Origin of the sequence: Microbacterium paraoxydans (assembly GCF_018224615.1) — a bacterium.
Lineage (GTDB): Bacteria > Actinomycetota > Actinomycetes > Actinomycetales > Microbacteriaceae > Microbacterium > Microbacterium paraoxydans_B.
In genome coordinates this window covers 1-226,501 of record NZ_JAGTUK010000004.1, presented here as the reverse complement: position 1 = coordinate 226,501, position 226,501 = coordinate 1, and the positions used below count along the sequence as shown (strand labels likewise).

The 226,501-nt window shown below is 71.1% G+C and carries 215 protein-coding genes, 2 tRNA genes, 2 pseudogenes and 1 riboswitch (1 of these 220 cut by a window edge); of the genes and pseudogenes, 144 read left to right on the top strand and 75 right to left on the bottom strand.

Annotation, left to right across the window (positions count from 1 at the left end):
* A protein-coding gene (locus tag KE274_RS15535; protein ID WP_211545355.1) for an aspartate aminotransferase family protein crosses the window boundary here: on the bottom strand, positions 1-1,241 show its 5' portion. The gene continues 148 nt to the left of window position 1, outside the view; 1,241 of the gene's 1,389 nt are visible here — the first part of the coding sequence; the start codon lies at positions 1,239-1,241; its stop codon lies off the left edge, out of view.
* Positions 1,242-1,263: 22 nt separating this feature from the next.
* Entirely contained in the window at positions 1,264-2,748 is a 1,485-nt protein-coding gene (locus KE274_RS15530; RefSeq protein ID WP_211545353.1) for a CoA-acylating methylmalonate-semialdehyde dehydrogenase, read from the bottom strand.
* Between the two features lie 172 nt (positions 2,749-2,920).
* Here KE274_RS15530 and KE274_RS15525 point away from each other — a divergent pair, with 172 nt between their 5' ends.
* The gene (locus KE274_RS15525; RefSeq protein ID WP_211545351.1) at positions 2,921-4,396 is read left to right on the top strand and encodes a PucR family transcriptional regulator; all 1,476 of its coding nucleotides are present in this window, start codon (positions 2,921-2,923) and stop codon (positions 4,394-4,396) included.
* Between the two features lie 16 nt (positions 4,397-4,412).
* On the opposite strand, the gene KE274_RS15520 is transcribed toward KE274_RS15525, so the two are convergent.
* From KE274_RS15520 to KE274_RS15495, 6 genes are all read right to left on the bottom strand, one after another.
* Positions 4,413-5,804, bottom strand: a complete 1,392-nt coding sequence (locus KE274_RS15520) for an aspartate aminotransferase family protein (protein WP_211545349.1) — start codon at positions 5,802-5,804, stop codon at positions 4,413-4,415.
* The gene (locus KE274_RS15515; RefSeq protein ID WP_211545347.1) at positions 5,801-6,268 is read right to left on the bottom strand and encodes an Lrp/AsnC family transcriptional regulator; all 468 of its coding nucleotides are present in this window, start codon (positions 6,266-6,268) and stop codon (positions 5,801-5,803) included. The genes KE274_RS15520 and KE274_RS15515 overlap by 4 nt, the downstream gene beginning before the upstream one ends.
* 84 nt (positions 6,269-6,352) lie before the next feature.
* On the bottom strand, positions 6,353-7,513 hold the full coding sequence (locus KE274_RS15510) for an acyl-CoA dehydrogenase family protein (protein ID WP_211545345.1): 1,161 nt from the start codon (positions 7,511-7,513) through the stop codon (positions 6,353-6,355).
* Positions 7,510-8,268, bottom strand: coding sequence for an alpha/beta fold hydrolase (locus KE274_RS15505; RefSeq protein ID WP_211545343.1), 759 nt, complete (start codon positions 8,266-8,268; stop codon positions 7,510-7,512). Before KE274_RS15505 ends, KE274_RS15510 begins: the two co-directional genes overlap by 4 nt.
* Before the next feature lie 47 nt (positions 8,269-8,315).
* Positions 8,316-9,233 (bottom strand): sugar kinase, encoded by a 918-nt coding sequence (locus tag KE274_RS15500; RefSeq protein WP_211545341.1) that lies wholly within the window; start codon positions 9,231-9,233, stop codon positions 8,316-8,318.
* Positions 9,230-10,393: an MFS transporter gene (locus KE274_RS15495; RefSeq protein WP_249186501.1), complete on the bottom strand. Its 1,164-nt coding sequence runs from the start codon at positions 10,391-10,393 to the stop codon at positions 9,230-9,232. Before KE274_RS15495 ends, KE274_RS15500 begins: the two co-directional genes overlap by 4 nt.
* A gap of 423 nt (positions 10,394-10,816) precedes the next feature.
* On the opposite strand from KE274_RS15495, the gene nrdH reads away from it, so the two are divergent.
* The 4 genes from nrdH to nrdF are packed head-to-tail and all read left to right on the top strand — an operon-like array spanning position 10,817 to position 14,644.
* Positions 10,817-11,050 carry a glutaredoxin-like protein NrdH gene (nrdH, locus tag KE274_RS15490; protein WP_017202656.1) on the top strand — a complete coding sequence of 78 codons (234 nt, stop codon included), beginning with the start codon at positions 10,817-10,819 and terminating at the stop codon, positions 11,048-11,050.
* Between the two features lie 6 nt (positions 11,051-11,056).
* A complete protein-coding gene (nrdI, locus tag KE274_RS15485) occupies positions 11,057-11,491 on the top strand; it encodes a class Ib ribonucleoside-diphosphate reductase assembly flavoprotein NrdI (RefSeq protein WP_211545337.1) in 435 nt (144 codons plus the stop codon).
* Positions 11,488-13,632, top strand: a complete 2,145-nt coding sequence (nrdE, locus tag KE274_RS15480; RefSeq protein WP_307872230.1) for a class 1b ribonucleoside-diphosphate reductase subunit alpha — start codon at positions 11,488-11,490, stop codon at positions 13,630-13,632. The genes nrdI and nrdE overlap by 4 nt, the downstream gene beginning before the upstream one ends.
* 31 nt (positions 13,633-13,663) lie before the next feature.
* Positions 13,664-14,644, top strand: coding sequence for a class 1b ribonucleoside-diphosphate reductase subunit beta (gene nrdF / locus KE274_RS15475; RefSeq protein WP_211545335.1), 981 nt, complete (start codon positions 13,664-13,666; stop codon positions 14,642-14,644).
* A 339-nt stretch (positions 14,645-14,983) separates the two neighbouring features.
* Here nrdF and KE274_RS15470 read toward each other — a convergent pair whose 3' ends face one another.
* Positions 14,984-15,988 carry a hypothetical protein gene (locus KE274_RS15470; RefSeq protein ID WP_249186500.1) on the bottom strand — a complete coding sequence of 335 codons (1,005 nt, stop codon included), beginning with the start codon at positions 15,986-15,988 and terminating at the stop codon, positions 14,984-14,986.
* A 142-nt stretch (positions 15,989-16,130) separates the two neighbouring features.
* Between KE274_RS15470 and KE274_RS15465 the strand changes: the two genes are divergently transcribed.
* The gene (locus tag KE274_RS15465) at positions 16,131-16,442 is read left to right on the top strand and encodes a DUF7882 family protein (RefSeq protein ID WP_211545333.1); all 312 of its coding nucleotides are present in this window, start codon (positions 16,131-16,133) and stop codon (positions 16,440-16,442) included.
* Positions 16,443-16,454: 12 nt separating this feature from the next.
* Here KE274_RS15465 and KE274_RS15460 read toward each other — a convergent pair whose 3' ends face one another.
* Positions 16,455-17,066 (bottom strand): flavodoxin family protein, encoded by a 612-nt coding sequence (locus KE274_RS15460; RefSeq protein WP_211545331.1) that lies wholly within the window; start codon positions 17,064-17,066, stop codon positions 16,455-16,457.
* A gap of 88 nt (positions 17,067-17,154) precedes the next feature.
* On the opposite strand from KE274_RS15460, the gene KE274_RS15455 reads away from it, so the two are divergent.
* Positions 17,155-17,361 (top strand): hypothetical protein, encoded by a 207-nt coding sequence (locus KE274_RS15455; RefSeq protein ID WP_211545329.1) that lies wholly within the window; start codon positions 17,155-17,157, stop codon positions 17,359-17,361.
* Positions 17,362-17,385: 24 nt separating this feature from the next.
* Here the strand turns inward: KE274_RS15455 and KE274_RS15450 are convergent, their stop codons facing one another.
* The 3 genes from KE274_RS15450 to KE274_RS15440 are packed head-to-tail and all read right to left on the bottom strand — an operon-like array spanning position 17,386 to position 18,819.
* The gene (locus KE274_RS15450; RefSeq protein WP_211545327.1) at positions 17,386-17,988 is read right to left on the bottom strand and encodes a GNAT family N-acetyltransferase; all 603 of its coding nucleotides are present in this window, start codon (positions 17,986-17,988) and stop codon (positions 17,386-17,388) included.
* 35 nt (positions 17,989-18,023) lie between these two features.
* Positions 18,024-18,419 carry an ImmA/IrrE family metallo-endopeptidase gene (locus tag KE274_RS15445; protein WP_211545325.1) on the bottom strand — a complete coding sequence of 132 codons (396 nt, stop codon included), beginning with the start codon at positions 18,417-18,419 and terminating at the stop codon, positions 18,024-18,026.
* A 28-nt stretch (positions 18,420-18,447) separates the two neighbouring features.
* Positions 18,448-18,819, bottom strand: a complete 372-nt coding sequence (locus KE274_RS15440; protein WP_211545323.1) for a helix-turn-helix domain-containing protein — start codon at positions 18,817-18,819, stop codon at positions 18,448-18,450.
* Positions 18,820-18,913: 94 nt separating this feature from the next.
* Between KE274_RS15440 and KE274_RS15435 the strand changes: the two genes are divergently transcribed.
* The 5 genes from KE274_RS15435 (at position 18,914) to KE274_RS15415 (ending at position 21,919) form a co-directional block, all read left to right on the top strand.
* Complete coding sequence (locus KE274_RS15435) at positions 18,914-19,144, top strand: helix-turn-helix domain-containing protein (protein WP_211545321.1); 231 nt, start codon at positions 18,914-18,916, stop codon at positions 19,142-19,144.
* A gap of 20 nt (positions 19,145-19,164) precedes the next feature.
* Positions 19,165-20,094, top strand: coding sequence for an aldo/keto reductase (locus tag KE274_RS15430; RefSeq protein ID WP_211545319.1), 930 nt, complete (start codon positions 19,165-19,167; stop codon positions 20,092-20,094).
* A gap of 41 nt (positions 20,095-20,135) precedes the next feature.
* A complete protein-coding gene (locus KE274_RS15425) occupies positions 20,136-20,519 on the top strand; it encodes a PLD nuclease N-terminal domain-containing protein (RefSeq protein ID WP_211545317.1) in 384 nt (127 codons plus the stop codon).
* A gap of 67 nt (positions 20,520-20,586) precedes the next feature.
* Positions 20,587-21,126 carry a VOC family protein gene (locus KE274_RS15420; RefSeq protein ID WP_211545315.1) on the top strand — a complete coding sequence of 180 codons (540 nt, stop codon included), beginning with the start codon at positions 20,587-20,589 and terminating at the stop codon, positions 21,124-21,126.
* Positions 21,116-21,919: a MerR family transcriptional regulator gene (locus KE274_RS15415; protein WP_211545313.1), complete on the top strand. Its 804-nt coding sequence runs from the start codon at positions 21,116-21,118 to the stop codon at positions 21,917-21,919. The genes KE274_RS15420 and KE274_RS15415 overlap by 11 nt, the downstream gene beginning before the upstream one ends.
* Before the next feature lie 14 nt (positions 21,920-21,933).
* On the opposite strand, the gene KE274_RS15410 is transcribed toward KE274_RS15415, so the two are convergent.
* Positions 21,934-22,920, bottom strand: coding sequence for an epimerase (locus KE274_RS15410; protein WP_211545311.1), 987 nt, complete (start codon positions 22,918-22,920; stop codon positions 21,934-21,936).
* Positions 22,917-23,567 carry a TetR/AcrR family transcriptional regulator gene (locus tag KE274_RS15405; protein WP_211545309.1) on the bottom strand — a complete coding sequence of 217 codons (651 nt, stop codon included), beginning with the start codon at positions 23,565-23,567 and terminating at the stop codon, positions 22,917-22,919. Before KE274_RS15405 ends, KE274_RS15410 begins: the two co-directional genes overlap by 4 nt.
* A 104-nt stretch (positions 23,568-23,671) precedes the next feature.
* On the opposite strand from KE274_RS15405, the gene KE274_RS15400 reads away from it, so the two are divergent.
* Complete coding sequence (locus KE274_RS15400) at positions 23,672-24,478, top strand: sugar phosphate isomerase/epimerase family protein (protein ID WP_211545307.1); 807 nt, start codon at positions 23,672-23,674, stop codon at positions 24,476-24,478.
* Positions 24,478-25,614: a Gfo/Idh/MocA family protein gene (locus KE274_RS15395; protein WP_211545305.1), complete on the top strand. Its 1,137-nt coding sequence runs from the start codon at positions 24,478-24,480 to the stop codon at positions 25,612-25,614. The genes KE274_RS15400 and KE274_RS15395 overlap by 1 nt, the downstream gene beginning before the upstream one ends.
* Here KE274_RS15395 and KE274_RS15390 read toward each other — a convergent pair.
* On the bottom strand, positions 25,566-26,783 hold the full coding sequence (locus KE274_RS15390; RefSeq protein ID WP_211545303.1) for an ROK family transcriptional regulator: 1,218 nt from the start codon (positions 26,781-26,783) through the stop codon (positions 25,566-25,568). The two genes, KE274_RS15395 and KE274_RS15390, sit on opposite strands and share 49 nt — an antisense overlap.
* Before the next feature lie 114 nt (positions 26,784-26,897).
* On the opposite strand from KE274_RS15390, the gene KE274_RS15385 reads away from it, so the two are divergent.
* The 7 genes from KE274_RS15385 (at position 26,898) to KE274_RS15355 (ending at position 34,925) form a co-directional block, all read left to right on the top strand.
* The gene (locus KE274_RS15385) at positions 26,898-28,007 is read left to right on the top strand and encodes a Gfo/Idh/MocA family protein (RefSeq protein ID WP_211545301.1); all 1,110 of its coding nucleotides are present in this window, start codon (positions 26,898-26,900) and stop codon (positions 28,005-28,007) included.
* Positions 28,004-29,524 (top strand): sugar ABC transporter ATP-binding protein, encoded by a 1,521-nt coding sequence (locus tag KE274_RS15380; protein WP_211545299.1) that lies wholly within the window; start codon positions 28,004-28,006, stop codon positions 29,522-29,524. The genes KE274_RS15385 and KE274_RS15380 overlap by 4 nt, the downstream gene beginning before the upstream one ends.
* The gene (locus KE274_RS15375) at positions 29,521-30,678 is read left to right on the top strand and encodes an ABC transporter permease (protein ID WP_211545297.1); all 1,158 of its coding nucleotides are present in this window, start codon (positions 29,521-29,523) and stop codon (positions 30,676-30,678) included. Before KE274_RS15380 ends, KE274_RS15375 begins: the two co-directional genes overlap by 4 nt.
* Positions 30,675-31,730, top strand: coding sequence for an ABC transporter permease (locus KE274_RS15370; protein ID WP_211545295.1), 1,056 nt, complete (start codon positions 30,675-30,677; stop codon positions 31,728-31,730). The genes KE274_RS15375 and KE274_RS15370 overlap by 4 nt, the downstream gene beginning before the upstream one ends.
* Positions 31,731-31,744: 14 nt before the next feature.
* The gene (locus tag KE274_RS15365; protein WP_431807417.1) at positions 31,745-32,941 is read left to right on the top strand and encodes a substrate-binding domain-containing protein; all 1,197 of its coding nucleotides are present in this window, start codon (positions 31,745-31,747) and stop codon (positions 32,939-32,941) included.
* 77 nt (positions 32,942-33,018) lie between these two features.
* Positions 33,019-33,870 (top strand): sugar phosphate isomerase/epimerase family protein, encoded by an 852-nt coding sequence (locus tag KE274_RS15360; protein ID WP_211545290.1) that lies wholly within the window; start codon positions 33,019-33,021, stop codon positions 33,868-33,870.
* Positions 33,871-33,917: 47 nt separating this feature from the next.
* Entirely contained in the window at positions 33,918-34,925 is a 1,008-nt protein-coding gene (locus tag KE274_RS15355) for a sugar phosphate isomerase/epimerase family protein (protein WP_211545288.1), read from the top strand.
* A gap of 12 nt (positions 34,926-34,937) precedes the next feature.
* Here KE274_RS15355 and KE274_RS15350 read toward each other — a convergent pair whose 3' ends face one another.
* Together KE274_RS15350 and KE274_RS15345 are read right to left on the bottom strand one after the other, a co-directional pair.
* Positions 34,938-35,906 (bottom strand): NYN domain-containing protein, encoded by a 969-nt coding sequence (locus KE274_RS15350; protein WP_211545286.1) that lies wholly within the window; start codon positions 35,904-35,906, stop codon positions 34,938-34,940.
* On the bottom strand, positions 35,899-36,894 hold the full coding sequence (locus KE274_RS15345; protein ID WP_211545284.1) for a Gfo/Idh/MocA family protein: 996 nt from the start codon (positions 36,892-36,894) through the stop codon (positions 35,899-35,901). The genes KE274_RS15350 and KE274_RS15345 overlap by 8 nt, the downstream gene beginning before the upstream one ends.
* A gap of 104 nt (positions 36,895-36,998) precedes the next feature.
* Between KE274_RS15345 and KE274_RS15340 the strand changes: the two genes are divergently transcribed.
* From KE274_RS15340 to KE274_RS15305, 8 genes are all read left to right on the top strand, one after another.
* Positions 36,999-38,378: an NtaA/DmoA family FMN-dependent monooxygenase gene (locus tag KE274_RS15340; protein WP_211545282.1), complete on the top strand. Its 1,380-nt coding sequence runs from the start codon at positions 36,999-37,001 to the stop codon at positions 38,376-38,378.
* A 128-nt stretch (positions 38,379-38,506) separates the two neighbouring features.
* A complete protein-coding gene (locus KE274_RS15335) occupies positions 38,507-40,141 on the top strand; it encodes a TIGR04028 family ABC transporter substrate-binding protein (protein WP_211545280.1) in 1,635 nt (544 codons plus the stop codon).
* 16 nt (positions 40,142-40,157) lie between these two features.
* A complete protein-coding gene (locus KE274_RS15330) occupies positions 40,158-41,135 on the top strand; it encodes an ABC transporter permease (protein WP_211545278.1) in 978 nt (325 codons plus the stop codon).
* Entirely contained in the window at positions 41,132-42,022 is an 891-nt protein-coding gene (locus KE274_RS15325) for an ABC transporter permease (protein WP_211545276.1), read from the top strand. The genes KE274_RS15330 and KE274_RS15325 overlap by 4 nt, the downstream gene beginning before the upstream one ends.
* 2 nt (positions 42,023-42,024) lie before the next feature.
* Positions 42,025-43,659 (top strand): dipeptide ABC transporter ATP-binding protein, encoded by a 1,635-nt coding sequence (locus tag KE274_RS15320; protein ID WP_211545393.1) that lies wholly within the window; start codon positions 42,025-42,027, stop codon positions 43,657-43,659.
* On the top strand, positions 43,656-44,702 hold the full coding sequence (locus KE274_RS15315) for a putative FMN-dependent luciferase-like monooxygenase (protein WP_211545274.1): 1,047 nt from the start codon (positions 43,656-43,658) through the stop codon (positions 44,700-44,702). The genes KE274_RS15320 and KE274_RS15315 overlap by 4 nt, the downstream gene beginning before the upstream one ends.
* Positions 44,699-45,313, top strand: a complete 615-nt coding sequence (locus KE274_RS15310) for a CMD domain protein (protein ID WP_211545272.1) — start codon at positions 44,699-44,701, stop codon at positions 45,311-45,313. Before KE274_RS15315 ends, KE274_RS15310 begins: the two co-directional genes overlap by 4 nt.
* Positions 45,310-45,918 (top strand): alkylhydroperoxidase domain protein, encoded by a 609-nt coding sequence (locus tag KE274_RS15305; protein WP_211545270.1) that lies wholly within the window; start codon positions 45,310-45,312, stop codon positions 45,916-45,918. Before KE274_RS15310 ends, KE274_RS15305 begins: the two co-directional genes overlap by 4 nt.
* A gap of 16 nt (positions 45,919-45,934) precedes the next feature.
* Here KE274_RS15305 and KE274_RS15300 read toward each other — a convergent pair whose 3' ends face one another.
* Positions 45,935-46,879: a quinone oxidoreductase family protein gene (locus KE274_RS15300; RefSeq protein ID WP_211545268.1), complete on the bottom strand. Its 945-nt coding sequence runs from the start codon at positions 46,877-46,879 to the stop codon at positions 45,935-45,937.
* A 27-nt stretch (positions 46,880-46,906) separates the two neighbouring features.
* Positions 46,907-50,854: an ATP-dependent RNA helicase HrpA gene (gene hrpA, locus KE274_RS15295; protein WP_211545267.1), complete on the bottom strand. Its 3,948-nt coding sequence runs from the start codon at positions 50,852-50,854 to the stop codon at positions 46,907-46,909.
* 43 nt (positions 50,855-50,897) lie between these two features.
* On the opposite strand from hrpA, the gene KE274_RS15290 reads away from it, so the two are divergent.
* The 7 genes from KE274_RS15290 to KE274_RS15260 all read left to right on the top strand — a co-directional run bounded on the left by KE274_RS15290 (position 50,898) and on the right by KE274_RS15260 (position 58,559).
* Positions 50,898-52,112 (top strand): heparan-alpha-glucosaminide N-acetyltransferase domain-containing protein, encoded by a 1,215-nt coding sequence (locus KE274_RS15290; protein ID WP_211545265.1) that lies wholly within the window; start codon positions 50,898-50,900, stop codon positions 52,110-52,112.
* Positions 52,109-52,948: an aldo/keto reductase gene (locus KE274_RS15285; RefSeq protein WP_211545263.1), complete on the top strand. Its 840-nt coding sequence runs from the start codon at positions 52,109-52,111 to the stop codon at positions 52,946-52,948. Before KE274_RS15290 ends, KE274_RS15285 begins: the two co-directional genes overlap by 4 nt.
* 75 nt (positions 52,949-53,023) lie before the next feature.
* The gene (gene msuE / locus KE274_RS15280) at positions 53,024-53,593 is read left to right on the top strand and encodes an FMN reductase (protein WP_211545261.1); all 570 of its coding nucleotides are present in this window, start codon (positions 53,024-53,026) and stop codon (positions 53,591-53,593) included.
* Positions 53,594-53,636: 43 nt separating this feature from the next.
* Positions 53,637-55,439 (top strand): thioredoxin domain-containing protein, encoded by a 1,803-nt coding sequence (locus KE274_RS15275; RefSeq protein WP_211545258.1) that lies wholly within the window; start codon positions 53,637-53,639, stop codon positions 55,437-55,439.
* Between the two features lie 152 nt (positions 55,440-55,591).
* Positions 55,592-56,686, top strand: coding sequence for a histidinol-phosphate transaminase (gene hisC, locus KE274_RS15270; protein ID WP_211545256.1), 1,095 nt, complete (start codon positions 55,592-55,594; stop codon positions 56,684-56,686).
* Positions 56,683-58,074, top strand: coding sequence for an amino acid permease (locus KE274_RS15265; protein ID WP_211545254.1), 1,392 nt, complete (start codon positions 56,683-56,685; stop codon positions 58,072-58,074). The genes hisC and KE274_RS15265 overlap by 4 nt, the downstream gene beginning before the upstream one ends.
* Positions 58,075-58,076: 2 nt before the next feature.
* On the top strand, positions 58,077-58,559 hold the full coding sequence (locus tag KE274_RS15260; RefSeq protein ID WP_211545252.1) for an Lrp/AsnC family transcriptional regulator: 483 nt from the start codon (positions 58,077-58,079) through the stop codon (positions 58,557-58,559).
* A gap of 22 nt (positions 58,560-58,581) precedes the next feature.
* Here KE274_RS15260 and KE274_RS15255 read toward each other — a convergent pair whose 3' ends face one another.
* Positions 58,582-60,135: a dolichyl-phosphate-mannose--protein mannosyltransferase gene (locus KE274_RS15255; protein ID WP_211545250.1), complete on the bottom strand. Its 1,554-nt coding sequence runs from the start codon at positions 60,133-60,135 to the stop codon at positions 58,582-58,584.
* A gap of 184 nt (positions 60,136-60,319) precedes the next feature.
* On the opposite strand from KE274_RS15255, the gene KE274_RS15250 reads away from it, so the two are divergent.
* The 11 genes from KE274_RS15250 (at position 60,320) to KE274_RS15200 (ending at position 72,374) form a co-directional block, all read left to right on the top strand.
* Positions 60,320-60,556: a hypothetical protein gene (locus tag KE274_RS15250; RefSeq protein WP_211545248.1), complete on the top strand. Its 237-nt coding sequence runs from the start codon at positions 60,320-60,322 to the stop codon at positions 60,554-60,556.
* A 9-nt stretch (positions 60,557-60,565) separates the two neighbouring features.
* Positions 60,566-61,387: a 16S rRNA (cytidine(1402)-2'-O)-methyltransferase gene (rsmI, locus tag KE274_RS15245; protein WP_211545247.1), complete on the top strand. Its 822-nt coding sequence runs from the start codon at positions 60,566-60,568 to the stop codon at positions 61,385-61,387.
* 10 nt (positions 61,388-61,397) lie between these two features.
* Positions 61,398-62,024 carry a class I SAM-dependent methyltransferase gene (locus KE274_RS15240; protein WP_211545245.1) on the top strand — a complete coding sequence of 209 codons (627 nt, stop codon included), beginning with the start codon at positions 61,398-61,400 and terminating at the stop codon, positions 62,022-62,024.
* A 59-nt stretch (positions 62,025-62,083) separates the two neighbouring features.
* Positions 62,084-63,193 (top strand): LacI family DNA-binding transcriptional regulator, encoded by a 1,110-nt coding sequence (locus KE274_RS15235; protein WP_211545242.1) that lies wholly within the window; start codon positions 62,084-62,086, stop codon positions 63,191-63,193.
* Positions 63,194-63,395: 202 nt separating this feature from the next.
* On the top strand, positions 63,396-65,060 hold the full coding sequence (locus tag KE274_RS15230; protein ID WP_211545240.1) for an ABC transporter substrate-binding protein: 1,665 nt from the start codon (positions 63,396-63,398) through the stop codon (positions 65,058-65,060).
* Positions 65,057-66,037, top strand: coding sequence for an ABC transporter permease (locus KE274_RS15225; protein WP_211545238.1), 981 nt, complete (start codon positions 65,057-65,059; stop codon positions 66,035-66,037). Before KE274_RS15230 ends, KE274_RS15225 begins: the two co-directional genes overlap by 4 nt.
* The gene (locus tag KE274_RS15220) at positions 66,034-66,948 is read left to right on the top strand and encodes an ABC transporter permease (protein ID WP_211545235.1); all 915 of its coding nucleotides are present in this window, start codon (positions 66,034-66,036) and stop codon (positions 66,946-66,948) included. The genes KE274_RS15225 and KE274_RS15220 overlap by 4 nt, the downstream gene beginning before the upstream one ends.
* Complete coding sequence (locus tag KE274_RS15215; RefSeq protein WP_211545234.1) at positions 66,945-68,654, top strand: ABC transporter ATP-binding protein; 1,710 nt, start codon at positions 66,945-66,947, stop codon at positions 68,652-68,654. Before KE274_RS15220 ends, KE274_RS15215 begins: the two co-directional genes overlap by 4 nt.
* Before the next feature lie 41 nt (positions 68,655-68,695).
* Complete coding sequence (locus tag KE274_RS15210; RefSeq protein WP_211545232.1) at positions 68,696-69,865, top strand: glycoside hydrolase family 1 protein; 1,170 nt, start codon at positions 68,696-68,698, stop codon at positions 69,863-69,865.
* Between the two features lie 49 nt (positions 69,866-69,914).
* Positions 69,915-71,492 (top strand): methionine--tRNA ligase, encoded by a 1,578-nt coding sequence (gene metG, locus KE274_RS15205; protein WP_211545229.1) that lies wholly within the window; start codon positions 69,915-69,917, stop codon positions 71,490-71,492.
* Positions 71,493-71,495: 3 nt separating this feature from the next.
* Positions 71,496-72,374 carry a TatD family hydrolase gene (locus tag KE274_RS15200; RefSeq protein ID WP_211545227.1) on the top strand — a complete coding sequence of 293 codons (879 nt, stop codon included), beginning with the start codon at positions 71,496-71,498 and terminating at the stop codon, positions 72,372-72,374.
* On the opposite strand, the gene KE274_RS15195 is transcribed toward KE274_RS15200, so the two are convergent.
* Positions 72,353-73,636 (bottom strand): MFS transporter, encoded by a 1,284-nt coding sequence (locus tag KE274_RS15195; RefSeq protein WP_211545225.1) that lies wholly within the window; start codon positions 73,634-73,636, stop codon positions 72,353-72,355. The two genes, KE274_RS15200 and KE274_RS15195, sit on opposite strands and share 22 nt — an antisense overlap.
* A gap of 54 nt (positions 73,637-73,690) precedes the next feature.
* Between KE274_RS15195 and rsmA the strand changes: the two genes are divergently transcribed.
* Positions 73,691-74,539: a 16S rRNA (adenine(1518)-N(6)/adenine(1519)-N(6))-dimethyltransferase RsmA gene (rsmA, locus tag KE274_RS15190; RefSeq protein WP_211545223.1), complete on the top strand. Its 849-nt coding sequence runs from the start codon at positions 73,691-73,693 to the stop codon at positions 74,537-74,539.
* An 81-nt stretch (positions 74,540-74,620) separates the two neighbouring features.
* Here rsmA and KE274_RS15185 read toward each other — a convergent pair whose 3' ends face one another.
* Positions 74,621-75,451, bottom strand: coding sequence for a carbonic anhydrase (locus tag KE274_RS15185; RefSeq protein ID WP_211545221.1), 831 nt, complete (start codon positions 75,449-75,451; stop codon positions 74,621-74,623).
* Positions 75,452-75,658: 207 nt separating this feature from the next.
* Here KE274_RS15185 and mgrA point away from each other — a divergent pair, with 207 nt between their 5' ends.
* The 6 genes and pseudogenes from mgrA (at position 75,659) to KE274_RS15155 (ending at position 83,153) form a co-directional block, all read left to right on the top strand.
* Positions 75,659-76,726 (top strand): L-glyceraldehyde 3-phosphate reductase, encoded by a 1,068-nt coding sequence (gene mgrA, locus KE274_RS15180; RefSeq protein ID WP_211545219.1) that lies wholly within the window; start codon positions 75,659-75,661, stop codon positions 76,724-76,726.
* 7 nt (positions 76,727-76,733) lie between these two features.
* Entirely contained in the window at positions 76,734-77,666 is a 933-nt protein-coding gene (locus tag KE274_RS15175; RefSeq protein ID WP_211545217.1) for a 4-(cytidine 5'-diphospho)-2-C-methyl-D-erythritol kinase, read from the top strand.
* A gap of 110 nt (positions 77,667-77,776) precedes the next feature.
* Positions 77,777-78,790 (top strand): LacI family DNA-binding transcriptional regulator, encoded by a 1,014-nt coding sequence (locus KE274_RS15170; RefSeq protein WP_211545215.1) that lies wholly within the window; start codon positions 77,777-77,779, stop codon positions 78,788-78,790.
* A gap of 330 nt (positions 78,791-79,120) precedes the next feature.
* A pseudogene (mmsA, locus tag KE274_RS15165) lies at positions 79,121-80,602 on the top strand (multiple monosaccharide ABC transporter ATP-binding protein); the annotation flags it as partial.
* Positions 80,599-81,972: a multiple monosaccharide ABC transporter permease gene (mmsB, locus tag KE274_RS15160; protein WP_211545213.1), complete on the top strand. Its 1,374-nt coding sequence runs from the start codon at positions 80,599-80,601 to the stop codon at positions 81,970-81,972. The pseudogene mmsA and the gene mmsB, both read left to right, overlap by 4 nt.
* Positions 81,973-82,031: 59 nt before the next feature.
* Complete coding sequence (locus KE274_RS15155; protein WP_211545211.1) at positions 82,032-83,153, top strand: substrate-binding domain-containing protein; 1,122 nt, start codon at positions 82,032-82,034, stop codon at positions 83,151-83,153.
* 58 nt (positions 83,154-83,211) lie between these two features.
* Here the strand turns inward: KE274_RS15155 and KE274_RS15150 are convergent.
* Positions 83,212-84,374 (bottom strand): annotated as a pseudogene (locus KE274_RS15150) (Cmx/CmrA family chloramphenicol efflux MFS transporter).
* Positions 84,375-84,649: 275 nt separating this feature from the next.
* On the opposite strand from KE274_RS15150, the gene KE274_RS15145 reads away from it, so the two are divergent.
* The 6 genes from KE274_RS15145 (at position 84,650) to KE274_RS15120 (ending at position 91,905) form a co-directional block, all read left to right on the top strand.
* Positions 84,650-85,390, top strand: a complete 741-nt coding sequence (locus KE274_RS15145; RefSeq protein WP_211545209.1) for an alpha/beta fold hydrolase — start codon at positions 84,650-84,652, stop codon at positions 85,388-85,390.
* A gap of 44 nt (positions 85,391-85,434) precedes the next feature.
* Positions 85,435-87,258 carry an ABC-F family ATP-binding cassette domain-containing protein gene (locus KE274_RS15140; protein ID WP_211545207.1) on the top strand — a complete coding sequence of 608 codons (1,824 nt, stop codon included), beginning with the start codon at positions 85,435-85,437 and terminating at the stop codon, positions 87,256-87,258.
* Positions 87,259-87,298: 40 nt separating this feature from the next.
* Positions 87,299-89,065, top strand: a complete 1,767-nt coding sequence (locus KE274_RS15135; protein ID WP_211545204.1) for a Na+/H+ antiporter — start codon at positions 87,299-87,301, stop codon at positions 89,063-89,065.
* 124 nt (positions 89,066-89,189) lie between these two features.
* On the top strand, positions 89,190-90,098 hold the full coding sequence (locus tag KE274_RS15130; RefSeq protein WP_211545203.1) for a MetQ/NlpA family ABC transporter substrate-binding protein: 909 nt from the start codon (positions 89,190-89,192) through the stop codon (positions 90,096-90,098).
* A gap of 104 nt (positions 90,099-90,202) precedes the next feature.
* Positions 90,203-91,246, top strand: a complete 1,044-nt coding sequence (locus tag KE274_RS15125; RefSeq protein ID WP_211545201.1) for a methionine ABC transporter ATP-binding protein — start codon at positions 90,203-90,205, stop codon at positions 91,244-91,246.
* Positions 91,246-91,905 carry a methionine ABC transporter permease gene (locus tag KE274_RS15120; protein WP_211545199.1) on the top strand — a complete coding sequence of 220 codons (660 nt, stop codon included), beginning with the start codon at positions 91,246-91,248 and terminating at the stop codon, positions 91,903-91,905. The genes KE274_RS15125 and KE274_RS15120 overlap by 1 nt, the downstream gene beginning before the upstream one ends.
* A gap of 18 nt (positions 91,906-91,923) precedes the next feature.
* On the opposite strand, the gene KE274_RS15115 is transcribed toward KE274_RS15120, so the two are convergent.
* Together KE274_RS15115 and KE274_RS15110 are read right to left on the bottom strand one after the other, a co-directional pair.
* The gene (locus tag KE274_RS15115) at positions 91,924-92,847 is read right to left on the bottom strand and encodes a pseudouridine synthase (RefSeq protein WP_249186498.1); all 924 of its coding nucleotides are present in this window, start codon (positions 92,845-92,847) and stop codon (positions 91,924-91,926) included.
* A gap of 65 nt (positions 92,848-92,912) precedes the next feature.
* Entirely contained in the window at positions 92,913-93,662 is a 750-nt protein-coding gene (locus KE274_RS15110; RefSeq protein ID WP_211545197.1) for an SDR family oxidoreductase, read from the bottom strand.
* A gap of 62 nt (positions 93,663-93,724) precedes the next feature.
* Here KE274_RS15110 and KE274_RS15105 point away from each other — a divergent pair, with 62 nt between their 5' ends.
* Entirely contained in the window at positions 93,725-94,195 is a 471-nt protein-coding gene (locus tag KE274_RS15105) for an RrF2 family transcriptional regulator (protein ID WP_211545195.1), read from the top strand.
* A 24-nt stretch (positions 94,196-94,219) separates the two neighbouring features.
* Here KE274_RS15105 and KE274_RS15100 read toward each other — a convergent pair whose 3' ends face one another.
* Both KE274_RS15100 and KE274_RS15095 read right to left on the bottom strand, forming a co-directional pair.
* Positions 94,220-94,714, bottom strand: a complete 495-nt coding sequence (locus KE274_RS15100; protein WP_211545193.1) for a MarR family winged helix-turn-helix transcriptional regulator — start codon at positions 94,712-94,714, stop codon at positions 94,220-94,222.
* Positions 94,711-95,223, bottom strand: coding sequence for a GNAT family N-acetyltransferase (locus KE274_RS15095; RefSeq protein WP_211545191.1), 513 nt, complete (start codon positions 95,221-95,223; stop codon positions 94,711-94,713). Before KE274_RS15095 ends, KE274_RS15100 begins: the two co-directional genes overlap by 4 nt.
* A 114-nt stretch (positions 95,224-95,337) precedes the next feature.
* Here KE274_RS15095 and KE274_RS15090 point away from each other — a divergent pair.
* From KE274_RS15090 to KE274_RS15065, 6 genes are all read left to right on the top strand, one after another.
* A tRNA-Gln gene (locus KE274_RS15090) sits at positions 95,338-95,409 on the top strand.
* A 1-nt stretch (position 95,410) separates the two neighbouring features.
* The gene (gene glmU, locus KE274_RS15085; RefSeq protein WP_211545189.1) at positions 95,411-96,841 is read left to right on the top strand and encodes a bifunctional UDP-N-acetylglucosamine diphosphorylase/glucosamine-1-phosphate N-acetyltransferase GlmU; all 1,431 of its coding nucleotides are present in this window, start codon (positions 95,411-95,413) and stop codon (positions 96,839-96,841) included.
* A 7-nt stretch (positions 96,842-96,848) separates the two neighbouring features.
* Positions 96,849-97,883 carry a ribose-phosphate diphosphokinase gene (locus tag KE274_RS15080; RefSeq protein ID WP_211545187.1) on the top strand — a complete coding sequence of 345 codons (1,035 nt, stop codon included), beginning with the start codon at positions 96,849-96,851 and terminating at the stop codon, positions 97,881-97,883.
* 81 nt (positions 97,884-97,964) lie between these two features.
* Entirely contained in the window at positions 97,965-98,432 is a 468-nt protein-coding gene (locus tag KE274_RS15075; protein ID WP_211545185.1) for an FMN-binding protein, read from the top strand.
* Positions 98,433-98,447: 15 nt separating this feature from the next.
* The gene (locus tag KE274_RS15070; protein ID WP_211545184.1) at positions 98,448-99,326 is read left to right on the top strand and encodes an FAD:protein FMN transferase; all 879 of its coding nucleotides are present in this window, start codon (positions 98,448-98,450) and stop codon (positions 99,324-99,326) included.
* Positions 99,327-99,341: 15 nt separating this feature from the next.
* Entirely contained in the window at positions 99,342-100,916 is a 1,575-nt protein-coding gene (locus KE274_RS15065) for an FAD-dependent oxidoreductase (protein ID WP_211545182.1), read from the top strand.
* On the opposite strand, the gene KE274_RS15060 is transcribed toward KE274_RS15065, so the two are convergent.
* Positions 100,910-102,376 (bottom strand): sensor histidine kinase, encoded by a 1,467-nt coding sequence (locus tag KE274_RS15060; RefSeq protein ID WP_249186497.1) that lies wholly within the window; start codon positions 102,374-102,376, stop codon positions 100,910-100,912. The genes KE274_RS15065 and KE274_RS15060 overlap by 7 nt on opposite strands.
* A 47-nt stretch (positions 102,377-102,423) precedes the next feature.
* Positions 102,424-103,152, bottom strand: a complete 729-nt coding sequence (locus KE274_RS15055; RefSeq protein ID WP_211545179.1) for a response regulator transcription factor — start codon at positions 103,150-103,152, stop codon at positions 102,424-102,426.
* 104 nt (positions 103,153-103,256) lie between these two features.
* Here KE274_RS15055 and KE274_RS15050 point away from each other — a divergent pair, with 104 nt between their 5' ends.
* Positions 103,257-104,507 (top strand): FAD-binding oxidoreductase, encoded by a 1,251-nt coding sequence (locus tag KE274_RS15050; protein WP_211545177.1) that lies wholly within the window; start codon positions 103,257-103,259, stop codon positions 104,505-104,507.
* A 61-nt stretch (positions 104,508-104,568) separates the two neighbouring features.
* Here the strand turns inward: KE274_RS15050 and gndA are convergent, their stop codons facing one another.
* The gene (gene gndA / locus KE274_RS15045) at positions 104,569-106,023 is read right to left on the bottom strand and encodes an NADP-dependent phosphogluconate dehydrogenase (protein ID WP_211545175.1); all 1,455 of its coding nucleotides are present in this window, start codon (positions 106,021-106,023) and stop codon (positions 104,569-104,571) included.
* 149 nt (positions 106,024-106,172) lie between these two features.
* On the opposite strand from gndA, the gene KE274_RS15040 reads away from it, so the two are divergent.
* Positions 106,173-107,231 carry a D-2-hydroxyacid dehydrogenase gene (locus tag KE274_RS15040; protein WP_211545173.1) on the top strand — a complete coding sequence of 353 codons (1,059 nt, stop codon included), beginning with the start codon at positions 106,173-106,175 and terminating at the stop codon, positions 107,229-107,231.
* Between the two features lie 8 nt (positions 107,232-107,239).
* Positions 107,240-107,746, top strand: coding sequence for a gluconokinase (locus tag KE274_RS15035; RefSeq protein WP_211545171.1), 507 nt, complete (start codon positions 107,240-107,242; stop codon positions 107,744-107,746).
* Here KE274_RS15035 and KE274_RS16695 read toward each other — a convergent pair whose 3' ends face one another.
* The gene (locus KE274_RS16695; protein WP_275090547.1) at positions 107,747-107,872 is read right to left on the bottom strand and encodes a hypothetical protein; all 126 of its coding nucleotides are present in this window, start codon (positions 107,870-107,872) and stop codon (positions 107,747-107,749) included.
* 222 nt (positions 107,873-108,094) lie between these two features.
* On the opposite strand from KE274_RS16695, the gene KE274_RS15030 reads away from it, so the two are divergent.
* Both KE274_RS15030 and pth read left to right on the top strand, forming a co-directional pair.
* Positions 108,095-108,715, top strand: a complete 621-nt coding sequence (locus tag KE274_RS15030) for a 50S ribosomal protein L25/general stress protein Ctc (RefSeq protein WP_211545169.1) — start codon at positions 108,095-108,097, stop codon at positions 108,713-108,715.
* Between the two features lie 96 nt (positions 108,716-108,811).
* Positions 108,812-109,393, top strand: a complete 582-nt coding sequence (gene pth / locus KE274_RS15025; protein ID WP_211545167.1) for an aminoacyl-tRNA hydrolase — start codon at positions 108,812-108,814, stop codon at positions 109,391-109,393.
* A 12-nt stretch (positions 109,394-109,405) separates the two neighbouring features.
* Here pth and KE274_RS16605 read toward each other — a convergent pair whose 3' ends face one another.
* Together KE274_RS16605 and trpS are read right to left on the bottom strand one after the other, a co-directional pair.
* On the bottom strand, positions 109,406-110,194 hold the full coding sequence (locus KE274_RS16605; RefSeq protein WP_249186496.1) for a hypothetical protein: 789 nt from the start codon (positions 110,192-110,194) through the stop codon (positions 109,406-109,408).
* 49 nt (positions 110,195-110,243) lie between these two features.
* Positions 110,244-111,248, bottom strand: coding sequence for a tryptophan--tRNA ligase (gene trpS / locus KE274_RS15015; RefSeq protein WP_211545165.1), 1,005 nt, complete (start codon positions 111,246-111,248; stop codon positions 110,244-110,246).
* A gap of 60 nt (positions 111,249-111,308) precedes the next feature.
* On the opposite strand from trpS, the gene KE274_RS15010 reads away from it, so the two are divergent.
* Positions 111,309-111,986, top strand: coding sequence for a DUF4166 domain-containing protein (locus tag KE274_RS15010; protein WP_211545163.1), 678 nt, complete (start codon positions 111,309-111,311; stop codon positions 111,984-111,986).
* 101 nt (positions 111,987-112,087) lie between these two features.
* Here KE274_RS15010 and KE274_RS15005 read toward each other — a convergent pair whose 3' ends face one another.
* The 6 genes from KE274_RS15005 to sdhC all read right to left on the bottom strand — a co-directional run bounded on the left by KE274_RS15005 (position 112,088) and on the right by sdhC (position 117,742).
* Entirely contained in the window at positions 112,088-112,927 is an 840-nt protein-coding gene (locus KE274_RS15005) for an exodeoxyribonuclease III (protein WP_211545161.1), read from the bottom strand.
* 9 nt (positions 112,928-112,936) lie between these two features.
* Positions 112,937-114,151, bottom strand: coding sequence for a YihY/virulence factor BrkB family protein (locus tag KE274_RS15000; RefSeq protein WP_211545159.1), 1,215 nt, complete (start codon positions 114,149-114,151; stop codon positions 112,937-112,939).
* Between the two features lie 100 nt (positions 114,152-114,251).
* A complete protein-coding gene (locus tag KE274_RS14995) occupies positions 114,252-115,019 on the bottom strand; it encodes a succinate dehydrogenase iron-sulfur subunit (protein ID WP_211545158.1) in 768 nt (255 codons plus the stop codon).
* 2 nt (positions 115,020-115,021) lie between these two features.
* Entirely contained in the window at positions 115,022-116,848 is a 1,827-nt protein-coding gene (sdhA, locus tag KE274_RS14990; protein ID WP_211545156.1) for a succinate dehydrogenase flavoprotein subunit, read from the bottom strand.
* Between the two features lie 19 nt (positions 116,849-116,867).
* Complete coding sequence (locus KE274_RS14985) at positions 116,868-117,308, bottom strand: succinate dehydrogenase hydrophobic membrane anchor subunit (protein ID WP_211545154.1); 441 nt, start codon at positions 117,306-117,308, stop codon at positions 116,868-116,870.
* Positions 117,308-117,742: a succinate dehydrogenase, cytochrome b556 subunit gene (sdhC, locus tag KE274_RS14980; protein WP_136030381.1), complete on the bottom strand. Its 435-nt coding sequence runs from the start codon at positions 117,740-117,742 to the stop codon at positions 117,308-117,310. The genes KE274_RS14985 and sdhC overlap by 1 nt, the downstream gene beginning before the upstream one ends.
* Before the next feature lie 226 nt (positions 117,743-117,968).
* Between sdhC and KE274_RS14975 the strand changes: the two genes are divergently transcribed.
* From KE274_RS14975 to KE274_RS14930, 10 genes are all read left to right on the top strand, one after another.
* Positions 117,969-119,084, top strand: a complete 1,116-nt coding sequence (locus KE274_RS14975) for a mannose-1-phosphate guanylyltransferase (protein ID WP_211545153.1) — start codon at positions 117,969-117,971, stop codon at positions 119,082-119,084.
* A gap of 148 nt (positions 119,085-119,232) precedes the next feature.
* Positions 119,233-120,345, top strand: coding sequence for a BMP family lipoprotein (locus KE274_RS14970; protein WP_211545151.1), 1,113 nt, complete (start codon positions 119,233-119,235; stop codon positions 120,343-120,345).
* 106 nt (positions 120,346-120,451) lie between these two features.
* On the top strand, positions 120,452-121,966 hold the full coding sequence (locus KE274_RS14965; RefSeq protein WP_211545149.1) for an ABC transporter ATP-binding protein: 1,515 nt from the start codon (positions 120,452-120,454) through the stop codon (positions 121,964-121,966).
* Complete coding sequence (locus tag KE274_RS14960) at positions 121,963-123,279, top strand: ABC transporter permease (RefSeq protein WP_211545147.1); 1,317 nt, start codon at positions 121,963-121,965, stop codon at positions 123,277-123,279. The genes KE274_RS14965 and KE274_RS14960 overlap by 4 nt, the downstream gene beginning before the upstream one ends.
* Entirely contained in the window at positions 123,279-124,562 is a 1,284-nt protein-coding gene (locus KE274_RS14955; protein ID WP_439957717.1) for an ABC transporter permease, read from the top strand. Before KE274_RS14960 ends, KE274_RS14955 begins: the two co-directional genes overlap by 1 nt.
* Positions 124,563-124,587: 25 nt before the next feature.
* Entirely contained in the window at positions 124,588-124,986 is a 399-nt protein-coding gene (locus KE274_RS14950; protein WP_136030366.1) for a cytidine deaminase, read from the top strand.
* Positions 124,983-126,275, top strand: coding sequence for a thymidine phosphorylase (locus KE274_RS14945; protein ID WP_211545143.1), 1,293 nt, complete (start codon positions 124,983-124,985; stop codon positions 126,273-126,275). The genes KE274_RS14950 and KE274_RS14945 overlap by 4 nt, the downstream gene beginning before the upstream one ends.
* A gap of 49 nt (positions 126,276-126,324) precedes the next feature.
* A complete protein-coding gene (locus tag KE274_RS14940) occupies positions 126,325-127,440 on the top strand; it encodes an adenosine deaminase (RefSeq protein ID WP_211545141.1) in 1,116 nt (371 codons plus the stop codon).
* 2 nt (positions 127,441-127,442) lie between these two features.
* Positions 127,443-128,564, top strand: coding sequence for a polysaccharide deacetylase family protein (locus KE274_RS14935; protein WP_211545139.1), 1,122 nt, complete (start codon positions 127,443-127,445; stop codon positions 128,562-128,564).
* Positions 128,565-128,568: 4 nt separating this feature from the next.
* Complete coding sequence (locus KE274_RS14930) at positions 128,569-129,420, top strand: carbohydrate kinase family protein (protein ID WP_307872229.1); 852 nt, start codon at positions 128,569-128,571, stop codon at positions 129,418-129,420.
* Positions 129,421-129,429: 9 nt separating this feature from the next.
* Here the strand turns inward: KE274_RS14930 and KE274_RS14925 are convergent, their stop codons facing one another.
* The 8 genes from KE274_RS14925 to KE274_RS14890 all read right to left on the bottom strand — a co-directional run bounded on the left by KE274_RS14925 (position 129,430) and on the right by KE274_RS14890 (position 137,062).
* Positions 129,430-130,173: an alpha/beta hydrolase gene (locus tag KE274_RS14925; protein WP_307872228.1), complete on the bottom strand. Its 744-nt coding sequence runs from the start codon at positions 130,171-130,173 to the stop codon at positions 129,430-129,432.
* A gap of 10 nt (positions 130,174-130,183) precedes the next feature.
* A complete protein-coding gene (locus tag KE274_RS14920; protein WP_211545137.1) occupies positions 130,184-131,476 on the bottom strand; it encodes a flavin-containing monooxygenase in 1,293 nt (430 codons plus the stop codon).
* Positions 131,477-131,568: 92 nt separating this feature from the next.
* Positions 131,569-132,726 (bottom strand): mannitol-1-phosphate 5-dehydrogenase, encoded by a 1,158-nt coding sequence (locus tag KE274_RS14915; protein ID WP_211545135.1) that lies wholly within the window; start codon positions 132,724-132,726, stop codon positions 131,569-131,571.
* A complete protein-coding gene (locus KE274_RS14910) occupies positions 132,723-133,157 on the bottom strand; it encodes a PTS sugar transporter subunit IIA (protein ID WP_211545133.1) in 435 nt (144 codons plus the stop codon). Before KE274_RS14910 ends, KE274_RS14915 begins: the two co-directional genes overlap by 4 nt.
* The gene (locus KE274_RS14905; RefSeq protein ID WP_211545131.1) at positions 133,154-134,788 is read right to left on the bottom strand and encodes a PTS mannitol transporter subunit IICB; all 1,635 of its coding nucleotides are present in this window, start codon (positions 134,786-134,788) and stop codon (positions 133,154-133,156) included. The genes KE274_RS14910 and KE274_RS14905 overlap by 4 nt, the downstream gene beginning before the upstream one ends.
* Positions 134,785-136,470: a phosphoenolpyruvate--protein phosphotransferase gene (gene ptsP, locus KE274_RS14900; RefSeq protein WP_211545129.1), complete on the bottom strand. Its 1,686-nt coding sequence runs from the start codon at positions 136,468-136,470 to the stop codon at positions 134,785-134,787. The genes KE274_RS14905 and ptsP overlap by 4 nt, the downstream gene beginning before the upstream one ends.
* On the bottom strand, positions 136,467-136,748 hold the full coding sequence (locus tag KE274_RS14895; RefSeq protein WP_136030342.1) for an HPr family phosphocarrier protein: 282 nt from the start codon (positions 136,746-136,748) through the stop codon (positions 136,467-136,469). The genes ptsP and KE274_RS14895 overlap by 4 nt, the downstream gene beginning before the upstream one ends.
* Complete coding sequence (locus KE274_RS14890; RefSeq protein ID WP_211545127.1) at positions 136,745-137,062, bottom strand: PTS sugar transporter subunit IIB; 318 nt, start codon at positions 137,060-137,062, stop codon at positions 136,745-136,747. The genes KE274_RS14895 and KE274_RS14890 overlap by 4 nt, the downstream gene beginning before the upstream one ends.
* A 165-nt stretch (positions 137,063-137,227) precedes the next feature.
* Between KE274_RS14890 and KE274_RS14885 the strand changes: the two genes are divergently transcribed.
* Positions 137,228-139,150 carry a BglG family transcription antiterminator gene (locus KE274_RS14885; protein ID WP_211545125.1) on the top strand — a complete coding sequence of 641 codons (1,923 nt, stop codon included), beginning with the start codon at positions 137,228-137,230 and terminating at the stop codon, positions 139,148-139,150.
* 2 nt (positions 139,151-139,152) lie between these two features.
* Here KE274_RS14885 and KE274_RS14880 read toward each other — a convergent pair whose 3' ends face one another.
* From KE274_RS14880 to KE274_RS14870, 3 genes are read right to left on the bottom strand one after another with little or no spacing between them, the layout of a single operon-like run.
* Complete coding sequence (locus KE274_RS14880; RefSeq protein ID WP_211545123.1) at positions 139,153-139,416, bottom strand: HPr family phosphocarrier protein; 264 nt, start codon at positions 139,414-139,416, stop codon at positions 139,153-139,155.
* Between the two features lie 2 nt (positions 139,417-139,418).
* Complete coding sequence (locus KE274_RS14875) at positions 139,419-141,089, bottom strand: phospho-sugar mutase (protein WP_211545121.1); 1,671 nt, start codon at positions 141,087-141,089, stop codon at positions 139,419-139,421.
* Positions 141,086-141,919, bottom strand: coding sequence for a purine-nucleoside phosphorylase (locus KE274_RS14870; protein WP_211545119.1), 834 nt, complete (start codon positions 141,917-141,919; stop codon positions 141,086-141,088). The genes KE274_RS14875 and KE274_RS14870 overlap by 4 nt, the downstream gene beginning before the upstream one ends.
* Positions 141,920-141,967: 48 nt before the next feature.
* Between KE274_RS14870 and KE274_RS14865 the strand changes: the two genes are divergently transcribed.
* Complete coding sequence (locus KE274_RS14865; protein ID WP_025105680.1) at positions 141,968-143,416, top strand: NAD(P)H-quinone dehydrogenase; 1,449 nt, start codon at positions 141,968-141,970, stop codon at positions 143,414-143,416.
* Positions 143,417-143,485: 69 nt separating this feature from the next.
* Here KE274_RS14865 and KE274_RS14860 read toward each other — a convergent pair whose 3' ends face one another.
* A complete protein-coding gene (locus KE274_RS14860) occupies positions 143,486-145,252 on the bottom strand; it encodes an acetyl/propionyl/methylcrotonyl-CoA carboxylase subunit alpha (RefSeq protein WP_211545117.1) in 1,767 nt (588 codons plus the stop codon).
* Between the two features lie 78 nt (positions 145,253-145,330).
* Positions 145,331-145,966, bottom strand: a complete 636-nt coding sequence (locus KE274_RS14855) for a Maf family protein (RefSeq protein WP_211545381.1) — start codon at positions 145,964-145,966, stop codon at positions 145,331-145,333.
* 23 nt (positions 145,967-145,989) lie between these two features.
* Here KE274_RS14855 and KE274_RS14850 point away from each other — a divergent pair, with 23 nt between their 5' ends.
* The 5 genes from KE274_RS14850 (at position 145,990) to KE274_RS14830 (ending at position 151,619) form a co-directional block, all read left to right on the top strand.
* Positions 145,990-147,228 (top strand): class I SAM-dependent RNA methyltransferase, encoded by a 1,239-nt coding sequence (locus KE274_RS14850; protein WP_211545115.1) that lies wholly within the window; start codon positions 145,990-145,992, stop codon positions 147,226-147,228.
* 41 nt (positions 147,229-147,269) lie between these two features.
* On the top strand, positions 147,270-147,929 hold the full coding sequence (locus KE274_RS14845; RefSeq protein WP_211545113.1) for a response regulator transcription factor: 660 nt from the start codon (positions 147,270-147,272) through the stop codon (positions 147,927-147,929).
* Entirely contained in the window at positions 147,919-149,154 is a 1,236-nt protein-coding gene (locus tag KE274_RS14840; protein WP_211545111.1) for an ATP-binding protein, read from the top strand. The genes KE274_RS14845 and KE274_RS14840 overlap by 11 nt, the downstream gene beginning before the upstream one ends.
* Positions 149,151-150,170 (top strand): hypothetical protein, encoded by a 1,020-nt coding sequence (locus tag KE274_RS14835; protein WP_249186494.1) that lies wholly within the window; start codon positions 149,151-149,153, stop codon positions 150,168-150,170. The genes KE274_RS14840 and KE274_RS14835 overlap by 4 nt, the downstream gene beginning before the upstream one ends.
* Before the next feature lie 249 nt (positions 150,171-150,419).
* Positions 150,420-151,619, top strand: coding sequence for an ROK family transcriptional regulator (locus KE274_RS14830; RefSeq protein WP_211545107.1), 1,200 nt, complete (start codon positions 150,420-150,422; stop codon positions 151,617-151,619).
* 21 nt (positions 151,620-151,640) lie between these two features.
* Here the strand turns inward: KE274_RS14830 and KE274_RS14825 are convergent, their stop codons facing one another.
* From KE274_RS14825 to KE274_RS16600, 5 genes are all read right to left on the bottom strand, one after another.
* Complete coding sequence (locus KE274_RS14825; protein ID WP_211545105.1) at positions 151,641-151,889, bottom strand: acyl-CoA carboxylase subunit epsilon; 249 nt, start codon at positions 151,887-151,889, stop codon at positions 151,641-151,643.
* On the bottom strand, positions 151,886-153,475 hold the full coding sequence (locus tag KE274_RS14820; protein WP_431807534.1) for an acyl-CoA carboxylase subunit beta: 1,590 nt from the start codon (positions 153,473-153,475) through the stop codon (positions 151,886-151,888). The genes KE274_RS14825 and KE274_RS14820 overlap by 4 nt, the downstream gene beginning before the upstream one ends.
* A gap of 90 nt (positions 153,476-153,565) precedes the next feature.
* Positions 153,566-154,543 (bottom strand): hypothetical protein, encoded by a 978-nt coding sequence (locus KE274_RS14815; protein WP_249186492.1) that lies wholly within the window; start codon positions 154,541-154,543, stop codon positions 153,566-153,568.
* Between the two features lie 80 nt (positions 154,544-154,623).
* Positions 154,624-155,316 carry an NTP transferase domain-containing protein gene (locus KE274_RS14810; protein ID WP_211545101.1) on the bottom strand — a complete coding sequence of 231 codons (693 nt, stop codon included), beginning with the start codon at positions 155,314-155,316 and terminating at the stop codon, positions 154,624-154,626.
* Between the two features lie 71 nt (positions 155,317-155,387).
* Entirely contained in the window at positions 155,388-156,428 is a 1,041-nt protein-coding gene (locus KE274_RS16600; protein ID WP_249186491.1) for a hypothetical protein, read from the bottom strand.
* Positions 156,429-156,657: 229 nt separating this feature from the next.
* On the opposite strand from KE274_RS16600, the gene KE274_RS16595 reads away from it, so the two are divergent.
* The 3 genes from KE274_RS16595 to KE274_RS14795 are packed head-to-tail and all read left to right on the top strand — an operon-like array spanning position 156,658 to position 159,558.
* Positions 156,658-157,710 (top strand): ABC transporter ATP-binding protein, encoded by a 1,053-nt coding sequence (locus tag KE274_RS16595; RefSeq protein ID WP_307872227.1) that lies wholly within the window; start codon positions 156,658-156,660, stop codon positions 157,708-157,710.
* A complete protein-coding gene (locus KE274_RS14800; protein WP_211545100.1) occupies positions 157,686-159,251 on the top strand; it encodes a hypothetical protein in 1,566 nt (521 codons plus the stop codon). Before KE274_RS16595 ends, KE274_RS14800 begins: the two co-directional genes overlap by 25 nt.
* Before the next feature lie 40 nt (positions 159,252-159,291).
* Positions 159,292-159,558, top strand: coding sequence for a DUF3039 domain-containing protein (locus KE274_RS14795; protein WP_028503536.1), 267 nt, complete (start codon positions 159,292-159,294; stop codon positions 159,556-159,558).
* A gap of 2 nt (positions 159,559-159,560) precedes the next feature.
* On the opposite strand, the gene KE274_RS14790 is transcribed toward KE274_RS14795, so the two are convergent.
* Entirely contained in the window at positions 159,561-160,886 is a 1,326-nt protein-coding gene (locus KE274_RS14790; RefSeq protein WP_211545098.1) for a nicotinate phosphoribosyltransferase, read from the bottom strand.
* Positions 160,887-160,947: 61 nt separating this feature from the next.
* Here KE274_RS14790 and murI point away from each other — a divergent pair, with 61 nt between their 5' ends.
* From murI to KE274_RS14770, 4 genes are all read left to right on the top strand, one after another.
* A complete protein-coding gene (gene murI / locus KE274_RS14785) occupies positions 160,948-161,784 on the top strand; it encodes a glutamate racemase (protein ID WP_211545096.1) in 837 nt (278 codons plus the stop codon).
* Between the two features lie 32 nt (positions 161,785-161,816).
* Positions 161,817-162,554, top strand: coding sequence for a ribonuclease PH (gene rph / locus KE274_RS14780; RefSeq protein WP_211545094.1), 738 nt, complete (start codon positions 161,817-161,819; stop codon positions 162,552-162,554).
* A complete protein-coding gene (rdgB, locus tag KE274_RS14775; RefSeq protein ID WP_211545092.1) occupies positions 162,551-163,150 on the top strand; it encodes an RdgB/HAM1 family non-canonical purine NTP pyrophosphatase in 600 nt (199 codons plus the stop codon). Before rph ends, rdgB begins: the two co-directional genes overlap by 4 nt.
* Before the next feature lie 103 nt (positions 163,151-163,253).
* Positions 163,254-164,174: a cation diffusion facilitator family transporter gene (locus tag KE274_RS14770; protein ID WP_211545090.1), complete on the top strand. Its 921-nt coding sequence runs from the start codon at positions 163,254-163,256 to the stop codon at positions 164,172-164,174.
* 15 nt (positions 164,175-164,189) lie between these two features.
* Here KE274_RS14770 and ligD read toward each other — a convergent pair whose 3' ends face one another.
* Entirely contained in the window at positions 164,190-166,184 is a 1,995-nt protein-coding gene (ligD, locus tag KE274_RS14765; protein ID WP_211545088.1) for a non-homologous end-joining DNA ligase, read from the bottom strand.
* Positions 166,185-166,241: 57 nt separating this feature from the next.
* Here ligD and ku point away from each other — a divergent pair, with 57 nt between their 5' ends.
* Positions 166,242-167,051: a non-homologous end joining protein Ku gene (gene ku / locus KE274_RS14760; RefSeq protein ID WP_211545086.1), complete on the top strand. Its 810-nt coding sequence runs from the start codon at positions 166,242-166,244 to the stop codon at positions 167,049-167,051.
* A 12-nt stretch (positions 167,052-167,063) separates the two neighbouring features.
* Here ku and KE274_RS14755 read toward each other — a convergent pair whose 3' ends face one another.
* The 5 genes from KE274_RS14755 to KE274_RS14735 all read right to left on the bottom strand — a co-directional run bounded on the left by KE274_RS14755 (position 167,064) and on the right by KE274_RS14735 (position 170,292).
* A complete protein-coding gene (locus KE274_RS14755; RefSeq protein ID WP_211545377.1) occupies positions 167,064-167,843 on the bottom strand; it encodes a DedA family protein in 780 nt (259 codons plus the stop codon).
* A gap of 78 nt (positions 167,844-167,921) precedes the next feature.
* Positions 167,922-168,003 (bottom strand) — tRNA-Leu (locus KE274_RS14750).
* Between the two features lie 65 nt (positions 168,004-168,068).
* Positions 168,069-168,650 carry a hypothetical protein gene (locus KE274_RS14745; RefSeq protein WP_211545084.1) on the bottom strand — a complete coding sequence of 194 codons (582 nt, stop codon included), beginning with the start codon at positions 168,648-168,650 and terminating at the stop codon, positions 168,069-168,071.
* The gene (locus KE274_RS14740; protein ID WP_211545082.1) at positions 168,647-169,495 is read right to left on the bottom strand and encodes an endonuclease/exonuclease/phosphatase family protein; all 849 of its coding nucleotides are present in this window, start codon (positions 169,493-169,495) and stop codon (positions 168,647-168,649) included. Before KE274_RS14740 ends, KE274_RS14745 begins: the two co-directional genes overlap by 4 nt.
* Positions 169,492-170,292, bottom strand: a complete 801-nt coding sequence (locus KE274_RS14735; RefSeq protein ID WP_211545080.1) for a glycosyltransferase family A protein — start codon at positions 170,290-170,292, stop codon at positions 169,492-169,494. The genes KE274_RS14740 and KE274_RS14735 overlap by 4 nt, the downstream gene beginning before the upstream one ends.
* A gap of 141 nt (positions 170,293-170,433) precedes the next feature.
* On the opposite strand from KE274_RS14735, the gene KE274_RS14730 reads away from it, so the two are divergent.
* The 7 genes from KE274_RS14730 to KE274_RS14700 all read left to right on the top strand — a co-directional run bounded on the left by KE274_RS14730 (position 170,434) and on the right by KE274_RS14700 (position 174,916).
* Positions 170,434-171,624 (top strand): CpaF family protein, encoded by a 1,191-nt coding sequence (locus tag KE274_RS14730; RefSeq protein WP_307872226.1) that lies wholly within the window; start codon positions 170,434-170,436, stop codon positions 171,622-171,624.
* Positions 171,621-172,478: a type II secretion system F family protein gene (locus tag KE274_RS14725; RefSeq protein ID WP_211545079.1), complete on the top strand. Its 858-nt coding sequence runs from the start codon at positions 171,621-171,623 to the stop codon at positions 172,476-172,478. Before KE274_RS14730 ends, KE274_RS14725 begins: the two co-directional genes overlap by 4 nt.
* Complete coding sequence (locus tag KE274_RS14720; RefSeq protein ID WP_211545077.1) at positions 172,475-173,413, top strand: type II secretion system F family protein; 939 nt, start codon at positions 172,475-172,477, stop codon at positions 173,411-173,413. The genes KE274_RS14725 and KE274_RS14720 overlap by 4 nt, the downstream gene beginning before the upstream one ends.
* A gap of 62 nt (positions 173,414-173,475) precedes the next feature.
* Positions 173,476-173,655 carry a hypothetical protein gene (locus KE274_RS14715; RefSeq protein WP_211545075.1) on the top strand — a complete coding sequence of 60 codons (180 nt, stop codon included), beginning with the start codon at positions 173,476-173,478 and terminating at the stop codon, positions 173,653-173,655.
* A 1-nt stretch (position 173,656) separates the two neighbouring features.
* Positions 173,657-174,058: a TadE/TadG family type IV pilus assembly protein gene (locus tag KE274_RS14710; protein WP_307872225.1), complete on the top strand. Its 402-nt coding sequence runs from the start codon at positions 173,657-173,659 to the stop codon at positions 174,056-174,058.
* Entirely contained in the window at positions 174,048-174,482 is a 435-nt protein-coding gene (locus KE274_RS14705; protein WP_211545073.1) for a TadE family protein, read from the top strand. The genes KE274_RS14710 and KE274_RS14705 overlap by 11 nt, the downstream gene beginning before the upstream one ends.
* Complete coding sequence (locus tag KE274_RS14700; protein WP_307872224.1) at positions 174,479-174,916, top strand: hypothetical protein; 438 nt, start codon at positions 174,479-174,481, stop codon at positions 174,914-174,916. Before KE274_RS14705 ends, KE274_RS14700 begins: the two co-directional genes overlap by 4 nt.
* Before the next feature lie 12 nt (positions 174,917-174,928).
* Here KE274_RS14700 and KE274_RS14695 read toward each other — a convergent pair whose 3' ends face one another.
* Positions 174,929-176,158, bottom strand: a complete 1,230-nt coding sequence (locus KE274_RS14695; RefSeq protein WP_211545370.1) for an MFS transporter — start codon at positions 176,156-176,158, stop codon at positions 174,929-174,931.
* Positions 176,159-176,280: 122 nt separating this feature from the next.
* Between KE274_RS14695 and prfB the strand changes: the two genes are divergently transcribed.
* The gene (prfB, locus tag KE274_RS14690; protein WP_211545071.1) at positions 176,281-177,393 is read left to right on the top strand and encodes a peptide chain release factor 2; all 1,113 of its coding nucleotides are present in this window, start codon (positions 176,281-176,283) and stop codon (positions 177,391-177,393) included.
* Positions 177,394-177,439: 46 nt separating this feature from the next.
* Here the strand turns inward: prfB and KE274_RS14685 are convergent, their stop codons facing one another.
* Positions 177,440-178,546, bottom strand: a complete 1,107-nt coding sequence (locus KE274_RS14685) for a DUF2510 domain-containing protein (RefSeq protein WP_211545069.1) — start codon at positions 178,544-178,546, stop codon at positions 177,440-177,442.
* Between the two features lie 31 nt (positions 178,547-178,577).
* Positions 178,578-179,930 (bottom strand): DUF2510 domain-containing protein, encoded by a 1,353-nt coding sequence (locus KE274_RS14680; protein WP_211545067.1) that lies wholly within the window; start codon positions 179,928-179,930, stop codon positions 178,578-178,580.
* A 164-nt stretch (positions 179,931-180,094) separates the two neighbouring features.
* On the opposite strand from KE274_RS14680, the gene ftsE reads away from it, so the two are divergent.
* From ftsE to smpB, 3 genes are all read left to right on the top strand, one after another.
* On the top strand, positions 180,095-181,189 hold the full coding sequence (ftsE, locus tag KE274_RS14675) for a cell division ATP-binding protein FtsE (RefSeq protein WP_211545065.1): 1,095 nt from the start codon (positions 180,095-180,097) through the stop codon (positions 181,187-181,189).
* The gene (ftsX, locus tag KE274_RS14670; RefSeq protein ID WP_211545063.1) at positions 181,186-182,100 is read left to right on the top strand and encodes a permease-like cell division protein FtsX; all 915 of its coding nucleotides are present in this window, start codon (positions 181,186-181,188) and stop codon (positions 182,098-182,100) included. The genes ftsE and ftsX overlap by 4 nt, the downstream gene beginning before the upstream one ends.
* A 62-nt stretch (positions 182,101-182,162) precedes the next feature.
* Complete coding sequence (smpB, locus tag KE274_RS14665) at positions 182,163-182,639, top strand: SsrA-binding protein SmpB (RefSeq protein WP_211545061.1); 477 nt, start codon at positions 182,163-182,165, stop codon at positions 182,637-182,639.
* 16 nt (positions 182,640-182,655) lie between these two features.
* Here the strand turns inward: smpB and KE274_RS14660 are convergent, their stop codons facing one another.
* The gene (locus KE274_RS14660; RefSeq protein WP_211545059.1) at positions 182,656-184,524 is read right to left on the bottom strand and encodes a S9 family peptidase; all 1,869 of its coding nucleotides are present in this window, start codon (positions 184,522-184,524) and stop codon (positions 182,656-182,658) included.
* Between the two features lie 188 nt (positions 184,525-184,712).
* Between KE274_RS14660 and KE274_RS14655 the strand changes: the two genes are divergently transcribed.
* Together KE274_RS14655 and metE are read left to right on the top strand one after the other, a co-directional pair.
* On the top strand, positions 184,713-185,660 hold the full coding sequence (locus KE274_RS14655; protein WP_211545057.1) for a methylenetetrahydrofolate reductase: 948 nt from the start codon (positions 184,713-184,715) through the stop codon (positions 185,658-185,660).
* 21 nt (positions 185,661-185,681) lie between these two features.
* Positions 185,682-187,994, top strand: a complete 2,313-nt coding sequence (gene metE / locus KE274_RS14650) for a 5-methyltetrahydropteroyltriglutamate--homocysteine S-methyltransferase (protein WP_211545055.1) — start codon at positions 185,682-185,684, stop codon at positions 187,992-187,994.
* Positions 187,995-188,051: 57 nt separating this feature from the next.
* Here the strand turns inward: metE and lexA are convergent, their stop codons facing one another.
* Positions 188,052-188,744, bottom strand: coding sequence for a transcriptional repressor LexA (gene lexA, locus KE274_RS14645; protein ID WP_211545054.1), 693 nt, complete (start codon positions 188,742-188,744; stop codon positions 188,052-188,054).
* 286 nt (positions 188,745-189,030) lie between these two features.
* Here lexA and KE274_RS14640 point away from each other — a divergent pair, with 286 nt between their 5' ends.
* Genes KE274_RS14640 through hisH form a run of 4 tightly spaced genes read left to right on the top strand, consistent with a single transcriptional unit; the run spans position 189,031 to position 191,774 of the window.
* The gene (locus KE274_RS14640) at positions 189,031-189,399 is read left to right on the top strand and encodes a LysM peptidoglycan-binding domain-containing protein (protein ID WP_211545053.1); all 369 of its coding nucleotides are present in this window, start codon (positions 189,031-189,033) and stop codon (positions 189,397-189,399) included.
* Between the two features lie 34 nt (positions 189,400-189,433).
* The gene (locus tag KE274_RS14635; RefSeq protein ID WP_211545052.1) at positions 189,434-190,528 is read left to right on the top strand and encodes a histidinol-phosphate transaminase; all 1,095 of its coding nucleotides are present in this window, start codon (positions 189,434-189,436) and stop codon (positions 190,526-190,528) included.
* Positions 190,525-191,142 (top strand): imidazoleglycerol-phosphate dehydratase HisB, encoded by a 618-nt coding sequence (gene hisB / locus KE274_RS14630; protein WP_211545051.1) that lies wholly within the window; start codon positions 190,525-190,527, stop codon positions 191,140-191,142. The genes KE274_RS14635 and hisB overlap by 4 nt, the downstream gene beginning before the upstream one ends.
* Positions 191,139-191,774: an imidazole glycerol phosphate synthase subunit HisH gene (gene hisH / locus KE274_RS14625; RefSeq protein ID WP_211545050.1), complete on the top strand. Its 636-nt coding sequence runs from the start codon at positions 191,139-191,141 to the stop codon at positions 191,772-191,774. The genes hisB and hisH overlap by 4 nt, the downstream gene beginning before the upstream one ends.
* Before the next feature lie 87 nt (positions 191,775-191,861).
* Here hisH and KE274_RS14620 read toward each other — a convergent pair whose 3' ends face one another.
* Complete coding sequence (locus KE274_RS14620) at positions 191,862-192,728, bottom strand: MinD/ParA family ATP-binding protein (RefSeq protein ID WP_249186490.1); 867 nt, start codon at positions 192,726-192,728, stop codon at positions 191,862-191,864.
* 378 nt (positions 192,729-193,106) lie between these two features.
* Here KE274_RS14620 and priA point away from each other — a divergent pair, with 378 nt between their 5' ends.
* Together priA and KE274_RS14610 are read left to right on the top strand one after the other, a co-directional pair.
* Positions 193,107-193,853 carry a bifunctional 1-(5-phosphoribosyl)-5-((5-phosphoribosylamino)methylideneamino)imidazole-4-carboxamide isomerase/phosphoribosylanthranilate isomerase PriA gene (gene priA, locus KE274_RS14615; protein ID WP_211545048.1) on the top strand — a complete coding sequence of 249 codons (747 nt, stop codon included), beginning with the start codon at positions 193,107-193,109 and terminating at the stop codon, positions 193,851-193,853.
* Complete coding sequence (locus KE274_RS14610; RefSeq protein ID WP_211545047.1) at positions 193,837-194,634, top strand: SseB family protein; 798 nt, start codon at positions 193,837-193,839, stop codon at positions 194,632-194,634. The genes priA and KE274_RS14610 overlap by 17 nt, the downstream gene beginning before the upstream one ends.
* A 17-nt stretch (positions 194,635-194,651) precedes the next feature.
* Here the strand turns inward: KE274_RS14610 and KE274_RS14605 are convergent, their stop codons facing one another.
* A complete protein-coding gene (locus KE274_RS14605) occupies positions 194,652-195,050 on the bottom strand; it encodes a DUF1844 domain-containing protein (RefSeq protein WP_211545045.1) in 399 nt (132 codons plus the stop codon).
* A 208-nt stretch (positions 195,051-195,258) separates the two neighbouring features.
* On the opposite strand from KE274_RS14605, the gene infC reads away from it, so the two are divergent.
* The 22 genes from infC (at position 195,259) to argH (ending at position 218,910) form a co-directional block, all read left to right on the top strand.
* A complete protein-coding gene (gene infC, locus KE274_RS14600; RefSeq protein WP_211545043.1) occupies positions 195,259-195,933 on the top strand; it encodes a translation initiation factor IF-3 in 675 nt (224 codons plus the stop codon).
* A gap of 73 nt (positions 195,934-196,006) precedes the next feature.
* Positions 196,007-196,201, top strand: a complete 195-nt coding sequence (rpmI, locus tag KE274_RS14595; RefSeq protein WP_136034285.1) for a 50S ribosomal protein L35 — start codon at positions 196,007-196,009, stop codon at positions 196,199-196,201.
* A gap of 31 nt (positions 196,202-196,232) precedes the next feature.
* Positions 196,233-196,619, top strand: a complete 387-nt coding sequence (gene rplT / locus KE274_RS14590; protein WP_017202428.1) for a 50S ribosomal protein L20 — start codon at positions 196,233-196,235, stop codon at positions 196,617-196,619.
* An 84-nt stretch (positions 196,620-196,703) separates the two neighbouring features.
* Positions 196,704-197,516 (top strand): TrmH family RNA methyltransferase, encoded by an 813-nt coding sequence (locus KE274_RS14585; protein ID WP_211545041.1) that lies wholly within the window; start codon positions 196,704-196,706, stop codon positions 197,514-197,516.
* Positions 197,517-197,548: 32 nt separating this feature from the next.
* On the top strand, positions 197,549-198,220 hold the full coding sequence (locus KE274_RS14580; RefSeq protein WP_211545039.1) for a response regulator transcription factor: 672 nt from the start codon (positions 197,549-197,551) through the stop codon (positions 198,218-198,220).
* Positions 198,221-198,223: 3 nt separating this feature from the next.
* Positions 198,224-199,600 (top strand): sensor histidine kinase, encoded by a 1,377-nt coding sequence (locus tag KE274_RS14575; RefSeq protein WP_211545036.1) that lies wholly within the window; start codon positions 198,224-198,226, stop codon positions 199,598-199,600.
* Positions 199,597-200,556 carry a TAXI family TRAP transporter solute-binding subunit gene (locus tag KE274_RS14570; protein WP_249186488.1) on the top strand — a complete coding sequence of 320 codons (960 nt, stop codon included), beginning with the start codon at positions 199,597-199,599 and terminating at the stop codon, positions 200,554-200,556. The genes KE274_RS14575 and KE274_RS14570 overlap by 4 nt, the downstream gene beginning before the upstream one ends.
* A gap of 273 nt (positions 200,557-200,829) precedes the next feature.
* Positions 200,830-201,576: an amino acid ABC transporter ATP-binding protein gene (locus KE274_RS14565; RefSeq protein ID WP_211545034.1), complete on the top strand. Its 747-nt coding sequence runs from the start codon at positions 200,830-200,832 to the stop codon at positions 201,574-201,576.
* A gap of 42 nt (positions 201,577-201,618) precedes the next feature.
* Positions 201,619-202,533: a glutamate ABC transporter substrate-binding protein gene (locus KE274_RS14560; protein WP_211545032.1), complete on the top strand. Its 915-nt coding sequence runs from the start codon at positions 201,619-201,621 to the stop codon at positions 202,531-202,533.
* 80 nt (positions 202,534-202,613) lie between these two features.
* Complete coding sequence (locus KE274_RS14555; RefSeq protein ID WP_211545031.1) at positions 202,614-203,261, top strand: amino acid ABC transporter permease; 648 nt, start codon at positions 202,614-202,616, stop codon at positions 203,259-203,261.
* On the top strand, positions 203,258-204,184 hold the full coding sequence (locus KE274_RS14550; protein ID WP_211545030.1) for an amino acid ABC transporter permease: 927 nt from the start codon (positions 203,258-203,260) through the stop codon (positions 204,182-204,184). Before KE274_RS14555 ends, KE274_RS14550 begins: the two co-directional genes overlap by 4 nt.
* 48 nt (positions 204,185-204,232) lie before the next feature.
* Positions 204,233-205,273, top strand: a complete 1,041-nt coding sequence (pheS, locus tag KE274_RS14545; RefSeq protein WP_211545029.1) for a phenylalanine--tRNA ligase subunit alpha — start codon at positions 204,233-204,235, stop codon at positions 205,271-205,273.
* Complete coding sequence (pheT, locus tag KE274_RS14540; protein ID WP_211545028.1) at positions 205,273-207,777, top strand: phenylalanine--tRNA ligase subunit beta; 2,505 nt, start codon at positions 205,273-205,275, stop codon at positions 207,775-207,777. The genes pheS and pheT overlap by 1 nt, the downstream gene beginning before the upstream one ends.
* A 101-nt stretch (positions 207,778-207,878) precedes the next feature.
* Positions 207,879-208,844, top strand: coding sequence for an NAD-dependent epimerase/dehydratase family protein (locus tag KE274_RS14535; RefSeq protein WP_211545027.1), 966 nt, complete (start codon positions 207,879-207,881; stop codon positions 208,842-208,844).
* Positions 208,845-208,883: 39 nt separating this feature from the next.
* Positions 208,884-208,977, top strand: a riboswitch (TPP riboswitch).
* On the top strand, positions 208,970-209,818 hold the full coding sequence (gene thiM / locus KE274_RS14530) for a hydroxyethylthiazole kinase (RefSeq protein ID WP_211545026.1): 849 nt from the start codon (positions 208,970-208,972) through the stop codon (positions 209,816-209,818). (Overlaps the previous riboswitch by 8 nt.)
* Complete coding sequence (locus KE274_RS14525) at positions 209,815-211,980, top strand: bifunctional hydroxymethylpyrimidine kinase/phosphomethylpyrimidine kinase (RefSeq protein WP_211545025.1); 2,166 nt, start codon at positions 209,815-209,817, stop codon at positions 211,978-211,980. Before thiM ends, KE274_RS14525 begins: the two co-directional genes overlap by 4 nt.
* 239 nt (positions 211,981-212,219) lie before the next feature.
* On the top strand, positions 212,220-213,284 hold the full coding sequence (argC, locus tag KE274_RS14520) for an N-acetyl-gamma-glutamyl-phosphate reductase (RefSeq protein WP_211545023.1): 1,065 nt from the start codon (positions 212,220-212,222) through the stop codon (positions 213,282-213,284).
* On the top strand, positions 213,281-214,438 hold the full coding sequence (gene argJ, locus KE274_RS14515) for a bifunctional glutamate N-acetyltransferase/amino-acid acetyltransferase ArgJ (RefSeq protein ID WP_211545022.1): 1,158 nt from the start codon (positions 213,281-213,283) through the stop codon (positions 214,436-214,438). Before argC ends, argJ begins: the two co-directional genes overlap by 4 nt.
* Positions 214,435-215,352, top strand: coding sequence for an acetylglutamate kinase (gene argB / locus KE274_RS14510; RefSeq protein ID WP_211545021.1), 918 nt, complete (start codon positions 214,435-214,437; stop codon positions 215,350-215,352). The genes argJ and argB overlap by 4 nt, the downstream gene beginning before the upstream one ends.
* Positions 215,349-216,554 carry an acetylornithine transaminase gene (locus KE274_RS14505; protein ID WP_211545020.1) on the top strand — a complete coding sequence of 402 codons (1,206 nt, stop codon included), beginning with the start codon at positions 215,349-215,351 and terminating at the stop codon, positions 216,552-216,554. Before argB ends, KE274_RS14505 begins: the two co-directional genes overlap by 4 nt.
* Positions 216,551-217,480: an ornithine carbamoyltransferase gene (gene argF, locus KE274_RS14500; protein ID WP_211545019.1), complete on the top strand. Its 930-nt coding sequence runs from the start codon at positions 216,551-216,553 to the stop codon at positions 217,478-217,480. The genes KE274_RS14505 and argF overlap by 4 nt, the downstream gene beginning before the upstream one ends.
* Positions 217,480-218,910: an argininosuccinate lyase gene (gene argH / locus KE274_RS14495; RefSeq protein WP_211545018.1), complete on the top strand. Its 1,431-nt coding sequence runs from the start codon at positions 217,480-217,482 to the stop codon at positions 218,908-218,910. Before argF ends, argH begins: the two co-directional genes overlap by 1 nt.
* A gap of 51 nt (positions 218,911-218,961) precedes the next feature.
* On the opposite strand, the gene KE274_RS14490 is transcribed toward argH, so the two are convergent.
* Positions 218,962-219,549, bottom strand: coding sequence for a DUF1349 domain-containing protein (locus KE274_RS14490; RefSeq protein WP_211545017.1), 588 nt, complete (start codon positions 219,547-219,549; stop codon positions 218,962-218,964).
* Between the two features lie 59 nt (positions 219,550-219,608).
* Between KE274_RS14490 and KE274_RS14485 the strand changes: the two genes are divergently transcribed.
* On the top strand, positions 219,609-220,253 hold the full coding sequence (locus KE274_RS14485) for a SatD family protein (RefSeq protein WP_211545016.1): 645 nt from the start codon (positions 219,609-219,611) through the stop codon (positions 220,251-220,253).
* Positions 220,250-221,089, top strand: a complete 840-nt coding sequence (locus KE274_RS14480) for a hypothetical protein (RefSeq protein WP_211545015.1) — start codon at positions 220,250-220,252, stop codon at positions 221,087-221,089. The genes KE274_RS14485 and KE274_RS14480 overlap by 4 nt, the downstream gene beginning before the upstream one ends.
* Position 221,090: 1 nt before the next feature.
* On the opposite strand, the gene KE274_RS14475 is transcribed toward KE274_RS14480, so the two are convergent.
* Entirely contained in the window at positions 221,091-221,453 is a 363-nt protein-coding gene (locus KE274_RS14475; protein WP_211545014.1) for a MerR family transcriptional regulator, read from the bottom strand.
* A gap of 53 nt (positions 221,454-221,506) precedes the next feature.
* Between KE274_RS14475 and KE274_RS14470 the strand changes: the two genes are divergently transcribed.
* Genes KE274_RS14470 through KE274_RS14460 form a run of 3 tightly spaced genes read left to right on the top strand, consistent with a single transcriptional unit; the run spans position 221,507 to position 224,616 of the window.
* Positions 221,507-222,460 (top strand): aldo/keto reductase, encoded by a 954-nt coding sequence (locus KE274_RS14470; protein WP_211545013.1) that lies wholly within the window; start codon positions 221,507-221,509, stop codon positions 222,458-222,460.
* Positions 222,461-222,498: 38 nt separating this feature from the next.
* The gene (gene tyrS / locus KE274_RS14465) at positions 222,499-223,800 is read left to right on the top strand and encodes a tyrosine--tRNA ligase (protein WP_211545012.1); all 1,302 of its coding nucleotides are present in this window, start codon (positions 222,499-222,501) and stop codon (positions 223,798-223,800) included.
* Positions 223,801-223,812: 12 nt separating this feature from the next.
* Positions 223,813-224,616 (top strand): DUF4184 family protein, encoded by an 804-nt coding sequence (locus KE274_RS14460; protein WP_211545011.1) that lies wholly within the window; start codon positions 223,813-223,815, stop codon positions 224,614-224,616.
* 21 nt (positions 224,617-224,637) lie between these two features.
* Here KE274_RS14460 and KE274_RS14455 read toward each other — a convergent pair whose 3' ends face one another.
* Positions 224,638-225,990, bottom strand: coding sequence for a CoA transferase (locus KE274_RS14455; protein ID WP_211545009.1), 1,353 nt, complete (start codon positions 225,988-225,990; stop codon positions 224,638-224,640).
* Positions 225,991-226,501 lie beyond the last annotated feature (511 nt).

Below are 226,501 nucleotides of genomic sequence, written 5' to 3'. Positions count from 1 at the left end.
GCGCTCGCGAACGCCGCCATGGGCGCCGCATCGGCACCCGCGGCGTTGAACGGCACCAGCGGTTCCCTGGTGTCCGCGTCTCGCACGAGCTCCACCGCCCAGAACAGCCCGCGGCCGCGCACCTCGCCCACCGACGGGTGACGTTCGACCCACTCGCGCAGCGTCGGCTCCACGATGCGCTCGCCGAGGTCGCGGACCCGCTCCAGGATCCCGTCGCGGCGGAACACCTCGAACGTCGCGACGCCGGCCGCGCATGCGAGCGGGTGCCCGGAGTAGGTGAGCCCGCCCGCGAACGGCATCGTGTCGAACGCGCGGGCGACACGGTCGGAGATCACGACACCCCCGAGCGGCACATACCCCGAGTTCACCCCCTTCGCGAAGGTCACGAGGTCGGGCTGGGCGTCGAACGCGTCGATGCCGAACCACTCGCCGAGGCGGCCGAACCCGACCATCACCTCGTCGGCGATGTACACGATGCCGTAGCGGTCGCACAGCTCGCGCACGCCCGGCAGGTAGCCGGGCGGGGGCACGAGCACGCCGTTGGTGCCGACCACGGTTTCGATGATGATGGCCGCGATGGTCTGTGGTCCCTCCAGCTGGATGGTCTGCTCCAGGTGGGCGAGGGCGCGCTCGGCCTCCTGCTCCGGGGTCTCGGAGTGGAACGGCGAACGGTACAGGTAGGGACCGAAGAAGCGCACGGCCCCGGTGTCCGCCATGTCGTTCGCCCACCGCCGGGGGTCGCCCGTGAGCGCGATCGCGGTCGACGTCGAGCCGTGATAGCTGCGGTACATCGACAGCACCTTCCGGCGCCCCGTGCTCTGGCGCGCCATCCGCACGGCGTACTCGTTGGCCTCGGCGCCGCCGTTGGTGAAGAACACCTTCTCGAACCCCTCGGGCGCCACCTCGGCGATCAGCCGTGCGAGTTCGCCGCGCACGTCGTTCGCCATGGCGGGCTGGATGGTCGGGAGTCGTCCGGCCTGCTGCTGGATAGCGGCGACGAGGTCGGGGTGCTGGTGGCCCAGGTTCAGGTTCACCAGCTGGCTGGAGAAGTCGAGGTACGCGTTGCCCTCATAGTCCCAGAACGTCGAGCCCCGTCCTGCGGCGACGGGGAGCGGGTCGATCGCGGCCTGCGCGCTCCAGGAGTGGAAGACGTGTCCGCGGTCGTCGGCGCGCACCCGGGCGTCGGCCGCCGCATCGGGGAGGGGAAGGACGGCGCCGTGGCGGTCGGTGTAGCTGCTCATGAGTCGTGCCCTCCGGTCGGGGTCAGTGGTTGCTCGGGAAACCGAGGTCGATCTGGGACGGCGTGTGGTCGGGCCAGCGGGTCGTGACCACTTTCGAGCGCGTGTAGAAGTGGATCGACTCCGGGCCGTAGATGTGCGAGTCGCCGAACAGGGAGTCCTTCCAGCCGCCGAAGGAGTAGGCGCCGATCGGCACGGGAATCGGCACGTTCACGCCCACCATGCCGACCTCGATGTCGAACTCGTACTGCCGGGCGGTCCCGCCGTCGCGCGTGAAGATCGCGGTGCCGTTGCCGTAGGCGTTGCCGTTCACCAGGGCGACCGCGTCGGCGTAGGTGTCCACGCGCACGACCGACAGCACCGGGCCGAAGATCTCCCGGTCGTACACGGCCATGCCGGGCCGGACGTGGTCGATCAGGCTCACGCCGAGGAAGAACCCGTCGGAGTCGAACTCCTGCCGTGTCCCGTCGACCACGACCGTCGCGCCCTCGGCGGGTGCCCCGTGCACGAACGAGGCGACCGAGTCTCGGTGCTCCCGCGTGATCAGCGGGCCCATCTCGCTCGCGGGGTCCGTACCCGGGCCGATCCGGAGTCCGTGGATGCGTGCGGCCACTGCGGCCACGAGGTCGTCGGCCACGTCGCCGACCGCGACCAGCACCGACACGGCCATGCAGCGCTCACCGGCGGAACCGTAGGCGGCGGACACCGCCGCGTCCGCGGCGGCGTCGAGGTCGGCATCGGGCATCACGACCATGTGGTTCTTGGCACCGCCGAGGGCCTGCACCCGCTTCCCTGCGGCGGAGGCGCGCTGGTAGATCGACCGGGCGATGGGGGTGGAGCCGACGAAGCTGACGGCGTTCACGCGCGGCGAGTCGAGCAGGGCCTCGACGGCTTCCCGGTCGCCGTGGACGACGTTGAGCACGCCATCGGGGAGGCCCGCCTCGCGGAACAGCTTCGCGAGCCACACCGCGGCGGACGGGTCCTTCTCGCTGGGCTTCAGCACGACCGTGTTACCGCATGCGATCGCCGAGGCCACCATCCACAGCGGCACCATGACGGGGAAGTTGAACGGGGTGATGGCCGCGACCACCCCGACCGGCTGCTTGACCGAGTGCACGTCGACGCCGCGGGCGACCTGTTCGCTCCGCTCGCCCTTGAGTAGGTGCACGAGCCCGGCGGCGAACTCGACGTTCTCGATGCCGCGCGACACCTCGCCCGCCGCATCCGACAGCACCTTGCCGTGCTCGGACGTCACGATCGCCGCGAGTTCGGGCGTGCGGTCGGCGAGCAGCTGCCGCAGGCGGAAGAACACGTCGGCGCGCTTGATCAGGCTGGTGGCGCGCCACGCGGGCAGGGCCGAGGCCGCGGCGTCGACGGCCGCGCCGACCTCGTCGGCGCCGGCGAGGGCGACGTGCTTCGTGACCAGGCCCGTGGCGGGGTCGTACACGGGCGCGGTGCGGTTCGCCGCCGCGGTCTCGGTGCCGTCGATGATGTGTCGGACGATGTCCACTGTTCCTCCGCGGGGGTGATGGGCGGCTGCCGGACACTCTGACCGGCGGCCGCTAAGCTGGGTGCGACTCCATGGTCACAGAGCAGCGAGGAGACGCGGAGTGTCAGATCGTCGGGACTTCTCCGCGCCTGGGACAGAACGTCCGGAGCGGCGCGCTCCGTCGCTGCTGCGCGTGGCGGACGTGCTCGCGCTGCCCGTGATGCGAGACGGTGCGCCGCGCGTGCTCGTCGGCGGTGCCGCACTGGACGCCGGGGTGCGCTGGGTGCACGCGTCCGACAGCGCCGGGGTCGCCCGGCTGCTCGATGGGGGAGAACTCCTGCTGACCACCGCGGCCGCGTGGCCGCGCGACGCCCGGTCCCTCCGCGCGCTCGTGCGCGAACTGGCCGCGGTCGGTGTCGCCGGGCTCGTGGTGGAGCTCGGCGACCGGATGCCGCGGGTGCCCGACGCAGTGGTCGACGCGTGCGCGGAGGCGGAGCTCGCGCTGGTGGCGCTGGGCGCGGAGGTCAAGTTCGTCACCGTGACCGAGGCCGTGCACCGGGCGCTGATCGACGCGCAGACGACGGCGCTGCGCGAACGGCAGGAGCTGCACGAGCTGTTCACCGCGCTGAGCCTGCGGGGAGCCCCCGCGGATGTGATCGTGACCGAGACCGCCCGGGCCCTCGGTGCTCCGGCGGTGCTGGAGAACCTGGCGGGGGAGGTGATCGCCGTCGAGCCCCTGACCAGCCCCGTCGCCGCGGTGCTCGACCGACTCCCCGCTCCCGCATCGGAGCGCGTGCCCGTGCAGGCGCGGGGCGTGCGGTGGGGGTCGCTCACCGCGCTCGACGGGCCTGCGCACCCGGCCGGGAGGCTCACGGTGCTGGAGCTCGGGGCCACTGCGCTCGCGTTCGGGTGTCTCGCCGACGGAGAGGCGGAGTGGACCCTGCTCGCGTATCGCTCGCTGATCGACGACCTGCTGGGGTCGCGGTTCGCGCGGATCGAGGACGTGGTGGCGCGGCTGCGGCGCCTGGGGCTCGACCTGGGCGAGCGAGACGCGTGCGCGGTGGTCGTGCGCACCGCCGAGCCCGTGGATCGCATCCGCGCCCGCGCCGCCGGGGAGGGGGTCGCAGCGCTCGCCGCCCGGCGCGACGGCGTCGTCGTCCTTCTTCTCTCCCCGCCGCGGGGCACCCTGACCGACGCCGCCGCGCGGCGCATCGCGGGGACCGGGGTGCCGGTCGTCGTCGGCCCGTCGGCCGAGGACGTGCCCGGGCTTCTCGCGTCCGCCCGCACCGCGCTCGACCTGGCAGCGCGGTCGAGCGACGACACCGGCGAGGCCGTGCGCCGCGCGGCGGACCGCCCGCTCGAACAACTGGTCGCGGCGCTCGGCGACGACCGGCGGCTGCAGGAGCACGGCGAACGCATGCTCGCACCCCTGATCCGGCACGACCGGGAGCGCCGCGGCGACCTGCTCGACGTGCTCGGTGCCCTCGTCGCGCACCCGGGCAACCGGTCGGCGGCCGCGGCGGCGAGCCATCTGTCGCGCTCCGTCTTCTACCAGCGGATCGCGCTCATCGCGGATCTGCTCGACGCCGATCTCGACGACGGCGAAGTGCTCGCGGCGCTGCACATCGCGCTGCTGTCGCGCCCCCGATCCGTCGCCGGGCGCCCCTGACGCCGCGGTGCGCGCGTCAGAGCACGGCCTGGGCGCGCGTGAGCACGTCCCGCAGAATCTGCGTGATCTCACGGAACTCCGCCGGACCGACGGTGAGCGGCGGGGCGAGCTGGATGACGGGGTCGCCGCGGTCGTCCGCCCGGCAGTAGAGGCCGGCCTCGAACAGCGCGGGCGACAGGAAGCCGCGCAGCAGCCGCTCCGACTCTTCGTCGTCGAACGTCTCCCGCGTCGCGGTGTCCTTCACGAGCTCGATGCCGAAGAAGTAGCCGTCACCGCGGACATCTCCCACGAGAGGCAGGTCGAGCAGCGTCTCCAGCTCCGCGCGGAACAGGGGAGAGTTCTCGCGCACGTGCGCGTTGAGGCCCTCCTCGTCGAAGATCGCGAGGTTCTCCAGGGCGACCGCGGCCGACACCGGATGCCCGCCGAACGTGTAGCCGTGGGGGAAGGACACGTCACCGTGTGCGAACGGCTCGTACACGCGGTCGCTCACGATCGTCGCGCCGATGGGGGAGTAGCCGCTGGTCATCCCCTTCGCACAGGTGATCATGTCGGGCACGTAGCCCAGCCCCGTGCAGGCGAACGTGTGTCCGAGTCGTCCGAAGGCGCAGATGACCTCGTCCGACACCAGCAGCACGTCGTACCGGTCGCAGATCTCGCGCACGCGGGCGAAGTAGCCGGGCGGCGGAGGGAAGCAGCCGCCCGAGTTCTGCACCGGCTCGAGGAACACGGCCGCGACCGTATCGGGACCCTCGAACAGGATCATCTCCTCGATGCGGTCGGCCGCCCAGCGTCCGAACGCCTCGAGGTCGTGGGCGGGCGCTCCCATCTCGGCGGCGCGATAGAAGTTCGTATTGGGCACGCGGAAGCCGCCCGGTGTGACCGGCTCGAACATCGCCTTCATGGCAGGGATGCCGGTGATCGCCAGGGCGCCCTGCGGCGTGCCGTGGTAGGCGACCGCGCGGGAGATCACCTTGTGCTTGGCCGGCTTGCCCTGCAGCTTCCAGTAGTGCTTCGCGAGCTTGAACGCCGTCTCCACCGCTTCGCCACCGCCGGTGGAGAAGAACACGCGATTGAGGTCGCCGGGTGCCTCGTCGGCCAGACGGTCGGCGAGCTCGATCGCGGCCGGGTGCGCGTACGACCACAGGGGGAAGAACGCCAGCTCCGACGCCTGCGCGGCCGCAGCCTCCGCGAGCCGCCGCCGACCGTGCCCCGCGTTCACCACGAACAGCCCGGCCAGTCCGTCGATGTACTCCCGTCCGTCCACGTCCCAGATGCGGTGGCCCTCACCCTTGACGATGATCGGCACGCCCGAGTCCGCCATGGTCGACTGGCGCGTGAAGTGCATCCAAAGGTGGTCTTTCGCCATGGACTGCAGCGCGGGCGCGGACGGCACAGAGCGCGAGGTCATCGGGTCCCCCAGTTGTAGAGCTGCTTCTGCAGCTTGGCGTAGATGAAGGTCTCGGTCGACAGCACGCCGTCGATCGGTCGGATCACGTCGTTCACGAGCGCCAGCAGATGGTCATCGTCCTCGCACACGACCTCGGCGATCACGTCGAACGAACCGACCGTGATGACGACGTAGTCCACGGCCTCGATCTCGGCGATCGCCTCGGCGACGTGCCGGGCGTCGCCGGCCACGCGAAGGCCGATCATCGCCTGCCGATGGAAGCCGAGCTGCATCGGGTCGGTGACGGCGACGATCTGCATCACACCGGACTCGGTCAGCCGCTGCACGCGCTGGCGGACGGCCGCTTCGCTGAGTCCGACCATACGGCCGATGTCGGAGTACGAGCGTCGCCCGTCGTCCTGCAACAGTTCGATGATGGTCTTGGAGATCGCGTCGAGGGCGGAGGTCTTCTTCGCCGTTGCCATGCTGCGATCCTGGCACTCCCGTCGATGGCGGACAACCGGATCCGTCGAATCCGAACGGAACACCTGCACGATCCGTGCGTTCGGTCAGCTCTCCACGGGGCCGAGCCAGGCGCTCGCCGCGGTGGCGTGCGCGGATTCGGGGTCGGAGGGGTGGAACGCCCCGGCGAGCACGTCGCGGTACAGCCGCGAGAGCTCGTTGCCGCTGAAGTAGGAGCCGCCGCCCGCCACCAGCATCGCTTCGTCGACCACGCTCTTGGCCATCGTGATCGCACGGTGCTTGAGGCCGGAAAGCGCGGGGAACCACCGCGGCCCGTGGTCGGCGCGCTCGTCCACGTCGCGCGCGAGCGCGGCGATCTGCGGCGGGAGGGCGTCGTAGGCGATCGCCATGTCTGCGATGCGCCAGCGGATGTCGGGGTCCTGGCTGTACGCGGCGCCGCTCTTCTTGGAACGACGGCTGTGCGCGGTCGCGACCGCCAGTTCCAGTGCGCGTCGGGCGATGCCCGTGTACACCGAGGCGAGCAGGATCTCGAAGACGGAGAAGATGCCGAACACGATGGGGTCGGGGCTGGGGCCGGGGTCGATCCGCCGCACCACGTGCGCGGCATCGGCCACCGCGCCGTCGAGCCGCGTGGTCCTGCTCTGCGTGGCGCGCATGCCCAGCGTGTCCCAGTCGTCCGAGGTCGTCACCGCGTCGGTCCTGTCGATGAACGCGAACACGAGCTGGGGGGCATCCGCGCTGGTGGTGTCCAGGCCGTGCAGCCCCAGCTTGGTCCAGACGGGGGCGAGCGACGTGAAGATCTTGGTGCCGGTGAACGCGTAACCACCGTCGGCATCCGGCACGGCGGTCGTGTCGCTGCCGAACAGCACGAGGTCGTTGCCGCCCTCGCTGATGCCGAACGCGAAGACCTCACCGGCGACCGCGCCGTCCTGGACGAACTCGAGCCCGGGCACGCCACGGTCGGAGAACACCTTCGCGACCCCGGTCCACACCAGGTGCATGTTGATCGCGAGCGCTGTCGCGGGCGCGGCGCCGGCGAGCCGCTGCTGCAGGATCGCGGCCTCCGCGAGCCCGAGCCCGGCGCCTCCGCGTTCGACCGGCACCAGGATCGACAGGTACCCGGCGTCGCGCAGCTCGTCGAGGTCCTGCTGCGGGAAGGTGTTCTCGCGGTCGTGGATGGGGGCGCGTTCGCGGATGCGCGCGAGCAGGTCGTCCGGAAGGTAGCGGGTCGGGTCGAACGCGGTCATGCGAGTGCCTCCAAGAGCTGTCGGATCGCGTCCTCCGGACGGTCGCGATGAAGGGAGTGCCCGGCGCCCGCCACGACCGACATCGTCAGGAGCGGGTTCGCCGCGAGCACCTTCGCGGCCAGGTCGCCCGCGAAGATGCTGTACACGGCGGGGTCGGCGCCGATGATGTGGGTGGGGACGGTGAGGCGTGCGGCGTGAGCGCGGACATCCCAGGGCTGGTTCTGCGCGCTGGTCTGTTCGACGGCCCAGGCGCTCGCGCGGCGCACGGCGTCGATCTTCAGCTCGTGGTCCTGTGGGTGCCAGTGCGGGTGCTCCTGTCGGACGACCTCGATGCGGTTGTCGGCGAAGGCGCGCTCCTGGCTGCGGCGCACGATCGCGGCGTCGCGTCCGTCGACGTGGAGGGCGGGATCGATCAGGATCAGGCGGCGGGTCCAGTCCGGGGAGCCTGCGGCGGCGACCGTGGCGGCGGCACCGCCCAGCGAGTGGCCCACGACCGCGTCCCACGCGCCGCCGCCGTCGGGCAGGGTGGCGGCGAGGTCGGCGGCGTACGCGTCGACGGAGTAGTCGAGGGAGCGCGGAGCGTCGCCGTGTCCGCGCAGGTCGACGGCCACCGCGACCGCCCCGGTCGCGGCGATCGCGTCGCCCAGCTGCCACATGAGCGCTCCGGACGAACCGAGCCCGTGGACGAGGAGCACGCGGCGCTCGGCCGCCGGATCGCCCCACGACAGTCGGGGCAGGCTGAGGGGTGCGGGCATGGCACCAGCCTACGACCGCGGTGGCGGGACGGACCGGTCGCGGGGTGTCAGCCGACGCGGGTGAGCGGGGGCAGGTCGGCCGCGATCGTGAGCACCCGGGCGGCGGCGGCGTGCCCGGCCGCCAGGCGTGCGGCGAGGTCCTCCCCGTCGAGCGTCGCGGCGAGGAACCCCGAGGCGAACGCATCGCCGGCGCCCACGGGCTCGACCACGTCCACCGTGGGGGCCGGCACGAACACGGGCTCGGCGTCGTGCGTGAACGCGGTGGCGCCCACGTCGCCGTCCTTCACCACGAGCAGCGCGCAGTGGGGCAGGTGCGCCCGGATCTCGGCCGGGGTGGCGGTGCCCCAGATGCGCTCCGCCTCGTCACGGCCGACGAACGCGATGTCCGCGGCGTCGGCGAGACGTGCGAGCGTCGCCGCCGCTTCCTCTTGAGCCCACAGCGCACGGCGGTCGTTCACGTCGAACGACACGATGGCGCCCGCGGCCCTGGCGTCGGCGTACAGCGCCTCGACCATCGCCAGGCAGGAGGCGGACAGCGCCGGGGTGATGCCGGTGGTGTGCACGATCCGCACGCCCCGGAGCTGCGCGGCGTCGAGGAAACCGGGGGCCATGCGGGAGGCGGCGGAACCGCGACGGTAGTAGTAGACGGCGGAGGACTCGATGCCCGGGTCCTTGAACATGACCCCCGTGGGGGCCTCCGCGTCGCGCTCGACCCACAGCTCGACCCCGCGCCGCTCGAGCTCGCCGAGCAGACGGTCGCCCAGCGGGTCGCGGCCGAGCCGGGAGGCCCAGACGGCGCGGTGACCGGCCGCCGCGACGCCGACGGCGACGTTGGCCTCGGCCCCGGCGTGCGTGAGTGTCGCGGTGTCCGCCTCGGCGAGCGGTGCCCGAGTGGGCGTGATCAGCGCCATCGACTCGCCGACGCAGACGATCGCGGGTGCGGGGGACGGGACGGGGAGGCTCATGAGGGGGTGACCGCCAGGGGTTCGGTGTCGGGATGCGGGCTCGCGTCGCGGTGACGCAGGTCGGGGAAGAAGCGGACGAAGATGATGGAGACGAGCAGGCCGACCCCGGCGAAGATCGTGGCGGCGAGGTAGGCCCCCCGCCAGTCGCCGACGTCGACGAGGAAGCCGGCGACGGCGGATCCCGCGGCGGCGCCGATGAGCTGGCCGGTGCCCGCCCAGCCAAAGGCCTCGGCCGTCTCGCTGAACTTGACGCTGGCGGTCGTGATCGCGAACAGCACGGCGAGGGCGGGGGCGATGCCGATCCCGGCGAGGATGAGCGTTCCGCCGAGCCAGAAGACGTTCAGCATGACCATGGTGAGCGCGAGCCCGACCGTGACGATCAGGAGGCGTCGCGCCATCGCCCACGGGCCGATCGGGATGTGGCCGAACGCGAGGCCGCCGACCAGGCTTCCCGCCGAGAACACCGCCAGGATGAGCCCCGCCGCGAGGCTGCCGTGCTCGAACGTGGCCACCACGCCGACCTCCACGGCGGAGCACGCGCCGATCAGGAGGAAGCCGATCACGGTCGCGAGGAGCACCGGGGGTTTGAGCACCACCCGTCCGAGGGCGTTGCGGCTGCGCGGGATGCGCACGCGGCCCACCTCGGGGGAGAGGATGAACCACGCGCCGCCGCCGACGAGCACGACGGCCACGAGCAGCAGTCCCTCCATGGTCCCGATCTGCGTGGAGACGAGCGTGATGACCACGGGGGCCAGCACCCAGATGATCTCCTGGAGCGAGGCGTCGAGGGAGAAGAGCGGCGTGAGCTGTCCGGCGTTCACGAGCTTGGGGTAGATGGTGCGCACCGCAGCCTGCACGGGCGGGGTGGAGAGGCCGGCGACCATGCCGAGCGCCATGTAGCCGGGCACCGAGAGCGGCAGCACGGCCAGGCCCAGCACGGCGAGCACGCACACCGTGAGCGTGAGGGTGAGCACGCGACGCATCCCCCACGCGCCCATCCATCGGCTGGTGATGGGGCCGGCGACCGCTTGACCGACGCTGGTCGCGGCGAGGACGAGGCCGGCCGATCCGTAGGATCCGGTCTGCTGCTCGACGTGCAGCAGGATCGCCAAAGACATCATCCCGTTGGGGAACCGCGCGGTGAGCTGGGCGGCGATCATGCGCCCCACTCCCGGCGTGCGAAGGAGATCCCGATAGCCCGCCACCCGACAACGGTACCGGGCGACGAGGGGGCTATCGAGACGGCCCCACGGACGACACGCCGCGACACGCCCGCGACACGCCGAAAGACGAATTCCACAGGCATTCGCATGTCCGAGGCCCGGCGTACCGTGCCTCCTGTGGATGGATCGCTCTCAGGGTCTTCCCAGCCGCGATTTCTCGCGGTTCGGGAGGGCTGCGATCGGGCCTCCGCCTGTGGAAGAAACGGTGGAGAACCTGTGTTGTATCAGTGGAGAGCAGTGGAAAAACTACACGGATGTAACTACTACCCCTTGTGGTCACTCCGAATGTCCGCACCCATATGTAGTATTGAGTTCCCGGCGGGGGCCTGCCGGAGAAACCAGAGATTCGAGGGGAATCAGATGTCGATCACGGTCTACACCAAGCCTTCCTGCGTTCAGTGCAACGCCACCTATCGCGCCCTCGACGCCAAGGGCATCGAGTACGAGATCCACGACCTGTCGGAGGACCCGACGGCGCTGGAGCAGGTCAAGGCGCTCGGCTACATGCAGGCGCCGGTCGTCGTCACGGACGAGGACCACTGGTCGGGTTTCCGTCCCGACAAGATCGACGAGCTCGCCTCCCGCCTGGCGTGATCGGCCATGAGCGCCGTCGCGACCGCAGCGCCGCTCCTGGTCTACTTCTCGAGCGTGTCGGGTAACACCGCGCGCTTCATCGAGAAACTCGGGTTTCCCGCCCGACGTATTCCCCTTCACCGCACGGACGAAGCCCTCGTCGTCGACGAGCCCTTCGTGCTGGTCACCCCCACCTACGGTGGGGGTGTGGGGCGCGGCGTCGAGAAGGGTGCGGTGCCCAAGCAGGTGATCCGGTTCCTCAACGACGAGCGCAACCGGCGCCACATCCGCGGAGTGATCTCCGCGGGCAACACCAACTTCGGCGATGCGTTCTGCCTCGCCGGCGACATCATCAGCCGCAAGTGTCACGTGCCTCACTTGTATCGGCTCGAGATCTTCGGCACACAGGACGACGTGGATCGCGTGAGCGACGGATTGGAACGACGGTGGGAACTTCAGTGACCGAGACAGTGGCTTTCAAGGTGAACCCCGCATACGAGGGTCTCGACTATCACGCCCTGAACGCGATGCTCAACCTGTACGACGCGAACGGCAAGATCCAGTTCGACGCCGACAAGCGTGCGGCGCGCGAGTACTTCCTGCAGCACGTGAACCAGAACACGGTGTTCTTCCACTCGCTGCGTGAGCGCCTGGACTACCTCGTGGAGAAGGAGTACTACGAGGGCGCGGTCATCGAGAAGTACTCGTTCGACTTCATCCAGAAGCTCAACGACCTGGCCTACTCGAAGAAGTTCCGCTTCGAGACGTTCCTCGGCGCGTTCAAGTACTACACGAGCTACACGCTCAAGACGTTCGACGGCAAGCGCTACCTGGAGCGCTTCGAGGACCGCGTCGTCATGACGGCCCTCGCCCTGGCCGACGGCGACGAGAAGCTCGCGGTCAACCTGGTCGAGGAGATCATCTCGGGTCGCTTCCAGCCGGCCACCCCCACGTTCCTCAATGCCGGCAAGGCGCAGCGCGGCGAGCTCGTCAGCTGCTTCCTGCTGCGCATCGAAGACAACATGGAGTCGATCGCCCGCGGCATCAACTCCGCCCTGCAGCTCTCCAAGCGTGGCGGCGGTGTCGCCTTGCTCCTGTCGAACATCCGCGAGGCCGGTGCGCCGATCAAGCAGATCGAGAACCAGTCGTCCGGCATCATTCCCGTCATGAAGCTGCTCGAAGACAGCTTCAGCTACGCCAACCAGCTCGGTGCGCGGCAGGGAGCAGGCGCGGTCTACCTCAACGCGCACCACCCCGACATCATGCGGTTCCTCGACACCAAGCGCGAGAACGCCGACGAGAAGATCCGCATCAAGACGCTGTCGCTCGGCGTCGTCGTGCCCGACATCACGTTCGAGCTCGCGAAGAACGACGAGGACATGTACCTGTTCTCGCCCTACGACGTCGAGAAGGTCTACGGCGTACCCTTCGGCGACATCTCCGTCACCGAGAAGTACCGCGAGATGGTCGACGACCCCCGCATCAAGAAGACCAAGATCAACGCGCGCGAGTTCTTCCAGACGGTCGCCGAGATCCAGTTCGAGTCGGGCTACCCGTACGTCATGTTCGAGGACACGGTCAACAAGGCCAACCCCATCAAGGGCCGGATCAACATGTCCAACCTGTGCAGCGAGATCCTGCAGGTGAACACGCCGACCACGTACAACGACGACCTGTCGTACGACCAGATCGGCAAGGACATCTCGTGCAACCTCGGCTCGATGAACATCGCGCTGTCGATGGACGCCGATGATCTCGGCCAGACCGTCGAGACGGCGATCCGCGCGCTCACCGCGGTCAGCGACCAGAGCCACATCCGCTCGGTGCGCTCGATCGAAGACGGCAACGACCGCTCGCACGCGATCGGCCTCGGCCAGATGAACCTGCACGGATACCTCGCTCGCGAGCACGTGTTCTACGGTTCGGAGGAGGGCATCGACTTCACGAACATCTACTTCTACACGGTGCTGTTCCACGCGCTGCGGGCGTCCAACCAGCTCGCGATCGAGCGGGGCACCACGTTCGACGGCTTCGCCGACTCGACCTACGCGTCCGGCGAGTTCTTCGACAAGTACATCGAGCGCGCATGGATGCCCGAGACCGAGAAGGTCAAGGAGCTCTTCGCGGGCAAGCACATCCCCACGCAGGAGGACTGGGTGGCGCTGAAGGCGTCGATCCAGGAGCACGGCATCTACAACCAGAACCTGCAGGCCGTGCCGCCCACGGGCTCCATCTCCTACATCAACAACTCGACCTCGTCGATCCACCCGATCGCCTCGAAGATCGAGATCCGCAAGGAGGGCAAGCTCGGTCGCGTCTACTACCCGGCGGCGTTCATGACGAACGACAACCTGGAGTACTACCAGGACGCGTACGAGATCGGCTACGAGAAGGTCATCGACACGTACGCCGCGGCGACGCAGCATGTGGACCAGGGCCTGTCGCTGACACTGTTCTTCAAGGACACCGCCACCACGCGTGACATCAACAAGGCGCAGATCTACGCGTGGCGCAAGGGCATCAAGACGATCTACTACATCCGTCTGCGTCAGCTGGCGCTCGAGGGCACCGACATGACCGAGTGCGTCTCCTGCATGCTCTGACCGGCCTCCGCATCCCAAGGAACAACGAGAAATGACTCCGCACGAACCCCTCAAGCTGGTCGACCGCGTGCAGGCGATCAACTGGAACCGCATTCAGGACGACAAGGACCTCGAGGTCTGGAACCGCCTGGTGAACAACTTCTGGCTGCCCGAGAAGGTGCCGCTGTCGAACGACATCCAGTCGTGGAACACGCTCACCGCCGAGGAGCAGACGCTCACCATGCGCGTCTTCACCGGTCTCACGCTGCTCGACACGATCCAGGGCACCGTGGGTGCCGTGTCGCTCATTCCCGATGCGATCACGCCGCACGAGGAAGCCGTCTACACGAACATCGCGTTCATGGAGTCGGTGCACGCGAAGAGCTACTCGTCGATCTTCTCGACGCTGTGCTCGACCAAGGAGATCGACGAGGCGTTCCGCTGGTCGGTGGAGAACCCGAACCTGCAGAAGAAGGCGCAGATCGTCACCGACTACTACCGCGGCGACGACCCGCTCAAGCGCAAGGTCGCGTCGACCCTGCTCGAGAGCTTCCTCTTCTACTCGGGCTTCTACCTGCCGATGCACTGGTCGAGCCGGGCGAAGCTGACCAACACGGCCGACCTGATCCGCCTGATCATCCGCGACGAGGCCGTGCACGGGTACTACATCGGTTACAAGTTCCAGCGCGGACTCGAGACGCTCGACCAGGCGCGCAAGGACGAGTTGAAGGACTACACGTTCTCGCTGCTCTACGAGCTGTACGACAACGAGGTGCAGTACACGCAGGACCTCTACGACGGCGTCGGGCTCACGGAAGACGTCAAGAAGTTCCTGCACTACAACGCCAACAAGGCCCTGATGAACCTGGGCTACGAGGCGATGTTCCCCTCGACCGTCACGAACGTGAACCCGGCGATCCTGTCGGCGCTCTCGCCCAACGCGGACGAGAACCACGACTTCTTCTCGGGGTCGGGTTCGTCCTACGTGATCGGCAAGGCCGAGGCCACGGAAGACGACGACTGGGACTTCTGAAGCAGCCTCACCGCAGCGACAGATGAACTGCGCTGCGACGTTCCGCAAGCCCCCGTCCGCCCCCTCAGTACTGAGGGCGCGGACGGGGGCTTGCTTCACGTTCCGCCCACATCTCGCGGAGACGAGATGATCGTCATGGTTGGCGGTGAGGGCTCTCGCCTGACGCGCGCGCGGGCACGGCATGCGCGTGTCTGCTGGCGGCTACCGCACTCCCTCATCGAGCGCCACTGGTGCGACCGTTTCTGGGGCGTGCCGTAACGCCGGCAGTCAGTCGTCCGCGACGCCCGACGTGTGCGATCCCCGTCGCCTCCTGCTCGCTCGCGCGGCGACGGCCGGCGGTCAGCGGGTGACGCGCTCGTGGGCCAGGCGGGCCCGGCGATCCTCCTCCCGCTTCGAGTAGGTCGCGGCCCTGATCGCCTCGTCGGACTCCAGGCCCGTGCCGAGTGCCCCGCCGATCGTCGCGGCCGATGCGACGAACCAGGTCAGCACGAAGAGATCGCCGAACTCGACGGTGCGGCCGAGCTCGTCGCTCATCACCGCCGGGTCGAGCACGAACAGCGCCCACGCCAGGTTCACGACGTACAGCGTCAGGTAGCAGATGACGATCCCGATGGTGAGGGTCAGCAACGTCGAGGTGTTGTAGAGCCGGGAGCGCTCACGGGCCTCGGAGGAGTCATCGTCAGGCCGGTCCCAGAGCCCGCCGTCGACGACGATCCAGGCGATGATGAGCGCGATGGACGCGACGGTCGCCGCGACCAGCCGCCACCCCGACAGTGCGAGGGCGAGCGACCACACGGTCGGCTGGATGGTCGCCACCGCGCCGGTCGCCAGGGCCGCGACCAGCGCCGACTTCAGCCCCGCCGCGAGCCGCCACGGGCGATTGGCCAGGACCATGCCGAGGAGCACGCGCCCGCGGGCGCTGAGTCCGGGGAGCGGAAGGCGCTTCTCCTCGGCCGTGTCGGGTTCCGCCATCCCGCCGACGAGTCCCCGGACGGCGTGGCGCGCGCGGCTCTGCACGCGGAAACCTCCGAGCGCCGGAAGCGACAGTACGGCGGACCGTCGGCGGGAGTGGATCGCGGCCAACAGATAGCGGCCGTCGTCGTCGCGAAGCGGAAGCTCGGTGACACCGACTACGAGATCCCAGCCGTGCTCGTCGGCGTGCGAGCGCAGCCGCTCCAGAGCGACACCGACCTCCTCCGATCCGAGGGTGAACGGCTCGCTGAGGAGCTCGACGTCCCACGGCTCCGCCCTCTCGGCCAGCGGCGGCGTCCGGTCGGTCATCCGCCGCGCGACGTGCGTGGGCGATGCCGGATCGGCGACGAGTCCTACGCGGATCGGCTCCATCTCCGGAACGTACACCCGCGGGACCGGTGCCCCAGGGCCTTGACAGGTCGCCCCGCGTGGTCTCCAGGGCAGCAGGGGTGCGGGCGGCTCCTTCAACGCAAGCCCCTGCGCGGACCTGGGGCCGCCCGATAGGGTCGTGGACATGGGAACCATGCAGTACGGGAGCGGTAGCGAGATCCAGATCGAAGACCGCGCCCTCGCCCACCTCAAGGTCGCGATCGCCACCAAACTCCGCCGCAACGAGAGCTTCACGCTGTCCTGGCGTCACCCCGAGGGGGACACCCCTGGACGCTCGACCATCTGGCTGCATCCGTCCATCCCGCTCCGTTTCACGTTCGAGGAGCCGGAGACGCCGCAGCTCAACGTGAAGTGGATTCAGGCGCTGATGGTCGAGGCGAGCTCGTCCGGAGGCATCAGTCTCGTCGACGAGGTCGTCGACGGGCCCGCAGAGTAGTCGCCGCCGCGCTCAGCCGGCGGGGTAGGGCTGCGCCTTGAGCTGCCGCGCCAGATGGGCGGCGTTGCGGGCGGCGGTCTGGATGGCGTCGGCGACCTTCTCCGGCGTCTCATCGAGGTCCTTGTAGTCCACGGTCTGCATCGCCTCGCCGTTCCAGTACACCGAGGTCTGCGCCGGGATCGTGTAACCGACGTCGTTCAGCGCCTGGAACAGGATCGCCGAGATGTGGTGCGCGCCATCCTCGTTGCCGAGCACCCCGGCGATCGCGACCCGGTCGAACAGGATCGGACGGCCCTGACCGTCGGTCTCGCTCAGTTCCGCGTCGAGCCGCTCGAGCACGCGCTGCGCCACGCTCGAGTGCTGTCCCATCCAGGTGGGCGTCACGAACACAAGGATGTCCGCTTCCCGCACGCGGCGACGGACATCGGGCCACTGGTCGCCGTCGCCCATGTCCCCCTCCACGCCCGGGTGCAGGTCGAGGTCGACCGCGCGGACCAGTTCGCCGGAGACGTCGTGAGCCGACAGGGCGTCGAGCAGCTGGCGCGCGAGCAGGTCGGAACTCGACTCCGCGGGGGACGGCTTGAGCGTGCAGGAGATCGCAAGGGCGGTGAGAGTACTGGTCATGCGCCGATCACACCAGAGGTCGGGCCCGGCGCACAGGGCCTTCCCGGCCCCGGGCTATCCTGGTAGAGCACCGACGACAGGAGATCCCGTGATCCTCAGCTTCTTGTTCTTCATGATCCTCTTCCTAGGGGGCTTCTGGCTGCTGGGGATCGCGCACGAGCTCCCGGACACGGCGGCCGCGCTGACCTTCTGCGCCGGCATCCTGCTGGTGTCGCTCGCCCTCGGTTTCGCGATGCGGCAGCGCGGTTCGGCCACGCGTCGCTCCAAGAACTGGACCGGCAGCCCCACCGAGTGAGTTCGAGCCCGTCCGCGCGGAAACTCAGCGCCGACGGGCCAAGCGGGCCTCCAGGTTGGCTCGCACGGCGGGCCACTCCGGCTCGATGATCGAGTACTCGACACTGTCGCGCAGCGCGCCGTTGCGGTAACGGCTCATCGCCCGCATGACGCCGTCCTGCTTGGCGCCGAGTCGCTCGATCGCCGAGCGCGACTGGAAGTTGACCCACTGCGTGGTGAGCCCCACACGGAAGACTCCGAGCGTCTCGAACGCATGGCGGAGCAGCAGCAGCTTCGATTCCGCGTTGGTGCCCGTGCCGTGAGCGGACGGGCGATTCCACGTATAGCCGATGTGGAGCCGGGGCACGTCGGCGACGATGTCGTAGTACGACGTGAGACCGAGGATGCGCCCGCTCGCGTCGACCGCGGTGAACGGGACCATCTCGCCGCTCTCGACCAGTCCGAGCCGACGCTCGACCTCGGCCGCCACCCCGTCCGGTTCCGGGACCGACGTGTACCAGGCCGTCTTCCACAGGTCGCCCTCGCGTACGGCGTCGATCAGCCCGTCGACGTGCGACCGGTCGAGGGGTCGCAGCTCGACGAGCTCGCCGGTGAGGGTGACGGGGGCGGGCGGGACGAGGAAGGCCATGCGCCCATTCAACCAGCGCGCGACGCCGGTCCTGCTCACGCCGCTCGGGGTCGCGCGCGGTCGTTGCGCAGGAGCCGTTGGTAGGCGAGGACGATCTCGAGTGTGACATCGAGCTCGAAGGCGAGGCTCGCGAGATGCGATCCACGGAGCTGCTCGGCAGCCGCGTAGGCCTGGGGTGTGAGGAGCGTGCGGGCAGCCCACTCGTCGGCCCGGCGCTCCTGACGATCCCGCACGGAGGCGAGCGTGGTGGGGCGGTGACCGAGGTGGGCGTGGCCCAGTTCGTGCGCCAGCACACTGCGAGTGGTGCGGGCGCTCATTCCCGGCGCCAGGCGGATGGTGCCGGTCGCGGGATCGAAGCCGCCACGCGTGCGCCCCGGCTGCTCGATGACACGCAGCCCGAGATCGCTCGCGAGCAGGAGGAGGCGTTGCATGGGCTCTTCCTCCTGCCGGCTCGCGGTGTCACTCGTAGAGGTCGTCGGTGTCCGCCTCGTGCGGTGCGTCGGACTCGTAGGCGACCTCGCGGTCATTCTCGCGGGAGGCGGCGACATCGGGGGTGCGACGCAACGGGGTGATCACGGCCGAGGCGCCGTCGGCGTCGAGGCGTTCCTGCGCCCTGGCGACCAGGACGTGTGGCTCGATTCCGAGCGTCGAGCACACCGCGTACACCACGGGGACGGGGATGGCGCGCTTTCCGGTGACGTAGTTGTCGAGTGCGCTGCGCGCGATGCCGACGCTGCGGGCCATGGCGGCGATGCTGCTCCGGGCGGCCGCGATCTCCGCGCGCATCTGCCGCCCCACGGCGTCGTTGAACTGCTCGGCCGGTGTCCTCATCTGGCACACCCTAGCAGCGCTCCGAGATCAAGATGCCGTCATATCGGTTCACTCTTCCGCCGGAGGTGTCCGTGTGTGGGGGTAGTGTCTGCGTATGGGGACAGAACTGCGACATCTGATGGCATCCACGGTCGAAACGGCACGACTCCACGCCGGAGTGTCGCTCATCCAGCTCGCGGAGCTCGCTGGCCTCTCCCCACGGCGAGTGCACGACCTCCTGGACGGCCGGGTCGAGTTCACGATGGTCGACCTCGCCCGCATCGCGGCCGCGCTCGACATTCCCGTGACCGATCTCCTGCCGTTTTCCACCACCGCGGACCCGTGACCGCGCGATAGCGTGGCGGAATGAAGACCGTGCCCTTCGGAACAGCTACCGCCCCCGCCATCGTCGCCGGGATGATGCGTATCGCCGACAAGGACGATGCCCACATCCGCGAGCTGTACGACACGGCCCGCGAGGTGGGCGTCGACTTCTTCGACCACGCCGACATCTACGGCGGCACGATGCATCGCTGCGAATCGCGTTTCGCGGAGGCGCTCTCCCTCAGCCCGGCCGAGCGTGACGAGATCGTCCTGCAGACCAAGTGCGGAATCGTGCCGGCGCAGGGGATGTTCGATTTCTCGTACGACCACATCGTCACGCAGGTCGAGGGGTCGCTCGCCGCCTTGCGCACCGACCGCATCGACGTGCTGCTGCTGCACCGACCCGATGCGCTGGTCGAGCCCGACGAGGTCGCGAGGGCGTTCGACCACCTCGAGTCCTCGGGCAAGGTCAGGGCGTTCGGCGTCTCCAACCACACGCCGTCGCAGATCGAGCTGCTGCGCACGGCTGTTCGCCAGCCTCTGGTCGCCAATCAGCTGCAGCTGTCGCTCACGCACGCGCCGATCATCGCCCAGCCGGTCGCCGCGAACATCGGCGGCCACGACCAGAGCATCGTGCGCGACGGTGGCGGCATCGTGGACTACTGCCGCATCAACGGCATCACCGTGCAGGCGTGGTCGCCGTTCCAGAGCGGCACGGACGCCGGTGTCTTCCTCGGCAGCGCTGCCTACCCCGAGCTGAACGCCGTGATCGACCGGCTCGCTGCCCATCACGGCGTCGAGCCCATCGCGATCGCGACCGCGTGGATCACCCGGCACCCCGCGGGGATGCAGGTCGTGCTCGGTACCACCACGCCCGAGCGCGTGCGCGACGCCGCGGCGGGCGCCGACGTGGTGCTCGCCCGGCCCGAGTGGTACGAGCTGTTCCGCGCCGCCGGGCACCTCCTGCCCTAGGGGCTCGCGCCGCCGCATGGCGCGTCGTCTACCCTGAACCTATGCCGTTCCTGTTCTCGCTGTTGATCATCGCGCTGATGATCGGTGCGCTGATCGACATCATCACGCGCGACGACGCGCAGGTGAAGCACCTGCCCAAGATGGTGTGGCTGATCATCGTGATCCTGCTGCCCCTGGTGGGAAGCCTGCTGTGGTTCGCGCTCGGGCGGGAGTACGGCGAGGGCGGCGTTCCGATCCCGCGCATGCGCCGGGTCGACCGCCCCGCGGCGCCGACCGTGGCGCCCTCGCCCGCTCGACCCGTCGACACCCGCACCACGGAGCAGCAGATCGCCGACCTCGACCGCGAGATCGAGGAGTGGCGGCTGCGGGAAGAACTCGAGAAGCGCCGGCGCGAGCAGGGTGACGCCCCGGGCGCCGGCGCCTGAGTCCACGGGAAGCGCGCACGGGGGCCGGGCTTGACCCTCACGCCGCGTCAGGCCCGATCGTGGAGTCATGACTGATCACTACAACGCTTTCGAGCTGAGCCCCGTGCCGACCCCCGGACCCGACGCGGTCGCTCCCGAGCTCTTCCGCGGCATCTACGGGATGCCCGCCTTCGTCACGATTCCCACGACCGACCTCGACGCCTCCGTCGAGTTCTGGGAGCGGGGCCTGGGGTTCTTCACCCTGTTCAGCGTGCCGGGGCAGATCGTGCACCTGCGGCGCTGGGCGTTCCAGGACGTGCTGCTCGTTCCCACGGACGTCGCTCCCGAGGCGGTGAGCGGCCTGCGCCTGAGCTTCGCGTGCGTGCTGAACCAGATCGAGCCCCTGGTCGCGGCCTGCCGCGCGCTGGCGCCGGAGGCCGTGAGCGAACCGATCGACACGCCGTGGAACACCCGGGACGTGGAGGTGGTGACCCCGGAGAACGTGCGGGTCGTGTTCACCGCGGCGAAGCCCTACGACCCGTCGAGCGTGGAAGCTGCGAACCTGGCCGAGATGGGGATTCGTGCACCCGAGGACGGCCCGGACGGCGGGAGCGCCGATGCCCGATGACTCCGGGGCCGCGGACCTGACCGTCGGTCGGGCCGCGGCCCTCGCGGGCGTGACCGTGCGCGCGCTGCACCACTGGGACGCCATCGGCCTGATCCGGCCGTCCGCCCGATCGGACTCGGGCTACCGGTTGTACACCGCGTCCGACCTCGAGCGCCTGCGACGCATCGTGGTGTATCGGGAGCTCGGCCTCGACCTTGACGCGATCGGCCGCCTCCTGGACGATCCGGACGTCGACATCGTCACCTCCCTGCGCGCCCAGCAGACGCAGCTCGCGGAACGGATCGCGCACCTGACCGCGCTTCAGGACGATCTGGAACGGATGGCCGCGGCGCACGAGCGCGGACTGCTCCTGAGCGAGACGGAGCAGCGTGCGGCGTTCGGGGCCGACTGGAACCCGGAGTGGACACGCGACGCGCGGCGGAAGTGGGGGGACACGGTGCAGTGGCAGCAGTACGCAGAACGCTCCGCCACGCGGACGCCGGAGGACTGGCAGGAGATCGCGGACACGATGCGGGCGTTCGAGGCGGAGCTCGGAGCCGCGATCGACCACGGCGTCGCCCCGGGACAACCGGAGGCCGATGCGCTCGTCGCCCGGCACCGCGCGGTGTTCTCGGCGTACTTCCCCCTGAGCCGGCAGATGCAGGTGGTTCTCGGGCGGCTGTTCACCACCGACCCCGGCTACACGGCGCACTACGACGGCATCCGTCCGGGGCTGGCGGCGTGGTTCCGTCGCAGCATCGAGGCGGAGGCGCGACGCCACGGCGTCGACCCCGAGTCCGCGACCTGGGGCTGACGCTCGGGGCCGGGTCAGGCGGCGGCGGCGTGGGCGCTGTCGTCCATCGCGGCGAAGGACGACTGCAGTGCCTCGTCGAGATCGGGGTGCTGGAACGTGAAGCCCGCAGCGAGGAGCTTCTCCGGCAGCACCCACCGGCTCTTCAGGACGAGCTCGGTCTCGGTGCGGATGCCGATCGCGCCCAGCTCCAGCATCCACCGCGGCGTCGGCGGGCCGAAGCGCACCCCCAGCGCCCGTCGGATCGCGGCCATGAAGGCGACGTTGTCGACGGGGTTCGGCGACGCGGCGTTGACCGGTCCCTCCAGCGCCGGCGTCTGCTCCAGGAACTCCACGATCCGCGCCACGTCGTCGAGGTGGATCCAGCTGAACCGCTGACGACCGCGGCGCGTGCCGAACGCATGCGCCGTGCCGGCCTCCCGACGGGCCCGGCTCACCGGCCAGCGCCCGTCGTACTGCGGACCACCCAGGCCCAGCCGCGCGAGGGTGCGTAGTGGCCCCAGCACTCCGCCGTCGCCCAGCACGATCGCGCTGCGCAGCGCCACGCGGCGCGTGCCGGGGAGCTCGCCCGCGAACAGCTCCCGCTCCCACGCCTTGGCGACCTCGACCGAGAACCCCCTGCCGAGCTCGCCCGAGGACTCCGTCATCGGCCGGTCGTCCGCGTGGCGGTAGATGGTGGCGGTGGACGAGTTGATCCAGAGCGCGGGCGGCGCGGATGCGCGGGCGATCGCGGTGCGCAGTGCGGCCGTGGTGTCGAGCCGGGAGCGGAAGATCTCGGCGCGGTTGCGCGGCGTGTAGCGGCAGTTCACGCTCTTGCCGGCGAGACCCAGCACGAGTGTGGAACCCTCCACCGCGGCATCGATTCCCGCCTGATCCGTCCAGTCGAGGTCGGCGCCCGACCGCGAGATCGTGACGACCTCGCGCCCCTGCGCACGCAGGCGTTCGGTGAGGTGCCGGCCCATGAATCCGGTGGACCCGCCCACCACGACTCGACCTGTGCTCATGCGGGGTTCTCCTCGGATCGTGGGGGCTGGGTGCCGGGCGCGGGCCGCAGCAGACGGTCGAGCAGGGTCAGGGCCTCGTGCTGCGGGGCGGAGGGGTCGAGCAGCCACTGGGTCTGCAGGCCGTCCGATGCGGCGATGACCAGCGCGGCGACCGCCTCGGGCTCCACGTCGTCGCGCATGCGTCCCTCGCCCTGTTGCTGCCGCACCGTGGCCGCGATGCTCGCCCGCAGTCGTGCGAACCGGTCGGTGGCGAACTCCCGGGCCGCGGGGTGGCCGTCCTCGAGCGCGGAGGCCACCAGGGTGGAGTACAGCTGCACGAGCCCCGGCACCTCGCGGTTGACCCTGGCCGACAGGATCATGCTCTCCACGGGCGTGGCGTCGTCGGGGGCCTCGGGGTGCCGGCCGGGGGCGTTGCTCTCACGGTAGACCGCGACCAGGAGCTCCTCCAGCGACCCGAAGTAGTGCGTCAGGGCGGCGTGGGTGACTCCCACCTCCCTGGCGATGGCGCGCAGGCTCGTGCGGTCGGCGCCGCGCGTCGCGAACACCTCGATCGCGCGATCCAGGATCTCCTGGCGGCGCGCGATGCCCTTGGCGTAGGCGCCGCGCGCGCGGGGGCGCTCCGGCTCGGCGGCGGCAGCGGGGGGCATGCGTCGAGTCTAGTGCGATAAAAACTTCCACGCGGAGGTATTCGGTGATAGCGTGCCAGCGCGGGATCACCCGCGAGTCACCGATGACCCGAGGAGCACGACCGATGACGATCCAGACGTCCCTGCAGCTGTTCACCATCCGCGAGCAGCTGGAGTCCGACCTCGACGGCACCCTCGCCGCCGTCGCCGCCCGGGGGTTCACGGCCGTCGAGCCGTACGACTTCGTGCGGCGCGCCGATGCGATGGCCGCCGCGCTCGCCGCCGCCGGGCTGTCCGCGCCCTCCGGCCACGCGTTCCTCGCCTCGGAGTCGTTCGTCAACCCCGACGGCAGCGGCACCACCCTGCCCGTGCCCGCACCTGCCGAGGTGTTCGCGGCCGCCACGACGCTCGGCATGCACACCGTGATCGACCCCTACACCGAGCCCTCGCGCTGGGAATCGGTGGAGCAGATCGCCGAGACCGCACGGTTGCTGAACGCCGCGGCAGAGGTTGGCGCCGCCCTGGGCGTGCGCGTCGGCTACCACAATCACGCGCACGAGCTCGAGGCCGAGTTCGACGGCGTGACCGGGCTGGAGGTGCTCGCGGGGCTGCTCGACGAGCGCGTGGTGCTGGAGGTGGACCTGTACTGGGTGGCACGCGGAGGCGTGGACCCGGTCGCCCTGCTGGAGCGCCTGGGCGACCGTGTGATCGCGGTGCACGCCAAGGACGGCACGCTCGACCCCGCGCTGCTCGACGCCTACCCGCCCGCCGACCAGGTGCCCGCGGGCGACGGCACGGTCCCGCTCGTGGCAGCCATCGAGGCGGCCCCCGCGCTCGAGCTCGCGATCGTGGAGTTCGACCACTACGACGGCGACCTGTTCGACGCGATCGAGCGCAGCCGCGAGTTCCTCGACGCGAAGGTCGCGGGCTGATGGCGCGCGGCGGCGGCCCGGTCGGCGTCGGCATCATCGGCGCGGGCAACATCAGCGACCAGTACCTGCAGAACCTCACGCGGTTCCCCGACGTGCGGGTGCTCGCGATCGGCGACCTCCTCCCGGATCGCGCCCGCGCCCAGGCCGAGGCCTACGGGGTCCCGCGGGCGGGCGGCGTGGACGTGGTGCTCGACGACCCCGACATCGCGGTGGTGGTCAACCTCACGATCCCGGCCGCGCACGTCGCGGTGTCCGAGGCGATCCTCGGCGCCGGCAAGCACGTGTGGACGGAGAAGCCCCTCGGCGTGAGCCGCGAGGAGGCGAGCAGGCTCCTGCGCACGGCCGAAGCCGCGGGGCTTCGCGTCGGCGCGGCACCCGACACCGTGCTCGGCCCCGGTGTGCAGACCGCGAAGCGCGCGATCGCCCGCGGAGACATCGGCCGGCCGCTCTTCGGGCAGACGACGTTCCAGTGGCAGGGGCCGGAGATCTTCCACCCCAACCCCGCGTTCCTCTACGCCAAGGGCGCGGGACCGCTGCTCGACATGGGCCCGTACTACGTCTCGACCCTCGTGCACGTGTTCGGCCCGGTGGCGGCCGTCGCGGCGCTCGGGCTGCAGGGCGCGCCGACGCGGAGGGTGCAGGTCGGCGAACTCGCCGGGCAGGAGTTCCCGGTCGAGATCCCGTCGACCGTGAGCGTGCTGCTCGACTTCGAGGGCGGGGGGCAGGCGCAGAGCCTCTACAGCACCGACTCGCCCCTGGTGCGGCAGGGGATCGTCGAGATCACCGGCACCGAGGGCACCATCACCATCCCCGACCCCAACACCTTCGGCGGACCGATCACGATCACCCGTCCGCTTGCGCGCCACTTCGTGCCGCCCGAGCCCGTCGAGCAGGAGATCGTGGACGTGGAGCAGGAGGGCGTGCTCGCCGGGCGCGGCATCGGGCTGCTCGACATGGTGCGCTCGATCGCCGACGACCGTCCGCACGTCGCGACGGGCGAGTTCGCCTACCACGTGCTCGACACGCTGCTGTCGATCGAGGAGGCCGCGGAACAGCGCCGCTTCGTCGAGGTCGAGAGCACGCTGGCTCAGGTCGGCGCGCTGTCGGCCGACTTCGATCCCTTCGCCGCGACGTAGCGGTCGACGCTCGCGGGGGAGAGCACCTCGCGGGCGACCATGATCGCCGCCCCCAGCACCGCGGCCCGGTCTCCGGCCTGCGACTGCACGATGGCCAGGTGCTGGGTGGCGAGCGGGATGGAGCGGCGGTAGACCACCTCGCGCACCCCGGCCAGCAGGTGCTCGCCGGCGCGGGCGATGCTGCCGCCCAGCACGATGATCGACGGGTTGAGGAGGTTCACGACCGTGGCCAGCACCTCGCCCACGTCCCGTCCGGCCTGACGCGTCGCCTCGATGGCCGCGGCGTTCCCCGCGCGCACCAGGTCGACCACGTCGGAGGCGCTGTGCACCTCGTGCCCCGCGGCGCGCAGCGCGATCGCCAGGGCGGAACCGCTGGCCAGTGCCTCCAGGTCGCGCTCATCGCCGGGCTCGCGCGCGGAGCCCGCCCCCACCGGCACCTGCACGTGCCCCATGTCGCCCGCGGAGCCCTGTGCCCCGCGCTGGAGCTGTCCGCCCGCGATGATGCCGGCGCCGATGCCGGTGGACACCTTGACGAAGATGAGGTCGTCCACGCGGGGCCAGCTGGTGGCCTGCTCGCCCAGCGCCAGGATGTTCACGTCGTTGTCGACCAGCACCGGCACGTCGAACGTGCGCTGCACGTAGCCGGGGACGTCGAAGCGGTCCCACCCCGGCATGATCGGGGGGTTGGTCGGGCGTCCGGTGGAGTGCTCGACCGGGCCGGGCACGCCGATGCCCACGCCGACGAGCGGCAGCCCGTCGGCGGTCGCGGCGAGCAGCGCGGCCCCGTCGGCGAGGATCGTGTCGAGCAGCTTCTCCGGACCGTCGCCGATGTCGATCGTGCGGGTGCGCGCGTCGAGGATCACGCCGGACAGATCGGCCACCGCGACCGTGGCGTGCGTGGCGCCGAGGTCGACCGCGAGCGCGAGTCCTGCGCGCGGGTTGAAGGCCACGCGGGCGGGCGGGCGTCCGCCGGTGGAGGCCGCTTCTCCCGCCGGTCGCAGGAGCCCGGCGGCGAGGAGCGCGTCGACCCGCAGGGCGACCGTGGAGCGGGCGAGCCCGGTGAGTGCCGCAAGCTCCGCCTTGGTGCGCGCCTGCCCGTCGCGGAGGATCTGGAAGATCTCGCCCGTCCCGGGGGAGGGCGCGGCGGCCGGTCTCAGCACGTCAACCATTCGGTCAGTAAACCACAGCACTTCGGCGGGAGGACGTGGAACTTCGAATTCGACACAAACAACTTTTGACGAAGGTCTAGCAAAAGTCGCGCGAGGTGTGTCAGACTCCCCGACATGACAACGGATGTCACAGACACCGGTCTCGGGACGATCCGAGCCGGCATCCTCGGCGGGGGATTCATGGCCCGCGTGCACCGCGCGGCCGCACGCGATGCGGGCGGAGAACTGCGAGCCGTCGCCACCCGATCGGCCGCGGGAGGACGCGATGCGGCGCAGGCGCTCGGCGCCGACCGTGCGGAGGCCGATGCCGACGCCCTCCTCGACGCCGCCGACATCGACGTGGTGCACATCTGCACCCCCAACGCCACGCACGCCGACCTCGCCCGCCGCGCACTGCGCGCCGGGAAGCACGTGATCTGCGAGAAGCCGCTCGCGACCACCGCCGCCGACGCCCGGGAGCTCGCGGACGCCGCAGCCGCCGCCGGCGTGATCGGAGCCGTCCCCTTCATCTACCGCTACCACCCGATGGTGCGCGAGGCCAGGGCCCGCATCGCCAGGGGAGAGGCGGGGGAGCTGCTCACGCTCGACTGCTCCTACCTGCAGGACTGGATGCTGCTGCCCGGCGACGACGACTGGCGCGTGCGCTCCGACGCGGGCGGCGCCTCCCGCGCGTTCGCCGACATCGGCTCGCACCTGTGCGACCTGATCGAGTTCGTCACGGGGGAGCGCATCCGCGCCCTGAGCGCCCGCACCCGCCGGGTGTTCGCCGAGCGCGGCGGACGGGCCGTGGACACCGAGGACATCGTCGCCGTGCTGATCGAGACCGCGGGGGGTGCGCTCGGCACGCTCCTGATCTCGCAGATGGCGCCCGGCCGCAAGAACGCGCTCACGCTCGAGCTGCACGGTTCGCGGCAGAGCCTGCGCTTCGAGCAGGAGCGACCGGAGGAGCTGTGGGTGGGGATGCGCGACGAGTCCCGCCTGCTGCTGCGCGACCCCGCCACCGCCGCCGCCGACGCCGCCCGGCTGCAGCGCGTGCCGGCCGGACACGCGATGGGCTACCAGGACGCGTTCAACGGCTTCGTCTCCGACGTGTACGCCGCGATCGGGGGCGCCAGGCCCGACGGACTGCCCACCTTCGCGGACGGCCACCGCTCGGCGGTGCTGACCGAGGCCGTGCTCGACTCCGCGGCGCACGACGGACGATGGGTGGAGGTGCCGGCATGACCGCGACCACGACGCAGCCCGTGCTCGCCGCGCGGGGCATCCGCAAGTCGTTCTTCGGCGTGGAGGTGCTGCACGGCGTCGACGTCGACGTGCGTCCCGGCGAGGTGCACGGCCTCGTCGGCGAGAACGGGGCGGGCAAGTCCACGCTCATGAAGATCATCGCCGGCGTGCAGCCCGCCGACGAGGGCACCCTGACCTACCTCGGTGAGGAGGTGCATCACGCGCACCCCCGCCAGGCCATGGACGCGGGCATCGTGACCGTGTTCCAGGAGTTCACGCTGCTTCCGGAGCGGACGGTCGCGCAGAACGTGTACCTCGGGCGCGAGCCGCGGCGAGCCGGGTTCGTGGACGTGCGGGGCATGAACGCCAAGACGGCCGAGCTGCTGAACGACCTGGGGGTGTCGTTCATCGACCCGCAGGCCCGCGTCGGCTCGCTCACCGTGGCCGAGCAGCAGATCGTCGAGATCGTCAAGGCGCTCTCGTTCGACGCCAGGGTGATCTCGATGGACGAGCCGACCGCCGCGCTCAGCGACCGCGAGGTGGAGCTGCTGTACGCCATCATCCGGAGGCTCACCTCGCGCGGCGTCGCCGTGCTCTACGTCTCGCACCGGCTGAAGGAGATCTTCGACCTGTGCGACCGCATCACGATCCTCAAGGACGGCGCCCTCGTGTCCACCGACGACACGTCCGCGCTCACGACCGACGAGCTCGTGCGGCGCATGGTGGGCCGCTCCATCCAGTCGTACTTCCCCGACCCGCTCGACGGCACGGCCGTGGGGGAGCCGCGACTCGAGCTCGACGGCTGCGGCAACGCGTACGTGGACGGGGTCTCGCTCACGTTGCGCGCGGGGGAGATCGTCGGGATCGCCGGGCTGCAGGGCTCCGGTCGCACCGAGCTCGTGGAGGGGGTGTTCGGCATCCAGGCGTTCACGCGCGGCACGATGCGCATCGATGGCGCGCCCGCCCGCATCACCGGTCCCCGGGCGGCGGTCCGTGCGGGGCTCGCGCTGGTCTCGGAGGACCGCAAGGCGCAGGGCCTCGCGCTCGGACAGTCGATCCTCGACAACGCGCTGCTGGTCGTGCGGAGCGTGTTCGCCGCACGCACCGCCGCCTCCCGCCGCGACGTGCCGGGGGTGCTCAGCGCGCTGGAGGTGTCGTCGCGCGGACTCGACCAGGAGGTGCGGTTCCTCTCCGGCGGCAACCAGCAGAAGGTCGTGCTGGCCAAGTGGCTGCTCACCGGTCCGCAGATCGTGCTGTTCGACGAGCCGACGCGCGGCATCGACGTGGGTGCGAAGTACGCCGTCTACGAGCTCATGCGCGAGCTGGCGGCGCAGGGCAAGGCCGTGCTGATGGTGTCGAGTGAGCTGCCGGAGGTGATCGGCATGAGCGACCGCATCCTGGTGATGCACGACGGCGAGCTGGTCGCCGAACTGCCGGCGGGCTCCGCGGAGCACGAGATCCTCGCGGCGGCGACCGGTGCGGATGCCCGCCCCCCGGTGGACGGAGGTGCGCCGTGACCTCCGCCACGCGCTCCCGGCTGCGCATCGACTCCACGGTGATCGTGCTCGGCATCCTGCTGCTGGCCCTCGTGGTCGGCGCGATCCTGGTCGCCACCGTCGGCCGCAACTTCCTCAGCCCGGGCAACATCCGCGACGTGCTGACGGGCATGAGCGTGCTCGGACTGGTCGCGATCGGGCAGACCCTCGTGGTGCTCGGCGCCTCGCTCGACCTCTCGGTGACCTACGTCATCAGTCTGTCGAGCCTGCTCGCGGCCACCCTCATGAACGGCAACCCCGGCAACATCCCGGTCGCGGTGGCGGTGACACTGCTGGTGTGCGCGGGTATCGGGCTGCTCAACGGCCTGATCGTGACCGTGCTCAAGGTGAACGGCTTCATCGCCACGCTCGGCGTCGGGCTGATCCTCCAGGGCATCCTCAACACGAACTTCGAGGGCTCGGCGGGCAACGTGCCGTGGGCCTTCCAGCTGATCGGCGCGACCGGCGTCGGACCCGTCCCGGTGTCGACGCTCATCATGATCGCGCTCGCCGTGATCGTGTGGGTGCTGCTGAACCGCACCCGCACGGGCGCGCACCTGTACGCGGTGGGCGGCGACCCGGAGATCGCGCGGCTGTCGGGTGTGCGCACGCGGATGCCGCTGATCTGGGCGCACGTGCTGTGCTCGGTGTTCGCGGGACTCGCCGGGCTCCTGCTCGCCAGTCGCCTGGGCGTCGGCAGCCCCACCGTGGGACAGCAGGGCGGCTACGCGCTGCTGTCGATCGCGGCGGTGGTGCTGGGCGGCACGCTGCTGCTCGGCGGCCGCGGCTCGATCTGGGGCACGATCGGCGGCGTCGCGATCCTGGCGGTGGTCGACAACGTCATGAGCGTGCTGCAGGTGAACCCGTTCCTGAAGGACGTGGTGCGCGGCGTGGTCATCGTCGCAGCGGTCGCGGTGTACAGCCGCCGCGCGATCGTGCGCCGCCGCCCACGCTTCGGCGCGGGGGGCACCCGCACCGGGGGCGATGCCGCAGCCAGGGCCGCGGAGGGCGAGATGGCGGCAGCGGCCACGCAGCTGGCCGACCCCGCCGCCGAGGCCGCCGCGGTGGACAGCGCGGCCCCCGACACCCGCCCCGCCGCCGATACGCCCGCCCCGACGGAAGGAACGCGCTCATGAAGGCGCTGCGCACGCTCGTCAGCCCGCGCGGGGCCGTGTTCCTGCTGCTGGTGGTGCTGCTCATCGCGGTCACGATCCTCAACCCGAGCTTCGCGGAACCGGGACAGTTCATGCGGTTCCTGCAGCGGGTCGCCCCCATCGCGATCGTCGCGATCGGCCAGTACTTCGTGATCATCGCGGGAGAGTTCGACCTGTCGCAGGGCTCGCTCATCACCGCGCAGGTCATCATCGCGGGCAACCTCGTCGGACAGGACGACGCCCGCACGATCCCGGTGCTGCTGCTCATGGTGGTGGTCGCCGTGGTGGTCGGGCTCACGAACGGGCTCCTGACCACGCTGCTGAAGGTGCCGTCGTTCATCGTGACGCTCGGCATGATGCTCGCGCTGCTCGGCGGGGTGATGTGGTGGACAGGCGGAGCGGCCACCGGCAACCCCGCCGACAGCTTCCGCGAGATCGGGCGCGGCGGCGTGCGCGACGTGCCGCTGCTGGAGTTCATCCCCTGGGCCGTGCTGCTGCTGATCGCGTGGCTCGCGCTCGGGATCGTCCTCACCAGGCGCCCGCTCGGCAAGACCCTGATCGCGATCGGCGACAACGCCAGGGCCGTGGACTACGCCGGCGCCCGCCGCGCCTGGGTCACCACGCAGGCGTTCGTGATCTCGTCGCTCTCGGCCACGCTGTCGGCCGTGCTGCTCGTAGGCTACGCGGGCGTGCACCCCTCGGTCGGCCGCGGCTACGAGTTCACCGCGATCACCGCGGTCGTGCTCGGCGGGGTGGTGCTCGGCGGCGGACGCGGCTGGATCGTCGGCGCGGTCGCCGGGGCGTTCACGCTCGAGGCGCTGTTCATGCTGCTCAACATCGCGGGCGTCCCCTCGACGCTGCGCGACGCGGTGCAGGGCGTCATCATCATCGCCGCCGTGGCCTACTCCGCCGTCGCGTTCCGCGCTCGCCGCGCGCGCGGCCCACAGCCGGCGGGACCCGAGCCCGCGGCGCCCGAACCCGTCAGCACCACCAGTGCTTCCCGCACCATCCACACAGAAACCAGAGGAGATTAGCAATGCGACGATCGATGAAGATCGCCACCGCAGGGGTGGCCCTCTTCGGCCTCATCGCGCTCGCCGGGTGCACGACCGACCCGTCCGTGGCGCCGGCGGAGTCGGAGAACCCCGAGCAGGCGGCCGAGACGACCGAGTGGTTCGACCAGGAGCTCTTCGACAAGCAGGACGCGGAGCGCGGCGTCGAACCCCAGGGACCGGCGGACGAGCCGTACCTGCAGCACATCAACGCCGAGATGGTGGACACGTCGGAGTACGCCAGCAGCGGTGCCAAGAAGGCCTGCTTCGCGAACGCCTCGATCTCCAACCCGTGGCGGCAGACGGGCTGGATCACGATGAACGAGCAGCTCAAGGTGCTGCAGGAGGCCGGGGCGATCAGCGAGATGGAGACCCGCGACGCGCAGGACTCCGACGACACCCAGATCGCCGACATCGACTACTTCATCTCGGAGGGGAACTGCGACGTGTTCCTCATCTCGCCCAACAGCACCGCGGCCATGACCCCGGCCGTCGAGCGCGCGTGCGAGACCGGGAAGCCCGTCGTGGTGTTCGACCGCGGCGTGAACACCGACTGCCCCGTCACGTTCATCCACCCGATCGGCGGATTCGCGTGGGGCATCGACACCGCCGAGTTCCTGATCGACAACCTGGAGGAGGGCGACAAGGTCGTGGCCCTGCGCATCCTCCCCGGCGTCGACGTGCTGGAGCACCGCTGGGCCGGTGCCGAGAAGCTGTTCGACGAGGCGGGCATCGAGGCGGTGGACTACTTCACCGGCGCCGACCCGGCCGAGATCAAGAGCATCATCAGCGACGAGCTCGCCAAGGGCGACGTGCACGGCGTCTGGATGGACGCCGGTGACGGAGCCGTCGCGGCGATCGAGGCGTTCGAGGACGCGGGCGCGGACTACCCGGTGATGACCGGCGAGGACGAGATGAGCTTCCTGCGCAAGTGGAAGGACACCGGGCTGACGGGGCTGGCGCCCGTGTACTCGAACTTCCAGTGGCGCACCCCGCTGCTGGCGGCGCAGATGATCTTCGCCGGCCAGGAGGTGCCGAAGGAGTGGGTGCTCCCGCAGAAGCCCATCACGGAGGCGGAGCTCGACGACTACCTCGCCGCGAACGAGGGCATGCCCGACGGCCACTACGCCAAGTTCGGCGGGGAGAACCTCCCCGGCTACCCGACGGTGTGGCAGGAGCGGCAGATCCCCTGAGCGCACGCGCTCCCGCCCTTCCGCTCCGCACCCGCGGGGTGGGAGGGTGGGAGCGACTCCCTGATCGAAGGACAACGATGCCCCGCACGATCGCCGTCAACACGTGGGTGTGGACGTCTCCGCTCACCGACGAGACGCTCGAGCCCCTCGCGCGCACGGCCGCGCGCATGGGCTACGACGCGCTGGAGCTGCCGCTGGAGAACCCCGGCGACTGGGACCCGGTCCGAGCCAGGGCCGTGCTGGACGGGCTCGGCATGGGCGCGGTCGTGGTGGGGGCCATGGGGCCGGGGAGGTCGCTGATCGGCCGCGCGGGCGACGTGCCGGCCACGCAGGAGTACCTGCGCGCCTGCCTCGACGCGGCCGTGATCCTCCGCTCGCCGGTGGTGGCCGGCCCGTTCTACGCCCCGACCGGCGTGACCTGGCGCATGGACGAGGCCGAGCGCACCGCGGTCGTGGCGGAGCTGCGGCAGAACCTCGCCCCCCTGGCCGACGAGGCCGCGGCGGCCGGGCTGATCCTGGCCGTGGAGCCGCTCAACCGCTACGAGACGAGCGTGCTCAACACGGTCGCGCAGGGCCTCGACGCACTGGAGCCGCTGCTGGGCGGAGGCGTGGGACTCGCTCTCGACACGTACCACCTCAACATCGAGGAGAAGCGCCCGGCCGACGCCATCCGCACCGCGGGCTCCGCGATCGCGCACGTGCAGGTGTGCGGCAGCGACCGCGGCGCCGTCGGCGACGATCACACCGACTGGCCCGGCGTGCTCGCGGCGCTCGACGACGCCGGCTACCGCGGGATGCTCGGCCTGGAGAGCTTCACGGGCGAGAACGCCACGATCGCGGTCGCCGCGTCGGTGTGGCGCCCGCTCGCCGCGAGCCAGGACGACCTCGCCGCGCGCAGCATCGCCCACCTCCGCGCCCTCGGCGCCTGACCCCCGACCCCGCACCCGACACCCGCACGTGAGACGAAGGAGTACCCATGAGCACCCGTCCGGTCACGCTGTTCACCGGCCAGTGGGCCGACCTGCCGTTCGAGGAGGTCGCCCGGCTCGCCGCCGAGTGGGGCTACGACGGGCTCGAGGTCGCGGCCTCCGGCGATCACCTCGATCTGCGGCGCGCCGACGAGGACGACGCCTACGTCGCGTCGCGCCGCGAGATCCTCGACCGGCACGGCCTGCGCCTGTTCGCGATCTCGAACCACCTGGCGGGGCAGGCCGTGTGCGACGCCCCGATCGACTTCCGCCACCAGGCCATCCTGCGCGACTACGTGTGGGGCGACGGTGAGGCCGAGGGGGTGCGCCGGCGCGCGGCCGAGGACATGACGCGTGCGGCCCGGGTGGCCCGCAAGCTCGGGGTCGACACGGTCGTGGGCTTCACCGGCTCCTCGATCTGGCCCTACGTGGCGATGTTCCCGCCCGTGCCCGCCGCCGTGATCGAGCAGGGGTTCCAGGACTTCGCCGACCGCTGGAACCCGATCCTCGACGTGTTCGACGCCGAGGGGGTGCGGTTCGCGCACGAGGTGCACCCCGGCGAGATCGCCTACGACTACTGGTCGAGCGTGCGGGCCCTCGATGCGATCGACCACCGCGACGCGTTCGGGTTCAACTGGGACCCCTCGCACATGATGTGGCAGAACATCGACCCGGTGGGCTTCATCGTCGACTTCGCCGACCGCATCTACCACGTCGACTGCAAGGACACCCGGATGCGACCGCACAACGGCCGGGCGGGCGTGCTCGGCTCGCACCTGCCGTGGGGCGACCCGCGCCGCGGCTGGGACTTCGTCTCGACCGGCCACGGCGACGTGCCCTGGGAGGACGCCTTCCGGGCGCTCGACGCGATCGGCTACGACGGCCCCATCTCGATCGAGTGGGAGGACGCCGGGATGGACCGGCTGCACGGCGCCCCCGAGGCCCTCGGGTTCGTGCGCTCGCTGCTGTGGCCGCCGCCCGAGGCCGCGTTCGACGCCGCGTTCCGCAACCAGTGAGCAGCCGGGGGATCAGGGCTCGCGCAGGCGGACGAGCCGCTCGTGGCCCGTCTCCTCCAGCTCGGCGATGTCGTCGCGCGACTTCAGGAAGTCGGAGAACGAGCGGTAGCCGAGCGCCTTCTCGCTGAACGACGGGTCCATCCGGCGCATGTGCGTCTTGACGGCGGAACTGTGCAGCCACTCGTCCGCGTCGGCCTTGTCGTGCCCGAGGCGCAGCGCGCGCTCCAGCAGACGTGTGGCCTCGCCCTGGTCGTCGATCTTCTCCTCGACCTTCGGCTCCTCCGTCTTGGGGGCCTTGGTCTTGGCGCGCGACTTCGACGCGGTCTTGGGCTTCGCGGCGCCCTGCTCCGCGGCGGCCGGAGCGGCCTCGGCCACGGCGACCGGGGCGGCGGCGGGCGGGGCGGCCTTGGCCGGACGCGCGACACCGGGCAGGGAGTCGTACGACTCGAACTCGTCGCACGCGGCGGCGAGCGACTTCGCGGTGGAGCCCGCAACGCCCACCCCGATCACGTAGCGGCCGAGGCGCTTGCACCGCTGGGCGAGCGGCACGTAGTCGCTGTCGCCCGCCACGATCACGACGTGCGTGAGGTCGGGCAGGCGGAACATGTCCTCCACCGCGTCGACCGCGAGGCGGATGTCGGCGCCGTTCTTCGCGTACGCGGCGGCGGGGAACAGCTGCACCAGGTCGACCGCGCGGGCCACCAGCTGCGAGCGGTACTCGGCGTTGACGGGCGACGACCAGTCGGCGTACGCCCGGGTGAGCACGAGCGTGCCGAACGACGCGGCATAGTCGATGATGGCCCCGACCTCGATCATCGCCCGGTTCAACCGCTCGGCGACCTCGGGATCGTTCGGGTTCTCGGTGATGCGCTGGCGGTCCTTGCCGTACGAGTTGCGGCCGTGGACGCGGTCGTACCAGGAGATGACGATGTTGTCGAAGTCGAGGTAGACGGCGACGCGCGCGTCGGTGGTCTCAGCCACGGTGGTCCTCCTCACCCGGGTACGTGACCCCGATCTGTGCGCGGATCTCGTCGAGCGCCCCCATGATGGCGACGGTCTCGGCGATCGGCAGGATGTCGCCGGCGAGGTTCCCCTCGGCGACGAGCCGCTCCGCCGCGATGGCCTCGAACTGCATGCCGCGGCCGTCGATCTCCGTCACGTACTCCTCCTTGACCGTGCCGTCCGGCAGCACCAGGCGGAACGTGGTCGGGGCGTACCACACGCGGTCGATGTCGATGCGGGCCTCCGTGCCCACGATGCTGGCCGCGTTGGGGCCCGCACCGCGCGACGACGACAGGCTGGTGGAGACCGCTCCGCCCTCGTGCGTCATGACCGTGGCGACCTCGGAGTCGGCGCCCGTCTCGACCAGACGGCCCACCGCGCGGATGGTGGTGGGGGCGCCGAGGATGTCCCAGATGAACGAGATCGGGTAGATGCCGAGGTCGAGCAGCGCGCCGCCGCCGAGCTCCAGCGCGTTCAGGCGGTGCGCCGGATCGGTCGGCAGCTGCTGCGTGTGGTCGGCGCTCACGGTGCGGATCTCGCCCAGCGCCCCCTCGGCGATCAGCTCACGGATGCGCACCATGTGCGGCAGGTACCTGGTCCACATGGCCTCGGTGACCAGCAGGCCACGCTCGGCGGCGAGCGCCTGCAGATCGGCGGCCTCGGCCTGGTTCAGCGTGAACGCCTTCTCGACCAGCACGTGCTTGCCGTGCTCCAGGGCGAGGCGGGCGTTCTCGTGGTGCATCGGGTGGGGCGTGGAGACGTAGATGATGTCCACGTCGGGGTCGGCCACCAGCGCCTCATACGACGGGTGCGCGTGCGGGATGTCGAAGCGCGCGGCGAACGTGTCGGCCGACTCCTGCGAGCGCGAGCCCACCGCGACCAGATCGAGTCCTGCGGTGCGCAGGTCGGATGCGAAGGCGCCGGCGATGCCGCCGGTCGCGAGGATTCCCCAACGAAGACCAGTCATGGTCTCAGCGTAGAGGGTGGGGTGGATATGTCGCCGTGTGACGTCGCGTGACCCTCGGCTTCCGCACCGTGGCCGCCCGCCGCCCGCGCTTCTAGCGTGACGGCATGACCGAACCCCTCCTGATCGGTGCCATGGTGCGCACGCTCGGCGCCTACCCGTCCGGCTGGCGTCACCCCGGAGCCCACCGCGACCCCGCGCGCGACGCCGAGGTGCTGCGGCGCATCGCGGCCGCGGGGGAGGCGGCCGGACTCGACTACCTGTTCTTCGGCGACTGGCTCGCCACGGGCCCCGACCTGGAGTTCCGCGACCCGTACCTGCTCGCCCGCATCGACCCGGTCAGCGCGGTGCTGTACCTGGCCGGCATCACGTCGCGCATCGGACTCATCGCGACCGTCAACACCACCTACGCCGACCCGTACACGACCGCGCGGTCGCTGGCGTCGCTCGACGTGCTCACGGGCGGCCGTGCCGGCGTGAACCTGGTCACCGGGGCCGAGCCGCGCGCGGCGGGCAACCACGGACGCGACGCCCACGCCGACAACGACACCCGCTACGACCGGGCCGAGGAGTTCGTCACGGCGCTGCGCCGGCTGTGGGACTCGTGGGACGAGGACGCCTGGATCGCCGACGCCGCGCGCGGAGTGCTGATCGACGCCGACCGGCTGCGTGCCGCGAACCTGGAGGGCGCGCACGTGCGCGTGACCGGGCCGCTCAACGTCGCGCGACCGCCGCAGGGGCGCATCCCGATCGTCCACGCCGGCACGTCGCCGCGGTCGCGCGCGCTCGCCGCGACCGAGGCGGACCTCGCGCTCATCGCCTCGCCGACCCTCGCCGACGCGGTCGCCACGCGCCGGGGACTGCGGGAGATCGCGGCCGCGTCCGGCCGGTCGCCCGAGTCGCTGCGGGTGATCGCGCCCGTGCTGCCCGTGGTCGCCGACACCCGTGCCGAGGCGCACCGGATCGTGGCGCGGCTGCTCGCGCTCGTGCCGCTCGCGGAAGCGTCTCAGGTCGCGCGGCCCGGTTTCCCGCCGAACCGCACGGTCGCGGCACTCGCGGACGCGCTCGGGGTTCCCGCCGACGACCCGCTGCGCGACGCGGACTTCGACGCGGCGGTGGGGACCGCCGAGGCGCTGCGCCTCGGCGAGCGCGGGGCGGCGCTGATCGAGCGTGTGGCGCACATCGCCGGGCTGGGCATCGGCGCCGACGCCGTGCTCACGTGGCGGCACCTGGTCGCCGCGCACGCCGTGCCCGCCGCGTTCGTGGTGGGGGACGCCGCCGCGGTCGCCGACCACTTCGAGACGTGGCGCGACGAGGGGGCGGCCGACGGGTTCAACGTGCTCTCCGCGTTCCAGCCCGCGCAGTTCGAGGCGTTCGTGCAGCTGGCCGCGCCCGAGCTGCGGCGACGCGGGCTGCTGCGCGCCCCGGACGACGACGCGACCACGCTGCGCGACCGCCTGCGTGTGACGTCGCGTGTCGATGCGTGACCGGCGGTGTCGCCTGGCGACCTCCCGTGTCCGCCACCCGGCACGCCGCCCCCGCCGCTTCCTAGCGTGAACCCCACACCGCACACCGCACCCCTGCACACCCGCACCCCACCCGAGGAGTCCTCCGCATGAACCGCCGTCTGATCCGCACCGCCGCCGTCGCGCTGCCCCTCGTCCTGGCCGGGAGCCTCGCCGCGTGCGCGACCTCCGCCGCCCCCGCCGGCACCCCGACCGACTCGGGCGACCCGGTCACGGGCGGGACGCTCACGTACCTGGAGCACCAGGCGTACACCAACCTGTACCCGCCGCAGGCCGGCTTCTACCCGAACGGCGGCATCGTCAACAACATCGCCGCCCGGCTCACGTGGCAGAACCCGGAGACACTCGAGATCGAGCCGTGGGTCGCGGCGGACTGGACCGTGAACGACGACGCCACCGAGTACACGTTCGACCTGAACCCCGACATCACGTTCTCGGACGGCACGCCGCTCGACGCCGCCGCCGTGGCCAAGAACTTCGACACCTATGGCCTGGGCGACGCCGATCGCGGGCTCACGGTGTCCGAGGCGATCAACAACTACGCCAGCAGCGAGGTCGTCGACGAGGACACCGTCACGTTCCGCTTCTCCGCCCCGTCGCCCGGGTTCCTGCAGGCGACGTCCACCATCAACTCCGGGCTGCTCTCGCCGGAGACGCTCGACGGGACGATCGAGGACTTCGGCGCAGGCAACGCGGCCGACATCATCGGCTCCGGCCCGTTCACCGTCACCGACGAGAAGCTCGGCACCGAGTACACGCTCGAAGCCCGCGACGACTACGCGTGGGGACCGGAGAGCGCCGACAACGACGGCCGCCCGTACCTGGACGCCGTGCACGTGCTGATCACCCCGGAGGACTCCGTGCGCATCGGGTCGCTGCTGGCCGGACAGGCCGACTTCGTCCGCTACGTGCAGGCCTTCGACGAGGACCGTGTGGAGGGGGCCGGTTTCACGCTCTACGCCCCGCAGACGCGCGGCGTGAACAACTCCATCGCGCTGCGGCCGGGCAACCCGCTACTCAGCGACATCCGCGTGCGGCAGGCGATCATCGCGGCCGTGAACGCGCAGGAGGTCGTCGACACGCTCTTCACCGAGAACTACCCCGTGGCGACGTCGGTGCTGTCCTCCCAGGCCGTCGGCTACAAGGACGAGTCGGAGCACTACGCCTACGACCCGGACAAGGCCGAGAAGCTGCTCGACGACGCCGGGTGGGAGCGCGGCGACGACGGCATCAGGGAGAAGGACGGCGAGCGTCTCGCGATCACGGTGTACGAGGCCAAGCCGCAGCCGCTGTCGAAGCAGACGCTGGAGCTGATCGCCCAGCAGCTCGCAAAGGTCGGCGTGGAGCTGACCGTGAAGCCCGGCGACGCCGGCACCTACGCCGAGGACACCCGCGACCCGCTGAAGACCGGGTTCTACCACTCGATGGTCGGACGCGCCGACCTCGACGTCATCAAGAGCCAGTACTTCACCAAGAACCGCGACGTGCTGATCTCGCAGGACGCGAAGCTCGACGAGCTGCTGCTGGCCGTGGCCTCCGAGCCCGACGCCGACAAGCGCATCGCCGCGTCGCAGGCCGTGCAGGACTACATCGCCGAGCAGGCCTACGTGATCCCGCTGTTCGAGGAGCCGCAGGTGTACGGTGCCGCGACCTCCGTGCACGGCGTCGCGTTCGAGTCGGTCGGGCGCCCCACGTTCTCCGGCGTCTGGCTCGCGGAGCAGTGAGGACGACGGTGACGCGATGAGCTTCGTCCTCCGACGAGCCGGACAGGCCGCGATCGTGCTGATCGCGGCCTTCACGGCCACCTTCTTCCTGCTGCAGCTGCTGCCGGGCGACGCGATCCTGATCAAGTTCTCCGACCCGAGCCTCGGGCTCTCGCCGGAGCAGCTCGACGACATCCGCGCGACCTACGGCGCCGACCTCCCGTGGTGGCAGCAGTACGTGCACGCCGGGCTCGGGTTCCTCGCGGGCGACTTCGGCTACTCGACGCAGTTCGGCACCCCGGTGCGGACGATGCTGGCCGAGGCGCTGCCCGCGACCCTGCTGCTCGCGTCGCTCGGGCTCGTGGTGGCGCTCGTGCTGGCCGTGCTGATCGCCGGGCTGTCGTCGCTCGCGCCGTTCGCGTGGCTGCGCACGGGCCTTCGCCAGGTGCCGGGACTGTTCGTCGCGGTACCGGTGTTCTGGCTCGGGATCCTGCTCATCCAGGTCTTCTCCTTCGGGCTCGGCTGGGTGCCGATCGTCGGAGCCGACCCGGTGAGCGGGCTCGTGCTGCCCGTGCTCACCCTGGCCGTGCCGATCTCCGCGCCGCTCGCGCAGGTGCTCGTGCGGTCGATAGACCAGGTGCAGGCGCAGCCGTTCGTGACCGTGGTGCGCGCGAAGGGGGCGCCACCGCTGTGGGTGCTCACGCGCTCGGTCGCCCGCAACGCCGCGGTGCCCACCCTCACGATCGCGGGCGTGCTGTTCGGCGAGCTCGTGGGCGGCGCCGTCGTGACCGAGACGGTGTTCGGGCGCACCGGGATCGGCCGGCTCACCGAACAGGCCGTGGCGAACCAGGACATCCCGGTGCTGCAGGGCGTCGTGCTGCTGTCGGCGCTCGGCTTCGTGCTCATCAGCTTCGCGGTGGACCTCGCGACGCCCCTCATCGACCCGCGGCAGCGCACCTCCGCCCGCCGCGGTCGCCCTGAACCCCGCCGCACGCCGCAGGAGGCGACCGCATGACCGCTCCCGTGATCGCCGAGACCGCCGACACTGTCACCGCGACGGCCTCGGCGCCCGCACCCGCCGCGCCCCCGCGCCGCCGGCGTGGCCTGCGCCGCCGCCCGTGGGGCCTGTACCTGGCGGTCGCCGTGGTGACGCTCGCGGTGCTCTGGGCGCTGATCCCCGGGCTGTTCGCGCCGGGCGACCCCCTCACGGGCGTGCCGGCCGACAAGCTGCTGCCCCCGAGCGCCGCGCACTGGTTCGGCACGGACACGCTCGGCCGCGACCTGTTCGGCCGGGTCGTGCACGGCGCGGTGCACTCGCTCTCCGGCGCGCTCATCGCCGTGACCGTCGGCCTCGCGCTCGGCACGGTGCTCGGCGCGATCGCCGGGTCCGTCGGCGGCATCGTGGATGACGTGCTGATGCGCATCGTCGACGTGCTCCTGGCGATCCCCGGCCTGCTGCTGTCGCTGTCGGTCATCATCCTGCTCGGTTTCGGCACCGTGAATGCGGCCATCGCGGTCGGGCTCGGCAGCGTCGCAGCGTTCGCCCGCCTGATGCGCGCCGAGGTCGCGCGCGTGCGGCGCACCGAGTACGTCGAGGCCGCGTTCGGTAGCGGCGCGACCTTCTTCGCCGTGCTGCGCCGCCACGTGCTGCCCAACTCGCTCACCCCGATCGTCGCGCTCGCCGCCCTCCAGTTCGGCACCGCGATCCTGGCGATCTCCACGCTCGGGTTCCTCGGCTACGGCGCGCCGCCACCCACGCCCGAGTGGGGGCTGCTGATCGCCGAGGGCCGCAACTACATCGCGACGGCCTGGTGGCTCACGGCCCTCCCCGGCCTCGTGGTGGTCGCGGTCGTGCTCAGCGCCAACCGCATCAGCCACCGCATCGGAAGGGGAGCGCGATGACCATGACCGTCCTCACCGCCACCGACCTCACGGTGTCGTACGGCGACCGTGAGGTCGTGCACGGCATCTCGTTCGACATCGCCGAGGGCGAGACGCTGGCCCTGGTCGGCGAGTCCGGGTCGGGCAAGTCCACCACGGCCCACGCGCTGCTGGGGCTGCTGCCGGAGGGCGGCCGCGTGGACGCGGGCCGCGTGCTCCTGGGCGACCTCGACATCTCCGGCTGGAGCGACCGCGCCCTGCGCGGCATCCGCGGACCCGAGATCGGGCTCGTGCCGCAGGACCCCACGACCTCGCTCGACCCCGTGCGACCCGTGGGGGTGCAGGTGGAGGAGATCCTGCGCCTGCACGGCCACCGGGACCGGCGGTCGCGCAGGGCCAGGGCGATCGAGCTGCTCGACCGCGTCGGCATCGACGACCCCGCGCTGCGCGCACGCCAGTACCCGCACGAGCTGTCCGGCGGCATGCGGCAGCGCGTGCTGATCGCGACCGCGGTGGCGCTGCGCCCGCGGCTGCTGATCGCGGACGAGCCCACCAGCGCGCTCGACGCCACGGTGCAGCGCACGGTGCTCGACCTGCTCGACGAGCTGCAGCGCGAGGACGGCACGAGCATCCTGCTGGTGACGCACGACCTGGGGGTCGCTGCCGACCGGGCGGCGCGGCTCGTCGTGCTCAAGGACGGCCGCATCGTGGAGCAGGGGCCCAGCGACGTGGTGCTCGCGGCGCCGCGGGAGCCGTACACGCGGCAGCTGCTCGCCGACGCGCCCGCGTTCGCGACCGGGTTCCGCCGGCCCGACGCGCCGCCGTTCCTGCGGGATGCGGCCGCCGTCGCCGCCGAGAACCCGTACGCGATCGTGGCCGACGGACTCGTGAAGGAGTTCCGGGTTGCCGGTCGCGAGCGGTTCCGCGCCGTGGACGACGTGTCGTTCCGGGTGCGCCGCGGCACCACGCACGCGCTCGTGGGGGAGTCGGGCTCCGGCAAGACCACGACCGCGCGACTCGTGACCCGGTTCCACCAGCCGGACGCCGGATCGATCGAGATCGGCGGCGACGACGTGACCGCGGCGAAGGGAGCATCGCTGCGCGAACTGCGCCGGCGCATCCAGCTCGTGTACCAGAACCCGTTCGCGTCGCTCGACCCGCGGCAGCCCATCGTCGACATCGTCGCGGAGCCGCTGCAGAACTTCCGCGTCGGCGGCAGGACCGAACGGCGTGAGCGCGCGCTCGCCCTGCTCGACCGGGTGTCGCTGCCGTCCGACGTCGCCCGCCGCACCCCGCGCGAGCTGTCGGGCGGGCAGCGGCAGCGCGTCGCGATCGCCCGCGCCCTGGCAATCGACCCCGAGATCGTGGTGCTCGACGAGGCGGTGTCGGCGCTCGACGTGACGGTGCAGGCGCGCATCCTCGAACTGCTCACGTCGCTGCAGGCCGAGCTCGGGCTCACGTACCTCTTCATCTCCCACGATCTCGCCGTGGTGCGCCGCATCAGCCACACGGTGTCGGTCATGCGCCGCGGCCGCGTGGTGGAGGAGGGGCAGACCGAGGAGCTGTTCCACGACCCGCAGCACGAGTACACCAGGGAACTGCTCGCCGCCGTGCCCGGTGCCAGAGACGTCCCCCAGAGCCGAGAGGTCCCCGCATGACCGCACCAGCCGCCGCCCCCACCGTGGCGTTCTTCACCCGCCTGCTCGACGACGCCTCTCCGGCCGACCGCTACGCGCTGGCCACGGCGCAGCTCCAGCACGCGGAACGACACGGCATCGGTCGCGCCTGGGTCGCGCAGCACCACTTCCGGGCCGCGGAGGGCGGGCTGCCGTCGCCGCTGGTGTTCCTCGCGCACGCCGCCGCGCACACGAGCCGCCTCCGGCTGGGCACCGGGGTCATCACCCTGCCGCTGGAAGACCCGGTGCGCGTGGCGGAGGACGCCGTGGTCGCCGACCTGCTCTCCGGCGGACGGCTCGACCTCGGCCTCGGCAGCGGGGGCACGCCCTCGTCGTTCGTGCCGTTCGGCGAAGACGTGCGCGACAAGGCCGCCGCGTACGACCGCAAGCTGCGCGTGCTGCTCGACGCGCTCGCGGGGGAGGACGTCGGCGGAGACAACACGCTGTACCCCGACCCGGGCGACCTCGCGGCCCGCGTGTGGCAGGCGACGTTCTCCGCTCCGGGCGGCCACCGCGCGGGCGTGCACGGTCACGGGCTGCTGCTGTCGCGCACGCAGCCGCGACCCGCCGAGCGCCTGCACGCGCCGCTGTCGGAGCTGCAGGACCCCATCATCGACGCGTACCTCGACGCGCTGCCGACCGGGGTCGCGCCGCGCATCACGGCCTCGCGCACGGTGTTCGTGGCGGACGACAGGGCCGAGGCGCTGCGGTTCGCGGAGGTCGGGCTGCGCCGCGCCGCGGAGGGTTTCCGCCGCCAGGGCCAGACGATCCCCGGCGACGACCTCGACGACCTGATCGCCGCGCTCGACACGCACCTGGGCACCCCGGAGGAGGTGGCCGCGTCGCTCGCGGCCGACGCGACGCTGTCCCGCGCGACCGAGGTCGCGTTCCAGGTGCACTCGGTCGATGCGCCGCACGAGCACGTACTGCGCTCGATCGAGCTGTTCGCCGCCGAGGTCGCCCCGGCGCTCGGCTACGCCCTCACCCCGTCCGCCACGGACACGACCCTGAAGGAGAACGCATGACCGACGACATCGTCGACCGCCTCACGGGGGTGACGCCGGGGCTCGATGCGCTGCGGCGCCGCCGCCCGATCACGCGCGAGCAGCTCCAGGCGAGCTTCGACGCGCTGTTCCACCCCGTCTCCACGCGAGACGTGTCGCAGGCCGAGCGCGAGCTGATCGCGGCGTTCGCGACCGGTCTCGCCGGCACCGGCGACCCGACCGCGCTGTTCTACGCCGAACGGGCGGAGGCCGCCGATCCCGAGCGCGCCGCGGTCGTCGGCTCCGAGCTGACCGTGGCCGCCGCGAGCGGACCGTTCGGCGCGTACACCGAGGCCGGGCTCCGGGACGAGAGCACCGACGGGCCGCGGTACGCCCCGGACGCCGCCGCCACGAGCGCGCTCGGCGAGCGACTGGCCGCCGCGCTCGCGCACACGCACCTGCTGGTGCTGCGCCCGCGCGAGGCCGCGGCCGCCGACCTGTCCCGCCTGCTCGACGCGGGGTGGACCCCGGACGGCATCGTCACGCTGTCGCAGCTGGTGTCGTTCCTGGCGTTCCAGCAGCGCGTCGTGACCGGCCTCCGCGTGCTCGAGGCCGCCGGACTCGCCGCCCCCGCCGAGGAGGAGGCCGCATGACCGCCGCCGACACCGTGCTCCGCCATGACGACGCCCCGCACCCGCACGCGTTCACCCGCGCTGAGGTGGGGTGGACGCCGCACCTGCCCCCGCTCGCGGAGGAGGAGCTGACCGAGCGGCACTACGACGGCCTGGTCGACACGGCCCGCGCCAAGAACGACTACTTCCGGCTGCTCGCGCGCGACCCCGAGGTGCTCCGCGCGCGCACGCTCGTGGACAAGGACATCTTCTACAACGTCGCCGACGGGCTGCCCCGCGCCGACCGCGAGCTCGCGGCCACCGCGGCCTCGCGCCGCAACGGCTGCGTGTTCTGCGCCTCGGTGCACTCGCGCTTCGCGGCGCACCACAGCAAGCGTCAAGACGACGTGGACCGGCTGCTCGACGAGGGCGTGTCGGCCGACCTGGGCGAGCGGTGGAACGCGATCGTCGCGGCCTCGGTCGCGCTGACCGATACGCCCAGCGCGTTCGGGCCGGAGCACGTCGCGCGCCTGCGCGCCGCGGGTCTCGACGACGGCGAGATCGCCGACGTGGTGCACGGCGCGGCGTTCTTCAACTGGGCCAACCGGCTGATGCTGTCGCTCGGCCGGCCCGTGGCCCCGGCCTGAGCCGGGCGGTTCCGGGTCAGGGAACCAGGATGATCTTGCCCGAGGCGGCGCCGGATTCCATGAGCTCATGGGCCCGCGCCGCCTCGGCGAGAGGCAGCTCAGGGCCGAGCTCGATCGTGAAGTCGCCGGAGGCCAGCAGGTCGACGGTCTTCTGCAGGGCCTCGGCGCGCCACGCGAGCTCCTGCTCCGTGAGCGGAACGGGGGAGCCGCCGGAGAAAGCGCGGATGCCGAAGTCGGCCGCGTCCGGGCCCCGCACGATCGTCGCGATGCGGTCGCGGTCGGACACCAGGGCGAGCGAGGTCTCGATGGCCTCGTCCGTGCCCGCGCAGTCGAGCGCCACGGTTACGGGGGAGGGGGCGGCGGCGCGGACGCGGTCGAGCAGACCCTCACCGTACGCGACCGGGATGGCCCCCAGCTCGCGCAGCTGATCGTGCCGCGCGGGGCTCGCGGTCGCGATCACGGTCGCGCCATCGGCCACTGCGAACTGCACGGCCGCCTGACCCACGGAGCCGGAGCCGCCGTGCACCAGGAGCACGTCTCCCGAGGTCACGCCGAGCGAGCGGAGCGCCTGATACGCGGTCCCGGCGGGGATACCGATCGCGGCGCCCTCGGCCGCGGTCACCGCATCGGGCAGCCGCACCAGCTTGTCGGCCTCGACCGCGAGCGCCGAGGCGTAGGTGCCGCGCGTGTCGCGGATCGCGACGCGGTCGCCGACCGCGACGTCGTCGACGCCCTCGCCGAGCACCTCGACCACCCCTGCCCCGTCGAAGCCCACGCCGCGGGGCTCGGTGATCGGCGGCGACGGGCGCTTGCCGCTGCGCAGCTTCGCGTCGATGGGGTTCGCGCCCGCGGCCTCGATGCGCACCACCACCTCGCCGCGCACCGCGACGGGATCGGGCACCTCCATCAGGTGCAGGACATCGGGGGAGCCGAACTCGGTGTAGACGATCGCGCTGGCCATGAGCCCAGGCTACCCGCGCCGGCGGGGTCAGCGGCCGGACAGGGCCTTCATGATCCGCTGCGGCGAGACCGGCTGCGCGGTGCCGAGGCGCTGCGCGAACACGCTCACGCGGTACTCCTCCAGCAGCCAGCGCACCTCGACCAGGGTGGGTGGCGCGTCGGCGGGGAGCGGGATGGTGCCGCCCGCCTCGGCGAACGCGGTCGCCATGCGCTCGTACTCGGTCAGGCGCGCGCGGTCCTTGCCCGGCTCGTTCGCCAGCGTCTTCAGCCGGTCGAGCATGCCGTCGAGGTAGCGGGGGTAGTGCGCAAGGCGGTCGATGCCCGCCGCCGACACGAACCCGGGGTGCAGCAGCCCGGACAGCTGCGTGCGGATGTCGTTGAGCGGACCGAGCAGGGCCAGCGAGTTCTGCGCCTTGATGCCGCGCTCCACCTCGCGGGCTTTCATCAGGATGCGCGCCACGAGCGACACCGCGGCAAACAGCTCGTCGACCAGCACGGCCGACACGGCGTCCCGGACGCGCGCGAACTCCTGTTCCGTGCGCACGATGCCGCGGTCGGTGCCGTCCTGCCCGCCCGTCGACGCGTCGATCACGCGGCGGGCGACCGCGGCCCTGGCGTCCTCGATCAGCGCCGCGGCCGAGGGGTACGGCGAGGCCGCGAGCGCCAGCTTCTCCTGGCTCGTCAGGTGCTCCTGCACGTACGAGGAGGGTGAGGGCACCGTGAGCAGCACCAGGCGCAGCACGCCGTCCCTGGTCGCTGTCGCGGCGGCCTCCGCGGTGGCCTCCACCCGCACCGACACGCTCTTGCCCGCGTCGACCAGGGCGGGGTAGCCGCGCACCACGCCGCCCGCCACGCGCGTGTCGAGCACCTCGGGCAGCGCGCCGAACGTCCACGCGGTCAGCCCGGTCTGCTCGACCGGGGCGGCGGCGACGCGCTCGGCACCCGTCGTCGTTTCCGGTCCACCGGGGCGCGGCGGACGGGCGATCGAGCGGGCGACGCTGCTGCGCGCGCGGTCGGACAGCTGCGCCTGGAGCGCCGGCAGGTCGCGGCCGGAGCCGACGACGCGGCCACGCTCGTCCACCGCGCGGAAGTTCATCCGCAGGTGGGCGGGCACGCGGTCGTCTTCGAAGTCGGCGGCCGACACGAGCTGATTCGCGAGCGGCTGGATGAGCCGCGCGAGCGCCTCCTTGAGCGTGCGCGGCGGCAGCCCGCCGTGCGACTCCGGACCCTGGTCGGCCAGCTCGGCGCCGAACTTCTCCGCCCAGTCGGCGGCGGGCACCACATGGCGGCGGATGGACTTGGGCAGCGCGCGCAGCAGCCCCGTGACGAGCTCGGCGCGCAGACCGGGCACCTGCCAGTCGAACCCGCGGTCCTCGATCTGCGCCAGCAGCGGCAGCGGCAGCACCACGCTGACACCGTCGTCTGCGGCGCCCGGCTCGAAACGGTAGGCGAGGCCCAGCACCTGATCGCCCTGGGTCCAGCGCGTCGGGAACTCGCGCTGGTCCGCGCGGTCGGCCTCGTCGACGAGGTCGCTCTCGCGCATCACGAGCAGCTTCGGGGTGGTCGAGAGAGCCTCCCGCCACCACTTCTCGAACGACCGCACGTCGAAGACCTCGGCCGGGATGCGCTCGTCGTAGAAGCGGAACACGGCCTCGTCGCCCGCGAGGATGTCGCGGCGGCGCTCGCGCTCCTCCAGCTTCTCCAGGCGGCGGCGCAGCTCGGCGTTGCTGCGCCAGAACGCGCTCACCCGCTTGTCGATGCGCGACGGATCCCACTCGCCCTCGACGAGCGCGTGCCGCACGAAGAGCTCGCGCGCGGCGGCCCGGTCGATGCGGGCGAACTGCACGCGGCGGCGCGGGATGATCTCGATGCCGAACAGCGTGACCTTCTCGTACGCGACGGCGGCCCCCGCGTCCTTCGACCAGTGCGGCTCGGTCACCTGCCGCTTGGCGAGGTCGCCCGCGAGCGGTTCGGCCCAGGCGGGGTCGATCGCGGCGACCGTCCGCGCGAACGTGCGCGAGGTCTCCACGATCTCGGCGGCCATCACGGCGCGCGGGCTCTTCTTGCGCAGCGCAGAGCCGGGGAAGATCGAGAACCGGATGCCGCGCGCTCCGCGGTACTCGGTGGGGCGGCGGCCCTTCGGCTCCTTGGCGGGGGAGTGGGCCTTGCCCGCGGGGGCGGTGCGCTCGTCGAGGATGCCGATCTGCGACAGCAGGCCGGCCAGCAGGGCGCGGTGGATCGCGTCGGGGTCGGCCGCGCCGCCGTTGTGGTCGCCGCGCTCGGTGGTCTTCACGAGCGTGCGCAGCTGGCGGTGCACGTCGAACCACTCGCGCACGCGCACGTAGTTCAGGTGCTCCGCGCGGCACAGGCGGCGGAACGCGCTCGACCCCAGCTCCCGCTGCTGCTCGCGCAGGTGGTTCCACAGGTTCAGCAGCGTCAGGAAGTCGCTCGTGGGGTCGGCGAAGCGCGCGTGCAGGCGGTCGGCCTCTTCCCGGCGCTCCTCCGGCCGCTCCCGCACGTCCTGGATGGTGAGGCCGGCGACGATCGCGAGCACGTCGCGCAGCACCGTGCCGCTGCGGTCGCTGCGCCCCGCCTCGATCAGCATGCGCGCGAACCGCGGGTCGATCGGCATGCGGGAGATGTCCCGGCCGACGCGGGTGAGGTGCGGCGCTCCCTGATCCGGTCCCTGAGCCCGACGAAGGGCCACGGCGCCGAGCTCGGTGAGCAGATCGAACGCGGCCTTCACGCCGCGCGAGTCGGGCGGGGTGAGGAAGGGGAACGCGGCGATGTCGCCGAAGCCCAGCGACAGCATCTGCAGGATGACCGAGGCGAGCGAGGTGCGCAGGATCTCCGGCTCGGTGAACTCCGGGCGCCGCTCGAAGTCCTCCTGCGCGTACAGGCGGATCGCGATGCCCTCGCTCGTGCGCCCGGCACGGCCGGAGCGCTGGTTGGCCGAGGCCTGCGAGATCGCCTCGATCGGCAGGCGCTGCACCTTCGAGCGGTTGCTGTACCGGGAGATGCGGGCGGTGCCGGTGTCGATCACGTACTTGATGCCGGGGACCGTGAGGCTGGTCTCGGCCACGTTCGTCGCCAGCACGACCCTCCGCCGCACGCCCGCGACGCTGCTGCGTTCGAACACGCGGTGCTGCTCCGCGGCCGACAGCCGTCCGAACAGCGGCAGCACCTCCGTGGGGGAGCGGTCCTTGGCGTAGGCCCCGCGCACCGCATCGGCCGCGTCGCGGATCTCGGCCTCGCCGGGCAGGAACACCAACACGTCGCCCGGCGCCTCGCGGTCGAGCTCGCGCAGCGCGGCGACGATCGCCGACACCTCGTCCTCCGGTTCGCCCGCGGCCGGCGCCTCGTCCGACTCGTCCGTGAGCGGGCGGTAGCGGATCTCCACCGGATACGTGCGGCCGGACACCTCGATGATCGGGGCGGGAGTGCCGTCGGCGGCGGCGAAGTGGCGCGCGAAGCTCTCCGGGTCGATGGTCGCCGAGGTGATGACCACCTTGAGGTCGGGCCGCTCCGGCAGGATGCGGGCGAGGTAGCCCAGCAGGAAGTCGACGTTGAGGGAGCGCTCGTGGGCCTCGTCGATGATGATCGTGTCGTACCGGGTGAGCAGCCGGTCGCGGTGGATCTCGTTGAGCAGGATGCCGTCGGTCATCAGCGCGATGCGGGTCTCGTCCGACACCCGGTCGGTGAAGCGCACCTTGTAGCCGACGAGCGTGCCGAGTTCGACGTGCAGCTCCTCCGCCACGCGCTCCGCGATCGTGCGGGCGGCCAGGCGGCGCGGCTGCGTGTGGGCGATGCGCTCGCGGCCCAGTTCGAGCGCGATCTTCGGCAGCTGCGTGGTCTTGCCCGAGCCGGTCGCGCCCGCCACGATCACCACCTGGTGATCGCGGATCGCGGCGGCGATCTCGTCCCGCGCGGCGCTGACGGGCAGCTCCGGGGGATAGGAGATGACGGGGGAGGACATAGCCCTCCATCGTATGCCGGGATGCGCCCCCTACGATCAACACGTGACCTCCGCTCTCGCGCCCGTCCGCTGGTTCCGTGACTTCGGACGACCACCGCGCATCATCGGCCTCGACGTCGCGCGCGCCCTCGCCATCCTGGGCATGGCCGGCGCCCACGTCGGCGAGTTCCAGCCGTTCTCCTGGACCGACCCCGGCACGTGGACCGACCTCGTGCACGGGCGCTCCTCGATCCTGTTCGCCGTGCTCGCCGGAGTGTCCATCGCACTGATGACCGGACGCAGCACCCTGCCGCCGCCCGAGCGGATGCCCGCCCTGCGCCTCGGTCTCGTCGGCCGCGGCGCCGTGATCTTCCTGATCGGTCTCGCGCTGGAACTGCTGAACACGCCCATCGCGGTGATCCTCACGTTGTACGGGCTGCTCTACGTCGCCGTCATCCCGTTCCTGCGGTGGCGCGCCTGGCAGCTGCTGCTCGCGGCCGGGGTGCTGGCGGTCGCGGGCCCCGCCGTGCTCGCGCTCGTGAACGCCCTCGCGCTGCAGCCCTACGGCGCGGGCATCGGCTTCGCGCTGTACGGCGTGTACCCGCTCACGGCGTGGCTGGCGTTCGTGCTGGGCGGGCTCGCCCTGGGGCGGCTGCACGTGGAGCGGCTGACCACGGCGGCCGTGGCGTTCGGTGTCGGCGTGCTGCTCGCGGTCGTGGGCTACGGGCTGGGCGCCGTCGGTCAGGCGGCCGGGGTCGTGGAGGCCGACGGCGGCTTCGGGTCCGGCTCAGGCTGGGCGGCGTATCCCGAGGCGCTGGCGGCGCTCGACCCGCTGCGGTCGGTGCTGGTGGCGTTCTTCGGCGTCGAACCGCACTCCGGGGGCACGGCCGAGATCCTCGGCTCGGGCGGCTTCGCGCTCGCGGTCATCGCGGTGTGCCTGCTGCTGAGCCGTCCGCTGCGGTGGCCGTTCCTGCCGCTCGCGGCGCTCGGGTCCATGCCGCTCACGGCGTACACGGTGCACGTGGTGTCGATCGTGGTGCTGGTCGGCCCCGGTGGGTTCGTGCAGAGCAATGCGTTCTGGGCGGCGACGGCGGTGGCGCTCGTGGCGGCCGCGACCCTGTGGTCGATGTTCTTCGGACGCGGTCCGCTGGAGCGCCTCGTCGGGCGCGCGGCTCAGGCGATGGCCTCGGTACCCGACGGGCCGCGCGCGTCCGGAACCGACATGGATCGTCACGATCCGGCCGCACCTGTCATCACAGGTCATAGGCTGGAGTCATGACCACCATTCCCTCTCTCGAACTGAACGACGGCAACTCCATCCCGCAGCTCGGCTACGGCGTCTTCCAGGTGCCGCCGGCCGAGACCGAGCGCGCGGTGAGCGAAGCGCTGGAGATCGGCTACCGCCACATCGACACCGCCGCGATCTACGGCAACGAGGAGGGCGTCGGCGCCGCGATCGCCGCCTCCGGCATCCCGCGCGACGAGCTGTTCATCACCACGAAGCTGTGGAACGACCGCCACCACGACGACGAGCCGCGCGCGGCCATCGGCGAGAGCCTGGAGAAGCTCGGCCTCGAGCAGGTCGACCTGTACCTCGTGCACTGGCCGACCCCCGCCAAGGACGACTACGTGCACGCGTTCGCGAAGCTCGTCGAGCTGCGTGACGCCGGGCTCACGCGCAGCATCGGCGTCTCCAACTTCCTCGTGCCGCACCTGGAGCGCACCGTGAAGGAGACCGGCGTGGTGCCGGCCGTCAACCAGATCGAGCTGCACCCCGCCTACCAGCGCCGCGAGGAGGTCGCCTGGGCCGACGCGAACGGCGTGCGCATCGAGGCGTGGGGTCCGCTGGGCCAGGGCAAGTACGACCTGTTCGGCATCCCGGCGGTCGCCGACGCGGCCGCAGCGCACGGTGTCACTCCCGCGCAGGCCGTGCTGCGCTGGCACCTGCAGAAGGGCATCATCGTCTTCCCGAAGTCGGTGCGCCCGGAGCGTCTGCGCGAGAACCTCGACGTGTTCGGCTTCGAGCTGACCGACGCCGAGATCGCCGCGATCGACGCGATCGACCCGCTCGACAGTTCGGGCCGCGTCGGCTCGCACCCCGACGACGTGAACTGAGCCGCCGCTCGCACCAGATGACGCCCCGTGTCGCTTCGCGCGACACGGGGCGTTCTCGTGGGTACCGTCGAGGCCATGACAGCTCCGTACCGTGTCGTGGCCGTGTCGGGCTCCCTGCACGAGCCCAGCAAGACGACCGCCCTCGTGCGCGCGATCACGGCCGCGATCGCCGAGCGGGCGGACGTCGACGCGCAGCTCATCGAGCTCACGCAGCTCGGCCCCGAGCTGGCCGGGGCGCTGCGCCGCGACCAGCTGCCGCCCGCGGTGGAGGAGAAGCTGCAGGCGATCGAGAACGCCGATCTGCTGATCGTGGGCAGCCCCGTCTACCGCGCGTCCTTCACCGGGCTGTTCAAGCACCTGTTCGACTTCGTCGGGCAGTACGCCCTGGTGGGCACGCCCGTGCTGCTCGCGGCGACGGGCGGCGGCGAGCGGCACGCGCTCATCATCGAGCACCAGCTGCGTCCGCTGTTCGCGTTCTTCCAGGCGCTCACGCTTCCGCTCGGGGTGTACGCGAGCGACACCGACTTCGACGGCTACGAGGTCGCGACCGAGGTGCTGCGGGCCCGCATCGCGCTGGCAGCCGAGCGTGCGCTGCCCCTGGTCGGCTACGCGGCGGCGCGCCCCGTCGACCTGCTCGTGGGCTGAGCCGCCCGCCCCGCCCGGCCGTGCGCGGCGTAGCGTGGACCGCATGACCAACCGCCTCGCCGACACGCACAGCCCGTACCTGCGGGCGCACGCCGACAACCCGGTCGACTGGTACCCGTGGGGCGAGGAGGCGTTCGCGGAGGCGCGTCGGCGCGACGTGCCGCTGCTCGTGTCGATCGGCTACTCCACCTGCCACTGGTGTCACGTGATGGCGCGCGAGTCGTTCGCCGACCCGGCCACGGCGGCCCTGATCAACGACGGCTTCGTGGCGGTCAAGGTCGACCGCGAGGAGCACCCGCAGGTGGACGGCGCGTACATGGCCGCGGCGTCGGCGTTCACGCAGAACCTCGGCTGGCCGCTCACGGTGTTCACCACGCCCACCGGTCGCGCGTTCTACGCCGGCACCTACTGGCCGCCGGAGCCGCGTCCGCCGATGCCCGCGTTCCGCGAGGTGCTCGCGGCCGTGCGGGAGGCGTGGACCCTCCGGCGCGCACAGGCCGAGGAGTCCGCGGACGCCGTGACCGAGGCGCTCGCGCGGGCGGCGGAGTCCACCCCGTCCGAGCTGCCGGACGCGGCGGCGCTCGTCGCCGCGGCCGAGGCCGTGGCGGTGCGCGAGGACCGCGAGTACGGCGGTTTCGGCGGCGCCCCGAAGTTCCCGGTCGCCACGACGCTGCGCATGCTCCAGCACCCCGTCGTGCGCGCGGGCGCCCCGGAGGCCGCGGCCTCGGCCGAGCGCGCACTGGCCGCGATGACCGCCTCCGACCTGCGCGACGAGGACGGCGGCTTCTTCCGCTACGCCACGCAGCGCGACTGGACGGTGCCGCACTACGAGCGCATGCTCACCGACAACGCGCAGCTGCTCGACGTCGCGCGCGACGCGGGGGACGGGGCGACCGCGCGCGGCGTGGTCGCGTTCCTGCTGACGGTGCTGCGGCGCGAGGGCGGTGGCTTCGGGGCCGCGCAGGACTCGGAGTCATGGATCGACGGCGCCCGCAGCGAGGGCGGCTTCTACCGCCGCCCCGTGGCCGAGCGCGCCGGGCTGGAGCCGCCCGCGGTGGACGGCAAGGTGATCACGGGGTGGAACGGCCTGGCGATCGCCGCGCTCGCCCGTGCCGGGGCCGCCGCGGGGGAGCCGGAGTGGATCGCGGCAGCGGCCACCGCGGCCGAGGCCGTGCTCCGCGACAACCGCGACGCGGACGGCACCCTCGTGCGCGCGTCGCTCGACGGTCGCGCGTCCGCCGCCGTGGCGACGCCCGCGGATCTCGCGCTGCTGGCCGAGGGGCTGTTCGCGCTCGCCGCCGCGACGGGCGACGCGGCGTGGGCGGTCACGGGCCGCGAGGTGCTCGACGGCGTGCTGAGCGGGGGAGTGGCCGACGATCCGCTGCTGGCCGCGCAGGGCATCGCGGTGTCACCGGATCAGACCGACGGCGACCTGCCGTCCGATGCCGCCGCGCTCGCCGGGGCCGCGCTCTCGGCCTGGCGGCTCGGCGCGGGGGACCAGTACCGCGCTGCGGCGGTCGACATCGTGCGGGGACTCGCCGCACGGGCCCTGGCGCAGCCGTTCGCCCACGGCACGCTGTTGCGAGTCGCCGCCGAGCTGGTGTCACCGCCGCGGCAGGTGGTCGCGGTCACGTCGGATCGCGCGGGAGCGCTCGCCGCGGCCGCCCTGGCCGCGGACGCCGACGTCGTCGCCGTCGTCACGCCCGAGCAGGCGGGTGTCTTCGCGGCGTCCGGCTTCGAGCTGTTCGAGGGCAAGGACGCGGCGGCCGAGCGCGTGTACGACTGCCGCGACTTCGTGTGCCGGCTGCCGGTGGCCGACCCCGCCGACGTGCCGCGCGAGCGCTGACCCCAGCGCTGGACAATCTGCCCAGGGTGATGCGGCGAACCGGCGCGCGATTGCGCGCGATGCTCACCTTTTGCTGCACCGATTGCCCACAGCCCGGCGCGCGTTCTAGGGTGACGCGACACCACCCGGATCACAGCAAGGATGCTCTGACGATGCCCCTCTCCGCCCGTGCCGGCCTCGACGCCGTCCCCGCCTACCGCCAGGGTCGCTCGGCCCCCGCCGGAGCCTCGAAGCTCTCCTCCAACGAGTCGCCCCATCCGCCGCTTCCCTCGGTCGCCCTGGCCGTGCAGGAGCGCCTGGCGAGCATCCACCGCTACCCCGACATGAGCGCCGCGGCCGTGCGGCAGGCGCTCGCCGCGCGCTACCGCGTCGACGTCGACGAGGTCACGGTGGGTGCGGGATCGGTGGAGATCGCCGCGCAGCTGATCCACGCGGTCGCGGGCGCGGGCGACGAGGTCGTCTTCGCGTGGCGCTCGTTCGAGGCGTACCCCTCGCTCGTGCGCATCGCCGGCGCCACGCCCGTACCGGTCCCGCTCGACGCTCGCCACGCGCACGACCTCGACGCGATGCTCGCCGCGATCACGCCGCGCACGCGCCTGGTGTTCGTGTGCAACCCGAACAACCCCACGGGCACGGTCGTCGGCGCCGACGAGCTGGAGCGCTTCGTGGCCGCGGTCCCGCGCGACGTGCTCGTCGTGATCGACGAGGCCTATGTGCACTTCGACCGCACGGAGAGCCGGGGCGCGGGCATCGAGCTGTTCCGCCGCCACCCGCACGTCGCGGTGCTGCACACGTTCTCGAAGGCGTACGGCCTGGCGGGCCTGCGCATCGGCTACGCGATCGCGCCGCGCGAGGTCGCCGAGGCGCAGCGCAAGGTGGCGGTGCCGTTCGGGGTCACCGACCTCGCGCAGGCCGCGGCCCTGGCGTCGCTGGCTGCGGAGGACGAGCTCGCGGTGCGCATCGAGGAGGTGGTGGCGCAGCGCGACCGTCTGCACGCGGTGCTGACGGCGGCGGGATGGCCGGCGGTGGCGTCGCAGGCGAACTTCGTGTGGGTGCCTGCGGGTGAGCGGACGGCCGAGCTCGACGCGCTGCTGCACGAGGGCGGCGTCGTGGCGCGCGCCTTCCCGGGGGAGGGCGTGCGGATCTCCTCCGGCTCCGCGACCGACATCGACCGGGTGGAGGCGGCGCTCACGGCGCCTGCCGCCGACCTCGAGGGTGCGCGCGAGCGGGCGGAGGTGTCCGCATGACCGCCGAGGTCCCGGTCACCACGACCACCACGAAGGGCCTGCACCCCGGGCTCACCCGACGCCAGATCTCCATGATGGGGCTCGGCGGCGCGATCGGCGCCGGACTGTTCGTCGGCTCCGGCCAGGCGATCGGCATCGCCGGACCCGCCGTGCTCATCTCGTACCTGGTCGCCGGCGGCATCGTCGTGCTCGTCATGGCGATGCTCGCCGAGATGGTCGCGGCCCGCCCCAGTTCGGGGGCGTTCAGCTCCTACGCGCAGAAGGCGATGGGGCGCAGCGCGGGCAGCGCGGTCGGCTGGCTGTACTGGATCCAGCTGATCGTGGTGATCGCGGCCGAGGCGACCGGGGCCGCGGGCATCGTGGCCGGCTGGATCCCCGGGGTGCCCGCATGGGTGTGGGTGCTGGTGTTCGTGGCGGCGCTCACGGCGGTGAACCTCTTCGGGGTGCGCAACTACGGCCGCTTCGAGTTCTGGTTCGCGGCGATCAAGGTCGCGGCCATCATCGCGTTCCTCGTCGTGGGGGTGTGCGCGATCCTCGGACTCATCCCCGGCGTCCCGGCCACCGGGGTGTCGAACCTGGTCGACGAGGGCGGCTTCGCTCCGAACGGCATCGCCGGCATCGCGGCCGCGCTCCTGATCGTGGTGTTCGCGTTCGGCGGCACCGAGGTCGTGGCGATCGCGGCGGCCGAGTCCGACGACCCCTCGCGCAACATCCGTCGCATCGTGCGCGAAGTGCTGGTGCGCATCCTGATCTTCTACGTCGGCTCGATCTTCGTGATCGTCGCGGTGCTCCCGTGGGACGACCCCGCGGTGCAGGCCGGTCCGTTCTCCGCCGTGCTCGACACGCTCAACGTGCCGGGCGTCGGCCTGGTGATGGACCTGATCGTGATCGTCGCGCTGCTGTCGGCCATGAACGCGAACATCTACGGCGCCTCCCGCATGGCGTACTCGCTGGGCGAGCGGGGGCTGGCGCCGCTCGCGGTCACGCGCACGAGCCTCAAGGGCGTGCCGTACCTGGCGGTGCTGGCGTCGGTCGCGTTCGGGTTCGTCACGGTCGGGCTGAACTGGGCGTTCCCCGACGTGGTGCTTCCCGCGCTGCTGAACGTGGTGGGGTCGACGCTGCTGGTGATCTGGAGCGCGACCGCGATCTCGCAGATCGTGCTGCGCCGCCGGGCCGACCGCGCGGGCGAGGACCTCCCGATGCGCATCTGGGGCTTCCCGTGGGTGTCGTGGCTGTGCCTGGCGCTGCTCGCCGGGGTCGTGGCCCTCGCGATGATCGATCCGGCGGCGCGCACGCAGCTGCTGCTCACGCTGGCGCTCACGGTGGTGCTGCTCGTGGTGGCGCGACTCACGCGCGGTGTGTCGCGCCCGGGCGTGGTGCGGGAGTAGCGGTGCGCATCGACCGGCTCGACGCCGCGCTGATCCGGCTGCTGACCGAGTCGCCGCAGCTGCCGATCCTGGAGTGTGCGCGGCGCCTCGGCATCGCGAGGGGGACCGCCACGAGCCGCCTGGCCCGGCTGCACGAGGGCGGGGTGATCGAGGCGATCGTGCCGCGCGTCGACCCGGCGGGCTTCGGTTACGGCCTCGTCGCGTTCTGCCTGGTCGAGATCGATCAGAAGGTGGGGCACGACGAGGTGGCGGCCGCGCTGGCCGACGCGGTGCCCGAGATCGTCGACATGCACACCGTGACGGGGGTCAGCGACATGCAGCTGCGCCTCGTCGCCCGCGACGCGACGCAGCTGCAGGAGGTGCTGGACCGGGTCGCGCTCGTGCCGGGGGTCGCGCGCACGGCCTCCTCGATCGCGATGCGCACGCACCTGTCGGGGCGGGTGCTGCCGCTCGTGGACCACGTGGCGACGGACGACGCGGGCTGAGGGGCCGTGGAGCGCGCGAGCGTCAGATCCAGCCGGGCAGCCAGTTGTGCAGACGCCAGAAGTCGTACGGCACGCTGACCCCCAGCCACAGCGGCAGGAAGAACACCGAGACGAGCACGACCACGACGAGGAACACCGCCACGGTGCGCTGTCCCGACTGCCGCCGGTGCAGCGGATCCTCGCGGCGTCCGGCGATGATGCGCAGCGTCGCGGTGAGGGCGAGCACGAGGAACGGCATCATGACCACCGTGTAGAACTGGAAGATCGTGCGCTCGGGGAACATCAGCCACGGCAGGTAGGTCACGGCGAGGCCGACCAGCGGCAGCGTGAGCGCGGGGTCGGTGGGCGTGCGCGCGATCCAGGCCCGGACGAGCCGGACGAGCAGGTACACCGCCGCCGCGACACCCCCGTACCAGATCAGCGGGTTCGGGATCGCGGAGATCACCCCGATGCAGTGGTCGGTGCCGCACGGGCCCGGGTCGGGGTCGACCCACACGGCGGTGGGGCGCAGCAGGAACGGCCACTCCCACGCCGGGCTCGCGTACGGATGCCCGCGCGTGAGTCCCACGTGGAACCCGAGGATCGTCTGGTGGTAGTTCCACAGCGCGATCAGCGGGTTGGGGTCGCTGGCGCGGTCGTACCCCCGGTCGGTCACGAGCCAGCCGGTCCAGCTCGCCAGGTAGACGGCCGCCGCGGGGAGCACCAGCAGCACGAACGACACCGGCCCCTGGCGGAACACGGCGGCGGCGGGCCACACGACCACGCCGCCGCGGCGCCGGGCGAGCGCGTCGGTGATCACGACGTAGAGCCCGAAGCCCGCCAGCACGTACAGGCCCGACCACTTCACGGCGCACGCGGCGCCGAGCGCGAGCCCTGCGGCGACGAGCCATGGGCGGCGCCACAGCACGGGACCCCACAGCGGGTCGGGGGCGTCGGGGTCGCGGCGCTCGAGGATCGGGATGGTGCGCTGCCGGTCGATGATCACGAACAGCACGCCGAGCAGGACGAAGAAGGTGAGGATGCCGTCGAGCAGGGCGATGCGGCTCAGCACGATGCTCAGACCGTCGATCGCGAGCAGGGTGGACGCGACGGTCGCGGCGACGACGGACCCGGTCACCCGCCGGGCGATCAGGTACACCAGCAGCACGGATCCGGCGCCGAGGAGAGCGGTCGCGAGGCGCCATCCGGCGCTGTTGTCCGGCCCGCCGATGGCCATGCCGAGGGCGATCAGCCACTTGCCGAGCGGGGGGTGCACGATGAACGCGCCCTTGTTCGTGAGCGGCAGGTCGTGCAGGGTCTGGAACGCCTCGTCGGCGCCCTGACCCCAGACGCCCTCATAGCCCTGTGTCCACAGCGACCAGGCGTCCTTGACGTAGTAGGTCTCGTCGAACGCCAGCTGGTGCGGGTGCCCCACGTTCACCAGGCGCAGCACCGCGGCGAGAGCCGTCACGACCAATGGTGCCAACCAGGCGATCGCGCGGTTCCAGTCGGGGGCGTTCGTCACCCGGTCGCGCAGGCGCTCGTAGCGCGTGAGCCGCTCCGCCGGGGGCGGCAGCAGGGGCTCGGGCGCGGTCACCGCTCCAGCCTAGACAACGCCGGGTGTGGCCCCGGGACGGCGCGGAGGGCGCCCCGCTATCGATACTCCGGAAGCTTGGTGCCGCGGGGGCTGGTGACGCGACAGGGGGAGTCGTACGGTGGGCGTACTCATTTGACGATAGAAACGAGTCATACGTCTTATTGAGATCGAGGAGAGCGTCACCATGGATCAGCGTCCGACGCGCGTGGTGCGCCCCAGCGGGGCGCGCATCACCGGATGGATCGCCACGCTGTTCTGCGCGTTCCTCGCCGGAAGCAATGCGGCTCTCGCAACCGAGATCGGCTACCGGGTCTTCTTCCTGGCGTGCGGTTCGATGCTGGTCCTCGCGGTGATCTCGATGATCGCCCGGTGGTACCGCGACGCTCGAGCCGCAGGGAGAGAGATGGATCCGCCCGCCTAAGCTGGGCGGGTGATCATCCTCGCCGCCACCCCGATCGGAAATCTCGGCGATGCGTCGCGGCGGCTCGTGGAGGTGCTGGAGAACGCGGAGGTCGTGGTCGCGGAAGACACCCGCACCACGCAGCGTCTGCTGCAGGCGCTGCACATCGCCAACCGCCCGCGGCTGATCGCGCTGCACGACCACAACGAGAAGCAGAAGGCCGCGGAGCTCGCCGCCCTCGCGGCCGAGACCGACGTGGTGGTCATGAGCGATGCGGGTATGCCGACCGTGAGCGATCCGGGCTATGGGCTCGTGGCCGAGGCCGTCGCGCAGGGGGTCACGGTCACCGCGATCCCGGGCCCGAGCGCGGTGCTCATGGCCCTGGCGATCTCGGGTCTGCCGACCGACCGCTTCACGTTCGAGGGCTTCCTGCCCCGCAAGCCGGGGGAGCGGCGGTCGACGCTGCGGGGTCTCGCCGCGGAACCCCGCACCATGGTGTTCTTCGAGTCGCCGTCGCGGCTGGCGTCGACGCTCACCGACCTGGGCGTGGCGTTCGGCGACGACCGCCGCGTCGCGGTGTGCCGCGAGCTGACGAAGCTGTACGAGGAGGTGCGTCGCGGCACGGCGGCCGAGCTCGCCGCCTGGGCCGCGGAGGGCGTGAAGGGCGAGATCGTCGTGGTGGTCGAGGGCGCCCCGCGCCGCGAGGCCTCGCCGGAGGACGCACTGGCCCAGGTGCAGGCGCTCGTGGCCGACGGCACGCGGTTGAAGGATGCCGCCACGGAGGTCGCCAGCCAGACCGGGCTCTCCTCGCGCGACCTGTATCAGGCCGCTCTCGCCGCCCGGACGCGGTGACGGCGGGCCTATGAGCGCGGAGCGGGAGGTCGCGGCGGCCTACGATCGTCGTGCCGCGGAGTACGTGGCGCTCGTCGGTGCGGTCGAACAGCTCGACCCGCGCGACGCGGCGACCATCACGGCGTGGCGCGACACGACCACCGGGCCGCTGCTCGACGCCGGCTGCGGGCCAGGGCTGTGGACGCGATTCCTCCGCGACGGCGGCGACGGCGAACCCCGCGACGTGACCGGGGTCGACCTGTCGGGGGAGCTGCTCGCTGCGGCGCGGGAGCTCCACCCCGGGGTGCCGTTCGTGCAGGGCTCGTTCCTGGCGCTGCCGCAGGAGTCCGCCTCGCTGGGCGGGATCCTCGCGTGGCACTCCGTGATCCACACGCCGCCCGCTGAGGTTCCCGCCGTGTTCGCCGAGTTCGCGCGGGTGCTCGCCCCGGGCGGCACGCTGCTGCTGGGGTTCTTCGCGGGGGAGCCGCGGGAGCCGTTCGCGCACGCCGTGACCACCGCGTACTTCTGGAGCACTGCGGCCTTGACGCCCCTGCTCGCCGCGGCCGGTCTCACGGTCTCGTGGTCCGAGGTGCGCGGGCGCAGCGCGGGCGAGGTGAGCGCCCGTCCGCACGGCGCACTGATCGCCCGCCGCGACTGATCTACGCTGGCCTGACACCGATCCCGTCCGACCCCGACCCGCCCGGAGGAGTGCCGCCCGTGAGCAAGGCCGCGACCGTGTACGACGTCGCCGCGCACGCCGGCGTGTCGATCGCCACGGTGTCGCGGGTGCTGCGGTCGCCCGACGCCGTCCGCCCTGCGACCCGCGAACGGGTCCGGGAGGCCGTCGCGGCGCTGGGGTACGTGCCGAGCGGGAGCGCGCGCGGGCTGGCCGAGCGTCGCACGGGCGTGCTGGGGCTGTACTTCCCCGGGTTCGATGCGGCCGAGGACGCTCCCGCGCTCGACGTGCTGTCGGATCAGGGTGCCGCGGCGCCCCCCTTCACCGTGGTGGAGGGGGATGCCGAGCGCGGGGCGGCGCCGGGGTCGATGCTGTTCCTCGACGAGGTGCTCCGCGGGGCCGAGCTGGAGGCGTGGAAGCAGGGGTTCGTGCTGATGGTCGGGGTGGGCCGTGACGACCCCGATCGCTCGACCGTGCGCGACATGGCCGGCCGGGTGGACGGCCTCATGGTGCTGGCCAGCAGCGTGCCCGACGAGGTGCTGGCGCGGCTGGCGCGACGCATCCCGGTGGTGGTGCTGTCGGGTCCGCCGCGGGGTGACGACTATGACCACGTGACCGTGAGCAACGCCGAAGCGATGGGGGAGCTCACCCGGCACGTGCTCGCCCAGGTCGGCGACGGCAGGGTCGTGTTCCTCGCGGGCCCTGCGGACTCGCCGGACGGGGAGCAGCGCCGGGAGGGCGTGGTGACCGCGGTGGCGGCGTTCGGCCGGGCGGTCGACGACCTGACGGTGCTGCGGGGCGATTTCACCCGGGCGTCGGGGCGGCATGCGGGGGAGGAGCTGCTGCGCGCGGGCGAGCCCCCGGCGGCCGTGATCGCGGCGAACGACCAGATGGCGCTCGGCGTCATGGACGTGCTGCGCGGGGCGGGCGTGCGCGTGCCGGACGACGTGCTGGTGACCGGGTTCGACGGCATCGACGCCGCGGCGCTGTCGGTCCCACCGCTGACCACGATCCGCCAGCCGATGATCGAGCTGGGACGGGCGGCGGTGCAGGTGCTGGCCCGTCGACTGGAGCAGCCGGACGCCCCGCCGGTCGTGGCGCGTCTTCCGCTGCAGATCCTGCTGCGGGAGAGCTCGGCGCGCTCTGCCTGAAAACTCCGCGTCACCAGCGCGAAAGCGGGCCGGAGGCGGGGGTCTCGTGTGCTGTCGGACGCGGCGAGGCCGCCCGGAGGAGCCGTGTCAAGGGGTTGCCGAGCGTAAATGTATGCGCTTACACTCGCTCATGCGGCTTCGGCCGACGGACGCTCCGAACCCAGGAGCGCCCTTCATGACAGAGACGACATGAGGTCCCCCAGTGGCAGAGACGCACACCTTCCGACGCTGGCGCAGAGCCGCCGTCGTGGGGCTCGCGGCCGCGGCAATCGCGCTCACCGGCTGCAGCATCCAGATCAGCTCGCAGCCCGACCCCTCGATCGGCGAGGACACGATGCTGATCAACGCCGACCACGGCAACCCGTTCTTCACGAAGAACTTCAACCCCTACCTGACCAACACGCGCACCGCGTCGCGCTGGATCTACGAGCCGCTCATCCTGGTGAACCCGCTCGACGGCGAACTCAACCCCTGGCTGGCCTCCGCGTGGTCGCAGCCCGACGCGCGCACCATCGTCATGACGCTGCGCGACGGCGTCCAGTGGAGCGACGGTGAGGACTTCACCGCCGATGACGTCGCCTTCACGTTCCAGCTGCTGAAGGACGAGCCCTCCCTCGACATCAAGGGCGCGTGGCAGCACATCGACTCGATCGAGGTCGACGGCTCCGACGTGATCTTCCACCTGCAGGGGGAGGATGCCCCGTCGCTGTCGATCCTCGGCCAGACCATGATCGTGCCGGAGCACATCTGGAAGGACGTGAAGGATCCGGGTACCTGGCGCAACGAGAACCCGGTGGGCACCGGCCCGTTCGTGCTCGGCAACTACAACGACCAGCAGTACTCGATGGACCGCAACCCGGACTACTGGCAGGCCGACAAGATCGACATCGAGCACATCGTCCTCCCGGCCACCAACAGCCAGCTGGACACCGTGACCCGCGGCTACGACTGGGCGTACTCGTTCATCTCCGACGTGGAGGGCACGTGGGGCGCGGCCAGCCCGCACAACACGTGGTGGTTCCCGCCGGGCGGCGTGATCTCCCTCGTGCCGAACCTCGAGGTCGCACCGTTCGACGACGTCAACGTGCGCCGCGGCATCGCGCTCGCGCTCGACCGTGACGAGATCGCCGAGACCGCGTCGGAGGGGTACATGCAGCCCGCCGGGCAGACCGGCCTGATCCTGCCGAACCAGGAGCAGTACCTCGACCCCGAGATCCCCGACCAGGGCATGCTCGCGCAGGACGAGGACGCCGCGCTCGCCGCGTTCGCCGAGTCGGGCTACACGCTCGACGGCGACCGGCTCGTGGGGCCGGACGGCCAGCAGCTCGAGTTCTCGCTCACCACCGCCAACGGCTACTCCGACTGGACGCGCGCCGCCCAGACCGTGCAGCGCCAGCTCGGCGACATCGGCATCAAGGTCTCGCTCAAGCTGCCGCAGCCCGCCGGCTACCAGAGCGCCATCGGCAACGGCGACTTCGAGATGGCGATCGGCGGCATGGGCAACGGCGACGTGTACCAGGCGTTCAACAGCCTGCTCTCCAGCGACTTCTACGTGCCGTCCGGCGAGTCCACCACGAACAACTTCGAGCGCTACCGCTCCCCGGAGGCCGACGCGCTGCTGGCCGAGTACCGCGCCACGGTCGATCCCACGCGTCAGGCCGAGATCGTGCACGAGCTCCAGGGCATCGTGTACGACGAGCTGCCCGTGATCGGGATGTACTACGGCGGCATCTGGGGCCTGTTCAACGACGCCAAGTTCACGGGATGGCCGTCTGCCGACGACCCGTACATGATCCCGCAGAACTACGACTCGGCGCCGCTGATGATCTTCACCCACCTCACGCGAGTGAACGGAGACGACCAGTGAAGTACGTCGCCCAGAAGCTCGGCCTGTTCGTGCTGACCCTGTGGGCAGCGGTCACGCTGAACTTCTTCCTCCCGCGGATGATGCCGGGCTCGCCCGCCGACGCCGCGATCGCCAAGCTGTCGCAGAACGGACCGGTGTCCGACGCGACCCGCGCCGCCATCGAGGCCCAGCTGGGCGTGCCGACCGGATCGCTGTGGGATCAGTACGTCGCGTATCTCGGTCAGGTCGTGCGGCTCGACTTCGGCGTCTCCTACACGTTCTACCCGCAGTCGGTGTCGAGCATGGTGTCCACGGCCCTGCCATACACGCTGGGCCTGGTGGGCATCGTCACGATCCTCGCGTTCGTGATCGGCACGCTCATCGGCGTGATGGCCGCGTGGCGGCGCGGCACCTGGCTCGACTCGCTGCCCACGCTCACCGGGTCGTTCCTCAGCACGTTCCCCTACTTCTGGACCGCGCTGCTGCTGCTGTTCTTCCTCGGCTACGTGCTGCACTGGTTCCCCACCACGGGCGCCTACTCGGCCACGACCACGCCGGGGTTCACGTGGGACTTCGTCGTCGACCTCGTGCGGCACGCGTTCCTCCCCGCGCTGACGATCCTGCTCACCTCGCTCGGCGGCTGGATCATCGGCATGCGCAACGCCATGATCAACACGCTCGGCGAGGACTACATCACCTTCGGCGAGGCGAACGGGCTCCGCGGGCGCACGATCGCCCTCCGGTACGCCGCGCGCAACGCGATCCTGCCGAACCTCACCGGCTTCGGGCTCACGCTCGGCGGCGTGGTGGGCGGCTCGATCCTCGTGGAGCAGGTGTTCGGCTATCCGGGCATCGGCTACCTGCTGTTCAACGCCGTGATCGGGCAGGACTACCCGCTCATGCAGGCGCTCTTCCTGATGATCACCGTCAGCGTGCTCATCGCCAACTTCCTCGTGGACATCCTCTACGGGGTTCTCGACCCGAGGACTCGCCGATGACTACCACCATGAACGTCAAGATCCCGGCCGACCGCATCGCGGCCCCCAGCCCCTGGCGCTCCTTCGGGCGCATGGTCGGCACCCTGTGGGCGAACGGGAAGGCCAGGCTCGGCCTGTGCATCCTCGCCTTCTTCGTGCTGGTCGCGGTGTTCGCGCCGCTGCTGGCGCCCTACGGGCCGAAGGAGAACGGCTTCGAGCGCAACGCCGACGCCTCGTGGGAGCACTGGCTCGGCACGACCGCGGCGGGGGAGGACGTGCTCAGTCAGCTGATCTACGGTGCGCAGGTCAGCCTGCTCGTCGGCTTCGCCGCCGGCATCCTCTCCACGGTCGTGGCGGTGCTGATCGGGCTCAGCTGGGGCTACATGCGCGGCTTCGCCGGCGAGGTGGTCGGGTTCATCGTGAATCTGTTCCTGGTGATCCCCGGGCTGCCGCTCATGATCGTGATCGCCGCGTATCTGCAGAACGGCGGCATCCTCATGATCATCGCGGTGATCGTGGTGACCGGCTGGGCGTGGGGCGCGCGCGTGCTCCGCAGCCAGACCCAGTCGCTGCGCGGCAACGACTTCGTCACCTCGGCGCAGTTCTCCGGCGACAGCAGGGCCCGCATCGTGTTCCGCGAGATCCTGCCGAACATGACCTCGATCATCGCGGGCACGCTCTTCGGGGCGGCCACCGCGGCGATCCTGGCGGAGGCGGGCCTGGAGTTCCTCGGGCTCGGCGACTCCAGCGTCGTCAGCTGGGGCACCATGCTCTACTGGGCGCAGAACTCCAACTCGCTGCTCACCGGGCAGTGGCTGCTGCTGTTCGCCCCCGGTCTGTGCATCGCGCTGCTCGCCCTCAGCCTCACACTCATCAACTTCGGCGTGGACGGCATCTCCAATCCGCGCCTGCGGGAAGGGAAGGGCCGATGAACGCCACGGCGCACGACGACATCCTCCTCGACGTCCAGAACCTGTCCGTGGAGTACGCCTCCCCGGGGCAGCAGCCCGTGCGGGCGGTGCACGAGGTGTCGTTCACCCTGCGCCGCGGTGAGTTCGTCGGGCTGGTCGGCGAGTCCGGATCGGGCAAGTCCACGCTCGGGTTCGCGCTGACGCGGTTGCAGAAGCCCCCGGCACGCATCAGCGGCGGACGCATCCTGTTCGACGGGCGCGACATCCGCGAGCTCGACGCCGAGGGGCTGCGCCGGCAGCGGCAGGGCGGCTTCGCGATGGTGCTGCAGTCGGGCATGAACGCGCTCAACCCCGTGCGGACGGTCGGGAACCACTTCCGCGACATCTTCGCGGCGCACGGGCACGTCCCCAAGGAGCAGCGCGACGCCAGGGCCAGGGAGCTCGTGGGCAAGGTGGGCCTGAAGCCCGAGGTGCTCGACCGCTACCCCGGAGAGCTCTCCGGCGGCATGCGGCAGCGCGCCTCGATCGCCCTCGCGCTGTCGCTGGAACCGCAGCTGATGGTGTTCGACGAGCCGACGACCGCGCTCGACGTGCTCGTGCAGCACGCCGTGATGGACACGATCCAGGAGCTGCAGCGTTCCGAGCACTTCACGGCCATCCTGATCAGCCACGACCTCGGCATCGTGCTGGAGGCCACCGACCGGGTCATGGTCATGCACGAGGGACGGATCGTCGAAGACGCCCCGAGCCAGGACATCCTGCATCGCCCGCAGGACGAGTACACGCGCATGCTCCTCAGTCACTACGCCGACCCCCGTGCGGAGAAGATCGAGATCCCCGGGTTCCTCGACCTCGGCACCCGCCGTCGCGAAGGCCGCGCCCGCACCGACGTCACCGAGACGCTGCCCACCGTGTCGTCGCGCGACACCCGCCGCGCCGACGCCGCCGTCGTGCTGGAGGGTGTCACCAAGCGCTATCCGGCGCCACGGCGCGGGCAGGATCCGGTGGTCGCGGTCGACGATGTGTCGTTCCGGCTCGAGCCGGGGGAGGCCCTCGCGCTCGTGGGGGCGTCCGGCTCGGGCAAGTCCACCATCGCGAAGCTCATCACCGGGGTGGAGAAGCCGACCACGGGCACCGTCCGGTTCGGTGAGACCGACGTCGCCGCGCTGAAGCGACGGGGGCTGCGGGATCTGCGCAAGGACGTGCAGATGGTGTTCCAGGACCCGTACGCGGCGCTCAACCCGCTGCACACCGTGGAGTACGCCCTGTCGCGTCCGATCCGCAACTACACCGGGCTGCGCGGCGCCGAGGCGCGGGCGCGGGTGCTGGAGCTGCTGGAGACCGTGGGTCTCACCCCGGTCGAGCAGTTCGCGGCCAAGCTGCCGCATCAGCTCTCCGGAGGGCAGCGACAGCGGGTCGTGATCGCCAGGGCCCTCGCGAGCGATCCGCAGGTGCTGATCGCCGACGAGCCCGTGTCGATGCTCGACGTGTCGCTGCGCGCCGGAGTGCTCGCCCTGCTGGAGGACCTGCGGGAGCGGTGGGGCATCAGCATGCTCTACATCACGCACGACCTGCTGAGCGCACGGCTCGTGACCGAGAACATCCTGGTGCTCAACGGCGGCCGGGTCGTGGAGCGCGGCGAGACCGCGCACGTGCTGCAGCACCCGGAGGACCCGTACACGGTGGATCTGCTCGACGCGGTGCCCAACCCCGCGCGCGCCCGCTGACCGCACCGAGAGATCTGCAAGAAAGAGAGAGGAGCGCATCCGTGCTCGCATTCCCCGACGGCTTCCTCTGGGGCGCCGCGACCGCCGCCCACCAGGTGGAGGGCAACAACACCACGAGCAACTGGTGGGCGATGGAGCATGCCCCCGACTCGCCCATGGTGGAGCCCTCCGGCGACGCCGCCGACCACTTCCACCGCTACCCGGAGGACATGCGCCTGCTCGCCGAGGCCGGGCTGAACTCGTACCGCTTCTCGGTGGAGTGGGCGCGGATCGAGCCGGAGCGCGGCTTCGTGTCGCGGGCGATGCTCGACCACTACCGGCGGATGATCGACACGGCGCGGGAGCACGGGCTCGACCCCACGGTCACCCTGATGCACTTCACGGTGCCGCAGTGGTTCCAGCGGGACGGGTTCTGGCGCGCCGACGATGCGGTCGACCTGTTCTCGCGCTACGTGGAGACGGTGCTGCCGATCCTCGACGGCGTGCGCTACGTGTGCACGATCAACGAGCCGAACATCGCGGCGATGCTCGCGGGGGGAGAGGACGCGGCCAACCTCGTCGCGTACGGCCTGCCGAACCCCGACCTGGGGGTGGCCGACACGCTGCTGGCGGCGCACCGGCGGGCGTCCGAGATCCTGCACACCGTCTCGGGCGTGCAGGCCGGGTGGACCATCGCCACGCAGGCGTTCCACTCCACGGGCGAGCCGGGCGCCGACGAGATGCTCGCGGCCTACGGCGATCCGCGCGACCACTGGTACCTGGAGCAGTCCGCCGGCGACGACTTCGTCGGCGTGCAGGCGTACACCCGCACGTTCATCGGCCCGGAGGGTCCGCGGCCCGTCGCGGACGACGTGGAGACCACGCTGACCGGGTGGGAGTTCTTCCCGCCGGCGCTCGAGCTGGGCGTGCGCAGCGCGTGGGAGCGCAGTGGCGGCGTCCCCGTGCTCGTGACCGAGAACGGCATCGCCACGTCCGACGACACGCGCCGGATCGCCTACACGCAGGGGGCGCTGGAGGGGCTGCACCGGGCGATCGCGGACGGCATCGAGGTGCGCGGGTACCAGCACTGGAGCGCGCTCGACAACTATGAGTGGGCCAGCGGTTTCCGTCCGACGTTCGGGCTCATCGGCTTCGATCACGAGACGTTCGAGCGCTTCCCGAAGCCGTCGCTCGCGTGGCTCGGCGAGGTCGCGCGCCGCAACGGACTCTGACCGACGCACGGGCGTAACCACGGGCATGGGGGCACCTAGAATTGTCCCCATGCCCGCTGGCGAATCCTTCTACATCACCACGCCCATCTACTACCCGTCGGACGTGCCCCACATCGGTCACGGGTACACGACGGTGGCGGTCGACACGCTCGCGCGGTGGCACCGCCAGGCGGGCGACGACACCTGGATGCTCACGGGCACCGATGAGCACGGCCAGAAGATGCTGCGGGCCGCGGCGGCGAACGGCGTCACCCCGCAGGAGTGGGTCGACAAGCTGGTCAGCGAGAGCTGGTTCCCGCTGCTGAAGACGCTCGACGTCGCGAACGACGACTTCATCCGCACCACGCAGGAGCGGCACGAGACCAACGTGCAGACGTTCTTCCAGCGTCTGTACGACCGCGGGTACATCTATGCGGGCGAGTACGAGGCGCTGTACTGCGTGGGCTGCGAGGAGTTCAAGCCGGAGTCGGAGATCGTCGACGGCACGGGTCCCTTCGAGGGGCTCAAGGTGTGTGCGATCCACTCCAAGCCGCTGGAGCTGCTGCAGGAGAAGAACTACTTCTTCAAGCTGAGCGAGTTCCAGGACCGCCTGCTCGAGCTCTACAAAACCGAGCCCGACTTCGTGCGGCCCGACTCGGCGCGCAACGAGGTCGTGTCGTTCGTGAGCCAGGGCCTGAAAGACCTGTCGATCTCGCGCTCGACGTTCGACTGGGGCATCCCGCTGCCGTGGGACGAGTCGCACGTGATCTACGTGTGGGTCGACGCGCTGCTCAACTACGCCACGGCCGTCGGCTACGGCTCCGACGAGGAGACCTTCGCCCGCCGCTGGCCGGCGTACCACGTGGTGGGCAAGGACATCCTGCGCTTCCACGCCGTGATCTGGCCGGCGCTGCTGATGGCGGCCGGCCTCGACGTGCCCAAGGGCGTCTTCGCACACGGCTGGCTGCTGGTGGGCGGCGAGAAGATGTCGAAGTCGAAGCTGACCGGCATCGCCCCGACCGAGATCACCGACGTGTTCGGCTCCGACGCGTACCGCTTCTACTTCCTCTCCGCGATCGCGTTCGGCCAGGACGGCTCGTTCTCCTGGGAAGACCTGTCGGCGCGCTACCAGGCGGAGCTCGCGAACGGGTTCGGCAACCTCGCCTCGCGCACGACCGCGATGATCGAGAAGTACTTCGAGGGGGTCGTGCCGCCCGCGGCCGAGTACACCGAGCAGGACCTCGCGATCCAGAAGATCGTGGCGGATGCCGCGACCAGGGCCGACGCCGCGGTGGAGCAGTTCCGTCTCGACGAGGCGATCTCCGCGATCTGGACCATCGTCGACGCGCTCAACGGTTACATCACCGAGAACGAGCCGTGGGCGCTGGCCCGCGACGAGGAGAAGCGCGAGCGCCTGGGCACGGTGCTGTACACGTGCGCCGAGGGCCTTCGGGCGCTGGCCGTGCTGCTGTCGCCGGTCATGCCGCAGTCCACGGAGAAGCTGTGGATCGCGCTGGGCGCCGCCGAGACGCTGGGTCGTCTGCAGGACCAGCCCATCCGTGACGCGGGGGCGTGGGGCGTGCTGAAGCCGGGCACGAGCGTGAACGGCCTCGCGCCGCTGTTCCCGCGCGTGGAGTCCACGGCCTGACCCATGGCCGACACGTACGTGCGCGAGCGCTCGGGCGACGGGCGGAAGGATCTGCGCTATCCCGCCGCGCCCGAGCCGCTGCGCGTGCCGGTGTACGACAACCACGCGCACCTGGAGATCCTCGACGGCGATGAGCCGCTCGGCCTCACGGAGCAGCTCGACCGGGCGGAGGCCGTGGGCATCGCGGGGGTCGTGCAGGCGTCGGGCGACATCGAGTCGTCGCGCTGGGCGGTCGAGGCGGCGGCCTCGGATCCGCGGGTGCTCGCGGCGGTGGCGATCCATCCGAACGATGCCCCCGCCTATGCCGAGGAGGGGCGCCTGGACGAGGCGATCGCGGTGATCGACGAGCTCGCGGCGCACCCGCGCACGCGGGCCATCGGCGAGACCGGGCTCGACTTCTTCCGCACGGAACCGGAGCGCCGCGGCGCGCAGTTCGAGTCGTTCGAGGCGCACATCGCGCTGGCGAAGAAGCACGGCATCGCGATGCAGATCCACGACAGGGACGCGCACGACGCGGTGCTCGAGACCCTGTCCCGCGTCGGTGCCCCCGAGCGCACGGTGTTCCACTGCTTCTCGGGCGATGCCGCGATGGCCAGGGTGTGCGCCGATGCGGGCTACCACCTGTCGTTCGCGGGCAACGTCACGTTCAAGAACGCGCAGAACCTGCGGGACGCCCTGAAGGTCACGCCGCTGGACCGCCTGCTGGTGGAGACGGACGCGCCGTTCCTCACGCCGACGCCGCTGCGCGGACGCCCGAACGCCCCGTACCTCGTGCCGATCACGGTGCGCTTCCTCGCGGCCGAGCTCGACCTCCCGGTGGACGAGCTGTCCGCGCAGCTCGCCGAGAACACCCTCCGCGTCTACGGTTCCTTCACCGACTGAGCGTCGACGTCGTCCGGTCCGGTCTGGGCGACGGGCTTCGCGCTGACGATCTGCGAGATCGGCCGCCACACCAGCAGCAGCGTGAGCGCCGCCCCGCCGAACGCGAACCACCAGGGCGCGGTGAGGCCCCACACCTGGGCGATCACGCCGCCGAGGGCCTGGCCGACGATCATGCCGCCGAACACCCCGACCATGTTGACCGAGGCGACGCGCCCCTGCAGCTCGGCCGGCACGAGGCGCTGGCGCACCGTGGTGGAGATCGTCCCCCACACGAACGCGTAGGCGCCGAAGAAGAACATGATGATCAGCGCCACCCATCCGGCCGTGGTGAGCGCGAACGCCAGGTGCATGAGCACCTCCAGCGACAGCACGATGCGCATGAGCGTCGCGAACGACACGTGCCGCTCGAGCCATCCGAAGCTGAACGTCGCCAGGATGCCGCCCGCCGCGGAGGCCGTGGTCAGGGCGCCGTAGCCGACCGCGCCCATGCGCAGGTGCTCGGTGGCGTAGAGCACCAGCACCCCCCACGGCGCCGCCCACGTGACGTTGAACACGAGGATGATGAGCACGAGCATGCGCACGGGCGGGTTGCGCCACAGCCAGCGCAGTCCCTCGGCGATGTCGGTGTGCACGGGCGGGTGCGCGGCGGTGTCGGCCCGGGGCGGCACGGGGGTGCGGGCCATGCGCGAGATGAGCACGACCGCCAGCGTGACGCACAGCACCTCGAGCAGGAACGGCCACGCGTGACCCGCGGCGAACAGGAACGCCCCGAGCGGTGGCCCCGCGAACTGGTTGGCCACGAGGTATCCGGCCTGCAGCCGGGCGTTGCCGACGCCGAGGTCGTCCGGCTTCACGATCATCGGCAGCAGGGTGCTGCTGGTGGTGTCGACGAACACCTCGGCCGTGCCGTAGAGGAACGCCACGGCGAGCACGACCGCGATGTTCGCGACCCCGGTGACGAGGAACACGCACAGGGCGGCGAGCACGACCGCCCTCGTGGCATTCGCGATCATGACGAGGCGCCGCCGGTCGAAGCGGTCGGCGATGGCTCCCGCGTGCAGCCCGAACAGCAGCCACGGGAGGAACTGGAGGATCGCGCCGGAGGCGACCAGGATCGGCGACGAGGTCAGCGACGCGATGAGCAGGGGAGCGGCGGCCAGCGCCACACCGTCGCCGATGTTGCTCGTCCACGACGACGCGAGCAGCCACCGGAAGTCCCTGCCCATGCGCCGCGGAGCGATCAGTTCACCGAGGGAGGGCATCACCGCAGGATAGCGAGTGCCGGCGACGCTCGGGGTTTCGGCGAGAATGGACGCATGACCGTCACCCTGCTCGGAGCCGCCGAGATCCGCCGTCTGGCCGCCGAGCTCGATGTCACCCCCACCAAGAAGCTCGGGCAGAACTTCGTGGTCGACGCCAACACCGTGCGCAAGATCGTGCAGGCCGCGCGCGTGCAGCCGGGGGAGCGCGTGGTCGAGGTCGGCCCGGGTCTCGGCTCGCTCACCCTCGCGATCCTGGAGGCGGGGGCGGCGGTCACGGCCGTGGAGATCGATCACCGTCTCGCCGCCCGTCTTCCGCAGACCGCGGCCGAGCACGGGGTGGCCGACGGCCTGCTCACGGTCGTCGATGCCGATGCCCTGCGGGTGACGGAGCTTCCCGGCGAGCCGGGCGTGCTGGTGGCGAACCTGCCGTACAACGTGTCGGTTCCCGTGCTGCTGCACTTCCTGGAGACGTTCCCGTACCTGCAGCGCGGTGTCGTGATGGTGCAGGCCGAGGTGGCCGAGCGGCTGGCGGCGAAGCCCGGGTCGAAGATCTACGGCTCCCCGAGCGTGAAGGCCGCCTGGTACGGCGACTGGCGGCTCACCGGCACCGTGTCCCGCCAGGTGTTCTGGCCGGTGCCGAACGTGGACAGCCTCCTGGTCGCTTTCGACCGCGCCCAGGGAGAGCGGGGGTCCGCGGAGGAGCGGCGCCGCACGTTCACGATCGTCGACGCCGCGTTCAACCAGCGCCGGAAGATGCTGCGCCAGGCGCTGTCCGGCGTGTTCGGCAGCTCGGCGGCCGCGACGGAGGCGCTGGTCGCCGCCGGGGTCGCTCCGACGGCCAGGGGCGAAGACCTCACGGTCGACGACTACCAGCGCATCGCGCAGCACGCGCCCGTCGCCTGAGGCCCGAGCGTCACCCCGCCACCGGGCTCCCGCTGCGGCGCGGGAACCCGGCGGTGCTCCGTCAGACGGCCCGCGCGGGGCTCAGGCGCCGGAGGGGATCTCGGTCAGCACGCGGTCGTGCAGCGGCTGCACCGGTCGGTGGTTGTCCGGATACACGTCGGTGAACGCGGCGAGCTCCTCCGACGACACGGTCACCGGGTTGAGGTAGACGTTCCATCGCACGCCCTCCGTGCACGGCGGCGTGGTGAGCGAGCCGTCGTACTGCACGCTCAGGCCGTCCGCCGGGATCAGTGCGGTCGGGTCGATCTCGTGGCGCAGCGGCGTGCCCTTCTCGCTCACCGTCGTCGTGATCGAGGAGAAGAACTCGTCGAGGGCCGTGTTCTCCGGTCCGGCCTGCAGCATCACACCGAGGACGAGCATCGAGCCGTCGTCGGCCTTGTGCACCAGGTGCAGCTCGGCGGGAGCGGTGCGCCCGTCGATCGTGTGCTCGCTGCTCGCGTGCAGGTGGAACTGCTGCAGGTCGTACCTCTTCCCGTCGACCTCGACCGAGTTGGCCGCCGTGTCCTCGGGGATCGCCTCGATCGTGTGGCCGTTGTTCTCGATGTCGAACGCCGCGGCGGTGTAGTGCGTCACGACCCTCTGGTCGGCGGTGCCGGTCTGCACGCTCGACGTGTCGATCGCGATGGGCGACTCGTGGGAGCTGTCGACGTTCTCGCACGCGGCGCCGAACGCCCCCCAGTGCTCCGGGCCGTTGGCACCGCGGTACGACCAGTCGGCGTGGGCGGAGGAGCCGGGGGAGGGGGAGGCGGACGACGCGGACGCGGCCGGTTTCGTGGCGGCCGGGGCACACCCGGCGAGGGCACCGACCGCGAGGGCGGCGGCGGACAGGGCGAGAGCGGGGCGGATCTTCATGATGTTCCTTCGGAGAGTGCGGCGCGCGGTGCAGGCACAGCGGATCGCCGCGCGCCACACCGCGACACCGTCGGGCCGAGGCCCTGGTGAACTGCGGGAGCGCTCGGACGGCCAGTTGTCACTGCCCCGCGGCGTCCGAGCGGCATGAGTGTAGGCGACGAAACCCGGAGATGCCCGTGGCGTCGCACCGCCCGGTAATCTGGCACCGTGACCGACTCCCCCCGCTTCCGTCCCGATGTTCCCGAGCTCCACCGCCCGTATGCCGCCGACGAGGGCCGCTACGGACGGTTCGACTACCGCCAGGTGGGGTCGTCCGGGCTGTACCTGCCGCCGATCTCGCTGGGCCTGTGGTGGAACTTCGGCGACAACATCCCGCTCGACAACCAGCGCGCGCTGCTGCGCCACGCGTTCGACGGGGGCATCACGCATTTCGACCTGGCGAACAACTACGGTCCGCCCTACGGCTCCGCCGAGAAGAACTTCGGCCGCATCTTCGCGGAGGACTTCCGCCCGTACCGCGACGAGCTCATCATCTCGTCCAAGGCGGGCTGGGACATGTGGCCGGGGCCCTACGGCGACTACGCGAGCCGCAAGTACATCCTGGCCAGCGCCGAGCAGTCGCTCACGCGCATGGGGCTCGACTACGTCGACATCTTCTACTCCCACCGCGTCGACCCGGTCACCCCGGTCGCCGAGACGGTCGCCGCGCTCGACACGCTCGTGCGGCAGGGCAAGGCGCTCTACGTGGGCATCTCGTCGTACAGCGCCGAGCGCACCGCCGAGGCGGTGGCCGTGGCGCGCGAGCTCGGCACCCCGCTGGTGATCCACCAGCCCGCCTACTCGATCCTCAACCGCTGGATCGAGGATGGGCTCACGCAGACGCTGGAGGAATCGGGCCTCGGCGCGATCGCCTTCACCCCGCTCGCGCAGGGCCTGCTCACCGACAAGTATCTGAGCGACGGCACGGCCGACCGTGCGCAGCAGCGCGGTTCGCTCCCGAAGGGGAAGCTGAGCGACGAGGCCGTGCAGACGCTGCGGGCGCTGAACGACGTGGCGAAGGGCCGTGGGCAGTCGCTCGCGCAGCTGGCGCTGCAGTGGACGCTGCGCACGCCCGTCGTGGCGTCGGCGCTGATCGGCGCCTCCCGCCCCGAGCAGCTCGACGAGAACCTCGCGGCGCTCGACGGTCCCGAGTTCACCGCGGAGGAGCTCGCCCGCATCGACGAGCTCTCCGGAGGGATCGACGTGAACCTCTGGGCCACCTCGTCGGATCTGTGACCCGGACATGAGCCTCGCCTCGGCCGCCGGATCCGTGCACGTGCGCGCGCCGGGGAAGATCAACGTCTACCTGGGGGTCGGCGGCCGCCACGACGACGGCTACCATGCGCTCGCGACCGTGTTCCAGGCGGTGTCGCTGTACGAGGACGTGATCGCGCGCCCGGCGGACGACTTCTCGCTCACGGTGTCGGGGGTCGAGGACGACGGCTCCGTGCCGCTCGACGACCGCAACCTCGCGATGCGCGCCGCGAAGCTGCTCGCCGCGGCGACCGAGCACCGCGGCGGCGTCGCGCTCGAGGTGCGCAAGAGCGTGCCGGTGGCGGGAGGCATGGGGGGCGGCTCTGCGGATGCCGCGGCGGCTCTGGTCGCGTGCGACGCACTGTGGGGGACCGGCCTGTCTCCCGCGCGGTTGCACGACCTGGCGGCGCGCCTCGGGGCGGACGTGCCGTTCGCGCTGCACGGCGGCACGGCGGTGGGCACGGGACGCGGGGACCAGTTGAACCCCGCCCTCGCGCGGGGACGCTTCGACTGGCTGCTGGTGACGAGTGAGCAGGGCCTGTCGACGCCGGTGGTGTACGAGCGGCTCGACCTGCTGCGGGAGGAGGAGGGGGCGCTCGCAGACGACCCGCCCCTGTCGCTCGACGTGCCGATCCCGGTGCTGCAGGCGCTGCGCACGGGCGACTCGCGGCAGCTCGCGGAGGCGCTGCACAACGACCTCCAGTCGGCGGCACTGCACGAGCGGCCCGATCTGGCCGACACGATCGACCGCGGGGTCGCGGCGGGCGCGCTGCGCGGGATCGTCTCGGGTTCGGGGCCCACGGTGGCGCTGCTGTGCCCCGATCCGGAGACCGCACAGAAGGTGCAGAACAGCCTGCGCGACGACGGCTTCGACCCGCTACACGTGCACGGGCCGGTCCCCGGTGCGCGCATCGTCGGCTGACACGGTCGCGTCAGCCCCACCCCCGGCCGGCGCGGCCGCGGGATGCACGGCGCGCCCTCGGCGGTCATAATGAAGTGACGATGTGACCGTGCACACGCGAGGAGGCAGTGATGTCCACGTCCTCCGAGCGTGCCCGCCTGCCGAGCATCCGCGATGTGGCCCGGCTGGCCGGGGTGTCGCACCAGACGGTGTCGCGCGTGCTCAACGATCACCCGAGCATCCGGCCCGAGACCAAGGCGAAGGTGCTCGACGCGATCGCCGTGCTCGACTACCGGCCGAACCTCGCGGCGCGCGCCCTGGTGACGAGCAAGTCGAACATGCTGGGCATCCTGTCGGCCACGATCGGCGAGTTCGGGCCCACCTCGTCCATCGCGGGCATCGAGGACGCGGCGCGTGAGGAGGGGTACTCGGTCTCGACGCTCAACCTCCCCGCGACCACGCCGGAGGCCATCGGCAACGCCGTGCGACAGCTGGAGCGGGAGCAGGTCGACGGGATCGTGGTGCTGGCGCCGCAGGTACGCGTGTTCCATGTCCTGCGCGGCATGTCCGGCGCGATGCCGTTCGTCACGCTGCAGACGGCCTCGGGGTCGGACGGCGTGAGCCTGTCGGCGGATCAGGTCGCGGGCGCCAAGGCTGCGACGGAGCACCTGATCACGCTCGGGCACAGCGACATCCTGCACCTGGCGGGGCCGCAGGACTGGATCGAGGCGGAGTCGCGCATGCGCGGGTACCTCGACGCCCTGCGCGATGCCGATCTGCCCACGTTCCCGCCGATCCGCGGCGACTGGACGGCGGACTTCGGGTACTTCGCGGGCAAGGAGCTGTCGCGCCGGCGCGACTTCACGGCGGTGTTCGCGGCCAACGACCTGATGGCGATCGGGCTGATGCACGGTTTCCGCGACGCGGGCGTGCGGGTGCCGCACGATGTCAGCGTGATCGGGTTCGACGACATCCCGGTGGCGGCCCACGTGGCGCCGACGCTGAGCACCGTTCACCAGGACTTCCCGGAACTGGGCCGCCGCGCCGTGCGCATCCTGCTGGCGCAGATCCGCGGCGAGGAGCCCCCCACGTTCGGCGCGCTGCAGACGCTGCTGCGGGCGCGCGAGTCCGCCGCCGCGCGCTGAGCCGAGCCGGGCGTGTCGGCGAGGGGCGGCCGCCGGTCCGCTCCGACCGGCGCGGGGCCGTCCGCGTCGAAACCTTTCGATCCGTGGTGCGGCCTGGACGCGCGTGATCGTGTGGCTCGCGGCCAGGTCACGGTCGCGAAACGGAATGCCCGCGCCGACTTGACAGCGCCCCCTTCGAAGACGACGATGTAATCCCATGTGAACGGTCACATCGAAGGTGACCGCACGTCGCGAGGAAGATCCGTGAGCACCACAGCAACGTTGCCGACCGTCTCAGGTCCGATCTTGGAGATGCGCAGCATCACCAAGGAGTTCCCCGGAGTCAAAGCACTCGCCGACGTCTCGATCACCGTCCGCCCCGGAGAGATCCACGCGATCTGCGGCGAGAACGGTGCCGGGAAGTCGACCCTGATGAAGGTGCTCTCCGGCGTCTACCCCTACGGCAGCTACGACGGGGAGATCCTGTTGTACGGCGAGGAGCAGCGCTTCAAGGACATCGCCGCGAGCGAGCAGGCGGGGATCGTCATCATCCACCAGGAGCTCGCGCTCATCCCCGAGCTGTCGGTCACGGAGAACATCTTCCTCGGCAACGAGATCCGCCGCTTCGGCCGCATCGACTGGCAGGCGCAGAAGCAGCGCGCGATCGAGCTGCTCGCCCGCGTCGGCCTCAACGAAGACCCCGACGTGCCGATCAAGACGCTCGGCGTCGGCAAGCAGCAGCTGATCGAGATCGCCAAGGCGCTCAACAAGGACGTCAAGCTGCTGATCCTCGACGAGCCCACCGCGGCGCTGAACGAGAACGACTCGCAGCACCTGCTCGACCTCATCCTCGGTCTGAAGGCCAAGGGCATCGCGTCGATCATGATCAGCCACAAGCTCAACGAGATCGAGCAGATCGCCGACGAGATCACGATCATCCGCGACGGCCGCACGGTCGAGACGCTCGACATCTCCCGCGGCGAGATCAACGAGGACCGCATCATCCGCGGCATGGTCGGCCGCTCGCTGGAAAGCCGTTACCCCGACCGCACGCCCGAGATCGGCGAGGTGTTCTTCGAGGTCAAGGACTGGTGGGTGCAGCACCCGACCGTCCCCGAGCGGATGGTGGTCAAGGGGTCGAACCTCAACGTCCGCCGTGGCGAGGTCGTCGGCATCGCCGGGCTCATGGGCGCGGGGCGCACCGAGCTGGCGATGAGCATCTTCGGCCGCTCCTATGGCACGTTCCTCTCCGGCACGCTCGTGAAGGACGGGCAGGAGATCGAGCTGCCCGACGTGGCCGCCGCCATCAAGCACGGGCTGGCCTACGTGAGCGAAGACCGCAAGGTGCTGGGGCTCAACCTGCTCGACACCATCAAGCGGTCGATCGTGGCGGCGAAGCTGTCGAAGATCGCGCACAACGGCGTGGTCGACGCGCGCGAGGAGTTCGCGGTCGCGGAGCAGTACCGCAAGGCGCTGCGCATCAAGACCCCCTCGGTCGAGGAGGGCGTCGGCAAGCTGTCCGGCGGCAACCAGCAGAAGGTCGTGCTGGCCAAGTGGATGTTCACCGACCCCGACCTGCTGATCCTCGACGAGCCCACCCGCGGCATCGACGTCGGCGCGAAGTACGAGATCTACGCGATCATCAACCAGCTCGCCGCACAGGGCAAGGGCGTCATCGTGATCTCCAGCGAGCTGCCCGAGCTGCTCGGCATCTCCGACCGGATCTACACCGTGTTCGAGGGCCGGGTCACCGACTGCATCCCGGCCGACCAGGCGACCCCCGAGGACCTCATGCGCAGCATGACCTCCGCGACCCAGAAAGCAACAGCATGACCACCGACACGACCTCCGCGAAGCGCGGCTTCCACTTCAGGGACATCACCAAGATGTTCGGTGGCGGCGGCACCTCCTCGCTGCGCCAGTTCGGCATCCTCGGCAGCCTGATCGTCATCATCCTGCTGTTCGAGATCCTCACCGTGCTCCGCAACCCGGCCGGTGCGACGCTGACGCCGGGCAACCTGATCAACGTCATCAACCAGTACTCGTTCATCCTGATCCTCGCGATCGGCATGGTGATGGTCATCATCATGGGGCACATCGACCTGTCGGTCGGATCGGTCGCGGCGTTCACGGGCATCATCGTGGCGAAGTCGATGGCCGACTGGCAGCTGCCGTGGCCGCTCGCGATCCTGCTCGGCCTCGGCGTCGGTGTTCTGGTCGGGGCATGGCAGGGCTTCTGGGTCGCCTACGTCGGGGTACCGGCGTTCATCGTGACGCTGGCGGGAATGCTGTTCTTCCGCGGCGCGCAGCAGTTCATCGGCGACGCGCAGACCATCCCGGTGCCCAAGGGCTTCCAGTACATCGGCACCGGCTATCTGCCCGAGATCGCGCTGCCGCTGCCCTTCAACGTGCCGACCATGATCCTGGCGCTGCTCGGCGTGGCCTGGCTGGTGTTCTGGGAGATCCGCACCCGCCGCGTGCAGCACAAGATGGGCTCGGAGAGCGCGCCGGTCTGGGTGAGCACGGTCAAGGTGGTGCTGCTGTCGATCGTGGTTCTCGCCGCCGGCTGGATGTTCGCGACCGGTCGCCCCGGGACGAGCTTCCCGGTCCCCGGCCTGATCCTCCTCGCCCTCGTCATCCTGTACTCGTTCATCACCAGCAACACCGTCTTCGGCCGGCACATCTACGCGGTCGGCGGCAACCGGCAGGCGGCGCGTCTGTCGGGTGTGAAGGACCGCTGGGTCGATTTCTTCGTGATGATGAACATGTCGGTCCTCGCGGCGCTCGCGGGCATGATCTTCGTCGCCCGCTCGCAGGCGTCCGGCCCGAACGACGGCACCGGCTGGGAGCTCGACGCGATCGCCTCGGTGTTCATCGGTGGCGCGGCCGTGTCCGGCGGTATCGGCACCGTCATCGGCTCGATCATCGGTGGCCTGGTGATGGCCTTCCTCAACAACGGCCTGGCGCTGCTCGGCCAGGGCGCCGACGTCGTGGCGATGATCAAGGGTCTCGTGCTGCTGTTCGCGGTCGGCATCGACGTGTGGAACAAGCAGCAGGGCCGTCCCTCGATCATCGGGTTCCTCACGCGCCGCTTCGGCCGCAAGCAGGACCCGGCGACCGACACGTTCGATCCCACCAAGACGAACTACCCCACCAGCCAGAAGTACGAAGCCCCCGCCGTCGAGGAGACGCGCGGAAAGTAAGGGCCGAGTCGCGCAGCGCACGCGCGATGAGACCTTCACACACCAGAGAAAGAGATCACATGAAGAAGATTCTTCTGTCGGCGACAGCGCTTGTCGTCGCGGGCGCCTTCGCCCTCACCGGCTGCTCCTCGGAGCGCGGCGGTGACACGGCTTCCGGCTCGGGCGACGAGGCCTCGAAGGGCTTCGCCGCCGACGCCACGATCGGTGTCGCTCTGCCGGACAAGACCTCGGAGAACTGGGTCCTCGCCGGCAAGCTGTTCACGGACGGTCTCGAGGAGGCCGGCTTCAAGGCCGACGTGCAGTACGCGCCGGCCAGCAACACGGTCGCCGAGCAGCAGAACCAGATCCAGGCGATGGTGTCGAACGGTGCCAAGGTCATCATCATCGGCGCCAAGGACGGCAAGCAGCTGGCCACGCAGGTGCAGGCGGCGAAGGACGCCGGTGCCTACGTGATCGCCTACGACCGTCTGATCGAGAACACCGAGGCCGTCGACTACTACGTCGCGTTCGACAACTTCAAGGTCGGTCAGCTCCAGGGCCAGGCGCTCCTGGACGGCCTCGCCGAGCGTGCCGGTCACGAGGCGCCGTACAACATCGAGTTGTTCTCCGGCTCGCCGGACGACGCCAACTCGGCCGTGTTCTTCAACGGCGCGATGGACGTGCTGCAGCCGAAGATCGACGACGGCACGCTCAAGGTCGTCTCCGGCCAGACCGAGATCGCCCAGACGGCCACCGAGGGCTGGCTCGCGGAGAACGCGCAGAACCGCATGGACACGCTGCTCACCGGCTCCTACAGCGGTGACACGGTGCTCGACGGTGTGCTGTCCCCGAACGACACGCTCGCCCGCGCGATCATCACGTCGGTGCAGCAGGCCGGCAAGCCGGTCCCGGTCGTCACGGGTCAGGACTCCGAGGTCGAGTCGGTGAAGTCGATCATGGAGGGCGTGCAGTACTCCACGATCAACAAAGACACCACCCTGCTCGTGGAGCAGGCCATCAAGATGGTCGGCCAGCTGCAGAAGGGCGAGGAGGTCGACGTCAACGACACCGAGCAGTACGACAACGGCGCGAAGGTCGTCCCCTCGTACCTGCTCGACCCGATCATCGTGACCAAGGAGAACGCGGCCGAGGCGTACGCCAACGTCCCGAGCCTCCTGGAGATCGTGAAGTCGTACCAGTAACGTCTCCGCTCCACCCGACGAGCCGTCCGTCCCCTCGGGGACGGGCGGCTCGTCCGCGTCACGGGCGCGCGACGAGGGTGCGGCGGCAGAGGAGTCCGAGGCCCAGCGCGATCACGGTGAGGGCGGTGGCGACGCCGAGGGGCGCGAGCGTCTCCTCGGCCGTGGCCAGGGCGGCCGCCCCGAGCGCGGGCCCGACGACGGCGCCCACGTTCAGGGCGGCGGTGGCGTAGGAGCCGCCCATGGTCGGGGCGCCGGCGGCCACGAGGAGCACCCGCGCGATCAGGGTGCTGCCCACGCCGAACGACAGCACCCCCTGCACGAGCACGAGGCTCAGCAGCACGGCCGGGTGCACGGCGAGCAGGGCGGTCGCCATCCAGCCGACCAGCAGCAGTGGCCCGCCGACGCCAGCACGACCCCGGGGTGGCGGTCGGCAAGGCGCCCGGCCAGCGTGACACCCAGGAACGACCCGACGCCGAACAGGACGAGAGTCACGGGCACCCAGAGCTCCGGGAGCCCCGCGACCTCGGTCACCACGGGGGCGAGGAACGTGAACGCGGCGAAGGTGCCGCCGTTGACCAGTGCCGCGAGCGCCAGCGTCACCAGGAGCGGCCGTGTCGCCAGGAGGGCGAGTTCGCTGCGCAGCCGCGGCCGGTCGCGCGCTGCCCGGTCTTCCGCGGGCCGGGGTGCGACGCTCCGGAGCACGCCGAGCGCCGCCGGGACGCACAGCGCGGCGATGATCCAGAACGGCGCCCGCCAGCCGAATGCCGTGCCCAGCAGCGCGCCGCCCGGCACGCCCGCGACCGTGGCGATCGTCGTGCCCGAGAGCAGGATCGCCACCGCGCGGCCCGTGCGGTCGGGCGTGACGAGCGTGGTCGCCGTGGTCAGGGCGACCGCGAGGAAGCCCGCGTTCGCGACCGCGCCGACGATGCGCGTGAGCAGCAGCACGCCGAAGACCGAGGTGACGGCGCCGATCACGTGACAGGCGGCGAAGACGAGGACGCACACGAGCAGGGTCGATCGGGGCGGCCACCGGCGGGCGAACGCCGCCATCAGCGGTGCGCCGAGCACCATCCCGAGCGCGAAGGCGGAGATCAGCAGTCCGGCAGTCCCGACCGACACGTCGAGGTCGGCGGCGATGGCGGGAAGTAGACCGGCGAGGAGGAATTCCGAGGTGCCCATGACGAAGATCGCCAGGGCGAGGGCATAGAGGGAGAAGGGCATCGAGGGCTCCGAGGTGAGAGAGGGAAGAGGGGTCTTCTCGTCACCACGGCCAGCGCCGGGTCGGCCGACGTCCGCGCGGCGGCGGACGGTGTGATCAGCGGTGCTCGGGGCTGGCGGTGTGACCGGCAGCCCCCGACCTGTCTGATTCGGGGCTCGACATGCCTCCACTCTAGGGGGAAGGCACCGAGGTGCTCCCGTCGCGGCCCGCCCGGGGCGCCGCAGAACTGGCCGAAAGTCGAATCACGGCGCGAGACCCGCCGTGGTTGACTGACGCGATGCTCCTGAACGTCGTCGAAGCCGGGACGGGGGATCGCATCGCGGTGCTGCTGCACGGCATGATGGGGTCCGCCGAGAGCTGGCACCGTGTCGTGCCGGTCCTCGTCGACCGGGGCTACCGCGTGCTCGCGCTCGACCTGCCGGGGCACGGGCTGTCTCCGCGCGATGCGCAGCTCACGATCGACTCCGCCGCGGTCGCGGTGGTCGAGACGCTCGCCCGCCACCTGGCTCCGCGCTCGGACGCGACCCCGGTGCCGCTGGCCGCAGCGATCGGGCACTCCTTCGGCGCCACGGTCCTCGCGGCGGCGGCCCCGCGGCTCGCCCCCGCCCTGGCGGTGTACGTGGATGCGGCGCTCGCGCTGCAGGGCGGGCAGGATCGCGCGGCGCTGGTGTCGCAGTACGAACACGACCGCCGTGCGCGGATGTCACCGGCGGCGCTGCGCCTGGCGCGTCCGTTCTACTCCGTCGCCGACGCCGAGGTGGAGGCGCGGGCGGCCGAGCGGTTCGACGCGGCCACGGCGGCCTCGGTCTCGTGCGGTGCGGACGGCCACTGGACCGCGGCGCCGGGGTCGATCGTGGTGCGCGCCGAGCCCAGTGCGTGGGTGACCGACGAGGACGCGCGGCGGTTCGAGCACGACGGCGTGACGGTGCGGAGCATCCCCGGCGCCGCGCACACGGTCTGGTACAGCCACTTCGAGGTGTTCACGGCGGCGTTGCCCGAGCTGTTCGGCTCCCGCTGAGGGCGGGCGGGCGGCCCAGGATCCGCGACTACCCTGGAGAGGACATGGCACATCTTCTCGGGGCTGAAGCCCTGCACCTCGAATACCCGACCCGTGTGGTCTTCGACTCCGTGACCCTCGGCATCGAGGAGGGCGACCGGATCGGCATCGTCGGCCGCAACGGCGACGGGAAGTCGAGCCTGCTCGGCATGCTCGCCGGCACCAAGGAGCCGGACGCGGGACGGGTCACGGTGCGCGGCGGCACCCGCATCGGCGTGCTCACCCAGGCCGACACCCTGCCGGACGACCTCACGATCGGCGCGGCCGTGGTGGGCGACGTGCCGGAGCACGAGTGGGCGGGCGACGCCAGGGTGCGCGACGTGATCGACGGGCTGCTGCGCGACCTGCCGTGGGATGCGCGCATCGGCTCGCTCAGCGGCGGCCAGCGGCGACGGGTGTCGCTCGCGAAGCTCCTCACCGGGGACTGGGACGTGATCGCTCTCGACGAGCCGACCAACCACCTCGACGTCGAGGCCATCACGTGGCTCGCCGGGCATCTGAAGAAGCGGTGGCCCGCGAACTCCGGCGCGCTGCTCGTAGTGACCCACGACCGCTGGTTCCTCGACGAGATCTGCACGGAGACCTGGGAGGTGCACGACCGCATCGTCGAGCCCTTCGAGGGAGGCTACGCGGCGTACATCCTGCAGCGCGTCGAGCGCGACCGGATGGCCGCGGCGACCGAGGCCAAGCGGCAGAACCTGGCCCGCAAGGAGCTGGCGTGGCTGCGTCGCGGCGCCCCCGCCCGCACGAGCAAGCCGAAGTTCCGCATCGACGCGGCGAACGAGCTGATCGCCGACGTGCCAGAGATCCGCGACAAGGTCTCCCTGCAGTCGCTCGCCGTCTCTCGCCTGGGCAAGGACGTGGTCGACCTGCTCGACGTCGGCGTGACCTACCCCACGGGGGACGGCGGCACCCGGACGGTGCTGAAGGACGTGGAGTGGCGTATCGCACCGGGGGAGCGCACCGGCATCCTCGGCGTGAACGGTGCGGGGAAGTCCACGCTGCTCGGGCTCATCTCGGGTGCCGTCGAGCCGACCGAGGGCCGGGTCAAGCGCGGCAAGACCGTGCAGGTGCGCACCCTCACGCAGCGCCTCGACGAGCTCACGCCGCACTGGAACGATCCGGTGCGCGTCGTGATCTCGGGCCTTCGCACCTCCTACACGCTCGGCACCGGCTCCAAGGCGCAGGACCTGACGCCCGGGCAGCTGCTGGAACGGCTCGGGTTCTCGTCCGCGCAGCTCTCGACCCCCGTGAAGGACCTGTCGGGTGGACAGCAGCGCCGCCTGCAGCTGCTGCTCGTGCTGCTCGATCAGCCCAACGTGCTGATCCTCGACGAGCCGACCAACGACATGGACACCGACATGCTCGCCGCGATCGAGGACCTGCTCGACTCGTGGTCCGGCACCCTCCTGGTCGTCAGCCACGACCGGTACTTCCTGGAGCGCGTGACCGACCAGCAGTACGCGATCCTCCCGGGGCCGGACGGCGCCGGCCGCCTGCGCCACCTCCCCGGCGGTGTGGACGAGTACCTGCGGCTGCGCGAGCGCGTGGAGGCCGAGGCGTCCAAGCCCGTCGCGGCGACGTCGCCCTCCGCCGCGACCGGGCTCGACGGCGCCGCGCTCCGAGCAGCGCAGAAGGAGGTCGCAGCGCTCGAACGGCGCATCCAGAAGCTCACGTCTCAGGTCGATGCCGCCAAGCACGCGCTGGCCGACCACGACCAGTCCGACTACGCCGGGCTGGGGGAGCGGATGAAGGAGATCACCGCGCAGGAGGCCGAGATCGAGGAGCTGGAGCTGCGCTGGTTCGAACTGACCGAACAGATCGGCTGAGACCGGAATATCCTTGTCCCCACGGCGTTGGGAGGTAGGGATGGAAGGCCTTGAAGTCACCGTCCTGCTCGGACTCACGATCCTCGTCGGAACCCTGATCGCCCCGCGCGTGCGTCTCGCGCTCCCGCTCGTCCTCGTCCTGCTCGGACTCCTGCTCGGCTTCGTGCCGGAGCTGAGGGAGGTGCAGCTGCCCCCGGAGACGGTGCTGCTGCTGTTCCTGCCCGTGATCCTGTTCTGGGAGAGCCTGACCACGTCGCTGCGCTCGATCCGCCGCGACTTCCGCTACATCCTGCCGATGAGCACCCTGCTCGTGGTGGCCTCGGCGTTCGCGGTCGCGGGCATCGGCGTGCTGTTCGGGATGCCGTGGGAGGTCGCGCTGATCCTGGGCGCGGCGGTCGCCCCACCCGATGCGACGGCGGTCGCGGCGCTCGGACGGCTGCTGCCGCGGCGCATGTTCATGAAGCTGAAGGCGGAGAGCCTCACCAACGACGGCACCGCGCTCGTGCTGTACGCGATCGCGGTGTCGCTCGCGCTCGGCGGTCAGGTCACGCCGCTCTCGGTCACGTGGGACGTGCTGGTGTCGTACGTGGGCGGGGTCGCGGCGGGTGTCGCGGTCGCGGCGATCGCCTACCTGCTGCTGCGTCGGATGTCGTCGACGATCGTGATCAACGTCACGCTGCTGCTCGTGCCGTTCTCGGCGTTCCTCGTGGCCGAGATGGTGCACGCCTCCGGGGTGCTGGCCGTGGTCGTGGCCGGGCTCATCGTCGCGTGGGTGTCGCCGCGGGTGACCACGGCCGCGTCGCGACGTCAGGCCGATGCGGCGTGGCCGTTCGGGGTGTTCCTCCTCAACGGCGCGCTGTTCGTGCTCATCGGGCTCGAGGTGCAGTATGTGGTGCACGAGGTCCCGGTCTCGGTGATCGGACGACTGGTGCTGATCACGCTCGCGGTGTGGGCGACGCTGCTGGTCGTGCGCTACCTGTTCCAGCTGCTCAACGTGCTGTTCCAGGGGCGTCCGGCCACCCGTCCGGCCCCGGGTTCGCGCTCCCGTGCGCGCCTGGTCTCCACGGTCGCGGGGATGCGCGGGGCCGTGTCGCTCGCGATCGCGCTGTCCGTGCCCACCACCGTGACCGAGGGCGGCGCGATCGCCGGCCGCGACGAGATCGTGCTCGTCACCGCCGGGGTCATCCTGCTCAGTCTGCTGGCGCAGGCGCCGATGCTGCCCGCCCTGGTGCGCTGGGCGCGATTCCCCGTCGACCACGCGGAGGCCGAGGAGTTCGAGCTCGCGGAGCGGGCCATCTCCGGCGCCGCCCTGGCCGCCCTGGACGAGCTGGCCGCCGAGCACGGGATCGGCGCCGAGGTGCGCGACCACGTGCGGGCCGAGGGGTACCGCAACCTGGAGTTCGCGAACGCCCGCACCCTCGCGCGCGAGCAGGCCCTGATCGACGCGGAGGCCGAGGCCCTCGACGACATGCTCGGCGAGCCCGACCCGCTGGGCATCGGCGGCGAGCAGAACTCCGCAGACCCGGAGCCCGACGGCGGCGTGGGCGGCACGGTCGACTCCGACGCGGGCGACGGCACGGTGCTGCAGATGATCGCGACCTCGGCCGACGTGGACCTGGCGCAGCGATCGCCTCTCATCCGCCACGAGGAGCACACGCGCCTCAAGCTGGCGCTCCTCGACCGCAAGCGCGAGGTGCTGCTCGGACTGCGCAGTGCCGGCACCGTGGACGACCTGGTGGTGCGCCGCATCTCGGCCAGGCTCGACCTGGAACAGGTGCGGCTGCAGGGCCTCGAGGAGTTCGACTGACCCCGCCGCGCCCGCGCACCCCGGCCCCGTCGCGCCCCTGTGACGTCGTGTGACGGGTCGATTCCGCCCGCCCCGCCCGACCTGCCTAACGTAGTCGGGTCCCGCCAGGAAGGAACCCCTCATCATGTCCCGCCGCACCACCACCGTCCTCGCCGCGCTCGCCGCGGTTCCGCTGTTCGTCGCGCTCTCCGGGTGCGCCACGGCCTCCTCCGACGCCGGCTCGGGCGACTCCGGTTCCGCCGACGAGACCGTCAAGATCGGCGTCGTCGGCAAGGGCGACGCGCAGTGGGCGCCGTTCGTCGAGGCGGCCGCCGACGAGGGCATCACGGTCGAGCTGGTCGACTTCGGCTCGTACGAGCAGCCGAACCCCGCGCTGACCGAGGGCGAGATCGACCTCAACCAGTTCCAGCACATCGTGTACCTCGCCGAATACAACAACGCGTCGGGCTCCGACCTCACGCCGATCGGCTCCACCGCGATCTACCCGCTCGGCCTGTACTCCAAGAAGTACGACGACGTGGACGACATCCCCAAGGGCGAGACGGTGGCCGTGCCGGACGACGCGTCCAACCAGGCCCGCGCGCTGAACGTGCTCCAGCAGGCCGGCCTGGTCGAGCTGAAGAGCGGCGGCACGCCCTACTCCGACCTCGCCGACGTCGACACCGAGAAGTCGAAGGTGCAGGTGAAGGCGCTGGAGGCGGCGCTCATCCCCACCTCGCTGCCGGATGTCGCGGCCGCGATCATCAACAACGACTTCGTCGAGGACGCCGGCCTGACGTTCGACGACGCGATCGCGCAGGACGACCCGGAGGACCCCAGCGCCCTCCCGTACGTCAACATCTTCGCGGCCCGGGCCGAGGACGCCGACAACGAGACCTACCTCAAGCTGGTCGAGATCTTCCAGACGAACGAGGCCGTGCAGGAGGGCCTGCAGGAGTCGTCGGGCGGCACCGCGGTGGCGCTGCAGACCCCGGTGAAGGACCTCGTGGCCTCGCTGGAGAAGGTCCAGAAGGACGCCGACGCGAAGAAGTGACGCGGGCGGGGTGCGAGCCACCCCCACCGCATGAGGGAGAATCGGGTGGCGCCTCTCGCGTCGCCCGATTCTCCGTTTCCCCGAGACCCAGACCGGAGCAGCACATGCCGATCGTCTCCTTGACGAACGTCTCCAAGACCTACCCCTCCCGCAGCCACGGCGAGCCGGAGGTGGTCGCGGTCGACGACGTCACCCTCCACATCGAGAAGGGAGACGTGTACGGCATCATCGGGTACTCCGGTGCGGGCAAGTCGACGCTCGTGCGCCTGATCAACGCCCTGGAGCCCGCGACGAGCGGCACCATCACGGTCGACGGCGTCGACCTCACGACCCTCGGCGAGCGGGAGCTGCGCCGCGTGCGGGGCGGCATAGGCATGATCTTCCAGCAGTTCAACCTGTTCTCCTCACGCACCGTGCGGGCGAACATCGCGTACCCGCTCACGCTCGCCGGCTGGTCGAAGCCCGACATCGAGGCACGGGTGACCGAGCTGCTGTCGTTCGTCGGCCTGTCCGACAAGGCCAAGGCGTATCCGGAGCAGCTGTCCGGCGGGCAGAAGCAGCGCGTCGGCATCGCGCGGGCGCTGGCCACCAAGCCGGCGATCCTGCTGGCGGACGAGGCCACGAGCGCGCTCGACCCGCAGACCACGCACGAGGTGCTCGATCTGCTCAAGCGCGTGAACGAGGAGCAGGGCGTCACGATCGTGGTCATCACGCACGAGATGGACGTGATCCAGACGATCGCCACCAAGGTCGCCGTCATGGAGAACGGCCGCGTGATCGAGCGCGGGGATGTGTTCGACGTGTTCTCCGCGCCGCAGAACCCCGCCTCGCAGCGCTTCGTCGGTACGGTCGTGAAGGGGGTGCCGTCGCCGTCCGAGCTGGCCGTGCTGCGCGAGCGTCACCGCGGACGCCTGGTGACGTTCTCGTTCCGCGACGGCGACTCCTCGCAGGCGCAGGTGTTCCTCGACCTCGCGGGCGCCGGGCTCGACTTCGAGCTCGTGTACGGCGGCATCAACGACATCCGCGGCCGGGCCTTCGGGCACCTGACCCTCGCGATCCGGGGTGACTCCGCGGCGATCGACCGGGCGCTCACCACGATCGGCGAACGCGTGGACGTGACCGTGATCGCCGGAGAGGAGGCCCGCTGATGGACCGTCTGAACGAACTGTGGCCCGAGTTCTGGGCGGCCGCGCTGGAGACGCTGTACATGGCGTCGTTCGCGCTCGTGCTCGGTGGCATCCTCGGCCTCGCGATCGGCATCATCCTGTACGTCACGCGACCGGGCGGTCTGCTGCAGAACAGGGTCGTGTCGGTGCTGGTGAACCTGGGCGTCAACTTCTTCCGTCCGATCCCGTTCGTGATCTTCATGGCGGTTGCGCAGCCGTTCGCGCGGCTCGTGGTGGGCTCGGGCATCGGTACCACGGCCGGGGCGTTCATCATCGGGCTCGCGGCGGCGTTCGCGATCGGCCGCATCGTGGAGCAGCACCTCGTGTCGGTGTCGCCCGGGGTGATCGAGGCCGCCCGGTCGATGGGCGCCGGGCCGTGGCGCATCCTGTTCACGGTCGCAATCCCCGAGTCGCTCGGGCCGCTGATCCTCGGTTACACGTTCATCGTGGTGGCCCTGATCGACATGACCGCGATGGCGGGGCTGATCGGGGGCGGCGGTCTGGGCGCGTTCGCGCAGATCTACGGCTTCCGCCAGTTCGAGCCGATCGTGATGTGGGCGGCGATCATCCTGATCGTGGTGTTCGTGCACCTGGTTCAGCTGCTCGGCACGCGTCTGGCCAGGAGGATCATGCGCCGCTAGGCGCCGGGGTGCGGCGGTTCAGCGGGCCGGGGCGTCCTGCAGGGTGCGGCGCGTGGTGAAGACCCGCTCCTCGCCGCTCAGCGGGTCGGTGAACCGCAGCTCGCGCGCCAGCAGTTGCAGTGGCCGGGCGAAGTCGTCGGGGCGCTCGGGCAGGAGCTCCGGGTAGAAGCCGTCGTGCAGGATGCCGAGCCCGAGCGCGGCCAGGTGCACGCGCAGCTGGTGCATCTTGCCGCTGTGCGGGCGCAGCAGCGTGTGCACCACGCGGTCGTCCGCGTCGATCAGGTCGATCAGCGTCTCGGAGTTCGGTTCCCTGGCGTGGTCGACCTGCACGCGCACTTCGCCGCGGCGCTTCTCGATGTGCGTGCGGTACACGAGCGGGAACCGCGACGGATCCCAGCCGGCGGGTCTCGCGGACACCGCCTCGTACGTCTTCTCGACGCGGCGATCCTCGAACAGCAGCTGGTAGGCGCCGCGGGTCTCCGGTCGCACGGAGAACATCAGCAGCCCGGCGGTCGCGCGGTCGAGGCGGTGGATGGGGGTGAGCTCCGGGATGCCGAGCCGGTTGCGCAGCCGCACGAGCGCCGAGTTCTGCAGGTACTTGCCGCCGGGGGTGGTGGGGAGGAAGTGTGGCTTGTCGATCACGACGAGGTGGTCGTCGGTGTGCAGGATCTCCTCGGTGAAGGGGATCTCGCGCTCTACGGGCGGCTCGCGGTAGTACCAGACGAACTCCTCGGCGCCCAGCGGGGTTCCGCGGTGGAGCGGTCGGCCATCACGGGCCACGATCTCGCCGCGGTCGAAGCGCACGAGCAGCCGCTCGGGGTCGAGGTGGAAGAACCGCTCGATCATGTAGTCGGCGATGGTCGCCCACGGCCCGGTCAGCGGCACGTGCAACCGCGTGGCTCCGACGCCGTCGCGCACGGGGAGCGGGGAGGGCATGCCCATGGTTCGGCCTTCGGGGGAGGGGGCGGGACCCCTCCACCCTAGGCGACGGCGTGGGGCGGCTCGGCTCAGGCCGCCCCGGCGGCGAGCCAGTCGTCGAACGTGGTGGGGGCGATGCGTGCCCCCGGGGCTGGGAGCAGCACCTCGCCGGCGAACTCCACGCCGAGCGCCGCGCCGGTCCACGACGCCCGCAGCGGGAGGTCGCGGCCGCGCGCGGCGAACGTGCGCCGGGCCATGTCGACGGCGTCTTCGGTGCGGGGTCCGGCGACGTCGGCCGAACCGCCGAGCGCGGGGGCTTCGGCGGCGTCGACCAGGGCCGTGGCGACGTCGGCGGGGGCGATCGGCTGCAGCAGCAGCGGCGGGACGACGCCCTCGCCGTCGACGACCGTCCATTCGGCGATCATGGCGGGGAAGTCGTGGAACTGGGTCGCCCGGACGATCGTGAAGGGCACACGGCCGCGCGCGACCTCGCGCTCCTGCGCCCGCTTGCCCGCGTAGTGGGGGTTGCCCTGCACCCGGTCGAGCGCGGCGATCGAGAGCGCGACGTGGAGTGCGACCCCGGCGTGCTCCTCCGCGCTCAGGAGGTTGTCGGTCACGGCGCGGAACACGCGTTCGGCGTCGGCGGTGTCTCCGACGGGCGGGTTGCTGGCGTCGATCACCGCGTCCACGCCCGTGAGCGCTCCGGCGAGGCCCTCGCCGGTCGTGAGATCGACGCCCTCGCCGCGACTGAGCGAGACGGCGTCGTGCCCGCGGCGGCGCGCCTCCTCCACGACCAGTCGTCCGATCCGTCCTGTTCCGCCTGCCACTGCGATGCGCATGTCGCTCCCTCAATAATGGATATTAGATGTCCACAATAGGATCAGCTGGATACGATGGGCAAGTGAAACTTCCCGAGACCTCCGAATGGGTGCTGCACACCGTCGCCGTGATCGCGCAGCTGCCCGCGGCGTCCACCGTCTCCGGCGCCCAGCTCGCCGAGCACTTCGGGGTGCCGGGGCCCTACCTGTCGAAGCAGCTCGCCAAGCTCGTCCGCGCGGGCATCCTCACCGGCAGCACCGGGCCCCGCGGCGGTTTCCGCTTGGCGCGAGAGCCCGAGCGCATCAGCATCCTCGACCTGGTGACGGCCGTGGACGGCGCGGCCGACCCCTACGTGTGCCGCGAGCTGCGCCAGCAGGGAAGGGGCGCGGCCCGCCCGGAGGACTGCACCACCCCGTGCGGGCTCGCGGTCGTCATGCGCCGCGCGCACGAAGCCTGGCGCGCGTCCCTCGCGGCCGTGTCGATCGCCGAGGTCGTCGGCACGCTGCCCGCATCAGTGCCGGCGAAGAACCGTCGCCTGCTGCTCGGAGACTGAGCCGCGAGGGGATCGCGGCGCGCGTCAGGCGTCGAAGCTGAGGCTGAGCTTCCGCAACAGGGCCGCAAGCCGCTCGCGATCGGCGCGCGACAGCGCCCTGAGCAGCTCGGCCTCCGCATCCACCAGTCGCGTGATGGCGGCATCCACCCGGATGCGCCCGTCGTCGGTGAGGGTCACGAGCACGCTGCGCCCGTCGCCGGGATCGGCCTCGCGGCGCACGAGCCGCCGTCCGACCAGGCGGTCGATCCGGTTGGTCATGGTGCCGCTGGAGACGAGGGTCTGCTGCAGCAGCTGCTTGGGCGAGAGCTGGAACGGGGCGCCCGCGCGGCGCAGCGCCGACAGCACGTCCCACTCCCACGACTCCAGGTCGCTGCGGCGGAACACCTCGCGGCGGGCGCGGTCGAGATGACGCGACAGCCGATCCATGCGCGACAGCACCTCGAGCGGGGAGAAGTCGAGGTCGGGCCGCTGCGTGTTCCACGCGCCGACGATCCGGTCGACCTCATCCACCTCGCTCATGCGTTCATTATCGCGTGCGACCCGTCCGCGGCCGACGCGGCGTCGCCCAGGTCGAGGGTCAGGAACACGCTGTGCGGGTCGGGCAGGTAGCGCCCGAACGCCGCGCACTCGCGGAAGCCCGCCCGGGTGTACATCGCCACCGCCGGCAGGAAGAAGTCGTCGCGCCCGGTCTCCAGCGACACCCGGCGGACGCCCCTGGCCGCGGCATCGTCGAGCAGGAAGCGCACCATGGTGCGTCCGATCCCGCGACCGCGCACGGCAGGGTCCGTCCGCATCGACTTGAGCTCCTCGTGCCCCTCGTCGACCGTGGCGAGGGCGCCCGTGCCGACGAGGCGGCCGTCGAGCGTCGCGGCGAACAGGCGCACGTGGGGCGCGAGGAGTCCGTCGAGGGGCAGCGCGTGCTGGCTCTCGGGCGGCGCGGTGCCCTGCATCTCCGCGTGGTGGGCGGAGACGAACGTCGCGAGCTCCGGGGTGGCCGAGGCGATGCGGGTGATGACGAGGTCGCTCATGGGCCCAGCATCGCAGAGCCGTGTTTCCCAGGGATGACGGCGGCGCCGGCGCACACCGGAACACGAGCGCGGACGTGGCAGACTTGTCGGGCGGCGCCCACGCGGGCGCCGCGGTCCGCCGTGGTGTAATGGCAGCACGACAGCCTTTGGAGCTGTGAGGTCTAGGTTCGAGTCCTGGCGGCGGAGCATGACTGGGAACAATCTCGCCATCGTCGTCCTCGCCGCAGGTCAGGGCACCCGCATGAAGTCGCGGCTGCCCAAGGTGCTGCACCCGATCGGCGGGCGCCCGCTGGTCGGACACGTGCTCACCACGGCCCGTCGGCTGGAGGCCGCGCACATCGAGGTGGTCGTGCGGCACGAGCGCGACCAGGTGGTGGCCGCGCTCGCGGAGGACTACCCCGACGCGGTGTTCGTCGACCAGGACGAGGTGCCGGGCACCGGTCGCGCGGTGCAGGTCGCGGTCGACGCGCTGCCGGGCGACTTCGACGGCGACGTGCTCGTGCTGTCGGGCGACTGCCCGCTCGCCGACGCCGACACCCTCTCGGCGTTCCTGGCGGAGCACCGCGCCTCGGGCGCCGCGGCCACGCTCATGACGGCTCTGGTCGACGACCCGACCGGTTACGGTCGCGTGATCCGCGACGCGGACGGTGGTGTCGACCGCATCGTCGAGCAGAAGGACGCGACGGCCGAGGAGGCCGAGGTCCGCGAGATCAACGCCGGCATGTACGTGTTCCGCGCCTCGACCCTGCGCACCTACCTGCCGCAGGTGGGCGTCGACAACGCGCAGGGCGAGATGTACCTGACCGACGTGCCCGGGCTGCTGCGCCGCGACGGCGACCGCGTCGCCGCCTCGGTCGTCGACGACGTGGAGGTCACGTTCGGCGTGAACGACCGCGCACAGCTCGCCGAGGTCGGCCGTCGCCTGAACGCGCGCATCGTGCGCCGCTGGCAACTGGAGGGCGTCACGGTGGTCGATCCCGCGACCACGTGGATCGACGACGACGTCACGCTCGCCCCGGATGTCACGCTCCTGCCGAACACGCAGCTGCTGCGGGCGACCACGGTCGCCGCGGGGGCCACGATCGGCCCGGACACGACGCTGGTGACCTGTGAGGTCGGCGAGGATGCGGTCGTGCGCCGCACCGACGCCACGCTGGCCGTGATCGGCGCCGAGGCGACCGTCGGTCCGTTCTCCTTCCTCCGCCCGGGCACCGTGCTGGGCGCCAAGGGCAAGATCGGCGCCTACGTCGAGACCAAGAACGCCGAGATCGGCGAGGGCAGCAAGGTGCCGCACCTGTCCTACGTGGGGGATGCGACGATCGGCCGCGGGGTCAACCTGGGGGCGAGCACCATCACCGCCAACTACGACGACGTGAACAAGCACCGCACCGAGATCGGCGACGAGGTGCACACCGGCTCGCACACCGTGCTGGTCGCGCCCGTTAGGCTGGGTGCTGGTGCGAAGACCGGTGCCGGCGCCGTCGTCCGCAAGGACGTCCCCGCCGGTGCCCTGGCCATGAGCGTCGCCCCCCAGCGCAACGTCGAGGGGTGGGTCGAGAAGAACAGAGCAGGCACGGGCGCGGCGGACGCCGCAGCCCGGGAGAAAACGGCGGAGTAGGCGGAGCATGGCCCGGAAGAAGAAGACGGTCGACCTGGATCGCGACAACGGGGTGGCCCCCGGCATCATCGCGAAGACCAAGAAGCGGCTCGTCGTCGCGGGCGGGCGCTCCCACCCCGAGCTGACGGCGGCCGTCGCGGAGGCGCTCGGCACCGAGATCGCCCCGGTCGAGCACCGTACGTTCGCGTCGGGCGAGATCTACGCCCGCTTCGAGGTGTCGATCCGCGGCGTCGACCTCTTCCTCGTGCAGACCTTCGGCGAGCCGGTCAACGAGTGGCTGATGGAGACGCTGATCATGATCGACGCGGCCAAGCGCGCGTCGGCCAAGCGCATCACCGTCGTCGCTCCCTACTATCCGTATTCGCGCCAGGACAAGAAGGGCCGCGGTCGCGAGCCGATCAGCGCCCGCCTGGTCGCCGACCTGCTCAAGACCGCCGGTGCCGACCGCGTGATGAGCGTCGACCTGCACGCGGCGCAGATCCAGGGCTTCTTCGACGGGCCGGTCGACCACCTGTTCGCCAAGCCGGTGCTGCTCGACCACTTCGAGCGCACGCTCAGCCCGGAGGACCGCGAGATCCTCACGGTCGTGTCGCCCGACATGGGCCGCGTCCGCGTCGCCGACACGTGGTCGGACAGCCTCGGCGCGCCGCTCGCGATCATCCACAAGCGCCGCGACCCGAAGGTCGCCAACCAGGTGTCGGTGCACGAGATCGTCGGCACGGTCGAGGGCCGCACGTGCCTCCTGGTCGACGACATGATCGACACCGGCGGCACGATCGTGAAGGCGGCGCAGGCGCTCAAGGCCAACGGCGCGCACCGCGTGATCGTGGCGGCGACGCACGCCATCTTCAGCGACCCGGCCTCGGAGCGACTGCAGGACGCCGCGATCGACGAGGTCGTGGTGACCGACACGATCCCGCTGTCGGCGTCGCGTCGCTGGGACACGCTCACGGTGCTCCCGATCGCGCCGCTGCTGGCCAGGGCCATCCACGAGGTGTTCGAGGACGGTTCCGTCACGAGCATGTTCGGCGGCGACGCGTAACGCATCGGCACGGCACAGGCGGCGCATAGGCGCGGTCCCTACCGTCGAAGGATCGACAGACCCCGACCCCCGGAGGCCCCCATGATCCGAACGACCGTACCGACCTCTGTCCGCACCGGCTCCGCGCTCCTGGGCGTGGCGGGACTGGTCGTCCTCGCGGGGTGCGCCGGCACGCCGGACACCGCCGAGTCGTCGGATTCCGCGGCGAAGCCCACCGAATCGACCTCCTCGTCCGGCGGCGACGCCTCCGGCTCGTACGCCGACGGTACCTATACCGCCGAGGGGTCGTACCAGACGCCGGAGACGGTCGAGCAGATCTCGGTCACGCTCACGCTGGCCGACGGCGTCGTGACCGAGGTCGAGGTCACGGGCGACCCGCAGGCTCCGGAGACCGAGCGGTACCAGGGGCAGTTCATCGACGGCATCTCGGACGAGGTCGTCGGCAAGCCGATCGACGAGCTGAACGTGAGCCGGGTCGCCGGTTCGTCGCTCACCAGCGGCGGGTTCAACGACGCGGTCGAGTCCATCAAGGAGCAGGCCGCCTCCTAAGCGAGAGGCTTCGTCATGGCGGGATGGCGATTCGAGGCGATCGGCACGCACTGGGAGATCGAGACGGCGTCGCCGCTTCCCGAGGCGGTGCGCTCGGCGGTGTCGGCGGAGATCGAGGTGTTCGACCGCGCGTGGTCGCGGTTCCGCACCGACTCCGACGTGACCCGGCTCGGGCGTGAGGGTGGCGCGCTGCGGTCGCCTGACGCCGGACCCCTGCTCGACACCTACGTGGCCCTGTCCGACGCGACCGCGGGGGCCGTGAACCCGCTCGTCGCCGACAGCCTGACGGCGCTCGGCTATGGGCCCGACTACACGCTCGTCGCCGGTGAGCCCAGGGTGGCTCCTGCCGCGTGGACGCAGCGGGTGGCGTGGACGGCGGAGGACGTGACTGCCGCGTCCCCCGCGCTGCTCGACGTGGGTGCGGTGGGCAAGGGCCGCCTGGTCGACCGGGTGATGGCGGTGCTGACGGCGGTGCCGGGCGACGTCGTGGTCGACGCCGGGGGAGACCTGCGCGTGCGGGGCCCCGGTGTCCGCGTCGCGCTGGAGCATCCGTATGACGCGTCGCGGGCGATCGGCGTGGTCGAGGTGGGAGACGCTGCCCTGTGCGCCTCGGCCGTGAACCGACGGGCCTGGGGTGACGGCCTGCATCACGTGCTGGATGCCCGCACCGGCCTGCCCGTGCGCACGTGGGCCGCGACCTGGGCGCTGGCGTCGGACGCGATGACCGCCGACGCCGTGGCGACCGCGCTGTTCTTCGACGGCGGCCCCGCACTGGCCGCCACCTGGGGTGCCGGCTGGGTGCGCATGAGCACCGATGGGCGCGTGCAGCGCTCGCCCGGCTTCCCCGCCGAACTGTTCATCGTCGAGGGCTCTCGCCGTGGGGCCTCGGACTAGGGAAGAGTGGTGATCGTGATCACGTCTTTCGCCGCCGCGCGCCAGAGGGTGCTCGCCGTGCTCGGCTCGCTGTCGATGTACCGCCTGGTGCTGTTCGCGCTCACGGCACTCGCCGCGATCGCGCTCGTGCTGTCGCTGTTCGGCGTGATCGTGTCGCCGACTCCGCTCGAGCTCGTGGTGTCGTTCGCGGTGCTCGCCGCCGTGATCTCGGCCGTGGACGCCGTGGCGCAGCGGATCCTCCGGCTGCCGTGGCGCATCGAGTCGTCGCTCGTCACGGCGCTCATCCTGCTGTTCGTGCTGCGTCCGGGCGTGGAGCCCGCGGCGCTGCTGGGCCTGGCGATCGCGGGCGCGGTGGCGAGCGTGTCGAAGTACGTGATCGCGTGGCGCGGCCGCCACATCTTCAACCCGGCGGCGTTCGGCGCGGCTGTGGTGTCGATCCTCGGCGCGTTCGGCGCGTTCTCGTGGTTGGGAACGGCCTCCGCGTGGTGGGTGGGCACGCCCGTGCTCGCGATCCCGGTCGTGCTGCTGGGGCTCGCCGTGCTGTGGCGCACCGAGAAGGTGCGCGTGGTGCTGTTGTTCCTCGCGGTCGCGGTGGCCACGTCGCTCGTGCGGCAGGCCGTGCAGGCCGCGCAGTTCGACATCCCGTTCGACGTCGCCACGGCGCTGTCCTTCGCGGTGCTGCAGTCGCCGTTCCTGTTCCTCGGGGCGTTCATGCTGTCCGAGCCGCTCACGCTTCCGCCGCGACGCCGACAGCAGCTCGCGGTCGCGGTTCTGGTGGGGGTGCTCGCGGGCTGGCCGATCTCGATCGCCGGACTCTTCACGCTCGGCCAGGAGCGCGCACTCCTGATCGGCAACCTGCTCGCTTTCGCGTTCGCACTGCGCGGCTCGGTGCGTCTCGTGCTGGAGCGTCGCACCTTCGTCACGCCGACCGCGCAGGAGCTCACGTTCCGCGCCAAGGGCCGCGTGAGGTTCCTCGCGGGGCAGTACCTCGAACTCGACGTGCCGCATCGCCGCCCGGATGCCAGGGGCACGCGGCGCGAGTTCAGCATCGTCTCCGCCCCCGCCGACCTGCCCACCCTCCGCATCGCGTACAAGAACGGCGACCAGAAGCACCCGTCGAGCTACAAGCGCGCCCTGGCGGCGGCCGAGCCGGGCGCCACGTTCGCCGTCACCGGGACCTGGGGCGACTTCGTCCTGCCGCGCGGTGACCAGCCCGTGCTCATGGTCGCCGCGGGCATCGGCGTGACCCCCTTCGTGTCGCAGCTCCGGCAGCTGCGGGCCACGGGGCAGCAGCGCGACGTGGTGCTGGTGTACGTCGCCGCGAAGGCTGCGGAGCTGGCGTTCCGGGAGGAGCTGGCCGAGACCGGCGTGCGGACCGTGGTGTTCACGCGCGATGAGCCGGCCGGGCTTCCGGCGCACTGGTCCTGGGCGCAGGGTGCGCGGCTGGACGCGGGGTCGCTGCAGCACGCCGTGCCCGACCTGGCCGAGCGCCACGCGTTCATCTCCGGGCCGCCGCGGCTGATCGCCGACCTGGCGCCCGCGCTGCAGCAGGCGCGCAGCCTCACGACCGACGCGTTCGCGGGTTACTGAGCCGCCGCCGGCGCGGCCGGGATGCGCACCGTGAAGGTCGTGTCGCCGGGCTCGCTGGCCACCTCGATCGCGCCGCCGTGTCCCTCCACGATGGCCTTGACGATCGCGAGGCCCAGTCCGGTGCCGCCCGTCTGACGCGCGCGGGAGCTGTCGCCGCGGGCGAAGCGGGCGAACAACTCGTCGCGGATCGCGGGGTCGATGCCCGGGCCGTCGTCGTGCACGCGCAGCACCGCGTCGTCGCCTTCCCTGGCCACGCTGAGCGTCACGGTCGTCCCGGCAGGAGTGTGTGCCCTGGCGTTGGCGAGCAGGTTCGCGATCACCTGGTGCATGCGCCCGGCGTCGCCGAGGATCAGCACCGGCTCCTCGGGCACGTCGATGTTCCAGTGGTGCTCCGGTGCGGTCGGCCGTGCGTCGGACAGGCCCTCGAGCGCGAGCTGCGCGAGGTCGACGTTGCTGTAGACCAGCTCGCGCCCCTCGTCCAGACGGGCGAGCAGCAGCAGGTCCTCCACGAGCCTGGTCATGCGGAGAGACTGCGCCTGGATGCGCTCGAGCGACGACGTGGTGCCCTCGATCGCCTCGGGTGCCTTGGCGGGGTCGGTGGCTGCGCCCGCCTGGCGGAGCGCGCGCAGGGACAGCTCGGAGTAGCCACGGATCGAGGCGAGCGGGGTGCGCAGCTCGTGGCTCGCATCGGCGACGAACTGCCGCATGCGCTCCTCGTTCTTCTGCCGGGCGGCGAGGGAGGCGTCGACGTGGTCGAGCAGCTTGTTGAGGGCGGCTCCCACCAGGCCCGTCTCGGTGCGCGGGTCGGCCTCGGTGGGCGGCACGCGCTCGGTGATGCTGACCTCGCCCCGATCGAGCTGCTGGTTCGCGACGCGGGTGGCGGTGGCGGCGACGGCGCGGAGCGGACGCAGGCTGACCCGGATGGTGATCGCGGTGGTGAGGGCCAGGAGGATCAGGCCGCCCACGGTCGCCAGCACGATCACGGTGAGCAGTTGCGTGAGCTGGTTCTGGATCTCGTCGCGAGGCAGTCCCGTGACGATCACGACCCCGTTGCTGGCGGTGGTCGCGAAGACGCGGTAGGAGCCGATGCCGTCGAACGTGATGGTGGCCTGGGTGCCGAGGGCGACGGTGCCGTAGAGCTGCCGCAGCTGTTCGGAGGTGAGCGTGGTCGAGCGATTGCTGAGCTCGGCGCGGTTGTCGTGGAAGGCGACACCGGTGGCTCCCGCGACCGGGCTTCCGACCGAGAGCAGCAGCCCGGGCACGGGATCGATGCGGTAGAGGATGTTCTCGACGGTCGCGTCGGAGGGGGCGATCTGCTCGACGACCCGGTCGCGGATGGTGGCGGCGTAGCCCTTGACCTTGTCGTCGAGCTGCTGCTCGAGAGTGCTGCCGAGGGTGGCGCTGGTGATGACGGCGACGATGACGAGGATGAGCGACACGAAGCCGATCACGGCTGTCATCAGCCGCGTCTGCAGGCTGAGCGGGCGTCGCGTCATCCTCGCTCCGGTCACTGCGGGGCCTTGATCATGTACCCGACGCCGCGCACGGTGTGCAGCAGGGGAGTGCGTCCGGCGTCGATCTTCTTGCGCAGGTAGGAGATGTACAGCTCGACGACGGAGGACTTGCCGCCGAAGTCGTAACTCCACACGCGGTCGAGGATCTGCGCCTTCGACAGCACGCGGCGCTCGTTGCGCATCAGGTAGCGCAGCAGTTCGAACTCGGTGGCGGTCAGCTCGATCTCGACCCCGTCGCGCACGACCTCGTGGCTGTCCTCGTTGAGCGTGAGGTCGGCGACGCGGAGGATGGACTGCCCGTCGTCGGCGGTGGCGTGGCCCGTGCGGCGGATGATCGCGCGCAGGCGGGCGATCACCTCCTCCAGGCTGAACGGCTTGGTCACGTAGTCGTCGCCGCCGGCGGTGAGCCCGGCCACGCGGTCGCCCACGGCGTCCTTCGCGGTGAGGAACAGCACGGGCACGAGGTTGCCGGCGTCCCGCAGGCGCTTGAGCACGGACATCCCGTCGAGGTCGGGCATCATGATGTCGAGCACGAGCGCGTCGGGTTCGAACTCCTTGGCGACCTGGATCGCCTCGAGGCCGGAGGACGCGGTGCGCACCTCCCATCCCTCCATGCGCAGGGCCATGGCGAGCAGGTCGGTGAGCATCTGCTCGTCGTCCACGGCGAGGATGCGCAGAGGGGAGCCGTCGGGACGGCGCAATTCGGGCAGGTCGCTGGTCATAGCGACCATTCTGCGGAATCTCCTATGTAATTTCTATGGAGCCAGCTATGCGTTGTCTGGGAGAGGGACTCCCCAATGTCCGGCCCCGGGTCTACCGTGTGCTCATGACCGACAGCGTCGAGCATCCTTCCCCCACCGTCCACCGTCCCTCCACCGTCTCCGAGGTCGCCGACCTCGTCCGCCGTGCCGCGCAGGAACCCGTGCCTCTCACGGTCGTCGCGGGCGGTCATGGCCCCTGGTCGCACGCTCCGGCGCCCGGCCTCCGCATCGAGCTGGGCGGCCTGTCCTCCGTCGAGGTCGAGGGCACCAGGGTCCGCATCGGCGGCGGTGCCGTGTGGGGCGACGTCGCCGCAGAACTGGCTCACCACGGTCTCGCGCTCAGCTCCGGCGATACCGCGAGCGTCGGCGTGGGCGGCCTCACGCTCGGCGGCGGCATCGGCTGGATGGTGCGCGCCTGGGGCCTCGCGGTCGACCAGCTGGTCGGCGCACAGGTCGTCACCGCGTCCGGCGAGGTGGTCGAGACCTCCGCCGACGCGCACCCCGACCTGTTCTGGGCACTGCGCGGCGGCGGCGGCAACTTCGGCATCGTCACGCGGTTCGACTTCGAGGCGCACCGGCTCCCCGGCATCGCTCTCGCGGAGAACATCGTGGAGGGCGACGCCACGGCCGTGCTGCGGGCGACGCGCGACCTGATGCGCGAGGCCCCGCGCGAGCTCACCGTCACCTTCATGGACGTGCCGCCGATGGAGCCGAGCGCCCCCGCGGGCGCTCGGCTCACGGCGGTCTGGGCCGGCCCGGAGCCCGAGGCGCTGCGCGCGGCGATCGCTCCGGTCGCGGCGCTCGATGGCGTCCGCAGCGAGGTCACGGAGCCGGCCTACCGCGACATCCTCATGGAGATGCCTCAGCCGGAGGGCGACGACGCGGCTGAGCCCCCGGGGTTCATCGGGGGCAACGGACTCGTCGCGGCGCTGGACGACGAGCTGATCGATCGACTGGTGGCATTCCGGGCCGCCTATCCCGCGTCGGTCGTGTTCCTGCGCTCGCTCGGCGGGGCCTTCGCCGATGTGCCGCAGGAGGAGACCGCGTTCCCCGCACGTTCCGCGACGTGGTTCGTGATGGCGGCTGTGTTCGACGTCCCCGGGCTGCTCGACGACGCGTCCCGCGAGCGGGCCGCCGCGGACGTTCAGCGGATCGTCGCCGGGCGTCTCGCGGAGTACAGCAACTTCGCCGACACGGAGCAGTCGGAGTCGGTCTCCGGCATGTACGCGGAGGAGGGTTATGCCCGGCTCCGCGCGGTGAAGCGCCAGTGGGACCCGCAGAACCTGTTCCGCCGCAACCACAACATCACCGTCTGAGCCCAGACACGCGCGAGGGCCCGGGAACGGTGCGGTTCCCGGGCCCTCGTGGGGTGACGCGTCAGTGCGTGTCTTCGGCCTCGATCTCGGTGCGGTCGCCCGACCACAGCGTGTGGAAGGTGCCCTCCTTGTCGATGCGCTTGTAGGTGTGCGCGCCGAAGAAGTCGCGCTGGCCCTGTACGAGCGCGGCGGGCAGCCGGTCGGCGCGGATACCGTCGTAGTACGACAGCGACGAAGAGAACGCCGGGGCGGGGATGCCCGACTGGGCGGCCGTGACCACCACGCGGCGCCAGGCCGACTGCGCCCGCGTGAGCGCCTCGGCGAAGTACGGCGCGGTCATCAGCACCGGGAGGTCGGGCGTCTCGGCGTAGGCGTCCGCGATGCGGTTGAGGAACTGCGCGCGGATGATGCAGCCGCCGCGCCAGATCTTCGAGATCGCGCCGAGGTCGATGTTCCATCCGTACTCGGCGGCACCCGCGCGGATCTCGTCGAAGCCCTGCGAGTAGGCGACGATCTTCGACGCGTACAGGGCGAGGCGCACGTCCTCGATGAAGGCGTCGACCTGGTCGGCCGGAACGGTGAACTCCTCGTCGGGTCCGGGGAGCGAGGCGGCCACGGCGCGCTGCTCCGGGTGCGACGACAGCGAGCGCGCGAACGTCGCCTCCGCGATGCCGGAGACCGGGACGCCGAGCGACAGCGCGGTCTGCACGGTCCACGCGCCCGTGCCCTTGGCGCCCGCCTGGTCGAGGATCACGTCGACGAGCGGCTTGCCCGTCTCGGCGTCGACCTGACGCAGCACCTCGGCGGTGATCTCGATGAGGTACGACTCCAGCTCGCCGCCGTTCCACTCCGCGAAGATCTCGGCGATCTCGGCGGGCGACTTGCCGGTGCCGCGCCGGATCAGGTCGTACGCCTCGGCGATGAGCTGCATGTCGGCGTACTCGATGCCGTTGTGCACCATCTTCACGAAGTGGCCGGCACCGTCGTGGCCGACGTGCGTCACGCACGGCTCGCCCTCGGCGACGGCCGCGATGGACTTGAGGATCGGGCCCAGGGTCACCCACGACTCGTCGGAGCCGCCCGGCATGATCGAGGGGCCGGTGAGCGCGCCCTCCTCGCCGCCGGAGATGCCCGCGCCGACGAAGTTGATGCCGGTCTCCCGCACGGCCTTCTCGCGGCGGATCGTGTCGGGGAAGTAGGCGTTTCCGCCGTCGACGATGATGTCGCCCGGCTCGAAGACCTCGACGAGCGAGTCGATCACGGCGTCGGTCGGCGCGCCGGCCTTGACCATGATGATGGCGGTGCGCGGCTTCTGCAGCGAGTCGGCGAACTCCTGATACGTCCGGGCGGGGATGAACCCGGCTTCCGGATGCTCCTCGAGGAGGGTCTCTGTCTTCTCGTAGCTGCGGTTGAAGATCGCCACGGTGTTGCCCTCGCGGCTGGCGAGGTTGCGGGCGAGGTTCGACCCCATGACGGCGAGTCCGACGACTCCGATGTTCGCTGATGCTTCGGGCACAGAAGGCTCCTCGATCGTGAAGAAGGGTTGTCTTCAGCGTATCGCTGTGCAGTCGGTCGGTGGGCGATCGTGTCGCCGTGCGGCCGCGGCAGCGGTGCCCGCCGGGACCTCTACGCTGGTCGGAGCAGGCCTGCGAGGAGGGAGTCGCCGTGACGGAGTCCGAGAAGAAGGTGCGCGCGGTGGTGGCGGTGCCGCTGCCGGAGGAGCTCTGCCGGCTCATCGAGGAGCTGGAGCCGCGCCTGGAGGTGGTGAGCGATCCGTCGCTCGTGCCGCCCATGCGCGGACCTGCGGACTGGTCGGGCGATCCGGCGTTCACGCGCACCGCGCAGCAGCAGGCCGACTTCGAGGCCCTGGTCGACTCGGCGGACGTGCTGTTCGGCATCCCGGACGTCGACCCGAAGGCTCTCGCGCGCACGGTGTCGGCCAACCCGCGGCTGCGCTGGGTCATGACCACGGCGGCGGGCGGCGGCAGCACGGTGCGCGCCGCGGAGCTCGATCGGGCCGCACTCGACCGCGTCGTCTTCACCACGAGTGCGGGTGTGCACGGGGGCACGCTCGCCGAGTTCGCCGTGTTCGCCGTGTTCGCGGGAGCGAAGGGGCTGCCGCGGCTGCTCGCGGATCAGCGCGACCGCCGCTGGCCCGACCGCTGGGAGATGCGCCAGGTCGAGGAGCTGACGGTGCTCGTCGTGGGCCTCGGCGGGATCGGCGCGGAGTGCGCACGTCGGTTCGACGCGCTCGGCGCGCGGGTGTGGGGCACGAGTCGTTCCGGCCGGCCGGTCGAGGGGGTCGAGCGGCTGGTGTCGCCGGAGGCGCTGCCGGAGGTGGTGGCCGAGGTCGACGCGATCGTGGTCACGCTTCCCGGCACGGCCCAGACCCGGCACCTGATCGGAGAGGACGTGCTGCAGGCGGTGCGTCCGGGCACGATCGTGACCAACGTGGGGCGCGGCAGTGTGATCGACGAGGCGGCGCTGCTGCGGGCGTTGGACGACGGGCGCGTGGGCTTCGCCGGACTGGACGTGTTCGAGCAGGAGCCGTTGCCCGAGGATTCGCCGCTGTGGTCGCACCCGCGCGTGCTCGTGAGCCCCCACACCGCGGCGCTCAGCTCACGCGAGGAGGAGCGGATCGCCCGGCGCTTCGCGGAGAACGCCACGCGTCTGCTCGACGGGCGCGAACTGCGCGCCGTGGTCGACACGGTCGAGTTCTACTGAGTCCGGCGATGAGCATCCGGATCGTCGTGATGGGCCCGAGCGGTTCCGGGAAGTCGACGGTGGGCCGGGCGCTCGCGGAGGCGCTCGCGGCCCGGTTCGTGGACGGCGACGACCTCCATCCGCTCACCAGCGTCGACAAGATGGCCGCCGGGATCCCGCTGGAGGACGAGGATCGCATGCCGTGGCTGCGCGTGGTGGGGGAGACGCTGCGGGCGCACGAGCGGATCGTGGTGGCCTGTTCCGCACTGCGCCGCCGCTACCGCGACGCGATCAGGGCGGAGGCGCCCGAGGCGTTCTTCGCGGAACTGGTGGTGGACCGCGCCGTGCTGGCCGAGCGCATGCGGTCGAGGGTGGACCACTTCATGCCGGCGTCGCTGCTGGATTCACAGGTGGCGGCACTGGAGCCGCTGGAGGAGGACGAGCGGGGCGTGCGGGTCGAGGCCACGCAGGAGCCCGCTCGGGAAGTCGACGCGATCACCGCCGCGGTGCTGCGCCGAGGGCCGTCGGAGGGCTGATCAGTCCTTGCGGTAGCCGGAGCGGCCGAGGGAGAACAGGGCGCCGGCGGTGCCGATCGCGGCGCAGAGCGTCATGGCGCCGATGAGCCAGAGGAGGACGTGCGAGAGGAAGGCGCCGTCGAGCATGGGGGTACTCCGAGTTCTGCAGAAGGGACGGTGTCCTCAGCCTATCGGGTGATCCGGTACCATGGACACGTACCTCGGCGAGGGATGCTTCTGCGCGTGCGCGGGCGTCCGTAATCGACGCGGCGAAGCAAGCCCGGTGGCTTTCCTCACGCGTCCGCGTTCGAGTTCACAATTCCAAGACCACCGCGCGGCGCCTTCGCTGCGTGCCCCGAAGGAGAACCCATGTCTGAAGACACCACGGTCCACGCCGAGCTGCGCAGCAGCTTCGGCAAGGGCTTCGCCCGTCGTCTGCGCGCTGCCGGCAAGATCCCCGCCGTCCTCTACGGCCACGGCACCGAGCCGGTGCACGTCGCTCTGCCGGGCCACCAGGTCTCGCTGATCGTGCGTCGCGCCAACGCGCTGCTCGACCTCGACATCGAGGGCACCTCGCAGCTCGCGCTCGTCAAGGACGTGCAGAAGGACCCGGTGCACCAGGTCATCGAGCACATCGACCTGCTGGTCGTGAAGAAGGGCGAGAAGGTCGCGATCGACGTTCCCGTCGTCGTCACGGGCGAGTCGGCTCCCGGCACCATCGTCAACCTCGACGCGACCACGCTGTCGGTCGAGGCCGAGGCCACGCACATCCCCGAGAACATCGAGGTGTCGGTCGAGGGCCTCGAGGAGGGCGCGCACATCACCGCTGCCGACGTCACCCTCCCCAAGGGCTCGTCGCTGCTGACCGACCCCGAGGTCCTGGTCGTCGCGATCTCCGTCCCGGCCGCTCCGGTCGAGGACGAGGCCGAGGGCGCCGAGGGCGAGGGCGAGGCTCCGGCCGAGGCCGCCGAGGAGGCCGCCGCGGAGTGATCTCCGCCAGCTTCATCACGGAGGGGACGCGATCGCATCGCGTCCCCTCCGTCGTATCCTGACCGGGTGCTCGGCGCCCACGAGAGAGGACGAGGAATGGCAGCCACCTGGCTCGTGGTCGGACTCGGGAACCCGGGACCGCGGTACGAGGCGACCCGCCACAACATCGGGCAGCTGGTCGTCGACGAGCTCGCGGCGCGACGCGGCGAGTCCTTCCGAGAGCACAAGGGCGGCGCGCGTGTCGTGGAGACCTGGCTGCGCCCGGGCGCAGACAAGCTCGTCCTCGCCAAACCCAACACCTTCATGAACGTCTCGGGCACGCCGGTCGCTGCTCTCGCGCGGTTCTACTCGGTCGCCCCGGAGCACGTGGTCGTGGTGCACGATGAACTCGACATCCCGTTCGACACGGTCAAGCTGAAGACCGGTGGCGGGCACGGCGGGCACAACGGGGTCCGCGATGTCGCGCGTGCGCTCACGACTCCCGACTTCCCCCGCGTGCGTGTGGGGATCGGCCGTCCGCCCGGGCGTCAGGATCCGGCCGACTGGGTGCTGTCGCCGTTCGGGAAGGACGAGCGCGCGAACCTGCCGATCCTGGTCGCGGATGCCGCCGACGCGGTCGAGCTGCTGGTCGACGAGGGTCTGCTGGCCGCGCAGCAGAAGCATCACGCGCCGCGCTGAGCGGCCCGGCGCTCAGGCCGGTGAGACCGCGAGCCCGGCGGCGCCGCCGAGCGCGAAGGTGACGAGGACGACCGCGAAGAAGATCACGACCCCGAGGACGCCGAGCACGAGCGCCGCGATCCCGGTTCCGCGGCCCTGACGGCGGCGGATCGCGATGATGCCCAGGACGATCGCCGCGATGCCGAACACCGTGCCGGTCCAGAACGACAGCTCGGCCCAGAGCACCTGGTCGCGTGCGGGCGTGAGCACGCTGAGGTCGCGTCCGTTCGAGATGCCGAAGGGGAGCCGGCGTCCGATCTCGAACGCGCTGATGCCCCCGAGGATGGGGGCCACGACGGCCGCGACGAGGGAGAAGACGAGCGCCAGGGAGCCCAGCACGCCGGAGCGCGCGGGCGTCGGATCCGGCACGCTGTAGGCGCCGGACGGAACCGCGTAGCCGCCCACCGGCACGGCGTAGGCCCCGGGGGGCGCCGCGGGGGCTCCGGGAATCGCCGATGCCGGTGAGACGGGGACGGCGCCGAGGGCCGGGGGAACCGGCGCGGCACCATACGGCGCAGGAATCCCGCCCGCGGGCGGAGGAACGGGGGAGGCGGTCGGCGCGACCGGCGCGGAGGCCGGCGAAGGAGCGTACGCGGGTGGTGCGGGCGGGAAACCACCGGTGGAACCGGGTGCGGTCCCTTCCGGCGCAGCGCTCTCCGTGGGCGGGACGATCGCGGGTGCCGTGTGCCCGGCTTCGCGCGGTGCATCCGAGCCGGACGGGGAGGGGGCGCCGGGAGGAGGGGGCAGCTGGGGATCGGTCACGCCCCCATCCTAGAGGCGCTGCCACCCTCGTCCCGGGGCGCCGCGGCGGTCACACGCGCCGGAGCAGTCCGATCCGGTCGTACACGTCGGACAGCGTCGCATCGGCGACGGCGTCGGCACGCGCAGCGTTTGCGGCGAGGATGCGGTCGAGCTCGGCCGGGTCGTCGAGGAGTTCGAGGGCGCGCTCCCGCACGGGACCGAACTCCTCGACCACGACCTCGGCGAGGCCCTTCTTGAAGTCGCCGTAACCGCGTCCCGCGTACTCGTCCTCGATCGAGGCGATCTGCCGCCCGGTGAGTGCGGCGTAGATGGTCAGCAGGTTCGACACGCCGGGCTTGTTCTCGCGGTCGAACCGCACCGAGCCTTCGTTGTCGGTCACGGCGCGCATGATCTTCTTGGCCGACTTCGCGGGCTCGTCGAGCATCCAGAGCACGCCCGCGTCGCTCTCCGCCGACTTCGACATCTTGGCGGCCGGGTTCTGCAGGTCGTAGATCCGCGCCGTCTCCTTCTGGATCACCGGGAGCGGCACCGTGAAGGTCGTGCCGAAGCGCGAGTTGAAGCGCTCAGCGAGATCGCGCGTGAGTTCGACGTGCTGCTTCTGATCGTCGCCGACCGGCACCACGTCGGTCTGGTACAGGAGGATGTCCGCGGCCATGAGCACGGGGTACGTGAAGAGACCGACGCTGGTGGCGTCGGCGCCGTAGCGCGTCGACTTGTCCTTGAACTGCGTCATGCGTCCGGCCTCGCCGAACCCGGTGATGGTGCTGAGGATCCATGCCAGCTCGGCGTGTGCGCGCACGTGCGACTGGACGTACAGGGTCGACTGCGAGGGCTCGATACCGGCGGCGATGTACTGCGCGGCCGTGCGACGGGTCTTCTCGCGCAGCTCCGCCGGGTTCTGTGCCACCGTGAGGGCGTGCAGGTCGACCACGGAGAAGAAGGCGTCGTAGGAGTTCTGCAGCTCCCGCCACTGCAGGAGTGCGCCGATGTAGTTGCCGATCTGGAGGGAGTCGGCGGAGGGCTGCATTCCGGAGTAGAGACGAGGCTTGTTCACCCGTCAATCCTATGCGCCCCTCGTCGCCCGCTCGGCGCATGCGTCCCCTACGCTGGCGGCATGACCGATGCCTTCCCACCCGCCAGGGGGCAGGTGTTCCTCGACGCCCTCGGGGCGGACGCGGAGCGACTGCATCCGCAACTGCTCGCCTCGTTCCGCCGCCCGGTGTCGGTGGGGGAGGCGGAGGGCGTGTTCGCGGTCGCGGGGAGCCGATTCGGTCGCTGGTCGGCGTTCGCCCGTCCGGTGGTGGGTCCGCGTCTCCTCGTCACCGCGCGCGGGTACGGGGTGCCCTTCCGCCTGAGGACGGTGTCCGGTCGTTCTCCGTCGGGGCGTGCCACGCTCGATTCGGTCCGTGTGTTCCGGTTCGCCCGCGGCTCCCAGGAGATCGCCGATCGCCTGACGGTGAGTGTGCGTCCGGGGCTGGTGCGCAACCTCCTGGGTTCGCGCGGTCGCGTCGAGTTGATCGAGCGCTGCACGGTCACGCCGGAGGGTTTCCTCCGCATGAGCACCGTGCGGGTCGCGCTGAGACTGTTCGGCCGACGTTTCGCGCTCCGTGGGCCCCTCGGTGTGCGCGTCGAGCTCGTCGACGGCTGGGACGACGAGCATCACCGCCGCACGATCGACATGCGAGCGGTGAACCCCGTCTTCGGAACGGTCCTGGAGTATCGCGGCTCGTATCGCGAACGTGACCGAGGGGCGGACCTGCGTCCCGACGCGACGATCGGCGCGCAGGACTAGCCACCCCGCCCGGGAGGGGCGCCGCCGCGAGCGATCCACGTCCCCGACGGCGCGGAGCACAGCCTCGGCTGCGGGTGGCCCCGAAGCCGGCGTGCCCCCGGTCAGTAGGAGTAGTCCACGACCACCGGTGCGTGGTCGCTCCACCGCTGGTCGTACGCGGCCGCCCTGGCCACGTGGTACGCCTCGACCCGCTCGGCGAGGGCGGGCGTTGCGAGGTGGTAGTCGATGCGCCACCCCGAGTCGTTGTCGAATGCCTTGCCGCGCATCGACCACCACGTGTACGGCCCGTCGACCTCGCCGTGGAAGCGCCGGCCGACGTCGACCCATCCGAGCCCCGTGCCGACCGAGCCGTCGACGCCGGTGACGGGTGCGCCCGCTTCGCCGAGGAACCGGTCGAAGTACGCGCGCTCCCGTGGCAGGAAGCCGGCCTTGGTGCGGTTGCCGCGCCAGTTCTTGATGTCGAGTTCGCGGTGTCCGACGTTGAGGTCGCCCGTCACGAGCGCGAGCGCGCCATCGGTGTTGAGCGATGCGAGGTGCGACTCGAAGGCATCGAGGAACTTCCACTTCTCGTCCTGCTTCGGGGTGTCCGCTTCTCCGGAGTGCACGTACGCGCTCACCACGGTCAGCGGGCGGTCGCCGATCAGGTAGTCGGCCTCGATCCAGCGCCCCTTCGAGTCGAAGTCCTCCGGGCCGAAGTCGGTGCGGGAGGCGACGGCGGGGACGCGGCTCGCGATCGCAACTCCCGCGCGACCCTTCGCGGTCGCCTCGTCGTGCACGAACGTCCACCCGGGGAGTGCGGCCTCGATGTGCTCGTCCTGTCCGCGGACCTCCTGCAGCGTGAGGATGTCGATGTCCGCCGCGTCGAGCCACGAGCTCATTCCGTTGCGAGCCGCCGCTCGGATCCCGTTGACATTGACCGTGGCGATACGCAGATGAGGCATTGCTCCAGCCTAACGAGCGCCTCCGACATCGCCCCGCTCCTGCCGGTGGTTGAGCTCTGCGAGCAGACGCTGTGCCAGAGGCGAGCCCGCCGGGGGCGGCGGGGGAGCCGTCGCCTCGAGGTGCGCGACGTCCGCCTGTGCGTGACGCAGCGCCCGTTCGGCCGCCCACGCGCGGTACCACGGCGCGGCGTCGCGGGCCTGCTGCGCATCGCGTGCGCGGATACGAGCGGCGACGAGCAGGGCCTGGTGCTCGGCGATGCGGCGCTCGGCGTCGGTCTGGGCCAGGAGCGGCAGGTCCCGGTCCTGTGCCGTGACCGCCATCCACGACGCTGCGACGAGCATCACCACACCGTTCACGCGGAACCACAGCAGGAGCCCGACGAAGATCGCGAAGGTGGCCAGGAGGGGATTCGACGGCGTGTAGCTCAGCAGGAAGCCGACGCCGAACTGCAGCACCGTCATGGCGGCGCCGCCCAGAAGCGCGCCCGGCCAGATCGTCCCCCAGTGCAGCGAGGTTCCGGTGAGGAACCGCACCATCGCGGCCAGCGCACCCGTCAGCAGCACGAAGGACACGAGAACCGTGCCGATCCGGATGCCGAGGTTGAGGCCGTCCGATCCGGAGTCCCAGCCGAGCAGGGAGAGCACCCAGCTGAGGACGGCGGCGCTCGCCGAGCTGAGTGCCGAGCCGAGGATCAAGGAGACGCCGAAGATCAGGGCGGCCAGCAGGTCCCGTGCCTTCAGGACGAGGTAGCTGCGGCGATCCGGCTCGAGACCGAAGATGTCGCGTATCGCTCGACGGGAGAAGGTCACCCAGCCGATCGCGGTCCAGATCACGGTGCCGAGCGCGATCAGACCCGTGACGCCGAGGACACCGGTCGTGTTGGAGGCGATCTCCTGCACCTGCTGAGGCGTGAACACCCCGCCCTGCTCGAGGATCAAGTTCGGGATGTAGTTGTTGATGATGTCGATGAGGCCGTTCACGGCGTCTTCGCTGCCGCCCAGCCAGAGGCCCGCGATCGCGAACGCCAGGTAGACCGCGGCGAAGATCGCGAACAGCGCCTGATAGCTCACGCCCGCGGCGAGCAGGAAGCCGTTGTGCTGCAGGAAGTGCCGCCACACCCGCACCGGGAACAGCGCCAGTGTGCGCTGAGTCAGCGCGGTCGCACGCTCGACGGCGGCATCGAGACGACCGGACTCGGTCGCGGCACCAGCGGGGTCGGACACGCCCCCACCCTATCCAAGCCGGCCAGGGCGAGACGGCGCCCCTCCACGCGAAAGGCGGCTCCAGAACAGGAGCCGCCTTTCGCGGGAGAGTCGGAACGCGTCAGGGACGGCCCCGGAGCACCGCCTGCTTGACCTCGGCGATCGCCTTGGTCACCTCAATGCCGCGGGGGCACGCCTCGGAGCAGTTGAAGGTGGTGCGGCAGCGCCACACACCCTCCTTGTCGTTGAGGATGTCGAGGCGCACGGCGGCGTTGTCGTCGCGCGAGTCGAAGATGAAGCGGTGCGCGTTGACGATCGCCGCCGGGCCGAAGTACTGCCCGTCGGTCCAGAACACGGGGCACGACGAGGTGCACGCCGCGCACAGGATGCACTTGGTGGTGTCGTCGAAGATCTCGCGGTCGGCGATGGTCTGCAGGCGCTCCTTGCCCTTCTCCGGCACGGAGTTGGCCACGAGGAAGGGCTGCACTTCGCGGTACGACGCGAAGAAGGGCTCCATGTCGACGACGAGGTCCTTCTCCAGCGGCAGGCCCTTGATGGCCTCGACGTAGATCGGCTTCGAGATGTCGAGGTCCTTGATCAGCGTCTTGCAGGCGAGGCGGTTGCGGCCGTTGATGCGCATGGCGTCCGAGCCGCAGATCCCGTGGGCGCAGGAGCGGCGGAACGTGAGCGAGCCGTCGACCTCCCACTTGATCTTGTGCAGGGCGTCGAGCACGCGGTCGGTGGAGTAGAGCTCCACGTCGTAGTCGACCCAGTGCGGCTCGCTGTCGACCTCCGGGTCGAACCGGCGGATGTTGAACGTGACGATGAAGGACTGGATGCCGGTGTCTTCCGTGGTCTCGGCCGGCGCTTCGGCGATCGCGTTCGACATGCTCAGTACTTCCTCTCCATCGGCGGGTAGTTCAACTCGCCCTTGTCGTTCTTGGTGAACACGACGGGCTTCCAGTCGAGCTTGATGTGGTCGCTGGGGTCCGACGAGTGCGGGTCGCCCGTCAGGTACGCCATGGTGTGCTTCATGTAATTCTCGTCGTCGCGCTTCGGGAAGTCGTCGCGCATGTGGCCGCCGCGGCTCTCCTCGCGGTTCTGCGCGGCGTAGACGACGACCTCGGCGATGTCGAGCAGGAAGCCCAGCTCCACGGCCTCGAGCAGGTCGGTGTTGAAGCGGTGGCCCTTGTCGTCGACGTGCACGTTCTTGTAGCGCTCGCGCAGCTCGGCGATCACGCCCAGCACGTGCTGCAGCGACTCGTGCGTGCGGAACACCTGCGCGCCCTTGTCCATCTCGTCCTGCAGCGTCTTGCGCAGCACGGCGATGCGCTCGGTGCCCTGGTTGTTGCGCAGGCCCTCAAGCATGTCCGACACGAAGGCGGCGGGGTTCTCGGGAAGCGGCACGAACTCAGCGGTCTTGACGTACTCCACCGCGTTGCGGCCCGAGCGCTTGCCGAACACGTTGATGTCGAGCAGCGAGTTGGTGCCGAGGCGGTTGGCGCCGTGCACCGAGACGCACGCGCACTCGCCGGCCGCGTAGAGGCCGGGGACGACAGTGTCGTTGTCGGCGAGGACCTCGCCGTTGTTGTTGGTGGGGATGCCGCCCATGGCGTAGTGCGCGGTCGGCATCACCGGCACGGGCTCGACGACCGGGTCGACGCCGAGGTACGTGCGGGCGAACTCGGTGATGTCGGGCAGTTTGGTCTCGAGCACGTCGGCGCCCAGGTGCGTGCAGTCGAGCAGCACGTAGTCCTTGTGCGGACCGGCGCCGCGACCCTCCGCGACCTCCTGCACCATGCAGCGCGCGACGATGTCACGCGGGGCGAGGTCCTTGATGGTGGGGGCGTAGCGCTCCATGAACCGCTCGCCGGAGGCGTTGCGCAGGATCGCGCCCTCGCCTCGCGCACCCTCGGTGAGGAGGATGCCGAGTCCAGCGAGCCCGGTCGGGTGGAACTGGAAGAACTCGAGGTCCTCCAGAGGCAGGCCCTTGCGCCAGACGATCCCGACGCCGTCACCCGTGAGCGTGTGCGCGTTCGACGTGGTCTTGAAGATCTTCCCGAAGCCGCCCGTCGCGAAGATGACGGCCTTGGACTGGAAGACGTGCAGCTCGCCGGTGGCCAGATCGTACGCGACCACACCGGCGATCTGCGTCCTGCCCGCGTCGTCCTTCACCGTGATGAGGTCGAGCACGTAGAACTCGTTGAAGAAGTTGATGCCGAGCTTGACGCAGTTCTGGAACAGCGTCTGCAGGATCATGTGGCCCGTGCGGTCGGCGGCGTAGCACGCGCGGCGGACCGGGGTCTTGCCGTGCTCGGCCGTGTGACCGCCGAAGCGGCGCTGGTCGATCTTCCCCTCGGGCGTGCGGTTGAAGGGGAGGCCCATGTTCTCGAGATCGATGACCGCGTCGATGGCCTCCTTCGCGAGGATCTCCGCCGCGTCCTGGTCGACGAGGTAGTCGCCGCCCTTGACGGTGTCGAAGGTGTGCCACTCCCAGGAGTCCTCTTCGACGTTCGCGAGAGCCGCCGCCATGCCACCCTGCGCGGCACCGGTGTGCGAACGCGTGGGGTAGAGCTTGGAGATCACGGCCGTTCTGGCACCGGGGCCGGCCTCGATGGCGGCTCGCATGCCGGCGCCGCCGGCGCCCACGATGACGATGTCGAACTGGTGGTAGTGCACGCCGTCACGGACGACGGAATCCTGCGTCTGGGTAGTCACTTCTCGTATGCCTCTTCTTTCAGCCCTGCGCCTGGCAGGTCTCCCACAGCGTGCTGGACTCGGTCACACCCAGGCAGGGGTCGAACGTGAAGACGACCAGCGTGCCGAGGAGGATGAGCAGGCCGGCGGCCAGCCCGAGTGCCCACACGAGCGCCTTGCGGGCGGTGGCGTTGGTCACGTAGTCGTTCACGATCGTGCGCATGCCGTTGGCGCCGTGGATGAGCGCGAGCCACAGCATCAGCACGTCCCACCACTGCCAGAACGGCGTGGCGAACTTGCCGGCGATGAACGCGAAGTCGAGCGCGTGGATGCCTTCGCCGAGCATCAGGTTGACGAAGAGGTGGCCGAAGATCAGCACGACGAGCACGACGCCCGAGACGCGCATGAAGACCCAGCCCCACTTCTCCAGGTTGACCCCGCGCTGACGACGAGCGGGGGCGACGGCGGTCTGGGTGCTCATCAGTGTCCTCCTCCGAAGCCGGCGAATGCGAGCATCAGGTGGCGCGGGACGAAGCCGGCCATGATGATGCCCCAGACGAGCAGCACGCCCCAGAAGAGCTGGCGCTGGTACTTGGCGCCCTTCGACCAGAAGTCCACCGCGATGATGCGCAGACCGTTCATCGCGTGGAACACGATGCCGGCGACGAGCACGACCTCGCCGAGCGCCATCACCGGGTTCTTGTACGTGCCGATGACCGCGTCGTACGCCTCCGGCGACACCCTGATCAGCGCCGTGTCGAGCACGTGCACCAACAGGAAGAAGAAGATGGCGACTCCGGTGATGCGGTGAAGCACCCACGACCACATGCCTTCGCGGCCCCGGTAGAGGGTGCCGCGGGGGGTCTTGGACGTGGTTTCCGAAATCGACGGTGTCAAGCGAGCGCTTGTGGACACGGTCGTCCTCCCTGGATCGATGTGACTCGGTCGCGTGCGCCGTCTCGACCCCTCGAAGTGCAGGGGAGGGGCAGGCACGCCCGATCGCCCTCCATCCTATTCCTGTGAGAAGGCCGTGGGCGACGAAGGGGACCCTAACCACGGGGCGCGCCAGGGAGCGGTCCGGAACAGTGCGATGCGGAGCGGGACACGGTGGGCGGACCGGCCGCCTGGGTACGCTGGCCGGGTGAGCGAACCCATCGAGGACTTCTACGCGGTCATCCCGGCCGGAGGCATCGGCAGCAGGCTGTGGCCGCTGTCCCGAGCGGACGCCCCCAAGTTCCTGCACGACCTGACCGGCTCCGGGCATTCGCTCCTGCGCGACACGTGGGATCGTCTGGAACCGCTCGCCGGACCCGACCGCATCGCCGTGGTGACCGGGCGCGCGCACCGCGCGGCCGTCGAGGCCGAGCTCCCGGGCATCGCCGATCTGAACGTGTTCCTGGAGTCGGAGCCGCGCGAGTCCGCCGCCGCGATCGGGCTGGCCGCCGCCGTGCTGCACCGTCGCGACCCCGAGGTGATCATCGGCTCGTTCAGCGCCGACCACGTAATTCGCGGAACCCGGGTGTTCGAGTTCGCGGTGCGCGACGCCGTGGAGGTCGCCCGTGAGGGGTACATCTGCACGATCGGGATCGCCCCGACCGAGCCCGCCGTCGGCTTCGGCTACATCAAGAAGGGGTCGGAGCTCGTCGTCGAGCGCGCCAGGGAGGCCGCCCTCGTCGAGAGCTTCGTCGAGAAGCCCGACCTGGAGACGGCCAAGGACTACCTCGCGGACCGTGGCTACCTCTGGAACGCGGGCATGTTCATCGCCAGGGCGAGCGTGCTCCTCGAGGAGCTCGCCGCGAACGAGCCGGAGCTCCACGCGGGACTGGTCGAGCTCGCCGAGGCCTGGGACGACCGTGAGCGGCGAGGGCCGGCCGTCGACCGCATCTGGCCGCGCCTCAAGAAGACCGCGATCGACTACGCGGTCGCCGAGCCGGCCGCACGCCGCGGACGCCTCGCGGTGGTGCCCGGTCACTTCGACTGGGACGACGTCGGCGACTTCGCGTCGCTCACCAAGCTCATCACGAACGGCCGGAAGAACGACCTCGCCGTGCTCGGGCCGCGGGCCCGCGTGCTCAGCGACGCGGCGAGCGGCATCCTCGTCAGCCAGACCTCCCGGGTGATCAGCCTCGTCGGCGTCAAGGACATCGTGGTCGTCGACACCCCGGACGCGCTTCTGGTCACGACCGTGGAGAACGCACAGCGCGTGAAGGGCGTGGTGGAGTCGCTGAAGTTGAACGGACAGGGCGACGTGCTCTGATGAGCAGCGGTTGCTGCTCATCGGCTGGTTGATTTCAGCTTTGTAACCTTTCGCCAGCACCACGGGGGACCTGCGTGCACGAAAGCTGAAACACTAGGTAACTTTGATCGATCCGCGATGGTCGCGGTTCCGTTGAGGGAGGCATGAGTTGACCATCTCCACCACCAAGAAGCTTCTCGGCGCGACCGTCGCCGCGGGCGTCATCTTCGCGCTGGCAGGCTGCGGCCAGGCGCCGACCGACGAGGCCGGAGGGTCGGAGAAGCCGGTCGACTCCGACTTCCTTCCCTGCCTGATCTCCGACGCGGGCGGCTGGAACGACAAGTCGTTCAACCAGTCCGCCAAGGAGGGCATGGACAGCGCTGCCGAGGAGCTCGGCATCAAGCCCCTCGAGTTCGAGTCGGCGAACGACAACGACTACGCGCCGAACCTGGAGACCGCGGTCTCGGAGGGCTGCTCGCTCATCGTCTCGGTCGGCTTCAAGCTTTCGGCCGCCACGGTCGAGTCGGCGCTCGCAAACCCTGAGCTCGACTACGCGATCATCGACGACTGGGCGGACAACGACTTCGACGGCGAGGTCGACGCGCCCAACATCAAGCCCCTCGTGTTCGACACGGCTCAGGCGGCGTACCTCGGCGGCTACGCGGCTGCCGCGTGGTCGGCGCAGAGCGGCGTGAACAAGGTCGGCACGTTCGGCGGCATGCAGATCCCATCGGTCGCCGTGTTCATGGACGGCTACCAGCTCGGCGTCGAGAAGTACAACGAGGACAAGTCGGCCTCGGTGCAGGTCTTCGGCTGGGACGCGGCGACGCAGGAGGGCTCCTTCACGGGTGGCTTCGACGCCAACGACACCGCGAAGCAGACCGCACAGGGCGTGCTCGACCAGGGCGTCGACGTCATCCTCCCGGTCGGCGGCCCGGTCTACCAGAGCGCCGCGGCTGCCATCACCGACAGCGGCAAGGACACGCTGATGCTCGGCGTCGACAGCGATCTCGCCGTCGCCGACCCGAGCGTGGCCGGCATGACGCTCGTCTCGATCATGAAGGCGATCGATGTGGCCGTGCACGACGCGACCATCGCTGCGGCCGACGGCAAGTTCGACCCGGCTCCCTACGTCGGCACGCTGAAGAACGAGGGCGTGAAGCTGTCCGGCTTCGGCGACTTCGAGTCCAAGCTCCCCGAGGGCCTCATGGACGAGCTGACGGCGCTGCAGGAGCAGATCATCTCCGGCGACATCAAGGTGGAGTCGAAGAACTCGCCGTGATCTGAAACGGTCCGACACGGGGCGAGTGGTGAGCAGGCTGCCACTCGCCCCGTGCCGTGGACGGACGACGATTCTCCTGGATGACACTTCTGGATAAGGTGCAGATATGAAGCTCGAACTTCGCGGCATCACCAAGCGATTCGGCAGCCTCGTGGCGAACGACCACATCGATCTGGTGGTCGAGCCGGGACAGATCCACGCGCTCCTCGGTGAGAACGGCGCGGGCAAGTCCACACTCATGAACGTCCTCTACGGCCTCTACCAGGCCGACGAGGGAGAGATCCTCCTCGATGACGAGGTGCAGCATTTCCGGGGCCCCGGTGACGCGATGGCTGCGGGGATCGGCATGGTCCACCAGCACTTCATGCTCGTACCGGTGTTCACCGTGGCCGAGAACGTCATGCTGGGGCACGAGCAGACCAAGGGCCTCGGCACCCTCGACATCGCCAAGGCCCGACAGCACGTACGCGAGGTGGCGGCGCGCTTCGGTTTCGACATCGACCCGGACGCCATCGTGGGCGATCTGCCGGTCGGCGTGCAGCAGCGCGTCGAGATCATCAAGGCTCTGTCGCGCGACGCGAAGGTGCTCGTGTTCGACGAGCCCACCGCCGTGCTGACGCCGCAGGAGACTGACGAGCTCATGGGGATCATGCGACAGCTCCGCGACGAGGGCACCGCGATTGTCTTCATCACCCACAAGCTGCGCGAGGTGCGTGAGGTGGCCGACACCATCACGATCGTTCGGCTCGGCCGCATCGTGGGAGAGGCGTCGCCCACCGCGTCCAATGCCGAGCTGGCGTCGCTCATGGTCGGCCGCGCGGTCGAGCTGACGGTGCACAAGGACGCACCGCGACTCGGTGAGGGAGGACTGGCGGTCTCCGGTCTGCGAGTGCTCACCCCGGCCGGAGCGATCGTGGTCGATGATGTCGACTTCACCGTGCGCCCCGGCGAGGTGCTCGCGATCGCCGGAGTGCAGGGCAACGGGCAGACCGAGCTCGTGGAGGCCATCGTCGGTCTCGCGGCGCGCGTCGAGGGCAGCATCGTCCTCGACGGTAAGGAACTGGTCGGCAAGAGCGTGCGCGCGATCCTCGACGCGGGCGTCGGATTCGTTCCCGAGGACCGCACGGAGGACGGCCTCGTCGGCGGTTTCTCCGTAGCCGAGAACCTGGTGCTCGACCGCTCGGACGACCCGGCCTTCAGCCGCGCAGGCACGCTCAAGCGCGCGGTGCTCGAGGAGTTCGCGCGCGAGCGCATCAAGGAGTACGACATCCGTGCCCAGGGGCCGCACACCCCCGCAGGCACGCTGTCCGGCGGAAACCAGCAGAAGGTCGTGATCGCGCGCGAGATGAGCCGCGATCTCCGACTGCTCGTGGCAGCACAGCCCACGCGCGGCGTGGACGTCGGCTCGATCGAGTTCATCCACAAGCGGATCATCGAGACACGCGACGCGGGCATCCCGGTGGTCGTCGTCTCCACGGAGCTGGACGAGGTCGCAGCTCTCGCGGATCGGATCGCGGTCATGTACCGCGGAACGATCGTCGGCATCGTCCCCGGTGACACGCCCCGGGAGACGCTCGGACTCATGATGGCCGGTGCGGCCGAAGGAGAGGTGGCCGCGTGAGCGGAGCGACACCAGGCGCAGGGGACGCGACCAAGGGGCTCCCACCCGAGCAGCTTCCGCCGACCACCGGCGCGCCGCAGCCCACGACCGAGGTTCCCGATCCGCCGCGGAGCAACGTCTTCATCAAGGAGCTCCTGCGCGGCAGCGCGGTCACCACGATCCTGGCGATCGTGCTCGCGCTGATCGTCGGCGGCATCCTCATCGCCATCACGAACGAGGACGTGCAGAAGGCATCGGGCTACTTCTTCGCCCGTCCGACCGACACCCTCGCGGCCGCATGGAACGCGGTCTACAACGGCTACGAGGCGCTGTTCCGCGGGGCGATCTTCAACGCCCGCGGTGCCGACTTCGCGGCGCAGATCCGTCCGTTGACCAACACGCTCGGCTTCGCGGCACCGCTGATCGCCGCGGGTCTCGGCGTGGCGCTCGCGTTCCGCGTCGGGCTGTTCAACATCGGTGCGCGTGGCCAGATGCTCATCGGCGTCGCTGTCGCGGCGCTGCTGACGTTCTCGCTCGATCTGCCGCTGTGGCTGCACCTGCCGGTGACGCTGCTCGCGGGGATCGCGGGCGGTGCCCTCTGGGGCGCGATCGCCGGTCTCATCAAGGCTCGCACGGGCGCGCACGAGGTGATCCTCACGATCATGCTCAACTACATCGCGTACTACCTGCTGCTGTGGATGATCCGCACCCCCGGCCTGCTGCAGAAGCCGGGCACCAACCAGGCCCTCGGGTCTCCGACGCCGGAGTCGGCGCAGTTCCCGACGCTGCTGGGGCCGCAGTTCCCGCTGCTGGACGTGGGCTTCGTGATCGTGATCATCGCGACCCTGTTCGTGTGGTGGCTGCTCGAGCGCTCCTCTCTCGGTCTGCGCATGCGCGCGGTGGGGGAGAACCCGCACGCCGCCCGTGCCGCGGGTATCAGCGTGCAGCGCATCTACGTGTACGCGATGCTGTTCGCGGGAGGCCTGGCCGGACTCGCCGGCATGAACCAGCTCCAGGGCGCCGTGACCACCGGTGTGACCGAGACCATCGACGCCGGCATCGGCTTCGACGCGATCACGGTCGCGCTGCTCGGACGCAGCCGTGCGTGGGGCACCTTCGCCGCCGGCATCCTGTTCGGCGCGCTCAAGGCGGGCTCGTTCTCGATGCAGGCGCAGGACATCCCGGTGGACATCGTGCTGGTCGTGCAGTCGCTCGTGGTGCTGTTCATCGCGGCCCCGCCCCTGCTGCGCACCGTGTTCTTCCTGCCGAAGTCGGACGCCGAGAAGGCCGCCAAGGCGAGAGCCAAGGCCGCGAAGAAGGCGGTGACGGCATGATGTCGCTCGCACAGACCCAGGCCGCCGACGGGACCGTCCAGCTCGCGACGGTCAAGGAGCGCCACCTCAAGGCGCCCTTCGTCCTCGCCGTGCTGACAGTGCTCCTCGCGGTGCTGTTCCTCGCGGTTCCGCGCACCGGGACGAGCACGTTCCGCCTGTCCGATCAGGCGTCCGCGTTCGCGCTTCCCGACGTCGCCCTGCCGACGGCCACCACGTTCTGGGTCGTGTTCGCCCTGCTCGTCGTGGTCACGGTCGCCTCCTTCCTGCGGGCATGGGTGTACCGCCCGACCTCGCTGTGGCTGGTTGCGGCCTACGGGGTGCTGGCGGTGTTCGGCTTCCTCGTGTGGGCGTCGGCCGGCGGCCTGGTGCCGGTCACGAGCCTGCTGTTCGGCGCCGTGTCGCTGTCGGTCCCGCTGGTGTTCGGCGCTCTCGGCGGTGTGATCGGCGAGCGGGCCGGCGTCGTGAACGTGGCGATCGAGGGACAGCTCCTGCTGGGGGCGTTCTCGGCCGCTCTGCTGTCGAGCATCACCGGGAACCCGTTCGTCGGCCTGATCGGGGCCATGATCGGCGGCGTGCTGGTCGCCAGCGTGCTGGCCGCGTTCGCGATCAAGTACCTCGTCGAGCAGGTCATCGTCGGTGTCGTGCTGAACGTGCTCGTCACGGGCCTCACGGGCTTCCTCTACGGGGCGCTCCTCGCCCCCAACGAGGCAGAGCTGAACACCCCGGTGCGATTCACGCGCATCGAGATCCCGCTGCTGAGCGACATCCCGATCATCGGCCCGGTGCTGTTCAACCAGACGTTCATCGGCTATCTGATGTTCGTGACGGTCGCGGTCGTCGCGTGGGGCCTGTACCGCACCAAGTGGGGTCTGCGTCTGCGTGCGGTCGGTGAGCACCCCCAGGCCGCCGACACGGTGGGCATCAAGGTCAACCCCACGCGCTTCTGGAACGTGCTGCTCGCCGGTGCGATCGCGGGTGTCGGCGGGGCGTACTTCACGCTCGTGTCGGTGCCGCAGTTCGGCAAGGAGATGACCGCCGGTCTCGGCTTCATCGCCCTCGCCGCGGTGATCTTCGGCCGATGGGATCCGATCAGGGCCACGCTCGCTGCGCTGCTGTTCGGCTTCGCGACGAATCTGCAGAACCTGCTCTCGATCCTGAAGACGCCCATCCCCGGCGAGTTCATGCTGATGCTGCCGTACGTCGTGACGCTGCTCGCGGTCGCCGGGTTCGCCGGGCAGATCAAGGCACCCGCCGCCGACGGCAAGCCGTACATCAAGTCGTAGGACGCAGGAAGAAGGAACGACCGTCATGACGGACATCGACTGGGACGAGCTGCGCCAGGTCGCGGCCGACGCGATGACGAAGGCGTACGCACCGTACTCGCGGTACCGCGTGGGAGCGGCTGCCCTCGTCAGCGACGGGCGGATCGTCGCGGGCTGCAACGTGGAGAACGCCTCGTACGGGGTGACGCTATGCGCCGAGTGTGCCCTCGTCGGCGACCTGCACATGTCGGGCGGCGGCCAGCTCGTCGCCTTCGTGTGCGTCAACAACGACGGGGACACGATCATGCCGTGCGGCCGGTGCCGGCAGCTGCTGTACGAACACGCCGTGCCGGGAATGCTGCTGGAAACCGTCTCCGGCATCCGCACGATCGACGAGGTGCTGCCCGATGCGTTCGGGCCGCGCGACCTGGAGGACGCACGATGACCGTTGAGCCGTTCGATGCCGTGGACGTGATCCGCGCGAAGCGCGACGGCGGGGCGGTGCCCGAGCCGGCGCTGCGCTGGATGGTCGACGCGTACACGCGCGGTTACGTCTCCGATGCGCAGATGGCATCGTTCGCGATGGCGGTCTTCCAGCGCGGCATGGAGCGCGACGAGATCCGGGTCCTGACCGACGCGATGATCGCATCGGGCGAGCGCATGAGCTTCGCGGACCTCGGCAAGCGCACGGTCGACAAGCACTCGACGGGTGGCGTGGGCGACAAGATCACGCTCCCGCTCGCACCGCTCGTGGCATCCTTCGGCGTGGCGGTGCCGCAGTTGAGCGGCCGCGGGCTCGGACACACCGGCGGGACACTCGACAAGCTCGAGGCCATCCCCGGCTGGCGTGCCGCGCTCAGCAACGAGGAGATGTTCGCGCAGATGCAGGGCGACGTCGGCGCCGTGATCTGCGCCGCCGGCTCCGCGCTGGCCCCGGCGGACAAGAAGCTGTACGCCCTGCGCGACGTGACGGGCACGGTCGAGGCGATTCCGCTGATCGCGTCGAGCATCATGTCGAAGAAGATCGCCGAGGGGACCGACGCCCTGGTGCTCGACGTGAAGTTCGGCTCCGGTGCCTTCATGCAGGACATCGATCGCGCCAGGGAGCTCGCCCGTACGATGGTCGCGCTCGGCACCGACTCCGGTGTCGCCACGACCGCGCTGCTGACGGACATGAACGTGCCGCTGGGGCGCGCGATCGGCAACGCCAACGAGGTGCGCGAGTCGGTGGAGATCCTCGCGGGCGGCGGACCGGCGGATGTGCGCGAGCTGACCATCGCCCTCGCCAGGGAGATGCTCGCGCTCGCCGGACAGCCGGACGCCGACGTGGAGGCCGCGCTCGACGATGGCCGTGCGATGGACAGCTGGAAGGCGATGATCCGCGCGCAGGACGGCGACCCCGACGCGGCGCTGCCCGTCGCAAGGGAGACGCACGTCGTCACCGCACCCGCCGACGGCGTGGTGACCCGCATGGACGCGCTGCCCTTCGGCATCGCTGCGTGGCGTCTCGGCGCCGGGCGGGCGCGGGCGGAGGACCCGGTCATCCACGAGGCGGGCATCGACCTGCACGCCAAGCCGGGCGACCGCGTTGTCGCGGGCCAGCCGCTGTTCACGCTGTCCGCTGCCGACGAGGCACGGTTCCCTCGCGCAGTCGAGGCGCTGGAGGGCGCGTGGGAGCTCGGCGACCACGCCCCGGAGGCCGGACCGATCGTGCGCGAGCGCATCACGGCGTGAGGCGCGGGCGGTAGCCTGAACCCGAAGTCCCGCGACCGAGAGGATCCCCATGTCGATCGATGCGAACGGCGATGTCACCCTGCAGGGCGTGTCGCTGCGGAGCCTGCCCAAGGTGTCGTTGCACGACCACCTCGACGGCGCGCTGCGACCGGCGACGATCATCGAGCTCGCCGACGCGATCGGGCTCGACGTGCCGGAGAGTGACCCGCGCGCGCTGGGTACGTGGTTCGCGAAGCAGAGCGACTCCGGCTCGCTCGTCGAGTACCTGAAGACGTTCGACCTCACGACGGCCGTGATGCAGACCCGCGAGGGCCTCACCCGCGTCGCGCGCGAGTTCGTGCAGGACCTCGCGGCGGACGGCGTGATCTACGGCGAGGTGCGCTGGGCACCGGAACAGCACCAGGCCGCCGGGCTCACGCTGGAGCAGGCCGTGGACGCCGTGCAGCAGGGCATCGAGGAGGGCGAGGACGCCGCCGACCGCGACGGCCGCAGCATCCGCGTCGGTCAGCTCATCACGGCCATGCGTCACACCGACCGCGCGAGGGAGATCGCCGAGCTCGCCGTCGACTACCGCGGCCGCGGTGCCGTCGGCTTCGACATCGCGGGACCGGAGGACGGCTTCCCGCCGTCGAACCACCGCGAGGCGTTCGACTTCCTGGCCGAGAACTTCTTCCCGGTGACCGTGCACGCGGGTGAGGCCGCGGGGCTGGCCTCGATCCGTTCGGCACTGCTGGACGGTCGGGCGCTACGCCTCGGGCACGGCGTGCGCATCGCCGAGGACCTGGAGGTCGTCACGCAGGAGGGTGACGAAGTGCAGGTGCGCTTCGGCGACCTCGCCCGCTGGGTGCGCGACCGGGAGATCCCGCTCGAGCTCTCGCCCTCGTCGAACCTGCAGACCGGGGCTGTCGCGGCATGGGGCAACGTGCTGGCCGACCACCCGTTCGACCTGCTGTATCAGCTGGGCTTCGCGGTCACCGTGAACGTGGACAACCGCACCATGAGCGCGACCTCGCTCACGCGCGAGCTCGCGCTGCTGGTGGAGACGTTCGACTACGACCTCGACGACCTGGAGACCTTCCAGTTCAACGCCGCCGCCGCCGCCTTCCTCCCGGTCGAGGAGCGCGAGGAGCTCGTGGAGATGATCGCCGAGGGATTCGACGCCTGACCGTGTCTTCCGGGCGGAAGCGACGGGGGCGCGTCGCACTGGTCATCTCGCTCGCCGCTGTGCTGCTGGTCGCCGGTGGTGCTGCCGCCTACCTACTGCTGAGTCGGGGGACGGCCGAGGCTGCACCGGCCCCGTCGGGGTCGCCGCGCCCGGAGCCCTCGCCGACCCCGACGCCGCTGTCGCCGGTCGAGCAGCTGCTGTCCGACGCCGACAATCCGCTGGCGTGCGCCGTGAGCTTCGCGGGCGAAGGCGCGCCGGTCGACCCGCAGCTGCAGTGGCAGAACGGGCTCTACGTGGCGCTGCCCATCCCGACGGTCGAGGGGAAGGTGTTCGCGGGGTGGTACCCGACGGCCGCCGATGCGGCGGCGCTGACGACGGCGGCGCGGGTGAACGGCGCCGACCCCGTGGTGTGCGACGACCAGCGGATCGAGCTGCACGCCGCCTGGAAGACACCCGAGGAGAACGCGGCGGAGGGCACGCGCGTCCCGATCCTCATGTACCACCAGTTCACGTCCAACCCGGACGGCGAGAAGGGGTGGTTGCGCGGCAACTACGCCTACATCGGCGACTTCGATGCGCAGATGAACCACATCGCCACGACGGGGTTCTACCTGCCGACCTGGGACGAGCTGAGCGCGTTCATCGACGGGCGACTGTTCCTTCCCGCGCGGTCCGTCATCATCACCGACGACGACGCGGATCAGAGCTGGTTCGACCTCGCCGTGCCCGTGATCGACAAGTACCGCCTGCTGTCGACCTCGTTCATGATCACGGCGTATCGCACCGACCCGCCTCCGTCGATCTACGTGCTCCGGCGCTCACACACCAACGACATGCACCAGGCGGGCGAGAACGGGAAGGGGCGGATGGTGAACTGGACGGCGGATCAGATCGCCGCGGATCTCAACGTCTCCGGGGACGTGCTGGGGGCGCGCGAGGTCATGGCCTATCCGTTCGGCCACTACAATGACACGGCGAAACAGGGCGTGGCGCAGGCGGGCTTCGAGATGGCGCGGACCATCGAACCCGGATACGTGCAGATCGGCACGGACAAGCTCGCCCTGCCCGTGGTGCGCATCGACTACGGCATGGGGCTTGACGCCCTCGTGTCCCGGATCGGTTGACGGCGTGGCCTCGGTCGTCATCGCGGGTCCCGCCGCATGGAACAGGATCGTGGTGCTCGATCGGCTTCCCGAGCCGGTGCCCCACATGCAGTTCGCCGAGGACAGCTGGGAGACCGTCGGCGGCACGAGCGCGGGCAAGGCGCTGAGCCTGACGGCTCTGGGGCGCCCGGTGGTGCTGCACGCGATGTCCGGGCAGGACGAGGACGGACAGCGGCTGCGTGCGGCGCTCGACGCCGCCGGGGTGGGGGTGCGCTGGACCGACGGCGTGACGGAGCGCCACCTCAACCTCATGACGCGCGCGGGGGAGCGGGTCTCGCTCTACCTCGCGAGTCCGTCCGCCGGGGCGGGGCAGGACGACGCGGAACTGGCGGCGGAGTTCGCGGCGGCCGATGCGGTCGTGCTCGACCTCGCCGCGGAGCCCGCGCGGTTGCTGCCCGTGGCGCGGCAGAGCGGGACGCCGCTCTGGGTGGATGTGCACGATTACGACGGCACGGCCGCATTCCACCGGCCGTTCCTCGCCGCCGCGCACGCCGTGTTCTGCAACGCCGATCGCCTGGAGTCCCCGGTGGAGTTCCTGCGCGCCACGGTCGCGTCCGGGGCGAGCCTGGCGGTGTGCACACTCGGGGCCGATGGCGCGGTCGCCGTGGATGCCGACGGGACGGAGTGGCGCGTGCCTGCCGCCCCCGCGGAGGTCGTCGACACGAACGGCGCCGGGGACGCGTTCCTCGCCGGGGTGCTCGACGCCCGGCTCGATGGAGCGAGGCTCGACGCGGCGCTGGCCGCCGGGGCGCGCACGGCCTCGCTCGTGCTGGGCACGCGGCACCTGCACCCGTTGCTCGACCCCGTGCTGGGCTGACGACTCCGGTCAGCGGGGGAGCGTCTCCAGGAAGCCGCCGACGACGTCGGTGACCTCGGCGTGCATCTCCTCGTCGGACAGCGTCGGCTCGCCGTCGCCCGCCTGCGGGCCGTAGTCCCCGAACGACGCGTGCGAGGCGCCGTCGATCTCGATCAGCTCGGCGTCGGCGGGGAGCTTCGGTCGCGCGTCGGCGATCTTCTCGGGCGTGGACAGGCCGTCTTCGCTGCCGGCGACGCTCAGCACGGGCAGGTCGGTGCCGGACAGGTCGTTCGCGCAGTACGACGCGAACAGGACTAGGGCGTCGGCGTCGGGCGCGAGCTGGCAGGCACGCACACCGCCGAGGGAGTGGCCGCCGACGGCCCAGGATTCCACGTCGGGTGCGGCGGAGGTGAAGTCGTCCAGGCCGCGCGGGTCGAAGAACGCCAGATTGAGCCACGGCCGGGTGATGACCACCGTGACGCCCTGTTCCGCGAGGCCCTGCAGCACCGCGGCGTACGCCCACGGGTCGACCTTGGCGCCGGGGATGAACACGAGCCCCTGATCGGAGTCGCCGTCGGCCGGGGCGAGCACGATGCCCTGCGCGGCGTCGGTCACCGTGATCGCGGAGTTCTCGCGGACCTCGGCCAGCGGTCCCCGTTCCGCCGACATGACCCCGATCTGGGTGTAGGCGAGGACGCCGCCGACCGCGAGGACCAGCACGATGGCCAGAGCCCACAGCAGGCGCTTCAGGACACGACGGGGCTTCTTCTGCACACCGTCAACGCTACTCCGCGGCCTCCAGCGCGCGTTGCTCCTGTCGCACCGCACGACGGTACGCGTCCTTGTTGACGTAGTAGGCCATGCGGTCGAGTCCGAGGTACCGGTAGCCGCCCGTCACGTCGGGCCACGCGGCACCGGTCACTCGTCCGCGGAACCGGGCGGCGCGCGCGGGTGCCGTCTCCGCGGCGTCCAGGTACGCCGCCACGAGCTCCGCCTGCTCGTAGCGCCCCTGCCAGCCGATGCCGGACGCCTCGATCATGCCCATCACGTACAGGCCGTTGAACGAAGCGGGGAACACGTTGAGGAACAGGCGGGGCGCCGCGCCGCGCCAGTGCAGGTGCTCCGGGTCGACGAACGGATAGTCGAGGCGGTATCCCGTCGCGAGCAGTACCAGGTCGTAGTCGTCGGCGCTGCCGTCACGGAAGTGCACCGTGGGCCCGTCGAAGCGATCGATGTCCGGCCGGATGCGGAGGTCGCCCTGGCCCAGGTGCTGGAGGATGAGCGTGTTCACGATCGGGTGCGACTCGTACAGCCGGTAGTCCGGGCGGGGGAAGCCGAAGCGCACCGGATCGCCCGTGAACGCCCGCAGCACCCGGGTGTCGATCGCCTGCTTGATCCGCGGGGGCAGCGGTCGTCCCTGGTTGAGGGTGTCGCTGGGGCGTCCGAACAGGTACCGCGGCACGAAGTAGTAGCCGCGGCGCACGCTCACGTCGACCGCGTCCGCGTGGTGCACCGCGTCGACCGCGATGTCGCATCCGGAGTTGCCCGCCCCGATCAGCAGGACGCGCTTCCCGGCGAGCTGCCGCGGCGAGGAGTAGGTGCTGGTGTGTCGCAGCTCGCCCGTGAACTCGCCGCGGAACGTGGGGATGTGGGGCTCGGCGAGGGTGCCGTTCGCCAGCACGACGCCCGCATACCACCGGGTCTCTTCGCCGTCCGGTCCGGTCGCGGTGAGGTCCCAGCCGTCTGCGCGGGGCTCGAGCCGCGTGACCGCGGTGCGGAAGCGGAACAGGTCCCTGAGGCCGAAGTGGTCGGCGTAGTCGTCGAAGTAGCGCTTGAGCACACGGTGGCCCGGATAGTCCGCGGTGGTGCGCATCGGGAACTCCGCGAACTCGGTGGTGGTGCGAGAGGAGATCAGGTGCGCGGTCTCGTACATCGTGCTGCGGGGGTTGTCGATGTCCCACAGCCCGCCGACCCCGTGCGACGCCTCGTAGCCGTCCACGGTGATCCCGCGCCTCTGTAGCGCTCTGGCGGCCGCCAGCCCCGACGGTCCCGCCCCGATCACGGCGTATCTGCTCATCCCGCTCCCCGCACGTCGCTGTGCTCGACATAGCCCCCGCCTCCCGATGGTATCGGTGGCGGGGGCTGGCCGCGTCGGGTCGCGGCGGTCGATCAGGCGTCGCTCAGGGCCGCCTGGCGCGTGGCGACGGCGTCGCGCACCGCCGCGTACAGCGGGTGATCGGCGTCGAGGCCGGTCGTGCGCGTCGTGAACGCGTCCGCGTCGTCCGTCCGGAGCAGCGCCTGAAGTTCGACGGACTGCTCGTCGGCGGTGTCGTCGAAGTCGAGCGCGGCGGCGACCGCGGCCACGAGAGCCTCGGTCGGCAGGGCACGCTCCGCGGCCATCGCGGCAGGACCGATGAAACGCTCGTGCCGGGAGATCTTGCGCAGTGGCTGACGGCCCACCCGCTGCACCGTGTCGACCAGGGCCGGGTTGCGGAACCGGTCGAGGATCGTGGAGCGGTACGCGGCCAGCTCCGCCGGGTCGAGCCCGTGCACCGCCGCGAGCACGGCCGAGGTCTCCTCCAGCGCCGCGGACACGCGCGCAGCGATCGCAGGGTCGGCCAGCGCGTCGGAGATGCGCTCGATGCCGGCCCGCGCCCCGAAGTAGGCGGTGGCCGCGTGGCCCGTGTTCACCGTGAACAGCTTGCGCTCGATGTACGGCGCGAGGTCGTCGACGAAGTGCGCACCGGGGATGTGCGGCAGCGCGCCGCCGAACGGCCCCGACTCGATCGCCCACTCCACGTACGGCTCGACCGTGACGTCGACCCCCGCGCCCTCGGGCTGAGCGGGCACGATGCGGTCGACCGCCGTGTTGGCGAACACCGCCCGCTGCAGCAGCGCTTCGGCGTCGGCGCCTGCGGCCGCGGCCACCTCGGCGCGCAGCTGGTCGGTCGCGCCGATCGCGTTCTCGCACGCCATGACCTGCAGCGGTGCGGCCTCGGGGGAGCGGAGCGCGAGCCCCGCCACGATCGACGGTGCCACGAAGCGCAGCACCGTCGGTCCCACGGCCGTGGTGACGACATCGGCCGTCGCCACCTCCTCCGCGACGGCGCCGGGGTCCGTGCGGCTGTTCACCGCGCGGAACCCCGTCACCACGTGATCGGTCCCTCCGGGGCCGGCCTCGTGCACGGTGTACTCCTCCGCCGCGTTGATCGCGTCGACGAGCGCCTCCGCGACGTCCGAGAACACGAGCTCGTAGCCGCCCTCGTGCAGCAGCAGGCCGACGAATCCGCGCCCGATGTTGCCGGCCCCGAAGTGGACCGCCTTCATGCCTCGTTCACCTCCGCCAGCAGCGCGTACAGCTCCTCGGGGGTCTGGGCCGCGGCGAGCTTCGCCACGTCGTCCTCCTCCGAGAACAGGATCGCGATGCGGGACAGGATCTCCAGGTGCTCGTCGCCGACGCCCGCGATGCCGATCACGAACGTCGCGGGCTCGCCGTCCCAGTCCACGCCGCCGTCGTAGCGCACGACGGACAGGGCGGAGGCGAGGATGGCGTCCTTCGCGTCGTTCGTACCGTGCGGGATCGCGAGGCCGTTGCCCATGTAGGTCGACACGGTCTCCTCGCGCTGACGCATGGCGTCGACGTACGCCGGGGTCACGGCTCCCGCGGCGACGAGGATGTCCGTCGCCTCCTGGAGGGCCTCGTCGCGCGTCGCCCCCGCGGGGTGGATGCGGACCTGCTCTGGGGTGAGAACGCTCATTCTGTGTCCTTTCGCTGTTCCCTGACCGTCTCGACGACCTCGTCGTACTTCGGCGAGTTCATGAAGTTGTCGACCGAGACGTGGATGGAGTTCGGCGACTTCGCCTGCGCGCGCTCGGTGAGCTGCTGCTGGGTGATCACGAGGTCGGCGGTGCCGTCGAGGTTCGCGATCGCCGCGTTCGTCACGGTGACGCCCTCGATCCCGGCCTTCTTGATCTTGTTGCGCAGCACGCTGGCGCCCATGGCCGAGGAGCCCATGCCGGCGTCGCACGCGAACACGATCGTGGAGATGGGCCGGTCGGCGACCGCGGTCGCGGGCGCCTCGGTCGCGGCGGTCGCGGTGGCGGCACCCGTCGAGGTGCGCAGGGCGTCCATCGCGGCGGACGACTTGCCCTTGTTCGCCTCGGTCTGCGCGATCGCGGCGCCGAACGTGTCGCCCTCGGCGGCGAGATCGCGCTTGCGGGACGCACGCAGGATCACCGCCGTGAGCACGAACGTGACGGCCGCGGCCAGGATGACCGACAGGTACACCACCAGCAGGTTCGCGACGCCGGGTCCGATCGCCGCGGCGGTCACCGCGATGATGCTGCCGGGGGCCGCGGGGAAGGCGAGTCCGCCGCCCAGCAGCATGTTCGTCGTGACACCGGTCGCGCCACCCGCGATCAGCGCGAGGATCGTGGCCGGCTTGCTCAGCGCGTACGGGAAGTAGATCTCGTGGATACCGCCGAAGAACTGGATGATCGCGGCACCGGGGGCCGAGGCCTTGGCAGCGCCGACGCCGAAGAAGCTGAACGCCAGCAGCAGGCCGATGCCGGGGCCGGGGTTGGCCTCGATCAGGAACAGGATCGACTTGCCGGTCTCGGTCGCCTGCTCGATGCCGAGCGGGGTGAACACGCCGTGGTTGATCGCGTTGTTGAGGAACAGCACCTTCGCCGGTTCGACGATGATCGACACGAACGGCAGCAGGTTGAGCGACACGAGCCAGTCCACCGCCGCGCCCAGCGCCGCGCTGATGCCGAGCATGACCGGTCCGAACGCGAAGAAGCCGACGATGGCGAGGATCATGCCGAGGATGCCCGCCGAGAAGTTGTTTACGAGCATCTCGAAGCCGGGTCGGATCTTGCCGTCCCACAGGCGGTCCATCTGCTTGGTGATCCAGGCGGCGATCGGTCCCATGATCATGGCGCCGAGGAACATCGGGATGTTCGTGCCGACGATGACGCCGATCGTGGCGATCGTTGCCACCACGCCGCCGCGCTCGCCGTAGACCAGGCGTCCGGCCGTGTTCGCGATCAGCAACGGCAGCAGATAGGTGACCATGGGGCCGACCAGGCCGACGTAGGCGAGGATGTTGCCGCCGTCGCCCTCCGCGAGCGCCGTCGTCGCGCCCTGCCAGCCGATCACGGCGGAGTCGCCGCCGCCGCCGATGATCTCGGCGACCCCGGCCCAGTGCCAGCCGAACGGACTCTCTGCACCGAAGAAGCCCTTCGGGATGAAGAGCATCGTGATGAAGCCCCAGGCGATGAAGGCCGCGATGTTCGGCATGATCATGCCGGAGAGGAACGTGCCGAAGCGCTGCACGCCCACGCGGAGGCCACCGGGCGTGGTGGCGGCGGGTGACGTCGTCGTCATGATGTGGTCTCTTTCTGATGAGGGGGGAGTGCCGCGGCGAGGGTCGCCACGGCGGTTCGGGCGGAGGAGGCGTCGTCTGCGGAGAGCGCGGCTTCCGCGAGGCGGACGGCATCGGAGGCGGTGCGTGCGGCGAGGGCCCGGCGCACGTCGGCGAGGGCGGACGGCGCCATCGACAGGCTGGTGGCGCCGAGACCCACGAGCACGACGGCCAGGAGCGGATCGGCCGCCGCCTCGCCGCAGATGCCCACCGGCTTGCCGAGGCGGGCACCTGCGGCCCCGACCTCGCGTACCAGGCGCAGCACCGCGGGGTGCCACGGGTCCTGGAACGACGCGACGGAGCCGAGCAGGCGGTCGGCGGCCATGGTGTACTGCGTGAGGTCGTTGGTGCCGATCGAGGCGAAGTCGGCGTGCGCGAGCACCCGGTCGGCGAGCAGTGCGCTCGACGGCACCTCCACCATGACCCCGGCGGTCTTCAGGCCGTATTCCCTGGCGAGGCCCGTGAAGTACACGGTCTCCTCGACGGTCGCGACCATGGGGGCCATGACCCACAGGTCGGCCGTGGTCTCGGTGGCGGCCTCCGCGAGGGCCGTGAGCTGCTCGCGCAGGATGTCCTCGCTGGCCCGCAGTGCCCGCAGTCCGCGGAGCCCCAGCGCCGGGTTCTCCTCGTGCGCGTCGTTGAGGAACGCGAGCGGCTTGTCCGCCCCCGCGTCGAGCATCCGCACCACGACCTTCTTGCCGGGGAACGCGGCGAGCAGCTCGCGGTACGACTCCCGCTGCTGCGCCACGGTCGGCGCCTGGGACGCCGACAGGAACAGGAACTCGGTGCGGAACAGCCCGACGCCCTCGGCCCCCCGAGCGACCGCCTCGGCCGCGTCTGCGGGCTTCCCCAGGTTCGCGAGCAGCGCGACAGGCGTGCCGTCGGCGAGGGCGCCGGGAGTGGCTGGTGCATCGTCCGCCGTGCGTCGGGCGGCCGCGCGCTCCTCGGCGCGGGCCAGGGCCTCGGCGCTCGGGTCGCGCGTCACGACCCCGGCTGCGGCATCGACGATCACGGTCTCGCCCGTGGTGAGGGCGGTGGCCTCGGATGCTCCGACGATGGCGACGATGCCCTTCTCACGCGCGAGGATCGCGGTGTGCGACGTGGGTCCGCCGTCCGTGGTGATCAGCGCGAGCACCTGGTCGAGGTCGAGCAGAGCGGTGTCGGCGGGGGCGAGGTCGCGCGCGACGAGCACGAACGGGTGCCCGGGATTCGGCACGCCGGCCGCTTCGACGCCGCGCAGCCGCGCGAGCACGCGCTGCGCGATGTCGTCGAGGTCGGCCGCGCGCTCGCCGAGGTAGCCGCCGACGGCTTCGAGCGTCGCGCGGAACCCGGCGAACGCGTCGTGCACGGCCCATTCCGCCGTGGCGCCGTCGTCGATGCGGGCGTCCACTTCGTCCTGCAGCGTCGGGTCCTCGGCGATCATGGCCTGGGCTTCGAGCACCTCCTGGGCGGAACCGCCGGCGGCCTCCCCGCGCTCCGTGAGCTCGCGTGCGACCGTGGCGACGGCTTCGCGCACGCGAGTGCGTTCCGCCTCGACCCCGACGGTGCTCGGCGTCTCATCCGGCGCGGGAAGCGCCTCGGTCATACGCACGATCGGTCCCTGCGCGACGCCGAGACCGATGCCCACTCCTCGCAGCTCGCTCATCCGGCCGCGTCCTGATCGTGGTCGGTGGTCAGCAGCTCGGTGAGCGTGTCCAGCACGTCCTCCGCGCCGTCGCCCTCCGCCGTGAGCGTGACGTAGTCGCCGTGCTCGACCGCGAGCGCGATCACCCCGAGGATGCTGGCGGCGTTGACCGGCTTGCCGGAGTCCTTCGCGATCGTCACGGCGAGACCGGAGTCCTTCGCCGCCTGCGCGAAGATCTTCGCGGGGCGGGCGTGCAGGCCGTGCGAGGAGCCGATCCGGACGGTGCGGGTGGCGGTCATGGTGTTCCTTTCGGTGTCTCGCCGACGTCGGCGAGGATCGAGCGGGCGAGCCGGAGCGTGCGGCTGCCGTCGCGGTCGGCGAAGACGTCTTCCGGCAGCACCGCGACGGGGCCGTGGGCGGCGCGGCGGATGTCGGCGAGCCGGTCGCTCAGATGGGGGCCGATGAGCACCAGGTCCTGGAGTCCTGCGGCGACGGAGCTCTCCGTTCCGGCCGCGGCGTCCCAGTCCAGGCCGACGGACGCCGCCGCCCGGCGCAGCCGCTGCGCGACGAACGTGCTCGACGCGCCAGCGCCGCACACCACGAGGATCCTCATCGATGCCGCCTTTCCTGAGAACAGTCTGGGAAAGGGGGCGGTGCCGGCACCAACACGTTCCTTTCCGCCCCCGCGGAACCTCGATTTCCGCGCACCCCGCTCGCCGGGCTGACATCATGGAGAGACGTCCGACAGTGCGGTCAGCACGCCAGAGCAGGGGGAGTCATGTCGCGCCAGCGCCAGGATCAGCTCCTCGCGGTGCTGCTGCGGCAGGAGGGCTGGTCCACTGCCGGGACCCTCGCCGATCTGCTCGGGGTGACCCCGCGGAGCATCCGGTCGTACGTCGCCGCGCTGAACGCGCGGACTCCTGGCGCGGCCGTGGTCGAGTCGGGCTCGGCGGGCTACCGCTCAGGGCCCGGCGCCCGCGCGGCTCTGCGCGTGCGGCAGGGGCGCGAGGCGACTCCGCGCGACCGGTTGCACGCGCTCGTGCGCATGCTGCTCGACGCGCCGGACGGGATCGACGTGTTCGATGCCGCCGACGAGCTGCACGTGAGCGAGGCGACGCTGGAGGCCGATCTGGTGCGTGTGCGCGGACTGCTCGACGGCACGGATCTCACGCTCGACCGCTCCCGCGAGATCGTGAGGTTGCGCGGCGACGAGGCGGCTCAGCGACGGCTGCTCAGCCGGCTCGCGCACGACGAGATGGACGACGCGTCCTTCCACCCCGAGGTGTTCCGCCGGGCGCTGTCCGGGACGGCGGTCGACCCGCGGGCGGTCGGGCCGTTCAAGTCCGCGCTGGTGCGGGAGCTCGGACAGCTCGGCTACTACGTGAACGAGCTCGCGATCGCCGACGTGCTGCTGCACATCGCGATCGCCGCGGAGCGGGTCGCCGCCGGGCGCTCGCTCGACACGCCCCCGACCGGGGCGCGGCCGGAGATCCCTCGGGTGGGGGCTTTGATCGCGCGCCTCGCGGCCGAGCACTTCGGAGTGGTGCTGGGGGAGGGCGACAGCGCGCACCTCGCGTCCCTCGTGCTCACGCGGATCGTGGCGCCGGGAGGGGACGAGACACGGGAGGTCGCGCGCAGCGGCGTGGCCCCCGAAGTCGATGCCGCCGTGCGGGCCGAGATAGCCAGGGCCGCGGACGACTTCCAGGTCGATCTGGTCGACGAGACCTTCGTGCTGCGGCTCGCGCTGCACGTGCAGAACCTGCTGCGCCGGGCGGAGGAGAGCGCCCTGACGCGCAACCCCCTCACGCGCTCGCTCAAGACCACGTATCCGATGATCTTCGAGGTGGCGGTGTCGATCGCGAGCGGGCTGCACGACCGCCTGGGCACCCCCGTCCACGACGACGAGATCGCCTACATCGCGATGCACGTCGGCGGTCGGCTCGAGCGCAGCCGCAAGGCCGAGTCCATCCTCACGGCGACGATCGTGTGCCCGGGGTACTACGAGCTGCACGAGCTGTTGCGGTCGAGCGTCGACCGTTCGCTCGGCTCCGCGATCGAGGTCACCAGCGTCGTCACCAACGTCGACCCCGACTGGGCGTCGTTCGACACCGACCTCGTGCTCAGCACGATCGAACCCGGCTCACCCGGCGACCGGTTCGTGCGCATCCAGCCGTTCCTCACCGACGCCGACGTCGACCGGGTGCAGCAGGCCGCCGCCCGGGTGCGCCGCGGCCGACGTCTCACGCGGTTGCGAGCCGAGCTGGCGCGCTACTTCCTGCCCGACGCCTACGTCTACCCGCTGCCCGACGCGGGCGAGGAGGCGATCATCCGCCTCCTGGGCTCCCGGCTGGTCGAGGCCGGGCTGATCGGCGACGACTACGTGGAGAACACGATCGTCCGCGAGCGCCTGTCGTCCACCGCGTTCACCGACGCGCTCGCGGTGCCGCACGCGCTCCAGATGACCGCGGCCCGCACCGCCATCGCGATCGGGGTCGCCGAGGGGTCCGCGGCCTGGGGCGATGCGCGCGTGCAGGTCGTTGCGCTGGCGGCGTTCAGCGAGGACGACCGTGCCGCGTTCCAGACCGTGTTCGAGCAGCTCGTCGAGGTGTTCAGCGAACGCGACAGCGTGCAGCGCATCGTGCGCCGCGGCACCACGTTCGAGGCGTTCCTCGACGAGCTGGTCGCCGTGATCGACGGCTGAGGTCAGCCGCGCGGCGCGAGCACCTCCGCCAGCCGGTCCAGCAGCGTCTCGGCGGCGGGCGACGGTGCGGTCTCCAGCACCACGGCGTCGCCCGGCACGATCGCCAGATCCATGACCGCCAGCACGCTGCTCAGGTCGACGGTCGTGCCATCGGCGGTGCGCAGCGTCACCGGGCGGTCGTGGGCCTGCACGAGGCGGACGATCTCGGCGACCGGGCGCGCGTGCACGCCGTTGTGCGCGCTCACCACCACGGTGCGCGTGGGCATGATCAGGAGCGCTCGTCCAGCAGCACGCGCACGCCCGCCTCGAGTTCCGTGACGGCCGCCGCTGCGCTCTCCGCGGAGTCGCCCCTCGCATCGATGTACACCTTGAGCTTCGGCTCGGTGCCGCTCGGGCGGACGATGACGCGCGAGCCGTCGCTCAGCCGATACCGCAGCACGTCGCCCGAGGGTTGGCCCTCCGCCGCGTGCAGCAGGTCTTCCGCGGAGGCGATGGAGCGCCCGCCGATCTGCGTGGGCGGCAGCGAGCGGAGCGAGAGCATCACCGTGCCGATGAGTGACAGGTCGGCGACCCGCACCGACACCTGCGCGCTGGCGAAGTGCCCGTACGTGTCGCCCAGCTCGCGCAGCAGGTCGGCGAGCGTCGCGCCGCGACCGCGCGCCTCTGCGGCGAGCCCGAGCACCGCCACAGCGGCGGAGATGCCGTCCTTGTCGCGCACGGTCTCCGGATTCACCAGATAGCCGAGCGCCTCCTCGAAGCCGAACACGATGCCGGGCGCACGGGAGATCCATTTGAAGCCGGTGAGCGTCTCATGGAAGTCGAGGCCGTGGTGCGCGGCGACCGCGCCGAGACCGGGGGAGGACACCAGCGAGCAGGCCAGGGAGGCCCCGGGGGTGCCGGCGGCCGCACGGGCGGCACGCGCCCCGAGCAGCAGCCCCACCTCGTTGCCGGTGAGCCGGCGCCACCCCTCGGGGGCGGTGTCGTCGGGGATGGCCACCGCCAGTCGATCGGCGTCGGGGTCGTTCGCCAGGATCAGGTCCGCCCGGGTCCGGCGGGCCTTCGCGAACGCGAGGTCCATCGCTCCGGGCTCTTCGGGGTTCGGGAACGACACCGTGCGGAAGGTCGCGTCGGGACGCAGCTGCTCATCGACCACGAGAGGCTGCGGGTACCCGGCCGCCTTCAGGATGCGCGACACCGTCTCCCAGCCCACACCGTGCATGGCGGTGTACACCCACTGCAGCCCGGCGGCGTCGTCGGGCGCGGGCGCGACGGCGGCGGTCGCGGCGACGTAGGCCTCCACCACGTCCTCGCCCGCCGTCTCGTAGCCGGTCGAACGGGGCAGCGCGCGCACGTCACCGGCGTCGGCGACGCGCTGGATGTGCGCGGCGATCTCGGCGTCCGCGGGCGCCACGATCTGCGAACCCTGGTCGGCACCGCCGAGGTACACCTTGTAGCCGTTGTCGTTCGGCGGGTTGTGGCTGGCCGTCACCATCACGCCCGCATCGGCGCCGAGGTGGCGCACGGCGAATGCGAGCACCGGGGTGGGCAGCAGCCGCGGGAGGAGGATCGCGCGCAGACCGGCTCCTGCGAAGAGCTCGGCCGAGTCCTGCGCGAACACGCGGGAGTTGCGACGGCCGTCGTAGCCGATCACGACGGTGGGCGTGCCGCCGCCCGCTCGTTCCCGCAGATAGGCGGCGAACCCCGCGGCGGCCTGCGCCACGAGCACCCGGTTCATCCGGTTGCTGCCCGCGCCGAGCTCGCCGCGTAGTCCGGCGGTGCCGAATGCCAGCCGGCTGCCGAAGCGGTCGTCCAGCTCGGCGACGGCTGCCGCATCGCCCGCAGCGGCCCTGGTGACGACGCCCGCGAGCTCGTCCCTGGTCTGCGGATCGGGGTCCTGCCGCAGCCAGGCGCGCGCCTGTGCGAGCCGCTCCTCGCTCACAGGGCCTCGACCACCCTCGCCAGGAGCGCGGAGATCACCGGCTCCGCCTCACGCCCCGCCTCGATCACCTCGGCGTGACTGAGTGGCGTCTGCTGGATCCCGGCGGCGAGGTTCGTGATGAGCGAGAACCCGAGGATCTCCATGCCGGCCTCGCGCGCCGCGATGGCTTCCAGGGCGGTGGACATGCCGACGATGTGGCCGCCGATGTGCTTGGCCATCTGCACCTCCGCCGGGGTCTCGTAGTGCGGACCGCGGAACTGCGTGTAGACGCCCTCGTCGAGGCTCGGATCGATGCTGCGCGCGATGTCGCGCAGGCGCTTCGCGTACAGGTCGGTGAGGTCGATGAACGTCGCGCCCTCGAGAGGGGAGTCCGCGGTGAGGTTGATGTGGTCGCTGATCAGCACGGGCTGACCGGGCTTCCACGTCTCGCGGATGCCGCCCGCGCCGTTGGTCAGCACCATGATCTTCGCGCCGGTCGCGGCGGCGGTGCGCACGCTGTGCACCACTCGCCGCACGCCGTGGTTCTCGTAGTAGTGGGTGCGGGCGCCGATCACGAGCACGTTCTTCCCGCCGGGGGTGCGGATGCTGCGCAGCGTCCCGACGTGACCCTCCAGGGCCGGCTTGGAGAATCCGGTCACCTCGGTCGCGGGGATCGTCGCTACGGTCTCGCCGATCAGGTCGGCGGCCTTGCCCCAGCCGCTGCCGAGCGTGAGGGCGATGTCGTGCTTCTCGACGCCGGTCAGGCGCGCGATGTCGGAGGCGGCCTGGGCGGCCACCTCGAACGGGTTCGCGGAGGGGTCGTCGAGGGGGTTGCTGTGCGTTTCAGGCATGGATCCACTCTAGGAAGGTGCAGGCTCGGGGGCCAGGATTGGGGAAGAATGGAAAGCATGTCTTCCACCACTTTCGAGCGCACTCAGCGCGTCGCCGTCCTCGGCGGCGGACCCGGCGGTTACGAGGCGGCCCTGGCGGCCGCTCAGCTCGGAGCCGAGGTCACCCTGGTCGAGCGCGTGGGGGTGGGCGGCTCGGCCGTGCTCACGGACGTGGTTCCGTCGAAGAGCCTCATCGCGACCGCCGATGCCGCGGTCGCGATCTCCGAGGCCAGCGACCTCGGCGTCAACTTCTACGCGAAGGGGGAGAACGGCAAGCCGCTCAAGCCCGAGATCGCGATCAACCTGGCGGCGGTGAACAAGCGTCTCGTCGCGCTCGCCGGCCAGCAGTCCGAGGACATGCGCACGACCCTGCTCGACGCGGGTGTGCGCATCCTCTCCGGCCACGGACGCCTGGAGGGCCCGAACGCGATCGTGGTCTCGACGGGGGAGCGGGGCACCGACTTCGACCGCGTCGAGGCGGACACGATCGTGGTCGCGGTGGGGGCGTCCCCGCGCGAGCTCGACTCCGCGAAGCCCGACGGCAAGCGCATCCTCACGTGGACGCAGCTGTACGACATGAAGGCGCTGCCCGAGCACCTCATCGTGGTCGGCTCCGGGGTGACCGGCGCCGAGTTCGCGTCGGCATACATGAACCTGGGCGCGAAGGTCACGCTGGTGTCCAGCCGCGAGCAGGTCCTCCCCGGTGAGGACCAGGATGCGGCGCGCGTGCTGGAGAAGGTGTTCAAGCGTGGCGGCATGCAGGTGCTGTCGAAGTCCCGCGCCGAGAAGGTCGAGGTCACGGGCGACGGGGTGACGGTGACCCTCTCGGATGGGCGCACGGTCGAGGGCAGCCACTGCCTCATGGCGGTCGGCTCCATCCCGAACACGGCCGGCATCGGGCTCGAGGAGGCGGGTGTCGAGCTCGACGACTCGGGTCACGTGCGCGTGAACCGTGTGGCACGCACCTCGGTTCCGAACGTGTACGCGGTCGGCGACTGCACCAACTTCTTCCCGCTGGCGTCGGTGGCGTCGATGCAGGGCCGCACGGCGGTGTTCCATGCGCTCGGCGACATCGTCATCCCGCTCGAGCTCATCAAGATCACCTCGAACATCTTCACCGCCCCCGAGATCGCCACGGTCGGCTACGGGGTGAAGGACGTGGAGGACGGCCTGGCGGACGGCATGGTCTACAAGCTGCCGCTCGCCGCCAACCCGCGCGCCAAGATGATGGGCATCAAGGACGGCTTCGTGAAGCTCATCGCCCGCAAGGGCTCCGGCACCGTGATCGGCGGCGTGATCGTGGCACCGAAGGCTTCCGAGCTGATCTACCCGATCGCGATCGCGGTCGAGCGACGCCTCACGGTCGACCAGGTGTCGCGCGTGTTCGCGGCCTACCCGTCGCTGTCGAGCAGCATCACCGATGCGAGCCGGGCGATGCATCTGGTCAACATCTCCTGAGGCTCGGTCCTCCGCGCTCACGAGAAAGGGCACCCCGCCGCGGCGGGGTGCCCTTTCTCGTACGGGGTGTCAGCTGATGGTGAGCAGCTGGTGACCGGCAGAGACGGTCGCACCGGCGTCGGCGTTGATGTTGCCCACCACGCCGTCCTTGTGCGCCTGCAGCGGCTGCTCCATCTTCATGGCCTCGAGCACCACGACGAGGTCGCCCTTGACGACCTGCTGACCGTCTTCCACGGCGATCTTCACGACCGTCGCCTGCATCGGCGACTTGACCGCGTCGCCGGAGGCGCCCGCGTTGGCCGTGGTGGTGTGGCTGCGGCGCGACGGGGGGACGACGGCGGGGCGGCCGGAGGCGCCAGACGGCACCGCGACCCGATCGGGCAGGCTCACTTCGAGCCGCTTGCCGGCGACCTCGACGACGACCGTGTGACGTCCGCCGGCCGCCGCCGGTGCCTCCAGTTCGCCGTCCCACGCGGGGATGTCGTTGACGAACTCGGTCTCGATCCAGCGCGTGTAGACGCCGAACTCGCCGTCCTCCGCGGTGAAGGCGGGGTCGCGCACGACCTTGCGGTGGAACGGGATGACGGTGGGGAGCCCGGCGACCTCGAATTCGTCGAGGGCGCGACGCGAGCGCTCGAGCGCCTCGGCGCGGTCCTTGCCGGTGACGATGATCTTGGCGAGCAGGGAGTCGAACGCGCCCGACACGGAGTCACCCGCGGTCACGCCCGAGTCGAGGCGGATGCCCGGGCCCCCGAACGTCTTGAACACGTGGATCGGACCCGGCTGGGGAAGGAAGCCGCGCCCCGGGTCCTCGCCGTTGATGCGGAACTCGATCGAGTGGCCCTGCGGCTGCGGGTCGTCGTAGTCGATCGTGCCGCCGGCCGCGATCCGGAACTGCTCGCGCACGAGGTCGATGCCGGTGACTTCTTCGGACACCGGGTGCTCGACCTGGAGTCGCGTGTTGACCTCGAGGAACGAGACCGTGCCGTCGGCGCCGATGAGGAACTCGCAGGTTCCGGCGCCCACGTAGCCGACCTCCTTGAGGATGGCCTTCGACGCGGTGTAGAGCTGCTCGTTCTGCTCCGGGGTCAGGAACGGCGCCGGCGCCTCTTCGACGAGCTTCTGGTGGCGGCGCTGCAGCGAGCAGTCGCGCGTGGAGATCACGACGACGTTGCCCTCGGCGTCCGCCAGGCACTGGGTCTCGACGTGGCGCGGCTTGTCGAGGTACTTCTCCACGAAGCACTCGCCGCGACCGAAGGCCGCGACCGCCTCGCGTGTGGCCGACTCGAACAGCTCGGCGACCTCGTCGAGCTCACGGGCGACCTTGAGCCCGCGGCCGCCGCCGCCGTACGCGGCCTTGATGGCGATGGGCAGGCCGTACTCCTTCGCGAACGCCACGACCTCGTCGGCACCGGCCACGGGGCCCGGGGTGCCGGGGGCGAGCGGGGCGCCGACCTTCTCGGCGACGTGACGCGCGGTCACCTTGTCGCCGAGGGCCTCGATGGCTTCGGGCGACGGGCCGATCCAGGTGATGCCCGCGTCGATCACGGCGCGGGCGAACTCGGCGTTCTCGGCGAGGAAGCCGTAGCCGGGGTGCACGGCGTCGGCTCCTGCGCGGCGGGCGACGGAGAGGATCTTGTCGATCTGGAGGTAGGTCTCGGCGCTCGTCGATCCGCCCAGTGCGTAGGCCTCGTCGGCGAGACGCACGTGCAGCGCGTCGCGGTCCTGGTCGGCGTAGACGGCGACCGAGGCGATCCCGGAGTCGCGTGCGGCACGGATGATGCGGACGGCGATCTCGCCGCGGTTGGCGATGAGCACCTTGGCGATTGCAGGCATGCTTGCCAGCCTAGCGAGAAGCCTCCCGATCCCTTTGACGACTCTCGACAAGAAACAATGGAAAACGTGGAGGGGAGTCTACGACCAGAGGTCGGTCCAGCGAACACCGAGCTCGGCGGCCAGACGGCGGACGGTGGACAGCGACATGCCCACCACCGTGGACGGGTCACCCTCGACGCGGGTGATGAACGCGCCGCCCAGGCTGTCGACCGTGAACGCCCCCGCCACGTGGAGCGGCTCGCCGGAGGCGACGTAGGCTGCGATCTCCGCGTCGTCCAGGTCCTCGGCGAAGGTCACCGCGGCCTCCGCCACCGCTGTCGCCTCCACCGGGCTCGAGCCCGGGGAGACGCGGAACACGGAGTGCCCCGAGTGCAGCACCCCGGTCGCGCCGCGCATCTCCTGCCAGCGCCGCGTCGCCTCCTCGGGCGTGTACGGCTTCCCGTAGACGCGCCCGCCGAGCTCGAACATCGAGTCGCCACCGATGACCAGCCCGTCGAAGTCGCCCTCGGCGTGCAGCCGCTCGGCGACAGCCGCGGCCTTGGCCCTCGCGAGCAGCAGTACCAGGTCGGCGGGTGCGAGCGGCCCCATGCGCTCCTCGGCGGCGGCGGCGAGGGCTTCCTCGTCGACGTCGGGCGCGAGCGTGAGCGGTTCGATGCCGGCCTGACGCAGCAGCATGAGCCGGGCGGGGGACGTGGAGGCGAGGCAGACGCGCATGTGCACCACCGTATCCTCGAAGGATGACTTCCTCCGCAGCCGACGTGCTCGAACTCGACATCACCGGCATCGCCCACGGAGGGACCTTCGTCGCCCGCCACGAGGGACGTGTGGTGTTCGTCTCCGACGCGATCCCGGGCGAGCGCGTGCGGGCGCGGCTGCTCGATCCGACAGGGGGCGCGGACGCCGACACGCGGAGCTTCTGGCGTGCCGAGACGGTCGAGGTGCTCGAGGCCTCGCCGCACCGACGTCCGCACCTGTGGCCGGAGGCGGACGTGTCGCGCGACCCCGCCGACCGCCCGGGCGGCGCCGACCTGGGGCACATCGAGCTCGGGCAGCAGCGCGTCCTGAAGCGCCAGGTGCTGAGCGAGGCGTTCGACCGCTTCGCCGGTGGCGGACTGGAGGCGCCGGAGATCGAGGCCGTGGAGTCGGGCGACGGTGCCGGCTGGCGCACGAGGGTCACCCTGCACGTCGACGACCGCGGTGCGGTGGGGCCGTTCGCCGCGCGCAGCCACCGCGTGGTGCCGGTCGGCTCGTATCCGCTCGCGCGCCCCGCCGTCGCGGCCGCCGCCCTCGCGCTCGACGGCGGGGAGCCCGGCCGGATCGACCTCGTCGAGCCGGCGGACGGTGAGGTGCGGGTGCTGCGTCATCCCGAGTCGGAGCGGCGCGCCCCGCGTCGTGGCCGTCGGCCCGCGCCCGAGGTGGTGCAGGAACGCGTGGGGGATCGCGTGTTCCAAGTCGACGCCGGCGGCTTCTGGCAGGTGCACCCGCGCGCGGCGTCGGTGCTCGACGCCGCGGTCTACGGTCTGCTCGACGGACACGTCGACCCCGCGGCGACCCATTACGACCTCTACGGGGGCGTCGGGCTGTTCGCCCGGACGCTGGCCGACCTCGGCGGCACCGACATCGTCACGGTCGAGTCGAACCGGAGGGCCACCGAGCACGCGAGGGCCAATCTCGCCCCGGTCGAGGTCTCGGCGGTGACGGCCAGGGTCGACCGCTTCCTCTCCGGCGCATCAGGCAGGGGCCGCACGGGCGCCGTGGTGCTCGACCCGCCGCGTTCCGGTGCGGGGCGCGCCGTCGTGGAGGGAGTGCACGCGCTCGACCCGGAGGCGGTCGTGTACGTGGCGTGCGACCCCGTGGCCCTCGCCCGCGACCTCGGCACGTTCCGCGACCTCGGATGGCGGGTGGGCACCCTGCGCGCGTTCGACCTGTTCCCTCATTCGCATCACTTCGAGGTGGTCGCGCAGCTCACGCGCTGACGCCGCCGCGACCCGCGGACGCGACTCAGTAGGCTGTGGGCATGAGCACCGTCGCCCTCATCGACGACCATGAGTCCGTCCGTCTCGGTCTCGAGGCCGCGTTCGCCCGCGACGGGCAGACCGTCGTGTTCTCCGGGAGCACGGTGGGGTCGTACCTGGCGTGGCGGTCTGCCGCCGACGCGCCGCCCGCGGACGTGGTCGTGCTGGACCTCACGCTCGGCGACGGCACGACCGTGACCGAGAACGTCACCTCGCTCGTGTTGGACGGTGCGAGCGTGGTGATCCACAGCGTCGCCGACCGGCCGGCCGCGGTACGCGAGGCCCTGGCGGCGGGAGCGGCTGGCGTGGTCAGCAAGTCCTCCGCCCTCGACGAGGTGCTCGACGCGATCCGCACCGTGGCGCAGGGTGAGGCGTTGAACAACGTCGAGTGGGCGAGTGCCGTCGACGGCGACCGGGCGTTCGCCGACGCGCAACTCTCCACCAGGGAGCGCGAGGTCCTGCGGCTGTACGCCACCGGGTTACCGTTGAAGGCGGTCGCGGAGCGACTCGGTGTCGCCTACTCCACCGCGAAGGAGAACATCACCCGCATCCGCGTCAAGTACGTCGAGGTCGGCCGTCCCGCGCCCACGAAGGTCGATCTGCTGCGACGGGCGATGGAGGACGGAATCGTGGCCGCCGACGGGGCGCCGAGTGCCCGCTGAGCCGCTCAGCGTCCGCGACGCCTGGAGCAAGATCCCGTCTCCCGGGAGCGTGGAGAGCGGTTTCGAGCGGTTCACGTCGAAGCGGATGGAGCGGATCCTCGCGATCGTCGTCGCGCTCGGGTCGGCGGTGCTCGGGGTGCAGGCGCTCATCGCGGCCGTCGCGACCCTGTCTCGCGCCGATGTCCCGCACCTGCTTCTCCTCGCAGTCGTCTTCGTCCCGCTCGCGGTGATGCTCGTGGCGTGCCTGGTGGGTCGCGGGGTGCGCGCGACGTCGGGGACCTTCGCGGTGGTGTACGTGGTCGCGCTCGCCGCATGGCCCGTGGTGGTCGACCCCGCCGACAAGGTGGCGGGGGCGCAGCCCTGGATCTTCTTCCTGGTGAACGTGGGCGTGGTGGCCGCGATGCTGGCGTTCCCGGTGCGGCTCCAGTTCGCCTGGGCGGTCGGCGTGCCGTTCGTGTACGGCTATGTGCGGCTCGTGCAGGGCGGTTTCTCGCGGGAGTTCTGGGTGACGACCGCGTTCGACGTGTCGTTCACGCTGATCCTCGGCGTCGTCATCGTGTCTCTGGGATGGATGTTCCGTTCGGTTGCGGCGGGTGTGGACGAGGCGCGGGGCACCGCGGTGGCGTCGTACGCCACGGCGGCGGCCGCGGCGGCCGCGGAGGAGGAGCGGGTCGCGATGTCGGCACTCATGCACGACAGCGTGCTCGCCGCGCTGATCGCCGCGGAGCGTGCGGACGGGGAGAGAGCGCAGGAGCTCGCGGTGGCGATGGCCAGGGAGGCGCTGACGCGGCTGGCCAACACGGAGGCGGCGGTCGCGGAGGAGGGCAGTGACGAACCGGTCGGTACGGCGCAGGTGGTCGTCGAGCTGCGTCGCGCGCTCTCGGAGCTCGGAGCGGATGCGATCGTCGAGGAGCGCGGCGGCATCGGGCTGATCCCGGGTCGCGCCGCCAGGGCTCTGGTGCTCGCGGCGCGTCAGGCGATCGGCAACGCCGTGACCCACGCGAACGGCCGCGGGTTGCACATCGTCGCCGAAGGTCACGGTGATGAGGGCATCGCGGTGACGATCTCGGACCGCGGCCCCGGGTTCGACGTCGACACGATCGGCCCCGACCGCCTCGGCATCCGTGCGTCGATCCTCGCCCGCATGGCCGGTGTGGCCGGTACCGCGGAGATCGTGTCGGACGATGAGGGCACGACGGTGACGCTCGGATGGGAGCGATCATGAACCGGACCGTGCGCAGTGTGGCGACGTCGCTGGCCGTGGGCTTCGCCCTGTACTTCGTCGCGCGCGGCGTCTGGTGGATCGAGCAGCCGACGGCCCCGCTGTTAATGGTGGGAGGCATCGCGCTGTACCTGGTGGTGGTCAACCTGGCGATCCTCGGCCACCCGACGACCGTTCGCATGCCGCTGTGGACGGCGCTGCTGGCCCTGGTGACGAGCGCGGCGGTCCCGCTCCTGGTCACGCTGTCGCTCGATCCCGCCGACCGTACGGCCCCGTTCGCCACGTGGTACATCGGCGGTGTGGGGCTGCTCGCGGTCGTGTGCGTCGTCCGACGGCGGCCGCTCATCGGCTGGTCGACACTGGCGGTCCTGGTCGCCGCGGCGTCTGCGGCTCTCGGCTTCGGCGTCGCGCTGAACCTGGGCGTGGTCGGCTCGATCATGTGGGTCGTGGTGGCGCAGCTGCTGGTGATGTTCTGGGACAGAGCGGTCCGGGACACCGAACGGCTCGCCGAGATCCAGCAGGCGGTGTCGGCCTGGCACGCCACCCAGAGCGTGCGCCAGCGCGAGCGCCGGCTCCGCACCCAGTTCGCCCTTGCGGTGGCGGGACCCGTGTTGAGCCGGGTGGTCGCGACGCGGGGAGTTCTCGACGACGGCGAGAGGCTCGAGGCCCGGCTGGCGGAGGGACGGTTGCGGGACGAGCTGCGGGGTGCGGACCTGCTGAACGATGACGTGCGTGATGCGATCGAGGCGGCCCGGCGGCGGGGGGCCTCGGTGACCGTCTTCGACGAGGGCGGCCTCGACGGCGTGGAGGAGCGCAGGCGGATCGAGATCAGGGACGAGCTGGCGCAGGTCTTGCGTTCGGCGGGGGCCGGGCGCATCATCATCCGTTCGGCCAAGGACCCCCTCGTGGCGGTGACGGTGGTCGGTCGCGCGGGACGGCGCGCTGCCGACGACGACTCGGTCGACCTGTGGCACGAGATCACGCGTGAGGCGGGCGGAGAGCCCGCGCAGCACTCGTGAGGAGAGTGGGCGAGGGGCGGCGTATTCGCCTGCCCCTCGCCGTGCGGACAGTTACCCGAAAACCGTCCGCTGGTGGCCGATCAGCGTCTGTCTACCCTGGGACAGAGAGACCAGCCGAACGCGAAGCGTCCCCTTTAGTCTGCGGGGTCGTCAACACCTTGTCTGTAGGTATTTTGGGGGACACGCTTTCGGGGGCGTGAGGAGGATCATCGGACGATGGGAACACGGCGGGGAACCAATCTTCCGCGGATGGGCGACTTCAATCAGTCGGTCATCCTCGAGGCTGTGCGGCATGCGGTCGATGGCCGCAGCCGGATCGAGCTCGCGCAGGTCACCGGGCTCTCGGCGCAGACCGTCACGAACATCACTCGACGGCTGCTCGACGAGGGACTCATCCGCGAGGCGGGTCGCACGATCAGCGGGCCGGGCAAGCCGAGGGTCATGCTGCGGCTCGTGGAGGAGAGCCGATACGCCGTCGGCGTGCACCTGGACCCTGCGGTCACGACCTTCGTGCTGCTCGACCTCGCGGGCGAGGTGGTGCGACGGTCGAGCCTGGTGACTCCCTCCGAGGTGCCGGCGCGGATCGTGGACGTGCTCGCGGTCCGCATCGACGAGCTCATCGACGCCTCCGGTGTGCCGCGCGATCGGATCGCCGGCGTGGGGGTTGCGGCCCCCGGACCGCTCGATGCCGCGCGGGGGACGGTCATCGACCCGCCCAAGCTTCCCGGGTGGCACCGCGTGGCGCTGCGGGAGGATCTGGCGGCGGCCACGGGATTCCCCGTCGTGCTGGAGAAGGACACGACGGCCGCCGCGGTCGGCGAGCTGTGGACCCGGCGGGGCCCGTCCGACGACTCCTTCGTGTTCCTCTACCTGGGCACGGGCGTCGGTGCGGCGGTGGTGCGTGACGGCGAGGCCGTGCGCGGCAGCACGCGCAACCTCGGGGAGATCGGGCATATCGTGGTCGACCCGGACGGACCGCGGTGCGCGTGCGGCTCCCGCGGCTGCGTCGACGTGGTGTGCACGCCGGAGGCCATCGTCGCGCGGGCCGAGCACCGGGGAATCCTTGCGCTCGATCGCCCCGACGGTGACAGGGCAGCGCTCGACGCGAGTTTCAGCGACCTGTGCGCGCGTGCGGCCGCGGGGGATGCGGAGGCAGCGGCGTTGCTGCGGGAGGAGGCCGCGCATCTGGCGACGCTGACCCTCGTGCTCACGGACCTCTTGGACGTGGACCGGGTCGTCTTCGGCGGCCCGTTCTGGACGCGTCTCGCTGACACGGCTCTGCCGGAGATCGGCGCCCGGCTCGAGCGTTCCAGCGCGACGCGCGCCGTGCGGACCCTTCCCGTGCAGAGCACGGTGGTCGGAGACGATGTGGGCGCCGTCGGCGCGGCCTGCGTGGTGCTGGATTCGATGCTCACGCCGCGCACCTCGGACCTGCTCCTGGGGCGTTAGGCGCCCGCGTCCAGGCCGCGGTCAACCCGAGAAACGACCCCACGGGATGTCGCGCCGAAGCGGACGACGCAGGGGTCTCTGAGTGCGCTCCCAGGCGGAGACCTGCGGCTCCTCGACCGTCGCCTCGGCCTGCTCGGTCGCGTAGGCGTCGCCGATCACGGCGATGAGCGCGGCGAGCTCCTCTTCCGTCGCCGTGCCCCGGGTGATCTCGAGCAGCGGAGGGCTGGAGGCCGCGCCGTCCGCCGAAGCCGTTTGGTCCTGCCCGGTCACAGCGGGATGTTCCCGTGCTTCTTGGGGGGCAGTTCGGCTCGCTTGCCCCGAAGCGCGCGCAGGGCCTTCGCGATCGAGACACGGGTGTTCGCGGGCTCGATGATGCCGTCGAGCTCGCCCCGCTCGGCGGCGAGGAAGGGCGATGCCACGTTGTAGGTGTACTCGTTGGCGAGACGCGTGCGGACGGCCGCGACGTCCTCCCCGGCCTCCTCGGCCTTCTTGATCTCGCCGCGGTAGAGGATGTTCACGGCACCCTGGCCGCCCATCACGGCGATCTCCGCGGTCGGCCAGGCGAGGTTGACGTCGGCGCCGAGCTGCTTGGAACCCATCACGATGTAGGCGCCGCCGTAGGCCTTCCGGAGGATGACCGTGACGAGGGGGACGGTCGCCTCCGCGTAGGCGTACAGCAGCTTCGCGCCGCGGCGGATCACACCGGTCCACTCCTGGTCGGTACCGGGAAGGTACCCGGGCACGTCGACCAGGGTCACGATCGGGATCGAGAAGGCGTCACAGAACCGCACGAAGCGGCTGGCCTTCTCGCCGGCCTCGATGTTCAGCGTCCCGGCCATCTGGGACGGCTGGTTGGCGATGATGCCGACCGAACGACCCTCGATGCGGCCGAAGCCGATCACGATGTTCGGCGCGAACAGCGGCTGCACCTCGAGGAAGTCGCCGTCGTCCACGACGTGTTCGATCACGGTGTGGATGTCGTACGGCTGATTGGGGGAGTCGGGCACGATCGTGTTGAGCGTGCGGTCGGCGTCCGTCGTCTCGAACTCGAACGCGCTCTCGTACGACGGCAGCTCCGCCATGTTGTTGTCGGGCAGGAAGCCCAGGAGCGTGCGGGCGTAGTCGATCGCGTCGTCCTCGTCTTCGGCGAGGTAGTGTGCGACGCCGGATCGGGTGTTGTGCGTGTAGGCGCCGCCCAGCTCTTCCATGCCGACGTCTTCGCCCGTCACGGTCTTGATGACGTCGGGCCCTGTCACGAACATCTGACTGGTCTTGTCGACCATGATCACGAAGTCGGTGAGTGCGGGCGAGTACACCGCGCCGCCCGCGGCCGGTCCCATGATGATGGAGATCTGCGGGATCACACCGGACGCCCGCGTGTTGAGTCGGAAGATCTCGCCGTACTTGCCGAGGGCGACCACGCCCTCCTGGATGCGCGCGCCGCCCGAGTCGAGGATCCCGATGCAGGGCATGCCCCCGGCGAGGGCGAACTCCATGATCTTGACGATCTTCTCGCCGGCCACCTCGCCCAGCGAGCCGCCGAACGTGGAGAAGTCCTGCGAGTACACCGCGACGGTGCGTCCGTGGATCGTGCCGACGCCGGTGACGACCGAGTCACCGTACGGACGCGAGCGGTCCATGCCGAACGCGGTCGTGCGGTGGCGCACGTACTCGTCGAACTCCACGAAGCTCCCGGGGTCGACGAGGAGCTCGATGCGCTCGCGGGCGGTCATCTTGCCCTTCGCGTGCTGCTTCTCCTTCGCCTTCGCCTCGGCGTCGACGACGGCCTCGGTGTAGCGGGCGCGGAGGTCCGCGATCTTGCCGGCGGTGGTAAAGAGGTCGGGCTTGTCCGTCACGGATTCCACCCTAGCGTCGCCGTCGCCGCGTCCGTTGGATGCTCGGCACAACGGGGCGGGCGATCCTTTGGCGAGAAACGCTCCCCGTCGTCAGGGAGCGGGCGTGTCGGCCCCGGGGCGATCGGGCAGGCGGTGGTCGCCCTCGCCGAGCTCCGCAGTCGCGTCGTCGCGACGGCGTCCGGCGATCTCGCCCACGCGGTGCCCCACCCAGCCCGCGCCGCGCGCGACGGTTCCGGCTGCGCCCGCGACGGCGTTCCCGGCGTAGCGCGCGCCTCGGAGTACGCGAAGCTCGAGCTTCTCCGCGCCGGGTACGGGCTCGAGCTCGGCAGGGAGATCCACCGGTGCCGCACCGAACGCGCGGTGCGAGGTCGTGAGCACGCGGCGTCCCAGCAGATGGTTGCCGGCGCCGCCGATCGCCGCGCCGATTCCGAAGGGCATGGTCTTGCCCACGAAGGAGGCGCCGCCCTTCGCCGCGAACTGCTTCACGAACATGCTCTTGAGTTGGTCCACTAGCGGACCGACGGCCGCGCGGGGGAGTGACTTGGTCACCAGTTCCCCCCAGTACGCCGAGCGGCTGACCCCGCGCCCGGCGATCTGGCCGGCGAGCTGACCCACCAGGTCGACGCCCTCCTTGCCGAGCATGAGTGTCATGACCAGCGCGCGTGCACGGTCGGGGTTGGCCACGGCGATCCCATGCACCTCGGCCACGGACTGTGCGAAGAGCGCCGTCGATTCCACGAACCCCACTGTCTCCACGCCGGACAGAGCAAGCGTGACGCCGGTGCCGATGCCGGGGACCACCGCGGTCGCCCCCACGGCCGCACCGCCAGCGGTGACGGCGGCGAGGTAGCGCCGCTCGAGGATGCGGACGATCTCCGCGGGCGTCGCGTTCGGGTTGCGAAGCCGGATGCTGCGGATGTGCGCCAGCACGAGTGGGCGCTGGATCGAAAGGACACGGTCGAGGCCGCGCACCATCATCGGGTGTTCGGGGGACCCGACGGGCGGCACGCCCTTGTCCCAGGGAGCGTCGTCCGGCAGGGAGTGGATCTTGTGCACCTTGGGGGACATGGCGCCGATCCTACGGAGTCCCACCGCGAAAACACCGAGAGCCCCGGTCCACAGGGGTCGGGGCTCTCGGTGTTCTGGACTCAGACGAAGAGGTTCGCTCGCTCGAGGTCCTCGGCGAAGTCGACCTCGACCGCGTACAGGTCGGAGACATCCATCGGCTCGAGCAGAAGCCCGTCCTCAGCGATCGCGAGCTCGAGGCCGCGCTCGAAGTAGTCCTGGTCCTCGACGCGCTGCAGCTGGCGCATGAATGCCTTCTTGTCGCGCGAGGAGATGTAGTTGATGCCGACAGCCTCGCCGAGGCCGCCCTTGACGGTCTTGGACAGTTCCTTGATGAAGCCCTCGGCGGTGACGGTGTACTTCACCTCTTCGTCGCTGACCTTGGCGGTGTTGACCGTCACGAACGACTGGTCGCGCTCGATGTAGTCGACTGCGCGGCCGAGGATCATGGGGTCGAACACCACGTCACCGTTCATCCACAGCACACCGCCGCGGCCGGTAGCGCCCAGCGCGCGAAGCAGGCTCTTCGACGTGTTGGTCTCGTCGTAGCGGTCGTTGTGAACGTAGTTGACGTGGGGGAACGCCTCGATGATGGTCTCTGCGCGGTAGCCCACCACCGTGGTGATGCGGGCGTCCGAGCCGAAGGCGGCGCGGATGTTGTCGTGCTGCTGACGCATGATCGTGCGGCCGTCGCTGAGCTCGGTGAGCGGCTTGGGCAGCGCGCGGCCCAGGCGAGAGCCCATGCCGGCTGCGAGGATGACGGTCTGAAGAGTCACGAGTGCTCCTAAAGGAAGTTGTGTTCACGGTCGGTTCACCGACCAGACACTTCGTCGTGCCGGGATTCATGCTAGCGATTCCGCCTGGGAAGCCCGGGGCCCAGGGGGCCCTGTTGCCATTTCGTGACCGAGTACACACGCAACGCACAGCCTCGGCAACCCCCTTGCATTCGGCACCGATACCGCATCCGCGTGTCCGATTGTCGCGTGGGGCCTTGGCGAGCGGCCGCCCATTGATACCGTAGGACGGTGACTTCCTCCCCTGACGACCGCACCGCCGAGGTGGACACGAACGAGACCCCGCCGCGCACGCCTGCGGCGAAGCGAAGCCCCGCGTCGAGTGCTTCGACGGAACACTCCGCGACCACAAAACCGCGTGCCGCTCGGACTCCGTCGAAGAAAACGGCGACTTCCGCAACGAACGCGTCGGCCACCACCCCGGCGGCCGCCGCGGCGACGGAGAACCCCGGCGGCATGACGTCCGCGGAGCCCGAGACCACGCAGGTGAAGGCCGCGGCGTCGAAGACTCCGGCGAAGAAGGCTCCGGCGAAGAAGGCGCCGGCGACGCAGGCCGCGGCGAAGAAGGTTGCGACGGCGAAGACCACGGCAGCGAAGACCGCGACGGCGAAGACCGCTGCAGCGATGACCACGACGGCGAAGACCGCCGGGAAGACCACGACGGCGAAGACCGCCGCGAAGACGACGGCAGCCGCGAAGGGCGGAACGAAGACGACCTCGACGCGTCCGTCTGCCGCGAAGAAGACCGCCGCGACGGCGACGCCGACGAAGGCGGCAGCAGAAAAGGCTGCGACATCGCTGGAGGTGGTTGTCGAGCCGACGCCCAAGGCGAGTCTCGATGCATCGACGCCCGCTCCGCGCACCGCCGATGCAGCACGCCTCGCCGCGGCGAAGAACACGGCTTCCCGTAAGCCCGCAACATCCCGGCAGGCTGGAACATCCCGCGCCGCCGGAGCGAAAGCGGCTGCGAGCACGTCGCCAGCCGAGAAGTCGACGACCGCCCGGTCGACGTCTGCGAAGACCTCTGCCGCGAAAGCGGCTGCAGTCAAGACGGCCGCGGCCAAGACCGCGGCGGCGAAGAGCACGGCACGCACCGCGTCCGCCAAGACGGCAGCCGCCAGGACCGCCGCCGCGAAGGCCGCCGCCGCGAAGGCGGCCGCAGAGAAGGCCGCGGTCGAGGAGGCGGCGCAGGCGAAGGCGGCTGACGAGACTACTCCGGCGACGGAGACGGCACCGCTGAAGGGCGAAGTCTCGGCGTCGGCAGGCGCGGTGCCGGACGCGGTCGAGACGCCGGCTGAGAGTTCTCACGACGCCGATGATGCTGTGGACGCGGTGGACCTCGACACCCGCTCCACCGACGATCAGGACCAGGCGCAGCCTGCTCCCGCCGACGGCGCGCAGGAAACCGGGGCGCTCATGGGCGCCGTCGACGCGGACATCGTCGTTGTAGAACCGGAGGCTGCTGCCGCGAGCACAGCTGTCCCTGCGCCGACGGATGCCACCGAGCCCGCGCCCGCCGCCGAAGCACCGACGGCCGAATCCGTGGATGTCGCCGACCCCGTGACCTCGACGGAGCCTCCGCTCGACGGAGAGGAATCGGTCGACGACGAACCACGTACCGAAGCGATCCGGATCCGCGGGCTGGTGAAGCAGTTCGGCGACAACCGTGCCGTCGACGGCATCGACCTGTCGGTGCCCGCCGCATCGTTCTACGGGATCGTCGGGCCCAACGGCGCGGGCAAGACCACCACCCTCTCCATCGTCGCCGGGCTGCTGCGCGCGGATGAGGGCAGCGTCGTGATCTGCGGCATCGACCAGGCCACCGATCCGCTCGCCGCCAAGCGCGTGATGGGCGTCCTCCCGGATCGCCTCCGCACTTTCGATCGCCTCACCGGGCGTCAGCTGCTCTACTACTACGGCCTGCTGCGCGGGCTCACCGCCGACGTGATCGAGAAGCGCGCGGCGGACCTGGCTCGGGCGTTCGACCTCGGCGACGCGCTCAACCGGGTCGTGTCGGACTACTCCGCCGGTATGACGAAGAAGATCATGCTGGCCGGCGCGATGATCCACTCGCCGCGCGTACTGGTCCTGGACGAGCCGTTCGAGTCGGTCGACCCGGTGTCGTCGGCCGTGATCCTCGACATCCTCCGGGCCTACGTCGCGCACGGCGGCACCGTGATCCTGTCCAGCCACGGCATGGACCTGGTCGAGCGGGTGTGCTCGCGCGTGGCGATCATCGTCAACGGCGAAGTGCTCGCCGAGGGCACGATCGACGAAGTCCGCGCGGGGCAGACCTTGGAATCGCGCTTCGTCGAGCTCGCGGGCTCCAGCGGCGAGGTGGAGGGGCTGGAATGGCTGCACACGTTCTCCGACTGAGGGTCGCGCTGCTCCTCGGCGCCCTCCGCGGTGAACGCCGCATCCGCGCACTGCTGTCGTTCGGTGCCGTGGTCGCCGTCACCGTCGTGGTGTGCGTGGCGGTCTTCAGCCTCGGCGACGCCTCCGTCCCGGTCGCGAGGGCGGTGACGGTGCTCGGCGGCGCGGCCGTGCTGCTCGGCTTCCTCGTCGGACCGCTCCTGGTGGGGGCGGTGGACCAGCTCGACCCGCGTCGGTTCGCGGTGTTCGGCGTCGACGAGCGCACGATGCCGTGGGTGCTCATGCTGGCGTCACTCGTGAGCGTGCCGAGTCTCGCCCTGCTCGCGGTCTACGTCAGCGTGTGCATCGTCGCGATCGGGGCGGGCGCACCCTGGCCCCTCGCGGTGCTCATGTCGCTCCTGGGGCTGTTCACCACGGCCCTCATCGCCCGCATCGGCATGGCACTGAATGCGCTGCTGCTTCCGGAGCGCCGCTCGCGCGAGCTCACCGCCCTGTTCGCTCTCGCGCTGATCGTGATCGCCTTCCCCGTCGCGGTGTTCCTCGGATCGCTGCGCTGGGACGGCGAGGTGCCCCCCTCCATCGCGACCCTGACCTCGGTCATCGGCGTGACCCCGTTCGCTGCCGCTCCGGCTTCCCTGTTCGCCGCGGCGGCGGGGGAGACCGGACAAGCATGGACAAGCGGCGTCGTCGCCGTCGTCAGCGCCGTCGCGTTGGCCCTCGTGTGGGCGTGGTTCGTCCGCCGGCTGCTGACGACCACGGAACGCCCGGTCGCGGCGCGCGAGCGCTCCGGGCTCGGCTGGTTCGGACTGCTGCCCTCCAACGCGTTCGGGGCGATCGCCTCTCGGAGCCTCGTGTACTGGCTGCGTGACCGCCGCTACATCATGAACGTGATCGTCGTGCCCGTCGCCGGCGTGCTCACGGTGCTGCCGTTGATCGTCGCCGGCGTCCCGGTCGAGATCGCCGCCCTCATCCCGGTCCCGGTCATGGCGCTCTTCTTCGGATGGCTGCCGCACAACGACATCGCCTACGACTCGACCGCACTGTGGACGCACGTGGCCAGTGGTGTGCGGGGGCTGCCCGACCGGCTGGGGCGCCTGGTCCCTGTCCTTCTCGTGGCGGTGCCTGTGCTCGCCATCGCGGTGCCGCTGTCGCTCCTGCTCGCGGGCAGCTGGGCCCCCCTGCTCCCGCTCGTGGGACTGGCGACGAGTCTGCTGCTGTGTGCGCTGGGCATCTCGAGCGTCGTCTCCGTGGTCGCGCCCTACGCGGTGTCGCGCCCCGGCGACAGCCCGTTCCAGCAGCCGCAGCGCCCCACGTCTCACGGCGCCTACGGTCCTGCGGCCGCGTTCCTCGGGTCGATCGTGCTGAGCATCCCGACGATCTGGCTGTTCGCGGCCACGGTCGCGTCGGGATCGGCATACGCCCCGGCGGCATTCTGGGTCGGGCTGTTCACCGGCGTCGCCGTGCTCGCGGCGGGTGCCGTGCTCGGTGGGCGCATCTTCGAGCGCAGCGGCGAGCGGCTGATGGAGTTCGTCGAGACCGCATGACCGCCGCCCGCGGGCCTTCCGACGCGGCTAGAATCGCGGAATGAGTACTCCGCTGGACAGCCCCGATCAGGGCGGCGTGGCAACGCTTGATCGCGAACTGGAAGAGCTCCTCCGGGAGGAGAACCTCGAACCGGGCGACCATGAGCGCTTCTCGCATTACGTGAAGAAGGACAAGATCCTCGAGTCCGCGATCACGGGCAAGCCCGTGCGTGCACTGTGCGGCAAGAAGTGGACGCCGGGCCGGGATCCGGAGAAGTTCCCGATCTGTCCGACGTGCAAGGAGATCTACGAGTCGATGGTCGGCTGACCTCAGTCGGCCTCGAGGCAGACGGTCGGGATCGCCGGGTCGGACTTGCTGAGCGCGAGCGCGCGCACCGGCAGTTCCTCACGCACGCGCAGGTGATGCGCGCGAGCGGCAGCCGTGCCCGCGACACCCTCGTACGCGGTATCGATCTCGCCCGACTCCACCAGAGTGACCTGCAGCGGCCGTCCGTCCGCATGCTCCGCAGGGGTGTCGAGCTCCTCGAACCCGTCCGAGACGACCACGGTCTCCGCCGTCGCGACGCCGTCGGTCACCGTTCGGAACGCCGCCTTGCGGCCACCGAAGCTCGCCTTGTCGGCGGAGGCCTTCGCGACGCCGATCCAGGCGCCGTCCGCGTTCTGCCGGGCGACCAGCTTGTAGACCATGCTCGCCGTCGGGTAGCCCGACCCGGTGACGACCGAGGTGCCCACGCCGTAGGCATCCACGGGAGAGGCGGCGAGGGCCGCGATCGCGTACTCGTCGAGATCGCTCGTGACCGTGATACGCGTGCGCGTCGCGCCGAGCTCGTCCAACTGCGCACGGACCTCGGCGGCCACGATCGGCAGGTCGCCGGAGTCGATACGCACGCCGCCCAGGTCGGTGCCTGCCACGCGGATCGCGGTCTCGACGCCCGTGCGGATGTCGTACGTATCGACCAGGAGCGTGGTGTCGACGCCCATGCTCTCGACCTGGGCGCGGAAGGCGTCCTCCTCCGAGTCGTGCAGCAGCGTCCACGAGTGCGCCGCGGTGCCCATCGTCGGGATGCCCCATGTGCGCCCGGCCTCCAGGTTGCTGGTGGCGGTGAACCCGGCGATGTACGCCGCACGGGCCGCGGCCACGGCGGATCGCTCAGCCGCTCGACGCGAGCCCATCTCCGCCAGCGGTCGTTCACCCGCCGCGATGCTCATTCGTGCCGCCGCCGTCGCTACTGCGGAGTCGTGGTTGAGCACGCTCAGCGCGAGCGTCTCCAGCACCACGGCGTCGGCGAACGTGCCCTCGACGGTCAGGATCGGGGAGCCGGGGAAGTAGAGCTCACCCTCGTGGTAGCCGCGGATGGAGCCGGTGAAGCGGTAGCGCTCCAGGTGGGTGATCGTCTCCGCGTCGACCACGTGCTCGTCGCGCAGGAACCGCAGCTCCTCGTCGCCGAACCGGAAGTCACGGAGCAGGCCGAGCAGACGGCCGGTGCCGGCGACGACACCGAAGCGCCGGCCGCCGGAGAGGCGACGGGAGAACAGTTCGAACACGCTCGGACGGAAGGCGGTTCCGTCGCGGAGAGAAGCGGCGAGCATCGTGAGCTCGTAACGGTCGGTGAGCAGCGCCGTCGACGTGGTCATCCGCCCAGCATAGTGAGCCGTGATGCGCGGGCTCTGTCGCGCGCGGGTAGGCTGGGGAGTCATGAATGACGCGCCGATCGGGATCTTCGACTCCGGTGTCGGCGGGCTCACGGTGGCCAGGGCCATCCGCGCCCAGCTGCCCCGAGAATCCTTCGTCTACATCGGCGACACCGCGCACTCGCCCTACGGTCCCAAGCCCATCGCCGACGTGCGCCGCTACGCTCTCGAGGTGCTCGACACCCTCGTGGACCAGGGCGTGAAGATGCTCGTGATCGCGTGCAACACGGCCTCCGCGGCGATGCTGCGCGACGCCCGGGAGCGCTACGACGTGCCGGTCGTCGAGGTCATCGGTCCCGCGGTGCGCCGGGCGGTGTCGACCACGCGCAACGGTCGGGTCGGTGTGATCGGCACGGTGGGCACCATCGGCTCGCGCGCCTATCAGGACATGCTCGAGGTGAACGAGCGCCTGCAGGTCTTCACGGCCGCGTGCCCGCGGTTCGTCGAGTTCGTCGAGGCCGGCGTGACCGGCACGCCCGAGGTCCTCGCGGTGGCGGAGCAGTACCTCGCCCCGCTGCGCGAGGCCGACGTCGACACGCTCGTGCTCGGCTGTACGCACTACCCGTTCCTGCGCGGCGCGATCAGTTACGTGATGGGCGAGGGCGTGACGCTGGTGTCGAGCGACGACGAGACTGCCGGAGACGTGTACCGCCAGCTTGTGCGCGGCGACCTGCTGGCCCCCGCCGACGCCACCGCCACCTACGTGTACGAGGCCACGGGCGACTCCGCGGACGACTTCACCGCACTCGCCAACCGGCTGATGGGTCGCGAGGTGCGCGACGTGCAGCTCGTCCACACCGGCGTCATCACGCTCCCCGATCCCGCGCTCGACTCGCACTGATCCGCGCGCCCGTCCCGAACCGAGAGAAGCCCATGACCGAAATCGTCCGTGCCGACGGCCGTTCCACCTCGCAGCTGCGCGAGATCACCATCGAGCGCGGCTGGAGCGCCCAGGCCGAGGGTTCCGCCCTGATCAGCTTCGGCGGCACCAGGGTGCTGTGCACCGCCTCGTTCACGAACGGCGTGCCGCGCTGGCTCACCGGCAAGGGCAAGGGCTGGGTCACGGCCGAGTACGCCATGCTGCCGCGGGCCACCAACAGCCGCAACGACCGCGAGAGCGTGAAGGGCCGCATCGGTGGCCGCACGCACGAGATCTCGCGGCTGATCGGCCGTGCGCTGCGCGCCGTGGTCGACACCAAGGCGCTCGGCGAGAACACCATCGTGATCGACTGCGACGTGCTGCAGGCCGACGGTGGTACCCGGACCGCGGCCATCACGGGCGCATACGTCGCTCTCGCCGACGCGATCGAGTGGGGTCGCGAGAACAAGTTCATCGGGCGCAACTCCACCCCGCTGCTCGACTCCGTCTCCGCGGTGTCCGTCGGGATCGTTGACGGCGAGCCCATGCTCGACCTCGCCTACGTCGAGGACGTCCGAGCCGAGACCGACATGAACCTGGTGGTCACCGGGCGCGGCCTGTTCGTGGAGGTGCAGGGCACGGCCGAGGGCGCGCCCTTCGACAAGCGGGAACTCGATGCGCTTCTCGAGCTGGGCCTCGCGGGATGTGAAGACCTGAAGGCGCGGCAGCTCGCGGCGCTGAAGGGGGAGTGACCGTGCGCGTCGTCCTGGCGACCCACAACCCGCACAAGGTCGAGGAGTTCCAGCAGATCGTGGCGCAGACCCGTCCCGACCTGGAGGTCGTCGGCTATGACGGGCCCGAGCCGGTGGAGGACGGCGTGACCTTCGCGGAGAACGCGCTCCTGAAGGCCAGGGCGGCGGCCGCGCACACGGGGCTCCCCGCGCTCGCGGACGACTCGGGCATCTGCGTCGATGTGCTCGGCGGGTCGCCCGGGGTGTTCTCGGCGTACTGGGCCGGGCAGAACAAGGACGCGGCGGCGAACCTGGAGCTGCTGCTCGACCAGCTCCGCGACATCGCGGACCCGCACCGCGGCGCCCACTTCACCTCGACGATCGCGCTGGTGATCCCCGGCGGTGCCGAGCACGTGGTCGAGGGCGTCTGGCCAGGGCGTCTCGCACACGCGCCGTCGGGCGCTGGAGGCTTCGGCTACGACCCCATCTTCGTGCCGGACGGACAGCCGGCCGGGGTCGAGCGCACCGTGGGGGAGTTCACCGCCGAGGAGAAGCAGGCGCAGTCGCACCGGGCCAGGGCCTTCGCCGCGCTCGTGCCACTGCTCGCCGGCCTCTGAGCGCGACGCAGGCGGAGAACCCCTGCTGACGGTGAGAATCGTTACCCTTCCCGACTAGCCGCAAACGGCCTCCACGTCATGACCGCCGGTCTAGCCTGGAGGCATGCACGATCACGCGCCCGCGCCCGGCGGTCTCCGCTCGGCGAGCAGCAGACGCCTGCTCGCCCTCTCGCTGACCCTCACGGCCACGGTGATGATCGTGCAGGTCGTCGGTGCGCTGCTGACCGGGTCGCTCGCGCTGCTGGCCGACGCGGCCCACATGTTCACCGACGCGTCCGCGCTCGTCATCGCGCTCATCGCCGCCACCGTCGCCGCGCGCCCGGCTGACGACCGCCGCACCTTCGGGTATCAGCGTGCCGAGGTCTTCGGTGCGCTCATCAATGCCGTGATCCTGATCGCGCTCGCGACGGTGGTAGCCGTGCAGGGGGTGGAGCGCCTGCTGAACCCGAGCGAGGTGGAGGTCGCGGGCGGGCTCATGCTCGTGGTGGCGGTCGTGGGCCTGGTGGCGAACGCCGTCTCCATGTGGCTGCTGAGCCGAGCCCAGAAGACCAGCATCAACGTGCGCGGGGCCTACCTGGAGGTGATGGGCGACCTGCTCGGCTCGCTCGCAGTGATCGTCGCCGCCGCCGTGATCCTGCTCACGGGGTGGATGCCCGCCGACGCCATCGCCTCGCTGTTCATCGCCGCGATGATCATCCCCCGGGCGATCTCGCTGCTGCGCGAGGTGTTCTCGGTCCTGGCCGAGTCGGCGCCGAAAGGCACGGCCGTCAGCGAGATCCGCACCCACCTGCTCGGCTACGCGGGCGTAGTCGGCGTGCACGACGTGCACGTGTGGCAGCTCACGCGCGGTGCCCCCGTGTTCACGGCGCACGTGAGCGTGGACCCCGCGCTCCTGGCCGACGGACGCGCCGCCGCCCTCCTCGCCGACATGCAGTCGTGCCTCGCCGATCACTTCGACGTGGCGCACTCCACGTTCCAGATCGAGCCGGCGGAACAGTCCGACTGCGAGCCTCACCACGCCTGACGCGACGGCCGGCGCTCAGGTCTCGACGGTGATCTCGTCGGGTGTCTTGTCCGGTCGCAGGCCCCGCCACCGCGCGTGACGCAGGATCCCGTCCGGCGTCCAGTTGCCGAACTCGACCTCGCCGACGAGTTCGGGCCGCACCCACAGCGCGTCCGAGGCGTCGGGCCGCGGCACGCCATCGAGCGGCGGTTCCGTCACCCGCAGGGGCTCGAGGCGGGCCATCAGGTCGCGGAGGATGCGGTCGCTGAACCCCGTGCCCACGCGCCCCACGTAGCGCAGCTCGCCGCCGTCCGGGACCGCGAGCAGCAGCGACCCGAGCGTGCCCTCGCGTTCGCCCCGGCCCGGACGGATGCCCACGATCACGGCCTCCTGCATGTGCGTGTTCTTCAGCTTCAGCCACGACGGCGACCGCACGCCGGGACGGTAGCGGGACGCGGGGTCCTTCACGACGACGCCCTCGAGCCCGAACTCCTCGCTCGCGCCGAGCGCCGCGTCGACGTCGTCGAACACGGGCGGCACCTGCACGGGCGCGTCGAGGTCGGCCACCAAGTCTTCCAGCAGCGTGCGACGTTCGCGCAGCGGCATCCCCGTGAGGTCGTGTCCGTCGAGTCGCAGCAGGTCGAACAGCATGTACACGACCGGCGTGCGCACGACCTCGCGTTCGATCTCCCGCGGACGGGTCAGGTGCATCCGGTTCTGCAGCAGGGAGAAGCTCGGCCGCGCGTGGGCGTCGAACGCGACGATCTCCCCGTCGACGATCGCCTCGTCCACCGGGAGGAACGGGGCACCGTCGGCGGTGAGCTCGGGATACCGTGCCGTGATGTCGGTGCCGCGCCGGGCGTGGAGCAGCATGCGTCCGTCGCGCCAGGTGCCGATCGCCCGGATGCCGTCCCACTTCACCTCGACCCACGACGGCGAGCTGAGGCCGCGGGCGAGGGCGGGGGTACCGGTCTCGGCCAGCATCGGGTCGAGCGAGGGGAGAGTGGCACCGGAGGCGGGTGCGGGGTCGGTCGACAGCGGGCGCCGTCGCTGCGGGCCAGCGGACGGACGCGCAGCGGGAGCAGCAGCGGCGACGGCGTCCCTCGTGGGCCGCGGAACCTCCGTCGACGGCGTGACCTCGGGTGGCGGGCGGAGCGGAGCGAGCGGGTCGATGCCTGCCGCCGCGCGCGACAGCACCTCGTTGAACTCCAGGTGCGCGAGCCCGGGATCGTCGAGCTCCTCCCACGTGCGCGGCGCCGCGACCCACGGCCGCTCTCGCCCCCGCAGCGAATACGGCGAGATGGTGGTCTTCTTGGCGTTGTTCTGGCTCCAGTCGAGGAATACGCGGCCGCCGCGGACGGCCTTCGACATGACGCTGGTGGCGAGGTCGGGGTGATCGTTCTCGATGATGCGCGCGAGCTCCTTCACGACAGCCGACACCTCGGCGCTCGTCTGCTCCCCGGGCAGGGCGGCGTAGAGGTGGATCCCCTTGCTGCCGCTGGTCACAGGGAGGGGATCGAGCCCCATGCCCTGCAGCAGCACACGCGCCAGGCGGGCGACCTCGGCACACTCGGGGAGACCGACGCCGGGGCCCGGGTCGAGATCGAGCACCAGGCGGTCGGGGCGCCCGGGAAGACCGTCCGCGGTGAACCTCCACTGGGGCACGTGCAGTTCGATCGCCGCCACCTGGGCGAGCCACACCAGCGTCGGCACGTCATCGACCAGCGGATACGCCTTGGCGCCGTCGGAGTGCTGGATGTCCTGGCGCGGAATCCACTCCGGGGCACCCGGCTCGAGCTGCTTGGTGAAGAACGCGTCCGCGGGCGCATCGGCGGTGCCGACGCCTTCCACCCAGCGCTTACGGGTGACCGGGCGGCCGTGCAGGAGCGGCAGCAGCTGCGGCGCGATCGCGGTGTAGTACGCGATCACCTCGCCCTTGGTGGTGCCGGAGGCGGGATAGACGACCTTGTCGAGATTCGTCACGCGCAGACGCCGGCCGTCGACCTGCACGACCTGCGCCTCTCCCACCATGGGCCCAGCGTAGTCAAGGGCTGGCCGTGACTGGTGGGGCTGGTGTCTACTGGGGGGATGAGGACCATCTGGAAGGGCGCGCTGACGTTCGGGCTCGTGAACGTCCCGGTCAAGGTGTACTCGGCGACGGAGGATCACGACGTGCCGCTGCACCAGGTGCACGACAAGGACGGTGGCCGTATCCGCTACCAGCGCACGTGCGAGGTGTGCGGGGAGACCGTCGCGTACTCCGACATCGACCGCGCCTACGTGGAGGACGGCCAGACGGTCGTGCTCACGAAGGATGATCTGGCTGCGCTCCCGGCGGAGAAGAGCCGGGAGATCGACGTGGTCGAGTTCGTGCCGTCGGACCAGGTCGATCCGCTCACGCTCGATAAGCCCTACTACCTCGAGCCGGACTCGAAGTCGCCCAAGGCGTACGTGCTGCTGCGCAAGACGCTCGAGCAGACCGACCGCACCGCGATCGTGCGGTTCACCCTGCGGCAGAAGACCCGGCTGGCGGCGCTGCGGGTGCGGGGCAAGGTGCTCGTGCTGCAGACGCTGCTGTGGTCGGACGAGGTGCGTGAGGCGGAGTTCCCCTCGCTCGACGAGGATGTGCGGATCTCGAAGAAGGAGCTCGAGCTGTCGTCGTCGCTCGTCGACAGCTACTCGGCCGACTTCGATCCGGAGGAGTTCGTCGACGAGTACCAGAAGGAGCTGCGCACGCTGATCGACGCGAAGATCGAGGCGGGCGAGACCTTCGACGTCGCCGAGACGTTCGGCGACACCGAGAAGGCGGCGGACGGCGGCGAGGTCATCGACCTCATGGAGGCGTTGCGCGCGAGTGTCGCGCGATCGAAGGAGAAGCGGGCCAGCAACGCCGGCTGACGCCGGTGGCGGTCAGTGGCGGCCGTCGCCGTCGATGTCGGGCGCGCGGTCGAACACCTCGGGGTCAAGGGCCAGCTCCTGCGCCTCGACCGCGTCCGTGACGACGTCCTCTCCAGCGGCTGCGGCCTTCTTCGCCTTGCGCCGCTCCGCCAGGTAGTGCCACAGCGTGACCAGGGCGGTGCCGCCGACCGCGGCGAGCAGGATCAGATCGATGTACTCCTTGACGAACCATGCCACGGGGGGAATGAACCCGATCGCATAGCCGAACATCGTCAGGCCGAAGCCCCAGATGATCGCGCCGATGAGGTTGTACAGCGTGTACTTGCGCCACGGCATGTGGCCCACTCCCGCGGCGACCGGCGCGAACGTGCGCACGATCGGCACGAAGCGCGCGAGAATCACCGTGATGCCGCCGAAGCGCTCGAAGAACGCGTTGGTGCGCTCCACGTTCTTGCGGCTGAAGAGACCGGATTCCTTGCGCTCGAACACCGCGGGGCCGCCCTTGTGGCCGATCACGTACCCGACCTCGCCGCCGATGAACGCGGCGAGCCCGATCAGGAGCGCCACCCACCACACGCTGAGCCCGAACACTCCGTGCTCCGCGGCGCCGATCGGGTGCGAGAGCAGACCGGAGATCACGAGCAGCGTGTCGCCGGGAAGCAGGAACCCCACCAGCAGGCCGGTCTCGGCGAACACGATGAAGCAGACGACGGCGAGTGCCCACGGCCCCGCGGCGGAGATGATCGTCTCCGGGTCGAGCCAGGGGATGAGGGCGGTCGGTGCGTGCAGCATGCTTTCGAGCACGGAAGGAGTCCCGTCGGTTGTGAATTGTCGGCGGTAGTGCGATGAGGGATGCGACAGCACCCGTCGTGCGGAAGGTGGGACTTGAACCCACACGCCGTGAGGCACAGGAACCTAAATCCTGCGTGTCTGCCAATTCCACCACTCCCGCGCGGTGGGTTCAGTCTACTGACCCCGGCCGACCTGGATTCTGGGGATCGGCCCGCAGTTTTCCGCTCAGGGGCGCGGCTCGCGCTCGAGCGGGACGACCGCGAGGAGGGCTCCGGCGGCGAGAGCCCCCAGACCCCCCAGGGCCATATCGCCGATCGTGTCCTCGTACGTCACGAAGATCTCCGCGGTGATGAACGTCCGGCCCGCCCACTCCACCATCTCCCAGACAGCGCTGACAGCCAGGCCGACGGTCGTGCAGATGACGAGCGGGATGCGCGGACGGAACGAGGGCGAGGCCTGCCCGGGCACGATGCCCAGGCGCGAGAGCACGACGTACCCCGTAGCGGCGATCGCGCCCGTGCAGAGGAAGTGCACCACGAGATCCCACCCCGGGAGCGACCGGTACAGATCGAACACATTGCTCCCCGCGGCGACGAGGATGATCACGCCGACCGCCAGGTCTGCACCCCCGCGCAGCCCGAGCGCCCGGGGGAGCATGAGCGCGGGCAGACAGAACGCCAGGACGCCGGCGTCCGTCGGCGTCGACCAGACGGCCGCGACCAGCACGCTCAGCACGCCGATCACCCGCATCGCATCCGCGGCGTACTCGGCGACGGTGCGGGGCGGTCGCAGGAAGTCGCGCTTCATCGGCCCTCCGAATCGACGGGGTGTGGACGGGGCGCGAGGTCGACCACCGCCTGGACCGCGAGGTGGTCGGACGGCCAGCCGCCGCCGTGCGGACGCGGGTCGATGCCGACCCGCGCCACGCGGACGTCGGAGGACGCGAGGATCGCGTCGATGCGCCGGCCGCGGCGCGGGGCCCGGTAGTTCGAGAAGGAGCGCCACGCCGGGGTCGCCCTGGTGTCTGCCGTGTGCCAGGTGTCGCGCAGCACACCGCCGCTCGTGAGTGAACGCCAGGCCGCGGAGCCCTCGGACGTGTTGAGGTCTCCCGTCACGATCACCGGTGTGTCCGCCGCGACGGCCGCCGCGCGGACTTCCGCGGCCTGGCGGTGCCGCGCCCACGGGGAGAATGCGTCGAGATGCGTGTTGAGCACGGTGAACACGGCGGTGGAGCGACGGTCGCGGAAGCGTGCACGGACCAGCACGCGCGGGACGACGCTCGTCCACGCGGTCGTGCCCGCCACATCGGGGCGGTCGGACAGAGCCTGTTGCCCTGCATCGAGCAGCTCCAGTCGCTCGCGGTCGTAGAACACCGGGCACCCCTCGCCGCGGGGACCGGGAAGACGGCCGTGACCGATCGAGCGGTACGCGGGGCCGAGGGCCGTTCGGATGGCGGCCGCCTGCGCGGGCAGCGCCTCCTGCACCCCGAGCACGTGCGGACGCTCCGCGCGGAGCATCGCGGCGACGCGGTGGCGTCGACCGCTCCACCGGTCGGCGGGCCGCAGAGCAACGAGGCCGAGGTCGCGGCGCACGTTGAACGACATGACCAGCAGCTCGGTGCCGGAGGGCGGTGTGAGGAGCGGGGTGGTCATCGTCGCCACTTCGCCGGGGCAGGGACGCCGAGCCGGTGCAGCAGGCGGCGCAGGGCCAGACGCGTCCACCGCACGGGCGGGAAGTCCTGGGGCCAGTGGATCAGCACGGTACGGAAACCGCGGTAGACGCGGCGCACGAAAGAGCGGCCGCTGAAGAAGGGCCGCATGGAGATCCCCATCCCCGCTCCGCGGACCCAGCGGATGCGGTGCCGCTCGCCGAGATGGAAGGCGAGGTCGAGGTCGTCGTGCACGTCGGCGTCGTCGCGATGCACGCGGTCGCGCACGTCCTGCCAGGCCCAGCGGCGCAACGCCAGGTTGGAGCCGAACAGGGGCGCGTGTCCCAGCGTGCTTCCGCACACCACGGCGTAGGCGAGCAGGTATGCCGCAGCGAGCGGGCGCCGCAGCCACCGCGGCCCGTCGAGGAATCGAGCGCCGCCGGTCCAGGCAGCCACGCGCGGGTAGCGACTGCACGTCGCGAGCATGACCTCGACCCAGCGCGGGTCCGGAACGCCGTCGGCGTCGAGCCGCAGGATCACGTCTCCCGATGCGGCGTCGTACCCCTGCGCGCTCGCCGCGGCCGTACCCGGCGCCGCACAGTGGACGATCCGCACACCGTGGGCTGCTGCGACCGCGGACGACGGGTCGGATGAGGCGTTGTCGACGACCACGATCTCGTCCGGCGCGCGGGTCTGCTCTCCGAGGGCCGTGAGACAGCGGTGCAGCTCCGCGGCGTCGTCTTTGACGGGAATCACCACCGTGACGGTGGGCACGGGGCTGGCGGGTGTGGCGTGCGGCACGTCGTCTCCTCGCGGCTCGTCGGCTCAGCGTAGGCGGCCGTTCGCAGCGATCGCGACACGGTTGACAGCACCCCGAGCGGTCGATAGAGGCAGTGTGGATAACTCCGGAGCGGCGCGGGGGATCCTTGCCAGGATGCTCGGGTGACCCACCCCACCACGGCCATCGCCGAACACGTCCGTCGCCGCCTGCGCGCGGAGGGCATCGATCCGGCAGACGATCCGGAGCGTGCCAGGTCGGTCGCCCGCGCCGAGGTGCGACGCTACGACGATCTCGCCCTGGCCCGCGGAACGGCGCCCGTGGAGGATGAGGCCGCGTGCGTGCGCGACGTGCTCGCCGCGGTGGGTGGTTTCGGCGTGCTCCAGCCGTTCCTCGACGCCCCGCACATCGAGGAGATCTGGGTGAACGGCGACGGCGGAGTGCACACCGCGAGCGGAGGCACCGCGGAGCGCACCACCCTGCGCCTCGATCAGGCGACCGTGCGGGATCTCGTGGAGCGCATGCTGCAGTCGTCGGGGCGGCGGGTCGACATCGGTCAGCCGTTCGTGGACGCGTCGCTTCCCGATGGCTCACGGCTCCACGTCGCGATCGCGGATGTCGTGCGCGGGGGATGGGCAGTGAACATCCGCAAGTTCCTGGCGGGGCACCGGACCCTGGAGGAGCTCACTGCGCTGGGCTCGCTTCCCGCCGCAACGGCGGAATTGCTCGCCACCGCGATGCGCGACGGAGCGACCGTGATCGTGTCCGGAGCGACGCACGCCGGCAAGACCACGATCCTCGGGGCTCTTCTCGCGGCATGTGCGTCGACACAGCGCATCGTCACGGTGGAGGAGACGTTCGAACTCGCCGTCGCCGGTCCCGACGTGGTCGCGCTGCAGGGTCGGCAACCCAGTCTGGAGGGCACGGGCGAGGTGACCCTTCGACGACTGGTCAAGGAGGCGCTGCGCATGCGTCCGGATCGGCTCGTGGTGGGGGAGGTGCGTGATGCCGAGGCCCTCGACCTCGTCCTGGCACTCAACACCGGCGTCCCCGGCGCGTGCACCGTGCATGCCAACAGCGCCGCCGAGGCGATCGAGAAGCTCTGTCTGCTGCCGCTGCTGGCCGGACGCAACATCGATCGCGGATTCGTCGCTCCGGCCCTGGCATCGGCGATCGACTTCGTGGTGCACTGCGAACGGGATCGCACCGGTCGGCGGCGGGTGAGCGAGATCCTCGCCCCATCCGGCGAGGTGCGCGACGGGCGCGTGCAGTGTCGGACCGTGTACAGCGTCCGTGCGGCGACGCAGAGCGGCGCGGCGTCGTTCGCAGAGTTCATCGGCGAGGCGCGGTCGTGAGCATCCTTCTCGGAGCGATGCTGGCCGCTGGTCTGCTCCTGATGAGCTCGCCGTGGCTGTGGCCCGCCGAGAGCCCTGCGGGCGCGGGGCCCACCCGTGGGCGGGTCACGCGGCTCGTCGAGGAAGCCGGGTTTCCTTCCGTTCCCGCGTACGGCGTCGCGGCGGCGGTCGCGGCGGCAGCCCTGGTCGCGGGAGCGATCGCCTGGCTCGTGACCGGCGTCGGAGTGCTGGCGATCCTGGCGGCGCTCGCGGGCGGGGTCGCACCCGTCGCTTTCCTGCGAGGGCGGCGGCTCCGGCTCCGGCGGCTGCGTCGACAGCTCTGGCCCGATGTGTGCGACCTGCTGATCGCGTCGATCAGGGTCGGACTGTCGCTCCCCGATGCGGTGGCCTCGCTCGGCGACTCCGCTCCGCCGGCACTGCGTCCGGCGTTCCGGGTGTTCGCCCGCGACCTGGAGGGCAGCGGCCGGTTCGAGTCGAGCCTCGACAGGGTGAAGGACGCACTGGCCGACCCGATCGGTGACCGGATCGTGGAGACGCTGCGCATGGCGCGGCAGGTGGGCGGCACCGAACTGATCGCGGTGCTCCGGGCGCTGTCCGCGTCGGTCAGGGCGGACGCGGCATTGCGGGGCGAGGTCGAGGCCCGTCAGTCGTGGATCCGCGGGGCCGCAGTGCTGGGGGCGGTGGCGCCATGGGTCATCCTGACGCTCCTGGTGATGCGACCGGAGGGGGCGAAGGCCTACGGGACCCCCGAGGGCGTGGTGGTGATCTGCGTCGGTGCTATGGTGTCGGTCGCGGCGTTCCGCATCATGATCCGCATCGGTCGTCTCCCGGAGCCCCGACGGTGGTTCGGATGAGCGGGCTCACGGCACTCGCGTCCGCGGTCCTGCTGGGTGGCGGATTCGCGGCAGGAGTAATCCTCCTCCTCACGCGGCTGCCGCGGTGGCGCGCGGCACCGCTGGCCTGGCGCATCGCCCCGTACGTTCGCGACGTGGTGGACGACGATCGGCTGCCGGCTGCGGCCCTCCCCGGCCTGGGACGTCTTCCCGCACACGGGACGTCGCCGGGCGAGCGAGTGCGAGCGATCCTCGAACGCGTCGTGGGAGACAGCGCTGTGCTCCGCAAGCGTCTGGCCCAGGCCGGCTCCCGGATCGGGCCGGTCGCTTTCCGCGGGCGGCAGCTCGCTTGGACGCTCGCGGGCATCGTCGCCGGTGCGCTCGCCGTGATCGTGCTGGTGCTGAGCGGTCACTGGTCGGTTCCGGTCGGTGTGGTCCCCCTGCTCACGGGCGCGGCGGCCGCGGTGGGGTACGACATGCAGCTGTCCGCGCGCGTCCGGGCCCGGCGCACACGGCTCACCGACGAGCTGCCGACGACGCTGGAGTTCCTGGCCCTGTGCCTGTCGGCGGGTGAGGGCTTCCTCGACGCGGTGCGCCGCGTGGCCGGAGTGGGTTCGGGCGAGTTGACCGGCGAGCTGCGGCGCGTGGTCCTGGAGGTGGGGACGGGGGCAACGGTGGCGGAGGCGCTTGGCGACATGGTCGCGCGACTGGAACTGCCCGGGCTCTCGCGCGCGGTCGACCAGATCGTGGCGGCGTTGGAGCATGGCGCGCCCCTGGCCGCGGTGTTGCATGCTCAAGCGGGCGATGCGCGGGAGGACGCCAAACGCACGCTCATCGAGCAGGCGGGTCGGAAGGAGATCCTGATGCTCCTGCCGCTCGTGTTCCTGATCCTCCCGCTCTCGGTGGTGTTCGCGATCTACCCGGGCCTGTTCATCCTGCGGCTTGGCATCGGCTGAGGGTCGTGGCTGCCTGTGGATAACCGCGGACGCGGCGGGGCGCTCCGGGGCAGACTGGCGGCATGATCACACGCCCGCGTTCCCCGTTCCGCGCCCTGGTCGAAGACGAGACGGGAGACGTACCCGGGTGGGTCCTGGTCACACTCATGACGGCGGGACTGGTCGTGGTGATCTGGGCGGTCGCGGGGCCTGCGCTCACGTCGCTGTTCGAACAGGCCATCCAGCGGGTCTCGGGTCTGTGAGGTGACTCTCCTTCCGGTCTGGACCGACGACCGCGGCTCGAACCCGGTGGAGTTCGTCCTGGTCGGCACCTTGCTCACGGCCCTGACGCTCGCGGTCATGCAACTCGCTCTCGCCGTGTACGTGCGCAACGTCGTGCACGACGCCGCCGTGGAGGGGGCGTATTACGCCGCGCTCGCCGATACGTCCCCGGCTGAAGGAGCGCAGCGGGCGCGCGACGTCATCGTCCGGGCGATCGGCCCCGCTTATGCGAACGACATCACGGTCGGAACGACCACAGTGGCCGGGCGGGAGACCGTCGACGTGCGCGTCAGGGCGAGCCTGCCCGTGTTCGGTCTGATCGGGGTGCCGTACGGCTTGCAGGTCGTGGCCCACGCCCCGGCGGAGTCGTTCGATGTGGGATGACCGCGGGTCGAGCTCGCTCGAGTTCATCTCGGCGGGGGTCATCATGCTCGTCCCCTTGCTGTACCTCGTGATCGTGCTGGGTGTGATTCAGGAGCAGACCCTCGGGGTCGAGGCTGCGGCCAGGCACGCGGCTCGCGTCATCGCCACGGCGCCGAGTGCGCACGAGGCCGCCGCGCGAGGTGACGCCGTGTTGTCGAGCATCGCGTCGCAGTACGGCATCGACGAGGACACCGTCCGTTTGACGGTGACCTGCCGGCCGCACGGGGATTCGTGTCCCTCCGCCGGCGCGACGGTGGTGGTCACGGTCGACACCACCGCACGGCTCCCGTTCGTGCCCGCGGTCCTGGGGCTGGACCGGGCGGCGTCGGTGCCGGTGGAGGCGGTGTCGGCGCAGAAGGTGTCACGGCAGTGGAGCGCCGAGTGAGCGCACCGGGCGGCGCGGCCCCCATCCGGTGCGACGCGGAGGAGGGGAGCGTGCTGCTGCTCGTGCTCGGGTATGTGCTGCTGGCTCTCGCCCTGGTGTTCGTGTGCGCCTGCGCGACCGACCTCTACATCGCCCAGAAGCGCCTGGACGCCCTCGCCGATGCGGCCGCGCTCGCCGGGACAGACGGGTTCACGCTCGTCGTAGAGGGCGACACGCCGCGGGCGCAGCTCACGGATGCAGGTGTGGCGGACCAGGCGCGGCCGCTGGTCGACGGCGCGGGCGGAGAGGAGGTGCTGGTGTCGGCGACCTCGCCGGACGGCGGTTCCGCGCGGGTCACCGTCAGCACGGTGTGGCATCCGCCACTCGTGTCACCGTTCGTGCCGGACGGGCTCACCCTCCGTGCCACCGCGACGAGCCGCACTGCCCTGGGCTGAGCCGACCGGGCGTCACGCCTCCGCGGACGGATCGGCGCGGGGCACGAAGCGGGGGATCCAGCGCAGGAAGCCGACAGCACCGAGCAGGCCGATCACACCGACCGCCCCCGCCGCGACCGAGAGCGAGGACACGGCCGTGATGGCAGACACCAGCAGCGGGGCGACCGCGCCGCCCGCGTCCGTCAGCGTGCGCCAGGAGCCGAGGAAAGCCGCGGGCTCGCGCTTCGGGGCCACGTCCGCGCCGAGCGTCAGGAGGATGCCGCTGGAGAGGCCGTTGCCCACGCCCAGCACGGCCGCGAACATCCCGAACCACAGCACCGCGGCGTCTCCGTCGTGCGTGAACGCCAGCGCGAGGAAGCCGGCACCCATCAGCAGCATCGCGGGCATCGCCGCCCACAGCCGCCCGAACCGGTCCATCACCTGCCCGCTGGCGTAGAACAGGGCGAAGTCGATCGCGCCCGACACCCCCACCACGAGAGCGATCGTCGAGGCGTCGAGCCCGAGCGACAGCCCCCACAGCGGAAGCACCACCTGGCGGGCGGAGCGGACCGCGGACAGCGACGCCGCCGCGAGCCCGAGCCGCGACAGCAACCGCCGCTGCCGCCACATCGTCTGGAAGATCCCGGCGCGCTCCACGGTCGGAATCGACCCGCTCACGGCCTCGCCGCTGTCCTCCACGAACCGCTCGCTCGACCCCACAGGCGGGATCGTGGCCTCCGGATCGGGCCCGAACAGCACGAGCAGCACCATCACCACGAGACACGCGCCGAAGAACCAGATCGCGGCGGACTCGCTGCCGAACAGCTGCAGCAGCCCGGCGGCGACGAACGGGCCGATGAAGATGCCCAGCCGGAAACTGCCGCCCAGTAGCGACAGGGAGCGCGCACGGAAGGGGAGGGGAACGCGCGTGGTCATGAACGCGTGGCGCGCCAGGCCGAACGCCGCTGCACACAGGCCGAGGACGAACACCGCGGCGGCGAGCACGCCGAGAGACGGGGCGAACAGCATGCCCGCTCCGGACAGGAGCGCCGCAGACCCCGCGATCACCATCGTGAACCGCTCGCCGATACGGCCGACGGCCCAGCCTGCGGGAAGGTTCCCGCACAGCTGCCCGACCACGAGCGCCGATGCGACCAGGGCCGCGGTCGCGACATCCGCTCCCATCGACGCGGCGATCACGGGGATCAGCGGGATGACCGCGCCCTCGCCGAGCGAGAAGAGGATCGTCGGCAGGTACACCATCGGTCCGAACTGACGAAGGACCGAGGATGCGCTGCTCACCCTCCTCACGCTACTCCCGCCGCGGAGCCGGACCCGACGACCGCGTCCCCGCGCGCACGGGCGGCACGTTAGGCTGAGGTGTCATGCTCGAACTAGATCTCTCCGCCGAAATCCAGGCGCTCAGGCACACCTTCGGCGACATCAGCGAGGTCGTCGATGTCAACCGTCTGCGCGAGGACATCGCGCGACTCAGCGAGGAAGCGGGGGCGCCCGACCTCTGGGACGACACCGAGAACGCGCAGAAGGTGACCAGCGCGCTCAGCCACCGTCAGTCGGAGCTCGCGCGCATCACCGGTATCGCTCAGCGCCTCGACGACCTCGAGGTGCTCGTCGACCTGGCCAACGAGATGGGCGACGAGGACTCCGCGATCGAGGCGCGCAACGAGCTCGGCACCCTCACCGACCTGATCAACCAGCTCGAGGTGCAGACGCTGCTCGACGGCGAGTACGACGAGCGCAGCGCCATCGTCACGATCCGCTCCGGTGCGGGCGGCGACGATGCCACCGACTTCGCGGAGATGCTCATGCGCATGTACCTGCGGTGGGCCGAGCGGCACAAGTACCCCGTCAAGGTCATGGACACCTCCTATGCGGAGGGCGCGGGCATCAAGTCGGCGACGTTCGAGATCGATGCCCCCTACGCGTTCGGCACGATCTCGGTCGAGGCGGGCACGCACCGCCTCGCCCGTATCAGCCCCTTCGGCTCGGCCGACAAGCGCCAGACGTCGTTCGCGGCCGTCGAGGTCATCCCGCTGATGGAGGAGGCGACCGAGGTCGACATCCCGGAGAGCGACATCCGCGTCGACGTCTTCCGGTCCTCGGGCCCGGGCGGGCAGTCGGTCAACACGACCGACTCGGCCGTGCGCATCACACACCTTCCGACGGGCATCGTCGTGTCGATGCAGAACGAGAAGTCGCAGATCCAGAACCGCGCGGCCGCCATGCGCGTGTTGCAGAACCGCCTGCTGCTGCTGCAGAAGGAGCAGGAAGCGGCGAAGAAGAAGGAGCTGGCGGGGAACATCACCGCGAGCTGGGGCGACCAGATGCGCTCGTACTTCCTCTACGGCCAGCAGCTGGTGAAGGACCTCCGCACCGGCCAGGAGTCGGGCAACCCCGCGGCCGTGTTCGACGGTGACCTCGATGACTTCATCTCGGCGGGCATCCGCTGGCGCAAGCGCCGCGACGAAGACGACTGACACACGAAGGCCCCGGATCGCTCCGGGGCCTTCGTCGCGGGGCCGGTCAGCGCGTGGCGCCGCGCAGTGTTCCCGTCACATCGTCGTAGCTGTAGGCGATGCAGTGGACCGTACGGTCGTTCGCTCGGGACCACGACAGTTTCGTGGGCTGGTAGGTGTAGAAGTCGAGCTCGGACTGCTCGTACGGGAGCCCCACGAAGCCCTCGAACTGCGCCAGGCAGCCTTCCCAGGCCTCGTTGAGCATCGCGTTGTCGCCGGGGAAGGTGTCGTCGTCGACCTGGTAGATGTAGAAAACCTCGTCGGTGTGCGGCCGATCGCAGGAGACCACCGGAACCTCGAAGATCATGTCATCGCCGGTGTACTCCACGTAGGGGAGGCAGTCGCCCACCTCGAGGTCGTCGAACGTGACCATCTCGGCGCCCTCGATTGTCGAGGGGTCGATGGGAGAGCCGGACTCCGTCGCGGGGGCGCTCGGCGACGGCACCGGGTCTGCGGCGGCCTCGACCGACGTGAGCCCCACGGCGATCAGGGCGACCGCCCCCGCCAGGGAGGAGCCGAGGACGGCCACCGCGAGCCCCGCGATCCCCGGCCACTTGGTTCCGCGCAGGAACAGTGACACGAGCGACACGACGAAGCCCGCCGCGACAACCACCCAGCCGATCGGCGCCGTGAGCGGGACGCACGCCAGCACGACGCCGGCGACCGCGATCCCGAGGCCGATCAAGCCGAGGATCGAGGGGCGTCGCGGAGCGGAGTGCGCCGCGGCGGTCGACATCATCCCTGGGGAGTCCGGGGTCGGCACGGACGGCGCGGCAGCTCCGTAGCCGGGCGCTGCAGTCGCTCCGTAGGCCGGCGCGATGGCGGTTCCGTTGCCGGAGGGCGCGAACGGCGAGGACGGCGGCACGAACGGCTCGAACGCGGCCTGACCCGCGGCGGGCACCGGCGGTACCGCGGGCGTCGATACCGCGGGCGCCTCCGGTGCCGAAGCAGCCGGCGCGCCGGGGTCCGCGGCGTCAGCGGGAGCGGTCGTCGCGTCGGAAACGGGGGCCGCAGGGTGCAGGTCGGTGCTGCGGACGTGTGCCGTCCACTGGCGTCCGTCCCACCACCGGAGGCTGCCAGAGCCGTCGTCGTACCAGCCCTCGGGTGTCGTCATCAGCGGCGTCCTCGTCGTCGGCGGGCGTCGCTCAGCGCGCCGTGGCTTCCACGGTCACGCGTGCGACCTCCTGCAGGAGTTCGTCGGTGACGATCACGACGTACGACCCGCTCTGGGCCACGTCGAACGACACCGTGCCCTGCGTGGTCTCGCCCGCCGGGAGCTCGCCCGACTCGAGGGTGGCGTCGCCGAAGATGTCGTAGTCGCCCGCGGCGCCCTCCGCCGTCTCGACCGAGAAGTAGAGCGGGTTGACGTAGGTCGTGCCCTCGAGCGACTCCCACGTGAGGTCGATCACGAGGTAGCCACCGTTCGTCGCCTCGAAGTCGGAGCCGTTCGTGGTGCCCCAGGTGGCGGAGGTGATCGTGAGCTCGGCGGAGCCGGACATCTGGACCACCGTGATCGGCTCGCCCATGGCACCCTCGACGACCGTGCCCGAGTCGGTACCGCTGTCCGTGCCGGAGTCGGTGCCGGAGTCGCTGGTGCCGGTGTCGGAGTCGGGGAGCGAGTCGGAGCGGTCGACCTGGCTGGCGACCACGCCGAGGAAGAACACGAAGCTCATGATCGCGGCGACGATGGCTCCCAGCACCGAGACGCCGAGGCCCGTGATGCCCGGCCACTTCTTGCCCTTGAGGAACAGCGAGATGAGCGACACGATGAAGCCCGCGCCGAGGAACAGCCACGAGAACACGACCGTGAACGGCGTGAAGGCGAGCAGGAGGCCGAGGGCCGCGAGCCCGAGCCCGACGAGGCCGAGCACCGAGATCTTCTTCGGCTCGGCGGCTGCTGCGGCGTATGCCGGTGCCCCCGGGTAGCCGCCCTGCGCCGCAGAGGGCTGCACGCCGGGATACGTGGGCTGCCCGGGATAGCCGCCCGGCGCCGCCGAAGGCTGAACGGCGGGGGAGTACTGTCCGGGGTAGCCGCCCTGTGCGGAGGAGGCCTGACCGACGGCGGGCTCTGCTCCGGTCGGGGGCTGCACACCCGGCACGGCGGCCGCAGCACCGGGGGCGGACCAGTCGGCCACGGGCGCGGCACCGGGGAGGTCGTGAGCGCCGGAGGTCGGCGCAGCCCAGTCGGCCGCGGGCTCGGGGGCGACCACGGGATCGACCGTGGCCTCGGCGGGCGCGTCCGCAGGCGTCTCGGCCGCGGACGGCGCCACCGCCTCATCGGCGGCGACGGGCCGCGTGGCTTCGGACTCGGCCGGGGCGGACGGTGCCACGGCCGCGGACTCCGCTGGCGCATCCGTCGTCGACGCGCTGTCCGCGGCTGCGGACTCCTGCGCGGGCACGGTGGGCGTCTCGGGGGCGAAGTGCTCGGTCCACTGCTGGCCGTCCCACCACCGCAGGCGTCCGGAGCCGTCGTCGTACCAGCCAGCAGGTGTCGTCATGGAAGTCCCCTCCGTGTGCGCGCTCGCGCGGGCGGCGCGAATCGACACTCCATGTATAGCAGTGGGGGCCGACGCCGACATCGGCGGTACCGCACGAGGCGCCTGAGGCCGTGCGGGGTGTCGCAGCGGGTCAGCGCAGAGGCCGCGCTTAGGCTCGAATCGCCATGATTCGGTTCGAGAACGTCACGAAGCGCTACCGCGGAACGTCGAAGCCCGCCCTGTCCGGAGTCGACTTCGAAGTGCAACGCGGGGAGTTCGTCTTCCTCGTCGGCGCTTCGGGATCGGGCAAGTCGTCCTGCCTGAGACTCATCCTGCGGGAGGACGTGCCGACCAGCGGTCGTGTCGCCGTCCTGGGCCGCGATCTTCGCTCCCTGGCGAACCGGAAGGTCCCGTACTTCCGGCGCCACATCGGGTCCGTGTTCCAGGACTTCCGACTCCTGCCGTCCAAGACGGTGCATCAGAACGTCGCCTTCACCCTCCAGGTGACCGGCTCCTCCCGCGGGTTCATCCAGCAGGCCGTACCGGAGGCCCTGGCGCTGGTCGGGCTGGAGGGCAAGGAGAAGCGGATGCCGCACGAGCTCTCCGGCGGTGAGCAGCAGCGGGTCGCGATCGCCCGCGCCCTCGTCAACCGCCCGCAGGTGCTGCTCGCTGACGAGCCGACCGGAAACCTCGACCCCGCGACCTCGGTCGACATCATGCAACTGCTCGCCCGCATCAACGCCGGTGGCACCACCGTGCTCATGGCCACGCACGAGGCGGGTTTCGTCGACCAGATGCGCCGCCGAGTGATCGAGCTGCGCGACGGCGAGATGGTGCGCGACGAGGTGCACGGCGGCTACGGCGACACCTCGAACATCCCGCGCCTCGCACCGGAGGAGGTGCGGGGTGCCGCCGCTGCGGCCGCCCTCACCGCGGTGCAGGAGGTGCAGCGCCAGACCGCCGACCTGTCGGTGGTACGTGCCGCGCTGGCCGAGGAGCTCGACGCGCAACGCCGTGCCGCCGCCCCCGCGACCCCGCCGCAGGAGCGCGAGCCGCAGCTGGTCGAACCGCCCGAGCCACCCCGTCGCGGCGTGGTGGAGCCTCCCGACGACACGGAGCACGCGCCCGCCGCGGAGACGGCTCCCGCAGAGCGCCCGGCGCCGGCTGGCCCGCGCACCCACCCGATCGTGCTGCCCGAGGTCGACGTCGCCGAGCTCGGCGTGGCCGACCGGCTCGGCCTCTCCGACCAGGACGACGAGGAAGTGGGCCCGACCTCATGAGAATCGGCCTGATCCTGACCGAGGCCCTCGTCGGCCTCCGTCGCAACATCTCGATGGTGATCTCCGTCGTGCTCGTGACGTTCGTGTCGCTGACCTTCGTCGGCGCGGCGATCCTGATGCAGTCGCAGATCGGCGTGATGCGCGGCTACTGGTCCGAGCGCGCCCAGGTCGCGGTGTACATGTGCTCCGCGGTCTCGGAGTCCGACACGTGCGTGGACGGCGCAGCGAGCGAGGAGCAGGTGGCCGCGGTTCGCGCGCAGCTGGAGGGCGACGCGCTGGCGCCGCTGATCAGCTCCATGACCTTCGACACCAAGGAGGAGACGTACGCCAAGCTCGTCGAGCAGGTCGGCGAGGAGCAGGCGAGCGTCCTCACGCCGGACCAGGCGTTCGAGGTGTTCTTCGTGACGATGAAGGATCCGGGGCAGTCGCAGGTGCTCGCGGAGGCGTTCAGCGGACAGGCGGGCGTGGAGCAGGTGCAGGATCAGCTCCAGTACCTGGAACCGCTCTTCTCCGCGCTCACGGTCGCGACCTACATCGCCGTCGGGATCGCCGTGCTCATGCTGATCGCGGCCACCCTGCTGATCGGCACCACCATCCGGCTCTCGGCCTACGCGAGACGCAAGGAGATCGGCATCATGCGGCTGGTCGGCGCGTCCAACCGCTTCATCCAGACGCCGTTCGTGCTGGAGGGCGTCTTCGCGGCGTTCCTCGGGTCGGCGCTGGCGTGCGCGGCGGTCGTCGCCGGCGTGCACTTCGGCGTCAACGGCTACCTCCGCGGACGGGTGCCCTTCATCACGACCTGGATCACCATGAACGACGCGTTCCTCGTGGTGCCCGTGCTGGTGGGGATCGGTGTCGTGCTGGCGGCGCTCTCGGCCGGCTTCGCGATCCGCCGCTGGCTGCGCACCTGATACCCTGAAAGGCTGCTCGACCGGATCCTCGGCCGAGCTCGTCACGGCAACAGGAGAGCATCATGCCCAGGGAACGCGGGGAGAAGGTCGTCGCGACCAATCGTCGCGCACGTCACGACTACACCATCGAGAAGTCGTACGAGGCGGGGATGGTGCTGACCGGCACCGAGGTCAAGTCGCTGCGCCAGGGACGTGCCAACCTCAGCGACGGCTACGCGTTCGTGAAAGGCAACGAGGTGTTCCTCGATGCCGTGCACATCCCCGAGTACTCGCAGGGGCACTGGACCAACCACTCGGCCAAGCGGATCCGCAAGCTGCTGCTGCACCGGGAGGAGATCGCCAAGCTCGCGCACGCGGTCTCCGCCGGCGGCTACACGCTGATCCCGCTGAAGCTGTACTTCTCCGACGGCAGGGCCAAGGTCGAGATCGCGCTCGCGAAGGGGAAGCGCGAGTACGACAAGAGGCAGACGCTGCGTGAGCGGCAGGACACGCGCGAGGCCGAGCGGGCGATGCGACTGCGCAACCGCGTCGGCGAGTAGCCCGCGCCGCGTTCCCTCAGCGGCTCGGGGTGAAGCCGAACACGCGGCCGAGGAAGGCGAGCTCCCGCTCCAGCGCGTCCACGATGTTCTCGGCGCTGCGGAAGCCGTGCCCCTCCTCGGGGTACAGCACGTACTCGTGCGCGACGCCGTTCGCGGCGAGGGCGTTGCGGATGGCCTCCGACTGCGACGGCGGCACGACCCGGTCCTCGCCGCCCTGCAGCAGCAGCACCGGGACGTCGATGCGGTCGGCGTGCGTCAGAGGTGACCGCTCGATGTACACGTGCTCGTCCTCGGGCAGCCGCCCGACCAACCCGTCCAGGTACGGCGCCTCGAAGTCGTGCGTCTCCGCGGCGAGCAGGCGCAGATCGGCGACGCCGTAGCGGCTGATGCCCGCGGCGAAGGTGCCGCCGCGCACGAGCGCCGAGAGCACGGTCCAGCCGCCAGCCGAACCGCCGCGGATCGCGATGCGCGCCGGGTCGGCGAGCCCCGCATCCGACAGGCCGCGGGCGGCGGCGACCACGTCGTCGACATCGACCACGCCCCACTGTCCGTCCAGGCGGTCGCGATAGGCACGGCCGTACCCGGTGGAGCCGCCGTAGTTCACGTGGAGCACGCCGATGCCGCGGCTCGTGAAGAACGCGACGGCGGGTGAAGCGGCCCCCGTCACGTGCGCGGTCGGACCCCCGTGCACGAACACGACGTAGGGCGGCAGCTCGCCGGGAGCCGCGGAGTGCTCGGGATTCGCGGGCGGGTAGGCGAACGCGTGCACCGGGCCGTGCGCGCCGTCCACCACGATCGGCTGTGCGCCGGGCAGCCACGCGGGGTCGGACGGGCTCCCGCCCGCCACCGTCTCCACGCGACCCGAGTCCACGTCGACGCACCACACGCCCGGCGTGGTGGCGGAGCCGTCGCCGCTGAGCAGCACGCGCGAGCCCGAGACGTCGTCGACGCTCACGTGTCCGTCGGCGGGAAGGTCCAGTGCGGTACTGCGCGACCCGTCCGCGGCGAGCACGTGCACCTCGTCGCGGCCGTTCGTGCGCGCGGCGACCACCCGGCCGTCGACCAGCGGCTGGAACCAGCGGTTGCCCAGCACCCAGAGGCCGTAGCCGGTGTCGGCGTCGGTGTCGGTCAGGGCGACGGGAGCGGACACGGGCGTCACGCCGTCCACCGTGAGCCGCTGCAGCTGCCAGCGGCCCGAGGCGTCGTCGGCGAACACCAGCGTGGTGTCGTCGAGCCACTCCGGCTGCAGCGCCGCGGACGACGGCACGCGCACGACCTCCCCGTCGGTGAGCGACGCGATCGCGAGCCGCGCCTCGTCCCAGGGCATCGTCCGCTCGCCCCACTCCACCCAGGCCACGCGCGTTCCGTCGGGGGACAGCGCCGGGTGCGCGAAGAACCCCGTGCCCTCCACGACCACCCGGACGGCGGTGTCGTCGGAGGCCGCGGAGCCGTCGAGCGGGATCTCGACGATGCTGCGCCGGTGCGGCTCGGCGCGGAGGTCCTCGCGCACGGCCAGCAGCCGTCCGCCCTGGAGGCGCAGTCCGCCGTAGGACGCGCCGGCTGTCGTGAGCGGCTCCGGCTCGCCTCCCGGGACGAGGCGGTGCACGCGCTGATCCGCTCCGGACACGAAGTACAGCGCGCCGTCGCCGGTCGTCCAGGCCCCGCCGCCGTACTCGTGCACGCGCGACCGTGCGCTCCACGGTGCCGGGAGGATCTCCGCACCGGACGAGCTGCGCACCGTCACCCGCCCCGCCTCCGCCGGCACGGACTCGCCCCACCAGATCTCCGAACCGGCGAACCGGGCGCCGTCGATGCGGGGCGCCGAGGTGGCGACCGCCGTGGCGGTGAACGGGGTGGGCCAGGAACCGAAGGGCGACGACGACATGCTCCGAGCCTAGGCGGGCCGACACACGGCGTCACACACGTGCGGCGCCGCGCGGGGGTGTTCTAGGTTTCTGGAAACGCCCGGTTCGTCCAGGCGTGGAGCGACAGCCGAGCCCGGCACCCGCCCGCGAACGACACCCCTCCCGTGTCGTGCGCGCGCCCCCCGGCCCCCTGTCCCCAGGAGTGAAGATGTCCACCGAGATCGACACCACCGGCACCGTCCGCGTGCCGTTCTCCTTCGAGCTCTATCCTCCGCGGAACGCATCGAGCGAGGAGGCGCTGCACGAGACGGTGCTGCGGCTGGCCGACGCCGGTCCCCGGTTCCTGTCCGTGACCTACGGAGCGGGTGGCTCCACGGGCGGGCGATCCCTCGACGTGCTGCGCTTCATCCGCACGCACACCGACGTCGAACCGCTCGCGCACCTGACGTGCGTCGGCAACACCTACGCGGGGGCCACCGCGCTCATCCGCGAGTTCCTCGATGCAGGCATCCTGAGCTTCCTCGCGCTGCGGGGCGATCCGCCTGCCGGGCAGACCGAGGCATTCCTCGGCGACCTGGAGAGCGCCGCTCAGCTCGTGCAGCTCATCGACCGCGTGCAGGCCGAGCGCGCGCCGTACGAGGAGTCGCCGGTTCCCGGGATCCCGGGGGCGGCCCAGGTCGCACCGCGGCGGAAGGTGAACATCGCTGTCGCCGCGTTCCCGAAGGGACACCCGCGGGCGACGCATCGCACCCAGGACGTCGAGGCGCTGCTGGCGAAGCAGGCCGCCGGGGCGACCTTCGCGATCACACAGCTGTTCTTCCACGCCGACGACTACCTCGCGTTCGTCGAGCGTGCCCGCGCCGCGGGTGTCACGATCCCGATCCTGCCCGGCATCATGCCGATCACCTCGCCCGCCCGGCTCGCCCGCGTGCTGGAGCTCACGGGCGAGGAGCTGCCAGGCGAACTCTCGATCGCCCTCGACGTGGAGCCGACCGCCGAGGGTCGTCGCGAGATCGGCATCGCCTGGGCTGCGCGCCTGGCCGAGCAGGTCGTGGCCGGCGGAGCGCCCGGCGTGCACCTGTACGCCTTCAACCAGCACGAGACCGTCCTGACCGTCCTCGCGGAAGCCGGCATCCTCCCGGCTCTGCGCCGTTAGACCCCGCCGAAAGGAAACACCATGACCGCATTCCCCGAGGGCACCATCCTCGGCTACCCCCGCATCGGCCGTCGCCGCGAGCTCAAGAAGGCCGTCGAGTCGTTCTGGGCCGGACGCATCGACGAGCAAGAGCTGGAGCGCACCGCCGCCGACTTGCGCGCCGCGACCCGTGACCGTCTCGCGGCGCTCGGGCTCGGCCGTGACGACTCGGCCATCCCGGAGTCCTTCTCCTACTACGACCAGGTGCTCGATGCCGCCGTGACGGTCGGCGCGATCCCGGCGCGCTTCGAGGACCTGCGCTCCGCAGACGGCACGATCGGTCTGCCCGCATACTTCACGATCGCGCGCGGCGAAGGGGAGCGGGCACCGCTGGAGATGACGAAGTGGTTCGACTCGAACTACCACTACCTCGTGCCGGAGATCGGCCCCGAGACGGTGTTCTCCCTGTCCAGCGACCGTCTTGTGCGCGAGGTCGCGGAGGCCGTCGAGGCGGGCTACGTGACCCGGCCGGTCGTGGTCGGGCCGGTGACGCTGCTGGCGCTCGCGAAGGCGTCGGACGATGCGCCGGAGGGCTTCGACCCGCTCTCGCGCCTGGACGACCTGCTCCCGGTCTACGCCGACCTGCTCGCGCGACTCCGCGCCGCCGGTGCGACCTGGGTGCAGCTCGACGAGCCGGCACTCGTGAGCGAGTCGCTTCCGGCCGACACCGCCGCCCTTACCGCCGCGGCGGAGCGCGCCCTCGCCGTGCTCGGCGGCGCGGAGGACCGTCCGGCCATCCTGGTGGCCGCGCCCTATGCGGCGCTCGACGCCGTGTTCCCCGTCCTGGCGGCGGCGCCCATCGAGGCGATCGCGGTCGACCTCGTCCGCGGCGGTGTGCCGTCCGCGGCCGACGGCCTCGCGGACAAGACGCTCGTGGGCGGCGTGATCGACGGGCACAACATCTGGCGCGGCGACCTCGCGGCCGCATTCCGCACGCTCGAGCAGCTGCGCGAGCTCGGTGCCGCTACCGTGGCCGCCTCCACGTCGACCTCGCTGCTGCACGTGCCGCACGACGTCGAGGACGAGACGTCGCTCGACCCGCGGCTGGTGTCCTGGCTCGCGTTCGCCGACCAGAAGGTGCAGCAGGTGGGCGTGCTGGCGCGCGGTCTGTCGCAGGGCGCCGACGCGATCGCCGCAGACCTCGACGAGGCCACCGCGGCGCTGCGCGACCGTCTGGACGCGCCCGGTGTGCGCGACGGCGCGGTGCGGGAGCGGACCCTGGTGGACGCGGACTTCTCTCGCGTTCCCTACGAGGAGCGCGAGAGCGCGCAGGAGGCGCTGGGCCTTCCGGTGCTTCCCCTCACCACCATCGGCTCGTTCCCGCAGACGGGCGACATCCGTCGCGCGCGGGCACGGTTCACGCGCGGAGAGATCCCTCGGGACGACTACGACGACTTCCTGCGCCGGGAGATCGCCGCGGTCGTGTCGCTGCAGGAGGACCTCGGTCTCGACGTGCTGGTGCACGGCGAACCGGAGCGCAACGACATGGTGCAGTACTTCGCGGAGAACCTGGACGGCTTCGCGGTGACGGAGCACGGCTGGGTGCAGTCGTACGGCTCCCGCGCCACGCGTCCGTCGATCCTGTGGGGTGACGTCTCGCGTCCGGCGCCGATCACGGTCGGCTGGTCGAGCTACGCGCAGTCGCTCACGGCGAAGCACCTCAAGGGCATGCTCACGGGGCCCGTGACGATCCTGGCGTGGTCGTTCGTGCGCGACGACCAGCCGCTGGGGGAGACCGCGAACCAGGTCGCCCTGGCGCTGCGCGAGGAGATCGCCGATCTGGAGGCCGCGGGCATCGCGGTGATCCAGGTCGATGAGCCGGCTTTGCGCGAGCTGCTGCCGCTGAAGAAGGCCGACCAGCCGGCGTACCTGGACTGGTCGGTGGCGTCGTTCCGCCTGGCGACCGGTGGTGCCGCGCCGGGCACGCAGGTGCACACGCACCTGTGTTACTCGGAGTTCGGTGTCGTGATCGATGCGATCCGCGCGCTCGATGCGGACGTGACCTCGATCGAGGCCGCCCGGAGCCGGATGGAGGTCGTGGCCGACATCGCCGAGGCCGGCTTCGACCACGGCATCGGCCCCGGCGTGTACGACATCCACTCGCCGCGCGTTCCCGCGGTCGAGGAGGTCGAGTCGCTGCTGCGCCGGGCCGTGGAGGAGATCCCCACGCGCCAGCTCTGGGTCAACCCCGACTGCGGCCTGAAGACCCGCGGTTACGAGGAGACGACGGCGTCGCTGCGCAACATCGTCGAGGCGACGCGCCGCGTCCGCGCGGAGGTCGGCGCCACGGTCTGATCCGTCGACGCGAAGGCCCTCCCCGGATGATCGGGGAGGGCCTTCGTCGTTCGGAGGTCAGACGGCGCGCAGCACCGCGACGACCTTGCCGAGCACGACGGCTTCGTCGCCGAGGATCGGCTCGAACGCCGAGTTCCGCGGCAGCAGCCAGGTGTGCCCGTCGCGGCGGCGGAGCACCTTGACCGTGGCCTCGCCGTCGAGCATGGCTGCGACGATCTCCCCGTTCTCCGCGTCGTGCTGGGAACGGACGACGACCCAGTCGCCGTCGCAGATGGCGGCATCGATCATCGACTCGCCGGAGACCTTGAGCATGAACAGGTCGCCCTTGCCCACGAGCTGCCGGGGGAGCGGGAAGATCTCCTCGACCTGCTGATCCGCGGTGATCGGCACGCCAGCGGCGATCCGGCCCACCAGGGGCACGAGCGCGGCATCACCGACGGGCGTCGTGACGTCAGCGGGATTCTCGGCGCCGGAGCCGCTACCCGGGAGGTCGATCAGCACCTCCATGGCCCGGGTCTTCCCCGGGTCGCGTCGCAGGTAGCCGCTCAGCTCGAGCTGACCGAGCTGGTGCGTGACGCTGGAGAGCGACTTGAGACCGACGGCGTCCCCGATCTCGCGCATGCTCGGCGGATAGCCGTTCTGCGCGATCGACGACTGGATGACCTCGAGGATCGCCATCTGCTTGGGGCTGAGGCTCTTGCGACGGCGGGTCCGCGGCGCCTCCGACTCGGGGGCTGTGGTCTCGCTCATGATGCTCCTTCAGTGCGTGAGATCCGACGTCGCTCTTCGAATGTCGGTGGCCCGTGGTGGGGTGTCCCTGTCGAAACCGTATCCGAGAATCGCTCCGATCTGGAAGATCTGTTCGAGCGTGTCGGGCGATCCGCGGACAGGGTTTCGAAGACAGCTTGACAGATGTTCGAACTCGAAGATATCTTCGGAACGTAGCTTCGCATCCTCGCCTCCCGGCCGAGACGCGGATGCGAACGCTACGCCAACTTCCCCGGGCCCACGGCGCCGGGACAGCTAAGGAGCAGACATGAGCACCATCAGCCTCAGCACCGCGACCGCGATCTCCGCTTCGGCCCGTCCGGCCACGCGGCTGCGGCTCACGGCGCGCGGTCGCCGTGTGCTGCTCGCGGTGGCGTCGGTTCCTCTTGCGGTCGGCATCGCCTTCGCGGCGATCAGCGGGGGTAGCGCCATCGCCTCGGGTGCCGACAAGCCGGCCGCCGCGGTCGAGACCATCACGGTCATGCCCGGTGACACCCTGTGGTCGATCGCCGGCTCCATCGCTCCCGACGCGGATCCGCGTGACGTGATCGGCGACATCAGCCGCATGAACCTGCTGCGCGGCGGCGAGATCCAGATCGGTCAGGAGCTGGCGATCCCGGCGCAGTACGCGGGCTGACGCATGGCCTTCGGTGGTGCCTGCTCCTCTTAACATGGATAGGGTGACCCTCTCCCTCAACGATCTCCCTCTGCGCGACGATCTGCGCGGACTCACTCCGTACGGAGCGCCGCAGGCACCGCTCCCGATCGCCCTGAACGTCAACGAGAACACGCATCCGGTTCCGGACCAGGTCGCGAGCGACATCCTCGACGACATCGCCGTGGCGATCCGCGACGTCAACCGCTACCCCGACCGTGAGTTCACGACCCTGCGGGAGGCGTTCGCGGAGTACCTCGGCCACGGACTCACGGCCGAGCAGATCTGGGCGGGCAACGGCTCCAACGAAGTTCTCCAGCACATCCTGCAGGCGTTCGGCGGTCCGGGGCGCACGGCGTTCGGCTTCGCTCCCACCTATTCGATGTATCCGCTGATCGCGAAGGGAACAGGAGCGGCCTGGGTCGCCGGCACTCGACAGCCCGACTACACGATCACCCCCGACGAGGCCGCCGAGCAGGTGCGTGCGGCCGACCCTGACGTGGTGATCCTGTGCTCCCCGAACAACCCCACGGGCACGCCGCTGGGGCTCGATGTCGTGGAGGCGGTGTACGACGCGGCGCGCGGTGTGGTGATCGTCGACGAGGCGTACCAGGAGTTCGCCCCGCACGACGCCCCCTCGGCCCTCACGCTCCTCGACGGGCGACCGCGGCTCGCGATCTCCCGCACCATGAGCAAGGCGTTCGCGTTTGCGGGTGCGCGCGTCGGCTACCTCGCTGCCGACCCGGCGTTCATCGACGCGCTGCGACTGGTGCGCCTGCCGTACCACCTCAGTGCGCTCACGCAGGCCGCGGCCGTCGCTGCCCTGCGCAACTCCGACCTCATGCTCGGCATGGTCGAGGAGATCGTCGAGCAGCGCGACCGGATCACGGCAACCCTCGAGGCGCTGGGGTACACGCCGCACGAGTCGTGGTCCAACTTCGTGCTGTTCGGCGGAGTGGCCGACCCGAAGGCCACGTGGCAGCAGTTGTACGACCGCGGAGTGCTCGTCCGCGACGTCGGCATCCCCGGGCACCTGCGCGTCAGCGCGGGCACGGAGGCCGAGACCACCGCGTTCCTCGACGCCCTGGCCTCGATAGGATCGGCATCATGAGCGCCCCCGCCGCCCCCGCCCGCACCGCGCGTCGCGTGCGCAGCACCTCGGAGTCGACCGTCGAGCTGGAGCTGAACCTCGACGGCACGGGGGTGAGCCGCATCGACACGTCGGTGCCGTTCTTCGACCACATGCTCACGGCGTTCGCGAAGCACTCGCTCACAGACCTCACCGTGCGCGCGTCGGGTGACACCCACATCGACGCGCACCACACCGTGGAAGACGTCTCGATCGTGCTCGGTCAGGCGATCCTCGAAGCGCTGGGCGACAAGGCGGGCATCTCGCGCTACGGCGACGCGCTCGTGCCGCTCGACGAGGCGCTGGCGCAGGCCGTGGTCGACATCTCGGGCCGTCCCTATCTCGTGCACACGGGGGAGCCGGCCGGGTTCGAGCAGCACCTCATCGGCGGCCACTTCACCGGCTCGCTCGTGCGGCACTCGTTCGAGGCGATCGCGTTCAACGCGGCCCTCACGGTGCACGTGCGTGTGCTCGGGGGTCGCGACCCGCACCACATCGCCGAGGCCGAGTACAAGGCGTTCGCTCGGGCGTTCCGCCAGGCGAAGGCGCTCGACCCGCTCGTCGACGGCATCCCCTCCACCAAGGGGGCGCTGTGAGCGCGGCGCCGCGCGTCGCGGTCTTCGACTACGAGTCGGGCAACGTGCACTCCGCGGTCAAGGCGCTGGTCGCCGCGGGTGCGGACGCGGTGCTCACGCGCGACCGCACGGAGGCGCTCGAGGCGGACGGGTTCGTCGTGCCCGGCGTCGGGGCCTTCCAGGCCGTGCGCGATGCGCTCCAGGCGCACGGGGGCGATGAGATCATCGGGCGCCGCCTCGCTGGCGGCCGCCCGGTGCTCGGCATCTGCGTCGGTATGCAGGTGCTGTTCGAGCGCGGCGTCGAGCGTGGGCACGACACGGCGGGACTGGGGGAGTGGCCCGGTGCGGTGACCGAGCTCAACGCGCCCGTGCTGCCCCACATGGGGTGGAACACGGTCGACCCCGGTGAGGACACGGTGCTGTTCCGCGGCATCGAGCAGGAGCGCTTCTACTTCGTGCATTCCTACGCGGCGCAGTCGTGGGAGTTGGACGTGATTCCGCCGTTCCCTCAGCCGGTGCTGACATGGGCCACGTATGGCGACCCGTTCCTCGCGGCGGTCGAGAACGGCCCGCTGTCGGCCACGCAGTTCCACCCGGAGAAGTCGGGTGAGGCGGGCATTCAGCTGCTGCGCAACTGGGTCACCAGCCTCTGAGGCGCGGTCGAGACCGCGGCGTGCTCGCGGTCCAGGCTCGCGGCGTGCGCTCGCGCCGCGGCGTCGCGGTCTCTCGGGACTGCGGTGTCAGAGTCCGCGCGCGACGGAGGCGGCGGCGGACAGCCAGGCGCGCTGGGTCTTCCCCGCGAGGGCGTCGTAGCGCAAGGGCCCGTCCACCATCTCCCGGTCGTACGGGATGGTGCGCACCTCCCGACTGAGAGAGCGGTAGCCCGAGGCGACGGTGGCGATCTCGGTCGGCGTCGCCCGGGGATCGGCCTGGGAGACGACGATGACGGACTGCTCCACCAGGTGCGCCGAACGCTCGTCGCGCTCCGCGAGGGCTTCGAGCAACAGCGCCCCCGCTTCGGCGTGATCCCCGCGTGTGGTCGTGGCGACCACGAGCTGATCCGTGTGGTCGATCATCCGCCGCCAGAGGGGATCGGACTCGTCGTTGCCGGAGTCGACGATGATCAGTCGGTAGAACCGGGCGGCGACCGTCTGCAGCACGTCGATCTCGGCGGGGCCCAGGCGATCGTCATGCGCGAGGCGCGGCGGCTGCGAGCGGAGCACATCGAAGCGGTCCCGCGGCTGATGGTGGACGTAGTCGGCGAGGTCGGCCGCCTTGGCATCGGGGCTGATCAGGCGGGTGCTGTCGGCGAGCATCTCCCGCACGGTGCGGTCGTGCGCCGCCGACTCGGTCCGCCAGCCGAGGGTCCCGCGTGTTTGATGGTTGTCCCACGCGAGCACCCCGGCCCCGCCGAAGCGGGCGAACACCGCGGCCAGGAAGACCGTCGTCGGCGTCTTCCCGGCACCGCCCTTGCCGTTGACGATGGCGATCGTGCGTGGTCCCGCCCACTGTCGGCTCACGGCGGCCTCGTCGCAGCGGAAGGCCCGCTCGATCGCACCCGGCCGGAGGTCCATGCCGACCCGGTTGAGCGCTCCGCGGAACCCCATGCGCGCGGGTTCGGCCGGCGTGTCCTCGGTGAGGAAGGACGGCCGTGGTGCGGTTTCGCTCCGCGGTCGACGGGTGCGAGTCCGCGCGCCCTTCTCATGCTCCGTCTCCGGCGGCGCGGGTGTCGCCGCGGGGGCGGTGCCGGACACGGCCGACCGGGGGCGCGGGACGGTGGCCTCCCGGTCTGCGCGCACGCGCCGGTGCTCGGGTGATCGGTCGACCGTCTCTCGCGCTGACATCCGTAGCATGTTACCCGACGGAATGTCAGCGGACGCGGTGCGGAGGCCGCCCCGTCACGCATTTGGGCGGGCGCCGACGCTCGCGGTAGCCTCGTGTGTCGCGCCCGCTCGGGCCGCAGCGTCACCCGAATCAAGGACCTCATGAACGACTTCGCGCAGTCTCCTTCGCTCACGCTCCTTCCCGCCGTGGACGTCGCCGGCGGCAAGGCCGTCCGACTGACCCAGGGCGAGGCCGGTACCGAGACGAGCTACGGCGACCCGCTCGACGCGGCAGGGGAGTGGGTGGCTCAGGGTGCCTCCTGGATCCACCTGGTCGACCTGGACGCGGCGTTCGGTCGCGGGAGCAACACCTCGATCCTGCGCAAGGTCATCAAGCAGTTCCGCGGCGTGAACGTGGAGCTCTCCGGGGGCATCCGCGACGACGCGAGCCTGGAGGCGGCGCTCGAGAGCGGCGCCTCGCGCATCAACCTCGGTACCGCCGCGCTGGAGAACCCCGAATGGGCGGCAGACGTGATCAGCCGCTTCGGGGAGGCGATCGCGGTCGGCCTCGACGTGCGCGGCACCACCCTCGCCGCCCGCGGATGGACCAAGGAGGGCGGTGACCTCTGGGAGGTGCTCGACCGCCTGGAGGACGCCGGCTGCAGCCGCTACGTGGTCACCGATGTGACGAAGGACGGCACGCTGCGCGGTCCGAACCTGGAGCTGCTTCGCGAGGTCACATCGCGCACCCCGAAGCCCGTCGTGGCATCCGGTGGCATCTCGAGCCTCGACGACATCGCCGCGCTGCGGGAGCTCGTGCCGCTGGGCGTCGAGGGGGCCATCGTCGGCAAGGCGCTGTACGCCGGGGCCTTCACACTGGCTGAGGCGCTGGATGTCGCGGGAGACTGACCCCCACGGCCACGGCGCTGAGGCGCACAACCGCGCCGACTCCGCGGGCGTCCCGTGGGAGGGGCGCAGCTTTGAGTCGAACCCGCACGCGGCCGACGACGGCTCCGCAGACCCGGCTCTGCTCGACGCCCTGCAGCGCTTCCGCGCGGGAAAGGGCTCGCAGGCGGAGGTCGTGGATGCCTTCCGCGCCGCCCGCGTGCTGATCCCCCTGATCGCGGAGAAGGGGGAGGAGGGCGTCGCGCCGAACGGGCTCACGGTCGACAAGACGCAGGAGCTGTCGATCGTCACGGTCGCAGCCCCCGACGGTCGACGCGTGCAGCCGGTGTTCTCGTCGGTCGAGGCGATGCAGCGGTGGGATCCGACGGCGCGGCCGATCCCGGTCGAGGCGGTCCGAGCCGCGTTGGCCGCCTCCGCGGAGGACACCGACCTGATCGTGCTGGACCCCACGTCGGACACCGAGTTCGTGATCCGTCGGCCGGCCGTGTGGGCGGTCGCGCAGGGGCACGCGTGGGAGCCGAGCTTCCACTCTCCCGAGGTCTTCACGGCCCTGCAGGAGAGCGTCGCGCACGAGCTGGCCGTGATCGACGTGGCGGTGGCGCCCGGCGACCCGGATGCGCGTCTGCGCGGGCCTGAGCTGATCGTGGTGCTGGAACTCGTCGACGGACTGGAGCGTGACGTGCTCGACGCTGTGCTCGCGCGTCTGGCTCAGCGCTGGGCGGCCGACGACCGCATCGCCGTGCTGGCGGACTCGCTCACCGTGAAGCTCCGCCGCAGCTCCTGACCGGGGGCGGGCCGCGGTCAGGTGACCGGGCCGGTCCACTTCTCGCCGGGACCCTTGCCGATCGGATCGGGGATGGTCGAGGCCTCGCGGAACGCGAGCTGGAGCGAGCGCAGGCCGTCGCGCAGCGACCGCGCGTGCATGTCGCTGATCTCGGGCGCCCCGGCGGTGATGAGTCCGGCGAGGGCGTTGATGAGCTTGCGGGCCTCGTCGAGGTCGAGCTGCTCGGCCGCGTCGGGGTCGTCGGCGAGGCCGAGCTTGACGGCGGCGGCGCTCATCAGGTGGACGGCTGCGGTCGTGATGACCTCGACGGCCGGGACGTCCGCGATGTCGCGAACGGCGGACGAGGCCGCCTCCTCCTGTCGTGCCCAGCGCTCTTCGCGCTCGCGTGCCGCCTCGTCGGGTGCCTGGTTCGTCACTTCGCCTTGCCTTCTGTTAGACTTTGGCGGGCTCCGGAGCGTCATGCTCCGGAACGAAAGAGGATTCACTTCCCACCCGCGCTTGCCGTTCCAGGCTACCGGGTCTTGCACTCCGCCGGTTCCGCTCGTCACGAGAGAACCGGTAGACAGGGTGCGAAGCCGGCGTCTGAGTGCCGGCGGGTGGGGGACGAGTCCGATTTCGCCCGGGATGCATCCGCATCGCGGTGGCCGAATCACATCGTCTAAGGAGCTCCGCATCAGCGATCCCCGCACCAATGAGCGCATCCGAGTCCCCGAGGTCCGCCTCGTCGGCCCCTCGGGTGAGCAGATCGGCGTTGTCCGCATCGAGGCAGCGCTGCGTCTCGCACAGGAAGCCGATCTCGACCTCGTTGAGGTCGCCCCGAACTCGAAGCCGCCCGTGGTCAAGATCATGGACTACGGCAAGTTCAAGTACGAGGCCGCCCAGAAGGAGAAGGAAGCGCGTCGTAATCAGGCGAACACGATCCTCAAGGAAGTCCGCTTCCGTCTGAAGATCGAGGCGCACGACTACACGACCAAGCTCAAGCGCGCTGAGGGCTTCCTCAAGGCCGGCGACAAGGTCAAGGCGATGATCCTCTTCCGTGGTCGCGAGCAGTCGCGTCCGGAGCAGGGTGTGCGTCTGCTGCGCAAGTTCGCAGAAGACGTCGCCGAGTTCGGCACGGTCGAGTCGAACCCGACGATCGACGGCCGCAACATGGTCATGGTGGTCGCGCCGATCAAGAGCAAGTCCGAGGCGAAGCAGGAGCAGAACGCGGTTCGCGACGCGCAGCGCGCGGCGAACAAGCAGGCCGCTCGCGACGCCAAGAGCGACTCGGCCGCCCCGGCCGCGCCCGCCGCGGAGTGACGTCCGCCCCAGAACTCCCGCAACGCGGGTAGACACCGTCGCCTGACAAGGCGCCATCACGAAGGAAGAGAAGATGCCGAAGCAGAAGACCCACTCGGGTGCTAAGAAGCGCTTCAAGATCACCGGCAGCGGAAAGCTGAAGAAGCAGCAGGCGAACATGCGCCACAACCTCGAGCACAAGTCGAGCCGTCGCACCCGTCGTCTGAACCAGGACCAGGTGCTGTCGAAGGCTGACACCAAGGTCGCGAACAAGCTTCTCGGTCGCTGACGCGCCGAACGCACGATAGGAACATAGGAAAATGGCAAGAGTCAAGCGGGCAGTCAACGCCCACAAGAAGCGTCGGGTCATCCTCGAGCGCGCCTCCGGCTACCGCGGTCAGCGTTCGCGCCTCTACCGGAAGGCCAAGGAGCAGGTCATCCACTCCCTGGTCTACTCGTACCGGGACCGTCGCAAGCGCAAGGGTGACTTCCGTCGCCTCTGGATCCAGCGCATCAACGCCGCCGCGCGTCAGAACGGCATGACGTACAACCGCTTCATCCAGGGCCTCGGCCTCGCGGGTGTCACGGTCGACCGTCGCATGCTCGCCGACCTCGCGGTCAACGACGCGGCCACGTTCACGACGCTGGTCGAGACGGCGAAGAAGGCTCTGCCCTCCGACGTCAACGCGCCGAAGTCGGCTGCGTAAGCATCTCGCTCCGAACGGGCGCCTTCCTCCGGGAGGGCGCCCGTTCCGCGTTTCCGGGCACCGCCGTCGCTCTAGACTGTGATCGTGCTGGAGAACCCTCGTTCCCCCCGAGTCCGTGCCGTCGCCAAGCTGACCAAGCGCAGCGCGCGTACCGAGACCGGGCTGTTCCTGCTGGAAGGACCGCAGTCGGTCCGCGAGGCCCTGACCTATCGTCCCGAGGCGATCGTCGAGCTGTTCGCCACCCCCGGGGGCTGGGAGCGGCATCCCGACATCCGGGCGAAGGCGGCCGACGCCGACGTGCGCGTGGAGTACGTCACGGAGGACGTGCTGCATGCGATGGCCGACACCGTGACGCCCCAGGGGCTCGTGTCCGTCGTGCGGCAGACGCCGACCTCCGTGCGAGACATCTTCGACGCCGCCCCGCGCCTCGTCGCGATCTGCGAGGAGGTGCGTGATCCGGGCAACCTGGGCACCATCATCCGGGCCGCCGATGCCGCGGGTGCGGACGCGGTGGTCTTGACGGGCCGCACCGTCGACCCCTACAACCCGAAGGTCGTGCGGGCGACGACGGGCTCCCTGTTCCACCTGCCCGTGTCTGTCGGTGGTGAACTGCCCGACGTGATCGACCGTGCACACGCCGCGGGTCTGCGCATCCTGGCCGCCGACGTGAAGGGCGACGATCTGCTCGCGGCTCGCGCGGAAGGCGTGCTGGCCGAGCCTACGGCGTGGCTCTTCGGCAACGAGGCGCGCGGCCTGGACGACGACGCGCTGGAGCTGGCGGACCGGGTGCTGCGCCTGCCGATCTTCGGTCGTGCGGAATCGCTCAACCTGGCGACGGCAGCGAGCGTGTGCCTGTACGAGAGCGCATTCGCGCAGCGGGCCGCACCGGCGGGCTGAGCGAGCGGGGAAGAGCGGGGAAGCGGGGGGCGATGAGGATTCTGATCGTCGAGGACGACGAACGGGTCGCGGCGGCACTGGAGGCGTTCCTCGCGCGCTCCGGGTATGCGACGGTTCGCGCGGCCGACGGTGCGCAGGCGCTCGAGCTCGTGGACGCGGACACCGAGGTCGTGCTGCTCGACCTCGGGCTGCCCGACGTGGACGGCATCGATCTGTGCCGGCGCATCCGCGGGCGCTCCGATGTGCCGATCGTGATCGTGACCGCCCGCAATCAGGTGGCGGAGCGCATCAAGGGCCTGCGTGCGGGCGCCGACGACTTCGTGGTGAAGCCGTACGACGTGCATGAGCTGCTGGCGCGGATCGAGGCCGTCACGCGGCGTTCCCGTCCGCTGCGCACGGAGGCCGATACGCGGGTGCTGCTGCACGACGGGAGTGTGCGCATCGACCTCGTGGGGCGCGAGGTGCTCGTCGACGGGAGCCCGGTCGGACTGACCCGCAAGGAGTTCGACATCGTGGGCGTGCTGGCGCGCTACCCCGGCGTGGCCGTGCCGAAGGAGCGCCTGATCCGCGAGGTCTGGAACACCGACTGGCGCGGGTTCGGGCACTCGCTGGAGGTGCACGTCGCGGCGATCCGGCGGAAGACGGGCGACCGCGGCTTCATCGAGACCGTGCGCGGCGTCGGCTACCGGCTCGCGGAGTCCTGAGCCGTGCGTCGTCGCCTGATCGTGGTGTTCCTGGTGCCGCTGGTCGCGGTGCTGGTGTCACTCGGCAGCGTGGCGGCCTGGAGCGCATCGCGCAGCGTGCAGCAGGCGTTCTACACCGAGCAGCTGGGCGATCTGGGCTACTTCGTCACGAGCGCACGGCAGGCCCTGCGTTCGGGCAGTCCCGCGGTGATCGACGCGGAGGTGCGGCGGTTCCAGGAGGTGTACGGCATCGAGGTGACGGTGTTCGATCTCACCGGGAGCGCCTGGGCGGCGGGCGGCCACGGCGACGCGGTGCTGTCGGAGGAGGATGCCGAGCGCGTCCGGCTCGCGCTCTCCGGTCGCCGCGCGGAGCAGCCGGGCGCGGCGCTCCCGTGGGCACTGCCGGATGCGGCGCTCGCGGAGCCCGTGTTCGACGACGGTGACGTGATCGGCGCCGTGCTGGTCGCGGGCGACGTCGACGGGCCGCGCACGGCGATCCTGCAGCAGACGCTGCTCCTCGGCGCGGTCGTGGTGGTGCTGAGCGGGCTCGGCGTGCTTCTCGTGGCGGGGCTCGCGCGCTGGGTGCTGTCACCCGTGCGCCGGCTGGACGAGGCGATGGTGGCGATCGAGCGAGGCGAGATGGACGCCAGGGTCGCGGAGGACACGGGCCCGCCGGAGCTGCGGCGCATGACCAGGGTGTTCAACGGCATGGCGGACGAGATCGAGCGTGTGATGACGCGGCAGCAGGAGTTCGCGTTGAACGCCTCGCACGAGCTGCGCAATCCGCTGAACGCGCTGCTGCTGCGGGTCGAGCACCTCGCGACGGGGCTCGGCCGGGAGTGGGACGACGACGTGGAGGAGACGCGCGAGGAGGGGCGGCGGATGAGCCGCATCCTGGAGACGCTGCTCGGCCTCGCCCGCGGCGGCCGCACCGACTCGACCCTGTCGGCCGTGGACCTCGCGACCGTGGCGTCGCGGCGGCTCGAGGCCTGGCGCGACGTGGCGGAGCACCGGGGGATGAGTCTGCGCCGCACGGGCGAGGAGTCCGTGATCACGATCACCGACCGCACGATCGTGGAGGCCGCCCTCGACGCGGCGATCGACAACGCCGTCAAGTACTCGCCCGCGGGCGGGGTGATCGAGATCGGGGCGCAGCGCCACGCCGACGGTTGCCACCTGACGGTACGCGATCACGGCGCGGGTCTCAGCCGAGAGGACGCGGAATCCGCGACCGACCGGTTCTGGCGCAGCCCCGACAGCGGAGACCAGCCGGGTACCGGCCTGGGGCTGGCGATCGCGACGGACCTGCTGACGACGGTCGGCGGAGAGCTGCGCGTGAGCTCGGCGGACGGCGGCGGGCTGCTGGTCGCGCTGGTGCTGCCCGAGGAGGGTGGCGCATGAGCCGGGTGCGCCGGATCGTGGCCGGAGTGCTCGTGCTCGGAGTGGCGCTCGCGTTCGCGGCGTGCACGTCGCGGGCGAGCGAGTGGACCGGCGAGCGGTACGCGATCGCGAGCGGGGGCTCGACCGGCGTGTACTTCGCGTACGGCACCGCGGTGGCGGAGGCGGTGTCGCAGGCCAGGGCGGTCGACGTGGTGGCGGAGCAGACGGCCGGGTCGGTCGACAACCTGCTGCGGGTGAGCGCGGGCGAGGCGCTGCTGGGATTCGCGCAGGGCGACGCCGCGGCGGACGCCGTCGCCGGGACGGGCGCGTTCACCGAGCCGCAGGACGTGACGGCGGTCGCGCGGCTCTACGACGAGTATCTGCAGGTGGTCGTGCGCGGTGACTCCCCGGTGGACGACCTCGCCGACCTCGCGGGGATGACGGTGTCGCTCGGGGCGGAGAACTCGGGTGTGAACGTGATCGCGGGTCGCGTGCTGGCCGCCGCCGGCGTGGAGGCCGCGTCGATCCGGGATCCCCAGCTCGGCCTCGGCGCGTCGATCGCGGCGATGGAGCAGGGGGAGATCGACGGGTTCTTCTGGGTGGGCGGACTGCCGACCCCGGGCATCGCGGAACTCGCGGACACGGAGGCGGTGCGACTGCTGCCGATCGAGCAGGAGTGGGTGAACGAGGTCAACGACCGCTACTCGCACGCATACCGCCCGGCGGACGTGCCGGCGGGGACGTACGGGCTCGCGGCGGCGGTCACCACGCTCGCCGTGCCGAACTACCTGGTGACGGCGGGCTCGACTCCGCCCGCGGTCGTGCGGGATGTGCTGGCGACCCTGTTCGACGACCGGACGACCCTGGCGCAGCAGGTGCCCGCGGCGGCACTGCTCGACAGGCGCTCGGCGATCTTCACGGGGCCGGTGCCGTTGCACCCGGGCGCGGAGGAGTACTACCGCGACCTGCGCGACTGATCCGGCCGGCTCACGCCGTGGCTCAAGAAATCCTCAAGAAGTCTGACAGCCCGCCGGCTGCTCTGCCATCGTGAGGGCGATCGCACACGATCGGAGACCTGCTGCCCGCTGTCGCTGGGAGCGTGGCGGCAGGGCGATCCCGCGGCCCGAGGGGGCGGGCCGTGGGGCGACCCTGCAAGGAAGCATTGTCGCCGCGATCAGGTGATTACGAACGTGTAAACCTCACCGCGGTGCCTGGAACCATGCGCAACGCGTGGCTAGTTTGGAGAAATGATGACCTCTGAAGCCCCCCTCGTCGTCGTGGAGAACGTCCAGAAGCACTACGGCGAGTTCCAGGCCCTGAGCGACATCGATCTCACGGTGAACACCGGTGAGGTCGTGGTCGTGATCGGCCCCTCCGRCTCGGGCAAGTCGACCCTGTGCCGCACGATCAACCGCCTGGAGACGATCACGAGCGGCTCGATCCGCATCGACGGCAAGGAACTCCCGGCGGAGGGCAAGGCGCTCGCGCATCTGCGGGCCGACGTCGGCATGGTGTTCCAGTCGTTCAACCTGTTCGCCCACCTCACGATCCTGGAGAACGTGACGCTCGGGCCGATCAAGGTCCGTGGTCTGAAGAAGTCCGATGCCGAGGCCGAGGCGATGACGCTGCTGAAGCGCGTGGGCGTCGCGCAGCAGGCGAACAAGCTGCCAGCGCAGCTCTCGGGCGGACAGCAGCAGCGCGTCGCGATCGCGCGAGCCCTCGCGATGCAGCCCAAGGTGATGCTGTTCGACGAGCCGACCAGCGCGCTCGACCCCGAGATGATCAACGAGGTCCTCGACGTCATGGTCGAGCTGGCGCAGGACGGCATGACGATGATCGTCGTGACCCACGAGATGGGCTTCGCCCGCAAGGCCGCCGATCGCGTCGTGTTCATGGCCGACGGCCGCATCGTGGAGGAGGCGAAGCCGGAGGAGTTCTTCACGAACCCGAAGAGCGACCGCGCCAAGGACTTCCTCTCGAAGCTCCTCACCCACTGACCCCACCAGACCCTGCACCCACAGCACACGAAGGAGACGCACATGCGACGCACACGGACACTGGCAGGCATCGGGATCGCGGCGGCGGCGCTGCTCGCCCTGACCGCCTGCAACAGCGGCACCCCGTCCAGCACCGGAGCGCCCGAGGGCGGCGACGAGGAGACGTCCAGCGGCACGCCGTGGACCATCCTGGAGGACGTCAGCATCGACGGCAGCCCCACGTTCGACCGCATCTCGTCGTCGGGCACCGTCAAGGTCGGCGTCAAGGAGGACCAGCCCGGTCTCGGCTACCTCGACCCGGTCACCGGTGACCGCACCGGCTTCGACGTGGACATCGCCCGCTGGATGGCGGCGTCGCTCGGCGTCGACCCGGAGAAGATCGAGTTCCAGGCGATCGCCTCGGCCAACCGCGAGCAGGCCATCGTCAACGGCGACATCGACTACTACGTCGGCACGTACTCCATCACCGACAAGCGCAAGGAGCAGATCTCCTTCGCCGGCCCGTACTTCGTCACCGGTCAGGGCCTCCTGGTCGGCGCCGACAGCGACATCGAGAGCGTCGACGACCTGAGCTCCTCGACCACGGTGTGCTCGGCCACGGGCTCGACCCCGATCCAGAACATCAAGACGAACTACCCGGATGTCCCGACGAAGGAGTACGACACGTACTCCAAGTGCGTCGAGGACCTGAAGAACGGTCAGGTCGACGCGGTCACGACCGACGAGGCGATCCTCATCGGCTACGCGGCACAGGACCCCGACAACCTGAAGGTCGTCGGCAAGCCCTTCAGCGAGGAGCGCTACGGCATCGGCGTGGCCAAGGGCGACGACGCGCTCGTGGAGTACTTCAACACGCAGCTGACCGACGGTGGCGACATCTGGCAGCAGATCTTCGACAACAACCTCGGCGCCTCCGGTGTGAAGGCGGAGCAGCCCGAGGTCGACCCGGTCGGTTGATCGCCGCGGGGCGGGCGGCACGGCCGCCCGCCCCGCTCAGTCCTATCGTCTGACGCAGAAATGAACCGAAAGGCACGGCAGTGGGAGTGATCTCAGACCACCTCGATCTCTGGGGTGAAGCGCTGTGGGGGACCATCGCGCTGTTCCTCGGCGGTGGGCTCATCGCGGTGGTGCTCGGCCTCATCGTGGGTGCGGCCAGGGTGTCGCCGGTCCCGATCGCCCGCGCCGTGGGCGGCGTGTACGTGAACTGGATCCGCAACACCCCGCTCACGCTGGTGATGTTCTTCTTCGCGTTCTGCCTTCCGATCCTGCTGGGGGAGCGCGTCAATGCGCTGCTCCTGGCGGTGATCGCCCTCGGCATCTACACCGCCACCTACGTCGCGGAGGCGATCCGGGCGGGCATCAACACGGTCCCGGTCGGCCAGGCCGAGGCCGCACGGGCCATCGGGCTGAACTTCGGCCAGGTCATGCGCTACGTCGTGCTCCCGCAGGCGACGCGGTCGGTGGTCCCTCCGCTCATGAGCGTGCTGATCGCCCTCATGAAGAACACCACCGTGGCCGCCGGGTTCTCGGTGGTCAACCTGGGCACGATCCGGGCCGCCCTGAGCGAGCGCGGCGAGAACGCGCTGGTCGTTCTGCTGTGGGTCATGGTCATCTTCGTCGTGCTCGTGCTGCTGCTCAGCTGGGTGCAGCGCGTGCTCGAGAACAAGTGGAGGATCGCGCGATGAGTTCCGTCCTGTTCGACGTCCCCGGGCCCCGCGCGGTCGCCCGCAACCGCATCATCGGCGCCGTGACGGTGCTGGTCGTGCTGGCCATCCTCGGCTGGGTCGTCTGGCGGCTGTACGCCACCGGCCAGTTCTCGCCGGAGAAGTGGAACATCTTCACCTACTCCGCGGTCTGGGTGCGCTTCGGCGAGGGCCTGCTGAGCACCCTGGCGGCCTTCGCGGTCGCGGGCGTCGGCTCGCTCGTGCTCGGGTTCATCCTCGGCATCGGCCGCCTCTCGGACCACGCCTGGGTGCGCGAGCCCGTGCGGTGGATCATCGAGATCCTGCGGGCCGTGCCGGTCCTGATCCTGATGATGCTGCTGTACTACGGCCTGCCGGTGCTCGGGGTGAAGATGCCCCCGTACTGGGCGGTGGTCATCGCGCTGATCGTCTACAACGGGTCGGTGCTGGCGGAGGTGCTGCGCGCGGGGATCGAGTCGCTGCCGCGCGGCCAGCAGGAGGCCGGGTATGCGATCGGCCTGCGCAAGTCCGGCGTGATGTCCCTCATCCTGCTCCCGCAGGCCGTGCGGGCCATGATGCCGGTGATCATCGCGCAGCTCGTCGTGGCGCTGAAGGACACCGCGCTCGGCTTCATCATCACGTACCAGGAGCTGCTGTACGTCATCAACCAGATCGGCAACCAGGCACCCTACGGTTCGCCGCTGATCCCGGCGGCGATCGTCGGCGGGTCGATGTACGTCGCGGTCTGCCTCGTGCTCTCCTACATCGCCTACCGCCTGCAGCGTCGGGCGAAGCGCTCGCCCAAGGCCGGTCCTGCGGAGCCGGATCCGCGCCAGCACGGTGGCGAGACCGACACGTCGCTGATCGTGGCGCAGCGGGGGCTGGGCAAGCACGACGGCACCAACGCCGCGGGCCCGAGTCTCTAGGCTCTCCCGGCGCGGGGCGTGCGTCCCGCGCCGGTAGACTCGACTCCCGTGTCAGAGTCTCCGGAAATCACCCCCGACGCGGTCGAAGCCGCCGTCGCCGACGCCCTCGCGGCGATCGATGCGGCCGCCGACACCGCCGCGCTGAAAGCCGCCCGAGCCGCGCACGTCGCCGAGGGATCGCCGCTCGCGGTCCTGAACGCCTCGATGCGCCAGGTCGCCCCCGAGAACAAGGCCGCGTTCGGCAAGCTCGTGGGGCAGGGGCGCGGTCGCGTGACCCAGGCGCTCGCCGCGAAGGAGGCCGAGCTGGCCGCCGCGGAGGTCGCCGCTCGCCTCGAGGCGGAGCGGGTCGACATCACCGCGGTGCCCTCGCGCACCCGCGTCGGCGCCCGCCACCCGCTCACGCTCCTCCAGGACCACGTCGAGGACATCTTCGTCGGCATGGGCTGGGAGATCGCGGAGGGTCCCGAGCTCGAGCACGAGTGGTTCAACTTCGACGCGCTGAACTTCGACGTCGACCACCCCGCTCGTCAGGAGCAGGACACGTTCTACGTGGACCCGCCCTCGCGGCACCTGGTGATGCGCACTCACACCAGCCCCGTACAGGTGCGCTCGATGCTCAACCGGGAGGTGCCGATCTACGTGCTGTGCCCCGGCCGCGTGTACCGGACCGACGAGTTCGACGCCACGCACCTGCCGGTGTTCACGCAGTTCGAGGGGCTCGTGGTCGACAAGGGCATCACGATGGCGCACCTGAAGGGCACGCTCGACCACTTCGCGCGGCAGCTCTTCGGGCCGGAGGCCAAGACGCGCTTCCGCACGAACTACTTCCCCTTCACCGAGCCCTCCGCCGAGCTCGACCTGTGGCACCCGACCTTCAAGGGCGGCGCGCGCTGGATCGAGTGGGGCGGCTGCGGCATGGTCAACCCGAACGTGCTGCGCGCGGCGGGGATCGACCCCGAGGTGTACAGCGGCTTCGCGTTCGGCATGGGCATCGAGCGCGGCCTGATGTTCCGCAGCGACGTGCAGGACATGCGCGACATGGCCGAGGGCGATGTCCGTTTCAGCGAGCAGTACGGGATGGTGGTGTGATGCGCGTCCCGCTTTCGTGGCTGCGTGAGTACGTCGATCTGGCCCCCGAGGCCACGCCGGAGGATGTCCTCGCGGCGCTGGTGACGGTCGGGTTCGAGGAGGAGGACGTGCATCGCTTCGACATCACGGGCCCCGTGGTGGTCGGGCAGGTGCTCTCGATCGAGCCGGAGCCGCAGTCGAACGGCAAGACGATCAACTGGTGCCAGGTGGATGTCGGTGAGGCGAACGGCGGGGTCCGCGGGATCGTGTGCGGCGCGCACAACTTCGTCGTCGGCGACAAGGTCGTGGTGACCCTGCCCGGCGCCGTGCTGCCCGGCCCGTTCCCGATCGCGGCCCGCAAGACCTACGGCCACGTGTCGGACGGCATGATCGCCTCGGCGCGCGAGCTGGGCCTCGGCGACGAGCACGACGGCATCATCGTGCTGTCCGACCTCGGCATCGACGCGCCGGTCGGCACCGACGCCATCGCGCTGCTCGGCCTCGACGACGTCGCGGTGGAGATCAATGTGACCCCGGATCGCGGCTACGCGTTCTCGGTGCGCGGCGTGGCGCGGGAGTACGCCCACGCCACGGGCGCGGCCTTCCGCGACCCCGCCGAGCGCGACTTCGCCGAGCTGCAGCCCGGCTCCGGTCACACGGCCGTCGTCGACGACCGCGCCCCGGTGCGTGGCAACGTCGGAGCGAGCGAGTTCGTCACGCGGGTGGTGCGCGACGTCGACCCGTCGCGTCCGACCCCGCCCTGGATGATCGCGCGACTGAGCCTCGCGGGCATGCGCTCGCTGGGTGTGCTGATCGACATCACGAACTACGTGATGCTCGAGCTCGGGCAGCCGCTGCACGGCTACGACCTCGACAAGCTCGCGGGCGGCATCACGGTGCGTCGCGCGACCCCGGGCGAGAAGATGACCACGCTCGACGGCGTGGAACGCGCACTGCACGAGGAAGACCTGCTCATCACGGACGAGTCGGGACCGATCGGCCTCGCGGGCGTCATGGGCGGCGGCACGACCGAGATGAGCGACAACACGCGCAACGTGCTCATCGAGGCCGCCACCTTCGACCCCACGACGATCGCGCGTACGGCCCGGCGTCACAAGCTGCCCAGTGAGGCGTCGAAGCGCTTCGAGCGCGGCGTCGACCCGCTGATCCCGTTCGTGGCGGCGCGTCGGGCGGCCGACCTCATGGTCGAGCTCGCGGGCGGCACGCTCACCGAGGAGGGCGGTGCGCTGTTCGCGGAGGTGTTCGTCGAGGAGATCGCGCTGCCGGCGGGGTTCGTGCCGGGCCTGATCGGCGTGGACTACAGCGACGAGGAGATCACGGGCGCGCTGACCACCATCGGGGCCGAGGTGAACCCGGCGGAGGGCGGCTGGACCGTGATCCCGCCCACGTGGCGTCCCGACCTGACCGACAGGTGGACGCTCGCGGAGGAGGTCGCGCGTATCCACGGCCTCGACCGCATCCCGTCGGTGCTTCCCACGCCGCCGTCCGGACGGGGACTCACCGCCCACCAGCAGGGCCGTCGCCGCGTGGCGAACGCGCTCGCGGCGGCGGGCTTCGTGGAGACCCCGGCGTTCCCGTTCACCACCGAGGCGCAGAACGACCTGCACGGTTCCGCGACCGGCGAGCACCTGCCGAGCATCCGACTGGCGAACCCGCTCGACGGTCAGGCGCCGTTCCTGCGTCGCACGCTGATCCCGGGGCTGCTCCAGACCGCGCACCGCAACATCGCGCGCGGCCTGACCGACCTGGCGATCTTCGAGACCGGCGTCGTGTTCGTGCCGGAGCCCGGCGTGGAGTACGGCACCGCCGAGGTCCCGCCGCTCGGCGTGCGTCCCTCGGAGGAGACGCTGGCGGAGCTGGAGGCGTCGATCCCGCCGCAGGAGCGCCATGTGGCCGTGCTGCTCACGGGCAATGTGTCCCCGCGTCAGCCCGGCCGTGCCGCCGAGGCCGCGGGGCTCACGGAGGCGCTCGATGCGGTGCGTGTGATCGCATCGGCCGCCGGGATCGACATCGAGGTCGCGCAGACCACGCGTGCCGCGCTGCACCCCGGACGCGCGGGCGTCCTGCGCGCCGCGGGCGAGGAGGTCGGCTACGTCGGCGAGCTGCACCCGTCGGTCGCCGAGGACGCGGATCTTCCGGGTCGCGCGACGGTGTTGGAGCTCGACCTCGACCGCATCCTCACGCTCGCGGGCAGCCGCATCGTGGCCGCGTCGCTGTCGACCTTCCCCGCGGCCACGCAGGACGTGTCGCTGGTCGTGCCGGTCGAGGTGCCGGCGGGCGACGTCCGGTCGGCGCTGGCCGAGGGAGCGGGCGCGCTGCTCGAGTCCGTCCGGCTGGTCGACGACTATCGGGGCGACGGCGTGCCGTCCGACGCGAAGTCGCTGACGTTCGCGCTGCGGTTCCGTGCGGACGACCGCACGCTGACGGCCGCCGAGGCCACCGAGGCGAAGCTCGCGGGTGTGGCGCGCGCGGCCGAGCGGTTCGGTGCCGCGATCCGCGACTGATCGACACCGCGGCGCTCGTGCCGCGTGCCAGACAGGGAAGCCCCCTCTGCTGTGAGCGGAGGGGGCTTCCGCGTGTGGGCTGACCCTGGTGCGATGGAGGCATGGCGGACGTTCTGATCCTCGGTGGTACCGGATGGCTGTCCGGTCGCATCGCGACCCATGCGCTCGGGTCCGGTGCCACCGTGGCCTGTCTGGCGCGCGGCGGACGACCAGCGCCGCCCGGCGCGACGCTCGTGCTCGCCGACCGTGACGAACCCGACGCGTACGACGTGGTGGCGCGCAGGGACTGGGACCACGTGATCGACGTCTCGTCGCGCGCGGACCATGTCACGGCGGCGGTGCGGGCCCTCGCCGATCGCGCCGCCCGCTGGACGTACGTGTCGTCGATGTCGGTGTACCGCGACGATGCGACGGTCGGCGCGGATGAGACGGCGCCCCGGCACGAGCCCGCCGGAGCGGATGGCGCCGACGACTACGCCGCGCAGAAGGTCGCGGCGGAGGATGCGGTGCGGGGCGCGGTCGGCGACAGGGCCCTGATCGTGCGGCCCGGGCTGATCGTGGGCGACGGCGATCCGAGCGACCGGTTCGGCTACTGGGCAGCGGCGTTCCTGCGCGCCGCGGACGGCCCCGTGCTGCTGCCGCCCCTCGACGGGCGGACGGCCCAGGTGATCGACGTGGAGGACCTGGCCGCGTACCTCGCGACGACCTCGGCCACCGGGCCCGTGAACGCGATCGGCGACGTGCACGCGCTCGCGGACGTGCTCGACGTCGTCCGCGCGGCCGCCGGTCACGCGGGCCCGGTCGTGGTGGGGGAGGAGCAGCGGCTCGTCGCGGCGGGGGTCGCGTACTGGGCCGGTCCGCGGTCGTTGCCGCTGTGGCTGCCGCCGGACATGCCCGGGTTCATGCGCCGCTCCAACGACCGCTATCGGGCGAGCGGCGGCACCCTCCGGCCACTGGCCGACACCGTGGCGCGGGTCGTGGCCGATGAGAGCGAGCGCGGGGTGGATCGGGAGCGGCGTGCCGGGCTGACCCGCGGCGAGGAGCGCGCGCTGCTCGACGCCCGCTGAGGCGTCCGCGGGGGTCGCCGGCCGCTCGCTAGACTGCCGATCAGTGACACGGGGTGCCGCATCCGCGGCTGAGATCACACCCGTCGAACCTGATCTAGTTCGTACTAGCGAAGGGATGTCGCCCGATGAGCGATCCTGTGCGTCCGCAATCCACCCTCGACCTCGTCGCCACGGCGGGACGGCTGCGGGAGGAGGTGCAAGCCTCGCCGCCGTTGACCCACTGCCTGACGAACGCGGTCGTGACGGGGTTCACGGCCAACGTCCTGCTGGCTCTCGGCGCGGCGCCCGCCATGGTCGACATCGTGGGAGAGGCCGAGGCGTTCGCCGGTGCCGCGTCCGGACTGCTGATCAACCTCGGCACGCCCACCCCGGAGCAGCGCGAGGCGAGCCGGCAGGCGGTCACGGGGGCTGTCGCCGCGGGCACGCCCTGGGTGCTCGATCCCGTCGCGATCGGCGTGCTGCCGGTGCGGACGGCGCTCGCGCTCGATCTGGCCGAGCGCCGCCCGACCGCGATCCGGGGCAACGCGTCGGAGATCCTGGCGCTGGCCGGGCGCAGCAGCGGGGGCCGTGGCGTCGACGCGACCGACGACACCGAGGCTGCCGCCGAGGCCGCCCGTGATCTCGCGCTGCGTCACGGTGCGGTCGTCGCGGTCTCGGGCCCGGTCGATCTGGTGACCGACGGTCTGCGCGTGATGCGCATCGCCAACGGCCACGAGCTGCTGACGAAGGTCACGGGGGGCGGCTGCGCGCTGGGCGCGGCGATGGCGGCGTACCTTGGCGCGGCGCGGACCACGGGAGTCGAGCCGCTCATGGCCGTGGCCGCCGCGACCCTCGTGTACACGGTCGCGGCGGAGCAGGCCGCGGCGGTGTCCTCCGGCCCCGGCAGCTTCGCGGTCGCACTGCTGGATGCGCTGGCCGCCGTCACCGCGGACGACCTCGCCGACCGCGCCGACGTGCGGGAGGAGGCGTGGTGACCGCCGATCTGTCGGTCTACCTGGTCACAGACGCCGCCCTGTGCGGGGAGCGCGGGGTGGTGGAGACCGTTCGGCTGGCCGTCGCGGGCGGTGTGCGCGTGGTGCAGCTGCGCGACAAGCGGGCGTCCGATCCCGAGACGGTCGCGCAGCTCGTGGCGCTGTCGGAGGCGATCGACGGACGGGCGCTGCTGGTGGTGAACGACCGTCTCGACGCCGCGGTCGAGGCGCGACGGCGCGGGGCGAGGGTGGACGGCGTGCACCTCGGCCAGGCCGACGCCTCGGTGCTCCGGGCCAGAGAGCTGCTCGGGCCGGACGCGCTGATCGGGCTCACGGCGAACACGGCGGAGCACCTGGCCGCGGTGCGCGCCCTGCCCGCGGGGACGGTGGACTACCTGGGCGTCGGGGTGATCCGGCCCACGGCGACCAAGCCCGATCATCCGGAGCCGCTCGGCGTGCACGGCTTCGCGGCGTTCGCGGCCCGCAGCCCGCTGCCGTGCGTGGCGATCGGCGGGGTCGGCCTCGACGACACCGAGACGCTGCGCGACGCCGGTGCGGCCGGGATCGCGGTCGTGTCCGCGCTGTGCGCCGCAGCGGATCCGCGCGCGACGGCCGCTGCCTTCCGACGCCGCTGGCTGGCGCGGCGGACACCGCACGTGCTGAGCATCGCCGGCAGCGACCCCTCCGGCGGTGCGGGCATCCAGGCCGACCTCAAGGCGATCGCGGCGAACGGTGGCTACGGCATGGCGGCGCTGACCGCCCTCACGGCGCAGAACACGCAGGGGGTGCGGGCGGTGCACGTGCCGCCCGCACCGTTCCTGCGCGCGCAGCTCGACGCCGTGGCGGACGACATCCGCATCGACGGCGTGAAGATCGGGATGCTCGCCGACGTCGCGGTCATCCACGCGGTCGCCGCGTGGCTCGATGCCCGGCGTCCGCCGATCGTCGTGCTCGACCCGGTCATGGTGGCCACCTCGGGGGACCGGCTGCTGCCGCCCGAGGCGGAGCGCGAGCTGCGCGGCCTGATGACGAGGGCGACCGTGGTCACGCCGAACCTCGCCGAGCTCGCCGTCCTCGCCGGACGCGCGGTGACCGACTGGGCGGACGCGCTCGCCGCGGCGGAAGAGCTCGCCGCAGCGACCGGTGCCGCCGTGCTGGTGAAGGGCGGGCACCTGCCGGGCGACGAGTCGCCCGACGCGCTGGTCGATGCGGCCGGAGGGCGCACGGAGTTCCCCGGCTCGCGCATCCCCACCGGCAGCACGCACGGCACCGGCTGCTCGCTGTCCTCGGCGCTGGCGACCCGGCTCGCGCGAGGTGAGGAGCCGGCGGCCGCCGTACGTGCCGCCCGGGCCTGGCTGCGCGAATCGTTGCGCGCGGCGGATCGGCTCCACGTGGGTCACGGTTGCGGTCCGATCCATCACCTCGCCGGGATGTGGGAGCGCGGCGGTGTGGACACCCGCCCCGCTCCCGGCGAGGTCGCCGAGGCGTGGTGGGCGGATACGGCTCCGCTGCGGGCCGACATCGACGACCTGCCCTTCATCCGGGCCCTGGCCGATGGCACGCTCGACCGCGACGCGTTCGTGTTCTATCTCGCGCAGGACGCCCTGTACCTCCGCGAGTACGCGCGGGTCCTCGCCGAGGCCGCCCGGCTCGCCCCGACCTCCGCCGAGCAGGAGTTCTGGGCCGAGTCCGCACGCGGGGCCATCGCGGGCGAACTCGAACTGCACGCGTCGTGGCTGAGTCCGGGGGAGGGCGTGAGCGGGGCGACGTTCGCGGCCGACGCGGCACCCGCCACCACGGCGTACCTCGACCACCTGCGCTCGGTCGCGTTCGGCGGCGACTACGCGGAGCTCGTCGCCGCGGTGCTGCCGTGCTTCTGGCTGTACACGGATCTGGGTCGGCGCCTGCACGCGGGCGACTTCGGCGGGGCGCCGCGCGACCCCGCGCACCCGTACGCCTCGTGGCTCGAGACCTACGCCGACCCCGCATTCGAGCGGGCCACGGCGCAGGCGATCGACCACGTGACGACGGCGGCGGCGCGGGCGGACGCCGGTCGGCGCGAGCGGATGCGGCGCGCGTTCCTCGCCTCCAGCGCGCACGAGCTCGCGTTCTTCGCGGCCCCCCTCGCGGCGGTCGAGGGGCGGGAGTCGCCCGTGCCCGTGTGACGACCGGGATTTGCGGTGGCGGCGAGGGCCGCGCTACTGTCGCGGCATGCCTTCGGCCGCCACCGCCTCCTCGACGCTCGCTCCGAGCGTCATCGCTGTGTGCCGACGCCGCGGCCGCCGACTCTAGGCGACCCCGCCCTCCTGCCTGCGCGTGCGCGGCGGTCGAGTGCCGGTGTCGCCGCCCTCGGCCCCGCCCCCGGTCCCGAAATCGTCGAGGACCCGACCGTTAAGGTAGAAGCATGACGTACTCCGTCGCCGTCTCCGGCGCATCGGGCTATGCAGGCGGCGAGATCCTCCGCCTCCTGGCCGCCCACCCCGACATCGAGATCCGCACCGTCACCGCGCACTCCAACGCGGGTCAGCCGCTCGTCGACCACCAGCCGCACCTCCGCTCGCTCGCTCACCTCACGCTGCAGGACACGACGCCCGAGATCCTGTCCGGGCACGACATCGTGTTCCTCGCCCTGCCGCACGGGCAGTCGGGACAGTACACCGACGCGCTCGGTGACGTCCCTCTCGTGATCGACGCGGGCGCCGACCACCGGCTCACGTCGTCCGCCGCGTGGGACGCCTTCTACGGCGGCGCGTTCCACGAGCCGTGGGCCTACGGCGTGCCGGAGCTGCCGGTCGCGGACGGTACCCAGCGCGACCACCTGCGCGGCGCGACGCGCATCGCCGCCCCCGGGTGCAACGCCTCCACGGTCAGTCTGAGCCTCGCGCCCGGTGTCGCGGCGGGCGTGATCGACCCGTCCGACATCGTGTCGGTGCTGGCGGTCGGTCCCTCCGGGGCGGGCAAGAGCCTCAAGAGCACCCTGCTGGCGAGCGAGATCCTCGGCACGGCCAACCCCTACGCGGTCGGCGGCACGCACCGGCACATCCCGGAGATCCGGCAGGCGCTCGCCGCGGCGCGTCCGGCCGGCGCCGATGCCTCGGGTGCGGACATCCGGATCTCGTTCACGCCCGTGCTCGTCCCGATGTCGCGCGGCATCCTCGCCACCTCGACCGCGCCGATCGTGGCGGGCGCCACCGACGCCGAGATCCGCGGCGCGTGGGAGAGCGCGTACGGCGACGAGACGTTCGTGCAGCTGCTCCCCGAGGGACGCTTTCCCCGCACCGCCGACGTACTGGGTGCCAACACCGCCCTGATCGGCCTCGCGATCGACCGCGCCGCCAACCGGGTCACGGTCGTCACGGCTGTCGACAACCTCGTCAAGGGCACGGCCGGTGCCGCCATCCAGTCCATGAACATCGCGCTGGGGCTCCCCGAGGCCCGTGCCCTCTCGATCAACGGAGTCGCCCCGTGAGCGTTACCGCACCCGCAGGATTCGAAGCAGCCGGCGTCGCCGCCGGACTCAAGTCCACCGGCAAGCCCGACGTCGCCGTCGTCGTGAACCGTGGCCCCCGCAAGGTCGGCGCCGCGGTGTTCACCAGCAACCGCGCCAAGGCCAACCCGATCATCTGGTCGCAGCAGGCCGTGGCCGACCGCGTGGTGGAGGCCGTGGTCCTCAACTCGGGCGGGGCGAACTGCTTCACCGGCAGCTTCGGCTTCCAGACCACGCATCAGACCGCCGAGAAGGCCGCCGAGCTGCTGGGCATCAGCGCAGGTGACGTGCTCGTGTGCTCGACGGGGCTGATCGGCACGGGTGACGAGGTGTTCCGCGCGAAGGTGCTCGAGGGCACGGCGCAGGCCATCGCCCAGCTCTCGTCGGAGGGTGGTGAGAGCGCGGCGCAGGCGATCATGACCACCGACACGGTCGCGAAGACCGCGGTCGTGAGCCGCGACGGCTGGACGATCGGCGGCATGGCGAAGGGCGCGGGCATGCTCGCCCCCGGGCTCGCGACCATGCTCGTGGTGCTCACGACCGATGCCGTGCTGGAGCCGCTGCAGGCCGACGAGGTGCTGCGTCGTGCGACGGGCCGCACGTTCGACCGGCTCGATTCCGACGGCTGCATGTCGACGAACGACCAGGTGACTCTGCTGGCGAACGGCGCGTCCGAGGTCGTTCCCGATCTCGACGACTTCGCCGACGCGCTCACCGAGCTGTGCCAGGAGCTCGCGGTGAAGCTGCAGGGCGACGCCGAGGGAGCCAGCCACGACATCACGATCGAGGTGCAGCACGCCGTCACCGAGCAGGAGGCCGTCGAGGTGGGCCGGTCGGTCGCCCGCAACAACCTGTTCAAGGCGGCGATCTTCGGCAACGACCCGAACTGGGGCAGGGTGCTCGCGGCGATCGGCACCACGAACGCGCAGTTCGACCCCTACGACGTGGACGTCTGGATGAACGGGGTGCGCGTGTGCACGGCGGGCGGCCCCGACCGTCCGCGCGAGGAGGTCGACCTGACTCCGCGCGCTACCCACCTGCTGATCGACCTGAAGGTCGGCGACGCGACCGCGACGGTGCTCACCAACGACCTGACCCACGACTACGTGCACGAGAACAGCGCCTACGCCTCATGACCGACCTCCAGGACACCACGCCCGACGTCGCCGCGCAGAAGGCGACGACGCTGATCGAGTCGCTGCCGTGGCTCAAGACCTTCCGCGACCAGATCGTCGTGGTCAAGTACGGCGGCAACGCCATGGTCTCGGACGAGCTGCAGGAGGCGTTCGCGCAGGACATCGCCTACCTCCGCTACGTCGGTGTGCAGCCGGTCGTGGTGCACGGCGGCGGTCCGCAGATCTCCGACATGCTGCAGCGCCTGGAGATCCCGAGCGAGTTCAAGGGCGGCTACCGGGTCACCAACACCGAGGCGATCAGCGTGGTGCGCATGGTGCTCACCGGCCAGGTGAACCCGCAGCTCGTGGCGAAGATCAACTCGCACGGGCCCATCGCCACCGGGCTCAGCGGTGAGGACGCCGGCTTGTTCGGCGGGCGACGTCGCGGCGTGGTCGTCGACGGCGAGGAGATCGACCTCGGCCGGGTGGGCGACGTGGTGCAGGTCGACCCCACCGCGGTGCTCGACCACCTCGCTGCCGGACGCATCCCGGTGATCTCCAGCATCGCGCCCGACCTCGACCACCCCGGCCAGTCGCTGAACGTAAACGCCGACGCCGCCGCGGCCGCACTCGCCGTGGCGCTCCGGGCGCGCAAGCTCGTGATCCTCACCGACGTGCCGGGGCTGTACGCCGACTGGCCCAACCGCGACTCGCTGGTCTCGCACCTCACGTCCGAGGCGCTGATCGAGATGCTGCCGCGGCTGGAGTCGGGCATGATCCCGAAGATGCGGGCGTGCCTGGACGCGGTCGAGGGTGGCGTGGACGCCGCCGCGATCATCGACGGGCGGGTGCCCCATTCGGTACTCGTCGAACTGTTCACCAGCAAGGGAATCGGGACCGAAGTGGTCCTGGGAGAGAAAGGGGCGACGGCATGACCGTCTGGCAGGACGACGCGGCACGTGATCTCGTGCTCAACGCGGGGGAGCGGCTGGCGCTGCTGACCCGCGGTGAGGGCTCGTACCTGTGGGACGCCGACGGCCGACGTTACCTCGACTTCCTCGCCGGCATCGCCGTCACCTCGCTGGGGCACGCGCACCCCGTCTTCGTCGATGCTGTCGCGACGCAGGCGGCCACGCTCGCGCACGTGTCGAACTACTTCGCCACGCCGCCGCAGCTCGCGCTGGCCGCCCGGCTCAAGCGCCTCGCCGGCGCCGGCATCGACGGCCGCGTGTTCTTCTCCAACTCGGGCGCGGAGGCCAATGAGGCCGCGTTCAAGCTCGCCCGGCTGCACGGCGGCACGGAGCGTCCGCGCATCCTCGCGCTGGAGAACGGCTTCCACGGCCGCACCATGGGCTCGCTCGCGCTCACGGCCAAGGAGTCGATGCGCGCGCCGTTCGCGCCCATGCCCGGCGGGGTCGAGCACATCCCCGCCACGGTGGAGGCGCTCGAGGCCGCGATGGACGACCGGGTCGCGGCGGTCATCGTCGAGCCCATCCAGGGAGAGGCCGGAGTCGTGGAGCTGCCCGAGGGCTATCTCGCGGCGGCCCGTTCCCTCACGCTCGCGCACGGGGCACTGCTCATCGTCGACGAGATCCAGACCGGGGCCGGGCGCACGGGTGCCTGGTTCGGGTTCAGCCACGAGGGCATCACGCCCGACGCGATCACGCTCGCCAAGGGCATCGGTGGCGGCTTCCCGATCGGGGCCCTGGTCACGTACGGTGCCGCGAGCGCCCTCTTCACCCCCGGTTCGCACGGTTCGACGTTCGGCGGCAACCCGCTCGCGACGGCGGTGGCCGATGCGGTGCTGGCGGAGATCGAGCGCGCAGACCTGGTCGGCAACGCCGCCCGTCGCGGCGACGAGCTGCGTGAGCTTCTGCTCGGCCTGGACTCGCCACTGATCGCGGGTGTCCGCGGGCGCGGTCTGCTCGTGGGCGTCGCGCTCACCGAGCCGGTGGCCGGTGCCGTGGTCGCCGCGGCTCAGGAGCGCGGTCTGATCGTGAACGCCGCCAACCCCGAGACCGTGCGCATCGCACCCGCCCTCACGATCGGCGAGGCCGAGCTGGCCGAGTTCCGGGAGCTGTTCGCGGCGGCGCTCGCCGACGTCCACTCCTCCGTCCCTGGAAAGGTAACCGCATGACCCGCCACCTGCTGCGCGACGACGACCTGACGCCCGCCGAGCAGGCGGAGATCCTCGACCTCGCGCTCGAGCTCAAGAAGGACCGCTGGGCCGACAAGAGCCTCGCCGGCCCGCAGACCGTCGCCGTGATCTTCGACAAGTCGTCCACCCGCACCCGCGTGTCGTTCGCGGTGGGCATCGCGGACCTCGGCGGGACTCCGCTGATCATCTCGACCGCGAGCAGCCAGCTCGGGGGCAAGGAGACCCCGTCCGACACGGCGCGGGTGCTGGAGCGCCAGGTCGCGGCGATCGTGTGGCGCACGTACGCCCAGTCGGGCCTGGAGGAGATGGCGGCGGGCACGCGCGTGCCGGTCATCAACGCGCTGTCCGACGACTTCCACCCGTGCCAGCTGCTGGCCGACCTGCTGACGATCCGCGAGCACAAGGGTGAGCTGAAGGGCCTCACGCTCACCTTCTTCGGCGACGGTCAGAGCAACATGGCGCACTCCTACGCCCTCGCCGGCGTCACGGCGGGCATGCACGTGCGCATCGCGTCGCCCGAGGCGTACGCGCCGCGGGCCGACGTGATCGAGGCGGCCGACCGCCGTGCCGCCGAGACGGGCGGCTCCATCACGCTGTTCACCGACCCGGTCGAGGCGGCGGCGGGCGCCGACGTCGTGGTGACCGACACGTGGGTGTCGATGGGCAAGGAGGAGGAGAAGATCGCGCGCATCCGCGACCTCGGCGGCTACAAGGTGACGCCGGAGACCATGGAGCTCGCCGACGACGAGGCGATCTTCATCCACTGCCTTCCCGCCGACCGCGGTTACGAGGTCGATTCCGCGGTGATCGATGGTCCGCAGAGCGTGGTGTGGGATGAGGCGGAGAACCGTCTGCACGCGCAGAAGGCACTGCTGGTCTGGCTGCTCGGCAAGAAGGACGCGTGATGACGGATTCGACGCACGAGGGCACGAACGAGGGCGCGCTCTGGGGTGCCCGCTTCGCCACGGGGCCGTCCCCGGAGCTGGCGGAACTCAGCCGCTCGACGCACTTCGACTGGATCCTGGCGCCGTACGACATCGCGGGCTCGCACGCGCACGCCACGGCGCTCGCCGCCGCGGGGTATCTGGAGCCGGACGAGGCGCAGCGCATGCACGAGGGACTGGACGCCGTCGCACGCAAGGTCGCCGACGGCACGCTCGTTCCCGTGCCCACCGATGAGGATGTGCACGGGGCGCTGGAGCAGGCGCTGATCGCCGAGCTCGGGCCGGAGCTGGGCGGCCGCCTGCGCGCCGGTCGCAGCCGCAACGACCAGATCGCCACTCTCGTGCGCCTGTACCTGATCGACCACTCCCGTGTGATCGCGCGGGATCTGCTGCGGGTGATCGACGCGCTGGTGGCGCAGGCCGAGGCGCACCCCGACGCGATCCTTCCCGGTCGTACCCACCTCCAGCATGCGCAGCCGGTGCTCCTCGCGCACCACCTGCAGGCGCACGCGTGGCCGCTGGTGCGCGAGCTGGAGCGTCTGGTCGACTGGCGTCGCCGCGCCGGGGTCTCGCCGTACGGCGGGGGAGCCCTCGCCGGCTCCACGCTGGGTCTCGATCCGGCCCTCGTGGCGACGGAGCTGGGCCTCGACCGCCCCGCGGAGAACTCTCTCGACGGTACGGCCGCGCGCGACGTGGTGGCCGAGTTCGCGTTCATCGCGGCGATGACCGGGGTGGACCTGTCGCGTCTGTCGGAGGAGATCATCCTCTGGAACACGCGCGAGTTCGGTTTCGTGACGCTCGACGACGGGTACTCCACGGGCTCGAGCATCATGCCGCAGAAGAAGAACCCCGATATCGCCGAGCTCGCGCGCGGCAAGTCGGGACGGCTGATCGGCAACCTGTCCGGGTTGCTGGCGACGCTCAAGGGCCTGCCGCTCGCGTACAACCGTGATCTGCAGGAGGACAAGGAGCCGGTGTTCGACTCGGTGCAGACCCTCGAGGTGGTGCTGCCCGCGTTCGCCGGGATGATCGCGACGCTGCGGTTCCACACGGACCGGATGGCGGAGCTCGCCCCGCAGGGCTTCTCGCTGGCGACCGATGTGGCCGAGTGGCTGGTGAAGCAGCGCGTGCCGTTCCGCGATGCGCACGAGATCTCGGGTGCGCTGGTGCGCGCGTGCGAGGAGCAGGGCATCGGTCTGGAGGAGGCGTCGGACGAGCTGCTGTTGTCGGTGTCGGAGCACCTGGTGCCCGCGGTGCGTGAGGTGTTGACGATCGAGGGCTCGGTGGCCTCTCGCTCGGGCGTCGGCGGAACCGCGCCGGTGCGCGTGGCCGAGCAGCGTGCCGAGCTGGTGGCCAGAGCACAGGCGGCGGCGCACGCGCTTGGTCTGTGAGACGCAACGGACCCCCGGTCTCCCGGGGGTCCGTTCGTGTGCGGGCCGTGCTCAGTGCAGGTCGGCGTCTGCGGCGGTCCGCTCCCAGCGTGTGAAGCGCACGGTGAGGCCGGCGCGTGTCGGCGCGGCGAGGAACGGTCCGGCCGTCACGGCGGCCTGACCGTCGAAGGGGGCGACCCGCACGAGTCGCCACGGTCCGCCGTCCGCGGTGGCGCGGACGATCACGGCGTCGCGCCACCGGCTGACACGCACGGTGATCTCGCTGTCGTGCCAGTCGTCGACCTGGCCGATGGACCAGTCCGAGGTCACGGCGGTGATGACGGCGCCGAGTCCGAGGTGGCCGTCGGCGTGCTCGACGCCTGCCTTGATCCAGTGCTCGTCGTCGGCCCGCACGAACAGACCGGCCTGGTCGAACTGGCCCTCCCACGGTGCGCGGAACGACACCTCCATGGCCTCGCCGACCGCGAGGGGGGCGAGCAGGGCGTGCTCGGTGTCGTGCACGAAGCCGTAGGCGGTGTGCCGCCAGGCGTCGCTGCCCTCGACGGCGGTCACGTCGAGGTGGGTCCCGCTGTCGACGACGTCGGCGGGGGCGTGGGTCCAGGTTCCGGCGGTCCAGGGCATGATGCTCATATCAGGCATAACTCCAACCTATAGCCAAAGAAGGCATAAACCGTGCTTATTCGTGCTACGGTTATGCCATGGTCATCGCCGTGATCGCCGACATCGTGGGCTCCCGGGAGCTCGACGACCGGAGTGCGGCGCAGCGGGCACTCGACGAGACGATCGCGCAGGTCGAGGCCGACCTGCCCCTCGCCGTGCAGCCGCTCACGCCCACGGTAGGGGACGAGCAGCAGGGCGTCTATCGCGAGCTGGCCGATGCGCTCACCTCGCTCGTGATGATCCAGCTGCGGCTGCCCGACGACCTCGCTTTCCGCTTCGGCATCGGCGTGGGGGAGGTGCGCGCGGTCGACTCCGTCCACGGCGAGCTCGCGGACGGCCCCGGGTGGTACGCCGCGCGGGCCGCGATCGAGACCGTGCACGCGCGCGAACAGCGCGCCGTGCCGCGCACGCGCACCTGGATTGTCGGAGCCCCGGGCCAGGATGAGGTCATGCCCGCAGCGATCGCCGCCGCCAACGCGTACGTCCTCGTCCGCGACGAGCTGGTCGGCGCCATGACCGCACGCGAGCGGCGTCTCACCTACGGCCGCCTGATCGGTCGATCGCAGCAGGAGCTGGCGGCGCAGGAGCGCATCACGCAGCCCAGCGTCTCCAAGTCCCTGCGCAGCGCGGGAGCGGCGGCGCTGATCGAGGGCATCGCGGCACTGCGAGGAGAGAGCGCATGATCTTCGCAGGCTTCGTCCTGCTCGCGATCGGCGCGGCCGACCTCGTCCGTCAGTTCGCCCCGCGCCGCTGGCTCGGATACGTGGTCGCCGCTGCGGTCATCGTGCTGCTCGGCATCGGTGGCGACGCCCTGCTCTGGGCCGTCCTCGGTCTCGTCGCGGGGGCCCTGTGGGTGTGGAGCATGCCGGATGAGGGGCCGACGCGGGCCGGCTTCTGGCCGGCGGTCGCCGTGGCAGCCCTGAGCGTCGTCGCTGTCGCCTGGGTGGGCGCGCGTCCGGAGACCGGGCTCATCGGCCAGGTCTGGACCCTGCGGTCGCCCTTCGGTGAGGTGTCGTTCGACCTCGCCGTGCTGGCACTCGGGGCCGGGGTGTTCCTGTTGGAGTCCGCGAACCTCGTGGTGCGGGCAGCCCTCGACGGTGAGCACACCTGGCGCCCGGTCGACCCCGCCGCGCCCGCACCACCGGCGGCCCGCGAGCCCGCGACCGTGGAGCCCGCGACCGTGGAGCCCGCGACCGTGGAGCCCGCGACGGTGGAGTCGTCGACGGTGGAGTCCGCGGCCGTGGAGGAGGTGCTGCCCGCGGCCGACCCGCGCAACGGCTTCAAGGGCGGCCGGCTGATCGGACCGCTCGAGCGCGTGCTGGTCATGCTCCTCACGCTCGCCGCCGCCTATCCCGTGCTGGCCGCCATGCTCGCGGCCAAGGGCATCGTCCGGTTCCCGGAGATCTCGCGCGACGGTGAGACGGGGGCCAGGGCGGAGTACTTCCTGGTGGGCAGCCTGGTCAGCTGGGTGGTCGGGCTCGGTGCCGCGTTCCTCGTCTGGTGGGCGGCGCACAGCTGAGTCAGGCCAGCTGCTCCCGGTACCAGGTGAGCTTCTCCTGGAGGCGGCGCTGCTGCGCGAGCACCTCGGCGAGCTGACGCTCCACGGTCTCGGCGTGCTCCTCCAGCAGGGCGATCCGCTCGGGGATGGTGTCGTCGTCACGGCAGAGCTGTCCGTACCGCCGCAGACGCTCCACGGGCATCCCGGTCTCGCGCAGGCACTTCAGGAACTCGAGCAGGGTGAGCTCCGCATCGGTGTAGGCGCGGTGGCCGCCGGCCGTGCGCGGGACCGTGGGGAGAATGCCCTCGCGCTCGTAGTAGCGCAGGGTGTCGATGCTGAACCCCGAGCGGGCGGCGGTCTCGGCGGGGGTGTAGGTCGCGGTCATGCGGCGATCCTAGGGCTTGACCTGGAGTGCGCTCCAGGTTGCAGGCTTCCTGCATGACCGTTTCCCCGCATCGCGTATCCCCGATCGTCCTCGGCGCCATGTCCTTCGGCACCCTCATCGACGAAGACACCTCCTTCGCTCTGCTCGACCGTTTCGTCGAACGCGGCGGTGTCTGGATCGACACCGCCGACTGCTACAGCTTCTGGACCAGCGACACCGGACACGGTGGGGCGTCCGAGGCGGTGATCGGCCGCTGGCTCGCGGCTCGCCCCGGAATGCGTGAGCGCATCCGCCTGTCCACGAAGGTCGGTGCCGAACCGCTGTGGCCCGGTTCGTGGCCCGCCTTTCGCACCGGCCTGTCGCCGCGAGCGATCGCGCAGGCCGTCGAGGGCAGCCTGTCGCGCCTCGGCGTCGACACGATCGACCTGCTCTGGCTCCACCAGGAGGACCGAGCCGTCCCGATCGAGCGAACCGTCGAGGGCTTGGCCCCACTGACCGAGAGCGGGACGGTCCGCCGCGTCGGCGCGTCGAATCACCCTGCGTGGCGGATCGAGCGGGCCCGTGCCCACGCGGCGGCGCTCGGGAGCACGCCGCTCGATGCCCTCCAGCTCAACGCCACGTATCTGCGCGTCCGACCCGGCACCCTGCCGCCCGGGGTCGTGCACCCGTTCGGCGTGCTGAGCGACGAGCAGCGCGACTTCGCCGCCGCGAACGGGCTGGAGACGTGGGCGTACACGCCCCTGCTCTCCGGGGCCTACGACAACCACGAGAAGCCGATCCCCGAGGTCTACGACCACCCGGGCACCGCGCGACGCCTCGCCGTGCTCGACCGGGTCGCTCACGCGCACGACGCCCAGCGCGGGCAGATCGTACTGGCGTGGCTGCTGGCGCACGGCATCCGGCCGATCCTCGGCGGCAGCAAGATCGGGCAGGTGGACACGGCTCTGGATGCGGCCGACCTCGCCCTCACGAGCGACGAGATCGCCGCGCTGGACGACGCGGTGTGAGGCCGGGTGCCGCACCGCACGCTGATAGCCTGGAGCGCGTGTCAACTCCCGACCTGACGACCGCACCCCAGGCGATCGATCCCACGTTCGAGAACGTGTGGGATGAGATCGTGTGGCGTGGCCTGGTCCACGTGTCCACCGACCAGGAGGCGCTGCGCGCCCTGCTCGCGGGAGACCCCGTGACGTATTACTGCGGGTTCGACCCGACCGCGCCGAGCCTGCACCTGGGTCACCTGGTGCAGCTGCTGCTGCTGCGTCGGCTGCAGCTCGCCGGGCACAAGCCGCTGGGCCTCGTCGGCGGGTCGACCGGTCTCATCGGCGATCCTCGCCCGACCGCGGAGCGCACGCTCAACACGCGGGAGACGGTGGCCGAATGGGTGGAGCGGCTGCGCGGGCAGGTCGAGCGCTACCTCAGCTTCGAGGGCGAGAACGCGGCCCGCATGGTGAACAACCTCGACTGGACGGCGCCGCTGTCGGCGATCGACTTCCTGCGCGAGATCGGCAAGCACTACCGCGTCGGCACCATGCTGAAGAAGGACGCGGTCGCGGCGCGCCTCAACTCGGATGCGGGCATCAGCTACACCGAGTTCAGCTACCAGATCCTGCAGGGGCTCGACTTCCTGGAGCTCTACCGCCAGTACGACTGCCGTCTGCAGACGGGCGGGTCGGACCAGTGGGGCAACCTGACGAGCGGCACCGACCTGATCCACCGCGTCGAGGGCGTCTCGGTGCACGCGATCGGCACGCCGCTGATCACGAACAGCGACGGTACGAAGTTCGGCAAGAGCGAGGGCAACGCGATCTGGATCGATGCGGAGCTGACCAGCCCGTACGCGTTCTACCAGTTCTGGCTGTCGACGGCCGACGCCGACGTGATCGAGCGCCTCAAGGTGTTCACGTTCCTGACCAGGGCCGAGATCGAGGAGTACGCCGAGCTGGTGGCGACGGAGCCGTTCCGTCGCGCCGCGCAGAAGCGTCTGGCGCTCGAGGTGGTCGCCACCGTGCACGGTGTCGAAGCGACCGCGGCCGTGATCGCCGCGTCGGAGGCGCTGTTCGGGCAGGGCGATCTGACCGCGCTCGATCCGGCGACGCTGCGTTCGGCGCTCGATGAGCTGCCGCACGCGACCGTCGCCCCGGGGTCTCCCGTGGTCGACGCGCTGGTCGCGACGGGGCTGGTGTCGAGTCTGTCGGAGGCGCGTCGCGCGATCGCCCAGGGCGGTGTTTCGCTCGACGGTGAACGCGTGGCGGACGACACCGCGACCGTGCAGGGCACTCTTCCCGGCGGGGTCTCGGTGCTGCGCCGCGGCAAGAAGACCCTGGCCGGCGTGTTCCTGAGCTGACGCGGCGCGCGGATGCCGTTCACACCGAGCCACGCGATCGTCGCGCTGCCGTTCGTGCGGACGCCGCTCGTGCCCGCGGCGATCGCGATCGGTGCGATGACGCCGGACCTTCCGCTGTTCCTGCGCGGGGTGGGCCTCGACTACTCGTTCACCCACACGGTGGCGAACGTGGTGTGGACGGCGCTGCTGGCGTTCGTGCTGTTCCTGGTGTGGCGTGTGGTGCTGCGACCGGCGGTCGGTGAACTGTCGCCGCTGTGGCTGGCGCGTCGTCTGCCGGTCGACTGGGACGACCGCGGGGCGGTCGCGGCGGGGCGTGCGGTGGGCGTCGGTCTCGGCCGCCCCTGGTATCCGCTGCTGCTGGCGGTGTCGCTCGTGATCGGCGTGCTGTCGCACATCCTGTGGGATGCGTTCACGCACGAGGGGCGTTGGGGCGTGGAGCTGTTGCCGGTGCTGGATGCGCAGTGGGGTCCGCTGCTCGGCTACAAGTGGGTGCAGCACGGTTCGAGCGTGCTGGCGCTGCTGGGTCTCGGCGTGTGGGCGGCACTGCGGCTGCGGCGTGCGGGGCCACGTGCGGTGGTGGCGCGTCGGCTGCCCTCGGCGGTGCGGGTCGTCTGGTGGCTGTCGCTTCCGGTGATCCTGGTGGCGGCGTGGGGCATCGGTCTGGCGATGTTCGGTCCGCTCAGCTCGGAGTTCACGATCGCGCATCTGGCCTACCGGGTGCTGCCCCCCGCGTGCGCGGTGTGGGGAGCGCTCACCCTGGTGCTGTGCGTGATCGTCGCCACGCGCCGTGAGGATGCACCGGCCCGCGCGGACTGACGGCTCCGTCTGCGGATACGGTCACCAGTGCGGAGCGTCCGACCCCCACGCGTGCGGCGCCGCGAACGCCGTTCCGGGGATAGCGGGCGCGGCCGTGACCAGGGACACGCCGTCGACGTCGAACCGCGCCACGTGGCGCGACGGGTCCACCGCGCTACCGGTGGGGGCGGTGGCGCGCGGCATGCCGAGCAGTTCGGCGGCGACCCGGCGCAGCGAGGTCCGCGCGATCCACGATCCGCCAGCGACCGCGCGCCGGGCGAGGAGCGTCATCACGGCGGCGGCCAGCAGGTAGCCGCTGCTGTGGTCGAGCGCTTGCGCGGGGAGGGCGCCGGGCGCGCCGTCGCGGCCTTCGATCAGCGCGATGCCGCTCTCCGCTTGCACGAGGCTGTCGAATCCCGCACGCTCCGGATGGTCCGCACCCCAGGCGCTGAGCTGAGCGACGATGAGGCCCGGGTACCGCTCGACGAGGGCATCGGGAGCCAGTCCGAGCCGCTCGAGTGACGCGGGGCGGTAGCCGAGCACGACCACGTCGGCGGTCGCCAGCAGCTCCGACATCGCCGGGTCGCGGGCGTCGAGGATGGCGCTGCGCTTCCCGTGGCCGGTGTCGAGGTGCTGCCAGGGCAGCTCGGGAAGGGCGGGGGCGTCGATGCGTAACACGTCGGCGCCGAGCAGAGCGAGCGTGCGGGTGCACACGGGGCCGGCGATGACGCGGGTGAGATCGAGCACCCGGACGCCGGTGAGGGGGGAGGAGGGGTCGGCGGGAGAGCGATCCGCTGCCGGGGCATCGCCGTGGCGCGCGACGTCGATCAGCGGTGTGGCGCGCAGTCGGGCATCGGCCTCCGGCCGTTCGTGCTGCACCGAGACCGCGAGACCGCCGTGGCTCGTGATCCGGCGGACGGCTTCTTCGCGGGGGAGGGACGCGAGCGTCGCCGACACCTCGTCACGGTCGGCGTCGGGGGAGAGCCGCAGCGCCGACAACAGGGCGCGGGCGTGGTGCGGGTAGTTGCCGTGGGTCCGGATCCAGCCGTCGGCTGCGGGCCAGAACCCGGAGAGCGGGGACCACACCGGTGGTGGCGAGCCGTCGATCGTGAGGACGCGGTCGCTCTGGTAGGCGGCCGCGATGCGGTCCGGGTCGAGATGCGCGATGCCCTGGCCAGCGGCGAGAGCGGCGGCGGCAGTGCTGGCGAGCGCGAGCTCCCCGGTCGCGGTGCGGGCGGGCAGGGGGACGCTGCCTACGTGGTTCAGGACCGGGATCGCCTCACGAAGCGTCGACTGATCGCCGCCGATCTCCGTCCAGATCCTGGTGAGCAGGGTCGCGCGGGACGGGCCGGCGTCGGAGTCGGCCGCACGGGAGAAGGGACGGTGGGGGACCATGGCGCGATGCTACTCCCGGGTGGCAGCTCCGAAAGTGGGGCTGACCCGGGCGGATGTGCGCGAGCACGGGGCGCGACACGCCCGGGCGTGCTGCCCCGATTTGCCAGACCCCCCGGATCCACGTAAGTTATTACCTGTTCGCCCCACAGGGAAGCGGAGAAGCCCAGAGCTTCACCCCCCTCAAGCGGAGAACCACCTCCCACTCCTTCTCTCTTGAGAGATCAGGCGCGTGCGTCTAGGATGGGAGATCCACCCCTTCTGCGGCTGTCCCGGCTGCGCAGCGGATCTTCGATCTGCGCCGCGCGCCGATTTGACAAGCGGGTCGGGATGGCTAAGATAGAGAAGTTGCCCTGCGGGCCTGGCTGTGATGGCTGGGTCGTGGGAGCATCCGATCCTTGAGAACTCAACAGCGTGCACTTGTCAAATGCCAAATTATCCTCGTTCAGCTTCGGCTGGGTGAGAATTCCTTTGGATCAAAGACCAACCTCTTTGTGGGGTTGGCGATGGATAG

Bases quoted from the DNA above. Each gene is read 5' to 3' on its own strand.
- KE274_RS15520 (WP_211545349.1), bottom strand. From the start codon at position 5,804: ATGACCTCGCGCTCTGTGCCGTCCGCGCCCGCGCTGCAGTCCATGGCG.
- KE274_RS15515 (WP_211545347.1), bottom strand. From the start codon at position 6,268: ATGGCAACGGCGAAGAAGACCTCCGCCCTCGACGCGATCTCCAAGACC.
- KE274_RS15510 (WP_211545345.1), bottom strand. From the start codon at position 7,513: ATGACCGCGTTCGACCCGACCCGCTACCTTCCGGACGACCTGCTCGCG.
- KE274_RS15505 (WP_211545343.1), bottom strand. From the start codon at position 8,268: ATGCCCGCACCCCTCAGCCTGCCCCGACTGTCGTGGGGCGATCCGGCG.
- KE274_RS15500 (WP_211545341.1), bottom strand. From the start codon at position 9,233: ATGAGCCTCCCCGTCCCGTCCCCCGCACCCGCGATCGTCTGCGTCGGC.
- KE274_RS15495 (WP_249186501.1), bottom strand. From the start codon at position 10,393: ATGATCGCCGCCCAGCTCACCGCGCGGTTCCCCAACGGGATGATGTCT.
- nrdH (WP_017202656.1), top strand. From the start codon at position 10,817: ATGTCGATCACGGTCTACACCAAGCCTTCCTGCGTTCAGTGCAACGCC.
- nrdI (WP_211545337.1), top strand. From the start codon at position 11,057: ATGAGCGCCGTCGCGACCGCAGCGCCGCTCCTGGTCTACTTCTCGAGC.
- nrdF (WP_211545335.1), top strand. From the start codon at position 13,664: ATGACTCCGCACGAACCCCTCAAGCTGGTCGACCGCGTGCAGGCGATC.
- KE274_RS15470 (WP_249186500.1), bottom strand. From the start codon at position 15,988: ATGGAGCCGATCCGCGTAGGACTCGTCGCCGATCCGGCATCGCCCACG.
- KE274_RS15465 (WP_211545333.1), top strand. From the start codon at position 16,131: ATGGGAACCATGCAGTACGGGAGCGGTAGCGAGATCCAGATCGAAGAC.
- KE274_RS15460 (WP_211545331.1), bottom strand. From the start codon at position 17,066: ATGACCAGTACTCTCACCGCCCTTGCGATCTCCTGCACGCTCAAGCCG.
- KE274_RS15450 (WP_211545327.1), bottom strand. From the start codon at position 17,988: ATGGCCTTCCTCGTCCCGCCCGCCCCCGTCACCCTCACCGGCGAGCTC.
- KE274_RS15445 (WP_211545325.1), bottom strand. From the start codon at position 18,419: ATGCAACGCCTCCTCCTGCTCGCGAGCGATCTCGGGCTGCGTGTCATC.
- KE274_RS15440 (WP_211545323.1), bottom strand. From the start codon at position 18,819: ATGAGGACACCGGCCGAGCAGTTCAACGACGCCGTGGGGCGGCAGATG.
- KE274_RS15435 (WP_211545321.1), top strand. From the start codon at position 18,914: ATGGGGACAGAACTGCGACATCTGATGGCATCCACGGTCGAAACGGCA.
- KE274_RS15430 (WP_211545319.1), top strand. From the start codon at position 19,165: ATGAAGACCGTGCCCTTCGGAACAGCTACCGCCCCCGCCATCGTCGCC.
- KE274_RS15425 (WP_211545317.1), top strand. From the start codon at position 20,136: ATGCCGTTCCTGTTCTCGCTGTTGATCATCGCGCTGATGATCGGTGCG.
- KE274_RS15420 (WP_211545315.1), top strand. From the start codon at position 20,587: ATGACTGATCACTACAACGCTTTCGAGCTGAGCCCCGTGCCGACCCCC.
- KE274_RS15415 (WP_211545313.1), top strand. From the start codon at position 21,116: ATGCCCGATGACTCCGGGGCCGCGGACCTGACCGTCGGTCGGGCCGCG.
- KE274_RS15410 (WP_211545311.1), bottom strand. From the start codon at position 22,920: ATGAGCACAGGTCGAGTCGTGGTGGGCGGGTCCACCGGATTCATGGGC.
- KE274_RS15405 (WP_211545309.1), bottom strand. From the start codon at position 23,567: ATGCCCCCCGCTGCCGCCGCCGAGCCGGAGCGCCCCCGCGCGCGCGGC.
- KE274_RS15400 (WP_211545307.1), top strand. From the start codon at position 23,672: ATGACGATCCAGACGTCCCTGCAGCTGTTCACCATCCGCGAGCAGCTG.
- KE274_RS15395 (WP_211545305.1), top strand. From the start codon at position 24,478: ATGGCGCGCGGCGGCGGCCCGGTCGGCGTCGGCATCATCGGCGCGGGC.
- KE274_RS15390 (WP_211545303.1), bottom strand. From the start codon at position 26,783: ATGGTTGACGTGCTGAGACCGGCCGCCGCGCCCTCCCCCGGGACGGGC.
- KE274_RS15385 (WP_211545301.1), top strand. From the start codon at position 26,898: ATGACAACGGATGTCACAGACACCGGTCTCGGGACGATCCGAGCCGGC.
- KE274_RS15380 (WP_211545299.1), top strand. From the start codon at position 28,004: ATGACCGCGACCACGACGCAGCCCGTGCTCGCCGCGCGGGGCATCCGC.
- KE274_RS15370 (WP_211545295.1), top strand. From the start codon at position 30,675: ATGAAGGCGCTGCGCACGCTCGTCAGCCCGCGCGGGGCCGTGTTCCTG.
- KE274_RS15365 (WP_431807417.1), top strand. From the start codon at position 31,745: ATGAAGATCGCCACCGCAGGGGTGGCCCTCTTCGGCCTCATCGCGCTC.
- KE274_RS15360 (WP_211545290.1), top strand. From the start codon at position 33,019: ATGCCCCGCACGATCGCCGTCAACACGTGGGTGTGGACGTCTCCGCTC.
- KE274_RS15355 (WP_211545288.1), top strand. From the start codon at position 33,918: ATGAGCACCCGTCCGGTCACGCTGTTCACCGGCCAGTGGGCCGACCTG.
- KE274_RS15345 (WP_211545284.1), bottom strand. From the start codon at position 36,894: ATGACTGGTCTTCGTTGGGGAATCCTCGCGACCGGCGGCATCGCCGGC.
- KE274_RS15340 (WP_211545282.1), top strand. From the start codon at position 36,999: ATGACCGAACCCCTCCTGATCGGTGCCATGGTGCGCACGCTCGGCGCC.
- KE274_RS15335 (WP_211545280.1), top strand. From the start codon at position 38,507: ATGAACCGCCGTCTGATCCGCACCGCCGCCGTCGCGCTGCCCCTCGTC.
- KE274_RS15330 (WP_211545278.1), top strand. From the start codon at position 40,158: ATGAGCTTCGTCCTCCGACGAGCCGGACAGGCCGCGATCGTGCTGATC.
- KE274_RS15325 (WP_211545276.1), top strand. From the start codon at position 41,132: ATGACCGCTCCCGTGATCGCCGAGACCGCCGACACTGTCACCGCGACG.
- KE274_RS15320 (WP_211545393.1), top strand. From the start codon at position 42,025: ATGACCGTCCTCACCGCCACCGACCTCACGGTGTCGTACGGCGACCGT.
- KE274_RS15315 (WP_211545274.1), top strand. From the start codon at position 43,656: ATGACCGCACCAGCCGCCGCCCCCACCGTGGCGTTCTTCACCCGCCTG.
- KE274_RS15310 (WP_211545272.1), top strand. From the start codon at position 44,699: ATGACCGACGACATCGTCGACCGCCTCACGGGGGTGACGCCGGGGCTC.
- KE274_RS15305 (WP_211545270.1), top strand. From the start codon at position 45,310: ATGACCGCCGCCGACACCGTGCTCCGCCATGACGACGCCCCGCACCCG.
- KE274_RS15300 (WP_211545268.1), bottom strand. From the start codon at position 46,879: ATGGCCAGCGCGATCGTCTACACCGAGTTCGGCTCCCCCGATGTCCTG.
- hrpA (WP_211545267.1), bottom strand. From the start codon at position 50,854: ATGTCCTCCCCCGTCATCTCCTATCCCCCGGAGCTGCCCGTCAGCGCC.
- KE274_RS15285 (WP_211545263.1), top strand. From the start codon at position 52,109: ATGACCACCATTCCCTCTCTCGAACTGAACGACGGCAACTCCATCCCG.
- msuE (WP_211545261.1), top strand. From the start codon at position 53,024: ATGACAGCTCCGTACCGTGTCGTGGCCGTGTCGGGCTCCCTGCACGAG.
- KE274_RS15275 (WP_211545258.1), top strand. From the start codon at position 53,637: ATGACCAACCGCCTCGCCGACACGCACAGCCCGTACCTGCGGGCGCAC.
- hisC (WP_211545256.1), top strand. From the start codon at position 55,592: ATGCCCCTCTCCGCCCGTGCCGGCCTCGACGCCGTCCCCGCCTACCGC.
- KE274_RS15265 (WP_211545254.1), top strand. From the start codon at position 56,683: ATGACCGCCGAGGTCCCGGTCACCACGACCACCACGAAGGGCCTGCAC.
- KE274_RS15250 (WP_211545248.1), top strand. From the start codon at position 60,320: ATGGATCAGCGTCCGACGCGCGTGGTGCGCCCCAGCGGGGCGCGCATC.
- KE274_RS15240 (WP_211545245.1), top strand. From the start codon at position 61,398: ATGAGCGCGGAGCGGGAGGTCGCGGCGGCCTACGATCGTCGTGCCGCG.
- KE274_RS15220 (WP_211545235.1), top strand. From the start codon at position 66,034: ATGACTACCACCATGAACGTCAAGATCCCGGCCGACCGCATCGCGGCC.
- KE274_RS15215 (WP_211545234.1), top strand. From the start codon at position 66,945: ATGAACGCCACGGCGCACGACGACATCCTCCTCGACGTCCAGAACCTG.
- metG (WP_211545229.1), top strand. From the start codon at position 69,915: ATGCCCGCTGGCGAATCCTTCTACATCACCACGCCCATCTACTACCCG.
- KE274_RS15200 (WP_211545227.1), top strand. From the start codon at position 71,496: ATGGCCGACACGTACGTGCGCGAGCGCTCGGGCGACGGGCGGAAGGAT.
- KE274_RS15195 (WP_211545225.1), bottom strand. From the start codon at position 73,636: ATGCCCTCCCTCGGTGAACTGATCGCTCCGCGGCGCATGGGCAGGGAC.
- rsmA (WP_211545223.1), top strand. From the start codon at position 73,691: ATGACCGTCACCCTGCTCGGAGCCGCCGAGATCCGCCGTCTGGCCGCC.
- KE274_RS15185 (WP_211545221.1), bottom strand. From the start codon at position 75,451: ATGAAGATCCGCCCCGCTCTCGCCCTGTCCGCCGCCGCCCTCGCGGTC.
- KE274_RS15175 (WP_211545217.1), top strand. From the start codon at position 76,734: ATGAGCCTCGCCTCGGCCGCCGGATCCGTGCACGTGCGCGCGCCGGGG.
- KE274_RS15170 (WP_211545215.1), top strand. From the start codon at position 77,777: ATGTCCACGTCCTCCGAGCGTGCCCGCCTGCCGAGCATCCGCGATGTG.
- mmsB (WP_211545213.1), top strand. From the start codon at position 80,599: ATGACCACCGACACGACCTCCGCGAAGCGCGGCTTCCACTTCAGGGAC.
- KE274_RS15155 (WP_211545211.1), top strand. From the start codon at position 82,032: ATGAAGAAGATTCTTCTGTCGGCGACAGCGCTTGTCGTCGCGGGCGCC.
- KE274_RS15145 (WP_211545209.1), top strand. From the start codon at position 84,650: ATGCTCCTGAACGTCGTCGAAGCCGGGACGGGGGATCGCATCGCGGTG.
- KE274_RS15140 (WP_211545207.1), top strand. From the start codon at position 85,435: ATGGCACATCTTCTCGGGGCTGAAGCCCTGCACCTCGAATACCCGACC.
- KE274_RS15135 (WP_211545204.1), top strand. From the start codon at position 87,299: ATGGAAGGCCTTGAAGTCACCGTCCTGCTCGGACTCACGATCCTCGTC.
- KE274_RS15130 (WP_211545203.1), top strand. From the start codon at position 89,190: ATGTCCCGCCGCACCACCACCGTCCTCGCCGCGCTCGCCGCGGTTCCG.
- KE274_RS15125 (WP_211545201.1), top strand. From the start codon at position 90,203: ATGCCGATCGTCTCCTTGACGAACGTCTCCAAGACCTACCCCTCCCGC.
- KE274_RS15120 (WP_211545199.1), top strand. From the start codon at position 91,246: ATGGACCGTCTGAACGAACTGTGGCCCGAGTTCTGGGCGGCCGCGCTG.
- KE274_RS15115 (WP_249186498.1), bottom strand. From the start codon at position 92,847: ATGGGCATGCCCTCCCCGCTCCCCGTGCGCGACGGCGTCGGAGCCACG.
- KE274_RS15110 (WP_211545197.1), bottom strand. From the start codon at position 93,662: ATGCGCATCGCAGTGGCAGGCGGAACAGGACGGATCGGACGACTGGTC.
- KE274_RS15100 (WP_211545193.1), bottom strand. From the start codon at position 94,714: ATGAGCGAGGTGGATGAGGTCGACCGGATCGTCGGCGCGTGGAACACG.
- KE274_RS15095 (WP_211545191.1), bottom strand. From the start codon at position 95,223: ATGAGCGACCTCGTCATCACCCGCATCGCCTCGGCCACCCCGGAGCTC.
- glmU (WP_211545189.1), top strand. From the start codon at position 95,411: ATGACTGGGAACAATCTCGCCATCGTCGTCCTCGCCGCAGGTCAGGGC.
- KE274_RS15080 (WP_211545187.1), top strand. From the start codon at position 96,849: ATGGCCCGGAAGAAGAAGACGGTCGACCTGGATCGCGACAACGGGGTG.
- KE274_RS15075 (WP_211545185.1), top strand. From the start codon at position 97,965: ATGATCCGAACGACCGTACCGACCTCTGTCCGCACCGGCTCCGCGCTC.
- KE274_RS15070 (WP_211545184.1), top strand. From the start codon at position 98,448: ATGGCGGGATGGCGATTCGAGGCGATCGGCACGCACTGGGAGATCGAG.
- KE274_RS15060 (WP_249186497.1), bottom strand. From the start codon at position 102,376: ATGACAGCCGTGATCGGCTTCGTGTCGCTCATCCTCGTCATCGTCGCC.
- KE274_RS15055 (WP_211545179.1), bottom strand. From the start codon at position 103,152: ATGACCAGCGACCTGCCCGAATTGCGCCGTCCCGACGGCTCCCCTCTG.
- KE274_RS15050 (WP_211545177.1), top strand. From the start codon at position 103,257: ATGACCGACAGCGTCGAGCATCCTTCCCCCACCGTCCACCGTCCCTCC.
- KE274_RS15035 (WP_211545171.1), top strand. From the start codon at position 107,240: ATGAGCATCCGGATCGTCGTGATGGGCCCGAGCGGTTCCGGGAAGTCG.
- KE274_RS16695 (WP_275090547.1), bottom strand. From the start codon at position 107,872: ATGCTCGACGGCGCCTTCCTCTCGCACGTCCTCCTCTGGCTCATCGGC.
- KE274_RS15030 (WP_211545169.1), top strand. From the start codon at position 108,095: ATGTCTGAAGACACCACGGTCCACGCCGAGCTGCGCAGCAGCTTCGGC.
- pth (WP_211545167.1), top strand. From the start codon at position 108,812: ATGGCAGCCACCTGGCTCGTGGTCGGACTCGGGAACCCGGGACCGCGG.
- KE274_RS15010 (WP_211545163.1), top strand. From the start codon at position 111,309: ATGACCGATGCCTTCCCACCCGCCAGGGGGCAGGTGTTCCTCGACGCC.
- KE274_RS15005 (WP_211545161.1), bottom strand. From the start codon at position 112,927: ATGCCTCATCTGCGTATCGCCACGGTCAATGTCAACGGGATCCGAGCG.
- KE274_RS14995 (WP_211545158.1), bottom strand. From the start codon at position 115,019: ATGTCGAACGCGATCGCCGAAGCGCCGGCCGAGACCACGGAAGACACC.
- KE274_RS14985 (WP_211545154.1), bottom strand. From the start codon at position 117,308: ATGAGCACCCAGACCGCCGTCGCCCCCGCTCGTCGTCAGCGCGGGGTC.
- KE274_RS14965 (WP_211545149.1), top strand. From the start codon at position 120,452: ATGAAGCTCGAACTTCGCGGCATCACCAAGCGATTCGGCAGCCTCGTG.
- KE274_RS14955 (WP_439957717.1), top strand. From the start codon at position 123,279: ATGTCGCTCGCACAGACCCAGGCCGCCGACGGGACCGTCCAGCTCGCG.
- KE274_RS14950 (WP_136030366.1), top strand. From the start codon at position 124,588: ATGACGGACATCGACTGGGACGAGCTGCGCCAGGTCGCGGCCGACGCG.
- KE274_RS14945 (WP_211545143.1), top strand. From the start codon at position 124,983: ATGACCGTTGAGCCGTTCGATGCCGTGGACGTGATCCGCGCGAAGCGC.
- KE274_RS14940 (WP_211545141.1), top strand. From the start codon at position 126,325: ATGTCGATCGATGCGAACGGCGATGTCACCCTGCAGGGCGTGTCGCTG.
- KE274_RS14920 (WP_211545137.1), bottom strand. From the start codon at position 131,476: ATGAGCAGATACGCCGTGATCGGGGCGGGACCGTCGGGGCTGGCGGCC.
- KE274_RS14915 (WP_211545135.1), bottom strand. From the start codon at position 132,726: ATGAAGGCGGTCCACTTCGGGGCCGGCAACATCGGGCGCGGATTCGTC.
- KE274_RS14910 (WP_211545133.1), bottom strand. From the start codon at position 133,157: ATGAGCGTTCTCACCCCAGAGCAGGTCCGCATCCACCCCGCGGGGGCG.
- KE274_RS14905 (WP_211545131.1), bottom strand. From the start codon at position 134,788: ATGACGACGACGTCACCCGCCGCCACCACGCCCGGTGGCCTCCGCGTG.
- ptsP (WP_211545129.1), bottom strand. From the start codon at position 136,470: ATGAGCGAGCTGCGAGGAGTGGGCATCGGTCTCGGCGTCGCGCAGGGA.
- KE274_RS14895 (WP_136030342.1), bottom strand. From the start codon at position 136,748: ATGACCGCCACCCGCACCGTCCGGATCGGCTCCTCGCACGGCCTGCAC.
- KE274_RS14890 (WP_211545127.1), bottom strand. From the start codon at position 137,062: ATGAGGATCCTCGTGGTGTGCGGCGCTGGCGCGTCGAGCACGTTCGTC.
- KE274_RS14885 (WP_211545125.1), top strand. From the start codon at position 137,228: ATGTCGCGCCAGCGCCAGGATCAGCTCCTCGCGGTGCTGCTGCGGCAG.
- KE274_RS14880 (WP_211545123.1), bottom strand. From the start codon at position 139,416: ATGCCCACGCGCACCGTGGTGGTGAGCGCGCACAACGGCGTGCACGCG.
- KE274_RS14870 (WP_211545119.1), bottom strand. From the start codon at position 141,919: ATGCCTGAAACGCACAGCAACCCCCTCGACGACCCCTCCGCGAACCCG.
- KE274_RS14865 (WP_025105680.1), top strand. From the start codon at position 141,968: ATGGAAAGCATGTCTTCCACCACTTTCGAGCGCACTCAGCGCGTCGCC.
- KE274_RS14860 (WP_211545117.1), bottom strand. From the start codon at position 145,252: ATGCCTGCAATCGCCAAGGTGCTCATCGCCAACCGCGGCGAGATCGCC.
- KE274_RS14855 (WP_211545381.1), bottom strand. From the start codon at position 145,966: ATGCGCGTCTGCCTCGCCTCCACGTCCCCCGCCCGGCTCATGCTGCTG.
- KE274_RS14850 (WP_211545115.1), top strand. From the start codon at position 145,990: ATGACTTCCTCCGCAGCCGACGTGCTCGAACTCGACATCACCGGCATC.
- KE274_RS14845 (WP_211545113.1), top strand. From the start codon at position 147,270: ATGAGCACCGTCGCCCTCATCGACGACCATGAGTCCGTCCGTCTCGGT.
- KE274_RS14835 (WP_249186494.1), top strand. From the start codon at position 149,151: ATGAACCGGACCGTGCGCAGTGTGGCGACGTCGCTGGCCGTGGGCTTC.
- KE274_RS14830 (WP_211545107.1), top strand. From the start codon at position 150,420: ATGGGCGACTTCAATCAGTCGGTCATCCTCGAGGCTGTGCGGCATGCG.
- KE274_RS14815 (WP_249186492.1), bottom strand. From the start codon at position 154,543: ATGTCCCCCAAGGTGCACAAGATCCACTCCCTGCCGGACGACGCTCCC.
- KE274_RS14800 (WP_211545100.1), top strand. From the start codon at position 157,686: ATGGCTGCACACGTTCTCCGACTGAGGGTCGCGCTGCTCCTCGGCGCC.
- KE274_RS14795 (WP_028503536.1), top strand. From the start codon at position 159,292: ATGAGTACTCCGCTGGACAGCCCCGATCAGGGCGGCGTGGCAACGCTT.
- KE274_RS14790 (WP_211545098.1), bottom strand. From the start codon at position 160,886: ATGACCACGTCGACGGCGCTGCTCACCGACCGTTACGAGCTCACGATG.
- murI (WP_211545096.1), top strand. From the start codon at position 160,948: ATGAATGACGCGCCGATCGGGATCTTCGACTCCGGTGTCGGCGGGCTC.
- rph (WP_211545094.1), top strand. From the start codon at position 161,817: ATGACCGAAATCGTCCGTGCCGACGGCCGTTCCACCTCGCAGCTGCGC.
- KE274_RS14770 (WP_211545090.1), top strand. From the start codon at position 163,254: ATGCACGATCACGCGCCCGCGCCCGGCGGTCTCCGCTCGGCGAGCAGC.
- ligD (WP_211545088.1), bottom strand. From the start codon at position 166,184: ATGGTGGGAGAGGCGCAGGTCGTGCAGGTCGACGGCCGGCGTCTGCGC.
- ku (WP_211545086.1), top strand. From the start codon at position 166,242: ATGAGGACCATCTGGAAGGGCGCGCTGACGTTCGGGCTCGTGAACGTC.
- KE274_RS14755 (WP_211545377.1), bottom strand. From the start codon at position 167,843: ATGCTGCACGCACCGACCGCCCTCATCCCCTGGCTCGACCCGGAGACG.
- KE274_RS14745 (WP_211545084.1), bottom strand. From the start codon at position 168,650: ATGAAGCGCGACTTCCTGCGACCGCCCCGCACCGTCGCCGAGTACGCC.
- KE274_RS14740 (WP_211545082.1), bottom strand. From the start codon at position 169,495: ATGACCACCCCGCTCCTCACACCGCCCTCCGGCACCGAGCTGCTGGTC.
- KE274_RS14720 (WP_211545077.1), top strand. From the start codon at position 172,475: ATGAGCGGGCTCACGGCACTCGCGTCCGCGGTCCTGCTGGGTGGCGGA.
- KE274_RS14715 (WP_211545075.1), top strand. From the start codon at position 173,476: ATGATCACACGCCCGCGTTCCCCGTTCCGCGCCCTGGTCGAAGACGAG.
- KE274_RS14705 (WP_211545073.1), top strand. From the start codon at position 174,048: ATGTGGGATGACCGCGGGTCGAGCTCGCTCGAGTTCATCTCGGCGGGG.
- KE274_RS14695 (WP_211545370.1), bottom strand. From the start codon at position 176,158: ATGGTGTACCTGCCGACGATCCTCTTCTCGCTCGGCGAGGGCGCGGTC.
- prfB (WP_211545071.1), top strand. From the start codon at position 176,281: ATGCTCGAACTAGATCTCTCCGCCGAAATCCAGGCGCTCAGGCACACC.
- KE274_RS14685 (WP_211545069.1), bottom strand. From the start codon at position 178,546: ATGACGACACCCGAGGGCTGGTACGACGACGGCTCTGGCAGCCTCCGG.
- KE274_RS14680 (WP_211545067.1), bottom strand. From the start codon at position 179,930: ATGACGACACCTGCTGGCTGGTACGACGACGGCTCCGGACGCCTGCGG.
- ftsE (WP_211545065.1), top strand. From the start codon at position 180,095: ATGATTCGGTTCGAGAACGTCACGAAGCGCTACCGCGGAACGTCGAAG.
- ftsX (WP_211545063.1), top strand. From the start codon at position 181,186: ATGAGAATCGGCCTGATCCTGACCGAGGCCCTCGTCGGCCTCCGTCGC.
- smpB (WP_211545061.1), top strand. From the start codon at position 182,163: ATGCCCAGGGAACGCGGGGAGAAGGTCGTCGCGACCAATCGTCGCGCA.
- KE274_RS14660 (WP_211545059.1), bottom strand. From the start codon at position 184,524: ATGTCGTCGTCGCCCTTCGGTTCCTGGCCCACCCCGTTCACCGCCACG.
- KE274_RS14655 (WP_211545057.1), top strand. From the start codon at position 184,713: ATGTCCACCGAGATCGACACCACCGGCACCGTCCGCGTGCCGTTCTCC.
- metE (WP_211545055.1), top strand. From the start codon at position 185,682: ATGACCGCATTCCCCGAGGGCACCATCCTCGGCTACCCCCGCATCGGC.
- lexA (WP_211545054.1), bottom strand. From the start codon at position 188,744: ATGAGCGAGACCACAGCCCCCGAGTCGGAGGCGCCGCGGACCCGCCGT.
- KE274_RS14640 (WP_211545053.1), top strand. From the start codon at position 189,031: ATGAGCACCATCAGCCTCAGCACCGCGACCGCGATCTCCGCTTCGGCC.
- KE274_RS14635 (WP_211545052.1), top strand. From the start codon at position 189,434: ATGGATAGGGTGACCCTCTCCCTCAACGATCTCCCTCTGCGCGACGAT.
- hisB (WP_211545051.1), top strand. From the start codon at position 190,525: ATGAGCGCCCCCGCCGCCCCCGCCCGCACCGCGCGTCGCGTGCGCAGC.
- KE274_RS14620 (WP_249186490.1), bottom strand. From the start codon at position 192,728: ATGGGGTTCCGCGGAGCGCTCAACCGGGTCGGCATGGACCTCCGGCCG.
- priA (WP_211545048.1), top strand. From the start codon at position 193,107: ATGAACGACTTCGCGCAGTCTCCTTCGCTCACGCTCCTTCCCGCCGTG.
- KE274_RS14610 (WP_211545047.1), top strand. From the start codon at position 193,837: ATGTCGCGGGAGACTGACCCCCACGGCCACGGCGCTGAGGCGCACAAC.
- infC (WP_211545043.1), top strand. From the start codon at position 195,259: ATGCATCCGCATCGCGGTGGCCGAATCACATCGTCTAAGGAGCTCCGC.
- rpmI (WP_136034285.1), top strand. From the start codon at position 196,007: ATGCCGAAGCAGAAGACCCACTCGGGTGCTAAGAAGCGCTTCAAGATC.
- rplT (WP_017202428.1), top strand. From the start codon at position 196,233: ATGGCAAGAGTCAAGCGGGCAGTCAACGCCCACAAGAAGCGTCGGGTC.
- KE274_RS14580 (WP_211545039.1), top strand. From the start codon at position 197,549: ATGAGGATTCTGATCGTCGAGGACGACGAACGGGTCGCGGCGGCACTG.
- KE274_RS14570 (WP_249186488.1), top strand. From the start codon at position 199,597: ATGAGCCGGGTGCGCCGGATCGTGGCCGGAGTGCTCGTGCTCGGAGTG.
- KE274_RS14560 (WP_211545032.1), top strand. From the start codon at position 201,619: ATGCGACGCACACGGACACTGGCAGGCATCGGGATCGCGGCGGCGGCG.
- KE274_RS14550 (WP_211545030.1), top strand. From the start codon at position 203,258: ATGAGTTCCGTCCTGTTCGACGTCCCCGGGCCCCGCGCGGTCGCCCGC.
- pheT (WP_211545028.1), top strand. From the start codon at position 205,273: ATGCGCGTCCCGCTTTCGTGGCTGCGTGAGTACGTCGATCTGGCCCCC.
- KE274_RS14535 (WP_211545027.1), top strand. From the start codon at position 207,879: ATGGCGGACGTTCTGATCCTCGGTGGTACCGGATGGCTGTCCGGTCGC.
- thiM (WP_211545026.1), top strand. From the start codon at position 208,970: ATGAGCGATCCTGTGCGTCCGCAATCCACCCTCGACCTCGTCGCCACG.
- argC (WP_211545023.1), top strand. From the start codon at position 212,220: ATGACGTACTCCGTCGCCGTCTCCGGCGCATCGGGCTATGCAGGCGGC.
- argB (WP_211545021.1), top strand. From the start codon at position 214,435: ATGACCGACCTCCAGGACACCACGCCCGACGTCGCCGCGCAGAAGGCG.
- KE274_RS14505 (WP_211545020.1), top strand. From the start codon at position 215,349: ATGACCGTCTGGCAGGACGACGCGGCACGTGATCTCGTGCTCAACGCG.
- argF (WP_211545019.1), top strand. From the start codon at position 216,551: ATGACCCGCCACCTGCTGCGCGACGACGACCTGACGCCCGCCGAGCAG.
- argH (WP_211545018.1), top strand. From the start codon at position 217,480: ATGACGGATTCGACGCACGAGGGCACGAACGAGGGCGCGCTCTGGGGT.
- KE274_RS14490 (WP_211545017.1), bottom strand. From the start codon at position 219,549: ATGCCTGATATGAGCATCATGCCCTGGACCGCCGGAACCTGGACCCAC.
- KE274_RS14485 (WP_211545016.1), top strand. From the start codon at position 219,609: ATGGTCATCGCCGTGATCGCCGACATCGTGGGCTCCCGGGAGCTCGAC.
- KE274_RS14480 (WP_211545015.1), top strand. From the start codon at position 220,250: ATGATCTTCGCAGGCTTCGTCCTGCTCGCGATCGGCGCGGCCGACCTC.
- KE274_RS14475 (WP_211545014.1), bottom strand. From the start codon at position 221,453: ATGACCGCGACCTACACCCCCGCCGAGACCGCCGCCCGCTCGGGGTTC.
- KE274_RS14470 (WP_211545013.1), top strand. From the start codon at position 221,507: ATGACCGTTTCCCCGCATCGCGTATCCCCGATCGTCCTCGGCGCCATG.
- KE274_RS14460 (WP_211545011.1), top strand. From the start codon at position 223,813: ATGCCGTTCACACCGAGCCACGCGATCGTCGCGCTGCCGTTCGTGCGG.
- KE274_RS14455 (WP_211545009.1), bottom strand. From the start codon at position 225,990: ATGGTCCCCCACCGTCCCTTCTCCCGTGCGGCCGACTCCGACGCCGGC.